Genomic DNA, 230,686 nt, shown 5'->3' with positions numbered 1-230,686 from the left:
CATCGTCATCACGCCGTCGCACAATCCACCACAAAGTGGCGGCTACAAATACAACCCAACCAATGGCGGGCCCGCCGATACCCACATCACCAAGTGGATCGAAGCCAAGGCCAATGAACTGCTGACCAACAAACTCGCCGGCGTGAAACGCATCAGCTACGAGCAGGCGCTGAAGGCCAGCACTACCCATCGTCACGACTACCTCAACACCTACGTTGCCGATCTGATCAATGTGATCGACATGGACGCCATTCGTGGCGCCAAGCTGCGTCTGGGCGTAGACCCGTTGGGTGGAGCAGGGGTGCGTTACTGGTCGGCGATTGCCGAGCATTACCGTCTGGATCTGGACGTGGTCAACACCCAGGTTGATCCGACGTTCCGCTTCATGTCCGTGGATTGGGATGGTCAGATCCGCATGGACCCGTCTTCCACCTACGCCATGCAAGGCTTGATAGGCCTGAAAGAGCGCTTCGACGTGGCCTTCGCCTGTGACCCGGACCACGACCGCCACGGTATCGTGACGCCGTCGGGCGGCTTGCTGGCGCCGAATAACTATCTGGCGGTGTCCATCGATTACCTGTTCCAGAACCGTCCGCATTGGCGTGCTGATGCGGCCGTGGGCAAGACCGTGGTCAGCAGCGGCTTGATCGATCGGGTTGCCAAGCGACTGGGTCGCCGACTGTATGAAGTGCCGGTGGGCTTCAAATGGTTCGCCGATGGCTTGTTCGACGGTTCGCTGGGCTTTGGTGGTGAGGAAAGCGCCGGTGCCTCGTTCCTGCGCAAGGACGGCAGCGTCTGGAGCACCGACAAGGACGGTTTGATTCCAGCGCTGTTGGCGGCGGAAATGACGGCGCGTACCGGCCGCGATCCAAGCCAGATCTACCGTGCGTTGACCGATGAATTGGGTGAACCCTTCTCGGTGCGCGTCGACGCCAAGGCCAACCCCGAGCAGAAAGCCTTGCTCAGCAAGCTGTCGCCGGATCAGGTCAAGTCGACCCAATTGGCCGGAGAAGCGATCCAGAGCATTCTCAGCCATGCGCCGGGCAACGATCAGGCCATCGGCGGCTTGAAGGTCATGACCGAGAACGGCTGGTTCGCGGCACGCCCTTCGGGCACCGAAGACATCTACAAGATCTACGCAGAAAGCTTCATCGGTGACGAGCATCTCAAGCAGTTGGTAGCAGAAGCTCAGACATTGGTGGATGGGGCAATTTCTGCGAAGTGATTGAGGGCCCCTTCGCGGGCAAGCCCGCTCCCACAGGGTACAGTGATGTCCTTGTGGGAGCGGGCTTGCCCGCGAAGGCGGCGGTACAGTCAATATAGATTCCAGCTCAAACAAAAAAGGGGCGACCAAACGGTCGCCCCTTTTTTTGTCCGGCATTTACCGGATCAAGCCAGATCCACCAGCACGATCTCACTGTCCTCGATTGCAGTCACTCGCAGCACGTGCTCATGTTCCACCGCAATGCCGTCTCGAGCTTGTGCGCGCAAGCCATTGACTTCAATGACTCCGGTAGCCGGTACCAGATACGCCCGACGGCCATCGTCCAGATGATATTCCGCGGACTCGCCGGCTTTCAGATTGGCCGCCACCAGCCGTGCATCGGCGCGAATACGCAGGCTTTCGTCGTCGCCGGCCTTGCCGCTGGCCAGGGTGACGAAACCTTCGCGCTGCCCTTTGGGAAACGGCTTGGCACCCCAGGAGGGCGCCGAGCCGGCCTCATTCGGGATGATCCAGATCTGAAAGATCTTGGTCGCGGTCGATTCCAGGTTGTACTCACTGTGGGCAATCCCGGTACCTGCACTCATCACCTGCACGTCACCGGCTTCGGTACGGCCCTTGTTACCCAGGTTATCTTCGTGGGTAATTGCGCCTTCACGAACGTAGGTGATGATTTCCATGTCACGGTGCGGGTGTTTCGGGAACCCGGTACCGGCCGCAATCACGTCATCGTTCCACACTCGCAGGTTGCCCCAGTTCATGCGTTTGGGGTCATGGTACTCGGCGAACGAAAAGTGGTGATGGGCATCCAACCAGCCATGGTGAGCGCCGCCCAGGGATTTGAAGGGTCTGAGTTCATGCATGATCGTCTCCTGTAAAGGTTTGTCATATGGCTGAACACTTGAGCCGCAGAACTAAACCTGTGGTTGATGGCGAGCATCATCCAATAAGCCAATATCGATAAAAAGCGGAAAAAACGCCTCAAATCAATCTAATTAATAGATTGGTTTGACGTTGAAATTCTCCCTCTCAGCTTTCAGTTCATCGCTTAACCCAATGACGAATAAGCATTTCACTAGAAGTCGCCGGCAAATGAAGCGACCATAGCCCCAACAGCCTCACACCCTGGAGTCAGCGTGCCGCGACACACCCCCGATCTTCCCCCCGAGCTTAAGCCTTTGGCCGACATGCCGCTGCTCAAGCGCCTGGCCGCCAGGTTCTTCGGTCATGGCCTTACTCGCTTGCGCGCCCAGCACCGTGCGTCCTGGCTGCATGGCCAGGCTGATGGCTTTCGCAGCGGGCACAGCGCCGGCGTGGATTACGGCTATAAAGAAGGCAAGCTGGAGGGCATCGAGGAAGGTCGACAGGTGCTGCTGATTCGCGACACGCGCTGCACCGAACACCGGGCGCCGGGTATCGATGACAACGTGTTCGATGACTGGCGTCTGCCGCTCACTGCCGAGTTAAAGAAGCGCATCAAGGCCGATGTGAGCCGGTTGCTGCCAGCACAGGCGCAGCCCAGCGCAGCGCAGTGGAAGATGATCTTCAGCGACACACCTTCGACCTCGGTGATTGCCGGTGCGGGGGCGGGCAAGTCGACATCGCTGGTGCTGCGCATTCTGTTGCTGACCCATTACCTGGGTTTTGAACTGAGTTCATTGACCGTGGTGACATTCACCCGTGAGTCGCGCAAAGACTTCATCAATAAGCTGATAGAAATGTTCGCCATCTGGGGGCGCACGCTGAGCCTTAAAGAGGCTCGCGACGTGGTACGAACCTTCCACTCGCGAATTCTGCCCATGGTCCGCAGCCTGCCGGGCTTCGATCAGTTGCAGGCTTTCGAGAACCTCAATGCCCGATCGCTGCCGGGCGATGAAGGGGCTGACAGCAATCCATTCGATCTGCGGATCAATGACACCCAGCGCCAGCAACTGAATGCCTGTTATCACGCGTTGCATACCCGTGATGAGCGTTTTCGCGAACTGATCAAGCCGCTGTCCCGGCACGCCTTGCAGCTCAAGGAGCTGGAGCGTGATCACCCTGATGTGCAAAAGCGCATGGCGGTGACCGAGCTTGCCGCCAAGCGTGATGAAGAACTCTGCGACACGATCGAAGACCTGTGGTTTCGCGCCGGTGCCTGGCCGATCAAGGGCATTGAACCCAGCCGCCAGACGTTCGAGATCAACGGCTCGTCCTTCCATTGCCACGGCTATATTGCCGAGCTGGATGCCTGGGTCGTCCTGGGCTTCGATCCCCGTGAGAATGCACAGATCAGCCGGCCCGGAGCCAAGCTGTCGGTCCGCGCGGAGTGGGCGGTAAAGCGCACCTTGTTTCAAGCTTTCTGTCGTAAGCCTTTGATTTGGCTTGATAGTTATGAGTCGGCGAGACGTGTTTTATCGTCTTTGGCGGGGGATGCCAGCGCCGGGCCGGGCTTCGATTACAAGGTCAAAGGTGAGCTGAGTTCCGCGCCGCTGCTGGATTGTTTTGTCGCAGCGGCCAGTTTTATCGAAAACCTGGGGCTGGATGTGCCCGCAGCCGTGGGGCAGATGAGCTTTGCCAAGGACGATCCGGATCGCTACTTCTTTGAAACCCTGAGCCTTTTCTGGCGAGCGCTGGAAGATCATTTGCTCGACCAATCGCCGCCGATCATGACGTATAACCGCATGTTCGCCTTGTTCAGTGAGCATTCGCCGGAAAACTTCAAGTTGCTCAGCGATGAGCTGCTGAGACCGTTGTCGCACTTGATGATCGACGAATTTCAGGATGTTTCGCCGCAGATCGTTTCCTGGATTCGCGCCAGCCTGCGGGAGATCCGCAGTCGTGGCCCGGCCATGCATGTCGGTCGGGGTGCGCAACGTTCATCGCTGCTGTGCGTCGGTGATGACTGGCAATCGATCTATGGCTGGCGCGGCAGCTCTCCGAAATATTTCATGGAATTCAACAAGGAATTCCCGTCACCGAGCACCACGCGGGTCATGCTCAGCGACAACTATCGCAGCCATCAGCACATCATTGATGCGGCAGAGCACATTGTCCGTGCCGCTCCCGCGATTGCCGGGAAAAAGGCCAAGGCCAGCGGTGCGCCCAAAGATTTGCTGCCGGTGAACATCATGGATCGGGATGACCCAGCGCTGGCCAAGCGCTTGATCGAACATTACCAAAACGGTGATTCGATCTTGATGTTGTTTCGAAAAAGTAGCGATAAGTTATTGATAGAAGAGCATATTAAGTCAGTAGTTAATGTGGATTCGAGGTTGCCTGTTGAGGATCGACGACTCAAGCAGCTGACCTATCACAGTTCCAAAGGCCTACAGGCTGACGCGGTGTTTCTGTTGGGCGATTGTCAGCATCTGACCAGTTCACCTTACAAGAACCAGGTCTATCGAATGGCCGGGCTGGCCAAGGATGGCGATGCCGAGCCGTATGACAGCGCCCAGAAAGACGAAATCCTGCGCCTGGCGTATGTCGGCATTACCCGGGCAGTTAAACATTGTTACTGGTATGTCGATGCTCAGGATGTGCAGGCGGCCAACGTCCCCAAGGCTTCTGACCGGATCGCGAAGGACAAGCCATTTTTCGCCGATCAGCGGGGGATGAAGGGTCAGGCCTGACCGCAGACAACAAAAAGCCCACAAATGTGGGCTTTTTGTTGAGATTTCAATGATTAACCAAAACTTCTTAAAGCCATGGGTGGGATAAAGGATTCGAACTCATATTCTACCGCTTCGATTATTCGTTCGACGTCGGCAGCGTTCATCACTGTTTTACAAGGGATACCGGCTATGGCGATCATGGTTTCGCCGCTGGCGCGGTCGAACAACCGGGCAATCATGCTGCCGGGTGCATCCATGCTGGCCTCAAAGCCCATTGGATGAAAATGCCAGCGCATGAGCTGGCAGGCGTTGGGAAAGGTGACCTTGGAAAAGACTTGATTCATGTGTTGCCCACCTTGTTCGTTGAGCGCTTCCTTAGCTCGCGGTAGGAACGGAAGAGCCGTCACTGGCCCAACCTGTGTAGTGCTTAAAAATAGCACTCCCTGCACTAGGTATAAGGATTTTTTCAAACCGTTTGGCGATTACTTGAAAAGCGTTGATGTAGGACATGTCCCACTGTTCATTAGGCAAAGGGCCATTGTTTAGGGCCATGAATTGGCCATTGAAGCGCGGCCCGAAGTTCGGCAAGCTCTGTTTTTCTATCATCGAGTGTTCTATGCCTGCCAATGATGATGGCCCGCAGCAAACCCAGGCCACCGGCGAAACTGTTCTGCGCTATCACCTGTGCTGGAAGCACCGTGACCTCGATGGCGTCATGGCGCTCTACCACCCGGACATCCAGTACAACGACTTCTTTCAGAACCGCGTTTTCGGTCTGGATGAGTTGCGTGAATACGTGCGCAGCAGCATGCCGCGCGATCCGGATGAAGCCCTTGAGCACTCTGACCGTATCCGTTTGGATGGCAATACCGCGTTCATTCAGTACCGCGTGACCTTGCGCGGTGGCCAGGGGCTGGTGTCGTTCCGCGCCAGCGAAGCGATCACCGTGCGTGACGGGCTGATTTGGCAGGTCAACGAATACGCCTCGCTGGTGCATGAGCAGCCGTCCAGCAAGACCGCTAACAGCCTGCGCCCGGCGGTTAGTCGGCTAGGGCTTTCGCCGCGACAGTTGAGCTTTATGGCGCAGGACCTGCAGCAGTATTTCGAGCGTCAGCAACCTTATCTGGACCCCGAGCTCGATCTTCAGCGGGTGGCGAAGGAGTGCGGTTACAGCCGCAATCAGATCTCCTACTTGCTCAACCAGGTGCTGGGGCAAAGCTTCTATCGCTACGTCAACCAGGCTCGCCTTCAGCACGTGTTGGCGGCACTGGACAAAGCAACGCCCCCGCTGCGGGTCGACGAACTGGCGTTCGCCGCCGGCTTCAATTCTTTGTCGGCGTTCTATAGCTGTTTCCGCCAGCACACAGGCATGTCGCCCAAAGCCTATGCCAAACACATTTCTTTGCGTGCACGCGCGCAAGACAGCGTCTGAACCCAGGCACTAGGATCGCAGCCATCTAGTTTTGGGTTGCGGAGTTTTGCATGCCGGCATGGCGCACTATCAGTTTGTGGATGGATCAGCTCGAAGAGCCCTTGATTGCACGGCCGTCGCTGGAGCAGGACCTGGATGTCGACGTGGCGATCATCGGCGCCGGCTATACGGGGTTGTGGACGGCGTACTACCTCAAACGCCTGGCACCCGATTTGAACATCGCCATCGTTGAGGCACAGACCGCAGGCTTCGGTGCGTCCGGGCGTAATGGCGGTTGGCTGATGGGCAACCTGTTGGGTGAGGATCGTTTGCTCGCCGACCTACCTGTCGAGCAGCGTCGCGCTTCGTTTGATTTGCTGCATGGTATCCCTGATGAAGTGGCGATCGTCCTCGAACGCGAAGGCATCACCTGTGATTACCGCAAGGGCGGCGTGTTGTATTGCGCGGCGCGTTACCCCGAGCAGGAGACCAGTCTGCGCCGCTATTTGGACAAACTCTACAGCCAGGGCCTGAACGAAGCGGACTACCGCTGGCTCAGCCCCGAGCAACTGGCGCAGCAGATCCGCGTCGCCAAACCTTATGGCGCTATCTATGCACCCCATTGTGCAACGATCCAGCCGGCCAAACTGGTGCGTGGCCTGGCCCGGACTGTCGAGCGCATGGGGGTAAAGATCTTCGAAAACAGCCCGGTCACCGACTGGCAGTCCGGCAGTTTACGCACCGCCAAGGCGCAGGTTCGCAGTCGCTGGATCGTGCCCGCAGTGGAGGGTTATGCGTTGACGCTGGCGCCGCTGGGGCGTTATCAACTGCCGGTACAGAGTTTGCTGGTGGCCACCGAGCCACTGTCCGCGGCGACCTGGGAAGAGATCGGCTTGAGTCAGGGTCAGGCTTTCGGCGAAAGCAGCCGACAAGTCACCTACGGCCAGCGCACGGCCGACAATCGTCTGGTATTCGGCGCTCGCGGCGGTTATCAGTTCGCCGGAAAACTGCGCCACAACTTTGACCTTACAACCCGCGAAGTCGAATTGCGACGCTACCTGTTCGGCGAACTCTTCCCGCAGCTCAAGAACGTCAAGATCACCCACGCCTGGGGCGGCAATCTGGGGATGTCCCGGCGCTTCAAGCCGCACATGCTCTGCGATCGCAGCAACGGCATCGCCTTGTCTGGCGGTTACGGCGGCGAGGGCGTAGGTGCGAGCAATCTAGGCGGTCGGACGCTGGCCGACCTGATCCTGGAGCGCGATACCGCGCTGGTGCGCCAACCCTGGGTGATTCAGCAGGGCGGTCTCAATGCGCTCAAAGCCTGGGAGCCGGAACCCTGCCGCTGGCTCGGTTACAACGCGATCATTCGCAGCTTCGTCCATGAAGACCAAACCCTGGCCAATCCGGCGACCGCGCCCTGGCGGCGCAAGCTCGCCTGTCGTGTGGCGGGCTTCATGGAAGGCTTTATGCAGTAACGGTTCGCCGATCATCCACCTGTAGGGACCATCATGAGCATCACGCAATTCAAAAACACGCTGAACGTCACGCTGGAAGAGTCAGCCCCGGTGGCCGTGCCATTAGGTACGCCGGTCGCGGTGACTTCGACCACGAGCGTCGAACGCAACGATGGCGTTGAAACCGGCATCTGGGAATGCACGCCCGGTCGCTGGCGACGGCAGATCGTCGCCCAAGAGTTCTGTCACTTCATCCAGGGGCGCTGCACCTTCACCCCGGACCACGGTGAAACCTTACAAATAGAAGCGGGCGACGCACTGATGTTGCCCGCCAACAGCACCGGGATCTGGGATATCCAGGAAACCGTGCGCAAGACTTACGTTTTGATTTTTTGATCCTCTGATCAGCCGAAAACCTGCCAATAAAAACAGCCTCACATAATCAGGAATCGAATCATGATCCGCATGACCACCGCTTCGTTGAAGTTAGCTCCGTTGATGCTCCTCGCTTCACTTAGTCAGGCGGCCGAGACCGTCAAGATCTACAACTGGTCGGACTACATCGCGCCGGACACGATGAAGAATTTCCAGAAAGAAACCGGCATTGCCTTCACCTATGACGTCTATGACAGCAACGAAACCCTCGACGGCAAGCTGATGACCGGCAAATCCGGGTATGACGTGGTGTTCCCGTCCAACCATTTCATGGCTCGACAGATTCAGGGCGGGGCACTCAAGAAACTCGACAAGAGCCAGTTGCCGAACTGGAAGAACCTCAATCCGGTATTGCTCAAGGCCCTGCAAACCAACGACCCGGGCAACGAACACGGTTTCCCGTACCTATGGGGCAGCACCGGGATCGGCTACAACATTGCCAAGGTCAAAGCGGTACTGGGTGACAGCGCACCGGTGGACTCCTGGGATTTGATCTTCAAACCCGAGAACATGAAAAAGCTCCAGAAGTGCGGCGTGGCGATCCTCGACAACGGCCCGGAATTGCTGCCGGCGGCGCTGAACTACCTCGGTCTGCCACACCACAGCCAAGACCCGGCGGATTACAAGAAAGCTGAAGCGCTGCTGATGAAAGTCCGGCCGTATGTCAGCTATTTCCACTCATCCAAATACACCAGCGACCTGGCCAACGGCGATATCTGCGTGGCCGTGGGCTTCTCCGGTGACATCCTGCAAGCCGAAAGCCGCGCCAAAGAAGCCAACAACGGTGTGGACATCGGTTACTCGATTCCCAAAGAAGGCGCAGCGATCTGGTTCGACATGGTCGCCATGCCCGCCGACGCCCCGGATGAAAAGGCCGGTTACGCCTTTATGAACGACCTGCTGCGCCCGGACGTCATGGCCAGCATCAGCAACTACGTGCACTACGCCAACGGCAACGAACAGGCTGACGGCCTGATCGATCCGGCCATCAAGAACGACACCAAGGTCTACCCAAGTCCGGAAATGATGAACAAGTTGTTCGCCCTGGAAGCCATGCCGCTGAACATCGACCGGATCCGCACACGGCTGTGGAACAAGATCCGGACGGGGAGTTGAGGCGACGATTCTGCTTGGCTAAATGGCGATGATGACTGGTATAGACCGTCTTCGCGGGCAAGCACGCTCCCACAGGTCATGGGTCGATCACACCATCGCGCTCCGGCGCAGATCATGTGGGAGCGGGCTTGCCCGCGAAGGGGCCATCACGCTTACGGATTTTCCAAGTCATGCCCCAGCGACTGAATAAACAACGAAAACAGCTCTGGTTGCGATGAGATATCCAGCTTGGCGTACAGATGCCGGCGGTGGACCTTGATGGTGTCCGGCGAGATCTTCAGGCGCTCAGCCATGGCTTTGGAGGAGAACCCGCGCAAGATCAGCCGGGCGATTTCCAGTTCGCGGTCCGAGAGCACCCCGCAGCCGAAATGGCTCAGGGCATCGCGGATCTGGCTGGCCATTTCATCCTGTGCCGGTGCCTGCGTGCGCTGATTGCTCTGTTGCCAGTGCTGCTGCATCAGTGGCAGCACCCAGGCAGCGAGGGTGGTCAACTGGCCGACTTCATCGGCGCTGAACAAGCGCCGCATGCCCAACGACAGTGACAGCGTTCCAGCCCCTGGAATCTGCAGAATGAACTGCACCTCATCCTCCAGCACGTTGTCGTGGAAGTAGCTGAGGAAGTACTCGCTCTGCCGGAAGTGATCGGGCGCTACCTCCTCCAGTCGATACAAGCCGCTGGCGTAGCCTTCACGGCAAGCTTGAAAAAACGGGTCCAGCAGGTACAAGCCATTGAGGTAGGCCAGCATCGACGCCGGTTTACTCGAGGGTTCTGCGTCGTATTCCTCCAGGGCCTGGGGCAGGCCGTCTTGCGGATAGAAAATCGCCAGAGCGTTATCGAACGGCAAGCATTGCTGCAACAGCAGAACCAGCTGCTTCCAGAAGCGCTCGGTGCCGATCTGCGAGAGGGTGCGGCCCAGGCCGGCATGCATGCCGACTTCCCTGAACAGAGTGCTCATGTACGTTGTTCCCCATTAAAAAAACAGAACCCGGCGCACGGTTTCAACCTTTTTTCTTTCCAGGTCAAGGGGAGTACTCCAATAGGGGAATTGGCCGCCGTTGCCGCGCTGCCTAGAGTAGCCCCCATCGAGTGCGCCCCAGAACGCACCCCGGTCCCTTATTTCGCTTCTGCCTCAGTCTAAAAATAACCAAGAGGATAACGATATGAGCTCTCCCTCAGCGCCAAACGGCGCGCTGAAACCCACGCTGAGTGTCTTCGACGTCGTGACGATTACCGTCTCGAGCGTGACGCCTGCCAGTTCGGTGTTCGTCATCGCGCCGTTTGCCATTCATCAGGCCGGCAGCGGGGTGTTTTTAGCCTTCGTCATGGCCGGTTTGTTGGCCCTGATGTTTGCTTTCTGTTACGCCGAGTTGGGCAGGGCTCACAACAGTGCCGGCGGCGAATACGTGTACGCCAAGCGAGTGTTTGGCGGCATGGCCGGTTATGCGACCTTCCTGACGGTGATGGCGACGTTGTTGTTCATTCCGCCAGTGCTCGCCACCGGAGCCGCGAACTATCTGAACAACGCGTTGGGGACGAATTTCGATTCGCAGACCGTCGCTCTGCTCATCGTGGTGTGCAGTTACCTGCTGGGCATTCTCAACATCAAGCTCAACGCCTGGATCACCGGCAGCTGTCTACTGTTGGAAGTCGCGGCAATGCTGGTGATTGTGTTTGTTGGCTTCGGTCATGCCTCGCAACCGGCAAGCATTTTGTTGCACCCGCAGATCGTCGAGAACGGCGCTTTGCAGTTGGCACCCTGGGTTCTGGTGATTGGCTCCATCGGTATCGGCTTGTTCTCCTACAACGGATTTGGCTCGGCGGTGGTGCTGGGCGAAGACATGAAAGATGCCGGTCATGGCGTGCCCAAGGCCGTGCTCTGGTCCCTGGGCCTGGTGGTGGTCATCGAATTGGTGCCGCTGGCTGCATTGTTGATCGGCGCACCCTCCCTCAGCGAGATGATCAACAGCCCCGACCCGATCGGCTATCTGCTCACCAGTCAAGGCAACGAAACCCTGTCCCGTGTGGTCAGTGCCGGGATTTTTCTATCGGTGTTCAATGCCATTGTCGCGATCGTGATTCAGATCGGCCGGGTGGTCTTCAGTAGCGGCCGCGATGCCCTCTGGACGCCCACCGTTAACCGGCTCTTCACCCGTATTCACCCGCGTTGGGACTCGCCGTGGCTGGCCACGCTGTTTCTGGCGATTCCATCGGCGCTGCTCAGTTTCAGCTCGAACCTGGCCGACATGACCTCCTTCAGCGTGCTGCTGATCATGCTGGTCTACCTGATTGTCGCCTTGAGCGCATTGATGAGCCGGGTGGTACTGCGCGATCGGCAGCATCCTTACCGCATGCCGTTGTGGCCGTTACCGGCATTACTGGCGGTGCTCGGCGCGGGTTATCTATTGTTCGACCTGTTCCTCGAAGCTTCGGCCAAGGACATCATGGCGGTTATCGGGTTGCTGGCAGTGTCGGTGATTTTGTACTGCACCAATGGTCGGTTCAGCCCGGCCTTTCAGAAACTGTAAGGAGTGGTTATGCGTGCACGTGAACTGGGCATTCGCCTAGGCCTGGGAACACCCGGCCAATTCAATGCCATCACCGACGTACCGGGCGTGCGGGTAGGGCATAGCACCCTCAAGACCGAGATCAATGGCAAGCAGGTACGCACCGGCGTCACGCTGATCCAGCCGCGTGCCAGCCATGCACGACTGCAACCGTGCTTTGCCGGTTGCCATGTGCTCAACGGCAACGGTGACGCCACGGGCCTTGAGTGGATTCGCGAAGCGGGCTTGCTGGCAACGCCGCTGGCGATCACCAACACCCACAGTGTGGGCGTGGTGCGCGATGCGCTGGTCGCGCTGGAGCACGACAACCTGGCGGACCCTTCGGTGTATTGGTGCATGCCGGTGGTGATGGAAACCTACGACGGCATGCTCAACGATATCTGGGGGCAGCACATTGGCCCGCAGCAGGTGCTCGAAGCCATGACCAATGCCGAGGCTGGCCCGGTGCAGGAAGGCGCGGTCGGCGGTGGTACCGGGATGATCTGCCATGAGTTCAAGGGCGGAATCGGTACGTCCTCACGCAAGTTGTCGGCGCAGCAGGGCGGCTGGACCGTCGGTGCGCTGGTACAGGCCAACCATGGCAAGCGTGAGGAGTTGCGGGTCGATGGTTATCCGGTGGGGCGCAAGCTGACGGACATCCCGTCGCCTTTTGACGAGAAGGGCACGCCGGGCATGGGCTCGATCGTGGTGATCCTGGCCACCGATGCGCCATTGCTGCCTCATCAATGCCAGCGCCTGGCGCAACGGGCATCGATCGGCATCGCCCGCACCGGCGGCGGTACCGAGGACTCCAGTGGCGATATCTTCCTGGCTTTTGCCACGGGCAACCAAAACCTGCCCCCCGCGGACTATGGGCGCAAAGACCTGCCCCAGAGCACCCCGCTAGAGATGCTCAACAACGACCATATTTCGCCGTTGTTCAGCGCCGCAGCCGAAGCAGTGGAGGAGGCGATCATCAACGCGCTGTTGGCCGGCGAACCCATGAGTACCGCCGGCGGCACGTTAATTCCAGCCCTCGACGCCGAGGTATTGCTGCAGGCATTAAGCTCGACGGGATGGAGCAAAAGTTAATTCAGCGCAAAAGCTGCGATGCCGCTGGCAAAAACAAAAAATGGCCGCAGGTTCTGAGTGCAACACCGTACCGGAAAGTAAGGTGTTGCACTCAGAATCTGCGGCCAAGCCCGCTCAAGATCTACTTGGCGGGTTTTTTTTATTGGCTGAGCTTCGGGAGTTGCAGTGGTTCGGACCCTGTATCCAAATCAGGGAAGGTCGTTGTTGAACGGTTGCAAAGGTCCCTGACTGACTGTGCGACCTTCTGCGCCGACGGGTTTAATCGCCATTTGCGCATCTGCCGCCCGCTGGGTCGATCCCGAGAGATCAGTCGCCTGTGCGGTCACGCTGTTTTCGTTACCCAGTTCGCCTTGCGGAATGAACAGCTCCGGATGATCGAATGGAGCTCGCTCCCATGCGACCCGCGGATCGGTCAACCCGACCTCCATGAATTTGACCAGTGCGTCTATGTCAGTGGAGGACAGGCTCAGGGGTTTTACATCCGGATGGAGGTTCGATGCGTTGTGCTGATTGACGGCGGGATGGTCGAATCCGCTGGTGTTGTTCGCATCCTTGCCGCGCTCGTCGCCGCCTCGGTTGTAGAACTCCACGACCTGTTGGAGGGTCGCTCGGCTGCCATTGTGGAAATACGGCCCGGTCAAAGCGATGTTGCGCAGCGTCGGTGTCTTGAAGGTCCCATCGACAGAATCGCGGAAGCCGACTTTGGGCTTGAGCGATGAGTCACAAGGTACAGCTGGGCTCAATGGCACTTGGAATGTGCAAACGTCGACAGTAAAAGGGTCAGGCACTTTTGCGCCTTGCAGCATGGTGTTGTATTGACGGGTGAAAGACAGCGGGTTACCCCATGGGTCCGTACCGCCGGCCCCCAGGTCCTCCGAAGTCGGGCGCACACCTATGTTGAAGAAGCCGCTGTCATGGAGCGTCGTCAGGTTGTCAGCCATCTCAATACGGTCGACGCGGCCACCGGGCAGGAACCGCAAACGGCTGGCTGCGTTCGTCAATTCCGGTCCAGCGTGGCATTTGACGCAATGGCCCTTGCCAGTGAAAATGTCCATGCCCTTGACTTGCTGGTCATTCAATGCCTGACGATTACCGTTCAAGTAGTCATCCAGCGGCGCCTGATCAGAGACCAGGGTGGATTCGTACATCTGGATCGCGAGCCCGAAGAAGAGCGGGAAATTGGCCTCTATCTGGCTATACGGCGTGCCGCCCAGCGCAACCTGCTGCTTTGCATTCCACAGCCGTGGCTGGAAGACCTTCTGGACCAGTTCACGGTAGGTGGGTCGGTTTGCGCCGGAGAAAGCGCCCAGTACCGAATCGGTTGGTGCAATCTTCTGTTGGGTGAGCATTGGCCTGTCGAGCATGCGTCGGCCGATGTCCGCGAAGGTGCGCCCACCGCAGGACATTTCGACTGGGCTGCCGGGAGGTCCCACGGACTGCGAGGCGGCAGCAGCATCGTTGAGTGCTAGCCGCACCTTGGCCGCAACCCCGGCATCGTTGGTGACGAAGATGCCAGCATCGGGATCGCGATTGCCGAACGGCGAGAAGCCATTGAAGACGTTGTTGGCCCGGCCGTCCCAAAAATTGCGCACGTTGAAGGCGGAGTTGATCACCGTAGGTGAGTTGCGCCCGGTACTACGACGGACATTCATGGCACCCACATGGAAGACCCCGTCCGGCAGCTGCGTGCAATTGTCGAAACGCGATTGAGACGCCTTGGTGAAGTTGGCGTCGAACACACCTTGTGAGCCGGTCACATCGTCGGTCGAGTAGAGGATCGCCGAGTTGTGATCGAGCGGATCAGCCAGCACATGGGTCGGAAAGTCGGTTTTCTTGAGCGTGTAGTTCGGGCCGCCCTTGCCACCGGACTTGGTTGTGTATGAGGCCACGTCGCCAGGAATGTTGGACGCTGCGAACGGCTTGTTGAAGAGCGACGCGACGTTCGCATTGGTGTTACTCAGGCCGGGATTGAGCTGGTTGGTGATCCGGTGATCGGCCCCGGCGTGAAAGTGGCAAGTCGCGCAAGCGGTGTTGCCATCGCTGCCGATGTTCATGTCCCAGAAAAGGGCCTTGCCCAATTGGATCGCCGCTGCGCGATTTTGCACGTAGTCGGTCATCAGATCGACTTTGCGTCCGCCCTCGGTTCCCGACGGGTCGGGCGGCGTCATGCCGCGTAGCGTCTGCAGCTTGTGTGAATCGGTTGCTGTCTGTGGCGCGTTAGTGGTTGCTGGCGCTGGCGCTTTAGCGGCGAGGGCACTCTTGTAGGGCAGACTGACTGCAACCAGTCCGCCCGCGACCGCACAGGTCAAGCTGATAGTTCGAAGGATGTTCAAGTGTTTCTTCATGATGACATTACTCGATTCAGTTTAGGGTTGCCGAGTTTGGGGTCTGTCCTTTTACAAGATGAATTCCTGGCCAGAAATCTTTCTTTCCGCGCGAGTTATTACGTCGGCTCGAAGTTGGCTGGCGTGAAGCGTAGTCAAATTAGGCGAAGCGCTTTTTTATAGGTTCAATTGAAATGCCCTCCTGTCGCAATGTGGCGGGTGCCTAGATTCACTCTAGCTGTAATGGAAAATTTTAGTAGTTAATTTTTAAAATCTTGTGTGCGGGCGAGTCATTCGTTAGTTTAAAAACCTGCCGGGCGAAGATGAGCAGCGACGGGCAGAAAGAGCGGCCACACAAACCCCCGATTTCGGTATGAATCCCCCCCGCTAGTGGGTGCCATTACCCAGTAGTATTCGCGTCTTGATGAACACAAAAAATCAGGTTGTAGCCAGTGTTTACGGGGCTTTAAAGCTGTCAGAAATATTTTGTCACAGTGATGGCAGAGTAATTGCTGAGTGAGCTTGTCCTGTTCATGAAAGGTGGAGAGTCGGGGAGTTGTAAGTGCCCCATTGAGTAATTACATATAACCGTTGGCATGCATCATGAAGGACCTCTGTCAACTCAATAGAAGTGTTGCAGTCACCCTCTGCAATCGTCTTGGGGAAACTTCCATGAACCACCCTGAATACACGTTTGCGCAGGGAGCGCTGCACTGGTTATCGGCGTTGATTGTTCTATGGGTAATGTGCGCCGGCTCTTACGCGGCCTTATTCAATGTGTCGGAGAATGTCAGTCTAATTATTATCGACTTGAATATTTCGCTGATGACATTGTTCGTGCCGTTGTTCGTGGCGCGTGTAGGTTTGCGCGTTAACCCTATACGCAAACATTCGCCCAGGCGCAGACCTTTAGTTCGCCGTTTTTTGTGCTTTCTAGCCTGCCTGCTTACGGTAACGCTGGTGGCGGCCGACGAACCTCAGGGCAATGACAATCAAGCTAATGAAAAGTGGCTGGAGCCGGCACGCTCCAAGCTCATGCATGTGAATGGCGCTATGCCGTTCTTTCCGCACCGGGCCAATACCACCGGCAACCTGGTGTTGAATGTGAAGGACTTCGACAATGCCCAGATATGTGGCGCTTGCCATACAGAGATCTACAAGCAGTGGCGCTCGTCGATGATGTCCCAAGCCTGGGATGAACCCATCTATCGGGCCTTGCTCAAGCGTGCGAGCTCGGCCACCGAGGGCAAGGTCGATAACTTCTGCACCGGCTGCCATACCCCGATCGGCCTCACAACCGGGCAGATCAATTCGGAACTCAACCGCTCCTCGATTGAAGACAGCACGAAGAATCATCCGATGCCTGGGGTCGATTGCGAGACCTGCCACAACATCAGTGCCCGCACAGGCCTCGATAACGGTGCCTATGTCTTGAGCCCTCGAGCGCACGGTAAACCGACTAAGTTCGGCCCGCGTAAAGATGCCGTTTCGCCCTATCACGACACCGTGTATTCCGCTCTGCACACGCGCTCGGACTTTTGCGCCACCTGCCACAACGTCACGCACCCGTTCAGCAGTGTGGCGGTCGAGCGCACCTATGACGAATGGCAGGAGAGCACCTACAGCCTTAACGATAAAACCTGCCAGAGCTGCCATATGTCGAGTTTTGCCGGTAAGGCCGCGATCATGGGGCCAGACCGCGAAAAGGTCGCCTCGCACTGGTTTAGCGGAGCCAACGCTATGGTGCTCAAGCATCTCGGTCAGGACGAGGGCGCGCAACGCTCGCGCGACATGCTCTCGCGTGCGGGGGAAATAAAGTTCGAACAACTGCCGGCAGCCATCATGCCCGGGCAATACACCTCGGTAGCGGTCAAAGTTGCCAACGTCGGCGCCGGGCACAAGCTGCCGACCGGCTTTCCGGAGGGACGGGAGATGTGGATCGATTTCCGGGTGCTGGATGCCAATGGTCGCGAGCTCTATCGGCTGGGCTCGATCAAGGACGGCAAGACCGAGGACAACACGCGAAATTTCAAAGTGCACCTGGGCGACAAGGACGGCAATCCGTTGGACGTCGAGGTCTGGAATGCCACGCAAATTCTCTCGGACAACCGCATTCTGCCCCAGGGCTACGATATTCGGGAGTTCTCCTTCATGGTGCCGGCCGACGCCGTCGGGCCGCTCACCGTGACTGCCGAACTGAACTACTGGCCGTTTTCGCAGAAGCTGGCGGACGACCTGGTCGGCAAGGATAAATTGCAGGTGGAAATCACCCAGATGGCCAAAGTCACGCAGAGCGTACCCCTGTCAGCCGTCGGGCCAGAAACTGCGCACTATTAGCTGTGCAGTGTCGACCCCCGCCGCCCCCTGTGATCGCCCCCTAAGCTTTCACAGGGGGCTCATCGCAGAGCGTTGCCACGAACACAGTAGCTATTGCCGCCATCGCCTCGCAATTGAACATGCGCCCACGTATACGCTTCGACTTCAAATGCCCGATTGAGGTCATGGGGGAAGTCATGCAACAGGCCAACGCTGTGCAACATAGCGCTCACACTTCAATGTCATAGCCGTGTTGCACTCAGCTCCTGCAATCGACCAACGTTACCGTTATTTAATATTTAAATAGTAAATTGTCGGACAATTACCGAGAGGGCTGAACGATAAATAATATTTAGACCCAAGAGTCATTGTTTGCTGGGCATAACCGGAACAACGCAATTTGGCGTCAAAAAAGTAGTGGACGTTTGATTTCGAATTGTGTCAGTTTTCTTTCGCCTTCATCGGGCGAGTGATGGGACGACCTCGCCAGAGAGTGTCGCTGTCATACAAAATCTGTTCCATTGCAAACAAGGAAGTGCGTTTATGTCGAAAGTAAAAGACAACGCTATTGCATTGGCCGCGCAGACAAGTACCGCCTTGAATATCGGCACCTTCAGCCAGTTCAGTTCGCAGCAGAAGGCTCAGGCAGTGCTCGCTATGCAATCGTGGGCAGACGTAGCGAACGTCACGTTCGCGGAAGCGAGCTCAGGTGGCGACGGTCACATGACCTTCGGCAACAACAGCAACGGTGACAACGGCGGTGCGGCATTTGCTTTCTTGCCAGGCTCGGCGCCTGGCTACGACGGCCAATCCTGGTACCTGCTCTACCACGCCACTTTGAAATCAGGAACAGTACTTATTCTGCAACGCACTCAGTAATAGAGCACACCTGTAAGCTGAGTGTTGTCAGCGATGACTATATAGGTTCGCCCGCCATTCATGCGCAGCAGGTAATTAACTAGCTGGAGCACTATGTTGTCTGACAATAGTGTTCATTCGGCTGCACGCTTTAAACATCCAATAGCGTTTCGGCGCGTGTGCGGACAGTCTATTGAACCCTCGCCGAACTACCGCGCGGGATATGAGCTCAGGGAAGACTAATGAAGATGGCGAAGACCACTCCTGCTGCACCGTTGTTCAAAGCACTGGGCGATTATAAAAATACCCTGATCAGCGTCGGTTGTTTCACCGCGTTAATCAACGTGCTGATGTTGGTACCGTCGATTTATATGCTTCAGGTCTATGACCGGGTGCTTTCTTCGCAGAACGAAACCACGCTGGCCATGTTGACCTTGATGGTGGTCGGCTTCTTCGCGTTTATCGGTTTGCTGGAAATCATCCGCAGCTTCATCGTCATCCGCATCGGCAGCCAGTTGGAGCGGCGCTTCAACCTGCGGGTCTATCAAGCCGCGTTCGAGCGCAACCTGTTCAAGGGCGAGGGCAATGCCGGGCAGTCGCTGGGGGATCTCACCCACATCCGCCAATTTGTCACGGGACCGGCGCTGTTCGCGTTCTTCGACGCACCGTGGTTTCCGGTTTATCTGTTGGTGATTTTTTTGTTCAACACCTGGCTCGGTGTGCTGGCCACGGCCGGTGCTTTGCTGCTGATCGCGCTGGCCTGCCTCAACGAAGCCATGACCAAAAAGCCGCTGGGTGAAGCCAGTGGCTATTCGCAAAAATCCAGCCAGTTGGCCACCAGTCATTTGCACAACGCTGAAACCATCCAGGCCATGGGCATGCTCGGGGTGTTGCGCAAACGCTGGTTCGCGGTGCATTCACGTTTTCTCGGTTTGCAGAATCAGGCCAGCGATACCGGCGCGGTGATCAGCTCTCTCAGCAAAACCCTGCGCTTGTGCCTGCAATCACTGGTGCTGGGGTTGGGCGCTTTGCTGGTGATCAAGGGCGACATGACGGCCGGGATGATGATTGCCGGCTCGATCCTGATGGGGCGGGTCTTGAGCCCGATCGATCAATTGATCGCGGTGTGGAAGCAATGGAGTTCGGCGAAGCTGGCCTACCGGCGCCTGGACAGCTTGCTGCAAGAGTTTTCGCCCCGCGACAGCGCCATGGCCTTGCCGGCCCCCAAAGGTCAGGTGGCTTTCGAACAGGTCAGCGCCGGCCCACCGGGCAGCCGTGCGGCGACCTTGCATCAGGTCAGTTTCAGCCTGGCGGCGGGCGAAGTACTGGGGGTACTCGGCGCATCCGGTTCGGGCAAATCCACATTGGCGCGTGTGCTGGTGGGCGTCTGGCCGACCCTGGCCGGCACGGTGCGCCTGGACGGTGCCGATATCCATCGCTGGAATCGAGATGATCTGGGCCCTTACATCGGTTATCTGCCTCAGGACATCGAATTGTTCAGCGGCAGCATCGCCGAAAACATCGCACGCTTTCGCGACACCGACCCACAAAAAATCGTCGAGGCGGCCCGGCAAGCGGGTGTTCACGAACTGATTCTGCGCCTGCCCCAAGGCTACGACACGCTATTGGGGGAGGACGGCAGCGGCCTGTCCGGTGGTCAAAAGCAGCGCGTGGCGTTGGCCCGCGCCCTGTATGGCGGTCCGAGCCTGGTGGTACTCGATGAGCCGAACTCGAATCTGGACACCGTTGGTGAGTCGGCCTTGGCGGCCGCCATTGCGCAGATGAAAGCCCAAGGCACCAGCGTGATTCTGGTGACACACCGTTCTTCGGCGTTGGCCCAGGCCGACAAGCTGCTGGTGCTCAACGAAGGGCGACTGCAAGCCTTCGGCCCCAGCCATGAAGTGCTCAAGGCGTTGTCCGGTGCTCAGGAACAGCAGCGGGAAAAACCCCCGTCCCCCACACCGGCCGGGCTCAGCCTGAGCCGTCAGTATCAAGCTCCAACCAGGAACTCCGGCGCATGAGCAAGGACAGCGACATGACAATCGAACAAGTTGATGCGCCGGAGCGACCTGAACGCGACGCACGCTTTTTTGCCCGAATGGGCTGGATTCTGGCCGTGGTCGGTGCCGGCAGTTTCTTTACCTGGGCCAGTCTCGCACCGCTCGATCAGGGGATTCCCGTGCAGGGCACTGTGGTGGTTTCTGGCAAGCGCAAAGCCGTACAGTCGTTGAGCGGCGGCGTCGTCAGCCGGATTCTGGTGCGCGAAGGCGAGGCGGTGAAGCAGGGGCAGCCGTTGTTTCGGCTGGATCAGACGCAGGTCGCGGCCGACGTTCAATCCCTGCAAGCGCAATACCGGATGGCCTGGGCCAGCCTGGCGCGCTGGCAGAGTGAGCGCGACAACCTCAAGCAGGTCAGTTTTCCGGCTGAGTTGAGCAGCGACCCCGACCCGCGACTGGCGTTGGTGCTCGAAGGCCAGCGGCAACTGTTCAGCAGCCGCCGTGAAGCCTTCGCCCGGGAGCAGGCCGGCATACGCGCCAACATCGAAGGCGCCACCGCGCAACTGGCCGGCATGCGCCGCGCCCGCACCGATCTGAGCGCGCAGGCCGAGTCCCTGCGTGAGCAACTGAACAACCTGCGACCGCTCGCGGCCAACGGCTACATTCCGCGCAATCGCTTGATGGAATACGAACGACAGTTGTCGCAAGTGCAGCAGGACCAGGCGCAAAACACTGGCGAAAGTGGCCGCATCGAGCAGGGCATTCTTGAGTCGCGCTTGAAGCTGCAACAACACACTGAGGAGTACCAGAAAGAAGTCCGCAGCCAACTGGCTGACGCGCAACTGAAAAGCCTGACCCTGGAGCAGCAGCTCACCTCTGCTGGTTTTGATCTGCAACACAGCCAGATCGATGCGCCTGCCGACGGCATTGCGGTGAACCTCGGCGTACACACCGAAGGCGCAGTGGTGCGGCCCGGCGAAACCCTGCTGGAAATCGTGCCCCAAGGCACCCGTCTGGAGGTGGAAGGGCATCTGCCGGTGAACCTGATCGATAAGGTCGGTGGCAACTTGCCGGTGTACATTCTGTTCACCGCGTTCAACCAGAGCCGTACACCCCGTGTACCCGGCGAGGTCAGCCTGATCTCCGCCGACCAAATGGTCGATGAGAAAACCGGTGTGCCCTATTACGTGCTGCGCAGCAGTGTCAGTGATGTGGCCATGGAGAAACTCAACGGGCTGGTGATCAAACCCGGCATGCCGGCGGAAATGTTTGTGCGCACCGGTGAGCGTTCACTCCTCAATTACTTGTTCAAACCTCTGCTCGATCGGGCAGGCTCCGCATTGACCGAGGAATAGGAATGTTCCGTCGTATGAGTTCCGTCGTATGAATAAGCTTTCCATTCTCGCGGCAGCCTTGGCGTTCCTGTCTTGCAGCAGTGCGATGGCCATGGGGCCGTTCCAGGTCTATGAGCAGGCATTGCGCAATGATCCGGTGTTTCTTGGCTCCATGAAGGAGCGCGATGCCGGCCTGGAAAACCGCGCCATCGGCCGCGCCGGGTTGCTGCCGAAATTGGGTTACACCTACAACAAGGGTCGCAACAACTCCAAGGCGACCTACCTGGACACCCAGCGCGGCACCCAGCATGACGATCGCAACTACAACAGTTACGGCTCGACGTTCACCCTGCAACAGCCATTGATTGATTACGAGGCCTACGCCTCCTACCGCAAAGGCGTGGCCCAGGCACTGTTCGCTGACGAAAACTTTCGCAGTAAAAGCCAGGAGTTGTTGGTGCGGGTGCTGACGTTCTATACCCAAGCGCTGTTCGCGCAGGATCAGATCGACATCGCCCAAGCCAAGAAGAAAGCCTTCGAACAACAGTTCCAGCAGAACCAACAGATGTTTCGTCAGGGTGAGGGCACTCGCACCGACATTCTCGAGGCCGAATCGCGCTACGAACTGGCGACCGCCGAGGAAATCGAGGCGCGCGACGAGCAGGACGCCTCCTTGCGCGAATTGGGCGCGCTGATTGGCGTGCCCGCGGTCGACATCGCCGATCTGGAGCCGATGGGCGATCGGTTCCAGTCGTTCACTTTGCAACCGGCCAATTTCGATACCTGGCATGAACTGGCGGTCACCAACAACCCGACCCTCGCGTCCCAGCGTCAGGCGCTGGAAGCCGCCCGGTTCGAGGTCGAGCGCAATCGCGCAGGGCACATGCCCAAGGTCAGCGCCTATGCCTCTGTCCGGCAAAACGAGTCGGAAAGCGGCAACACCTACAACCAGCGCTATGACACCAACACCATTGGCATCGAAGTCAGCGTGCCGCTGTATGCCGGCGGTGGTGTGTCCGCCTCCACTCGTCAGGCCAGCCGTTCGATGGAGCAAGCCGAGTACGACCTCGATGCGAAAACCCGGGAAACCCTGATCGAACTGCGGCGCCAGTTCAGCGCCTGTCTGTCCGGGGTCAGCAAGTTGCGGGCGTACCAGAAAGCCCTGAGTTCAGCCGAAGCACTGGTGGTCTCTACCAAGCAAAGCATTCTCGGCGGCGAGCGGGTCAACCTCGACGCCTTGAATGCCGAGCAACAGCTCTACACCACCCGCCGGGATCTGGCCCGGGCTCGCTACGACTATTTAATGGCCTGGACCAAATTGCATTACTACGCCGGCACCCTGCGTGAAGACGATCTGGCCAAGGTCGACGAGGCATTCATGCCCCGTGAAGTGACCCTAACCGGCAAGTGAAAGGGAAAAAACTGCTGCGTGAGCTATCTCGAAAAATTCCAACAAAGAGAGAGGCAATACCATGGGTGTCTATGACTACAAAAACCTCGGTTCAGAGGGCTCAAAAGCGCTGTTTTCCGATGCGCTGGCGATCACGCTTTACGCCTACCACAACCTCGATAACGGCTTTGCCACCGGTTACCAGCACAACGGTTTCGGCCTGGGCCTGCCGGCGACGCTGGTCACTGCGTTGATCGGCGGCGCCGACTCTCAGGGTGTCATTCCAGGCATCCCGTGGAACCCTGATTCGGAAAAAGCCGCACTGGACGCCGTGCACAAAGCCGGCTGGACGCCGATTAGCGCAGGCCAACTGAGCTATGGCGGCAAGGTCGACGCACGCGGAACCTTCTTTGGTGAAAAGGCCGGTTACACCAGTGCTCAGGTCGAAGTGCTCGGCAAGTACGATGCAGGCGGACATCTGACCTCGATCGGCATTGCCTTTCGCGGCACCAGCGGCCCACGAGAATCACAGATCAGCGACTCCATCGGCGACGTGATCAACGACCTGATGGCGGCCCTTGGGCCAAAAGACTATGCGAAGAACTACGCCGGCGAAGCCTTCGGTTCACTGCTCAACGACGTGGCGGCGTTTGCCAGCGCCAACGGCCTGACCGGCAAGGACATCCTGGTCAGCGGCCATAGTCTCGGCGGTCTGGCGGTCAACAGCCTGGCAGACCTGAGCAGCGATCATTTTTCGGGTTTTTACAAAGACGCCAACTACGTGGCCTACGCATCGCCGACCCAAAGCAGCACCGACAAAGTGCTGAATGTTGGCTATGAGAACGATCCGGTGTTCCGCGCGCTGGACGGCTCGTCGCTCAACCTGTCATCGCTGGGCGTGCACGATGCCCATCAGGATTCGGCGACCAACAATATCGTCAGCTTCAACGACCACTATGCGTCCACGGCCTGGAACATCCTGCCGTTTTCCATCGTCAACGTCCCGACCTGGATCTCCCATCTGCCCACCGGTTACGGCGACGGCATGACTCGGGTGCTTGAATCGAAGTTCTATGATTTGACGAGCAAGGACTCGACCATCATCGTCGCCAACCTCTCGGATCCGGCGCGCAGCAATACCTGGGTCCAGGACCTGAACCGCAACGCCGAGACCCACAAGGGCAGCACCTTCATCATCGGCACTGACAGCGCAGACCTGATTCAAGGCGGTAGCGGCAACGATTATCTCGAAGGCCGCGACGGCAACGACACCTTCAGGGACGGCGGCGGTTACAACATCCTGCTCGGCGGCAAGGGCAGCAACACCCTGGACCTGCAGCAGTCGGTGAAAAGCTTCGACTTCGCCAACGACGGTGCCGGGACGCTGTATGTCCGCGATGCCAACGGCGGCATCAGTATCACCCGTGACATCGCCACCCTGACCAGCAAGGAGCCTGGGTTCATGTGGGGCCTGTTCGAGGACGACGTGACCCACAGCGTTACTGACAAAGGGCTGCTGGCCGGCACCACCCTGACGCAGTACGCGTCATCGGTGAAGGGCGATGCGGGCGACAACACCCTCAAGGCGCACGCTGGCGGTGATTGGCTGTTTGGCCTGGACGGCAACGACCACTTGATCGGTTCCACAGGCAACGACGTCTTCGTCGGCGGCGCGGGCAATGACCTTATGGAGTCGGGAGGCGGTAGCAATACTTTCGTGTTCAGTGGTGATTTCGGCAATGACAAAGTCATTGGCTTCCAGTCCACTGACAAGCTGGTATTCCTGGGTGTCGAAGGCGTGGGCCAGAGTTATGACTACCGAGAGCATGCCACCGCGGTGGGCAGCGATACGGTGCTGACCTTTGGCAGTGATTCGGTGACGCTGGTCGGTGTTGGACTGGATCATCTGTCCGGCGCGGGGATTGTCATCGCCTGACGCAGCGAACATGTGTGGCGCCGGTAAGGGCCTCATCGCGAGCAAGCTCGCTCCCACATTAGATCTTCGTCGAGCACAGATTTTAAGTACACCAACGATCCAGTGTGGGAGCGAGCTTGCTCGCGATGAACGATAACGCGGTCTCAGGATTCATTTTTCCTTGCGGACGGTGGCGACATCATCCGCCTTGACCTTTACGTGTTTACCCGAGATGTCTACGAATTCGTAAAAGCCATCCCCGTTTTTGGTTTTCGGAGTGTCCTTGGTCAGGTACTGAGTGCCATTCTGCAGGGTCACTACCGTCGGTGAGGAGCAACCACCCAATGCCAGAAGCGCCGCTACTGCCAAGGGCAAGCCCAAGACTCTGATATTCATACACAAACCTCTCGTTCAAAAAAAGTCATCCGACCCCCTCGGCTGGAGAGCGTCATGAATGCAGTGCTATTGGCGTTGGTGTAATTAACTGAGAGAAAGTTCTCTCCAGTCAGAAAAAACCTGATGCCCGGCCGCTTATCCAATACTGTTTGCAAGCGCAGGGGGTGAGCTGGTATCTGTATGCATAACCAGTATCTCATTCTTTGGCGCGCTCGATCTGTGACTTCCAACCCGCTCGACGATCCGTTCTATTACCTGAACAACTTTGTGCAAGTGCTCGCCTGGCTTGAGCAGCGTTATGCCGACGTGCTGAGCAGCGATGAGCAGCAGTTCATTCTCGACTTCGGTCAATTGCCTCGAGCGTCACAAGGGTTGCTCGTGCGAATGGTGATGCGCAAAGGCGTGCGTTTTCGGGCAGGCAAACTGCGCTACGACGAAATCGGTGAGGTTACGCCTGCGGTGGCACCCTTGCTGGATCTGGGTTGGGTCGATGAGCAGGCGCTGTTGTCGATCGAAGAGCTGTTCGACGTCCTGCAGAAGCCGGAAATTCTCCAGATTTTCAGAACGGCCATCGATCAGCTAAAGGCCAAAAAGCCCGATTGGCTCGCGTCTTTAAGCGGGCAGTTCAGCGAGGCGCAATCGTTCAAGCAATGGTGTCCGTCGCTGGAGGACCGACTCTTTACGCTGACCATCATGGGTCTTTGCGATCGGCTGCGGTTGATGTTCTTCGGCAACCTCTATCAGGACTGGTCGGAATTCGTGTTGGCCGACCTGGGCATATTTACCTACGAAAAAGTCGAATTTTGCGCTGAGTCCCGTGGCTTGCGCAGCCGTGACGACGTGGATGGTTTTCTGTACCTGCACGATTGCCAAGAGCGTTTCGAAGCCAGCGAGCCGTTGAACGAGGTTGTTGAGCGCATCAATGCCCTGGAGACGGCCAACCCCTGGCTTGAAAGACGCCGCGCCCGGCTACTGTTCCAGATTGGCCAACACTGCGAGCGAATCGCCGACTTTTCGACAGCCCTGACCCTTTATCGCACCTGTGGTTATCCCGGCGCGAGGCTGCGTTTGATCCGCGTGCTTGAACGCAGTGGCGAGTATCCATTGGCAATGGAGCTGGCCAGCCATGCCGAGCAATGCCCGGAAAGCGCCGCCGAACAACAGCAACTGCTACGCGTCCTGCCACGGCTGCGACGCAAGCTCGGGGGGCCGCCGATGCCTCGGGCGGTCGCGCGGGATACGCTGCGACTGGACCTCAGCCTGCCGAGGACCGATCCGGCGTTATCGGTCGAATACCATGTTCAGGCTCACCTCAGTGAAGCGTTGGCGCCGGTGCACTATGTCGAGAACAGCCTGATCAATTCATTGTTCGGATTGCTGTGTTGGCCGGCGATCTTTGCGCCGTTGCCGGGGGCGTTTTTTCACCCGTTTCAACGAGGCCCGGTCGACCTGCTCAACGAGGACTTTCATTCGCGGCGCGCCGAGCTGTTCCAGGCTTGTCTGGCCGAACTGGACGATGGCCGTTACGCCGAGACCATCCGCAATCGTTACGCCGCCAAGTGGGGCGTGCAGTCGCCCTTCGTGTTTTGGGGTGTGTTAACGGATGACTTGCTCGAACAGGCCCTCGATTGCTTGCCGGCCGAACACCTCAAACACTGGTTCAATCGCTTGCTGCTGGACATCAAGGCCAATCGCGCCGGCATGCCGGACCTGATCCAGTTCTGGCCGCAGCAAAAGACCTACCGCATGATCGAAGTCAAAGGCCCGGGGGATCGCCTGCAAGATAACCAGTTGCGCTGGCTGGAGTTCTGCCAACAGCATCAGATGCCGGTGGCCGTCTGTTATGTGCAATGGGCGGAGCAGGGCGCGTGAGCTACAGCATCGCGGTGCGTGCCTTGTGCGAGTTCACGGCCAAGGTCGGCGATCTCGACTTGCGCTTTACCCCCTCACCCACGGCACTGGAAGGCATTGTTGGCCACCGCACCGTCGCCTCGCGGCGTAACCAGGGTTATCAAACCGAAGTCGCGCTGGAGGGCCAGTACCAGCAATTAACAGTGCGGGGCAGGGCGGACGGCTATGACCCCAGCCAGAACCTGCTCGAGGAAGTGAAAACCTACCGCGGCGACCTGGGCCTTATGCCGGCCAATCATCGTCAGTTGCATTGGGCGCAGGCAAAGGTCTATGGCTGGTTAATGTGTCAGAAACTGCAGTTACCGCAGATCAGCCTGGCGCTGGTGTATTTCGATATCGTCAGCGAAAAGGAAACCCGGCTCGTAGAGGTCTGCAGCGCCTCCGAGCTGGAGCTTTTCTTCAATCATCACTGCGGGTTGTTTTTGCAGTGGGCCGAGCAGGAGATGAGCCACCGCGACGGTCGTAATCAGGCCGCGCAGCTGTTGCGTTTTCCCCACGCCGACTTTCGCCCCGGGCAACGAAACCTGGCGGAATCGGTGTTCAAAGCCGTGAGCACCGGCCGTTGCCTGATGGCCCAGGCACCCACCGGCATTGGCAAGACCGTCGGCACGCTATTTCCGATGCTCAAGGCGTTGGCGCCGCAGCAACTGGACAAGGTGTTTTTCCTGACGGCCAAGACGCCGGGTCGCAAACTTGCGCTCGATGCTGCCCGGGTAATCCATGACAGCGCACCCAATCTGCCGTTGCGAGTGCTCGAACTGGTGGCGCGAGACAAGGCCTGTGAACACCTGGACAAAGCCTGTCACGGTGAGTCCTGCCCGTTGGCGAAGGGCTTCTATGATCGTCTGCCAGCGGCCCGGGAAGAGGCCACGCAGGTGCAGTTATGGGATCAGGGCAACCTGCGACACATTGCTTTGAAGCATGAGGTCTGCCCGTACTACCTGAATCAGGAAATGGCCCGTTGGGCCGATGTGGTGGTTGCCGACTACAACTACTATTTTGACTTCAGTGCCTTGTTGTTTGGTCTGGCACAAGCCAATCAGTGGAAGGTCGCGGTGTTGGTCGACGAGGCCCATAACCTGGTGGACCGCGGGCGGCAGATGTACAGCGCAAGCCTTGATCAATTCACCTTGAACACGGTGCGCACTAACGCGCCAGAGCCGTTGAAGAAGTCCTTGCAGCGGCTGAACCGTGAATGGAATGCCTTGCATAAAGAGCAGATCCGTCCGTATCAGGCCTATGCCCGGACGCCGGATAAACTGCTTCAAGCGCTTTCGTTGTGCATCGCAGCCATCGGTGATTACCTGAATGATCATCCTCAGGGGCTGGACAGCGCGCTGCAAGGTTTCTATTTCGAGGCGCTGCAATTCTCCCGGGTCGCCGAACTGTTCGATGAGCAGTTCCTGTTCGATATCAGCAAACGCGACCTCAACGCCAAGCGCAGCGTGTCGCAGCTCTGTTTGCGCAACGTAGTACCCGCCGGTTTTATTCGTCCACGGCTGACGGCGGCTCGCAGTACCGTGCTGTTTTCCGCGACCCTGAGCCCTCGGCATTACTATGCCGACCTGTTAGGTCTACCGGTGAACACCGTATGGATCGATGTCGAGTCGCCGTTCACGGCCGAGCAATTGGACGTGCACATCGTCAGCCAGATTTCCACGCGCTTCGTGCACCGACAAGCGTCGCTTGAGCCCATTGTCGAATTGATCGCCACTCAGTTTGAACAACGGCCAGGCAACTACCTGGCGTTCTTCAGCAGCTTCGATTATCTGCAGCAGGTGGCGTTGTTATTGGCTGACCGATATCCGCACATCAACCTGTGGTCGCAGTCGCGGGGTATGGACGAAGGGCAGCGTCAGGCTTTCCTGGAGCAGTTCACCACCAGCAGTCAGGGGATTGGCTTTGCGGTGCTCGGCGGAGCATTTGGCGAAGGTATCGACCTGCCGGGCGCGCGGCTGATCGGCGCTTTTATCGCCACTCTTGGGCTGGCGCAATTGAACCCGGTCAACGAGCAACTGAAGCAGCGCATGGCGGCGATTTTCGGTGCCGGTTATGACTACACCTACCTGTTTCCCGGCGTACAGAAAGTCGTACAAGCCGCCGGCAGGGTGATCCGCACGGAGCAAGATCGCGGCGTGGTGATGTTGATCGATGACCGTTTCGCCGAAGCCAAGGTTCAGCAATTGCTCCCGCGCTGGTGGTCGGTCAGCGAATTGCCGTCAGATCCGGGGAAGACTGTTTAAACAGTTCTAGAGACCCTTTTTCGTTCAAATATCGCCACCCACTCACTCGCAAATCGGTGACGGTCCATCCGGCCGGCGGGCGTTCACGCCGCAGGTTGGTTTCAAAATCTGCGAAAACGCACCATTTTCAGAAGCGCCCTACAGCCCGCTGCGCAAAGAATTGTTAGCCTGCCGGCAATCACGCTCTTCGGCCAAGGATGCGCCGAACTAGATGCGTCCCGGCGTCTTTTCGCCGCACTTTTGCTTAAGGACAAGCGTATGTTCGCGCCGGCTAATTCTGCGCATTTCGAACTACAGATCCCCTTCGTTCGCCACGACTTCAAGGTTCTGGCCTTCGAGGGCACTGAAGCCATCAGCACCCTATATGCGATTCACATCGAACTGGTCAGCGAAAACCCTGATTTCGACCTGGAAAGCTTGCTCAGCCAGCCGGCGTTTCTCCAGTTCGGCCTGAATGGCGAGGGCCTGCACGGGCGGATTGAAAATGTTCGCGTCGGGGAGGCTGGTAAACGCCTGACGCGCTATGCGCTCATCCTGGTGCCGGCGCTGCATTACTTGCAGTTCAGCCACAATCAGCGGATTTTCCAAAACCTGACCGTGCCGCAGATCGTCGCCCAAGTGCTTAAGGGTCACGGCATTCAGGCCGATGCGTATTGCTTTAAAGTCGATGCCAGCGCGAAGCGCGAATACTGCACCCAATACGGTGAAAGCGATTTCGAGTTTGTGCAGCGCCTGTGTTCGGAGGATGGCATTTCCTGGCACCACCGGCATGGCCAGGACGGCCACCTGTTGGTGTTCACCGACCACCAGTCCTATTTCCTTCTACTGGGCGACACGCCCTATCAGCAAGACAGCGGCATGGTCGCGGATCACCCCGTCGTCAGTCAGTTCTCCCAGTGCTTCAGCACCCGCACCAGTAAGGTGAGCGGCCGGAACCACAACTTCAAGCGCCCAAACCTGTTGCAGGAAAGCCAATTCACCGCCAAGTTCAGTCCAACGCTTGAGGACTACCGTTACCCGCTGCTGATGGACAACCGGGAACGTGGCAAGGTCCTGGCCAAACAAGCTCTGGAACGCCATCGCGCCGACTACCAGTTGGCCGAGGGCAAAAGCGACCAACCGATACTGCGCAGCGGTTACCTCTTCAAACTGACCGAGCATCCACGTTCGAAATGCAACGATTTGTGGCTGCTGCTGAGTGTGACCCATGCCGGCAAACAGCCACAATCACTTGAGGAAGCGATCACCCACGACGCCAAACCTGAAGACGGTTTTACCCAAGGCTATCGCAATACCTTCAGCGCGATTCCGTGGGACGTGTTCTACCGTCCGCCGCTGGTGATGCGCAAACGTCTGCTGGTCAGCCAGACCGCCCGCGTCACCGGTCCAGCCGGAGAGGAAATTTTTTGTGATGAGTTTGGCAGGGTCAAGGTCCAGTTTTTTTGGGACCGCGCCGAACTCAACAGCGACAAGAGCAGTTGCTGGTTGCGCGTATCCTCCAGCTGGGCCGGACTGGATTTTGGTGCAGTAACCCTTCCACGTGTCGGGATGGAAGTCATAGTGACCTATAGGGAAGGGAATCCAGACTTACCCTTAATCACTGGGTGCGTGCCGAATGCCCTCACGCCAGCACCCCACCCGTTGCCAGCGAACAAAACCAAAACTGTGCTGCGCAGCCAAAGTTCCCCCCGCACGGGCGGTTACAACGAACTGATGATTGAAGACCGTGCCGGGCAGGAAAAAATCTACCTGCGTGCCGAACGCGACTTCGAGCAGCTGATTCGCAACAACAGCGACAGCCAGATCGACAACAACCGCTCTGAACAGGTCGGACGCAACAGTGCCAGCCTGATCAAGGGCGACGAACTGCACACCACTCAAGGTCTGCGTAACACGGTGATTGGGGGCAATGAACTGATCTCCATCACCGGCAGCAGTAGCACCGCGGCGGGCGGTACGGTGGTGATTAAAGCGGGTACTCAGGCGCATGTCACCGCCACCAACGTGGTGATAGATGCCGGCATGAGCCTGACGCTCCAGGCCGGTGGCCAGCACATCGTCATCACTCCAGGCGGGATCTTCAGCAGCGTGCCCATCGTCCAGGGCGGTGCACCGCTGGCCGGCATTGCGCCGCTACAGGCGGCTGAGGCGCTGGACAACGAAACGCGAGCCATCATCGCCATTCCTCAGTCCCTCCTGACGACCACTAAACAACTGGCATCGGACGACTGCCCACTTTGCGAGGCTTGCCGCAATGGTCTGTGCAGCATTGGAGAAAATGTATGAATGCGCTTGAACAATGGTTGCACGCCCAAGGCTCGCTGGGACGATACCTGTACCTGGTGCTGGATTCCGACGGCCAGCTCGATGAGCGCAATGCGTTGATCAACACGTTGAACGCTGAGCAGTACCGCAACCTGTACGTTGGCACGCCGGCAGACTCACTGGCGAAAACAGGGCCGTACCTGTTTCAGATGGATTCGGTCGAGCATCCGGCCCTCCAGACACTGCTCAAGACGCCTGAGCGTCATTGGGGTTGGCTGGCCAGTGCTGAAAACACAGACCTGGATGCGCTGACTGCGCATTGGCACGACCGCCTGCTGACCGGCGAGCGACCCCATCAGGCACTCTATCGGTTTCACGACAACCGTGTACTGGGTCGTGCCCTGGCCTACCTGCAACCTGAACAGCGGCCTGATTATCTCGGGCCGATGGCCAGCGTGTGTTACTGGCAGGCTGAGCAATGGACCGTCACCGACAATCCAGGCCCTGGCCCGCACCCATTGCCGGCAGACCCCGCGTGGCGCAATACCCCCACGGCAGAGGCCACCTTCAAGGGCATCCAGTTCGATAACACTCGCCGCTACCTGATGTCTGAGCACACCGACAGCGTGGTCAGCCTTGCCGAGCAACAGGACGTCGATACCTGGCTGCGCGACCAGCTGGAATTGGCCCGCACCTGGGGCTGGCAAGAACCCGACAGTATCCATGTCTTGCTGACAAAGACCCTGCAAGCACCGGGTTACGTCGCGCCGAAGTCCTGGTTGCCTAAGCCCCACGAAAACCCGGCAGCACACTTTGAGCGGGTGTATCAGGAAGTGTTGTTTTGGCAGGGAGATGCCCGCGTATGAAACGAGTCGTTCAACGCCTGACCCTCGGCAGTTGTCTGGCCCTGACCGTGGGTTGTTCGGCCACCGGCAGATCAGACAGTTTTACCTTCAGCGCGGATCTACCACCCAACTTTGTTTACAAAGCCACTGCCGTTTACGTACCCGCCAAAGGCGAAACGTGCACCGTACCCGGTGGGAAAAATACCCAAGTCGTTTTTAATCGTAAGTGGCGTAAGGAATACAAACAAAACTCTGAAGTATTGCTGCACCGAACAGTGAGTGGCTGCCCATTGACGCTGTATAGCGTGGACTTGGATGTCAACGCGACCTACGGCAAAGACACGAGTGACTTTGGGAGTGATTTTGGAAAAATTGCAGTGCGAAATGAGTTAGGTACACGGGACAAAGGCACCTTCAGCGCCGCCGGCGAAAGCGAGTTCTCCGGTCAGTGCCAGTGGCTGTTTCGCACAATAGGGCCTCAGCGCTACATTGCCAAAATCCTCGACTGCAAAAACACCGATGCACAGGGCGTTGTCACCAAAGGCCATCCGTTTGCGGCGTACACCCTCGATCAGCTCCCGGGCAAAACCGTGCGGCTGAAAATCAAGCTGGCCGATGAGGAAAGACCTTATATGAAGGACACCTGGGTCAAGGTGCCCAACGGCTGGAAGCGCTGCATGGGCGACAACTTTGAAGATCAATACGCGTTTTGTTACGGCAATTACACCGATTTCAGCACCTTCAGAATGCCCGATGGGCGTCACTGCACGATTTACCCCGGCTGCACCGAGAACAAGGAAGTGACCCCATGACGCACCACGAAGCGCTGTTTTGGCAGGGAGATGCTCGCGTATGAAACGAGTCATTCAAAGTCTGATCTTCGGCAGTTGCACGGCCCTGACCGTGGGCTGTTCGGCCACCGGCAAGACGGACAGTTTTACCTTCACTGCTGACTTGCCGCCGAGCTTTGCCTACAAAGCCGTTGCGACCTACATCCCGGCCAAGGGCGAGACCTGTTCTGTTCCCGGCGGAAAAAATACTCAAGTTTCTTTTAATCGGGAGTGGCGAACTGAGTACAAAGCCGACGCTGAAATACTGCTGTATCGCACGGTCAGTGGCTGTCCACTGGCGTTGTACAGCGTGAAACTGGATATCAACGCGACCTACGGTAAAACGTGGGGCGACTTTGGCAGCGACTTTGCGAACGTGGCAGTGCGCGAGACATTGCTGGAAACATCCAAAGGCACCTTCAACGCCGCCGGCGAAAGCGAGTTCTCCGGTCAGTGCCAGTGGCTGTTTCGTACATCGGGTAAACCTCGAATCTTGAGGAAAATCCTCGACTGCAAAAACACCGATGCGCAGGGCGTCGTCACCAAAGGCCATCCGTTTTCGGCGTACACCCTCGATCAGCTCCCGGGCAAAACCGTGCGGCTGAAAATCAAGCTGGCCGATGAGGAAGAGCCCTACATGGGCGATACCTGGGTCAAGGTGCCCAACGGCTGGAAACGCTGCATGGGCGACAATTTTGAAGACCAGGATGCGTTTTGCTTCGGCAATTACACCGATTTCAGCACCTTCAGAATGCCCGATGGGCGTCACTGCACGATTTACCCCGGCTGCACCGAGAACAAGGAGGTGACCCCATGACTCTGCCAGAACACCATAGGCCGTTTATGGGGGGCAAGATCCTGGCCTGCCCCATGCGCGGCCACTCAACCAGCTTTCAATTGGTGGACGAGTTTGGCAGCGGTCAGCCCTATGCCGGGCTGACCTACGAGGTCACCGATTACGAAGACATTGTTTACACCGGCAAACTGGATGCCACCGGTTCCGGCAAGGTGACCAACCACTACTGTGGCCCGGTGATACTCAAGCTGAATAAGCCCTACGAAGGGCAAGACAAAACATATGTGCGCTTGAGAGAAAGAAAGCATTACCCGCTGCCCATAACTGAACTGCAAGTACGTGCCGAAAAAACCCGCTTTTTCAACAAAGCGGGCCTGCGCACGCAGGCCAACCCGGCTCAAGACAAGGCCGGTGCCGGCGCTTACTACCAGGTTGAGGTGAGTGAGCTGGTGAAGCATATGGCGCACCTGCCGCCGCTGGCCGAGCGTGGTTTTCCGCCCAAGGCCCATGTGCTGTCGATGATGCGCCAGCAATCGGACGTGGCCATGGAAATGCTGGGGGGTGGTCCCAGGCCGCCCAGGTTGTATGGCGTTGGCCTGTTGCCGAATACACACCATGTGCTGGAAGTGCGTCCGCTTCGGGCCTTGCGTCCGATGCTCTCGACCCATAACGATTTCTGCGCGCTCAACCTGTACCAACTGGCACTGATGGCCACCCTGAGTTACACGCCGTTTGGGCAGGTTCCTGATAGCCAACCGGTAGAGACCGACCGGGTAAAATTTCCGTTGCAGCCCAGCAGCGGTAACTGGTTTGGGCATGCCTTGCCCAAGGCCGATGAACTCTGGCGAGTCGACGCCGGGCAAAAACCGGAGAAGCCGTACTACCCGCTGTACGAAGAGGTGCCGTACTCCAGGCGTTTGGAAATCGTGCCGTTTGATCCTGAACTGTACCCGGAAGTGAATGCCCCCACATTAGGCAGGGAGCAGGAAAATCCGGCCAACATTCACTCCTTTGATGACAGCAAGGATGATGAGGGGACGGATACGCAAGCCTATATCACGCATCACGATGAGCTGATTTTGATTGCTGTGCGTGGCACGAATGAGATGCCGTGGGACCTTCTGAGGGATATCGATGCGCAGCAAGTGCCTTTTGAGGAAGGGGTAGGTCAGGCGCATCGCGGATTTTATCTGGCCGCGAAAGCCATTCGGGGCTTCGTGGTCACCTACCTGGATAAATTCTACAGCGGGCAAAAACTGATCATTACCGGGCATAGCCTCGGCGGGGCCGTAGCGTTACTGCTGGCTGAAATGCTGCGGCGCAGGGCGGAACAATACGACATTCTGCTCTACACCTACGGCGCCCCACGAGCGGCTGACGAAACCTTTGTAAAAGGCGCCGCTACGCTAAAGCATCACCGCATGGTCAATCACAACGACCCGATACCGAGCGTCCCGGGGACCGGCATGGACACCAAACCAACGGTGTTTGTCACCGGCCTCGTCGTCAGCTTTGTGAACACGCCCCTGGGTGTGGCGATGTTCCTCGCGGGGGTGAGCAACCTCAGTGGTGCACCGTACGCGCACCACGGCACCTTGCATCACTTTATGCCGGTGAGATTTGAGGATGGCCGCCAGTCTTCGATCCTCTGGGAGCCGGGTTGCGACAGTATTGCCCATCACGCCTGTCACGAAGTGCTCCAGCACGTGAACGGGCTGCCGACTCGTCGAGCCTTTGAGCCCGCCTTTTACATACTCAATCACTTGATGGTCGGGGGCTACGTTCCCAATAGCTGGGCCACGCTGCGCCGTTGGCAGGAGTCGCAAGAGCTGCAACGCAGTCTGGTGACGCCGCGAGAGTTTGACTGGGTGAATAACGCCTTGCAGAGCATGAGCAGGCAGTTGCTCACGTTCTCCAGAGAAGCCCGATCCGATGCGTATAGGCGTCTCCACGAGAAAGCGTTCACAGCACTCAGCGTTGAAATCGACAAACTGGAAGGGACGCGAACGCGCCTGGAGAAGTTGCGTTATAAAAGTGCCAGCGAGGTGGATGTTTACGGTCAGTTCGCAACCCAACCCGAGGTGTTGGCAGAGTCCCTACCGCGCTGGAAGGCGCATACCCTCAACACTGCGCCCGAGCAACTGGCGATGACGCCACCGGAAGTCATTCGCATCGTAAGAGGGCACGTGATCGGCGCGCCCTACCACCTGGATATTGATTCGTTCACCTGAATCCTATGGCCACGAGCAGCGCGGTGTTCACGCTGCTTGTGGGCCAATCGATGCGTGTCTTCCAGCCAACTGATGCGTTCGTTCGTCACCTGCACGAACGGCTTTAACCGCATAAACGATAGATCTTTGACATGACCGAACCCACGCTTAAAACCATTGAAGGTATGCAGCAGTTGGCCCGTACGCGGGGAGGACTGTGCCTGTCCGACACCTATTACAATCTGTCTACCCGACTGTCCTGGCGCTGCGCGCAGGCTCATGAGTGGTTGGCGGACCCTTACCGCATTATTCGCGGGAGTTGGTGTCCCGTCTGCGCGCGCCTGCAACGACGTGACACCCTGGAGACGGCGCAGCGTATTGCCGGGGAACGGGATGGCCTCTGTCTATCGACCCACTACGAGTCGCGTGTGCCTATGGAGTGGCAGTGCGCGCTGGGCCATCGCTGGCAGGCGACATTGCCGAGCATCAAACAGGACTCCTGGTGCCCTGCCTGTGCCCATGTAGGCCGACGCGATACGCTGGAAGCGATGCAGCAGATTGCACGCCAGCGAGGCGGGCACTGTTTGTCCCTGGCCTATGTCGACAGTGCGAGCGCCTTGCTCTGGGAGTGCGGCCAAGGGCATCGCTGGGAAGCGGTTCCCGCCAGTGTCAAACACCGTAGCTGGTGCCCTGTCTGTGCCAGGACGGCGCGCTGCAATACCCTGGAAAGCGTTCAGGCCATTGCCCGACAGCACGGCGGCGAATGTTTGTCCTCACGCTACATCAATGGCGTCACCCCCCTTACCTGGCGTTGCGCACAGGGCCATACCTGGGAAGCCGGACCAGCCAACATCGTGCACGGCGCCTGGTGCCGCCAGTGTTATTACGACAGCATGCGCAGCAACATCAAAGCCATGCAGGCCATGGCCCAGGCACGTGGTGGACGTTGTCTTTCAGAGCATTACGTCGACTCGCAAACCAAGCTGCAGTGGATGTGCAGTCTCGGTCACACCTGGCCAGCGATGCCTCACACCATTACGCAGGGCTGTTGGTGTCCGCTGTGCTCGTTTCTGGCCAAGTGTCGCAATAGCAAAAAACGGCGAAAGTATTTGCCGGTTCGATAGGAATTCTACTCACTGGAGGATGCGCAAAGCGCGGCCGCCAGGGCGATCAGGCTTTTGGCAGGTAAATTCATAGCATCGTGACCCACTCCTGTGCAAAGCGATAACAGTCGCCTGGCCAGCGCGCGGTGAGCAGATTGCCGTCGCGGACCACAAAACCCCGCTGCAGGTTCTGCGCCGAATCACGCAATGGCAGTAGCGGCCCGGTCTGGAAATCGTCAGGTCTGGCCAGGGCGGCTTTCACTTCCTCCTCAACCGTTTGCGTATAGGTGCGGTAGTAGCGACCGAGCAACGGTGCTGTCACCGCCCAGGCCAGCAACTCCATGTTTTTCACCAGCGCGGTTACCTTGCGTCCGTGCAGCACCGAGCGACCGGTCTCAGGGTCCAGGGTTCGGGCCAGCAGCAGTACCCCGTGGCAGACGGCGGCGACCGGTTTGTTCGCGGTGAAGAAGTGCAGGGCAATCTGCTTGGCCAGCGCCGACTCCAGCAAGCTGCGCATGCCGACGGCATGGCCACCGGGAATCACCAGCCCGTCGAATTGGCTGGGGTCGACATCGGCGTAAGCCAAGGGTTTACGGAATGCATCGTCGACGATCATGGCCTGGTAGTGCTGAAGATCGGCATCGCGCGTCATCAGGAATGGGTTCAGCAGACCGAAGCCGATTTCGACCAGCCGCGAATCCGCGTAGGCCGGCAAGCCAAGGGGAGTGGCGAAACGCACGTCGATACCGGCCTGGCGGAGCGCCTGCCAGGGCACGCTGCTTTCGGTGGGGTCGTAGTCGGCCTGGGGTAACAGGAAGAGGATCATTCAGGCTTTCTCCGTCGTCACGTCGTGTGAGGTGTGGTCGCTCACATCAGATTCAATCCAAGCGTCTATGCTGACGTGGTTGCTTAAGGGAAATCCCCTTAAACTAGACACAATATTGCCAAGCTTTAAAGGAATAGATCTTCAATATGTCTCGGTCGAGCCTATGACATCTTCTCCCGACTGGATCATCTGCGAGCACTGCGACTCGGTGTACACGGCTGTACCTCTGGCCAAAGGTCAGACCGCACGTTGCGTCCGTTGCAAAGCAATTCTGGGCCGTGGCGGTCAGCTCAGCATTCAACAACTGCTCGCGCTGTCCATCAGCGCGGCGCTGCTGTTCGTCTTCGCCAACGCGTTTCCGGTCATGTCCATCAGCCTGCAAGGCCTGAGTAATCAAGCGACGTTATGGCAGTCTGTGGAGGCCCTGGCGCAGGGACAAATCAGCGTGATTGCAGCAGTGGCGGGGCTGGCAATCATCCTCGCGCCGATGCTGCAAATCATCTTGTTGTGCTGGGTGCTCAGCTTTGCCCTGGTCAGGCGCGCGGCTCCCGGGTTCAAAGCCTGCATGCGCGCCCTGGAGCAGCTGCGCCCCTGGAGCATGCTCGAAGTGTGTTTGCTGGGGATTCTGGTGGCCATCATCAAACTGGCCGGCATGCTCGATGTGCATCCGGGTCTCGGGCTGTGGGCGCTGGCCATGCTGACCGTGCTGATCATTCTGATTTCGGGCAAAGGTATCCGTCGGCTGTGGAAGGACCTGGAGGGCGTTATTCCATGAGCATGCCGCCCTATGCCAGCGAAATGAATCTGGTCCTGTGTCATACCTGCGGCCAGGTCTGCCCATCGTCGGACGCGATCTGCTCTCGCTGCGACGCTCCACTGCATCGACGCAAACCCAATAGCCTTGCCCGCACCTGGGCACTGTTGTTGGCCAGCATGATCTGCTACATCCCGGCCAACGTGATGCCAGTGATGTACACCAACATCTTTGGCAACGGCGCCGAGAGCACCATTATCGGCGGGATCATGGAGTTCTTGCACGCAGGCGAGTGGGACCTTGCGTTGCTTATTTTCATTGCCAGCGTGGCGGTGCCGTGTATGAAGTTTCTGGTGTTGGGTATGTTGCTGATCACCTGTCAGCGCCGCAGTCGCTGGGCCATGCGCGAGCGGGCCAAACTTTATCGGATGATCGAGGTGGTGGGTTACTGGTCCATGCTCGATGTGCTGGTGGTGGCCCTGATCGCCGCCCTGGTGCAGTTTCGCTCGCTGAGTACCATTGACCCGCGGATGGGCATTCTATTCTTTGGTTTGGTGGTCGTACTGACGATGTTCGCTGCCATGAGTTTTGATCCCCGGCTCATCTGGGACGCAGAGGTTGAAAATGCCTGATCACCCAAGTTCTACCGCAACGCCGGCTCCAGGCGCCCCTGAGGTCAAACGCAGACGTTTCAACATATCTCTGGTGTGGGTGGTGCCGATTGTTGCGGCGTTGATCGGGTTGTCGATGGTGGTGCATAACGCCAGGCAAGCGGGGCCGCAGATCACGGTGAGCTTTCTGACTGCCGAGGGGCTGGAGGTCAACAAGACCCAGGTCAAATACAAGAACGTGGTGATCGGCAAGGTCACCTCGATTGCCTTGAGAGAGGACCGCAGCCGCATTGACGCCACGATCGACCTGGACGCCTCTGCCAATTCCTTTGCTTCCGAGGACTCGCGTTTCTGGGTGGTGCGCCCGCGTATCGGCGCTGGCGGTGTTTCGGGGATCGACACTCTGTTGTCCGGCTCCTTTATCGGGGCCGATGCCGGCGCATCGGACAAGACCAGAGATAACTTTGTCGGTCTGGAAACCCCACCGCCCATTACCTACGGCGAAAAAGGCACGCGTTACATCTTGAATACCGACAACCTTGGCTCGCTGGATATTGGTTCCAGCGTCTACTACCGGCGCATCCCGGTGGGTGAGGTGGTGTCCTATAAACTCTCCGAGGACGGCAAAGGCGTCGAAGTACAGATCTTCGTCCACGCCCCGAACGACAAATTCGTGACTCGCGATACACGGTTCTGGAACGCCAGTGGCGTCGATGTCAGCGTGAGCGCCGAAGGCCTGAAGGTGAACACCCAGTCGGTGTCATCGATTCTGGCCGGAGGTGTCGCATTCGTTGAACCCAAGTACAGCCCCAATCCCCAGGTGGCTGAAGAGAACACCACGTTTTCCCTCTTCAATGATCAGGAAACCGCCATGGCTCCCGCCGATGGCGAGCCACGCTACATCCGCATGCGCTTCGATCAGTCCTTGCGCGGCCTGGCGGTTAACGCTCCGGTGGAATTTCACGGAGTGAACCTGGGCCGGGTGGTATCGATTGACCTGGACTATGACGAGGTCAAGAAAGATTTCCCCACTATCATTGGCGCCGTGATTTATCCCAACAGACTGGGTAAGGCCCATGAAAAAATATTGAAAGACCGGGACGCCAACGATGACACCCTGGCAGTACAAGTGATGGCTGGACTGGTCGCGAAGGGGCTCAGGGCGCAGGCCCGAACCGGCAACCTGCTCACCGGCCAACTCTACATTGCCCTGGACTTTGCCCCCAACGCCAAACCGGTGAACTTTGACCTGGCGGCGCGGCCGGTCGAGATTCCAACGATACCGGGCAGCCTGGACAAACTTCAGGAGCAGCTGCAAGGCATCGTCGACAAGATCAGCAAACTGCCGCTCGATCAGATTGCCAACAACCTGAATAACAACCTTGGCGAGCTGCAGAAGACTCTGAAACAGGTCAATGGTGAAGTGCTGCCGCACGTGCGCGATACCCTGGTGGAGACCAGAAAAACCATGGCCTCGGCCAATGAGAGCGTCTCCGAAGAGTCACCGCAACGCCAGCAATTTGGTCAGGCGATGGAAGAGGTTCAGCGTACCGCTCGTTCAGTGCGGGTGCTGACCGACTTCCTGAGCCGGCATCCCGAGTCACTGATCCGCGGGCGTATCAAAGACAACCAGCCTGACAGCTATAAATCGTCGCCTTCGTCCTCTCGAGACATTGACCAGGAATGAACACCATGACTATTCGCTCTCTGGCCATTTTCGCCACACTGGGCCTTGCCGCCTGTACCTCGGCACCGACCCATTACTACACCCTGGTTCCGACCGCGACGGACAGTACTGCGCGCACGAATGCCGCCGCGCCAGCCTTCCAGTTCGAGATGCAGCCGGTGCGCATACCGGTCCAGGTCGACCAGCCGCAAGTGGTGGTGCGCCACGGCAACGGAGCCTTGGCACTGCTCGAAACCGAGCGCTGGAGCGCACCGCTGGCCGACGAATTCCACGACGCCCTGGCCAACCAGATGGAGCTCAAACTGGGTACGCGAGACCTGGCAGGCTTACCCAAGACCTCTGGCCTGCCGATACTCTCGTTGCAAACCGATGTCCGGCGTTTCGACTCGCTTCAGGGGCAATACGCCTTGATCGATGTGGTCTGGAGCATCAGCCTGCGCGGCGATGGCGCAAAGCGCCGTAGCCTGACGTGCAGCAGTGTCATCCGCCAACCGGCCGGCACTCAGGTGCAGGAACTGGTCGTGGCCCATCAGCAGGCCATCGGGCAACTGGCGAGCATTATTGCCGGCACCGCGCGTAGCTGGTCAAAGCAACAGGGGACAGGGTGCCCTTAGGTCTGTTGAATCGCCAGGGCCGGTCAGATTAAGGAAATGAGGTCTCTGTAGGAGCCGAGCTTGCTCGCGATGGACTCAAGGGCGATGCGTTTATTCAGAAAATGCCCGTTATCGTTAACGTCCATCGCGAGCAATCGAGCGTCGACCGGCTGCTCCTACACATCAGGGCAGTGGTCCGGGTTCAGCGCACCAGACACGGTTGTTTGTTGTTGAATTTCCAGTCAGGGATCAGAAACTGCATGGCGACGCTGTCGTCACGCGCGCCCAGCCCCATGCCTTTGTACAGCTCGTGGGCCTTGGCCACTTGGTCCATATCCAGCTCGACACCCAGGCCGGGCTTTTTTGGGACTTGCACGCAGCCGTCGACTATTTGAAGCGGTGCTTTGGTCAATCGCTGGCCGTCCTGCCAGATCCAGTGAGTGTCGATGGCGGTGATTTCACCCGGCGCGGCAGCGGCCACATGGGTGAACATCGCCAATGAGATGTCGAAGTGGTTGTTGGAATGCGAACCCCAGGTCAGCCCCCATTCGTTGCACATCTGCGCCACGCGAACCGAGCCCTGCATGGTCCAGAAGTGCGGGTCGGCCAGCGGGATGTCTACCGATTGCAGCTGGATTGCATGGCCCATTTCGCGCCAGTCGGTGGCGATCATGTTGGTCGCGGTTTTCAAGCCGGTCGCACGCCGGAATTCGGCCATGACTTCGCGCCCGGAAAAACCGTTCTCTGCACCACAGGGGTCTTCTGCGTAAGCCAGCACATGATGCTGATCGCGGCATAGGCGGATGGCTTCTTTGAGCGACCATGCACCATTGGGGTCCAGCGTGATACGCGCGTCGGGGAAGCGCTCGGCCAGGGCGGTGACGGCCTGGATTTCTTCGTCGCCGCTTAACACGCCGCCCTTGAGCTTGAAGTCCTTGAAGCCATAACGGGCGTGAGCCGCTTCGGCCAGACGCACTACGGATTCGGCAGTCATGGCTTGTTCATGGCGCACGCGGAACCAGTCGTTATCCGCATCTGGCTCGCTTCGGTAGGCCAGGTTGGTCTTGTTGCGATCACCAACGTAAAACAGATAACCGAGCATTTTCACTTCATCGCGTTGCTGACCTTCACCCAATAGAGCCGCGACCGGTACGTCCAGGTGTTGACCCAGCAGATCGAGCAGGGCGGCTTCCAGACCGGTAACGGCATGGATGGTGATGCGCAGGTCGAAAGTCTGCAAACCGCGGCCGCCGGAGTCACGCTCGGCAAAGGCCTGGCGCACGTTATTCAAGATTCTCTGGTAAGTGCCAAGGGTGTTGCCGACCACCAGTGCACGGGCGTCTTCGAGGGTCTGGCGGATGCGCTCGCCACCCGGTACTTCGCCGACACCGGTGTGACCGGCATTGTCCTTGAGGATCACGATGTTGCGGGTGAAGAACGGACCGTGGGCACCGCTGAGGTTGAGCAGCATGCCGTCGTGGCCGGCCACCGGGACGATCTGCATGCTGGTAATAACCGGGGCTTTGCCAGCGTCTTGAGCGTTCGAGGTGTTCATTGTGTTGTCCTGTAAGTTCGTATTCGGTTGATCCGGGGCCGTTGCCTGGTCTTTGTCAGCACTGGCGCTCGGCCCCGTCCTTGTCAGGAGTGGCTAGGGGCCGGTTTGCCTATCGCGACGGCGGGTGAGCCTTTAGGCGTGTTGCGGGCGGCGAAGACGATGATCGCGGCTATGATTGATGTCGCGGCCAAGCCGTACAAACCACCCTGGATCGAGCCGGTGCGTTCTTCCAGCAGTCCAAAGGTGGTCGGTGCCACGAAGCCACCGAGATTGCCGACTGAGTTGATCAGTGCGATCACACCTGCGGCGATGCGGGCATCCAGATACGCCTGTGGAATCGGCCAGAACAGCGACGACGCCGACTTGAAACCCAAGGCCGCAAAGCAAATGGCGACGAAGGCGAAGATCGGCCCGCCGGTGGTGGACATGAACATCCCGGCAGCGGCGATCAACAGTGCAGCGGCGACCCAGGCTTGCTGGTGTTTCCAACGGGTCGATAGCGAGGCGAAGGCGTACATGCCGACGATAGACAGTAGCCACGGAATCGAATTGAACAGCCCGACCTGGAGGTCGCTGAGATCGCCCATCTTCTTGATGATGCTCGGCAGCCAGAATGTCGCGGCATAGATGGTCAGCTGGATGAAGAAGTAGATCAGGCAGAACAGCAGGATCTGGCGATCCTTGAGCAGTTTGCCCAAGGTCGGCTTGATCGGTGTTGCGGCTTCACGCGCCAGTTGCTCTGCATCAATGGCATTGACCAGTGCATCCTGTTCAGCGCGGGTCAGCCATTTGGCATCGTGGGGTCTGGAATCAAGCCAGAACCAGACGAAGACACACAGCGCCACTGAAAACAGCCCTTCAATGAAGTACATCCACTGCCAGCCGTGCAGGCCAAAGCCCGTGATTTGCAGCAACAAACCCGATAAAGGTCCGGAGATCAGCGAGGCAATTGCTGAGCCGCTGAGAAAGATGGCGATCGCTTTGCCGCGCTCCACGCCAGGCAACCAGCGGGTGAAGTAGTAGATCACGCCGGGGAAGAAGCCTGCTTCGGCAACGCCCAGGAGAAAACGCAAAATGTAGAAGTGGGTTTCGTTCTGAATGAACGCCATGCAGGTGGCGACAAGCCCCCAGGTCAGCATGATGCGGGTCAGCCAGATGCGGGCGCCGACTTTCTGCAGGAGCATGTTGGAAGGGACTTCGAACAGCGCGTAACCGATGAAGAATAAACCGGCACCGAAACCGTAGGCTGCGGCACCAATGCCAAGATCGTGCTCCATGTACGAACGCACGAAGCCGATATTCACTCGGTCAATGTAGTTAACGATAAACATGATGACGAACAGGGGCAGGACATGACGCTTTACTTTCGAAACCGCCGAAAGCAAAGCCGAATCTGCGCCGTCACTCACCCTGGAATTGGATGTGTTCACAATCTGATCTCCCACTCGTTATTTTTATGCGGGGTACGACTTGATTAGGTGTCAGTAGGGCGTCTACGGGGCAGTATCGAAATCGGTGTCAGGGGAGGAACGTGGACCTTCAGAAAGAATGGCCTTGAGTGCTTGTGGATTCATGGTGAGTTAGCCTGTTTCGCGGTTTTTGTTAGAAGGGGTGCGACTTTAGTTGATAGACATCATACAACTGAGATTTTTCCGTCACAAGACAGGAGAATTAATTTTATCGTTCTAAAATTCCCATTTTTTATGCGTTTAAGCCCACGAAGAACGCTTGATAGCCCTTATTTATAGGTTTTTTAGCGTTATAGGGTTTCGTCGAGGCTGTGATTTTGGTGGTTTCGAGGCGGTGAGCTTCTGAGGGACGATCCAGAAAATTCGAATTACAGGTTTTTTGTTGAGTGTTGTCATACAAGTTAGTGCGGATTTTGAAGCGCCACTTCATGACAAATACGGCACTGAACGCCGCACAAAACAGGCAAGGTGTTACGATTTGATAGCCCAGATTTCCGGATGACCATTATGCAAAACGACACTGGTGCGCCTGCTCCCAAGCGCTCCCACAATCTTGCACATGAATTGGTTGCAGTACTGACCCAGAGCATTTTGCTGGGCCAAATCAAGCCTGGGCAAAAGCTTCCCGCAGAAAACGCGATTGTTCGCGAACAGGGTGTCAGTCGCACGGTAGTGCGCGAGGCCATCTCGAAGTTGCAAGCATCTGGTCTGGTGGAGACTCGTCACGGCATCGGCACGTTTGTTCTTGAACGCTTACCCGAGCAGGGCTTGCGACTGAATGTCGATACAGCCATGAGTGTGCGGAGCATTTTAGAGTTGCGCATGGGCCTCGAAACCCAGGCAGCAGCCTTGGCCGCAAAGCGTCGCAGCCCGAAACAGTTGTCGCAGATGCGCAAAGCATTGGACGACTATCAGCGGTTATTGGCCAATAACGACAGCTGTGTCGAAGCGGACAAACGCTTTCATCTACTCATTGCTGAGGCCACAGGTAATACCTGCTTTACCGAAATCATGCAGCATTTGGGGAGCTCCATGATCCCCAGAACTCGCGTGAACGCCACGGAACGCGGCGGAGTCGACTTGGCCAGGCTTGGACACCTTGCCAATCTTGAGCACGAGGCCATTCTCAATGCCATCAAAAAGCAGGACCCGGACGCCGCTCGAGCGGCGATGTGGATACACCTGACGAACAGTCGTGACAGGTTTTCTGCAGAGTGATCAGGTGACAGTGGGGCGGTGGACCGTCGATGGCCGTCGGTCGGCTTGATCGGATTTTCGTGAACGGGCCTGTCGATATGACGTCAACCGGATCGACTAACCAGCAGATCGAACTGCAATAGACGAAGGAAACTACTCCGAGGTCGATTGCAGCAATTTATGCAATCCAGTCAGGAGATAAGTCATGTCCTATGTTGATGGCTTCATTGCCGCCGTGCCTACCGCCAATCGCGCAATGTTCAAGCAGCATGCTGAATCCGTTGCAGCAATCTTCAAAGAGTACGGTGCATTGAGTGTCACCGAGTGTTGGGGGGACGATGTGCCTGAAGGCAAGGTGACCTCTTTCCCGATGGCGGTGAAACGCAAGGAGGACGAGACCGTGGTCTTTTCGTGGATCATCTGGCCCTCGCGACAAACCCGCGATGCAGGTATGCAGAAGGCCATGGCCGATCCCCGGTTCAAACCGGACGTCAACCCGATGCCTTTCGATGGTCAACGGATGATTTTCGGTGGCTTCGAGATGATCGTGAACGTGTAGACGTCACAACGTGATCTCGTCCCACGCGGGACGTGAGGACGAGATCGAATCACGTGCGGCTCGCACGCTTTATCTTTATACACGTGACCTGTCGAGCCACTCGATCGACGTGCGCCAGATGCAGATACCCAGAAAATAAGCTGACATCGTGAGCCACAGCCCCATCACCACAGGGTTGATGTGGGGATGGTTTACCACCAGTGACAGGCTGCACAGCAGCCAAACGGCCGTCACTGCAATGTTGATCGGCATGAACCGACGCACGCGGAAGGGGTGAAGAAACTTCATCCGGGTCATCGTCAACAGTGCCAATCCGATAATGGTCAGCAGCGTTAGCCAAGGCGTTGGAGCAATGATGTACAGGCACAGGGCGACGACGTTCCACGCTGCGGGGAAGCCCTGAAAGTAGTTGTCCTTGCTCTTCATGTTCACGTTGCAGAAGCAAAAGAGCGACGAGACCAGGATCAGCGAGATGGTCAGCAGCGGTGTGTAGTCCGGCAGCGGGACATAGCGATAGATGAACAGGGCCGGGATAAACACATACGTCAGATAATCGATGACAAGATCGAGGATGGACCCGTCGAAACTCGGCAATACGGTTTGGACATTGACCTTGCGTGCCAGCGCACCGTCCAGTCCATCCACTATCAAAGCGACGCCCAGCCACAGCAGGCAGGCTTTTGGCTGATTCTCGAATAATGCGATGGTTGCCAGGAAGGCGGTGACCACGCCGGTGGCAGTAAAACCATGGGCGCCCCATGCTTTGAGCCTGGCGATGTGTTGAGTCGATATCACGGGGACGTTCTCCAGGAAGTAAGGCAGGCCAGTTGCCACCACCGATGGGCTCACCGGCTAACCTGGCCAGGTTGCATCTATCGACCGGGTATCCGGGGATAAGGTTCACCCGCAAAAAACTTTGGGGCAATCAGGCCACAGCAGCATTGCCACGGACCAACGAAACATTCCTTAACACTAGCTGCTCTGGAGTAGCGCAGTTGGGTGATAATTTCCGCCTCCCAATAAAATATCTTCGACGGACGACCTCAATGCGCCCAAATGGAACGATCCTCGCACAGCTTCTCTTCCTGGGCTGCACGACGTTTTTCGGCACCTTCGCAGCCGCGAGTACAGCGCCAGATATCGACAGCCTCATACACGACGCCGCCCAGTCGGTGATGCAACAGCACAATATTTCGGGGCTGGCTATCGCAGTGACCGCGAATGGCAAACAACAGTTCTACAACTACGGCGTGGCTTCCCGGCAAACCGATCAAAAGGTCACCCGCGATACGTTGTTCGAGATTGGGTCGATCAGCAAGACGTTTACGGCAACCCTCGCCACGTACGCTCAGGCCAGCGGCCGGCTTTCACTCACCGACAATCCCGGTAAGTACCTGCCGCAACTCAAGGGCAGCGAGCTGGACAAGGTGACGCTGATCAATCTGGGGACCCATACAGCAGGAGGCTTTCCCCTCCAGGTTCCTGACAACGTCCAGAACAACGAACAGTTGATGGGCTACTTCAGCGCCTGGCAACCGCAATTCGCTCCCGGCACCCACAGGACTTACGCCAACCCGAGTATCGGGCTCCTTGGCATGATTGCAGCCAAGAGTTTGAACATTCCTTTTGAGGAGGCGATTGAGGCACGGCTCTTCCCCAAACTTGGTATGCGCAATAGCTACATCAATGTGCCGTCGAGCAAGATGTCGCTCTATGCACAGGGCTACAACAAACAGGACGCTCCAGTCAGGGTCAATCCAGGCGTGCTGGCAGCCGAAGCTTACGGGATCAAAACCAGCACCTCAGACTTGATTCACTTCGTCGAAGCGAACCTGTCCCCCATCAAGACAGACGCCATACTCACGCAAGCGATCACCGCGACCCATATAGGCTATTTCAAGTCTGGGCCGATGACCCAGGACCTGATCTGGGAGCAGTACAACTATCCGGTGACGCTGGATACGCTACTGGAAGGCAACTCGGACAAAATGGCCTATGAGAGCACGACGGCCACTGAGCTGATTCCGCCCATGCCTGCGCAGCAAACGGTCTGGATTAACAAGACGGGCTCAACCAACGGTTTTGGAGCGTACGTGGCCTTCATCCCAGCGAAGAAACTCGGCATTGTGATACTGGCCAACAAGAATTATCCCAACGAGTCCCGCGTGCGCCTGGCGCATCAAATCCTGAGCCAGCTGGATTGCTGCTCGGGGGTAAAGAACTGAGGTTGTTCAAGGCCTATAGATCGAAAGTCACCTACGCTTAGTAGGCGCGACACTGGCTGTCGTTTGCCCATCAGCTTGCACGCCGAGGCCAACATGAAAGGCTGCATTCGACGCTTCCCACGACTCGCCATCGGCCAGAGCCTCACGGCCATCATCGTGGCGGTCTGCTTGTCATCTTCCGCTGTTTTTGCCGCCCAGCAGGAAAAAAATCCTCCAGGCGACATTCCTGATTCCCAGGTCTTTGTTACCTATCCATCACCCCTTGGGCTTTCGCTCAAGGTTCCCGAGGGGTGGGCGCGAACCGAGCGTGACGACGGCGCGCGTTTCGCTGACAAGTTCAATGCCGTTGACCTGAGCGTTACTCAGGTGGCTGCCGCGCCCAGCGTGGAGTCGGCCAAGGCCGTCGAGGTGCCGGCGCTGGTCAAGGCCGGAAATAAAGTCGAACCGGGCAAAGTGGATAGCGTCACTCTCAAGGGCGGTCCGGCCATCCGCATTCGCTACAACTCCGATTCAGAACCCAACCCCGTGACCCACCGTCAGTTGCGTTTGGAGCACGAACGCTACCTGTTCTATCACGATGGTCGGCAGGCCGCTCTCGACCTGTGGGCGCCTGTGGGCGCTGACAATGCCGATCAATGGCGGTTGATGGCCAATTCGTTGCGCTGGAACTGAGATGCTGCCTCTCTCGGCGAGCGGGCTCTACCGCTTCTACCATAACGGCGACGTCGAGACAGCGGCACTGAAGGGCGTGTCCCTGCAGATCGCCGCAGGCGAGTTCGTCGCCGTCATGGGGCCTTCCGGTAGCGGCAAGTCCACGTTGCTGGCGTGTCTGGCCGGACTGGACGACCCCGATGGCGGCATCGTCGAAGTGATGGGGCAACGTATCTCAAGGCGCACCGAGCGTGAGCGTGCAGGCTTGCGTGCGCGGCATATCGGCATCCTGATGCAGTCAGGCAATCTCTTCGAACACCTCACCCTGGAGCGCAATCTAAGGTTGCAACTGAAGCTCGCGGGCCTGCGCGAATGGGCCGGAGTTGATGCCATGCTACAGACACTGGGCCTTGCTCAGCGCCTGCAGGCCCGCCCGTCGCAGCTTTCCGGTGGCGAGGTGGCACGCGCCGGGCTGGCGCTGGCGCTGTGCACTCGGCCAGCGCTGCTACTGGCGGACGAACCGACCGCCGAAGTGGATGGACTGACCGAGGCGAACATCCTGGACTATCTGAAAGTACGTTGCCGTGAGGGTTGCTCTATGTTGATCGCAACCCACAGCCGTGCACTCGCCAGCAAAGCCGATCGGCTGCTGCGGCTCGATGATGGATGTTTGGTCAATGGCCTCGCCGCTCGTTGAGGCCGAAGGCCTGGGGCGTAGTTACCTGCAGGCCGGGGAGGCCGTGGTGGCGTTGAGTTCGGCGACTCTGCGCATATGGCCCGGCCAGCGGATAGCGCTGGTCGGCCGTTCCGGCAGCGGTAAATCGACGCTGCTGCATCTGCTCGCCGGGCTCGATGAACCCAGTAGTGGAAGCCTTGCGTGGCCAGCGCTGGGGTCGATTGAGTCGCTGCTACCGGACAAAATTGCCCTGGTATTCCAGGCACCGAGCCTGCTGGACTCACTCAGCGTTGCCGAGAACGTTGCCTTGCCGCTGTTGATGGCCGGACGCGACAGAGATAGCAGTGCCCGCGTTAAATTTGCGCTCAATATGTTTGGCCTGCTCTCGCTGGCTGACAAACTGCCGCAGACACTGTCCGGCGGGCAGATGCAGTGTGTCGCGATGGCCCGAGCCATCGTTGGAGAGCCGAAACTGATTCTCGCCGACGAGCCCACCGGGCAGCTCGACCAGGTCAGCGGCCAGGCCCTGCTCGACGCACTGTTCAGGCACCTGGAGGGTAGCGACTGTGCGTTGCTGATTGCCACTCACGACCCGGTCATCGCCGCGAGGATGGAGATCCACTGGCAAATGGAGCATGGCCTGCTAAGTGTCAGTGAACGATTCGCAGGCTCGGTATGATCTGGATCTGGCTCGGCGGCCTGGTCCGCGCACGCCGAGGACGACTCGCTGGCAGTATGGCCGGCGTCGCTCTCACCGTGGCGCTGTTGACGCTGCTGGGTGTTTTTCTCACCCAGAGTGGTGCCAGCATGACCGCCCGGGCGGTCAGGGAAATCCCGGTGGACTGGCAAGTGCAACGGGTGCCGGGGGAGGAGCTTGCGGGTATTTCCATGGAAGTCGCCAAGGCCGCACGCGTCAGCCGTCAGCAAACGGTCGGGTATGCCAGTGTGGAGGGCTTCCAGGCGCAGACGGGGGGAACGGTACAAACCACCGGTGCCGGTAAAGTATTGGGACTGGGAGCCGACTATGCTCGGGACTTTCCGGGACAGATCCGGCTGCTGGTCGGTACCGACGACGGCGTACTCATCGCCCAGCAAACCGCGGCCAACCTGCATGTAGCGCCCGGCGACCTGCTGACCATCCAAAGGCCTGGGCTGACAGCCGCCGAGGTACGAGTGAGCGGGGTGGTTGACCTGCCCACCGCCGACTCTTTGTTCCAGGCCATCGGTGTACCGCCCGGTGCTGCCCCTCAGGCACCACCGGACAATGTGCTGTTGCTGCCGTTGCCACTCTGGCATTCGTTGTTCGATCCGCAAGCGTACGTCAGGCCGGACTCGGTCCGCCTGCAATTACATATCGCACTCGAACGTAGCCAACTGCCGGATTCCCCTGAAACAGCCTTCATTTTCAGCCAGGGTGCGGCCCGCAATCTGGAGGCGCGTATCGCCGGGCGCGGGGTGCTCGCCGACAATCTGGCGGCGCGACTCGACGCGGTGCGCGGTGATGCCCTCTATGCCCGCGTCCTGTTTCTTTTCCTTGGCGTGCCGGGTTGTCTGCTGGCGGTGTTCCTCACCCTCGCCGTAGCGGCTTCCGGCAGCGAGCGGCGTCGGCACGAACAGGCCCTGCTGCGTATACGCGGTGCCGTGTCTGCCGACATTCTCTGGCTGGCTGCTGCCGAGGCCGCGATGATCGGGCTCGGCGGTCTTTTCGTGGGGGTGGCATTGGCCGCGTTGTGGGCACCGCTGCTGTTGACGGGAGGGCTATTTCAGGCCGCCAGTGTTTCCTGGCTTGGCATCGCCACCTTGATCGGCCTGCTATTGGCACAGGCGGCCATCCTGCTGCCCGCCTGGCATGACCTGCGGCAGGTGACCGTCAAGCAGGCACGCATGAGTAACGAGCAAGGGCCTCCACGGATTTGGCAACGTATCGGTCTGGACTTCATCTGTCTGGCACTGTCAGGTGCGGTGTTCTGGCGCACCTCGAGCAGCGGCTACCAATTGGTGCTGGCGCCGGAGGGCGTGCCGACAGCCCAGATCGACTACCAGGCATTCGTCGCGCCATTGTTGTTTTGGCTGGGGATGGGGTTGCTGATTCTGCGGCTCTGCGGGCTCGCCCTGAAACATGGCCGTCGACCGCTGGCCCGTCTGCTGCGCACACTGGCTGGGCCGCTGGCGGATCTGGTGGCGGCATCCATCAGCCAGCAGCGCCGGCGTGTGACCCAGGGCATTGCCTTGGCGGCGCTGGGCTTTGCCTTTGCCACCTCAACGGCAATCTTCAATACCACTTACAACGCTCAGGCGCGGGTCGACGCCGAGTTGACCAACGGGGCCGACGTCACCGTCACCGGTACCGCACAGAGCCCTGCATCCAGTCGTTTGCACGAGCTGGCGCGGTTGCCAGATGTAAAGGCCGCGCAGCCGATGCAGCACCGCTACGCCTATGTCGGCAACGATCTGCAGGATCTTTACGGTATTGATCCCCAGCATATCGGTGAGGCAACGCGACTGGCCGACGCTTACTTTCAAGGTGCAAGTGCCGAGGCGTCACTCGATCTGCTGGGAAAAACGCCGGACGGCGTGCTGGTCTCCGAAGAAACGGCACAGGATTTCCAGTTGCAGCTCGGCGATGAACTGAACCTGCGACTGCAGAGCGACGCCGACCATCAGTACCACAGCGTACGCTTCCACTTTATCGGCCTGGTCCGGGAGTTCCCGACGGCGCCCCATGACTCCTTTCTGGTCGCCAATGCGGCCTATGTGAGCCAACAGACAGGCGCGCTGGGGGCTGAAATCGTTCTGCTGCGTAGCGATGCAGCGGATCTCACGGGGCTGGCCAAGGCTGCTCGGCAGGTGGTCGCCGACCTGCCGGGGAGCAAGGTCAGTGACCTCGGCGAGGCACGCCGATTGATTGCTTCCGGCCTGACGGCCATCGATCTTCGCGGACTTGCGCAGTTGGAGTTGAGCTTTGCGCTGCTGATGGTCGCCGCCGCCAGCGGGTTGATGCTGGCCCTCGGACTGGCTGAACGGCGCCGCACGTTCGCCATTCTATCGGCGTTGGGCGCCAAGCCACGCCAGCTCGGCGCCTTCATCTGGAGTGAGGCACTGCTGCAGTTTGTCGCTGGCACCAGCTTGGGTGTGCTCACCGGCTTCGGCTTGGCCTGGATGCTCGTCAGACTACTGACTGGCGTGTTCGATCCGCCTCCGCAGAGCCTGGAGATCCCTTGGCTCTATCTGGGCGCGCTGATTTCCCTGGCCCTGATGTCTATTGTCATCGCCGTGTTGGGGGCGTTGCGCGATACGCGGGTTCCTGCGGTGCAGCGCATGCGCGAACTGTAGGGCTTCAAATTAGTGTGCGCTCAACCCGGTTTCCCTCTCTATAGGCCCGCACGAATGCGGGCCAGATTATGTTTCATTTCAAGCGGTTCAAGCGGCAACCTCAACCGATTTGGCGTAAACGGCGCAGGTGGTCGGATGCTCGGCCAGAGAAACGAATGTGCGACTGTTGGCATCCAGCGCATCGACCGAACCGGTTTCAATGTCATACACCCAGCCATGCAGGTTCAGTTGGCCTTTTTCCTGGGCCAACCGGACGCTGGGATGGGTCTGGATGTTGGCCAGTTGAGCGATGACGTTTTCCCTGACCATAGAACTCACCCGGGCGGCGTCGGAAACGTGCTGACGGGATTCGTTGATCACTTTTGCCGATTCGGCGTGTTGCAGCCAACCGCTGACAGCAGGTAGGTGATCCATGCATTTGCAGCTGGCGATAGCGGTCATCGCGCCGCAGTCCGAGTGTCCGCAGATCACAATATCGGTGACGCCCAATACCGCGACGGCGTACTCAACCGTGGCCGATACACCGCCGGGTTGAGGACCGTACGAAGGCACGATGTTGCCGGCGTTGCGGATGACGAACAATTCGCCGGGCTCTTGTTGGGTCAGCAGTTCTGGAACAACACGGCTGTCGGAGCAGGTAATGAATAACGTACCGGGGTGTTGCGTCGTTGCCAGGTGTTTGAACAGATCAGAACGTTTGGGGAATGCTTCATTCTGAAACTTCAGAAATCCATCTATGAGCGCTTTCATGGGTGATCCTCGAGCCAAATGTGCTGAATAAACAAGAACGCGGGGTAGGGTTTGGCCCGCAACGGGTTGCGGGCCGGGCCTGACTCAGAAAGGACGCAGTGGCAGGAACTTGCCATCCAGCGTGATGACGGCACGAGAACCACCTTCCGGGTCTTCGACTTTCTTGATATCGAGCTTGAAGTTGATCGCGCTGATAATCCCGTCGCCAAATTGCTCATGAACCAGTGCTTTGAGGGTGGTGCCGTAGATCTGGATCATTTCGTAGAAGCGATAGATCGTCGGGTCGGTCGGGACACCGCCAGCGATACTGCCGCGCACCGGGATGATCTGCAGCCGAGCCACGGCATCGGCGTCCAGCTCCAGTTTTTCACCCACGACGTTGGCAGCAACTTCTGGCAGCGGATGCTGGCCGAGCAGGGCGGCGGTCACGTACGCCAGACTCAGGCCAGTGCCGTCGGTCAGGTCCTGCCAGGACAGGTTCTTGCGGGCCTTGGCATCAAGGATTGCGGTGGTCAGGGCCAGGCTTGGGTCCTGGTAAGCGTGAGACTGTTGCATGGTGTGACTCCTATCAGGGGAACGATCATTGAGTGGTGTGGTGGGGTCTGGATGAATCTTGCGGCGTTTGATCGATAGCGTCCAAGACCCATATACAATGAAAGGCATAAGCACTGCCTATAGAAGGATTCCTATGCTGCTTCGACATCTTCGTTACCTGCTGGCAGTCGCTGACCACGGTGGCTTTACCCGCGCCGCAGAGGCGCTGCATGTGTCCCAGCCCACGCTTTCGCAACAGATCAGGCAGCTGGAAGAGTCCCTGGGCGTCAACCTGTTCGACCGCACCTCGCGCTCGGTCAAGCCCACCGATGCGGGGGTGGCGTACATCGAGTGCGCACGTCGGGTGCTGATCGAACTGGAGGCGGGCAAGCGCGCGCTGCATGATGTGAAGGACTTGTCTCGAGGAACCTTGAGGCTAGCGATGACGCCGACCTTTATGGCTTACCTCGTGGGCCCTTTGGTTCGGGATTACGTGGCGAAATTTCCGAATATTCATCTCGAGATTTTCGAGTTGTCGATGGACGACATAGAGGCAGGATTGGCCGATGACTCCCTCGACCTCGCCATCGCATTCACTCCGGTGAGAAGTGCCGACATCGAGTGCATTCCTGCGTTTGTCGAGACCTTGGGCATCATGGTGGGGCGTGATCACCCGTTGTATGAGCGTCAGAAACCTCTAACCACAAGCGAAGTGGCGCAACTGGAGTTCGCGCTGTTGACCCCGGACTTCATCACCCGCACCTGCATAGACCAGTACTTCCTGCAGCAGGAAATCACGCCCAAAGTGATGATCGAGGTCAACTCGGTAAACACCCTGTTGGAAGTCATACGCCACACCGCAATCGCCACCATCCTTCCAGAAGCCATCGCCACACAGGATCGGGCACTCAGAAAGATTCAGATGGTCGGGGAAGCCCCCAAACGTGCAGCCGCGCTGCTACGCAGGAAAAATAACTATCACAGCGCGGCGTCTGTCGAGTTCGTCAATCTGGTGATAGGTGGGTATTTGCATCACGCTTGACCGCCCCCGATCAGTCTGGCTCAACCTGCACTGAGCTTGGAAAACGTCAAATTTACGCGGTGGCGGTGGAAATGTGTGTCTTGCCAAGACAGTCCAGGGAAAAATCATTCCAGTAGCGAGACCAGACGCGGTTCAATTGAGGTCTCAAGCACCTCAAGCAAAACCAGCGTCACCGGCAGCTTGAAGCGCCGCCGTCCCGCGCTGCCGGGATTGAGGTATAGCTGTTCGCCGCGCCACTCTATGCGTGGTTTATGCGAATGGCCGGTGATCACCAGCTTTATGCCTGCATCGATCACGACTGGGACATCGGCGATGTCATGCACCAGCAGAGTCTGCCATCCGTTGAGATCGAAACGTAGACAGTCGGCGAGGTTTTCTGCCCAAGGGGCGTCTAGGTCATTGTTCCCGCGTACTACGTGCAACGGGGCGATAGACTCCAGTTGATCGAGAATTTCGGGGTTGCCGATGTCGCCCGCGTGAATGATCCGTTCACAGCCCTCCAAGGCCGCACGGGCTTCGGCGCGGAGCAAGCCATGGGTATCGGAAATCACTCCAACTTTCATGCAAAGCACCAGACCAGGTTCAAGAAGCGAAAGAAGTACAACTAACCAAGCGCCCTCGACGTGCGCGGTCAGCTCGCAAAGTCATAGACGGCCATACTGACCCTGCTGGGGTGCGCTTGTCGCGGTTAAGACTAGCCACTCCCCCACAACATAATTGCATTCCATCAGATTCCTGTTGAGTTCAGGCTGCACTGCCGGCTCGGCTGATTCACGCGAAGTGTCGGTTGTCGTAAAGACAGCATGATCGACGCGTAAGCACTTTTCGTACAACCCCTAGACCGGGCTCAAGCCAGCAGCTCGGTGATCCACCGGGCCTGCCGGGCGGTGTCCTGCACCTTCTCCTCGGGCACGGCCTGCCGCGCCCGGGCGAAGTGGGTCAGGGTCTGCTGCTTCTGGCGCAGGATGCGCTGCCACTTGACCAGAAACGCCGGGCTGCGTGTCTGCATCTGCAGCGGGCCGAAGTACAGCTCCTTGGCGGTGTACATCACCGGCCCGGCGCGCTCGGCGACGATGATTTCGTAGTCGAAGCGGTTTTCCCGCAGCACTTCCTCGCAGAGGATGCGGTAACCATTTTCCATCAGCCATTGGCGCAGTGGCTGCTCGCCACCGTTGGGCTGCAGGATCAGGCGCTCCTGGCCACTCAGACGCGCCTTGCCGCTGTCGAGGATGTCGCGGATCGTCTCGCCGCCCATGCCGCAGATGCTGATCGCCGTGATCCCGTCTCCCGGCTCGATCGCCGCCAGGCCATTGGCCAGGCGCACGGTGATCCGCAGGTCTTGGCCGTTCTCGCGCACGGTGCGTTCGGCCGAGCGGAACGGCGTCAATGCCACCTCGCCGGCCACCGCCGCCGCGATGGCGCCACGGCGCATCAACGCCACCGGCAGGTAGCCGTGATCCGAGCCGATATCGGCCAGGCGTGCACCTGCTGGCACATGCGCCGCCACGCGCTCCAGGCGCATGGACAATGTCTGTTCGTTCAACTGCAGCCCCTTTTCACCACGAACGTCCGCCACCTTTGGCCGGATCGGGGCGCGATTCTGTCGAGCAACGCCGTGCATTTCAAATTTATGCGACCAGGGCCATGGCTCGACCCGTACCTACCGCTCGCGTATCCCACGCCAGTGGGCACCGGAGCTATATCACCCCGCCGCCACTTCTTTTTTGACGTCCTCCTGCGCCCAACCGCCGGTCGGCTTTTCCGTGGGCGGGTTGACGCTTGGCCAAAGCGAACTAACTTTCATTACATGGGAAAATTTCCCACGCCAATGATTCAGGAGAAAAATTTTAGGGTGAGGGGCTGCTTCCAGGTATGCGGCTCCCGGATTGCATTGGCTCTGCTCGCGGTAAATCACCAGGAGACACAAGATGAAGGTTCATATGCTTTTCAAGAGGGCTTTATTGGCTTTGGCAATCGGTGGAGTCTTGTCGGCTTCCATCGTTTTGGTACCTGATGCTGTTTCACATAGCTCAAGTGCATATGCCAAAGACGGTGGCGGTGGTGGCGGTGGTAGTGGTGGTAGTGGTGGTGGTGGTGGTGGTGGTGGTGGTGGTGGTGGTGGTGGTGGCGGTAATGGTGGCGGAGGTGGCAATGGAGGTGGCAGCGGTGGTGGTAATGGTGGCGGAAGTGGTCATGGTGGAAGTGGCAGCGGTGGTGGTAATGGCGGCAGCGGCGGTGGCAATAGCGGTCACAGCGGGAGCGACCATGGAGATGGGCATTCAGGCCAAGGCAACGCTGGTAACTCGAACTCCGGGCGCAACGGAAGCCATTCAGAGCCTGGCGATGATCATGGCAATCACGCTCGCGGTGAGCCCGGCGATGACGATGGCAATCATGTTGGTGGTGAGCCCGGTGACGATCATGGCAATCATGTTGGCGACAAGCCTGGTGACGACCGTGGCAATCATGTTGGCGACGAGCCTGGTGACGACCGTGGCAATCATGTGGGGGGTGAACCGGGTGATGATCGTGGCAATCATGTCGGCGGCGAACCCGACGCTGATAACAGCGGAGTCTGACGGAGGCTGATGGCATCAAACAAAGCTCCGGGGACTGGTTTTGTATGAGGCGTTTGCGCGCAGCAGGTCAGTCCCCCTCACCAAGCGTCATAGATGAATCCAGTGGTCGGGCCTGAAAATTGGCAGGGGGGTAACTCGCACTAGCTCTCATGGGATTTTTTCCCGCACCGCTATACTGCGTTTATCTGTCGAGGAATGCGCTGAATGCAATCGCCCACCCTGCCTGCTTCTCTGCTAAAAGCCCTTAGGCATGTCATGCGCCCTCTGGTACGCCTGATGCTCCGTAAAGGAGTCACCTATTCGGTGTTCGCCGACCTGCTCAAGGAGGTCTTCGTCGATGTGGCGGATCGTGAGTTTCGCCTTGACGATAAAGCCCCGAGCGACAGCCGCATCAACCTGCTCACTGGAGTTCACCGCAAGGATGTGCGGCGCTTGCGTAAGACGAGCGACACGACATTTACCGCTCTTCCCGAAAACGTCACCTTCGGTGCGCAACTGGTCAACACCTGGACCAACAGCATGCCCTTCTGCAAGCGCTCCGGCCAGCCGCTGCCCCTGCCGCGACTCGCCAGTGTCGGCGGCGACTGCTCCTTCGACGCCTTGGTCGCGAAGATCAGCACGGACATCCGCGCGCGGGTGGTGCTGGACGAATGGCTGCGCCTGGGCATCGTTCGTCTCGACGAGCAAGATCGCGTCCACCTCGAAGTCCAGGCCTTCGTGCCGCAGAAGGGCTTCGATGAGAAAGCCGCGTACTTAGGTCACAACCTGCACGATCACGCCTGCGCTGCGGTGCACAACCTGAGCGGGGAAGGTCCGGCTTTTTTTGAGCGCAGCGTCCATTACGACGCGCTGGTCCCGGCCAGCGTCGACGAGTTGCGCGAGGCCGTCGCCAACGAGGGTATGCAGGCCCTATTAGGTTTTAACCGGCTCGCCACTGAACTCGAAAGCCGTGACCTGCCCGGTCTCGAACCGCGCCAGCGCATCACTATCGGCCTTTACTTCTACACGGAGCCCACCGAACCCACTTCACCGACGGCCCCCAAACAATGACCGCCAACCTACGCCTTTTTCGTGCCATCACCCTCGCCCTGGGCCTCGGACTTCCCGCTTTGGTACAGGCCGCGCCGGCCTGCGTCAACCAGGATGACGTGGGCATAGCCAACGCACCGATCATGCAGCGTCCGGGTGGCACGGGCGGCACCGGCGCGAAGCCAGGTGGCGTGGGTGGCACCGGCATCCAAACCGAAAATGGTGGGGCCGGCGGCACTGGCGCGCCGATCGTGCAGCGCCCTGGAGGCATCGGTGGCACCGGCGCGGTGGCAGGCGGCGTGGGTGGCACCGGCATTCGCACCGAAAATGGTGGAGTTGGGGGCACCGGCGCGCCGATCATGCAGCGTCCGGGAGGTACTGGCGGCACCGGTATCGTCGGCACAATCACCGGGTTCGCCTCGATCTGCATCAATGGCGTGGAAGTGCACTTTGCCAAAGACGTACCGGTCAGCGAGAACGGCATCGCTGCCACCAGCACCCAACTGGCGGTAGGCCAAGTGGTCGCAGTGGAGGCGGTCACCTCTCAGCGCGGCCTGGAGGCCGGGCGCATCTCGATCTTGCACATCTATGAAGGACCGTTGACGGCCCTCCCGAGCGCTTCGGCGCCACTGCGGGTCATGGGGCAACCGGTGCGCCTGGCCAGCGGCGCGTGGGTTGCTGAAGGTCTGCGCGCGGGCGAGCCGGTACGGGTCAGCGGGCTGCGCAATGCCCGTGGCGAGGTGGTGGCCAGCCGCATCGACCGGGCGCCCGGCCTCAGGGACGCCAGTGCCATCGGTTCGATTGATCGCACCGGCAGTCTCCAGGGGCTGAAGCTGAGCAATCACCCTGCGCCAGCGGAAGAAGTGCTGGTGCGTGGCCACTGGTCCGGTCGTGAACTGGACGTTACCCAGAGCCGCCCCGACCCGAGCCTCCCCTTCATCGGCCGGGCACACCAGGCGGTGATCGAAGGCCTGGTGCAGGTGCGGCAGGACCGGCATTTGGTTGTGGGTGGCTTCAACGTGACGCTGGAGCACAACGCAGTGTTTGTCGGTGAGCAGCCGTCCGAACTGGCGCTGGATCAACGCGTGCGGGTGAGCGGTGTGTTCAGCGGTGCGCGCGAGGTACGGGCAACGCGCATCGAGATCCGCCACGAGCGCTCCGATACGCCAGCCGGGAACCAACCCGGGCGAGTTCGCGCCACTGACGGCGACACCGATCGGAGAGCGGACGACTCAGGCGACGACAAGAGCGGCCGGACCGAGACCGATGACGGCTCACGCAGCGACAGCCATCACGGGGGCGACGACAGCCGCGGGGGCATCGAGAAACTGGAGAACGTGGGACAGACCGAAAAAGTAGAGCGCGTCGAGAAGGTGGAGCGACCAGACAAAGTTGAGAAGGTCGAACGGCCAGAAAAGGTCGAGAAAGTCGAGCGACCAGAGAAGGTCGAGAGAGTCGAACGACCAGAAAAGGTCGAGAAGGTCGAACGACCCGAGAAGGTGGAGAAGGTGGAGCGCCCGGAACGTCCTGAAAAGAAGGATTAAACAGTGCGGTCATGATGCACTATCGTCATAAGTAACTAGGCTGGGTAAGTCCCATCGCGTTTGCGCCATGACGCCGCAAAGGTGACCCGCGCTATCCGCACGTGCCCATTGGTGGTCGCGCGAAAAAAAATGCTTTGTGAACTTCGATGACTGGATACACGAGGTGAACATGAAATCCAAGCGCATCCTGCTCGCCAGTCTGCTCGCCAGCTTAACCTTGCCGGCCTTGGCCAATACATTCAGCACCTCGATCGGCTTCGACTACTCACGAGGTGACTATGGCACCGGTACCACATCCGAAATCTGGTACGTCCCGCTCGTCGGCAAGTACGAAACCGGACCCATGACGTACAAACTCACCGTTCCCTGGCTGCGCATTACCAACCCCTCGGTCGGCCCCGATGGCGAACCGTTGCCGGGCGGATGCAGCAAAATGGAAAGCGGTCTCGGCGACACCGTCGCCAGTGCCGGCTATGCCGTGCTCGACGGCAGTCAGGGCGGTGTGCTGCTGGATCTGATTGGCAAGGTCAAACTCCCCACTGCCGACGAGGACAAGTGCCTGGGCACCGGAAAAACCGACTACTCCGCCCAAGTCGACGTCACCAAGGCCTTTGGCCCGGTGACCGGGTTCGCCACCCTGGGCTGGAAGAAGTTCGGCGATCCGTCCGGCACCAACTTCGACAACCCGATATTTGCCAGCCTGGGCTTCTCCATACCAGTGGCCGCGCTTACCTCTCTGGGCGCCTCCTACGACTGGCGACAGAAAGTCGTCTCCAGTGGCGACCAAATCAAGGAGCTCACCCTCTTCGTCACTCAGAAGCTCAACCAGAACTGGAAGATCCAGTTGTATGCGGTAAAGGGCTTTTCCGACGCCAGCCCGGACGCGGAGGGTGGGCTGCTGCTCAAGCACACTTTCTGATATTTCCGGTGCCGGCAGCGTTCGCCCGTCGCCGTACCATTGCATTCGTGTTACTGAGTTGCCTGGTTCTGCGACTGACCGAAATCGACCCGAATCGAACAGGCGCGTCCGGCGAGAACGGCCAAAAGTAGACATTAGGTAGGGTATTGCAGCCGAACAACATGGCGCTGTAGAGACACGGTTTTGGGAGGAGTTACTATTTTCGGAGCATCACCCAATCCCGATGTAGATCCGCACCGCACTGAAAGGTTGTTTCTCCAACCGTCTCAAAACCGTTGCGCCGATAGAAACGAATGGCTCGCTCATTGGCTTCGCTGACCGTCAGCCGAATAGGTCCCTCAATGCAACGCAACGTGCTGTTGAGCAAGAACTGAGCCGCACCGGTCCCATGATGACTCGCAGACAGATAACAGCGGGTCAATTCCGGGACGTTATCCGCTTGGGCAACTCCAAGCGTGTCGGGTCTGTAGCTCACCAGGCTGTAACCGATAACTTCTCCTTCACGCAGGATGACTCTTAGCTGCTTGTCATCGTCATCCAGTAGTTCCTCAAAGTGTTGAGGCAGAAGATTTTCCTGAATGAACGCGTCGATTTCCGAGCCTGGGGTATCAGGCGGGCAAGCCAGCGCAAAGGTTTCGGCTGCAATCTGGCTGATGCGCAGGTTATCGGTGTTTAAAGCTTCACGGACTTCCAATGGCATTCATTTCCTCCTTGAGATTTTTATCCTGTCACGCTACCTGGAGCATTTCGAAGTCTGCCTTGGCTTGCGAGAGTAAGGAACGTTCGAGCGGTGGCTGATCGTCCCATACGTAACACCATGAAGGCTTATGCCTATCAGGCCGGAACACCCAGGATGATGTGCGACGCCTTGATCACCGCAGTGGCGCTGACACCCGGTGCCAGGCCCAACTCTGCCACGGCATGCCGGGTGACGATCGAGTACACCTCGGTACCGCCTGGGAGCTGGATCACCACCTCGGCATTGACGGCGCCGTCGTTGACGCTGACAACTTTGCCTTCCAGACAATTGCGCGCAGAGAGGCGAATGTCGCTGGACTCGGTCATCAGCATCACCCAAGGGGCCTTGACCAGAGCGATCACGTCTTTGCCTGCTGCAATACCCAGATTCTTGAGGCTTTCCATGGTGACCACGGCAACCAGTTGCTCACCGCCTGGGAGTGTCAAACCCACTTCGGCATTGACCGCGCCTTCTTGTACCTGACTGACTTTGCCCTTGAATACGTTGCGTGCGCTAACTTTCATGACGGAGAGTCCTTGTTGACCGGGGAGTTAAGATTTGTAGGGCATCATCAAGATTAGCGCGATGCAAAGCAACTACAGTGGCCCATTCGTCATCCGTCGGCGTGAAATCTCCAGGCATCAGGCTCGCACGTAAACCCAGGCGCTGGTTCCGGATTTAAGCGCGACCCTGACACGTTTGTAGTCCGCCACCTCGTATTGGTCGGCAGCGATCAGCTCTTGCGCCGTGATCTCGAAAACGGTGCCAACAATCTCGTCCGACACGTCGCCGCTCTCTTGCACGATGGGGTGATGGGTTTTTCCACTCGCGGTCAGCACCGCGGGATCGGTTATTTCGACCAGCTTCTGTTTGTAGCCTGGCAGGGTGTCGGGACGACCTTTCAATTCGCGCCCGAAGTTGGACAGTTGGACGGCCTGATCCTGCAAGGTGCCGTAGGAGAACAGCAGAACCGGTTGCTCTGTTTCATTTGTCATGAGGTTTCCTTGAGCAATAGTCGATTAGATGAGCAAGTCTTCGTAGAACGCTCCGAATGGACGCTCAGGATGGGCAATCTGGATTTCCAGAATCCATAAACCGGCAGTCGGGTATTGGCCCAAATTTCCGAGATCGCCGCCCCGGTGAATCGCATGAGGGAAATCGCTGACTCGGTGGCCTTTGATGTCCAGGTTGAGCTTCCATCCCAGGGATTGCGCCTGATCGGCCGCATAGCGATAAAGCTCCATGCCGGAAACCCGCTCGCTGCGCCAAAAGCCTTCGACCCGATTGAAAAGCTCCCGAGCGGCCGCGGCACAGGTGATCATTTCCGGGTCGGAACCCGTGGTGAAAGTCGCCCCTGCATCACCTTCGTGTCCTTGCCAGACCGCGCCCATGTCGATGAAGAAAATATCTTCGTCATTCAGTTCAGGATCGCCATCGGAGCGCTGTTTGAACGTCTTGAGCGTGTTGGCCCCAAAGCGGATCAGCAGTGGGTGCCAGATTCGATCCATGCCCAGTTCGGACAGGATCTGTTTGCCCCGCAAATGGGCCTCGGACTCGCGCATGCCAGGCGAGATAGCGCGGGAAATCTGTTCGATAGCCTGCCAGGTCATTTGCTGCGCGTGGCGCATCGACTCCAGCGTGTAATTCTGACCTACCGCTTCCTTATCGATCAGGGCCGTTGTCATCTGTCATTCCTTTTGTAAGAGCGTGCAGGTCAATCGCTGTATAGATTTGTATATTGCGATAATCAATTGCCAAGGTCTACCCCTGTTGCCCCCGTCGTCCCACCCGCTTCGCGCCGCAGCCTGGCGAACTCCAGCAAGGTATCGGCGAATTCGCGGGCGGCTTCGGTCAGTGGTTCGTCCTTGCGCGTGATGATGCCGTAGTCCTGAGGTTCTACTTTGAATGGCGTGTTGAGGATTTTGAGCAAACCGCTCTGGACCTGTGGCTGGACCATGGACTCGGGCAACATGGCAAGCATCGGTCCCGATTGCAGCAGTTGCAGGAAGGTCGGCATCGAGATGGTCTCGACCGTGTTGGTGGGCGTGCGCATATTGAACTCGGTGAAGGCACTTTCCATCCGCCGACGTATGGGGGCATTGAAGGGGTACATGACCCAGGGCCAATCGCTGAGTTGCTCGGTCGCCACCTCGTCGAACTGCGCGAGGGGATGGCGACTGTTGACCACCAGACAAAAGGGCTCAGGCCCTAATGCACGAAATTCGAACGGTTGCTGATAACGTTCATCGGTGAAGCGGGCAATGATCAAATCGAGTTTTTTATGCTCGAGCATTTCCAGCAGTTGATTGCTGGTTTGCTCTATCACTTCGATGGACAGCATGGGCCGGTCCAGTTTGATCCGGGTGATGGCCTCGGGCAGCACGACTGAGGTCGCCGCGAAAATCGCGCCGACTTTCAAATGGCCATGCCCACCTTTGCGCAGCTTATTGAGCTGATCGACGAATGACTGTGTGTCGTCCAGCGTCATCCGGGCATAGCGGACGACGAATTCGCCAAGTTCGGTCAGTGCCATGTTGCGGGTTTGCCGTTCGAACAAAGCAAAGCCGAGCAACAGTTCGATGTCACGCAGCATCTTGCTGATGGCTGGCTGGGTCAGATTCATCAGCTCGGCGGTGGTGTGCATATTGCGGGTCCTGGCCAGAGTATCGACCAGCATCAGATGCTTGATCTTGAGCCATTTGCTGACACTGGCGTATGAAATCTCGTCGTTTCCCATAAGGCGCTCAATCTGGTTGATAACGAAACGATATCAAATGCTGAAAATATGTCATTGGGATTTATCGACCAAGTCCACTAGTTTTCGCCCAGTCGTCACCGAATTGACTTGGATCTCCTTATGCCCACTCTGAAATTGACCTGTAAAAACACCCTCCCGCTCGATGGACTGGAAGGCACTCTGATCGGTCGTGCCTGGGTGCCGGGGGAGACGGCAGGCCCATCGCCGGTGGTACTGCGCGACGATGGCGTGTTTGATTTGTCGCAGGCGTTCGCGACCTTGAGCGATCTGCTGGAGAGCGCCTCACCGCTTGAGGCCGTTCGCAGTACTCGCGGTCGATACATCGGGTGTATTGACGCGCTGTTGGCCAACACGGGACCGGGGTCTGATCCTTCCAAAGCTTTTCTGCTGCCACCGGCCGATCTGCAAGTGATCAAGGCGGCCGGTGTGACGTTCGCCTCCAGCATGATCGAACGGGTGATCGAAGAGCAGGCCGGTGGGGATGCGGTCAAGGCAGAAAGCGTACGCAGCCTGGTCAAGGCGGCTATCGGTGATAATCTGCGTTCGATCAAACCCGGCTCTACCGAAGCGGCCCGGCTAAAGGCTGTGTTGATCGAGCAGGGCTTGTGGTCGCAGTACCTGGAAGTGGGTATCGGCCCTGATGCGGAGATATTCACCAAGGCTCCGGTCCTCGCTTCCGTCGGCAGTGGCAGTGAAGTCGGTATTCATCCTAAATCCAAATGGAACAACCCTGAGCCAGAGATCGTCCTGGCGGTGAACAGCCGTGGCCAGATACAAGGCGCAACCTTGGGCAACGACGTCAATTTGCGCGACTTCGAAGGCCGTAGCGCATTACTGTTGAGCAAGGCCAAGGACAACAACGCGTCTTGCGCGATTGGCCCATTCATTCGCCTGTTCGACGAAGGCTTCTCTCTGGATGATGTGCGCCGCTGCGTGGTCAGCCTGGACGTCGAAGGTGATGACGGTTTCATCATGCGCGGCAGCAGTTCGATGGAGCAGATCAGTCGCGACCCGCTGGAGTTGGTGGCCCAGACCGTGGGCAGCGATCACCAGTACCCGGACGGCTTCATGCTGTTCCTTGGCACGCTGTTCGCTCCAACGCAGGATCGTGAAGAGCCGGGCAGTGGCTTCACCCACAAGCCGGGCGATAGCGTCAGCATCGGCAGTCCGCTGCTGGGCACTTTGCACAACCGCGTCACCTACAGCAATGAAGCCACACCATGGACGTTCGGCCTGCGTGCATTGATTGGCAACCTGGCCGCTCGTGGCCTGGTGGCAGGTAAATCTCACCACTGATTTGCCCTGCCACAGGTTCTGGCAGATAGAAAACAGGTGGTCGCTGGACATCTAATAATAAGGCGCAAATGATGATCAAAAATATAACAAGATCGGACCACGCGGCAGCTATTGAGAGCGCCATCGCCAAGTGTCGATGGAAGCTGTTGCCGTTCCTCGCATTGATGTTCGCTCTGGCGATGATCGATCGCTCCAACGTCGGCTTCGCCAAGGCGGCGCTGCAAACCGATATCGGCTTGAGTAATGCGGCCTTCGCCCTGGGGGCAGGCATTTTCTTCATTGGTTATGCGATCTTCGAAGTCCCCAGCAACCTGATGTTGCACCGGGTCGGCGCGAGAGTCTGGCTTAGCCGGATCATGATTACCTGGGGGCTGGTGTCTGCGGCCATGATGTTCACGCGCGATGAAACGACGTTTTACCTGCTGCGTTTTCTGCTCGGTGTGGCCGAAGCGGGCTTTTCTCCAGGTGTCATCCTGTACCTGACCTACTGGTTCCCGGCCCAGCGTCGCGGTCAGGCCATCGGAATCTACTATTTCGGCCTGCCATTGGCCTTGATGTTAGGCAGTCCGTTGTCGGGTTGGTTGTTGGAAATGCACGGCGTGTTCAACCTGACCAACTGGCAATGGATGTTCCTGGTGGAAGGCCTGGCGGCTGTCATTGTGGGGATCGTTGCGCTTTTCTACCTCAAAAGTAAGCCACAGGATGCCAACTGGCTGACCGGCGAGGAGAAAGCCGCCCTGAGCCAAGAGCTCAAGGCTGAAGACAAGCTCAAGCTGGCCCATGGGCCGAACAGCCTGCTGGGTCTGGTTCGCAACAAGCGCGTGCTGAAATTCATCCTGATTTATTTCAGCGTTCAGGTCAGTGTGTACGGGGTCATCTTTTATCTGCCGACCCGAATTGCGGAGCTGCTGGGGACCAAGGTTGGCCTCGAAGTGGGCATGTTCATTTCATTGCCATGGCTGTGCGCCGCGGTCGCCATGTTTTTTGTGACCCGCTATGCCGACCGGCATGGGGCACACCTGAAGATGGCGATGTGCATGCTGGGCATGGCTGCGCTGGGCATTGCCGCCTCGGCATTGCTCAACAGCTTTGCTCCGGTATTGCTGGCTTTCTGCTTTGCAGCCGCCGGTTTCGTGACCGTTCAACCACTGTTCTGGACACTGCCGACCAGTTACCTCGGTGGGGTCGCCGCGGCAGGCGGTATTGCCCTGATTGGTTCTATGGGAAATATCGGCGGCTTCGTCGCGCCAATGCTCAAGGCCAATATGGAGGTCTGGTTCACCGATCCCCGTGCAGGGATGTTGTCACTGTCGGCAGCGGGACTGGTGGGGGTCTATCTGTTATGGACGTTGCGCGCGCCGAAGGAGCAACTGCGGGTGGCAGGCGGGGTTGCCAATAATACCTAGGCACCTTCGAACGCTTGAAAGAAGTGTCTCGAAAAGAGACCTTTAAAAACAGCCGAAGCCTTTAGGGGCTTCGGCTGTTTTTTGTGCTTCCCCAAGAGGTTCCTGAGTCTTCGATCAAGCGAGTGTCGCATCACCTGGTTCAAGCCCTGTTGTGAACCGCCGTAATATGGCGCGAGAAGGGCTATAGGCTGCCTTCGACATCTTCCAGGCTGAACGTCTCGGTGTGGTCGTCATAGGAGAAAATTTCAGCGTATCGCCCCCAAGTGATCACGCTTTCCAATGTTTTCTCCACAAACGCCTCAGTGAGTGAATCTTCCAGTTCCTGCTCGAAGCGCACACGTGGCGCCCGGTGTCCGTTTCGTTCCTGCAATACCTGCCGAATACGTGCGGCCAGTGGCACGTGCTTGATCAGGTGCTCGGCGAATATGGTTTTTCGCTCCTGGGTGCCGTACTCGGCGAACAACTTGCCGGCTTCTGTCAGGGTGATGTCGGCGCCCTTGAGCTCAGCGAACCCCAGGTATTCCAGCATCTCTGCTATCGGGAACAGGTCGTCCACTTCCAGTAAGCGCCGTTCTGCAACGTCTGGCAGGCCGGCATGTCCGTTATAGGGTTCGGCCGCGAGGGTTTCGATCAGGCCGGCCATGAGGTTGGTGGAGACTTCCGGCAGCGGACTGCCCATCTTCAGCTCGGCTTTGCCGGTGCTGGCGTCAGCGCTGCGCCGGTCGGTCATCAATGCATAGATGTCATCGACCATTTGGCGAAAGGTCGGGTCCAGACGGTTGCGTGGATGGGTGAATGGCACCTTGATTTGGGCCACGACTCGCCCTGGGTTCGACGACAAAACCAGAATGCGGTCGCACATCAAAACGGCTTCTTCGATGTTGTGCGTCACGATCAGGATGGATTTGATCGGCAGCTGCTCGCCGCTCCACAAATCCAGCAGGTCGGTTCGCAGGGTTTCGGCGGTTAAGACATCCAGCGCCGAGAAGGGCTCGTCCATCAGCAACAACGTAGGGTTAACCACCAAGGCTCGGGCAAAGCCCACGCGTTGACGCATCCCGCCCGACAGTTCACGGGGATAGGCGTTTTCGAATCCATCGAGGCCGATCAGGTCGATCGCGGCCAGTGCGCGCTTGCGGGCGGCCTTGCGTTCGACCTGTAGTGCCTGAAGGCCGGCCTCTACGTTTTCGAGGACGGTCAGCCACGGGAACAACGCAAAGGTCTGAAAGACCATCGCGACACCTTCGGCCGGCCCGGTGAGCAAGGTACCGTTGTACCGAACCTCACCCGACGACGGCGGTATCAGGCCGGCAATGATGCGCAGCAAGGTAGATTTGCCCGATCCGGAGCGGCCCAGCATGCCGACAATCTCGCCTTCGCGCAGGGTCAGGTCAACATCGCTGAGCACTTGCAACTCGTCCTTGCCCTTACCAAACGCCCGGCTCACGTTGTTCAGCGCGTAGATTTCGGGGGATGCCTGTGTATGTTCTGTAAAGGTATTCATGACATCGAATCCCGTTAATTGAGACGGAGTTTGTTTTCAGCAATGGCGTACATCGGCCGCCATACCGCGCGATTGAAGGCCACGACAAAGAGCGACATCACCACCACGCCCAGGGTGATTTTCGGGAAGTCACCGGCGGCCGTATTCTGGGCGATGTACGCACCTAAGCCGTGAGCGACGACCTTGTCTTGTCCCCATGAAACGAATTCGGAAACGATACTGGCGTTCCACGCGCCGCCAGAGGCTGTAATTGCCCCGGTCACGTAATACGGGAAGATGCCCGGCAGCATGACCTTGCGCCACCACAGCCAGCCGCGAATGCGGAAGTTGGTCGCGGCCTCGCGGAAATCGTTCGGGAATGCACTGGCGCCGGCGATAACGTTGAACAAGATGTACCACTGCGTACCCAGCACGATCAGCGGGCTCAGCCAGATATCCGGGTTCAACTGGTAACGCAGAATCACGATGACAAACACCGGGAACAGCAAGTTGGCGGGGAAGGCCGCGAGGAACTGCGCCAATGGCTGGATTTTTTCCGCCAGGTGCGGACGCAAACCGATCATCACACCCAGCGGCACCCAAATCAGCGAGGCCACGGCAATCAACAACACTACCCGTACCAAGGTAATCAGCCCCATGCCGAGCACATGCCCGACCTCATCGAGTGTCACTTCGCTGCTCATGTAGAGGGCGATGTGGTACAGCGTGTAGAGGGTCAACACCGCAATCAGCATTCCCCACACCCAATCTACCAGCCGTGAAGTGGCCGGGTTCGATGGCATGGCGGTGCGGTTCGAGCGCGGCAGGCTGAAGCGTCGGTTGCCTATTCTGCCGATGGTTCGGGTGATGGGACGCAGGACGCGCTGGATCATGCGAGTGCGCTGGATCAGCTTCAGCACCCAAGACTCCGGTGAGCCTGCCTGTGAGGCGGTGTTCTCCATGCGGAATTTATCGGCCCAGGCCACCAGGGGCCGGAACAGAAACTGGTCGTAAATCAGGATCACCGCGATCATCGCCAGGATGACGTAGCCCACGGCTTGCAGGTCTTGCTGCTGGATGGCGATCGCCAGGTACGAACCCACGCCAGGTAGCATGACGGTCTTGTCACCGACCGTAATGGCTTCGGAAGCCACCACGAAGAACCAGCCGCCGGACATGCTCATCATCATGTTCCAGACCAGTCCCGGAATGGCGAACGGCACGTCCAGCTTCCAGAACTTTTGCCAGCCGGACAGCTGAAGGTTGCTGGACACTTCTTCCAGGTCGCGCGGCAGCATGCGCAGTGACTGGTAGAAACTGAACGTCATGTTCCAGGCCTGGCTGGTGAAGATGGCAAAAATGGCCGCGAATTCTGCGCCGAGCACCCGCCCTGGAAACAACAGCAGGAAAAACGTCACCGTGAACGAGATGTAGCCCAGAACGGGTACTGATTGCAGGATGTCCAGCACTGGCACCAGCAGTTTTTCGGCCCGTCGGCTTTTGGCGGCCAGTGTTCCGTAAAGCAGGGTGAACACCAGGGACGCCGCCATCGCCGCGAGCATGCGCAGGGTGGTGCGCATCGCATACTCGGGCAGGCTGGCCGGGTCGAGTGAGATGACTTCACCCTGCAAGGTGGACATCGGTGCCCAGGTTTCCCGCGCGGCTATTGAGAAAAACAGCAAGAAGCCGATGACCAGCGGCAAGGCGACCAGATCCCAGCGGTTGGGCAGTAAGCGCAGGGTCGTGGCCGGGATGTAATGACGGAATATCTTGTTCATATTCAGTGATTCCTACAGCGTTCTGAGTGGGACTCATGTCCACATGCCAACACCTATTTGAGCGCCAACGCCCAAGCTGCCCGGCATGCAGTCAAATCAACCTCTTGAGGGTTGGTAAAACGACGGAGTGAGATCACGCAACGAGCAGAATTGCCCCGCTTACTCAGTAAGGCAGATCGCTGAGTAAACACCATGCACCGGCTATATTACGTTTGGCTTTTCTATGCATGGGCCACCGAAAAAAGGCAGGATCCACGGATGGACTCTCCTTTGGTGGGTTGAAATTGGCATTTGGGTTGTCAGCCTGATAACGCCATCAGGCCATCAGCATGTGTGTCGAAGTTGCTATCGAGTCAGGTGCCAATGCATAGCTTTCCGGGGGCGGATTATACGTATCGAAATGTTGCAGAAACATAAAATTAATGTCATTTTCGAGGGTTAAAGATAATCGTACGACTAACCCACATTGCATGATTACGCCGGTTGACAACGATGCGGCAGCAGCTCCGCAATCTCCGGACGCATAGTGAGCCCGCCGGATATGCAGCACCCGGCTGCTCAATATGAGCGTCGCTCAGGCAACGATTCGCCGAGGGCTGATTACCGATGTACTTGGTTGCGCCCATTGCGCTTGGCCTGGTAAAGCGCGTCATCGGCGCGAGTCAGGAGGCTTTCCAGGTTGTCACCCGCTTCGAAGAGGGCGACACCAAAGGATGCAGTGATCGTGTCGAGCACCTTTTCGGTGCTACGTGCCTTGATCCGTAACGACTGGATTTTCAGACGCAGTTGCTCAGCGAAGGCATGGGCGCTGGTGAGATCGGTGCACCCCTGCAGGATGACGCAGAACTCCTCTCCGCCATAGCGCGCCGCCATGGCGTGAGATGGAAGTGAGTTACGTAGCACCTGACCGACATGTTGGAGTACCCGGTCACCTAAAGGGTGACCGTACTGGTCATTGAATTGCTTGAAGTGATCGATGTCCAGCATGACCAGAGCCACACCCTGGGGGGCCTTGCTCAGCGCTTGCTCCAGTACGCGGGTGAAGGTGTTTCGATTGAGCACCTGAGTCAGACCGTCCAGCGTCGCGGCCAGTTGGGTGCGTTCAAGCTTGTCCCGCAGGCTTTTAATCTCATTTTGAGCAGCATGCAGTTGGGAGAGAAAAAGCTCTTGCTGATCCTGCATGAGCTGGGTGCTCTGCTGCAGCTCGCTCAGTAGGGTGGGCAATCCATCGCTGCTCGGTTCCTCAAGCATTTCCAGGCAGTGTTCAAGACTTGCCTGAAAGTTGAGGCTGCCCTTCACGCTACGCGAGACGTCGCGCTCCATATCGTCAACCAGATTGATCACTTCTTGTTGCCCGGCGCGGGCGTCCTCCAATTCGTCGCGAATGATGTAGTCGCGAAAAAGCTTCGCAGCGGATTCCGGGGGGAAGCTGTCGAAGTCTTTGACAACCCTATCCAGGTGGCGATTGAGCTCTGGCTCCAGACCTTTGCTGTAGGTGTACCAGAGAGCGTAATGCACGGGGTTGGGCGCAATGTTATGACGCACCATCAGCGGTATAGCTTGCTTGAGCAGGGCTGCCGCCTCGCGGGTGTCCTCTGGATATCGCGCCAGGGCAGTCGCCCGCTTCTCTGATTGGCTCATAACGTCACTGCCGTTGTTTATTTTTGGCGAATATACAGTAAGAGACACATAACCATACGTCTGGCAATCGGCCATGTCTGCATCGGATGCGTCTATGGAACCAGAGGCCACTCGGCCAGCGGCCGGTAGCGGCCTTTATGCGACTCGAATAGGGTGAAGTGTTGGGCACTCAGGTGAAAGTCTGGTGGAGTATTGGATTCAGGGACAGGGGTTCGATAGTCCCGCATCAAGGTCAAGTGAGGGCGAAATTCCCGAGGGGCATCCACAAACCCAAGAGGTAGCAGGGCCTGTTGCAAGGCATAGACCAGCTGGCGCAATACCTGTGGTTCCTGCGCGGGAGCGAGTAACAAAATGCCGGCTCGGCGCCATACATCCAGACGGTCGAGCGGTACCGTCAAATGCTCACCTGGCGTTCGGACACTGGCGGCAGCAGCGCAGATGCCCGGAATCTGCGTCACGGCGACAGCCCCCAGAAACATTAGCGTCAAATGAAAGTTTTCCGCTGGTACCGGGCGTCCGTTACTGAGCTCAAGATCGCTCCGCCATTGGGCTATGGCCCGGCGTTGTGCAGCGGCGCAGGGCAGGGCGAAAAACAAACGCTTGAGCGGTTCGCCCTGCTCACGAGATTCATAGCTCATACCTTTCACCTCCAGGTTAGGGTGAGCGCAGCGATACCCACGAGGTCACCCGGGGGAGCGGCTTTGCGCTTCAACTCAGACGACGCGCAGGAATCAAGGGTAGGTTCATTATCCATGGGCAGCGTGCGATGCAAAGGAGGGTGAGTGCGCCAGTACGGTTTTTTTTTGCGGACCCACTCCCATGGAACAGCATTTTCTCGATACCGTAGGTCAACTCAAAAAGACGGCCAGGAACCATGCCTATGTCTCAACGCCGCTCGACACTGATTGCCTTGCTGGTGGCCGTGACGTTCTTCATGGAAAACCTCGACGCCACGGTGATTGCCACGGCATTGCCGGACATGGCCCGCACTTTTGCTGTGGCGGCGGTGGACCTGAACATCGGTATGAGCGCCTACATGTTGGCCATTGCGGTGTTCATTCCCATCAGCGGCTGGTTGGCGGATCGCTTCGGTTCGCGCCTGGTGTTCGGCTCGGCGATTGTGCTGTTCAGTGTATCTTCGTTGTTATGCGGATTGAGTGACAGCCTGGAAACCTTTGTCGCTGCCCGTGTGCTTCAGGGCATCAGCGGCGCGATGATGGTGCCGGTCGGACGCCTGGCGGTGTTACGGGCGACGGAGAAAAAGGATCTGGTGCGGGCCATATCCTTCATCACCTGGCCTGGGTTGGTGGCACCGATTCTGGGACCGCCGCTGGGCGGGTTCATTGTTACCCATGCCTCCTGGCCGTGGATCTTCTATCTCAATTTGCCGCTTGGCCTGGTGGCGTTGATCGCAACCTTTATCCTGATTCCCAAGCACAATGAGGTCAGTGCCAGAGCCTTCGATCTCGGCGGATTTGTGCTGGTGGGTGGTGCCTGTGCCGCGTTGTTGTACGGCGTCGAAATGCTCGGGCAAAGTCGCGCCAATCTGTGGCCTGGGCTGATGCTGGTCATTGCCGGGACGACGCTTGGCGTTCTGGCGTGGGCGCATATGCGTCGGCGTGCCGAACCGTTGCTGGCTTTGGGAGTAGTGGGGATTCGCACGTTCAGCGTCAGCCTGTTTGGTGGCTCACTGTTTCGCGTCGCCATCAGCACGCTACCGTTCCTTCTGCCGTTGATGTTTCAGCTGGGCTTTGGCCTGTCGGCATTCGATGCCGGGCTGCTGATGCTGGCGGTGTTCGCCGGCAATCTGGCGATGAAACCCTTCACCAGCGTGGTGATGCAGCGCTGGGGATTTCGCCCTGTGTTGCTGGTCAACGGGATTCTTGGCGTGTTGGCCATCGCCGCCTGCGCGCTGCTCGAACCGCGCATGGGCTGGCCGCTGATTCTGTTCATCCTGTTCGTCGGCGGTCTATCGCGATCCATGCAGTTCACTGCCTTTAATACCCTGGGTTTCGCCGACGTACCCAAGGAACAAATGAGCGACGCATCGACCCTGTTCAGCATGTTCTTTCAGCTCAGCATGGGGTTGGGAGTGGCCATTGGCGCATTACTGCTGCGCCTCGCAATGAACATCCATGGGAATACCGAACACGCGCTGACCGCCGATTTTCAGCTGACGTTCCTTTGGATTGCGGTGATTGCTGGTATTGCGTTGCTGGATAACCTGCGTCTGTTACCCCAGGCCGGGGAGGCGGTGTTGCAGCGAAAGTGATGTCCGGGTTTCGGACATCCCGAATCTGAGGAATAACCCGGAGAGTTTATTTCGCTTGTGGGGACCGCTCGATCATCGCTTACATAGCGGGCACTTTCATTGTCAGCAGGATGACCGGCCATGGCCTCCACCTCTATCAGCAGCTCTATTTCCTTCGTTCATCCGATCAGCCTCAGTCACGGAAAAAATGCCGAAGTCTGGGACGTGAACGGCAAGCGCTACATCGATTTTGTCGGCGGTATCGGTGTGTTGAACCTGGGCCATTGCCACCCACGTATTGTCGACGCCATCTGTGACCAGGCCAAACGGCTGACCCATTACGCGTTCAACGCCGCACCTCATCAACCCTATGAACGCTTCATGGAGCGTTTGGCGGCGTTTGTGCCAGTGAGCTATCCGGTCAGCGGCATGCTGACCAACAGCGGCGCCGAGGCCGCGGAAAATGCCCTGAAAATCGTACGCGCGCATACTGGCCGCACTGCGGTGATTGCCTTCGACGGTGCGTTCCATGGGCGTACCCTGGCCACCCTCAATCTCAACGGCAAAGTCGCGCCTTACAAGCAGAAGGTCGGCGTCTTGCCTGGCCCGGTTTACCATTTGCCTTACCCCAGCAAAGACACCGGCGTCACCACCCAGGACGCGCTAAAGGCCATGGACCGTCTATTCAGCGTGGAAATCGATATTGATGAGGTGGCCTGTTTCATTCTCGAGCCGGTGCAGGGCGAGGGCGGGTTCCTGGCGCTGGATATCGAGTTCGCCCAGGCATTGCGCAAGCTCTGCGATGAGAAGGGCATTGTGCTGGTCATTGATGAAATCCAGTCGGGCTTTGGCCGTACCGGACAACGCTTTGCCTTCACGCGTCTGGGTATCGAGCCGGACTTGCTGCTATTGGGCAAAAGTATTGCTGGCGGCATGCCGCTGGGGGCGGTCGTCGGACGAAAAGCACTGCTCGATACGTTACCCAAAGGCGGTCTGGGCGGTACCTATTCGGGCAACCCGATTGCCTGTGCAGCGGGGCTGGCGACGCTGGATGAAATGACTGATGCGAATCTGTCGGCGTGGGGCGAGATGCAAGAAAGCATCATCGTCAGCCGCTATGAGCGTTGGCGAGACCAAAAGCTGTCGCCTTACCTTGGACGCCTGACGGGTGTGGGCGCCATGCGCGGTATCGAGTTGATCACCCCCGAAGGCCATCCCGCGACGGCGCAGTTGGCCGCCTTGCTGGAAGCTGCCAGAAACAGCGGACTGCTGCTGATGCCGAGCGGCAAGTCGCGGCACATCATCCGTCTGCTGGCGCCCCTGACCATCGATTCGGCGATGCTGAATGAAGGTCTGGATATTATCGAAAAATGCCTGGCGGACATTCGCTGAGTCCATGACATGACTGAACGATGAGTTTTCAGCAAAAGCGTCTGGTTTCGCAGAGTCGGTCGGTGTTGGCGTAGGCGCTCAGGGCAACTGAGGACAACCCTGGCGACGTCAAACAATCAACTCTGCGATAGTCAGCTATCGGCCTATTCAGGCCATGGAAAGTAAATCTGTACCCTTACTGCTGCATCGCTGGGATGCAGTGAAGAGATTGCGACCGAGGGCTCGCGCGGCGTCCAAATGGGCAGTCGGATCCTGCGTTTCCGATTCGAGCAGGAGTTCGGACGTCACGACGCATGCGCCGCAATAATCGAAGATCCCATGGTCAATCTGCGTCTTCATGGCGTCGGCATAGCCGTGCCGCTCATAGGTTCCCCCATCGGCGCCGCCGACACCGACAAGATGAACCCGTAGGTGGCGAAGCTTCTTCACCAGCTTGGCATCCGAACTGAAGTCGAACGCCCAGCCATTGGCGAATACGCGATCGATCCATCCCTTGAGAAGCGCCGGCATCGACCACCAGTAGACGGGATAGACCAGCACAAGGGCGTCGGCACGATCGATTCTCGCCTGCTCGGCGGCAACATCGGCGGGGGGCGGCGTCTCCCTGTGATGGACAGCGAAATCAGCCGCGCCGAACCTCGGTTCGAACGCTTGCGCCGAGAGGTCCGCGATTTCAAAAGAGTTGCCGGGATCGGCCAGGACCACGCCCTCAGCGACTTGCGCTGCGAGGCTATGGGTGAGCGACTGGGGGTCGTGATGAGCGACAACGATGAGCGCGTGCATATCGAAAACTCCTGCTACTGATTGAGGGCGAAAGGCGTACCTTATATACTCTTGGTAAGTTACGTTTAGTAAGTTACTTTTGGTATATTGCCATGTCAAGCACCGAAACAAGAGAGCAGGACTCCAGCCCGCAGCCGCGTCGCCGCATGACGAGGGAGGAGAGACAACGCCAGTTGCTGGACGTCGCCTGGCGGCTGGTCCGGGAGGAGGGCACGGAAGCCTTGACGCTTGGACGGCTCGCCGAGCAAGCGGGCGTTACAAAGCCCGTGGTTTACGACCATTTCAGTACAAGGCCCGGGCTGTTGGCGGCGCTCTATCAGGAATTCGACGCACGTCAGACAGCGCTGATGGATGCCGCGCTTCAGACGAGCGAACCTACCTTGCTGAGCACGGCTACGGTCATCGCATCGTCTTACGTCGATTGCGTGCTTCTCCAAGGCAACGAGATACCCGGCGTGATCGCGGCGTTGGCCAGTTCGCCGGAGCTCGAAAAAATCAAGCGCGAGTACGAAGCGGTCTTCATGAACAAGTGTCGGATTGCCCTCTCCCCATTCACCAAAGAGGGTGCTATCGCACCCGCGGGTCTTCGGGCGATGCTCGGTGCGGCCGAAGCCCTGTCCCATGCCGCCGCGACCGGAGAAATCACACCCATCCAGGCGCAGGACGAACTCTTCGAAACGATCGTCGCAATGGTCGACAGAAGCGCACGCGGCACTCATGGCCTTGCCGAGGCTGACAGGCTTGGCGGCGAGTGAATTGAATTGGAATGGAAGCCAACTCCACACCTGTCGAGTTTGTCGAGTTGGCCCGTATCGACGCTGCCCGACGCCTGGTCGAGGAGTCTGCTGTACCCTTGAAACGCCTTGCCGACGAAGTTGGCTATGCCAACATCGACGGCTTTCGACGAGCCTTTTTTCATCGCTTGGGCGTCACCCCAAGCGACTATCGTGCCCGGCTCACAAAGACCTGGAAAAGGCCTTCGAGCTCGTCACTTACCAGAGGATTTTACATAACTGCCTGGTGCCGGTTCCAGAGGCGGGTATTTGGCATTTCCGGCGTGCGCAACCGCTGGTTGGCGCTCACCGGAGTGTCCGGCCAGCCAGTTGAACCAGTCATTCCACCAGCTGCCGGGATTCTGTTCGGCATTCTTGAACCAGGTGTCCGGGTTTTTCGTGACCCGATTGTTGGTCCAGTAATGGCGCTTCTGCTTGGCAGGCGGATTGATGACGCCGGCGATATGCCCGGAAGCGCCCAGTACAAAGCGCTTGGTCCCGGAGAGCAGGTTAGTGCTGGCGTAGGCGCTTTTCCAGGGCACGATATGATCGTCATGGGTGGCAAGGATGTAAGCGGGTGCGTCAATTGCACGCAAATCCAGCTTGTCCCCACAGCACTCCAGCTCTCCCGATTTCAGATCGTTCTGCAGATAGGTGTGGCGCAGGTACCAGCAGTACATCGGGCCCGGAAGGTTGGTGCTGTCGTTATTCCAGAACAGCAGATCAAGCGGAATCGGTTTCTGCCCCTTGAGGTATTTGTCGACGTTGTAGTTCCACCACAATTCGTTGGGACGCAGCAGGGAGAAGGTATTGCCCATGTCCTCGCCACGAAACAGACCGATGGGGCCATTCACGCCACCGATGGTGCGCTCGCGGTGGGCCACCAGTTCTTCATCGACGAAGATGTCGATGGCGCCGGTATCGTGGTAATCAAGGAAGGTGGTCAACAGGCTCACGCTGGCGATCTCTCGGTCACCGCGTGCAGCCAGTACGGCCAGTGCAGTGCTCAACAGAGTGCCGCCAATGCAGAAACCCACGCAATTGAGTCGCTTCTCGCCACTGATCTCGCGGGTCACTTGCAGGGCGTCGATTACCCCGTGTTCAATCAGGTCATCCCAGGTGGTGCCAGCGTGTTCCTCGTCAAAGTTGCGCCAGGACATCAGGAATACGGGATGTCCCTGTTCCAGCAGGTGGCGGACCATCGAGTTTTCCGGGCGCAGATCAAGGATGTAGTACTTGTTGATCGACGGCGGTACGACGAATACCGGGTTTCGGTACTGGGTTTCGCTTTGCGGGTAATACTGAATGAGCTGGAAGAGGTGATTCTCGAAGACGATTTCGCCGGGAGTGTTGGCCAGATCGACGCCAACCTTGAAGGCGCCGCTATCGCACTGACGCATTTTGCCTTCGTCCATGTCGCTGGCCAGATGCTGCATACCTGTGATCAGGCTGGCACCTTGAGTCTCAACCACACGCTGGAGCGCATCAGGGTTACTGACCAGGAAATTGCTTGGCGCACTGGCGGCAATGGCTTGCTCCACCAGGTAGCGCAGGCGTTGGCGCGGTTTATTTTCGTCGATCAGCAGCTTGTCGAGCAGTTTCAGGAGAAAGCTGGAGTTGAGCAGGTAAAACGCAGCGAGGGAGCCGAACAGTGGCTCGCTCCAGTTGCCGCTGGCGAAACGTCGATCATCGAAGCTGAAGGGTTGGCCTGTCAGCAGTTTTTGGCCGAGTTGGCCCCATTGAACCTGATAGTCCGCTTGAAGGCTGTCCAGGGTTTCGCGAGGTAGCTCGAACCAGGCATCGTGCTCATGCCCGGAAAACCAGGGATTGGTGCTGACCCATAGGCGCAATTGTTGCACTGCAAAGGAGGCGATGAACGGAACCTGGCCTGACCAATAGGTCTTGAATGTATGCGCGTTGTTGTCCATAAAATTCCTTGCCCATACAGATGAGCCGGGCAGAAAAAAAGCCGCGCTTTGCCGGACTCCGGCGTAGCGACGGCAGGAATGCGGGCAGCATTGTTTGACGCCAGCATGATGCGCGGAACAAGGATCCCAAGTCCGCGCATTGTCTACTCAGATGCTGTTGGTTAGCGCTCGATAGCCAGGCCGACGCCTTGTCCGCCACCGATGCACAAGGTGGCCAGACCCTTCTTGCCGTCGCGACGGATCAGTTCGTGCACCAGCGACACCAGAATCCGTGCCCCTGACGCGCCGATCGGATGGCCAAGGGCGATCGCGCCGCCGTTGACGTTGACTTTGCTGGTGTCCCAACCCAACTCTTTGCCAACCGCCAGCGACTGGGCGGCGAAGGCTTCATTGGCTTCGATCAGGTCCAGGTCCTCGATGCTCCAGCCGGCCTTTTGCAGGGTCAGACGTGTAGCCGGGACCGGGCCGATGCCCATGATCGACGGGTCCACACCGGCGCTGGCATAGGCTTTGATCCGTGCCAGTACCGGCAGGCCCAGCGCTTGTGCTTTAGCGGCGCTGGCCAGCAGCAGCACGGCAGCACCATCGTTGAGGGTCGAAGAGTTGCCGGCGGTCACGCTGCCGTCTTTCTGGAATGCCGGTTTGAGTTTCGCCAAGGCTTGCGCAGTGCTGTCGATTCGCGGCTGTTCGTCAGTGTCGAAGACCAGTGGTTCGCCCTTGCGCTGGGGAATCAGGATCGGGGTGATCTCACTCTGGAAACGCCCGCCCTCAATGGCTGCAGCGGCCTTCTGTTGCGAGGCGGCAGAGAAGGCATCCTGCGACTCACGAGAGATCTCGTACTTCTGCGCCAGATTCTCGGCGGTGATACCCATGTGGTAGTCGTTGAAGGCGTCCCACAGGCCATCCTGGATCATGCTGTCTTGCAGTTGCGCATGGCCCATGCGCAGGCCGGTGCGTGCCTTGGGCAGTACATAGGGGGCCAGACTCATATTTTCCTGACCGCCAGCGATCACCAGTTCCGCGTCGCCGCAACGGATTGCCTGGACGGCGAGATGGACCGCCTTGAGGCCGGAGCCGCAGACCTTGTTCAGGGTCAGGGCAGGCGTGGTATGTGGCAAACCGGCCTTGATCGCTGTCTGGCGTGCCGGGTTTTGCCCAGCGCCGGCAGTGAGTACCTGGCCGAGGATCACTTCATCAATTTGAGCAGCATCGATACCCGTCTGCTCCAGCAAGCGGCGAATCACTGCGGCACCCAGCTCGGTCGCGGGAATTGCAGACAAAGCACCCTGGAAACTGCCAATGGCGGTACGAGTAGCGGCAACGATTACGACTTCGTTCATGCGTGACCTCATTGAAAAGACAAGATTCGTCGAACAAACCAGGGCATTTATACCCTGGTTGGGGTTATTGCATGTTCATGCCGCCGTTTACCGAGAAGTCGGCACCGGTGCTGTAGGCGGACTCATCGGAGGCCAGCCAGGCCACGATTGAGGCGATCTCTTCGGGTTGGCCAAGGCGGCCGACCGGAATGCCGGCAATCATGCCGTCCAGAATGTCTTTGCGGATTGCCGCAGTCATGTCGGTCTGGATGTAGCCTGGGGAGACGGTGTTGACGGTCACGCCCTTGCCGGAAACTTCCCGGGCCAGTGCCATGGTGAAACCATGGATGCCAGCCTTGGCTGCCGAGTAGTTGGTCTGACCGAACTGGCCACGCTGGCCGTTGATCGACGAGATGTTGATGATCCGCCCCCAGCCCTTGGAGAGCATGCCTTCAATGACTTGCTTGGAGGTGTTGAACAAACTGTTCAGGTTGGTCCCGATCACCGTGTTCCAGTCTTCCGGGGTGAGCTTGCGGAAGGACGCGTCACGAGTGATGCCAGCATTGTTGACCAGTACGTCGATCGGCCCGAAGTGTTCCCGTACCATCTCAAAGGCCTTGCGGGTCGATTCCCAATCGGTGATGTCGGTTTCGACGCATTCGAATTGATAGCCGGCTGCAAGCTGTGTTGCCATCCAGTCATCCTTGCGGCTGGAATTGGCACTGCAGCCGACAATGACCTTGAAGCCTTCCTTGTACAGACGTTGGCTGATCGCTGTACCAATGCCACCCATACCACCGGTTACCACTGCAATACGACTACGCGACTCCATACTTCTACTTCCTTATTTTGCGCTGCAGGAGAGAAGATTGTTCGATATCGACGGGCCGTGCGGAAGTGTTTGTAGGTGACGTTTTCGTGTCCATCGGTGCCACGCGGGCGTTTTGGCCCGCTGGCAATAAATGAGGAGTACCTATACTGGGATCAATACCTGAAACTCAACAGACAGTTAATATTTATGCAACATAGTTGAAATATGTTCTACACAGGTCGATATTGGCTCCGGACAGGATGTTCGGTTCCACAGGTCATTGAGGACGCCATGTATAGAATGAGTTCAGGTTATGCCAGCGTGCTGGCGAATACGCTTTCGGCTCAAGGACTGGATGTTGCCCGTCTATGCGAGGAGGCTGGACTAGATGTCAAGCTCGTGAATAAGTCGGGAGCATTCTGCGAGCGAAGCGTTATTTATCGTTTATGGGAGCTGGCCGCTCAGGCCTCGGATGATCCTGACATCGGGTTGAAAGCCTACGGGAATTTCCATCCCGGCAGTTTTCAGATCGTGGGCTACACAATGATGTCCAGTTCGAATCTGAAAAAGGCGCTCGAACGTCTGGTTCGTTTCAGCCCGTTGATTAGTACTGGATTCAGCCTTTTCTTTGTCCAGGAGCAGCAAAATTACCGTCTGGCCAGCCTCGATCATCAGCAACGTGGCTCGGCCAAACCCCGGCAATATACGGATGCAGGCCTGGCTTCGCTGCTGGGTTTCTGCCGTTGGCTGGCGGGTGGCAAGTCGCCGCAACCGTTGAGCGTGGAGTTCACTTATCCCGAACCTGAAGACACGTCGGAGCATCAGCGGCTTTTTGGCTGTCCGCTGCGTTTCGGAGCGGCTTATGACAGCATCTTGTTCGATGGTCAGGAGCTTCTGAGCCCTTTGAGTATGGCCAACGAGGCGTTGGCCACACTCCATGACAGTTTTGCCGAGGCTCAATTGGACCTGTTGTCCGGCTACTCTATTGTCGGCAGGATTCGCGCGCTGATTACCGAGCGCTTGAGTCAAGGGCAAGGCCAAGGGCAATGTGATATGGAATCGATTGCGGCGGCACTGAGCATCAGCAAGCGAACGCTTCAACGAGGCCTTGAGAAGGATGGCACGCAATTCAAGGATGTCCTGAACGATGTGCGTCGGCAGTTGGCCGACTTTTATTTGCGCCATTCTCATTTCAACATGAAGCATGTGACTTATCTGCTCGGCTTTCATGATCACAGCAGCTTCCATAAGGCATGCACCCGTTGGTTCGGCATGACCCCCGGTCAGTATCGAGCCGACGAGTCGTTGCTTGTGCTCGAGGAAGTCGAGCCGGTCCGACCCATGAACCCCGTCGCTCTGCGCAGAGATCAGAAGATCGCAGGCTTCGCCGAACGAATGCACCGCTAATCTCTTGTGATGGTTCATCGAGGCTTGGGGCCTTTTGTCCCTTTGCTCGCTTTGCGCTTCGGGGCTTTAACTACGATGGCGGGAGCGGGCGTTGGTGTGATCTCCGGCGGCAGCGTTACTGCAAGCGGGGGTGGCTGCGCAGGGGCCTCCTGCGGGATGACAGGTGTTTCACTGGGTGGTTGGGTGAGACTAAAGCCGGGCAGGGGGACTTCGAGCAGTGCGTGCAGTTCACGCCAGAATTCACCTTCAGCTCCAGTAATTGTTAGCAGTTCGGGCATCAATTGCCCAACGGCTGCGAGGACCTGTTGGCGTGCCTCGGTGTCCGGGAGTAGCAAGGGCAGGCTGCGCAAGCTTTCTTGCGGGTGGGCAAAAACCAGCAGGTTCTGCAATCGGATGGCTTCGCGCAGGGCAGTGGGCTCACTGCTGTAGTTCTGGACCAGCAGATGCACCTGCTGGATCAGTATCTCGATGCTTTCCTTACCCGCCTTGTCGCTGTCGCGGCCCAGCAAAAACAGAATCCGCACCAGCGCTTCCAGGGGGCCGCCATGAGGCAGCGCATCCTGCAGGCGTTCGATCAGAGCCTGGTCCTGCTGGTCAGCATGTGCCTGGAGATTTCGCACAGGCTTGTTGCTGGTGAGGACACTCAGTGCGCCGTAAACACCGTAAAAACACAGCTCCTGAGTGGCATCGCGCACATCGCGATAAGCATCCAGGGCGTCTTGCATCTGGTTGGAGAACAGCTCCTGCCAGGCCAGCAACGGGTTGTCTTTGCGTGCAGGACGACGATCACTGCTCACTTGGGAGGCGGTCCCTGCTAACCACCACAGCGCGGGATTCAGGCTGCTCCATAGCACTTGCTGCTGATGGAAGGGGTGCGTTCTGCGCATCAGTTCGGCAACGGGCTCGTTGACTATCTGACGCAGCCACGGACGTATGAACCCGTCGTAAAACGCGCTGTTGATTTCAGAGGCGCGCTCCACCAGAGAGAATTCGCGATCGTCATCACGGGCCGGCTCGACGTCATCATGAATATCGGCGATTCGCCTTGATTCGAAACGTACGCGGTATTGCACATCACCGCCGCCTGACGGAGCCGGCAGATCGTCGATCAGCATTTCATACAGCCCTGCCGGCAGTGCATTGATGGCTTCGACCGCGCCGAGCAACCCACGGTGTTCGCGCCGCGCTACCTTGCCGGAAACAAAAATACCCAAATGGCCGATGCTGGCATGCCGCAGGTAGACAATGGTACGTCCTGCGTCATGCAAAGCGAGATCGCTGGGATAGACATCGGTGATCCAGTTCAATGCCTGCTGCGGAGGGGTGATGTTGTCTCCGTAAGAGCAGAACACCACCACCGGTACTTCGATCCGTTTCAGGTCAATACCGCTGCTCTTGCGGCCGAGACCGCCGGACAATTGGTTGCCGATGAAAAGGTCATCGACAATCATCTCGATCTCTTCGCCATTGAGCAGGGTCGGGCTGCCCCACCAGCGCTCGAAGTCGAGGAAGCGCACAGCCTCGCTGTCGATCTGGCTGAACAACTGGTAGTACTTGCCCCAATAGGTGTTGGCCGGGTCCAGACTTTCGAAATTGCTGACCAGCCAGGTACCGTCGAAACGGTCATTGCCCAAGTCGCTGCCCAGGCGAGCCATCCAGCCGCCACCCAGCAGGCCACCGGTATAGCGCATCGGATTGCGTCCATTGACACCGGCCCAGTACGACAAGGGGGCACCATTGATAATGATCAATCCCGGCAGTTCCGGTCGTGTTGCCGCCAGTCCCATCAAGGCCCAGCCGGCCTGGCAGTTGCCGATTATGATCGGCTTGCTGTTGGCCGGGTGAAGGGCGCTGACGACTTCGATGAACCGGGCTTGGGCTTCGACAATATCGGCCAGGGTTTGCCCAGGCTGTGGTGAGTGACTGAAAGAGATGAAATAGGTGGGGTGGCCGGCTCTGAGGCTTTCGCCTAATACCGAATCCTGTTTGAAGCCGCCGATTCCCGAGCCGTGGCCGCCGCGCGGATCAATGATGATCACCGGCTGACCGTTGCTGCCGACTTTTTGCTCTGGTCCGGGGAGAATTCGCAACAGTGAATAGTTGACCGGGCGGGGGAGATCGGCGCCTGCGATCAGGGTTTCATGATCGAACTTGAGCAGCAGCGGATACCCGGCGCGTTCATGGGCCAGCGTATTGTCGCCGCGCTGGCGCAGGGTGTCCCAGAACAGCAGGCTGCGTTGGCCGAGGTCGGTGAAGTATTCCTGCCAGTCAGCGGGCGTGGGTAGTCTGAGTTGACCCTGCTTCAGAGGCGCGAGGGTTTTTTCCTGGCGCTGGCGCAAAGCATCAAGGACGTTCAGGGTATTGAGGCGCTGCAGATGACTCAGGTGTTCGAACAGACCGCGTTGAGAGGAGAGTCTTTCATATTGCGATGCAATAATATCTTCCTGGCCCATGGTGATCTCCTGGCGTTATGCATGAGAAGCAGCTGCCTGCGCCTCATTAATAAAGAGAGCTTGGCTGGCTGTTCGATGTCCGGAGTCTATAGCGAATAGCAGCGGGAGGGGAAAGCTTTTTGTGCGGCGCACAAAAAAATCATTGCCAAATGAATTTGTGCACTGCAATATCAAGGCTAACGCGATGACCGGCAGGATCGCTATCGCGTCCTCAGGCCCATGTCGGCCTTTCAGAATCAGGAGATTCAAGCATGTCTTTTTTTAACTTGGAAAAATTGCAAGACGCTCAGAAAGCCAACCTAGACCTCCTGCAGCAAATCAGCGGCAAAATCTTTGCCAGCGTTGAACAGCTCACCCAACTGCAGATCAAGACTCTGCAGGCCTCCACCGAGGAGCAGTTCGACGGTTTCCGCAAACTGCTGGCAGTCCGTGATCCACAAGGATTCGCCGAGCTCCAGGCTTCTTTCACCCAGCCAAATGTGCAAGCCGAACGCCTGGCTGAGTTCAATCGCCAAGTGCAAGCGCTGATTGTTGGTACCCACTCGGAAATCGCCAAACTGACCACGCGTCAGGTCGAAGTGGGCACCAAGCAGGTACAAGAGTTCGTTGAAGTGATCAGCAAAAATGCACCGGCTGGCTCCGAGCCTGTCGTGGCTGCATTCAAGTCGTCGCTGGCCAATGCCGGCACCGTTTTTGAAAGCGCACAGAAAGCCGTAAAACAGGCTGCTGACGTTGCCCAGAGCAGTTTCGATGCAGCGACTGCAACTGCAACTGCCGCAACCGGGAAAGCTGCCCCAGAGGCAACCAAGGCAACAAGCGGTAACAAGTAAGTCACATTAGAATGGTTACACTGATGGCGATGGGTTTATTCCCCATCGCCATTTTTTTTCGGCCCGCCACCGGCGCCTGGCTTAGGCGGCGTGCCGCCGAACAGGCCGAAGAGGTTCTGAGTGTTCAGGTAGAGGGCTTTTGACTGGTCGACATACTGGCGCATTAAGTCCTGCATGACCGGTGCTTGCTGGTGCATGAACTCGCCCCAGGCTTCAGAGGACTGAGCGCCGGTCTGGGACTGAACGTCGATGACTGTCTGGATGCTTTTATCCAGGTAGCTGCCGAGGACGCCCTGGTAGGGACCGTAGAACTGGATAATCCCCATGAGCATCTCAATGGAGAAGATCGGCTGACCGCCACTTTCGGCTTCCAGAATGACCTGCAGCAAAATACTTCGGGTCAGATCCTCGCCAGTCTTGGCGTCGACCACCTCGAACGGGATTTTATCGACGACCAATTGGCGTATATCCGCAAGGGTCAAATGACTGCTGGTGTGCGTGTCATATAGACGGCGATTCGGGTACTTCTTGATCAGACGGGTAATGTTCCGACTGTTATCTGTCATGCGGGGCTACTCACAGCGAGCCTGATTAGCAGGCATCTTATCCTACTCTGACCACTGCGGCAGTTTGGTATTGCGGGAGGGGAGTGCAGACTTGCGGAGGACTGACCATGTCCTCGCTGATATCCGCTTTGCGCTCGCGCCCAACGCCGCGACTGTCGTGGCGTTACCGGCCAAGGGGGGTGAAGGTCCTCTAATGTGAGTCCCAGAAAAACGCCAGGAAAACCGCTCATGCGCTGCGTTTACCGTGGGGATTGAGTCGCTGTACTTCAGCAAAAATCTCGGTAATCGGCCGGCGTGGCTGGCGTTTGTGCAGTGCGCGCACCTGTTGGCTCATGTGCAGCAGCGCTTCACTGGGCTTGGCCCATTGCTCTTTGGGCAGCGGCTCGGACCACTGGCGCATGGCCTCGGGCAGGGCGTGTTGGCCCATGGCGTTGATGCGGCGGATTTCCCATTCGGTGAGGCGGTTGGGCAGGGTCCAGAGGGTCATGACGTGGTACAGGTACCAGAAGAACCCTGAAACCCGGCTGCGTTCGCCATCACGAATTTGCTGGTGCATGCGCGCCCGGGCGTTGCGGAAGGTGTGCAGGCCTTCGTGGGGCGGGTCGTTGGGGCCTTGCAGGTCTTGCGGGTCCTGGATCGATTTGAGGTCGTTGACCTCGTACTCCATGTAGCCTCGAATCGCTTCCCAATGGCTGATGGCCAAGGGCAAGGCGGCGCAGGGGAATTCGACGATGATGAGCCGGTCCTGATGATAAAAGCCGAGGCCCATGCCGTACTGGCGGTGCACGCCGTATTGGGTGTGGCCCTGGGCTTCGATGACCCAGGCCGAGAGCGATTCCCAGGGGACGAAGACCGGTTCGGTGGCGTCCTCGGGCATGAAACAGACTTCACGGCGCTGGCGGTTGAAGCGGGTGGGGATGATTTCGCTGTATTTGTTGTGGTTGTTGAGCCAGACGCAGAGGCTAATAGCCAAAATGGCGAGTCCGCCCCAGATAGCTATTTTGTAGATGGCAAAAAAAACATCAGTTGTAAATTCTATGGAGTAGGTGAGGTCATATCCCAGTATTAGACCAATAGAGCCGACGACTACCGGGAACAAAAAAGCAGCCATAAAAAAAATACTGAAGGGTACCCCCAATATAAACTGCCACGAAAACACTTCCGGCCATCCCAGCCCGAAGTCCATATACACATCGTTTAACTCCCCGATGTGAGGTCCATAGGGTGGCAGCGTTGAGGGCAGTGGCAAAGGCGCCAGGTAGGTGACTTTTCCGCTTGGAAACGGCTCAACGTCCCCCGCCTTATGGGGCTGCTCAAGGTGCGGCTGAGGTATGGACACTTCAAGATTGTTGGGCATGGTCGGCCAACTCCAGCAAATGGGTGTCAACCAGCCACAGAGGTGGATGTTCCGTGACTGATTGGGTCGGCAAAGGAGGGAAGCGTCCGTCAGCCCCGGGATCGAAGCGAAAGACGTAGGTCCGGGAAAGCCACTTGCCGTTATCAGCCAAGGTCTGCAGGCACACCCCCAGCTCCAGCGTTTTGGAGTAAGGGCCCATCGGGGCGTCGTAATTGAGCGGATCTTTCAGGCACAGGATCAGGGGGGCGGCCTGCACGATCTGCAGGCGGTCGAGCACGTCCTCGCTGATATCCGCTTTGCGCTCGCGGTCAACGCCGCGACGGTCATGGGGGACGGTGAGTACGCCAGGAAAACCGCTCATGCGCTGCGTTTACCGTGGGGATTGAGTCGCTGTACTTCAGCAAAAATCTCGGTAATCGGCCGGCGTGGCTGGCGTTTGTGCAGTGCGCGCACCTGTTGGCTCATGTGCAGCAGCGCTTCACTGGGCTTGGCCCATTGCTCTTTGGGCAGCGGCTCGGACCACTGGCGCATGGCCTCGGGCAGGGCGTGTTGGCCCATGGCTTTGATGCGGCGGATTTCCCATTCGGTGAGGCGGTTGGGCAGGGTCCAGAGGGTCATGACGTGGTAGAGGTACCAGAAGAACCCCGAAAGCCGGCTGCGCTCGCCATCGCGTAGCTGCTGGTGCATGCGCGCCCGGGCGTTGCGGAAGGTGTGCAGGCCTTCGTGGGACGGGTCGTTGGGGCCTTGCAGGTCTTGCGGGTCCTGGATCGATTTGAGGTCGTTGACCTCGTACTCCATGTAGCCGCGAATCGCTTCCCAATGGCTGATGGCCAAGGGCAAGGCGGCGCAGGGGAATTCGACGCTGATCAGCCGGTCCTGATGATAAAAGCCGAGGCCCATGCCGTACTGGCGGTGCACGCCGTATTGGCTGTGGCCCTGGGCTTCGATGACCCAGGCCGAGAGGGATTCCCAAGGGACGAAGACCGGTTCGGTGGCGTCCTCGGGCATGAAACAGACTTCACGGCGCTGGCGGTTGAAGCGGGTGGGGTTGATTTCGCTGTATTTGTTGTGGTTGTTGAGCCAGACGCAGAGGCCGATGGTCAGGCCGAAAAGCCCAGTCCATATCGCATATCCGTAGATTGCGAAGAAAAAATCGATTGTGAATTCCCAAGAGTACGTCAGGTCATGCCCCAACGTAAGACCAATAAAACCGACGACTAGAGGGAACAAAAACGCAATCATAAAGGCAACGCTAAATGGTCCGCCTAGTGTCATCTGCCACATAAAGACTTGCGGTGACCCCAGTCCGAAGTCCATGTAGACATCGTTTAACTCCCCGATATGAGGTCCGTAGGGCGGCAGCGACGAGGGCAGTGGCAAAGGCGCCAGGTAGGTGACTCTTCCGCTAGGAAACGGCTCAACGTCCCCCGCCTTATGGGGCTGCTCAAGGTGCGGCTGAGGCATGAGGAGATCAGGATGGTTGGGCATGGTCGGCCAACTCCAGCAAATGGGTGTCAACCAACCACAGAGGTGGATGTTCCGTGACTGATTGGGTCGGCAAAGGTGGGAAGCGTCCGTCAGCCCCGGGATCGAAGCGAAAGACGTAGGTCCGGGAAAGCCACTTGCCGTTATCAGCCAAGGTCTGCAGGCACACCCCCAGCTCCAGCGTTTTGGAGTAAGGGCCCATCGGGGCGTCGTAATTGAGCGGATCTTTCAGGCACAGGATCAGGGGGGCGGCCTGCACGATCTGCAGGCGGTCGAGCACGTCCTCGCTGATATCCGCTTTGCGCTCGCGGTCAAAGCCGCGACTGTCATGGGGGACGGTGAGGCGATTGGCGCCAATGCCCAGACGCCGAGGGGCGTTACCGGCCAAGGGGGGTTGAAGGTCCTCTAAGGTGAGCCCCGGCAGGGTTAAATGGATGTCGCTGGGGTTGGCCCGGAGCAGCAGCTCTTTCAGCCACGAATCATGCTCGTTCGGGCCCAGCTGTACGTAGGGCGCATGGAGCAAGTTCGTCAGATAACGTTGGTATTCTTCCAGGGTATGGGAGCCGCGCTGATCGGCATCCCGGCTCCAGGGCGTGCTTTGCAGCCATTGATCGTGGGCGCTGGTGTTGTAGCGATTGAAGAGCCAGGTGCCGCCCAACTCCAGTACGCTAAACAGCGCACCGGCCAGGTTGACGCGGAAAAACACGCTGGACAGGCGAGTGCCCGCAGCGGCCCAAGCAGCCGTTCTTGCTGCGCTGTCTTTTGCGATCAGTACCGTATAGCCCGCGTGTAAGGTGTGGCCTAAACCATAGGCATTGACCGATGCCATGCCACCAGCCCCAAGTGTTGTGAGAGCGAGACCACTCTGTGCCGAGCGGTTCCCACTACGCGTTGCGTGCTGCCAGTTCTGTTGCTGGGTATTGAGACTGATCAGTGAAGAAACAGAACCTAAAAGGTAGGTAACGATTCCCAACCCAATATGCATCTTTCCCATCTGCACATGAACATTCTGCAGCGCATGGTGCTGAAGCCCGGCAACGAGCTCCGTACTACGAGCCCGCAAGGCTGTATCGGTGAGGCTTTGTGCTGCGGAGAATCCAGCAGCACCCGATGCAAAACTTGCACTAATCAACGGCTCCAAACTACGTTTGTTTCTTGATTGGCTAAACGTTTCCCTTATGACCCCCACCAAATTAACCACCTGCACCAAAAACACCACCAACCCCATCCCCTCGCTCTTCACCAGACTCGCCTTCGGCACCGCGTTAACCCCCAGCCGAATGTTCTTCAGCAAACTCCGCACTTCCTGCTGCTGCGCGGGCGGAAAAACCACGGTCAGCCCGGCGCGCGCCGGGGTGGCGCCTGAGGTGCGCAGCGACGGGTCGAGTACTTCGCTGATCGGGCTGAGGGCGCCGGCGAGTCGGGCTTCGTACTGGCTGAGCACTTGCCGTACCCGCGTGATTTCGTTTTGTAGCTCAATGGCCCGCGGTGTTTTATGGCCGTCGCGGTTTTTGTTGCGAACGAGCCGGTTGCGTTCGCGGCTCAGGCTCCTGAGGTAGTCGCGCTCGCTGAGAGCGTGTTTGATGGTGCTTTGCAGGGCGGAGTGTTCGGCCGGGGTGGCGACGGTGAAGGTCACGCCGGTGGTTTTGGCGGCATCGAGCAGCCGTGCCGGCAGGGCGTTGGGCAGGTGGCGGAACAGTTCGTCGAGGTCGGGGATTTTTGAGCCTGAGAGGTCGAAGCGTTCCAGCGCCTGACTCATGCCCAGGTTCAGCGCCGGGCTGAGGCTGTGCTGGGCGGCGTCGGCAACGGCGCGGGTGCTGTCCGGCAAGTCGTCGAGGGCCGGCAGGTGCGGTTGTTCAATCTGCTGCAGCACCCCCAGCCAGTGCGGCAGGTTGTTGAACAGACCGATGCCGGCGTTGTACAGCACGGTGTACTGCACCCGCAGTTCGGCCTGAATACCCAAGGGCAAGGTATAGAACAGAGGTCGCGTCAGTTCGGGGTGTTTTTCGATATAGCCGAGCAGGGCGTTACTGGCCTCGTCACTGCGGCCGATGTCTTTGAGGCAGGCGTATTCGGCGACAAATGCCTGGCCCAGCTGATTTGGCGCCTGCGCGTCGTAGTACCAGGCTGCACGGTGGTAGTACCCGGCGCAGACCAGCGCGGTGCGGTCGGCGGTGATGCGCTCGAGCAAACGGTTCCAGCGGCCGAGGTCGGCGCGGTGGCGGAACAAGGCATGGTCCATGGCCTCTCGGTCGATCAGGTCGTTGACCCCGCGTTGGCCGAACCTGGCACCCATGAGTACCTCCTTGATGCGCGTGTTGTGTGCCTTGCCAAGGGTGAGCAGCGTGTTGAGGTGGCGCTCGACAAACGCCGCCGGGGCGACCTTGAAGTGTTGGCGGGTGTAGTAGTTGCGGTCCGCCTGGTCACTGGCCCGGCTGAGGGCGGTGAAATCCGCACTGGCGCCTTGGTACTTGGCCATTTCAAAGGCTTCGGCGTGGGCCTGTTTGCGCAGTGCCGCCAGTTCCGGGGGAACCGCAGCGCCCGGCGGTTCGACCTTGCCGCCCTTGTTCAGGTAGTCGAGCAAGGCCTGCCGGGTCTGTTCCCGATCCGGCTCCGGCAGCTGCTGCAGCTCGGTGAACAGCGCTTTGACCTGCGGGTCGTCGCTGGCGTTGGCCAGTTCGCTGACATCTGCAGCGCTGAGCTGGCTCAGGGATTCGATGTAGCAGGCCAGCAGGTAGTCGCGTTCGTTGTCGACAGCGTTGCTCCAGTCATCGATCCAGCCGACCACGGTGTCCTGATAATCGGCCAGGTCGCGCAGCACCCCGAGGTCGTCCTGCACCAGCAGGAACAGGGTGTCGCTCTGGTAAGGGCGGCGAACCTGGCCGAGGAATTCACCCATGTCGGCGTCACGAAAGCGCCGAAGCTGTTCCCACAGGTAGGGTTCACGTTCGTGCTCCGGTGCATCGTGGACCTTGACCGGCGGTAGCAAGGTGGCCTCCGGCAGCGGATAGGCGGCCAGCTCTGCCTGATGTTCGGCGCGCTCTTGCGCGGCGTGCGCCTGTCGGGCGGGAACCGTGGCGATTTCTGCCAACCAGCGTTTGCTTTGCTCGACGGTGAGCACATGCGTGCCGCCAGTTTTGCAATTCACCGGGCCGAGGTCGACGGCCTGCATGAAGTGTTCGCGCTCTTTGGCGCTGTCCAGCACTTGATGGCATTTGGCGGCGGTCCACTGCACCTCGGCAAAGCTCACGTGCAGGGTGCTGCGCCTTGAAAACACCAGCGCCGGACGCGCTTCGAAGGCGTCGCGCTGATCGCTGTCGACCTTGGCACCCTTGTGCAGCAGGGCGCTGACCAGACCGTCGAGCACGCGGTATTCGTGCAACTGGCCGTCGACGCTGTCGATAATGTACAGCCAGCCATCGCGCAGCAGGCGCACGCCCAGCGGGCGGGTTTTCAGGGTGTAGGGCAGCTTCAGCTCGGCGCCTGGGTCCAGCGGGTTTTCCACCAGGCCGTAACGCAAGGGCAGCAACTGCACGTGGGATAGTCGTAGCGGGCAGGCGCCAAGGGAGCCGATCTCGGCTTTGGACGCTGCGGCGGCAGCAAGGTTGGCCGGTGCGATCATGAGGGCTCTCTTTGGGTAGCGAAGCGGTGGGCCAGTTCAGCGGCAAGCGCAACACGCTCGCTGGGTGATTGCAGTGAAGGGGTATGCAGCAGGCGGGCGATATCGGGGTGTTGTTCCAGCGTCGAATCGCCGAGCCAGTTCATGACGTTGGTGTAATAGAAGAGGTCGGACTGGCTACTGAAACCGAGGCTGCTGGCCTCGTCCAGCAACCGCTCCAGCCTCGGCCAACGCTGGGCCAGGCTCTGAAGGGCGTGACGCTCGGGGAAGTAGGTGAGCAGATGAACGTCGAGTTCCCTCAAGGCGCGCCGCCGATCAACGCGGTCCAGCGCAGCGTTCTGTTCAGGGCTGAGGCGGTAGGGCGCGGGCAGTTCCGGGCACTTGGGCAGCCGAGGCTGATGACGATGCCAGATACCGTCGACGCTATCCGGGATCACCACGCCAGAAAGCGGGCCGAACAAGCGCTGATCGGCACTAGCAAACAGTGCCTGCGCCACCCCGGCATCGGCCAGACGCAGAAATACCTCCTGACCCGTCGGCAGTTCTACCGTCAATAGCTTGCGCAGATGTTGAACCAGCTCATAGGCCGGCACGCTGCTGAAGAGCAGTAACCCCCATTCCTCAAAAGCGTGCTCAAGGTAAAACCGAAAGATCGGATTGTCCGGCTCCTGGATGTCCACCAACAATGGCGAGATATCGTTCAGCGCCCTGAATCGTAGGCAGTCGTACAGGGCAAACCGGGTGGTGTGTGGATGCAACGTCGCCAGCCGGTCAGATAACTCACTATGGGCGGTGCCATCCACCAGCAGAAACGCCTTGTGTTCGGCCCAAGGGAGATCGTCAGGCAAGGCAGTCTTTAGATTCATGCTTGAGCGTCCTCGCAGATCAGGCAGCGCGAGCTGCGTGTCGCGAGCAGTGCCTCGCGTTGCTGTACGGGGTCAAACGTCGACACCATCGCTGGCAACTCACCTGGCAGCCGTGGTTGTGCCGGCAGGGCATCGGCGGGCGCGCCGCCTTCGACAATCGGTACGCTGCTGAAAATGCCCTCCGGCCCCAGCGTAAGCCAGTGGCCACCGGCCTGGATCGTCAACCGTGCACCGCCATCGATCACGACCTGTTGACCGGCGCTGAGGTGGATGTGTTGCACCGCGCTGAGTCGGTGATTGGTGGCGCCGATGTGCTGATCGCCCGCCACCACCAGATGATCGTCCTGTTTGAGTTCGGTCAGGCGATTGCCATGAGTCAGGTGGTGTTCTTCACCGCGCAGGTCGTGGCGGGCAATGCCGCCGACCACCACGGTACGCTGGCTGTCGACCTGAATGCGCTCGTCATTGAGAACGTGTTGGACGAAGTCGCGCTGGGCACGCACGGCAATTTCCTCGGCGCCTTTTCGGTCCTCGATACGCAGTTCGTTGTATCCGCCACCCCCCGGGCTGCTTTGGCTACGAAAGATGCTGCGGGTCATCTCTGCGGGCAGGTTCAGTGGAACCGGCGTTACTGCGTTGGGCAGGCAGCCGAGAATGAGAGGTTTGTCGGGATCGCCTCCACTGAAACCTACCAGTACTTCCATGCCGACCCGAGGGATCTGCACGCTGCCATAGCTGTCGTGGGCCCAGCCAGTGGCAACCCGCAACCAGCAACTGGAGCGCTCGTTGAGCTGTCCGTTGCGGTCCCATATCAGCAAAACCTTTACCCGACCGTACTTGTCGCAGTAGATTTCTTCGCCGGGCGGGCCCGTGACCACGGCATGTTCGGTCCCCGTCGCGGATATTTTCGGGTGCTTGAGTGGCGGCCGATAGATCACCTCCCAGGGCGTTGCGAGGAAGTGGTTGCGATAGCCCTGGCTGAAATCGTCGTCCGACTTGCCTTGTGGCACCGACTCTTCGAGTACCTGCGGTTGTTTACCAAAGTGCTCGACTTCGGTCAGCAACCACAAATTATTCCATTCATCTCGTGGATGTTTACTCAACTTGACGAAATGCCCGCCGCGCAGAGTGCTTTGGTCGCTGCGTCCGCTGGCTTGTTGGAAGTCGGCGCGATGGCGTTCCAGGGCGCGGTTGGCCAGGTGCTTGCCGCGTTCGCGGTGGGTGAATTGCCCCGGGAAAGCATAGTCTTCGAGCTTCGGTGCGGCATCGTATTTGACGTTACTGTCCAGTTTCAGACGCGGCTTTTGGAAGTCGTAATCTCGACGGCTGACATGGGTGGTGCGGGTTTCCAGACGCACGTTAAAACGATCGATCACCGGTTCCTCGGCCACCATGCCGTTGCCTGGCATATAGGCCGTGGGCCGTGCAGGTTCGGGGAATACGGTTTGATTCTCGCCAAATACCAGCACATGACCATCGGCGCTGTGCTGGAAGTGAAAGTGCAGGCCTTCCTCTTCGCACAGGCGCTGGATGAAATACAGGTCGGTTTCGTTGTACTGCACACAATAGTCGCGAGGTTGATAGGTTGTTGCGAGATGGAAGCGCCAGGTATCGGCTTGCATGCCATGGTCCGTCAGCACCTTGGCAATGATCTGTGGGACGTTCAGGTGCTGGAAAATGCGTTTGTTGTGGCGATGAGCCAAGTAGGTGAGATGGGGCACCAGGGTCATTTGATAGTGAGTCAGGCGTTTCCCAGAGTCGCCTTGGGCGACACGGTAGATCAAACCGTGCACCCCGACGCCGTGGGTACCGAAACTCAGAAAGGCCGGACGGTGCAGCAGACTTTCCAGATCCAGACTGGATCGCTCACTGACCAACTCAAGATCGAAGCGAAAGGCCTGGTTGATGGCCTCCTTGCCGAGAAACTCATGGACTTGAAGGTCGTGTGAAAGACCTTCAATGTTGAGTGAGAAAAAAAACGTCTGATCGGCAGCGTGGTCCATCCACAAGTCCTTTGTGCGTTTTGAAGGCGCGTGACTCTGGATGAGAGTTCAGGGCATTTAAATCGGATCAGTCTTTTTGTGATGTAAGAGGTTTCGCTTTGTTAGGGTGGCCCGGTGTCAGGAAGCGTATCCAGGCACGTGAGCTAGAGTTGCGCTGCAAAGGCGACGGTTTGTTCGCTTACCAGATGGGCAGGCTATAGCTGACGATCAGACGATTTTCGTCCAGGTCACTGCCAAAGTGGGTCGAGCGCACCGTCGCGTTGCGCCACTTCACACCGAGGTTTTTCAGCGGGCCACTCTGGAGTACATAGCCGATGTCGGTATCGCGTTCCCACTCCTTGCCCTCAGGACGGTTGCTACCCAGGTCAATATCGGAACCCTTGATGTAGCGGGTCATGAAGGTCAGGCCGGGGATCCCGATCGCGGCGAAGTTGTAGTCATAGCGCGCCTGCCAGGACTTTTCGTCCTTGCTGGCGAAGTCGCCGATCTGTACGAAATTCACCAGGAACGCATCGCTGCCGTTGATGTAGGCGTAGCCGGTGTCGCCGCTCATGGCTTGATAGCCGAGACCGAAGGCGTGCCCACGGGCGTAGGTGAACATGGCGCCCAGCGCGCGGTTGTCGACGTTGCTGCCGCCATCGCCGGTGGAGCGGGCGAAGCGCAGATCAGTCTTGAACGACTGGCCCGTGGTCACCGGCAATACGTAGGTCAGGTTCACCAGGTGCTGGCTGTAGAAGTTGTCGAGATGACCGAAGCTGTAACCGGTGGCGAGATTGCTGGTCCATGTGTAATTCAGGCTGGCGAAATCGAAGCTGTCGCTGTCCAGATGACGCGTCGTGATGCCTTTGGCACCGGTTCGGGTGATGCCCATATCCTCATGGTGCCGAGTTTCAGCACGCTTTTGGAGGCGCGCAACTTGGCGGTCAGACCCAGTTCGCCATACTCATCCTGAGCACCTTTGCGGGTGTCGCTGTGGCGTTTGAGCAAGCCTGAGCCGGCGCGGTCGGGGCTGGAATCAAGTTTTACGCCGACCAGGCCGATGGCGTCGAAACCGACACCGATCATGCCGTCGGTGAAGCCAGACTCGTAGCGCAACAGGAAGCCCTGCGCCCACTCTTCTTGCTTGGATTGAGGGGCGTTGGCCTGGCGATAGTCGCGGTTGAAGTAGAAATTGCGCAGTTCCAGGCTGGCCTTGCTGTCCTGGATAAAATCCGCAGCGGCGGGGGCTGAGAGGCTGATGACGCCGCCGGCCAGCAACAGACGGGTAGCGAGGGTGCAGGTGTTACGGTCCATGGTGAAGCCCCTTTGTTTTTATTATGGAGTCGCGGTTCCCGCATCGAGCTTCAGGGCTCGATATTCGGGGGGTAATACTTCGAAATTGTGGCGAGGGAGCTTGCTCCCGTTCGGCTGCGAAGCAGTCGTAAAGTCAGTGAATGCGGTGTGCCTGATACAAAGCGTTTGCAGGTTTTAGGGCCGCTGCGCGCCCCAGCGGGAGCAAGCTCCCTCGCCACAGGTTCAATCGTTAGAACTGTTCGGCAGTCAGGCCGTACAGCGACGTACTGCCAGCCCGAATACTCTGTTCCAGGCTCAAAATGCGCGGCAGCAGGCGGCTGAAGAAGAAGTCGGCGGTGGCGATCTTCGCGCGATAAAACCCTGGGTCTTCGCTGAGCTTTTTCTCGGCAACCCGAGCCATGCGCGCCCAGAGCCAGGCGTAGGCGACGTAGCCGAACAGATGCAGGTACTCCACCGATGCAGCGCCGACTTCATTGCGGTTGGTCGCGGCCTGGTCCTGCAGCCAGTCGCTGAGGCTTTCCAGTCGCTGCACGGCGTCGAGCAGTTGAGTGGCGTACACAGCGCTGGGTTGGCTGGCGAACGCACGGATCTCACCGGTGAACTGACGCAGAGCCGCGCCGTTATCGGCGAGCACTTTGCGCCCAAGCAAGTCCAGCGCCTGAATGCCATTGGTGCCTTCGTAGATCTGTGCAATGCGCACATCACGCACCAGTTGTTCCTGGCCCCACTCGCGGATATAGCCATGGCCGCCGAACACTTGCTGGCCGTTGATGCAGCTTTCCAGGCCGGTGTCGGTGAAGAACGCCTTGGCGACGGGCGTGAGCAGCGCGACCAGGGTTTGGGCCGTGTCCCGTTCTTGCGCATCATCGGAAAACTTGGCCAGATCCAGTTGTTGCCCGACATAGCTGGCGAAAGCGCGCCCCCCTTCAGTCATGGCTTTCATGCTGAGCAGCATGCGACGCACATCGGGGTGGACGATGATCGGGTCGGCCACTTTATCCTTGGCGATCGCCCCGGTGGGCGCGCGGCTCTGAATGCGTTCGCGAGCGTAGGCGACAGCGCTCTGATAAGACGCTTCAGCGCAACCGATTCCCTGAATACCAATGGACAGGCGCTCGTAGTTCATCATGGTGAACATCGCCGCCAAGCCCTTGTTGGCTTCGCCGATCAACCAACCGCTGGCACCGTCAAAGTTCATCACACAGGTGGCCGAGGCCTTGATGCCCATCTTGTGTTCGATCGAACCGCAACTGACCGCGTTGGCATTGCCGAGGGAACCATCGGCGTTGATCAGCACCTTGGGCACCACAAACAGTGAGATACCTTTCGGGCCAGCGGGTGCGTCCGGCAGTTTGGCCAGGACCAGATGGATGATGTTTTCGGTCAGGTCCTGGTCGCCGCCGGTGATGAAAATCTTGCTGCCAGTGATGGTGTAACTGCCGTCGGCCTGAGGTTCTGCACGCGTACGGATGATCCCCAGATCGGTGCCGGCATGGGCTTCGGTCAAGCACATGGAGCCAGCCCAGCGGCCTTCATACATGGGCGGCAGGTACAGGCTTTTCAACGCTTCGCTGGCGTGAGCATCAATCGCCAGGCAGGCGCCGGAACTCAGTGCCGAGTACAGGGCGAAGCTGGAGTTGGCGCCGTAGAGCATTTCTTCGAATTGCACGGCGAGCATCTTCGGCATGCCCATGCCGCCGAACTCGGCGTTGCCGGAAAGACCCACCCAGCCGCCGTCGATGTAGGTGGCATAGGCTTGTTTGAAACCGATGGGCGTGCTGACCTGACCTTCGTGCCATTGCGCGCCTTCTTCGTCACCGCTGCGGTTCAACGGCGCGATCAGGTGTGCGGTGACTTTAGCCGCTTCTTCGAGAATCGCGTCAGCAGTGGCGGCGTCGACACTGTCGGCCAGGGCGGGCAAGCGAGCCCACAAGGCTGGGGCGTCGAACACTTCATGCAGGACAAAGCGCATGTCGCGCAGTGGGGCGTTGAATTCGGGCATAACATGAACCTCGTTGTGACGGTTGTGCGCTGGGGCAGGTGTTTGGCCAAATTCGGCCTGCACGAGCCCAAAGCGGCAGATAAAAGACCTGCCGCTTGACGGGTGAAACGTCGGTTTGGGTTAGAGCGCTTTGGCCATATCGCGCAGAACGAATTTCTGGATCTTGCCGGTTGAAGTCTTCGGCAGCAGGGTGAAGACCACGGTGCGCGGCACTTTGAATCCCGCCAGGTGTTCGCGGCAGAAACTGATGATGTCGGTTTCGCGGACGTCCTTGTGATCAGCCTTGAGGGTGATGAAGGCGCAAGGGGTTTCTCCCCACTTCTCATCGGGACGGGCGACCACCGCGGCTTCCATCACTGCCGGGTGGCGGTAGAGCACGCCTTCCAGTTCGATGGTGGAGATGTTCTCGCCGCCAGAGATAATGATGTCCTTGAGCCGGTCCTTGATCTCGACATAGCCGTCGGGATGACAGACCGCCAGGTCGCCGGTGTGGAACCAGCCGCCTTCGAAGGCTTCGGCCGTGGCGGTTGGGTTCTTCAGGTAGCCCTTCATCACGGTATTGCCACGCATGAAGATCTCACCGATGGTCTGACCGTCGCGCGGGGTCGGCTCCAGGGTCGTCGGGTCTCCCACCATCACGCCTTCCAGAGTGGGGTAGCGCACGCCCTGACGGGATTTGATTTGCGCCCGTTCCTCTAGAGAAAATTCATCCCACTCTGCATGCCAGGCGCAGAGAGTCACCGGGCCATAGGTTTCGGTCAGGCCATAAACATGAGTGACCTTGATGCCCATTTCCTCCACGGCACCGATCACCTTGGCTGGCGGCGCGGCGCCGGCGACCATGGCGTTGACCGGGTGATCGATGGCAGCCTTCGCCGACTCTGGCATGTTGACCAGCGCATTGAGCACGATCGGCGCACCACACAGGTGAGTCACTTGATGTTCGCGGATCAGCGTGAGGATTTTCTGCGGATCAACGCGGCGCAGGAACACATGCACGCCAGCCAACGCGGTGATGGTCCACGGGTAGCACCAGCCGTTGCAATGGAACATCGGCAGCGTCCACAGGTACACCGGATGGTTGCCCATGGCCCAGGTCATCTGGTTGCCCAATGAGTTCAGGTAAGCACCGCGATGGTGGTAGACCACGCCTTTTGGGTTGCCGGTGGTGCCTGAGGTGTAATTCAGCGAGATGGCTTGCCATTCATCATCCGGCCATTGCCAGGCGAATGCCGGGTCGCCTTCGGCCAATAGCGCTTCATAGTCGAGATCACTGACCGCCTGACCTTCACCGTATTCCGGATCGTTGACGTCGATCACCAGCGGCGGGTGATCCAGCATGCCGATAGCGGCATGGATGACTTCATGGAACTCGCGATCAGTGATCAATACTTTGGCCTCCCCATGCTGCAGCATGAAGGCAATGGCTTCGGCATCCAGGCGCACGTTGAGCGGGTTGAGCACGGCGCCAATCATTGGTACACCGAAGTGCACCTCGAGCATCTCGGGGATATTGGGCAGCATTACCGCCACCGTATCGTTCTTGCCGATGCCGCGGCCGGCCAGCGCCGAGGCCAGGCGCCGGCAGCGGGTATAGGTCTGTGCCCAGGTACGGCGGATCGAACCATGGATGACGGCGGGGTAGTTGGGGTAAACGCTTGCGGTGCGCTCGATGAAGCTGAGCGGAGACAAGGCAATATGATTGACAGCCGTAGGCGCTAGCCCTTGTTCGAAGATCGACATGTACGGGTACTCGGTGGCTGATTGTTAGCTCTATAGGTGACCTTGCAGCGTACGCCGCTGAGGCCAACTTTATGTCCGATGTGCTTTATATAATATTCACCAATGAATATGGAAGTACAACCTGAGTAGTATAGTAAAACTACTATATATAATTCGTTTAAAGCTAAATGAGTACAGCCATGCCGCCGAGGCCGGTATATGCTTGGCTTCCCTGACGAAGTGGACCCGCGATGACCCTTACCCCCGTTCGATTGCACAGCTGGTTGCGCCTGCAGCGCGAGGGTGTGCCTCTGGCCGCCAGGGCCGATGCCTTGTGCCGGGCGCTGCAAGATTGTCCCGAAGTGCGCCGGGCGGTGTATTTGAGTTGGCAACCGCAAGCGTGCATTTTCAGTCACGAAGGGGCCGCCCAGCATTTCCCACCCGGTCTGGGGGACCCTGCGCTGGCCAGCGATCAGTTGCTGTTCGAGCGTCTGGTCGAGGAGGGGCGACTGGATCTGGATCAAGTCCGTCACCTCGATTGCTGGTTGGCCGGTCGCTTGCGTCGGGCCGCCATCAGTCATGGTCAGGTGTTTGACCTTGCCCTGCAGCCGGGGCAAGCGGGGCTACTGCTGGTGGAAGTGTGCGAGGGGGTGAGCCTCGATTGGCTGGGCTGGGTGCAGGACCTGTTAACGACCCTGCTGAACAGCGTCAACGGCATGCTGCGTGGCTCGCCACTGCTGGGCCACGATCCGCAACCGAGCTTACTGCTGGATGCACAGGGCCGGCCGCTGGAATTCAATGCGGCGCTGTTGGCGCTGCTCGCCGAAAAACCTTTGAGCGATGTGTTGGACTTTTTGCCGGTGAATCACCGGGTGCTGGTGCGCGCCTGTCTGGACCAACAGCGCGCCATCGAAGGGGTCGAGGCACAGTTCGAAGCGCAGATATTGATCTGGAGCTTTATCCCCGATCCGCAGGACAACCGTGTGCTCGCCCGTTGCCGCGAAGCCACTGCACAGGTCCTTGCCGAGCGCGAGGCGGCCAAGGCGCGCCGGCTGTACCGGTTGATCATCGAGAACACCACCGACCTGATATCCCGGCATACACCGGACGGACGTTTTCTCGACGCCTCGCCGGCCTCCTGGACCTTGCTCGGATACTGGCCCGAAGAGTTGCGCGGGCAAATGGCCCAGGGCTTGTTCCATAGCCAGGATCTGGCCAGCCTGGTGCAGCGCGCGCGGGACGCCCTGGAGCAGGATGGTTATCACACCATGACCTATCGCATCCGTCATCGTGCCGGGCATTACCTGTGGTTCGAAACGGCCAGCCGGGCGATTCGTGAAACCTACACCGGTGCGGTGGTCGAGGTGGTCAGCGTGTCGCGCGACATTACCGCTCGGGTGCAGGCTGAAGAAAACAAGCGACGCCTGGCGGAAGTCGTCGAGGCCAACACCGACCCGGTGTTGTTCATTGACCCCAGCGGCCAGGTCACCTACCTCAACCCGGCGGCGCGACACACCCTCGGGCTCGACGAGCAGCAACCGATGCCGGCCCTTGCTGAACTCTTTGCCAGCGACGACCTGGCGCGCCTGCAACGTGAGGGCTGGAGCAGCGCTGAGCGCAATGGCGTCTGGAGCACCGATGCACGGCTGCAACCACCGGGCGGCGGCGCTTCAGTACCGGTGTCGCTGGTGCTGCTGGCTCACCGTTCTGCCGGGCAGGAGCGCTACTACTCGCTGGTGGCGCGTGACATGACCGAACGTGAACTGCGTGAAGTGCAACAGCGCCGTCATCAGGACGAACTGGCGCATACCGCGCGGCTGGTGACCCTGGGTGAACTGGCCTCGGGCATCGCCCACGAAATCAATCAGCCGTTGGCGGCAGTGGTCAACTATGCCAACGCCAGCCAGCGTTATTTACAAGCCCTGGGGACCAATCCGCAGGCCGCCGAACGGGTGGCGCAAGGCCTGGAGCGCATTACCCTGCACGCCACTCACGCGTCGGAGGTGATCCGGCGTTTGCGGGCTTTTCTGCGCAAGGGCCAAAGGCGTATGCAAGCACTGAACGTCGCCGAAGTGGCGCGTGAGGCGGTGCGTTTGTGTGCCTGGGAGGCGAGCAATTGCCAAGTGGCAATCGAGGAGCGACTGCCGGATAATCTGCCGCCCATTTATGCCGACCGGGTGCTGCTGGAGCAGGTGCTGCTCAATCTGTTGCGCAACGCCATCGACGCCAACCGTGAGCAACATCCGGGGCAGCCTTCGCTGATTGTCCTCACCGCAGGGAAGGGCAGCAGCGCAGACCTGGAAATCAGCGTGCAGGACCAGGGACCGGGCGTGAGCGAGCCAGAGCTGGAACAAATATTCACCCCGTTCTACACCAGCAAAGCCGATGGCCTGGGACTTGGCTTGTCCATGAGCCGCAGCATCATCGAAGGCTTCGGCGGCGAGTTACAGGCCCAGCGTCAGCCCGTCGGGCTGCTGATGTGTTGCCGCTTGCCGCTTGCCGGCCCAACAAAACAACAACAGGAGTAATGCAATGGCAAGTGTCGCGGAGCAGGTGGTCTATGTGGTCGACGACGATCAAGGCATGCTCGACTCGACTGTCTGGTTGCTGGAGTCGGTCGGGCTCAAAGCCTTGCCGTTCACCAGTGGCCGGGCCTTCCTCGATGCCTGTGATGCCCGACTCAATGCCTGCGTATTGCTGGATGTTCGCATGCCCGGCATGGGCGGACTGAACGTGCAGGAAGAAATGCGCACACGCGAGCTGAACTTGCCGATCATCTTCGTCAGCGGCCATGCGGATGTGCCGATCGTGGTGCGGGCGTTCAAGGCTGGCGCCCATGACTTCATCGAAAAGCCCTATAACGAACAGTTGCTGCTCGACAGCGTGCAACAGGCACTCAGCAACTGCGATGCACACCGTTCTGGCAATCAGGGCCACGAAGACTTGCAGGCGCGTTTGCTCACACTGACGCCACGCGAGCGCGATGTATTGCTGCCGCTGGTACAGGGTTACACCACCCGTGAAATCGCAGAGCAGCTTGGGGTGAGTGCAAAAACCGTGGACCTGTATCGCTCGCGCGTGATGAAACGCATGCAGGCCAACACGCTGTCAGACCTGGTGGGCATGGCCATCGTGGCCGAAATGGTCGACCCGCTGAAGCTGCGTTGAGAGTGTTACATCACCTGAGCGGGTTGCCGCTGAACTGGAACTTGAACAGGGTGCATTCATGACCATCGATCGACAGCTGATGACGGGTGAACTCGCCTTGGGTGAGGGCAGGGATGACCTTGGCCCAAAATGACCGGGCAGGCTGATTGGCGTCGATGTGGAAAATCTGCCACTGCCCCGGAAATTTATTGAGTAGCGCAGAGACAATAAACGTCCCGACACCACGACCTCGATACCGGCGACTGACAAAAAAATAGCCAATGTTGTACTCGACACCGTCAAAACGGACGTCATCGTCAATCGTCACGAAGCCGGCAATGTCCCCGTCAACCTTGATCAGGAAAGGCTGTGTCGAAGCCTTTCTCCAGTAATCGGTTCTTGGCTGGATATTGAAAAAGCCATGGGCGCCGAACTTCAGCGGCAGCCACTCGCTGAAATCGTACACGTAGAACTGCATCAGGTTCTCGATGCATTCGAGTTCGTCGCGTTGTGCGGGGTGCAGTTCTATCGAAAGCATTTCGCAAGGTTCCTTTTTGTCATCCCTACATGATGGGTGGAGCTGCTGCAGGCCGCGATCTTTTGATCTTGCTCTTGGGCAATATCCGGATCCGCCAAAAGATCGCAGCATGCGCCAGGTCACCGACCGCGTATCCCCGCCATAACCTTGTAAACGCGAAGCCCTTTGTAGGGTTCATATGATCACTCCAAGCACTGACTGACCACAGAAACATAGCTTAGGTTAGAAAGTTATTTCACTAGGAAACCGGTACAGCCCATGTCGTCATAGTATTGGCCGCATAAGATCTGTTCGTGTCGAGCAGATTTAGATCGATCCTTGAAATTCGGCATCGTGAAAGGCAACTCCGTTTGTAAGAGGCGGGGGTACGGCGAGGCACGTCAGTGCGCAAACGCTTCAGGGTATTTGTCCAGGTAGGCATCATTGAGCTGCGTATCCTGGGAACGCATGAAAGTTTTGAAATCGGGTACCAGAAAGACCAGCAGAGACAACAGAAGCACCATGACGCCCAGCAGCGTGATTGTCAGTGCGACCCCCAGATAGGCGATCAGGGTGTTCATCGCGAAACTGCCCAAGGGGCTGGCCGCCGCAGACAGAAATGAAACCGTGGCAAAAATCCGGTTGCGATGGAGCTTGGGCGTCGCCAGCAACCTCACAGCGGAGGTGGGGATGTTGATCAACATCAGGCCGACGCCGCCGCAGAAAAAGGCCGCGGGTACGATGAACGACGATGAAACGGTGCCGACTACCACCAGGTTGCACCCCAGTAATGCAAAACCTGCGGACACACACATGTCACGGGGGACCCGGTCGGATAACCAGCCGATGATTTTGTAACTGCCCGCCAGAATACCCAGCCCGAAGCACGAATCCAGAAGACCGATATAAGTGACCGGGTACTGGATGACGTCCTTTACGTACAGTGGGATCAGGATGGTGAAGAACGGAAACAGGGCAAAGTTGATCAGCATTGCAATGATGGCCAGGTAAAATTCGACTTTCACTCCGTACACCACTTTGAAGCCGGAATAGATCATGCTGAAGCCGCTGGCACCCGGGGCTTTTTCGCCTTGACCAGTGGTACCGATATGGCTCGGGATGGTCGCGATCAACGCCCCAGCGATGAGAATCGCAAAAAAATCGGCGGCAAAGGCGAACGTGATACCGAACCCGTAAATCAACCCGCTGGCCAGTACCGGCCCCAGCAGAATGGAAAAGGACGACATCACGCTTTTGGTCCGAAAGGCCAGGGAGACTTTATCGTCGTCTGCAAACAAAGGAATGATCGACGCCTGGAGAGGGTCGCGCACGCCGACGATCGCACTGCTGATCATCATTAGCGCGCCCACCGTCCAGGGGTTGAACGACCCCGTGGCGGACAGCACCACCATCAACAGCGCTGTCAGCAGGCTGATCCATGAGGCCAGCTTGATGATCAGGATTTTGTTGTACTTGTCCCCCAGCCATCCCAGCAGGGGTTTGGCTAACACCTCCGCCGCGATGGAACAGGCAATCATATTGGCAAAATAGAGCGCAGAGCCTGTTTCCTGCAAGGCCCACCAAGCCACCGCCAGTTGATTGCACCGTCCCCCCAGAACCATCAGCAAAAAGCTGAATTGCACTTTTAGCAGACGCCGGTCGATGCCGGGAAAGCCCCACGTAATGCCTGAAAAATTTGTACTCATTGACGTTCCTTTGATCCGGATAGGGCGACTGCGCAAGCAGGGGCGTTCAAAAAACGACGGGGTAACGTTCATCCTGGTTGGTGGGAGGTGGTAAAACAGCAGCCTACTTTGCCAAGGCGGGTGAGTTACAACAGCTGTTCATTACTACTATTCCGGTCTTCATCGGCACAGGCGTTGCCGTACTCCCCGTTAGCCATAACATTAGCGTGACCCCTAAAATGCAACGTATCTTGCAGAGCTGCGCGATGGAATGTGTCTTGGATGTGAAACGCGGATTCCGTGAAGAACCCATCAGGTTCTCGATGCATTCGAGTTCATAACGCTGTGCGGGGTGCAGTGCTATCGAAAGCATTTCGTGAGGTTCCTTTTTTTCATGGCGATGATCGCCTCGTTATGCTGCAACGCTACGACTATCGGAAGCGGGGGCTGGCTTAAATGGGACAGGTCCAGAAAAAACATTCAGGGTTGAGGTACAGGTGAGCGTCGATATCGAGTGTGTGGTGGTCGGGGCCGGTGTGGTTGGGTTGGCGGTCGCGCGAGCGCTCGCCAAGGCCGGGCGGGAAGTGATCGTGGTCGAGGCGGGCGAGGGTATTGGCGTCGGCATCAGCTCCCGTAATTCTGAAGTGATCCACGCCGGCATTTATTACCCGACCGGTAGCCTTAAAGCCCGGCTGTGCGTGGAGGGCAAGCAGCGTCTGTATGCCTTTTGCGATGAGCGCGGGGTCGATTACCGGCGTCTGGGCAAATTGATCGTCGCCACCGACGACAGTCAGCGTGAGTCGTTGCAGGCGTTGTTCGACAGAGGACGGCGCAATGGTGTCGACGACCTGCAATGGCTGGATGCCGCGCAGGCGCGAGAGCTGGAGCCGGCAGTGTCCTGCGTGGCGGCGTTGTGGTCGCCATCGACCGGGATCGTTGATTCCCATGCGCTGATGCTTGCCCTTCAGGCGGACGCCGAAGCCTTGGGCACGGTGATTGCGCTGCACACGCCGCTGCATTCGGCGCACTGCGCCGAACAAGGGTTCAGCCTGCAGTTGGGCGGTGCACAGCCGATGACACTGGGCTGTCGCCTGCTGATCAATTGCGCCGGGCTGACGGCGCCGCAAGTGGCCGGCCGGATCGTCGGACTGGACGCCCGGCACGTGCCCAGGGCTTACCTGTGTAAGGGCAGTTACTTCACCCTCAGTGGCCGCGCGCCTTTTCGGCATCTGGTCTATCCGGCTCCGGAAAGCGCCGGCCTGGGCGTTCATATGACCCTGGACCTGGGCGGCCAGGCGCGCTTCGGGCCGGACGTCGAATGGGTCGAGAAGACCGACTACCGGGTCGATCCGCTGCGAGGGGAGGCCTTCTACCAAGCGGTGAGACGCTACTGGCCGGCATTGCCTGATGGAAGCTTGCAACCGGCCTACAGCGGTATACGCCCCAAAATCACCGGTCCGACTGAGCCGGCCGCGGACTTCGTCATTAGCGGCCCGGATGATCATGGCGTTCCGGGGCTGGTTAACCTGTTCGGTATCGAGTCACCCGGGCTGACCAGTTGCCTGGCGCTTGCCGAGCGGGTGGTACTGGCCGTTGCCAAGTAGCGACTGACGCCAGTGTTCGGAGTTGGGTGAGCGAAGGAACCCAAAACCAACGTAGGAGTTTTCGGTTTTTGACCTGTGTCGATGCGCTATCTCGTATGGCTTGGTAGGCTTCGCGGCCCCTGCCGAAAGGAACCGGCCGCATGACCGACCAGCCGAAAACCAACAAGTTCACCACCGCCCCCCGTGGCGAGCGCACCCCAATACCCCTGACCGCGCGTCCTGCCAACCCGAACTCATCACGACCAACCCAGACCATGCCGTCGTCTTCACGGGCTTACGGCTTCGATAATCCACCGCCTCGCGAGAGCTATCGCCCTGAGCGGGCTCCTTCCGCTGACCCAGGGTTCCATGTAGTACCACGCAGCCTGCCGGTGGGTGAGCTCTACCGCAGCCTGTTCGAGGCAATGCCGCCGGGTGCAATGAGTAAGTTCAGCGCGCTCAACCCGGGCCGGGAGGACACGGTCAAGGCAGGCAACCTGATTGTGCTCAATGATCTGAACAACACCTCCTGCACTCACGAACAAGCCCAACTGGATGCACACCTGCTGAACTCCACTCGTCTGCGTGGCCAGACGACCTTGGGCGACCACCCCAAGTTGAAAACAGCGCTCGGCATTTCCAGCCATAGCCGTATGAAACGAGTCATTCAAAGTCTGATCTTCGGCAGTTGCACGGCCCTGACCGTGGGCTGTTCGGCCACCGGCAAGACGGACAGTTTTACCTTCACCGCTGACTTGCCGCCGAGCTTTGCGTATGTCGCGACGGTGTACTACGTGCCTGCCGAAGGGCAAACCTGCACGGTGCCGACAGCGGACAATTTATCCCCTCAGTTCAATCGGGAGTGGCGAACCGAATATAAACCCGACGCGCAGATAAACCTGCGCCGGACCCGCAATGGCTGCGATCTGGTGCTGCATCGCATAACGCTGGATATCAACGCAACCTACGGCAAAGAGCGTGGCGATTTTGGCGGTGACTCAGCAAACGTGGCAGTGCGCGAAACGTTGCTGGAAACCTCCAAAGGCACCTTCAACGCCGCCGGTGAAAGCGAGTTCTCCGGTCAATGCCAGTGGCTGTTCCGTACATCGGGTAAACCTCGAATCTTGAGGAAAATCCTCGACTGCAAAAACACCGATGCACAGGGCGTTGTCACCAAAGGCCATCCGTTTGCGGCGTACACCCTCGATCAGCTACCGGGCAAAACCGTGCGGCTGAACATCAAGCTGGCCGATGAGGAAGAGCCCTACATGGGCGATACCTGGGTCAAGGTCCCCAACGGCTGGAAACACTGCATGGGTGACAATTTTGAAGACCAGGATGCGTTTTGCTTCGGCAATTACACCGATTTCAGCACCTTCAAAATGGCCGATGGGCGTCACTGCACGATTTATCCCGGCTGCACCGAGAACAAGGAGGTGACCCCATGACGCACCACGAAGCGCTGTTTTGGCAGGGAGATGCCCCCGTATGAAACGAGTCGTTCAACGCCTGATCCTCGGCAGCTGTCTGGTCCTGACCGTGGGCTGCTCGGCCACCGGCAGATCAGACAGTTTTACCTTCACCGCGGATCTACCACCCAACTTTGTTTACAAAGCCACTGCCGTTTACGTACCCGCCAAAGGCGAAACGTGCACCGTACCCGGTGGGAAAAATACCCAAGTCGTTTTTAATCGTAAGTGGCGTAAGGAATACAAACAAAACTCTGAAGTATTGCTGCACCGAACAGTGAGTGGCTGCCCATTGACGCTGTATAGCGTGGACTTGGATGTCAACGCGACCTACGGCAAAGACACGAGTGACTTTGGGAGTGATTTTGGAAAAATTGCAGTGCGAAATGAGTTAGATACACGGGACAAAGGCACCTTCAGCGCCGCCGGCGAAAGCGAGTTCTCCGGTCAGTGCCAGTGGCTGTTTCGCACGATAGGGCCTAAGCGCTACATCGCCAAAATCCTCGACTGCAAAAACACCGATGCGCAGGGCGTCGTCACCAAAGGCCATCCGTTTTCGGCGTACACCCTCGATCAGCTCCCGGGCAAAACCGTGCGGCTGAAAATCAAGCTGGCCGATGAGGAAGAGCCCTACATGGGCGATACCTGGGTCAAGGTGCCCAACGGCTGGAAACGCTGCATGGGCGACAATTTTGAAGACCAGGATGCGTTTTGCTTCGGCAATTACACCGATTTCAGCACCTTCAGAATGCCCGATGGGCGTCACTGCACGATTTACCCCGGCTGCACCGAGAACAAGGAGGTGACCCCATGACTCTGCCAGAACACCATAGGCCGTTTATGGGGGGCAAGATCCTGGCCTGCCCCATGCGCGGCCACTCAACCAGCTTTCAATTGGTGGACGAGTTTGGCAGCGGTCAGCCCTATGCCGGGCTGACCTACGAGGTCACCGATTACGAAGACATTGTTTACACCGGCAAACTGGATGCCACCGGTTCCGGCAAGGTGACCAACCACTACTGTGGCCCGGTGATACTCAAGCTGAATAAGCCCTACGAAGGGCAAGACAAAACATATGTGCGCTTGAGAGAAAGAAAGCATTACCCGCTGCCCATAACTGAACTGCAAGTACGTGCCGAAAAAACCCGCTTTTTCAACAAAGCGGGCCTGCGCACGCAGGCCAACCCGGCTCAAGACAAGGCCGGTGCCGGCGCTTACTACCAGGTTGAGGTGAGTGAGCTGGTGAAGCATATGGCGCACCTGCCGCCGCTGGCCGAGCGTGGTTTTCCGCTCAAGGCCCATGTGCTGTCGATGATGCGCCAGCAATCGGACGTGGCCATGGAAATGCTGGGGGGTGGTCCCAGGCCTCCCAGGCTGTTTGGCATTGGCCTGTTGCCGAATACACACCATGTGCTGGAAGTGCGTCCGCTTCGCGCCTTACGTCCGATGCTTTCGACCCATAACGAATTCTGCGCGCTCAACCTGTACCAACTGGCACTGATGGCCACCCTGAGTTACACGCCGTTTGGTCAGGTTCCTGATAGCCAACCGGTAGAGACCGACCGGGTAAAATTTCCGTTGCAACCCAGCAGCGGTAACTGGTTTGGGCATGCCTTGCCCAAGGCCGATGAACTCTGGCGAGTCGACGCCGGGCAAAAACCGGAGAAGCCGTATTACCCGCTGTACGAAGAGGTGCCGTACTCCAGGCGTTTGGAAATCGTGCCGTTTGATCCCGAGCTGTACCCCGAAGTGAACAACCCCGAATTACGCGAAGCACAGGAAAGTCCCAGCAAGCTCCACTTCTTCGACGACACAAAGTCGGGGAAAGAAAATACCAACACTCAGGCCTTCATTACTCACAGCGACGAACTGATTTTGATTGCTGTACGCGGCACGAATGAGATGCCGTGGGACCTGCTCCGTGATATTGATGCGAACCAGGTACCTGTTGAGGAAGGCGACGGAGTTGGACAAGCGCATCGCGGCTTTTATGAGGCTGCACAAGCTGTTCGAGACTTCGCAGTAACGTACCTGGATAAGTTTTATAGCGGGCAAAAACTGGTCATTACCGGGCATAGCCTCGGCGGGGCCGTAGCGTTACTGCTGGCTGAAATGCTGCGCCGTAATAAAAAATATGCTGCGGACATTCTGCTCTACACCTACGGCGCCCCACGAGCGGCTGACGAAACCTTTGTAAAAGGCGCCGCTACGCTAAAGCATCACCGCATGGTCAACCATAACGACCCGATACCGAGCGTCCCGGGGACCGGCATGGACACCAAGCCGACAGTGTTTGTCACCGGCCTCGTCGTCAGCTTTGTGAACACGCCCCTGGGTGTGGCGATGTTCCTCGCGGGGGTGAGCAACCTCAGTGGTGCACCGTACGCGCACCACGGCACCTTGCATCACTTTATGCCGGTGAGATTTGAGGATGGCCGCCAGTCTTCGATCCTCTGGGAGCCGGGTTGCGACAGTATTGCCCATCACGCCTGTCACGAAGTGCTCCAGCACGTGAACGGGCTGCCGACTCGTCGAGCCTTTGAGCCCGCCTTTTACATACTCAATCACTTGATGGTCGGGGGCTACGTTCCCAATAGCTGGGCCACGCTGCGCCGTTGGCAGGAGTCGCAAGAGCTGCAACGCAGTCTGGTGACGCCGCGAGAGTTTGACTGGGTGAATAACGCCTTGCAGAGCATGAGCAGGCAGTTGCTCACGTTCTCCAGAGAAGCCCGATCCGATGCGTATAGGCGTCTCCACGAGAAAGCGTTCACAGCCCTCAGCGTTGAAATCGACAAGCTGGAAGGGACGCGAACGCGCCTGGCGAAGTTGCGTTATAAAAGTGCCAGCGAGGTGGATGTTTACGGCCAGTTCGCAACCCAACCCGAGGTGTTGGCAGAGTCCCTACCGCGCTGGAAGGCGCATACCCTCAACACTGCGCCCGAGCAACTGGCGATGACGCCACCGGAAGTCATTCGCATCGTGAGAGGGCACGTGATCGGCGCGCCCTACCACCTGGATATTGATTCGTTCACCTGAAGCCTATGGCCACGAGCAGCGCGGTTTTCACGCTGCTTGTGGGCCAATCGCGGATGATCAAACCTTGAAAGTCATCGCAATACTAAACCCGAGTAAAGATCTCCAGCAGATGCCCGTCCGGATCATCGAAATACACTCTTCGGCCACCGTCGAGCCGATTGATTTCGTCCGGACGCAGCTTGCAAGGGTCGGCCCAGTAGGGGAGTCCCCGGCTCTGTAGGCGGGCAAAAATCGGGTCAAAGTCGTCCTCGCCGATCAGGAAGGCGTAGTGCTGGGAAGAAAACTCGTCGTTGTCGTAGTAATCGAGCGAGACACCGTTATCGAGCTGGACAATTAGCATTGGACCGAACGGAGTAGGGCTGGGCAGGCCCAGGATGTCCACGAGAAAGGTCGCTGACGTCTGCTTGTCGCGGCACCAGACGATGGTGTGGTTCAGCTGCACGTTCACGTTGCGATCCTCCTTGCACCACTGACATTCAGGTTAGGCGACATTGGCTGTTCTCACGAGCCGCCGCCGACTGGCTCCGTCGCCAGGCCGCTGGCGGTGAGCCGAACTCGCGACGAAATGCCCGGCTGAACGCCGTATCGGTCTGGTAACCCACCTCTTCGGCGATGCGCGCCAACGAGGCATTGCTGCGACACAACAGATTGGCGGCCAGCAACATGCGCCATTGCGTCAGGTACTGCATCGGTGAACTCCCCACCAATTGCTGAAAGCGTTCAGCGAGCACCGACCTTGAGGTGCCTGCGGTGCGCGCCAGTTCATCCAGGGTCCAGGCATGGCCGGGGTTCTTGTGCAGGGCGTTCAGCGCGGCACCGACAATCCGGTCGCCCACTCCCGCGAGCCAGCCTGTACGACCCTCGCTCTGTTCATTCATGTACAGGCGCAACACCTCGATAAACAGCACCTCGGCCAATTTTGCCAGCACCCCTTCGCCGCCGGGCCGGGGCGATCGGGCTTCGGCCAGCGCGTAACGGACCGAGGACTCCAGCCAGATACCGGCATTCGATCCACGCACGTTGACCCTGACCAGTGCCGGCAACCCTGCCAGCAGCATTCCCGCCAGGCGCGTATCGCACGCCAGATAACCGCACACCAAGCGGGTTGTCGCGCCGCCACCGCCATAGCTCAACTGCCGTGGGCGGCGCGACAGCACCACATCCAGGCGTGCACCTTCTGCGGGCGCAAGCCCCGGTTCAGAGCTCATGCGATGGGCGTCACCCTGGGGGAAAACCACGACGTCACCGGCGGCCAGGCGCAGCGGAGGATCGTTGCCAAGTTCGACGTAACACTCGCCTTCGGTGATCAAGTGGAAGATCACCACGCGCTCGGCGCCGGGTTCCAGCAGCGGCGCCGCCGAGTCGGCGCTGGGTGACTGGTAGCACCAGGGCGCGGTGAACCTGGCGTTGATAAAGATTGCGCCTACCAGGCGTACAACGCGCAGCGTCTGTGACAGGGCGTCCATTGTTGTTTTCCCGTATTTGCGGGGGTCTCTGATTGTGAGCGTGTCGCCGTGTTGCGGAAAAACGCCGGACGATCGGACAGTCCTGGCCGACGATCGGGCAGGACGTCGGCGTGCCCGAGCGCGATAGTGATCAAACAGGGTCACTGCCGTCCCTGTCATCAATAACAAGAGAGAGGTTGCCATGCCCAAGTTCGTCATTGAACGCGAGATTCCTGGGGCCGGAACACTGTCGGAACGGGATTTGAAAGCGATCTCGCAAAAGTCCTGCAAGGTTCTGCGCGAGATGGGGCCGGATGTGCAGTGGGTGCAGAGTTACGTCACGGGAGACAAGATTTACTGCGTGTACATCGCGCCGAACGAGGAGCTCGTCAGGGAGCACGCCAGACAAGGCGGTTTTCCTGCCAATAGCGTTTCCCAAGTCACCGCCATCATTGATCCCACAACGGCGGAGTAATCGTCCTCGAATGCTCTGCCTGTGTTCCAGCCCATACGGAGTCAGCTCCCATGAGCACACCCATTGATTTAAACGCCCTGAAAAACCGTCAGATGGCTTCGTGGGCCAGCGGCGACTATGCCGTGATCGGCACCACCTTGCAGATCGTCGGCGAACTGCTGGCGGAGGCCTGCGACCTGCGCTGCGATGAACGCGTGCTTGATGTGGCGGCCGGCAACGGCAATGCCACGCTTGCCGCAGCGCGCCGAGGCTGCCAGGTCACCTCGACCGATTACGTGGCCGCTCTGCTCGAACGAGGTGAGGATCGGGCCAGGGCAGAGCACCTGGAGGTGACCTTTCAAGTGGCCGATGCCGAGGCATTGCCCTTTGAGGATGCAAGTTTCGATGTCGTGCTGTCGACCTTCGGCGTGATGTTTACGCCGGACCAGCCAAAAGCGGCCGCCGAGTTGGCACGGGTGTGTCGTCCGGGGGGACGAATCGGTCTGGCCAACTGGACCCCGGAAGGTTTCGTCGGCCAGATGTTCAAGACCCTGGGACGCCATATGCCTCCGCCCGCCGGAGCGCTACCGCCGTCGTTGTGGGGTTCCGAGGCGCATCTGCAGTCGCTGTTCGATGAACGCGCTGCGTCAATCGACGTGACGCGGCGGTTGTTCAATTTCCGCTACCGCTCGGCCGCCCATTTCATCGATACGTTTCGCAACTGGTACGGACCGATCCACAAGGCCTTTACCGTGCTTCCCGCCGAAGATGCCCTGGCGCTGGAAAGTGACCTGACGGAGCTGTTGCACCGCATGAATCGGGCCGGCGAAACGTCGCTGGTGGTACCGAGTGAGTACCTGGAGGTGGTTATTACGCGGCGTTGAACCGAGGGTAATTGTCAGTCAGTTAAGGCGCAGAACCTGTGGGAGCGTGGCTTGCCCGCGAAGAACGATGACGCGCAATGCCTGAAAGACCGGGGTGTTCGCTTCGCGGGCAAGCCACGCTCCCACAGGATTTTCATCGCTCAAGTATCTTAGTGCTCAAGCCACCGCAACCTGAAGACAAGGCGCTTGCGCAGAGCCGGGGCCAAGCAGGCGCTCTATCGCGCCCGTCACCAGGTTTTCTATCAGCCCTTCGCGCTCTCGATCATTGAGGCTGTGTTGTGCCAGCCAGGACGGAGCGCTGTTGAGCAAGTTGGCAATGGCATGCCCCGTGGCCAGCAGTCCCTGTTCGGTCAACTGCGGGTGATGGCCAAGCATCGCCAGCAGTTGGCGTTCGTATTGCTCGCGCAAATCCTTGACCCGCTGCTGTTGATCTTCGTTCAGACAGCAACTGTCGCGTTCGACCAGGCGAAAGTGCCGAGGCAATTCCCGGTGCAGTTTCAGGTGCGCGCGGATGATCACCTGCAAGGTGCTGGGCCCGCGCCTGGTTTTTTTCTCGATTCGTCTCAGCGTTGCCAGCAACTCTTCATAGAACTCTTCGATCAGGTCGAGCAGCAAATGCTGTTTGCTGGGGTAATGATGGTAAAGAGAGCCAGGCGCCAGCCCCAGGTAGGTCGCCAACTCGCGCATCCCTACCTGGCCGAAACCCTTGTTGGCGAACAACTCAAGTGCCTTGTCGCGACTCTGCGCAAAGCGTGAACACCGCTCAGGCATAGGCATGGAAGCCGCGCCCGCTTTTACGACCTAAATAACCTGCGGCGACCATCTCTTTGAGCAACGGTGCCGGGCGGTATTTGCTGTCGTTGAAACCGTCGTAGAAGGCTTCGAGAATCGCCAGCAAGGTGTCCAGTCCGATCAGGTCGGCCAGCGCCAGCGGGCCTATCGGCTGATTACAGCCAAGACGCATCCCGGCATCGATGTCTTCGGCGCTGGCCAGCCCTTCCTGAAACACCAGAATCGCTTCATTGATCATCGGCACCAGAATCCGGTTGACCACAAAGCCCGGGCGGTTGCCGGCGGTGATGGCGGTTTTGCCCAGTTTTTGCGCCAGTTCCAGCGCCAGGGCATGAGTGGCGTCGTTGGTCTGCAGGCCGCGAATGACTTCGATCAACCCCATCATCGGCACCGGATTGAAGAAGTGCAGGCCGATAAACCGTTCAGGCTGACTCACGCTGGCGGCAAGCTGAGTGATGGACAGCGAAGAGGTGTTCGAGGCGATCACACAGTCGGCACTGACCTGGGCCGCGATCTGTTGCAGGACGCGCAGTTTCAGGTCGAGGTTTTCGGTCGCCGCCTCGATCACCAGGTGAGCGCCTTGCAGCGTTGCGTACTGCGTGCTGGTCTGGATGTTGTCCAGCGCCGTCAGCTTTTGCTCCTCGGTAAGGACCTGTTTGGCGATTTGCCGATCCAGATTCTTGCTCACGGTCGCCATGGCGTGTTGCAGCGCAGTCTCGGAGATATCCAGCAGCGTCACGTTGAAGCCGGCGAGGGCGCAGATTTGCGCAATGCCGTTGCCCATGGTGCCAGCGCCAATCACGCCGATAGTGTGCAGATTCATGTTCAGGCCTTCCCTATTCAAACGCGTTCGAACAGCACAGCGATGCCTTGACCGCCGCCAATGCACATGGTCGCTAGGGCATAACGCCCCTGACTGCGGTGCAGTTCGTGAATAGCTTTGGTAGCAATAATCGCGCCGGTGGCGCCAACCGGATGGCCCAGAGAGATGCCCGAGCCGTTCGGGTTGACCTTCTCTGGATCGAAGCCCAGCTCTTGCGCCACGGCACAGGCTTGGGCCGCGAACGCTTCGTTCGATTCGATCACATCAAGGTCGGCGACAGTCAGACCGGCACGCTTGAGCACTAGTCGGGTGGCGGGAATCGGTCCCAACCCCATCATCGACGGCTCAACCCCGGCATGGGCGTAACCCACCAGCCGGGCCATAGGCTTGAGGCCTTGCTCGCGAACGACCTGACCGGTGGCCATGATCAATGCACCGGCACCGTCATTGAGCCCGGAAGCGTTGCCAGCGGTGACGCTGCCGTCCTTCTTGAACGCAGGTTTCATTGCACTCAGTTGTTCGAAACTGACATCCGCTCGCACATGCTCGTCAGTGGCGAACGACACCGTGCCTTTGCGCGTAGCCACTTCGATAGGCACGATCTGCTGGACAAAACGCCCTTCGGCAATGGCTCGGGCCGCACGTTGCTGGCTGAGAAGGGCCAGTTCATCCTGCGCCTGGCGACTGATGCCGAAATGCTCGGCGATGTTTTCCGCGGTGATGCCCATGTGGAAGCCGGCAAAGGGATCCTGCAAAACCCCCAGCATGTAATCGATAGCCTGCACGTCACCCATGCGTGCACCCCAGCGCGCTTGCGGCAGCAGGTAAGCGCCCCGGCTCATGGACTCGACGCCACCGGCCAGCACGGCCCCCGCATCGCCCAACATCAAACTTTGCGCGGCACTGACAATGGCCTGCAAACCGGAACCGCACAGGCGATTGACGTTGAAGGCGGGCGTCTCTTTCGACAGGCCGGCATTCATCGCCACCGCCCTGGAAATGTAGGCGTCGCGGGCTTCGGTCGGGATCACATGGCCCATTACTGCATGGCCGATATGTTCAGGCGCCAGGCCCGAACGCTCAATGGCCGCGCGGCAAACGTCGGTGGCCAACTGGATAGGCGTCACGTCTTTGAGCGATCCGCCGAAACCGCCAATGGCGGAGCGCACCGCGCTGACAACGAAAATATCGGAATGGCTCATGTCGACTCCCTGAAACAGTGTTCAATTGGCACGTTGAAGATCGTGGGCTGTCAGCGACTGGCGTACTATGGGCGCCGTCCGGATTTAGACGATTCCCACAGCAGCTGCGCTGTAGCACCTGTTATGGGACACGAGTCTAGAGCCGGCAGGGCTGGCGGCCTATGCCATAACTGTTCAAGGACACTGGTGTTTTTTGCCATTTCAGGCGATCAAGAGAGAAACGTTCACATGCGGGAAAAGGATTCGGTTGCCGTCTACTTTGTGCATGCAATGGTCCATGCACTGCGCGAGAACCCGCTGCGCCTGCGGGCGGTACTTGAGCAGGCGGGAATCGACCCGGCGCTGATGGAGCAGCCTACGGCGCGGGTGCCGGCCAGTGCTTTTGCCGCGTTATGGTTAATTCAGATTCGCGAGTTGAACGACGAGTTCTTTCAGCTCGACTCTCACGGCATGCTGCCGGGCAGTTTCGCGTTGATCTGCCGGGCATTGATTCAGGAACCTGATTTGGAAAAAGCCATGCGTCAGTGCCTGGCCAATTTCGCACTGTTCCTGCGCGATTTTCGCGGCAGTTTGAATGTGCGCGGCAAGCGTGCGGTCATCAGTTTGCAGGCCCGATCGGACAACAGCGACGTCAGTCGTTACGGCGAAGAAACGTTCCTGGTGTTGATGATCAGTCTGCTGTGCTGGCTGGGCGGGCGGCGAATCCCCATAGACCGCGCGGATTTTCGCCATGAGCGGTTGTCCCTCAGTGACGATCCATTGCTCTGGGGCGCCAATCTGACTTTTGGCGCTGAGCGTACCGAGATCGAGTTCGCCAGTCACTACCTGCGTCTGCCGGTGGTTCAGGACCTTGCGTCGCTGAAAGTGTTCTTGCGCAGTGCGCCGCAATGGCTGGTGATTCGTTTTCGTAACCAGCATGGCCTGGCGTCGCAGGTCCATCAGCGTCTGCGCAACTGCCATTACAGCCAATGGCCGACCTTGCAGGCCTTTGCGATAGAACAGCATCTGAGCCCCAGTACCTTTCGCCGAAAACTGGAGCGTGAAGGCTGTTCATTTCAGGAGATCAAGGACGAAGTGCGCCGTGGTGTTGCCTTTGAACAGCTACGCCAGAGCCGAGCGAGCATCACCGACATTGCCGAGCAGATCGGCTTTCAAGAGCCCAGCGCGTTTCACCGGGCGTTCAAGAAATGGACGGGGGAAAGCCCGGGGCGGTATAGGGCGAGGTTTCAGGATAAGCCGTGATGCCTACACAAAACCTGTGGCAAATGAAAACCTGTGGGAGCGGGCTTGCCCGCGAAGCCAACAGCGCGGTCTTTCAGACATTGCGCGTTATCGTTCTTCGCGGGCAAGCCCGCTCCCACAAACCCGTTTCAACAGAAGTCTTCATTGCTCAAACAATCGCGCTTGATTCAACCCGGGCTCCTCCCAGGCATCTCTATCCGGTGCTGATGCACCCGTCGATAAAGCGTCGCACGGGAAATGCCCAAGGCTTTTGCGGCGGCAATCGGTTTCCAGCGGTGACGCACCAACGCATCGAGCAGTGCCTGGCGTTCCGGGCAATCCCCGGTTTCGTCGCAACCGGCTGAGGGCAGTGCCTCGAGACCTGAGCCCAGCAGCTGCTCCGGCAAATGGCTCAACTGGATGACGTCCGTCTCACACACCGCGCAGGCGTAGCGAAGGACATGGCGCAGTTGGCGGACATTGCCCGGCCAGCGGTAGCCGAGCAGGCATTCCAGCGCTGCCGTACCGAATTTCAACTGCACGCCGCACAGCGCGGATTCTTCGCCGAGGATCCGATTGACCAACGCCAACCGGTCACTGCGTTCGCGCAGGGGCGGTAACTGGAAGCGTGCTCCGCCGAGGCGAAAGTACAGGTCTTCACGGAAATCTCCACGGGCCACCAAGCCTTCAAGATCACGGTGGGTCGCGCAGATCACCTGAATATCCACGGCCTTGCGGCGCGACGCGCCCAGAGGCGCCACTTCGCCTTCTGCCAGGACCCGCAGCAGCCGCGTCTGCAACGCCAGCGGCATGTCGCCGATTTCGTCGAGGAACAGCGTGCCAGTATCGGCCTGTTGCAACAGGCCTTGCATGCCCTTGCTTGACGCACCGGTGAAAGCCCCGGCGACATAGCCGAACAGTTCGCTTTCGATCAGGCTTTCCGGGATCGCTGCACAGTTCACGGCGACGAAAGGGCAATCACGTCGCCTGCTGGCCTGGTGCAATTGGCGGGCGAACACTTCCTTTCCGGAACCGGTTTCGCCCTGGATCAGCACCGGCAGGTTGCGGTCCTTGACCCGCACCGCCAGGCGCAGGTTTTCGGCGATACGTGGGTCGAGTTCCGTCGCGGCGATTTCAACCCGCGAGGTCCTCCTGGCCGGGCGGCTAGGGGCACTCAAGCGGGCATGCAATTCATTCTGCCCACCGTGGCTGCGTAGCAGGCAAAGGGACTCATCCGCCGCCCGATGCAGCATCTGTTGGTCGAACACCTGGCCGATATGCTCGGGCAACTGACCGTAGTGCTGCAGCAAAAAGTGCCGCGCTGCCGGGTTCAGCGCCTGGAGGCGGCCATCGTCATCCCAGGCAAACAGGAAGTCAGGGTGACTATCAACATAACCGGGAGTCCCGTGGGCGCGCAGAACCCAATAGCCCCGGGCACTGTTCATGAAAAACGCTTGTTCGATTTCCCGGGCGCTCTGCACCACCATCTGCCGGATCAAATGCTGGGAACGGCGGTCGTCGGGGGACTGCACGGCCGACACATCGAGCACCCCGAGCAGTTCGCCCTGCGGGTCGAATACCGGCGCGGCGGAGCAGGTCAGACCGATAAACGCAGCGCGGAAATGATCGCGCTTATGGACGGTGATCGGGGCCTTGGCGGTGAGCACCGCGGCCACCCCGCAGGTGCCTTCTTCACCCTCTGACCAGCAGGTGCCCAGGTACAACCCGGCCTTGCGACAGTCATTGCGAATCGCCGTTTCGACCCGGTAGTCGATGGTCTGCCCTTGGGCATCGGTGAGCAGCACGCAGTAGTCGGCGCCGCGCACCCGGCCGTGGAGGCGGGCGACTTCTTCGCTGGCGATACGCAGGAACAGTTCGGAACGCTCGCGGCATTCATTGAGCACGTTCTGCGAAAGAATGCGCGGCCCCTGCAACGAGCCGGGGTCGAGATGGTGTTGTTCCATGGAGCGGCGCCAGGAGTCGAGAATCAGGCTCGGCACCGGCATTTGCGGCAGGTGCGCGGCGTTCTTCAACACGCGGCTGACACAGTCCACATGGGCCTTAGAGTGTGCGGAAAGCATTAGGGCCTCCGGTTCCAGCTTTTGTAATTGTGCGGCCATTAAGCGCCGTTCATGCCCGTCAGACAAGCGCCAACGCGCCGGCTGGCGGAGTTGAGACGCAACGTCTCAACGTCTCGCGTTGAACCCAGGCAACCTGACATGTCGCGTCTCAGAAGCGCAGTGTTCCGAGCGCTCTCGCATTCAGTCTCAGCCCCTCTGGCTCGGGCGTTACCAGCGATTTTCAGGCATCTGGCATCGCCCTTGCTCTAGCTCTGGTAACGATAAAAATAACCAGAGGTGCCCTATGTCCAACTGCCGATCCGTTCCTGAACGCACGACTGTCCAGGTTGTGCCATGAGCCGTCCACCCTTGACGGTGGGGATCATCGCCAATCCGGCATCAGGCCGTGATCTGAGAAGGTTGACCGCCAATGCCGGGCTGTTTTCCAGCACCGACAAAGTCTCGGTGATCCAGCGTCTGCTCGCTGCCTTCGGCGCTACTGGCGTCGAGCACGTGCTGATGCCCACCGACATGACCGGCATCGCCGCTGCGGTGCTGAAAAACAGTCAGGGCCGACAGGCTCGCGCCAGCCACTGGCCGGCTCTGGAATTCCTCGACATCACCTTGCGCCAGAGCGTCGAAGACACCCGCAAGGCTGCGCGAATCATGGCCGAGCGCGGTGTTTCGCTGATTGCCGTGCTCGGCGGTGACGGTACCCATAAGGCCGTGGCCGCGGAGATCGGCGATATCCCGTTGCTGACCCTGTCCACCGGGACCAATAACGCTTTTCCCGAATTGCGCGAAGCCACCAGCGCCGGTCTGGCCGGTGGGCTGTTCGCCAGCGGCCGAATTCCCCCTGAGATTGCCCTGCGGCGCAACAAGCGCCTGTTGGTTCGCGAACCGACCCGCGGCTTGTGCGAATGGGCGCTGGTAGACGTTGCGGTGTCCTCGCTGCCGTTTGTCGGCGCGCGAGCGATCAGTCGTGCAGCGGATCTGGCGGAGGTCTTCGTGACCTTCGCCGAGCCCCAGGCCATCGGGCTTTCGGCGTTATGCGGCTTGTGGTTTCCAGTGTCCCGCCAGGCCCCGGGCGGTGCCTGGATGCGTCTGGATCCGCAATCCCCCGAAGCACTGCTGGTACCGCTGGCTCCCGGGCTGTTGCAAGGCTGCGGAGTCCTCGCTGCCGGCAGCCTGGAGCCGGGCGTCGCCCATTGCCTGTCGCTGGCCAGCGGCACTCTGGCCCTGGATGGCGAACGCGAGATTGAGTTCAACGCCAATGACCGTCCCACCGTCACCCTCGATGCCTGCGGTCCGCTGAGTATCGATGTGAACGCCGCACTGGCTTACGCGGCGCAACACCGCTTGCTGGCCATCGGCCGTGAACACCCGCGACACCCCGTGAACCTTTCGTCCCGAGACAACCCTGGAGAATAAAAATGTCGACACACCTGACTGTTGATCAATTGCTGCATGCCTACACGGTGATGCGCACTATCCGCGCCTTTGAAGAACGCCTGCATGTGGAATTCGCCACCGGCGAGATTCCCGGTTTCGTCCACCTCTATGCGGGCGAAGAAGCCTCTGCCGCCGGGGTCATGGCCCACCTTGGCGATGACGACTGCATCGCCTCCAATCACCGTGGCCATGGCCATTGCATCGCCAAAGGTGTCGATGTGAACGGGATGATGGCCGAGATCTACGGCAAGAAAACCGGCGTCTGCCAAGGCAAGGGTGGCTCCATGCACATTGCCGATTTCGAGAAAGGCATGCTCGGCGCCAACGGTATCGTCGGTGCCGGAGCACCGCTGGTGGTCGGCGCGGCACTGGCGGCCAAACTCAAGGGCACCGACAGCGTGGCGGTAGTGTTCTTCGGCGACGGCGGCTCCAACGAAGGCGCGGTGTTCGAGGCGATGAACATGGCGTCGGTGTGGAACCTGCCGTGTCTGTTCATTGCCGAGAACAACGGCTATGCCGAGGCCACAGCGTCCAACTGGTCAGTGGCCTGCGATCACATTGCCGATCGCGCTGCCGGATTTGGCATGCCTGGGGTCACGGTAGACGGTTTCGACTTCTTCGCCGTTCACGAAGCTGCCGGCGCGGCCGTCGATCGCGCCCGTGCCGGCGAAGGTCCGTCGCTGATCGAGGTCAAGTTGACCCGCTACTACGGCCACTTCGAGGGCGATGCCCAGACCTATCGGGCCCCTGACGAAGTGAAGCACTTTCGCGAGCACAACGATTGCCTGATGCAGTTCCGCGAGCGCACCACGCGGGCCGGTCTGGTGAATGCCAGCCGACTGGATCAGATCGACGTCGAGGTCGAGCAACTGATCGAAAACGCGGTGCGCAAAGCCAAATCCGACCCCAAACCAACGGCTGCCGATCTGCTGACCGACGTTTACGTCTCCTATCCCTGAACGCCCCCTATAACAAGAATCGAGACCCTCATCATGGCGAGAAAAATCAGCTATCAACAAGCAATCAACGAAGCCCTGGCCCAGGAAATGCGCCGCGACCCCACGGTGTTCATCATGGGTGAGGACGTGGCGGGCGGCGCCGGTGCTCCCGGTGAAAACGACGCCTGGGGCGGTGTGCTTGGGGTTACCAAAGGGCTTTACCATCAGTTTCCCGGACGGGTACTGGACACGCCATTGTCCGAGTTGGGTTATGTCGGCGCAGCGGTCGGTGCCGCGACCTGTGGCGTGCGCCCGGTGTGTGAATTGATGTTCGTCGACTTCGCCGGCTGTTGCCTGGACCAGATCCTCAATCAGGCCGCGAAATTCCGCTATATGTTTGGCGGCAAGGCATCGACGCCACTGGTGATCCGCACCATGGTCGGTGCCGGCCTGCGGGCGGCCGCTCAGCACTCGCAAATGCTCACTTCACTCTGGACCCATATCCCCGGTCTGAAAGTGGTCTGCCCATCGTCGCCTTACGATGCCAAAGGGCTGCTGATTCAGGCCATCCGCGACAACGATCCGGTGATTTTCTGCGAGCACAAGTTGCTTTACAGCATGCAAGGCGAGGTCCCGGAAGAGCTCTATACGATTCCTTTTGGCGAGGCCAACTTCCTCCGTGAAGGCAAGGACGTGACCCTGGTGTCCTACGGCCGCACGGTCAATCTGGCGATGGACGCGGCACGCAGCCTGGCGGGCCGTGGCATTGACTGCGAGGTGATCGACCTGCGCACCACCAGCCCGCTGGATGAGGACAGCATCCTTGAAAGCGTGGAAAAGACCGGTCGCCTGGTAGTGATCGATGAAGCCAACCCGCGCTGTTCCATGGCCACCGACATTTCCGCGCTGGTGGCGCAGAAAGCCTTTTCGGCCTTGCAGGCACCGATCGAAATGGTCACCGCGCCGCACACCCCGGTGCCGTTCTCCGATGCACTTGAGGATCTGTATATCCCCGACGCAGCGAAGATCGAAGCCGCGGTGCTCAAGCTCATCGAGTGGAGGAAGCGCCCATGAGCCAGATTCACGTTCTGACCATGCCCAAGTGGGGGCTGTCGATGACCGAAGGCCGGGTCGACGTCTGGCTCAAGGAGGAGGGCGAGACCATCGTCAAGGGCGATGAAGTGCTCGATGTGGAAACCGACAAGATTTCCAGCAGTGTCGAAGCGCCGTTTTCCGGGGTGTTGCGACGCACCATTGCACGTCAGGACGAAACCCTGTCGGTGGGTGCCTTGCTCGGCATCATCGTCGAGGGCGACGCCAGCGAGGAGGAGATCGACGCGGTGGTCGAGCAGTTCCAGGCCAGCTTCGTCCCGGGAGATGCCAGCGATGAAGACAGCGGGCCAGCGCCGCAAAAAATCGAACTGGACGGGCGCATCATCCGCTATTTCGAGCGCGGCGAAGGCGGCACACCGCTGCTGTTGGTGCATGGTTTCGGCGGCGATCTGAACAACTGGATGTTCAACCACGAAGCGCTGGCCGCTGGGCGGCGGGTGATCGCACTGGATCTTCCAGGTCACGGCGAGTCGGGCAAAAACCTACAGCGCGGTGACCTCGATGAATTGAGTGAGGTGGTACTGGCGTTGCTCGATCATCTGGATATCGAAGCGGTGCATCTGGTGGGGCATTCCATGGGCGGCGCGGTCTGCTTGAACACCGCACGTCTGGCCCCACAACGCGTGCGCTCTTTGACCTTGATCGGCAGCGCCGGGCTCGGCCGGGAAATTAATGGCGATTACCTGCAAGGCTTTGTCGACGCCGCCAACCGCAACGCACTCAAGCCGCAACTGGTGCAACTGTTCTCGAACCCTGAGCTGGTGAACCGCCAAATGCTCGAAGACATGCTCAAGTACAAACGGCTGGAAGGCGTCGACAGCGCGTTGCGAAAACTCGCCTCGACGCTGTTCGCGGGCGGGCAACAACAGGTCGACCTGCGTGCGGTGGTGCAAGACGGCCAGCAACCGGTGCTGCTGATCTGGGGCAGTGATGACGCGATCATCCCAGCCGCTCACACCGAGGGCTTGTCGGCACAGGTCGAGCTGCTTTCGGGCCAGGCGCACATGGTGCAGATGGAAGCGGCGGAACAGGTCAACCGGTTGATCCTGGATTTTGTGCAACAGCACTGACGGCATACCCGGCTGCGCCACTGATGATCCAGGTGCAGTCGGGCCTGAGCGATTTCAAGGAGAACAGATCCATGAGCCTTTCAATCAACGCAACCCGCAGCATGCGCGCGGCCGTCTGGCATGGCCGCAACGATATTCGCGTGGAAGACGTGCCGCTGCCCATCGCACCCCCGGCCGGTTGGGTGCAGATCCGCGTGCTGTGGTGCGGTATCTGCGGTTCCGACCTGCATGAGTACGTCGCCGGTCCCGTGTTTATCCCGGTGGACGCGCCGCACCCGCTGACCGGAATCAAGGGGCAATGCATTCTCGGTCATGAGTTTTGCGGCGAGATCGTTGGGATCGGTGCCGACGTGCAGGGCTTCACGGTGGGCGAGCAGGTGGCCGCCGATGCCTGTCAGCATTGCGGCACCTGTTATTACTGCACCCACGGGCTGTACAACATCTGCGAGAACCTGGCCTTCACCGGATTGATGAATAACGGTGCATTCGCTGAACTGGTCAATGTTCCAGCCAACCTGCTGTACAAATTGCCAGCCAATTTCCCTGCCGAAGCCGGAGCACTGATCGAGCCCCTGGCGGTGGGCATGCATGCGGTGAAAAAAGCCGGCAGCCTGCTCGGGCAGAACGTGGTGGTGGTCGGTGCCGGGACCATCGGCCTGTGCACCATCATGTGCGCCAAAGCCGCGGGCGCCGCGCAAGTCATCGCCCTGGAAATGTCTAGCGCACGCAAGGCCAAGGCCTTGGAAGTTGGCGCCAGCCATGTGCTCGATCCAAAGCAGTGTGACGCCCTTGCCGAAGTTCGCCGACTGACCGGTGGCCTGGGCGCCGACGTCAGCTTTGAGTGCATCGGCAACAAACACACCGCCAAACTGGCCATCGACCTGATCCGCAAGGCCGGCAAGTGTGTGCTGGTGGGCATCTTCGAAGAACCCAGCGAATTCAACTTCTTCGAGCTGGTGGCCACCGAGAAACAGGTCATGGGGGCCTTGGCCTACAATGGCGAGTTCGCTGACGTGATTGCTTTTATCGCTGACGGTCGGCTGGATATCAGCCCGCTGGTGACCGGGCGCATCCATCTGGAGCAGATCGTCAGTCAGGGGTTCGAGGAGCTGGTCAATAACAAGGAGCACAACGTGAAGATCATCGTCTCGCCGAACACACTCTGATCGGATTAAGGCGTTGAGCCGTGCGATGGCCTTTGCGGGGCATCGCACTTTTTCGATTTTTTCGGCCCCGCTTGAACTACGACCAGAACCTGCTGCTGATGAGTTGTCTGCCAGTGCAGTCAATGAGAAATGGCACCCTCCATAAGTGCAGCCTTGCGCTGAAACCAGCTCGCGATTGGTAATGGCGAACACTTTGGAGTCGAAATCTGACACGTCTGGATGATCCCCTACGCCGACAATCCGGTGAGTACCTCACTACCTTGAAAGTTGCGCTCGGAGATCAGTAATGGCTATCAGTGTTTTTGACCTGTTCAAGATTGGGGTCGGTCCCTCCAGTTCCCATACTGTCGGTCCGATGCGTGGCGATGGCACGCATTTCATCTCCCTTGATCGGGTGATCCGCACCATGCGCGATACCGGCGCCGACATGCATGACAAATATAAGGAAACCTCCCGTGGCGGGCTGGCTGTCAGCTCCATCGAATGCTGAGCCACCTTCAACACGGGGAGCAGGACATGTTGCAACTGACTAAGCCTTGTCGGCAAAAAACGCCGTTACTGCGCATAGGCTTCTGGTTGACGGAAGCCTTCGACTTGTATGCTTTGGCCAATGCGCTGGAACCTTTGCGTCAGGCTAACCAGATGGCCGGACGTAGCATCTGTGAGTGGCAGATTCTCAGCCTGGAAGGCCAGAACCTGAACGCCAGCAATGGCATTGCTACCGCAACCTCACGACTGGATCAGGCACAACCATTGGATGTGTTGATCCTCTGTTGCGGTGAAAACCTGCGCGCCAGGGCCGATCATCAAAGCCTTCTCCAGCAGCTGTGTCGCTGGGCCGTGCAGCCGATTGGGCTGGGTGCAATGGGTAACGCCGGTTGGCTGCTGGCGCAGATCGGCGCGCTGGACGGTTACCGCTGTAGCCTGCCGGAACCCGATCCATTGGCACAGCCAGGTCGCTTCAATGACTTGACGCCAGTGGCCGCGCCGTTCTGCGTCGATCGCCAACGCCTGACCTGCGTCGGTCCCCAGGCGGTTCAAGGGTTGATGCACGAATTGTTGGCCCAGACCCACGGCCGCGGTCTGGTATTGCGCATGAAACAACACGCAGCCCGCCAGGCCAGACCGCTGTTGCCGATGCACAACGCCCATCCAAAGCTGCAAGCGGCGCTGGCATTGATGAACGACCACCTGACCAACATGCTCGGTATCGATGAACTGGCCGAGTCCATGGGCATCTCCCGCCGGCATCTGGAGCGGTTGTTCAAACGCAACCTGGGGTGTTCGCCGTCGCGGCACTATCTGGACTTGCGCCTGCAACAGGCGCGTCAGTTATTGCAGGCCGGCAAACACCCCATGTCGGATGTCGCTAGCCAGTGCGGATTTATCTCGCTGCAACATTTTTTCCGCTGCTATCGCCACTATTTCGGTGCGCACCCGCGCGACGAACGGGCACCCTCACCACACCCTCGCTTTCTTACCGCCTGACTCTTCGCTAATGCCCCCGCCAAGCGGCTTTCATCGCGCTTGTCGGGGGCATTGTCGTTTTTGTCAGATGGCCCCCGAGAACAACCTTCGAAAAGAGCGGATCTGATCAACTACAGGTCGGATTCGCGCAAAAAACGCCACCTTGCATCTGTTCGAATGATCTTCAGCGGCCCGCCAGAGTGGCGCCTTCTGTCGCTCAATCACTGACAAGGATAAATGACATGCAAATGCCGAAAACCATCCAGATCAAGAACGGCGAAAAAGTTACACCGACGTTCTCAGCTCAGGAATATGCCAATCGCCAAGCCAAATTGCGGGCGTACCTGGCGCAGAACAATATCGACGCGGCAGTCTTCACCTCCTATCACAACATCAACTACTACAGCGATTTCCTGTATTGCTCTTTCGGCCGCCAATACGCGCTGGTGGTTACTCAGGACAGTGCCGTGACCATCAGCGCCAACATTGACGGCGGCCAGCCTTGGCGCCGCACCGTTGGCACCGAAAACATCGTTTATACCGACTGGCAGCGCGACAATTACTTCGTTGCGATCCAGCAAGCCTTGCCCAAGGCCGGACGTGTCGGCATCGAGTTCGACCATCTGAATCTGCTCAACCGCGACAAACTCGCCAGCCGCTACCCGCAGGCAGAACTGGTAGACATCGCCGTACCGTGCATGCGCATGCGCATGATCAAGTCCGCTGAAGAACACGCGATCATCCGTCATGGCGCCCGGGTGGCGGATATTGGTGGTGCGGCTATCGTCGAAGCCTTACGTGATCAGGTTCCGGAATATGAAGTAGCTCTGCACGCCACCCAGGCAATGGTGCGCGAAATTGCCCGCACTTTCCCGGACTCGGAACTGATGGATACCTGGACCTGGTTCCAGTCCGGCATCAACACTGACGGTGCGCATAACCCGGTGACCTCACGCAAGGTCAACAAGGGCGACATCCTCAGCCTCAATTGCTTCCCGATGATTGCCGGTTACTACACCGCGCTGGAACGTACGCTGTTCCTCGACCATTGTTCCGACGAGCATCTGCGCTTGTGGGAAGTCAACGTCAAGGTGCATGAGGCCGGTCTGAAGCTGATCAAGCCGGGCATGCGCTGCTGCGATATCGCCTTGCAACTGAACGAAATCTTCCTCGAGCACGATCTGCTGCAATACCGCACCTTTGGTTATGGTCACTCCTTTGGCACGTTAAGCCATTATTACGGCCGTGAAGCCGGACTGGAACTGCGCGAAGACATCGACACCGTACTGGAGCCAGGGATGGTCGTTTCCATCGAGCCGATGATCATGCTGCCTGAAGGCCTGCCGGGTGCCGGCGGTTATCGTGAACACGACATACTGATCGTTAACGAAGAGGGCGGAGAAAACATCACGAAATTCCCGTATGGCCCGGAACACAACATCATCAAAAAGTAAGATTTTGCGCCGCACAGGAACCTGTGCGGCGTTTCTCTTTGGTGAGTGGCAAAGGTGTAGAAAAAAGCCGTTTCGGCGACTGAGTTCAACCGTTAAAAAAAACAACGCAAGCGCGCCGAAAACGCGCAGCATTTACTGACCCTTCACCCTGCCAAGTAAAACAATAGAGGGTATTTGTCATGTTTTACGTCTCGACTCCGGCCTCAGGCCCGAAGCATCGCCTCCTCAATCCTGCTTCGGGCAGCGATAAAGCGCTGCCCCTTCATTCCGATAACAGCACCTCTACCACCGGAGGTGTCCAATGAGCACCCAAAACGCAAGTTTGACGTTGACCCTGGAACAGCAGTTTGAACAGACGTCCGAGCGCAAAGCATTACGTCGTGCCGCCAGCGCCAGTTTCATGGGCAACTTCGTCGAGTGGTTCGACTACGCGGCCTACGGGTATCTGGCAACGGTCATCGCGCTCACGTTTTTTCCGCAGACCGACAAGGCTACCGGCCTGCTAGCGACGTTCGCGGTGTTCGCGCTGTCGTTTATTGTCCGCCCGATAGGAGGATTGGTCTGGGGTCACTTCGGTGACAAATATGGGCGGCGCAGCGCGTTGTCCTGGTCGATTCTGATCATGTCAGTCTCAACCTTTTTTATCGGCGTTCTTCCCACTTACAATCATATCGGCCTCTGGGCGCCGGCCTTGCTGTTGCTGATCCGCCTGGTTCAAGGGTTTTCCGCTTCCGGCGAGTATGCCGGAGCATCAGCCTTTCTCGCCGAATATGCGCCTGAGGGTAAACGCGGTTTGTACACCAGCATCGTCCCGGCGAGTACCGCTGCCGGGTTGCTGTTCGGCGCGGTGTTCGTGGCCGGTTTGCACTCGTGGATGAACGTCGAGGATCTGCACAGCTGGGGTTGGCGCTTGCCCTTCTTGCTGGCGGCGCCGTTCGGTCTGGTGGGGCGCTATATCCGCATGAGTTTGCAAGACACGCCCAAGTTCCTGGAGATGGAACAACGTCTGGAAGCCAAGGAATGCGCAACCCACGCTCCGGTTCGCGAACTGCTGACCGTGCACCGGCGTAGCGTGATGATCGGGATCGGCGTGACCTGCCTGAATGCGGTGGCGTTCTATTTGTTGCTCAGTTACATGCCAACCTACCTGTCCACTGAAATGGGCATGAGCGAGAGTGATTCGTTCATGGCCTCGACAGTTTCGCTGGCGACCTATATCGGGCTGATTTTCCTGATGGGCAAGTTGTCGGACCGGTTCGGGCGCAAGACCATGCTGGTGATTGCCTCGTTACTGTTTTTGGCGCTGACGTTTCCGCTGTTTGGCATGCTCAACAACCAGCCACTGATCGTGGTGCTGATGATCCAGATTGCCTTTGGCACGATCCTGGCGATGAACGACGGCACGTTGCCGTGCTTCCTTGCCGAGATATTCCCCACCCGCGTGCGCTTCAGTGGTTTTGCCTTCAGCTTCAATATCGCCAATGCCGTATTCGGTGGCACCGCACCCTTTATCGCGACGTGGCTGATTCAACTAACAGGCAATAAAATGGCGCCAGCCTGGTATCTGCTGGCGGCTGCTGCGGTGGCGTTGATTGCCATGCTGGCGAGTCGGGAAACTGCGCATAAAGCCTTGCAGGACTAAACCGTATTACGCGAAGGAGTACATCGCTCCTTCGCGTATTTGGTTTTAATGCAAAGCGACTTGCTTGCGCTCACCGATGGGCGATACGCCGAAGAAGCGGCTGTAGCATTTGGAGAAATGCGCAGGGGAAGCAAAGCCGCAGGCGAGGGCGATATCGCGTACTTGCGACTCGCTACGCAGCAGCAACTGCCGCGCCCGTGACAGGCGCAATTCAAGGTAGTACTGACTCGGCGTGCGTTGCAGATGTTTGTGAAACAAACGCTCCAGTTGCCGCACCGACACCTCGTTCAACCGTGCGAGATCCTCAAGTCCCACCGGTTCCTCGAGATTGGCCTCCATGATAGCCACCACCTGACTGAGCTTGGGCTGGGAGGTGCCCAGTTTCTGCCGTAACGGCACGCGCTGTTGCTCCCGCGCTCCACGTGCCCGATCACACAGAAGCAATTCGGCCGCATGGGTCGCGATCTCCTGACCACCCGGTTCGCGGGCAATTAACTGTAAAGTCATGTCCATGGACGCCACGCCACCGGAGCAGGTGTAGCGATCCCGATCCAGTTCGAACAACTGATTGGAAATGATGATCCCTGGAAAACGCTCCTTCAATGCTTCGATGTCTTCCCAGTGGATGGTGCAGCGATAACCTTTGAGCAAATCTGCGCGAGCCAGCAAGTGGCTGCCAGTGCAAATCCCACCCAGCGTCACCCGGTCATGGGCTAGCTTGCGCAGCCAATTGAGTAACGGTCGACTGCTGTGATTGGAGACGATCGGGTTTGAACCGACAACGAACAAAATGTCGAGCTTTGGTGCATCGGTGATGGAGTAATCAGGCAGGATGCGCATACCGTTGCTGGCCGTCACCGGTTCCAGATCAGCGGCGATGATAACCGTACGAAACATCGGTTGGCGCGCTGCCATATTGGCCATGCGCAGGGTTTCCACAGCGGAAGCGAAGCCGATGGTGGTGAAGTTGGGTATGACCAGAAAACCCACGGTTTTTAATGGCCGGTGTTCACTAGCCGAACGTCCCGCAGCGGGTTTCGCCGCCTGGAGTTTCGCCGTCATTACCGCTCCTCCACTGCATGGATGACGTGCTCTGTGGCAAGGCGCCGACAGTGTTCAGCATCATCTCGTTTTTATGATTGTTATACCCTGCTTTCGGGTTTGTGGATCTTACACCGAGTGTCCAATCAACAGGCATAAACGAGACGAACTCTCATAGCCTCCACGTCGAATATCACACCCCGCAGGCTCCGCCAGTTGCAACGGATCGGGCATCAGGCTTCTCTGATGTCCCGACCCTGGGTCAGCCAATCGATGAACAACGCAAACAACTCCGCCTGTGAGCTGATTTCCAGCTTGGTGTAGAGGTTCTTGCGGTGCATGCGCACGGTTTCCGGAGAGATCGTGAGTACCCGTGCGGTGGATTTTACCGAGTGGCCACGCAGGATCAGGTGAGCGATCTCCCGTTCACGGACGGTCAGCAGAGGGCTGCCAAAGTTCATGAAGGCGGCTTCGATTTGCTGGTTGAGGCTGGCTTGCGGAGGAGGGGTGAGCGTGTCCCGGGCAACCTCGGCGAACAGGTGCTGCAGGCCCCCGGTGGTGCCGAAACGGCGCAGCAGTTCGCGGACCATGGGCTCTACGGCGCGCATCAGTGCCAGTTGTTGCGCATTGAAAGGGGTGGTGCTAAGGCCCTGGAACATCGACAGCGAAATCTTGCTCTGCCGGTCGAGGTCGACGATGTAGTAGCAGTCTTCCACGGCACCGCTCTTGAGGTAGTAAGTCTTGTAGTACTCACTGCTGAAAAAGTCGTCCGGAGCGATTTCCGAGAGGTGGTAGAAGCCTTCGGCGAGGCCGTTTTCCACGGCCAGACAGAACGGATCAAGCAGGTAACCACGGGAGAAGTAGCGGTTGATGATGTCGTCGCGGTGATCGCCCGGGATGCCCCGCTGGTGCAGCAGTTGCGGCGGCAGGCCTTTGCGTTCAAGGCTGATCATCATCGACTCGATGGGCGTCAAGCCGTTGAGTGCCGTCGCCAGATGTTCGAGGAAGGTACTGTCGTCTATCGCCATGAAGGCCATCGCCAACCCCCCATGCCAGGCCTGCAAAGCCTGGAGCGGGAGCGCGGTAGAGATATCGCTTGGGGTATCGGTCATGCCCGGCAGTCTACTCGCCGGGCACGTTGCAGGCAAAACGCCGAGAAGCCTTTCTCCACCCTTGTACTGCGCGGTGTTCATTGCCCCTGATACTGGCCGCTGCGCTTGAGTTCATCGGCAGTATCGAGGATGCATTCACGCAGGATGTCGACCACTTCATCAACCTGTGCGTGAGTGATGATCAGGGGCGGCGACATCACGTTCAGGTGCCCGATCGGACGCACCATCAAGCCTTTTGCTTGTGCCCGCAGGTGAATTTTCTCTCCGATATTCAGTGCGTCGGGGAACAACGCCTTGGTCTGTTTATCGGCGACGAACTCGATACACGCCATCAGTCGTTTGCAGCGTACGTTACCCACCAGTGGCAGATCGGCGAGGGTGTGCAGGCGCTCCTCCATGTAGCGGCCGACATCTTCGACGTGGGCCAGGAGGTTTTCACGCTCGATAATTTCAATGTTCTTCAGCGCCGCAATGCAGCTCACCGGATGCCCGCTGTAGGTGAAACCATGGGTGAAACAGCGACCTTTACCAGGCTCGCCGATTACCTGCCAGATTCGCTCGGAGAAGATGCAGGCACCCAGCGGCAGGTAGCCGGAGGTCAGTCCCTTGGCCGTGGTGATGATGTCCGGTTGCATGCCAAACACTTCTTCAGAGGCGAAGAACTTGCCCAGCCGACCGAACGAGGTCACCACTTCGTCGGCGACATAGAGCATGTCGTAGCGTTGGCAGATTTCCCACATGCGCCGGTGATAACCCTCTGGCGGGATGATCACGCCGCCCGAGCCCATGACGGGCTCGGCGAAGAATGCCGCGACCTTGTCGGCGCCGATGGTGAGGATCTTGTCTTCGAATTCGTTGACCAGGTGATCGAGGAAATCCGCTTCGCTCATGCCTTTCGGGGCCCGGTAATAGTTCGGGCAAGAGACGTGATGGAACAGGTCGCTCATGAAGTCGAATTCAGGCGCGCGGTCGGCGGCCTTGTTGCCGATCGACATGGTCAGGAAGGTCGAGCCGTGATAGGCGTTGAACCGCGAGATGATGTGCTTCTTTTCGTGCTTGCCCCGGCTGTTCTGGTAAAACTGGACCAACCGGTAGGCAGTGTCCACGGCCGTCGAGCCGCCGGTGGTGAGGAACACATGATCGAGGTCGCCGGGTGCCAGGCTGGCGAGTTTCTCGCAGAGCTGGATGGCGGTGACGTTGGCCATGTCGCAGAACGGATTGGAGTAGGCCAGCTGGCGCACCTGGTTGGCGATGGCCTCGGCCATTTCCTCACGACCCAGACCGATATTGGTGCACCACATGCCGCCGACGGCGTCGAGGTAGCGATTGCCGGCGGTGTCGTAGATGTAGGCGCCTACGCCTGCGGCAATGTTCAACGAGCCTTGCTCACGATGTTCGTCGAACATATGGAAGCCGTGCATGTAATGCGCCTTGTCGGCGGCAACCAGTTTCTCCTGGTCGAATTGCGCGAAAAACGCTGGGGATTGAGTGGGCATAACCTTCACCTTCGGAGTCTGTGGGGTGGATATCTATCGCGGTAGGGACCCGCGTCATTTACCGGTCTTCACCATGTTCCAGGTGCGGGTGATCAGACGAACGTTCGCCTGTGATTGAGTCTTTTGTGTGAACAGACGCTTGAGTGTTTCCTGGTCCGGGTAGATCGCCGGGTTGTCGCGAATGTCCGCGGTGAGCAGTGCCGTCGCTGCCTTGTTGCTGTTGGCGTAGCGGATGTAGTCGCTGACCTCGGCGATCACCTGCGGCTGCAGCATGTACTCGATAAACTTGTGGGCATTGGCAACGTTGGGTGCATCGGCCGGGATGTAGAAGTCATCGAACCAGATCAGCGAACCTTCCTTGGGAATGAAGTAGTCGAGTTTGATCTTCGCTCCGGCTTCCTCGACACGGGCCTGGGCGGTGGCGTAATCGCCGGACCAGGTGGTGGACAGGCACAGGTCACCGTTGGCCAGGCCGTTGAGGTAACCGGTCGAATCGAATTTTCGAATATACGGACGCACCGCCATCAACACATCCTGCGCGGCCTTGAGATCTTTTGGCTCGGCACTGTTGGGATCGCGGCCCAGGTAGGTCAGTACCAACGGGATAATGTCGGTGGGCGAATCGGTCAGGGTCACCCCACAGTCGGCGAAATGCGAAACGACTTTGGGGTCGAAGATCATTGCCAACGAACCGATGGGGGCGTCCGGCATGCGTTCCTTGATCTTGCTGACGTTGTAGGTGACGCCGTTGCTGCCCCAGGTATAGGGCGCGGAATAGGTCACGCCGGGGTCGTAGGTTTCCAGACTCTTGAGTACATGCGGGTCGAGATTCTTCCAGCTGGGCAGCAGCGTCTTGTCCAGTGGCTGGAACACCTTGGCCTTGATCAGCAAGGGGACCAGGGCGGCGTTGAGTACCACCAGATCGTAGCCTGAGCGGCCCGGCAACAGCTTGCCCTGGACGGTTTCGTAAGAGTCGAAGGTGTCGTAGGTCACCTTGATGCCGGTGGCTTTTTCAAAGTTGGCGATGGTGTTTTCGCCAATGTAATCCGCCCAGTTGTACAGCCGAAGGGTGTTGCTTGGCGCATCTGCGCCATGGCTGAGCACGGGTAAAGTGGCAAGGGCCACGCTAAGGATTGCTGTGAGGGCTTTGCGCATATCAGTCCCACCTTGTGGTTACTCTTGCGAGCTGCTGGGCCTCACTTTCCAGCAGCGCCTTCGATCGCGCCATAACCCGATCGGGTAGGTGGGGTGTGCAGGTGACGAGGGGGCAATTTCAGCCCCCCACCTCAATGCACAATCTGCGCAAGAAACGCCTTGGCCCGTGGGCTTTTCGGCGCGCCGAAGAAGTCATTCGGCGGCGCATCCTCGATGATTTTCCCGCCATCCAGAAACAGCACCCGTTCTGCCACTTGCCGGGCGAAGCCCATTTCGTGGGTGACGCAGAGCATGGTCATGCCGCTGCCGGCGAGTTTGACCATGACGTCGAGGACTTCGCTGACCATTTCCGGGTCCAGTGCCGAGGTCGGTTCGTCGAACAGCATGATTTTCGGTTCCATGCACAGCGCCCGGGCAATGGCCACGCGTTGTTGCTGGCCGCCGGAGAGTTGGCTGGGGTATTTATCCGCCTGGTTTTCGATGCCGACTTTATTGAGGTAATTGCGCGCCAGCTCTTCGGCTTTTTTGCGCGACAGGCCGCGTACCGAAATCGGTGCCAAGGTGCAGTTGTCGAGCACGCTCATGTGCGGGAACAGGTTGAAGTGCTGGAACACCATGCCCACTTCGCTGCGCACTTTGGCGGCGTGTCGGGTGTTCTGCGACAGATCGGTGTCGTCGATCAGGATGCGACCTTTTTCGGCGATTTCCAGGCGATTGATGCAACGGATCAACGTCGACTTGCCAGAGCCGGACGGCCCGCAGAGGACAATGCGTTCGCCTTCGCGAACTTTCAGGTCGATGTCGTGCAGCACATGGAAGGCGCCATAGAACTTGTTCAGCCCGGCGATATCGACCACCACTTTGCGGGTGTCGGGGACTACGATTGCCGGCGTTTCCAGCAGGGCAGTATTGGATTGCATGCACAGGTCTCCAGCGATCAGTGGAAGCGCTCGGCGCTGTAGGGCGTGGGGTCGGTAAACGGCATGCTGCCGGTCATCATCTCGGCCAGCAGGCGACCGCTGACCGGGCCCAGGGTCAGGCCGTGGTGAGCGTGGCCGAAGTTGAACCACAGCCCCGGGTGGCGACTGGCCGGGCCAATCACCGGGCGCATATCCGGCAGGCATGGCCGACGACCGAGCCAGGGTTGCGCGTCGAGGCGTTCGCCCAGCGGGTAGAAGTGACGGGCATGCTCTTCGCAGCGGCGCAGCTGGATTTCATTGATCGGGTCATCGCTGTCGGCGAACTCGATGCCGGTGGTCAAACGAATGCCGCGCACCATCGGTGCCAGCACGTAGCCGCCCACTGGATCGAGAATCGGGTGATGCAAATGAGTGCCGGGTTTGGCCGCGTAATGCATGTGGTAGCCGCGTTTGATTGCCAATGGAATGTGATAGCCCAGAGGTTCGAAGAGGCCTCGGGCCTGAGGGCCGAGGGCAATGACCGCCTCGTTGCCGGTGATCAGGCCTTCGTCGCTTTGCACCTGCCATTGGCCGTTGCTTTGGCGCAGGGTCAGGGCGTCACCAAGGACAAAGGTGCCGCCGCGTTTTTTGAACAGCTCGGCGTAACCCCGGGTCAGGCCGCCCGGATCGCTGACAGTCTTCGGATCGAGCCAGTGCAGGCCACCGATAACGTCGGGATGCAGCCCGGCTTCGCGTTGGTGGATCTGCTGTTGGTCCAGGACCACATAGTTCAATCGGTACTCGCTCAGGGCCAAGGCATCCTGTTGGGCCTTTGCGAAGGCGGCCGGATCACGAAAAATTTCAATCCAGCCGTCGCCATGAATCAGGTGGGTCATACCCGCCGGTTCCGCCAGTAGGTCATGTTCGATGACGCAACGCTCTATCAGCGGCAGCATGGCGCGGGTGGCAGCGGCCAGTCCTTTGGGGCTGGAATGGCGCCAGTATTGCAGCAACCACGGGCCGACCTTGGGCAGGTAGCGCAGGCTGTAGCGCACGTCTGACTGTTGGTTGAGGCCGTAGCGCAGCAACTTCGAGAGCTGGCGCGGGAACGCGTAGGGGACCACGCTGGCGCGCTCGATCAACCCGGCGTTGCCGTGGCTGGTGCCGTTGCCCGGCTGATCGCGGTCGAGCAGTACCACTTTGCGGCCACGGGCCTGTAAGTGCAGCGCGGTGCTGACGCCGACAATCCCGGCGCCAAGAACGATGGTTTCGCAATGCATGGGTAAATCCCTGGTACGCGGGCCGCGAGGGCAGCCCAGGAAAATCGGTTCAGTTCAAATGACGGCCCAGACGGCCTTCGATCAGTTTCAGGCTGCGTCGCACCACTTCGACTATCAGCAGGTATAGCACCGCCGCCCACAGGTAGATCTGGAAGTCGAAGCTGCGGGAGAAGGCCAGCTTGGTCACGCCCATCAGGTCGTAAATAGTCACCAGTGAAGCAATGGCGCTGGCCTTGATCATCAGGATCAGCTCGTTGCCCAACGGCCCGATGGCCACCAGCAGCGACTGCGGCAGGATGACTTTGCGAAAGGTGGTCCAGCGCGACAGGCTCAGGGCTTTCGACGCTTCGCGCTGGCCCTGGGCGACCGCCAGCAAGGCGCCGCGCAGGATCTCGGCTTGGTAGGCGGCAGTGTTCAGGGTGAAAGCCAGCAGGGTGCAGAACCAGGCTTCGCGGAAGAACCACCAGAGGCCAACGTCCTGCCAGAAGCCTTTGAACGAGCCCAGCCCGTAATACAGCATGAACAGCTGTGCCAGGAGTGGTGAGCCACGGAAGAAGTACACGTAGGCGCCGGTAAAACTGCGCACAAAGCGATTGCTCGACAGCCGGCCCAGGGCGATCAGCAGGCCAAGCAGGGCGCCGAGGGTGAAGGAAATCGCCACCAGTTTGCCGGTCACCAGCAACCCGTCGATAAAGCGCGGGCCGTAGCGTTCGAGCAGTTCTGGGCTGAGGAACAGGTTCAGCAGATCATCGACGCTCATGGGCGGGCACTCCGTTGATGGCGGCTGAAGTACTGCTCAAGAAAGTGGAATAAACGGCCGGACAAGGCCGAAAAAAACAGATAGCCGAAGCAGGCCACGGCGTAGAAGAACAGGGGCTCCTTGGTCACGCTGACCGCCAGGTTGGTCTGACGCATCAGATCGACCAGGGAAATGGTCGACACCAGTGAAGTGTCCTTGAGCAACGACAGCCAGTTGTTCGACAAACCCGGCAGGGCAATGCGCGCCAGTTGCGGCAGTACGACCTTGCGGAACGTGGTGCCCTTGGACAACCCCAAGGCCGCAGCAGCTTCGAACTGGCCCTTGGGCACGGTCTTGAAGGCACCGAGCCAGATCTCGCTGGAAAACGCAGCGAACACCAGGCTGAAGGCGATCATCGCAGCCACGAAGGTATTGATCGTCACTTCGGTCTGGTAGCCCATCGCGGCCAGTATCTTCTGCGCGGCGATCTGGCAACCGTAGTAAATGATCAGCAGCGTCAGCAGCTCCGGCAGCCCACGGAATACCGTTGAAAAAGCGGTGGCCGAGGCCCGTAACCAGCGCCGTTTGGAACGGGCCGCCAGTGCAACGCCCAGACCCAGCGGCAAGCCGATCGGCACACAGCTGAGGGCCAGGGCGATGGTCACCAGGGCACCGGCCAACAACGCCGAGCCCCAGCCACCGCTGGCGAAAGATAACAGTGACAGATGTTCGAACATGCCCGAACCCTCTCGCGAAGTTAAGCCTGCACGCCGCCGACGCGCTCACGAGGAGCACGGGGCAGAGGTGCTAAAGAAGAAGGTCCGCAGCCCGGCCACGGACCTGAGGGGTCAATAGATATCGAAGGCGAAGTAACGGCTGGAGATCTTTTTGTAGGTGCCGTCGGCGACGATCTCGTCCAGCGCCTTGTTCAGGCGTTCACGCAGGGCGTTGTCATCCTGGCGCACGGCGATAGAGGCATCGGCAGTGGTGCCGTTGACGTCACCGATGATCTTGCAGCAGTCCTTGCCGGTGCTTTCGGCCCAGGCCACCAGCGGAAACTTATCGGCAATCACCCCGTCAATCCGACCGGAGACGAGATCACTGTTGGCTTCGTCCAGCGTTGGGTAGAACTTCACGTCGGCACCGGCCGGACCGTAATGCTCTTCGGCGTAGATCGCCTGGGTCGAGGACGACTGGGCACCGATCGAGCGACCTTTGAAGTTGGTCTGGGCATCGGTGATGTTCGAGTCCTTGGGCACCGCGATTGACAGCGGCGTACGGTAGTAGTGATTGGTGAAGGCGATCTTCTTTTTGCGCTCGTCGGTGGCAATCATCGAGGCGACCACCGCATCGTATTTCTTCGCCATCAGCGCCGGGATGATGCCTTCCCAGTCCTGAGCGACGATTTTGCATTCGACCTTCATCCGCTCGCACAGGGCGTTGGCAATGTCGACGTCAAAGCCGTGCAGCGTGTTGTCCGAGTCAACGTAGTTGAAGGGCGGGTAGGCGCCTTCGGTGGCTATTTTCAGTACTTCAGCCTGGGCGCCTGACGTACCGGCGATGACCATTGCACATGCACTTGCAAAGCGAATGACGTTTTTCATCTAGCACCTCTATTATTGTTTTGGTCCTGGTGAGGATGTGTATCCAACGAACTCGTTATGTAATGCGGCGGTTGCTTCAAGACGTTTTTCGACGTCGGGGCCCAGCTGTATGCACACCTCATTCACCAGCAGGTGCACCAGCGACAGCATCGATGCCGTGGACTCCCAGAACAGGTTGAACTCGGTGGGCACGCGGAACACTTCATCGGCGTTCTGCTCGGCCCAGTCACAGAAGGTGTCGGTGACCAGGGTCACCGCAATCCCGGCTTCGCGGGCCTTGCGGCACAGGGTCAGGGCGTGACGGGAATAACGCCGGGCTTCGAACACCACCAGTGCGCACTCCTCAGGGTTACTGAGCAGCACGTCGGCAAAATGCCCGGCGGCGCCGTCCACCAGTTGCACGCCATCGCGCAGGTACTGCAACAGATGGACCATGGCAGCGGCGATACCGCGCTCGGTCTGGAACCCGGCGACAAATACCTTGCGGCGAGTGGCCAGGCGCTGGCTGACGACTTGCCAGGCCGGGGTCAGGCTGTATTCGTAGACTTTCACCAGCGCACCGACTTCCAGCTCGAAGCTGCGCGGCAAACCTTGCGGGCTCTGACTGGCTTGCTGGCGGAACTCCTGCAAACGTTCACCCACCAGCCACGGGCCTTCGCCCAGGTCGGTTTTCAGGTCGTTTTTCAGGTCTTTGAAATGGCTGTAACCGATGGAGCGGCAGAAGCGCCCGACAGTGGACTCGCTGACGCCCAGCTTGGCGGCGATATCGGCCGAGGTCTGGAAGGGCAACTCGTAAAGGTTGGCCAGCATGTAATTGGCGATCGCCCGGCCCGAGGTGGAGGCGGTCGACAAGCTACTTTCCAGACGTTGTTTGATGGGCTGGCTCAAGGCTGTTTCCTGTTGTTATTCAGCGCTTGGAGCAGAAGGTGAATGTTTTCTGGCATTAAGTCAATATATGACAGATAACTGGCAATATTGCGTGAGTTGGCGGGGTGATTAAGGAACAACGCGCTTTTGTAGGGGGATCGGGCTGGTCGATCATCCCATTGGCAAGTCGGTGCAAGCCTTAAGTCTCGCGCCTCGTAGCTGCCGGGTCTTACACCGATTTTGCCGGGCCAATCCCGCCAATCCAAAGCACTTGCCAATCGCCGCCAAGGCAGCATATGAGCCGTTGCCCAGCCTTTTGATAATCGCCTCCGACAAATCGTCCCCCGTTTGCGGAGCGCGCCATGCACAACAATAAGAAATTCCAGCACTGTTTCTTGCCTGCCTTGATTGCCAGCCTGTCGACTCTGGGCATGAGTTCGATGGCCAAAGCTGAAATCATGCTGTACGACAAGGACCAGACCACGTTCTCCACCGATGGCTACATCAACACCTTTTACGTCAACAGCAAAGTCGACCGTCCCGGCGATCAATTCGATCGGAGCCAGGCCCGAGTAAAGATGGGGTTCTTGCCCAACTACCTGGGCTTCAACATGACCAAGCAAGTCGACGACCTGAAGCTTGGGGCTCGGTCGTCGTTCTGGGTGACCATCAACGACAGTCAAACCAACGGCACCGACACCGCCATTGATGTACGGCAGTTCTACGGCACCGTCGCCAGCCCCGAATGGGGTGAAGTGCTAATCGGTAAAGACTTCGGGCTGTTCGCACGTTCCAACATCCTGCTCGACGAGATGCTGGCCGGTTACGGCCAGGTCAGTGACAGCCTGGGGCTGGTGGACGGTGGCGGGGTGTCGTTCGGCAACATTGGCACCGGTTACCCGTACCCGTTTCCTACTTCGCAGATCACCTACCGCACTCCGGTCATGGACGGGTTACGGGTTGCGGTGGGGATCATGGATCCGGTAGACACCAACGACAGCAGCGCACTGGGCAAGGCTTATCAGGAGAACCCACGGACCGAGAGTGAGATCACCTACCAGTTCGACGTCAGCGGGGCGAAGATCTATAGCTGGGTCAACGGCAGTTACCAGACCTCGGACAACACCGACTCCACGGTCAAATCGGTCACCTCCAAAGGCGTCGGTTACGGCGTGCAGGCGAAAATGGGCGGTTTGTCCCTGACCGGTTCGGGCTTCCAGGCCAAAGGCATCAATCCGTTCTTCACCAACAACGCCGGTAAAGCGACCTTGCGTGAAGTCGACAGCGACGGTTACCTGCTGCAGGGCTCCTACAAACTGGGCAAGAACCGTCTGGCACTGTCTTACGGCAAAACCAACGACGACGGCAACGGCGTGGTGGGCAGCGGCGCTGACTACGACACCCGGGGGATCGCGCTGTTTCATGACGTCAATGACAACCTCAAACTGGTGGCCGAGTACAACCAGTTCAAAATCAGCGGGCACGACACCAATGCCCAGAATGAAAACACCGATACCTTCGCGGTGGGGGCAGTGCTGACCTGGTAACCCGGCCGGATCGGCCCGCGCTGCGCGCATCGCGGCGTGGGTCGGATCCGTTCTTATTTTCTGGGCCCGGATTGTGGGAGCGGGCTTGCCCGCGAAGCGAACACCGCGGTTTTTCAGGCATTACGCGTTATCGTTCTTCGCGGGCAAGCCCGCTCCCACAGGTCTTACGCCAGCCTCGGAAATCCCGTCACATCAACACCTTGCACCACTTTACGGATGAAGCTTATAGTCCGCCGGTCGCCCATATGGCGACTGGGTTTGGCGACCCAGAGGATGGCTCTCTTCAATTTAGTGGAGCTTTACCCATGGATCGATATATGCCCATCACCGGAGTCGACAACGACTTCCACGCTCTTTTGATCGACACCGAAGCGCCCCTCGACGTATTGCTCGAAACCGCTGACTACCGCATCCGCGCCGTCACCCAATTGCTGGAAAACCTCGCCATGCGCGAAGAGATCCACTCCGACGCCGTGGTCCTGCACGACTTCGCCCGAGTCCTCGCCATTCCGCTGCGCGATGGCTGCGATTTGATTGACGTGATCGGACGACGATTGCGGGCGCAGATGGCGCCATAAGCAAAATGGGCGACCTAATGGTCGCCCGTTTTTTTTGGTTGAATGCTTGATCGTTCCCACGCAGAGCGTGGGAACGATCAATAAACGCGTCGCCCTTGAGTCCATCGCGAGCAAGCTCGGCTCCTACAGATATAGGCGCCAGACCAACACATTTTTATCCTCTGCCACCCGCACTTCATCCCATGGAACCGCCTACCCGCTACCCAAGTAGCATACGGCCCGCGCAGCGGGCTTCGTACACTCATGCCTCAGACCACGCACCTGCGGGAGGCGAATATGCAACAGGGCCAGACCGATGGCGTCGTCAGTGCAATGTCTCAGGCCACCGATGCTCAGGAGGCCGCCCAGGACCTGGCGCGGCAACTGCTGCATCCGCATTTGGGCTTTGTGCTGTTCTTTTGTTCCGCCGAGTACGACTTGCAGGCCCTGGGCCCGGCCTTGCAGCAGAGTTTTGGCGGAATCCGCCTGGTGGGCTGCACCAGCGCCGGGGAAATCACCCCCAACGGCTATGGTCGCGGCTGCATCACCGCAGTGGGTTTCGATCATCGGCATTTTTCCATCGCCATCGAGCTGATCGATCAGATGGAGCATTTCAGCCTGATCGACGCTCAGCAAATGGTCGAACGTCTGGTGGGCGACTGTCGCAGCAACACCCTGGCGCCGATCAAGGGCAACAGTTTCGCGCTGACCTTGCTCGATGGCCTGTCCAGCCGCGAAGAGATGGTGCTCGCCGCGCTGAGTGCGGCCCTCGGCGATATCCCGCATTTTGGCGGCTCGGCCGGCGATGACAACTACCTGACCCACACCCATGTGTATTTCGATGGCAAGTTCCACAGCGGCGCGGCGGTGGTGGTGTTGGTCAACACCTGGCTGGACTTCGAGGTGTTCACCACCCATCACATCCTGCCGCGCGAAGAGAAACTAGTCATCACCCGCGCAGACAGCGCCTCGCGCAGGGTCTACGAGCTCAATGCCGAGCCCGCCGCCGAGGAATACGCCCGGCATATCGGCGTGCCGGTGGCTGAACTCGATCATCGCGTGTTTGCCGCCCATCCGCTGGCGGTGCGCATCAATGAACAGCACTACGTCCGGGCGATCCAGCAGGTTCACCCGGACCTGAGCCTGAGTTTCTATTGCGCGGTGGAGAACGGCATCGTGCTCACCGCCATGACCCCCGGGCCGTTGTTGCCGAACTTGCAGACGTTGTTCGAAGGCCTTGAGGCGCGGCTCGGCACGCTACTGCTAACGATTGGTTGTGACTGTTTCCTCAGGCGTCTGGAGCTCGAAGACGTCGGCAGCCTTGAGCAAATCGGTGCCTTCCTGCGCGAGCAGCGGGTGATGGGCTTCAACACCTACGGAGAACAGTTCAATGGCATGCACATCAACCAAACCTTCACCGGCGTTGCCATCGCTCGAAACCGGACCCCCGTCAGCCGCTGAGCTGCAGGAGCAGATCGCCCACTTACAGCATGAAAACCGCAAGCTGCAACGGATCAATGGCGCGCTGATCGAACGGATCGAGTCCGGGGGCACCCGTGGCAACGATCCGTATTCGGCGTTTCAGCATTCAGTGGTGCTGGCCGAGCAGGTGCGTGAGCGCACCGATGCACTGAATCAGGCCATGGCCGAACTCAAGGCCGGCAATCATCTGCTCAGCGAAGCCCGGCTGCGGGCCGAAACCGCTCACCGGCACCTGATCGATGCGATCGAGAGCATTTCCGATGCCTTCGTGTTGTTCGATGAAAATCAGCGCATCGTGCTGTTCAATAGCCGCTTCAAGGCGTTCTGGAGCAACAGCCGGGTGCGGATCATGGCGGGCATGCGACTGGCTGAGGTCAAACGCTTGATGACCGGCACCGGTCTGTTCAGCGAAGAACCGCGCGGCCATGCCGATGAGCGTTTGCTCTACCGGTTGCACAACGGTCGCTGGTTGCAGGTCAGCGAACGGCCGACCCAGGAGGGTGGGCGGGTGATCCTCTTCACCGACATCACCGAAGTCAAACTCAGCGAAACCGTGCGCCGTGAACAAGCGGTCGCGCAGAAATCCCACTTGTTGCAGCGCGCGGTCGATAACCTGTCCCAAGGCGTGGCGATGGTGAACGCCGAGGGCGTGCTGGAATTGTGGAATCGCCGCTTCCTCGAATTGAGCGGCCTGGCACCGGTAGCGGCCCATCGGTTGTTTGCCGAGGTGATCGGCGACAGCGAATTGAGTCTGCTGACCCCGGCCAGCCGCGATACCAATGGGCGGGTGGTCCATGAATGTGAGCAGCGGCTCTACGACGGGCGCGTACTGGAAATCCGCACGCATCCATTGCCCACCGGCGGCTTCGTCAACACCTTTACCGACATCACCGAGCGCTATCAGCATGCCGAAGCCCTCAGCGAGAGCGAACGCTGGATTCGCCTGATCACCGACCATGTGCCGGCGCTGATCGCCTACCTGAATGCCGATCTGGTCTACGAATTCACCAACAAGGTCTATGAAGAATGGTACTGCTGGCCACGCGGCGTGATGCTCGGTCAGAGCCTGCGCGAGGTCCACAGCGAAGAGCATTACCAGCGTCTGGAATCCTATGTGGCGCGGGCGCTGGCCGGGGAGAGCGTGACCTTCGAGTTCCCCGAAACCAACATCAACAATCAGGAGCGCTACATGCTGCGCTCCTACGTGCCGAACCGGCTGGCGACGGGCGAAGTGGTGGGGATTTTTGTATTGATCCGCGACATTACCGAGCGCCGCCGCACTGCCGAGGCGCTGCATCAGGCTTATCAGAATCTTGAAGTGCGGGTCCGCGAGCGCACTGCCGAATTGACCACTCTCAACGATCAATTGCTGCGCGAGATTGACGAGCGCAGCCGCGTCGAATCGCGTTTGCGCGAGGCCAAGCTGGAAGCGGAACAGGCCAACCTGTCGAAAACCAAATTTCTCGCCGCAGTCAGCCATGACCTGCTGCAACCGCTCAACGCCGCGCGGCTGTTCACCAGTGCGCTGCTTGAGCGCCGCGAACCGGTGGCCAACGCGATGCTGGTGCGTAACGTCAGCAACTCGCTGGAGGACGTGGAAAACCTGCTGGGTACGTTGGTGGATATCTCCAAGCTCGACGCCGGGGTGATCAAGGCCGATATCGCACCGTTTGCCCTCAGCGAGTTGCTGGAAAACCTCGCGACCGAGTATGCCCAGGCGGCCCGCAGTGAAGGACTGCAATTGCACTTCGTGCCCTGTTCAGCACTGGTGCGCAGTGACATTCAGTTGCTCGCACGGATTTTGCGCAACCTGTTGAGCAACGCCATTCGTTACACCACCAGCGGCCGCGTGGTGCTGGGTTGTCGTCGACATCGTCAGCGGTTGTCTATCGAGGTCTGGGACAGCGGCATGGGCATCGCCGAAAACAAGCTGGAAGAGATTTTTCAGGAGTTCAAACGCGGCGATGTGCAGCGGCCGAATCAGGATCGGGGACTGGGGTTGGGTCTGGCGATCGTCGAAAAAATCGCCGGGATTCTCGGGCACCGGATCACCGTACGCTCCTGGCCGGGCAAGGGCTCGATGTTTGCCATCGAGGTGCCGCTGACCAACAGTGCACCGAAGGTTGCGCCGCAGTTGCCCATGAGCGAACCGATGCTGGAGCGCTTGCACGGTGCGCGGATCTGGGTGCTGGACAATGACGCAGCGATTTGCGCGGGCATGCGTACGCTGCTGGAAAGCTGGGGCTGCCAGGTGGTGACGGCACTCTCGGAAGAAGACCTGGCACGTCAGGTGGACAACTACCATGCAGAGGCCGAACTGCTGATCGCCGACTACCACCTGGATAATGGTAAGAACGGCGTCGATGCCGTGGCGCTGATCAACGCCCGGCGTGCATCACCCTTGCCGGCGTTGATGATCACTGCCAACTACAGCAATGAACTGAAACTGCAAATGCGCGAGCTGGGCCATACCTTGATGCACAAACCGGTGCGGCCGATGAAGCTGAAGATGGCGATCAGTCATTTGTTGGGGCGGCCGTGAGGTACGCCGCATAACCTGTGGGAGCGGGCTTGCCCGCGAATAGGCCATCGAGGGCGCTAAAAGCTTCGCGGGCAAGTCGGATCGCCGCACCGCCGCTCCCACAGGGTTATCACAGACCTTTGAGTTTCCTGTCACCGCCGCAAATACGCCGCAAAATCAATATCCCCGGCACTAAGAATTGCCTGCACCCGATTGTGCACGTTGAGTTTGCGCAGGATCGCCGAAACATGGGCCTTGACCGTGGTTTCGGCGATTTCCAGGGTGTAGGCGATCTGTTTGTTCGATTCGCCCTTGGTCATCCGTTCCAGCACCAACAGCTGTTTGCGGGTCAGCGCCTGGAGCAGTTCGGGCGGGAAGTTAGGCGTGTCATTCATGCTGCGGCGGGTGCTGGTTTTTTGCGTGCGGATGATGTCTGAGGGCAGGTAGACGTTGCCGTTCAGAATCTGCTGGATGGCCTCGGTCATCTGCGCGCGGGGCGAGGATTTGGTGATGAATCCCACCGCACCGTAGGTGATGGCTTGCAATACCACCTGCTTATCCTGCTCGGCGGAGACGATCACCACCGGAATGGTCGGTGCCTCGTTGCGCAGATTGATCAGGCCGTTGAGGCCGTGCATGCCGGGCATGTTCAGATCGAGCAGGATCAAGTCCAGATCGTCATGCTGTTGCGTCAGCTCCAGAGCGCTGTCCAGGTCGGCGGTTTCCATGACTTCACTGCCAGGAAAACCATCGCTGATGACGTTATGAATGGCTTCACGAAACAGTGGGTGATCGTCGGCGATCAGAATTTTGTACATGGCCTTTCACCTCGTTATTTTGATTAGGGTGTGGCGCGAGAACGCTGCTGTGGGAGTCAGGGAAACGGTTCGGGCCGGGCCGGTTCCACTGGCAGGTGCGCCGCCTCCCAGGCATCCAGGCCGTCGCGGTACCAATACACCTCTTTATAACCCATCGCGGTGGCGCGTTTGACGGCGTTCCAGCTCAACCAGCAATCGGCGCGGCAGTAAAACACCAATGCTTGATCCTCGCGCCCGGCCGTGGCTTTTTGCAAGTTGCGCGTGAAATAGTCCCGCCATTGCGGGCTCAGCTCACCGTCACCGGTGTTGGCCAGCCACTGGCTGCCGGGAAGGTTGGCGTGGGGTTGGTCTTCGATGAAACGACCCTCAAGCCACTGTCGACGGTACACGTCGATCAGTACCGGCTTCGGCGTTTGCGCCAGCAAGGTTTGCAGGCGTGCGGTGTCGATGATTCGGGCACCCTCTATATGATCCGGCGTCGGGCTGCGGTAGAGGCCGGTGCGGTAGCCCTCCGGGGAAAACAGCGGTGTTTCGGCCTGCGCAACGCCCAGCAACAGGCTCAGTGACAAGGCTGCAAGGGGCGGGCGGAGCAGATAACGCGGGGCACGCAGCATAGGGTTTTGGTCCTTCTTGTTATAACCCCATTACATGCCAGTGGTGATGCTTTGTGAATGCGACGATAGACAGGGAAACCAGTACTAAAGTCGTAATTTTTGTGTGCGGGAGGGCGACACCGCTCCCACAGGTTTTGAGTACACACCCAGGTACCCAAAACCCGAAAATTGCCAATCACCCAACCCGCCGTACCGCCGCATGCTGCGGATTGAAGGTCAGCACCGCCAGCAGCGAAAACAGCAGCGTCAACCCCAGGCACACCGCCAGCGCCATCAGGTTGAAGCGCTCGTACAAGGCAAAACGCACCAATTCCACCGCGTGGGTGAACGGGTTGAGGGCGCAGAGCCAATACAGCCACTCACTGGCTTCGCGCATTTTCCACAGTGGATACAGCGCCGAAGACAGAAAAAACAGCGGGAAGATCACGAAATTCATCACCCCGGCGAAGTTCTCCAGTTGGCGGATGGCATTGGACAACAACAACCCCAGCGCACTGAGCATCAACGCCACCAACAGTAACGCCGGCAACGCCGCGATTAGACCGAAGGCCGGCGGTTGCACACCATAGATCCAGGCGATGCCAAGAAAGGCATACACCTGCAGCAGAGAGATCAATGAGGTCGCCAGCAATTTGCTGCTCAACAAAAAGGCCCGGGGCAGGGGGCTGGTCAGCAACACCCGCATGCTGCCCATTTCCCGGTCATAGACCATCGACAGCGACCCCTGCATGCCGTTGAACAGCAGGATCATGCAGGCCAGCCCGGGAATGATGTAGACCTCGTACGGAATGTAGGTGTCATAGGGTTCGATGATGGCGATGCCCAGCGCCGCCCGGAAACCTGCAGCGAACACCAGCAACCACAGCAATGGCCGCACCAGCGCACTGAGAAAGCGCGTGCGCTGCAAGATAAACCGCAGCCATTCACGCAGGACGATACCGCTGAAACACTGCCAATAAGCGTTCATCGAGCCGCTACTCCTGGGGTAGTGAGGCGCTGGAACACCGAGGTCAGATCGCCGCCGTGTTCGAGGCTCAACACTTCAGCTTGCCCGCTGGCCACCAGCAGGCCTTGATGCAGAATCAACAGATCATCACTGGCCTGCACTTCGTCCAGCAGATGGGTGGTCCAGAGCACGCTGATACCGTGGTCGCGGCACAGGCTACGAATGTGCTGGTTAAGGGCCAGGCGGCTGGCGGGGTCGAGGCCGACGCTGGCTTCATCGAGCAGCAACAACCGTGGCTCATGCAGCAGCGCACGGGCAATTTCCACGCGACGGCGGTGGCCGCCATTGAGTTCGCGGACCCGTTCACGGCGCCGCTCGGTCAGTGCCTGGCGCGCCAGTTCGGCGTCGACCCGCAAGTGGGTCTGACGCCGGGACAGCCCGTGCAACGCGGCGTGGTAGCGCAGGTTCTGCTCGACGCTGAGGTCCAGGTCCAGCGTGCTCTGCTGAAACACCACGCCCAATTGACGCAACGCCGGACGCGGGGCGCTGCGCAGCGAATGACCGCCGACCCGGATGTCACCGTGCTGCAGGTCATACAGGCGCGTCAGCAGGGCGATCAGTGTGGATTTTCCTGCGCCGTTTGGCCCCAGCAAGGCGGCGAAGCGCCCAGGCAGCAGGCTGAACGTCACTTTGCGCAGCGCTTCACGGGGGCCGTAGGCAAAACTCAAGTCAGTTACTTCCAGAGCGTTCATGGGGTCACCACCACGCCCCAGGGATAACGACCGACCTTGACCGACTTGATGACCTTAAGACTGTTCACGTCGATCACCGACACATCGCCGCTGACGCCATTGGTGGCCAGCAATTGACTTTGATCCGGGGTGAACGCCATCTGCCAGACCCGACGGCCCACCAGCAGATAGTCGAGAACTTCGAAGGTCTTGGCATCAATCACCGCGATATGGTTGGCCGGGCCCAGGGCAACGAACGCGTATTTGCCGTCGGCGCTGAGTTTGACGCCGACCGGTTGAACCTTGTCCGGGTGCACGCCCTTGATCTGGAATTTCAGCGTTTTGAGGATCTTGCGGGTCGCGACGTCGAGAATCGTCACCGTGCCGCCAATCTCTGCCGAGGCCCAGAGCTGCGAGCCATCCTGATTGAACTCGACAAAACGCGGCCGCTGATCCACCAGTGTGCTGTCGGCCAGGGTCTGGGTGCTGGTGTCGATCCAGTGCAGCATGTTGGTGGTTTCGCTGGTGTTCACCGCCCATTTGCCGTCGGGGCTGACGGCCATGCCTTCCGGCTCGACGCCGACGTTGACCTGAGCCAGGACCTTGGAGGTTTCGGTGTCGATCACCGTCACCAGCGCATCGTCCTCGTTGGACACGTACAGCCAGCGATTATTGGGGTGCAGGGCGAATTGCTCGGGGTCTTTGCCGGAGGGCAGTTCCTTGATGATTTTGCGGGTGGCGACGTCCATCACCTGGACCCGGTCCGAGTCGCTGGCGCAGATGTACAGCAGCTTGCTGTCATGGGACAGCAACAAACCCCGTGGGCGCTGGCCGACGGCCAGGGTGTCGGTGACTTGCAGGGTCTGCATGTCGATCAGGCTCAGGCTGTTGTCCTTTTCGTTGGAGACCCAGGCAGTGCTCGCCAGCACGGGCGCGGTGGCGAGCAGTAAGGCGGATGCAAGCAGGGTGCGGCGCATGGCAAGTTCCTTGTTGTTGTCGTTGTGGGAATCAGGGAAAGCGGCAGGTCACCTCAGGCTTGTCGTAGCCGAGGCTGTCCATTTCGTTGAAGGGGTGCAGAAAACCGTCCTGGGGCGAAGTACTCACCAGTGCCCGCGGTTGAACGATCGGAATCGGTTGCCGTAACTGACCGTTCCACGGGCGGTAGCTGAGCTTGCGGCCCTTGAAACCATCCAGCGGCAGCTGATCGCTCAGCGCCAGTTGGCGAATCGCTTTGGCATCGCTCTGACGCAATTTGCTCACGGCACTGGCGACACTGCGCACGGCAATCCAGGCGGCAAAATCGCGGTCGTTCATCCAGCGCCCGGCCATGGCTTCGAAGCGCTTTTGCAATTGCGCCGCGCCGTAGGTTTCCACGGTTTTGTGCCAACCGGTTGGCGTCAGGCCCTGAGTGCCGGCGACCGGACGCGGGTACCAGGTCTGGTACGGCACGTACTCGCCAAAGTCGCCGCGCTCATCAGCCACCAGCACCACGTCGTACTCAGCGGTCTGGGTGAACAGCGGCATGTCGGCCTGAGCGCTGCGGCGCTGGTCATTGTCGAAGGACCAGGGTTTCTCCGCGACGATCTGCAAGCCGAAACGTTTTGCTGCCCGGCGCAGGGCAGAGGCATAGGCCTGATCGTCGGGTGTCGGGCCGATGATCAACAGCGCCCGTTGCCATTTGCGCACCACCAGAAACTGCGCCAAGGCATCGGCGAGCATCGCCCGGCTCGGCAAGCTGTGCAGCACGTTCGGCAGGCAACTTGTGCTGCGCAGGCTGTCATCGGCACTACCGGCGTTGAACAGCAGGCTGTCGGGCAGGGCGGCGCTGAGCTGGCGCAAGCTGTCGACCGGTGCGTTCACCACGAATAGCCGCAGTCCCTGGTCGTGCTGGACCTTGGCCGCGTCGAGCAAGGCTTCGGGGCTGTCGACATTGCCGCCGACCAGGCTGTAGCTCTGGTTGAGAAAATGCCCGGTGCTGTTGCTATCCGTAATCGCCAGTTCGGCACCGCGCAGCCCGGCATCGGTGGGCTCGGGAATGATGTTGGACAGCAGCGGGCCGGGATCGGGTCGATAGCCCAGATAGCCGATACGGATCTGCAACCCGGCGTCTGCCGCCTGGCTTTGGGTCGCCAGCAAGGCGGCGCAGCCAATCGCCAGCAGGTAGAACAAGGCATAACTGACAAGCTGGCGCATAGGGCACTCCACTACAGGTAGCGCCAGCATAGGAAGTGACGGAGTGCGGGGAAATATGCAGAAAGTACCAATGAGCCGGTACCAAGGTAGTAGCACCGGAAATATTTCCGGTCGAAAGCTGATTTTGATCGTTCCCACGCTCCCGCGTGGGAATGCAGCCCGTGACGCTCCGCGTCACATCCAGAGCGGACGCGGAGCGTCCAGTGAGGCATTCCCACGCAGAGCGTGGGAACGATCTTGTAAAGTCAGGCCTTCGCCACAAGCCCTACTACCAAGGGAGTAGCGGGCGGCCACCAAAGCAGCATTCGGCTTACAGAAGGCTGTTCTTAAGATGGTGCCATGACCTCTGCAGAGAGGTTTTGCGTGCAATCTTGAGGGCATAACAATGACAACAATACGCAACGCCATGCTTGCCGCCGGGCTGCTGGCCGGTTTGATCAGCGCAGGTTCCGTCCTGGCCCACGGCAACGTGGTACCACAAGCCGTGGAAACCAAAGGTTTGACCCCAATCAAGGACGCCGGGGTGCAGGTCGATGGAGATGGCTGGGCGGCGGTAAACCCCTATCGCACCTCCCCGGAACACGACCGGGCACTGGAAATCGGCTCCTCGGCCTATAACCAGAACTGCGCGGCCTGCCATGGCCTGGAGGCCAAGTCTGGCGGTATCGCACCGGACCTGCGTCTGCTCGATGTCGGCGACGCCGGGGACGAGTGGTTCGTTCAGCGCGTGCGTAACGGTGCTGTGCGCGATGGTCGTGTCTACATGCCGAAAATGGCCGACTACTTGAGTCAGGAAGCCTTGTGGGCGGTACGTACCTACCTGGACAGCGTGCACGTCGAGGAGTAACCCATGCGCCTGCTCGCTGTGTTGTTTACCGCTCTGCTGCTGTGCTGTCAGACGGCACAGGCGCAGGTCCGCACTTACGATGAAATGATCGCCGCGGGCGAGCTGAAGGTCGCGGTCTATAAGGATTTCGCGCCCTACAGCTTCGAAGACGGCGGCCAGCCGCGTGGCGTCGACGTCGATCTGGCGAAGGCCTTGGCCAAAGCCCTCGGGGTGCGTCTGGAGTTGGTTTGGGCACCGGCGGGCGAGAAGCTCGACGATGACCTGCGCGACTACATCTGGCGCGGCAATCAGCTGCGTAACCAGCAGTTGGCCGACCTGATGATGCGCGTGCCTTACGACCGCGATTACTCACAAAAACGCAACGAACTCGGCGAGCTGGAAAACGACCATGTGGTGATGTTCGGTCCTTACCAGAACGAGTCCTGGCAGGTCGCGTATGACCGCCGCCGACTCGACTCGGTGGGCAGTGTCGCGGTGTTTGAACACCACCCGATTGGCGTCGAAGTGGACAGTGTGCCGTCGTTCTACCTGACCTCGGTGTTCAACGGCATGCTCAGCGCCAAGACCCACCATTACCCCAGCGTGCCGCAAGCCTTTGCCGCGATGAAGGCCGGTGAGGTGGATGCGGTGATGGCGATGCGCGGCGAGATCGACTGGCAAGTGCATGAGGCCAAGGACTCGCAACTGGCGCTGGCAGAAAATGCCTACCCGAACATGGGTAAACAGCTCTGGGAGATCGGCATGGCCGTGCATGAAAGCAATCGCCAACTGGCCTATGCCGTGGAAGAAGCCCTGGAAGGACTGATTCGCGACGGCACGCTCAAGGCGATCTATGCCGAGTACGGCCTGCGCTATGAAGTGCCGGAGATGTATCAATAGGAGCGGGCGATGAACTGGCGAGCGAGTTGTCTGTTGGCCTGTTGGTTGCCGCTGGCGGCACAGGCCATCGAGGTCGATCCGGGCAAGGACCCGGTGCCTTCGGTGATGTGGTCCTTCTATCACAAGCAGATGCTCGGTGATGCGCCGTTTGTGTTCGATGAGCGGGTCAAGCTGCTGGCTCCGCCGTTCGCCGAGGATGCCCGCCAGGTGCCACTGGAAATCGATGCTCGGGCGTTCAAGGGCGAGGTAGTGAAGATCCTCGCCTGGGCCGAGCTCAATCCGTTACCGAAGATCGTCGATTTTCAACCCGGGGAGCGGGTGCTGCCCTGGCTGTCGATCCGCATTCGTATCGAACAGGCCACGCCGTTGCGTGCGGCGGTGCTGACCCGCGATGGGCTCTGGCATGTCGGCTCAACCCTGATCGACGCCGCTGGCGGTGGCTGCACTGCGCCCAGCGTGGTGCGTACCCAACCGGGTTGGGAAGAGCACATCGGCGAGGTCCTTGGCGGACGTTATTCGCGTGGCGAGTTCAGCCGTTTGCGGGTGCAGGTGGCGCATCCGATGGATAACGGCATGGTCAGCGGGGTTCCTGAGTTCTTCCTCAACCATGCCGAGCTGCGCGATGACGCCGGTAAGGTGCTGGCCAGGCTTGAGCTGTTTCCGGCGGTCAGCGAAAACCCGAACCTCGCATTTGACGTTGAGGGGGCAGGGCAGGCCCGTTTGCTGCTGCGCGATAACAGCGGCAATGAATTCAATGCGGCGATTCCCTGAATAAAAGGAGCGCGCCATGCGCTGGATGCTGCTGTTATGTCTTTCTCTGAGCCTGCAGGCCTTGGCGGACTTCGACTATCCACTCAAACCCCGGCAGATCGCCAAAGACACCTGGCTGCTGGAAGGCAGCACCGACAATTTCGCCAAGGCCAATGGCGGCAATATCGTCAATACGGCGTTTATCGTCACCGAGAACGGAGTGGTGGTGATTGATACCGGTCCCTCGAAACGTTACGGCGAAGCCCTGCGCAAAGCGATTGCTGCAACCACCGATAAACCGGTGATTCAGGTCTTGTTGACGCACCACCATCCCGATCATGTGCTGGGCAATCAGGCGTTCAGCGATGTGCCCATCGGCGCACTGGCCGGCACCACTGAATTGCTGCGTCAGCAAGGCGATGCGATGGCCGAGAACATGTATCGGCTGGTCGGCGACTGGATGCGCGGCACCGAGGTGGTGCTGCCGACCCAGGAGATCACACCCGGCACCCTGAATATCGGTGGTCACTCGTTGCGCCTGTTGGGGCTGCGCGGGCATACCGGCGCCGATCTGGCGATTCTCGATGAGAACACTGGCGTGCTGTTTGCCGGTGATCTGGTGTTTTATGAGCGGGCCCTGACCACGCCCAACAGCCCGGGCCTGGAGGTGTGGCAGGCGGATATCGATCAGCTCGAAGCTTTGCCGTGGAAGATGATCGTCCCTGGCCACGGCCCGGTCGCCACCGACCACGCACCCTTTGCGCAGATGCGTGACTACCTTGGCTGGCTCGACCAGTTGATGCGCGACGGCGCCGCCAGCGGCAGCGAAATGGGCGAGATGATCCGCAGCCCGATTCCCGAGCGCTTTGCCGGTATCAGCCTGAGCCGCTATGAACTGATCCGCAGCGTCAGCCATTTGTACCCGCGCTATGAGCGGGGGCAGATGAAGCGGGTGGATGACAACTCGCGGCCGTAATGCAGCCCTGTGGGAGCGGCGGTGCGGCGATCCGACTTGCCCGCGAAGGACTCGCTGCGGTTGCCAGTTCCACCGCGTCATCGTTCTTCGCGGGCAAGCCACGCTCCCACAGGTTCTGTGTTGGTCTTCCATTCAGTTCCTTGTACCAAGGAACTAGAAAACTCAGTACTGCGGCTAATTGTCGCCAGGGCCTCACGGACCAAGAATCTGCACCAGACCGGGAAAATTCCCCGGGTATAACAAAAACCGCAGAGGCAGCCGTCATGACCCAACCCGCACGTCGCCAACCCTTCGCCTTGAGCCTGCTGCTCAGTGCCATGCTGTTGTCCGGCACCGCACTGGCCGCAGTCACCGATCAAGACATCCTCCAGGACCCGAAAAATCCGGAGCAGGTCGTCACCAACGGCCTTGGCGTTCAGGGCCAGCGCTACAGCCCGCTGGACACCCTCAATGTCAACAACGTGAAGGATCTGCGACCGGTCTGGGCCTTCTCCTTCGGTGGCGAGAAACAACGCGGTCAGCAGGCGCAGCCGATGATCAAGGACGGCGTGATGTACATGACCGGTTCCTACTCACGGGTGTTCGCAGTGGATGCACGCACCGGCAAGAAGCTCTGGCAATACGATGCACGTCTGCCCGATGACATCCGCCCTTGCTGTGACGTGATCAACCGTGGCGTCGCGCTGTATGGCGATCTGGTGTTTTTCGGCACCCTCGACGCCAAGCTCGTGGCCCTCAACAAAGACACCGGCAAGGTGGTCTGGAGCAAGCAAGTCGCCGACCACAAGGAAGGCTACTCCATCAGCGCCGCACCGCTGGTGGTCAACGGCAAACTGATTACCGGCGTTGCCGGCGGTGAGTTCGGAGTGGTCGGTAAGATTTCGGCCTATGACCCGAAAAATGGTGATTTGCTCTGGACCCGGCCGACCGTGGAAGGTCACATGGGCTACGTCTACAAGGACGGCAAGGCGGTCGAGAACGGTATTTCCGGCGGTGAAGCGGGCAAGACCTGGCCGGGCGATCTCTGGAAAACCGGCGGTGCTGCACCTTGGCTCGGCGGCTACTACGACCCGGAAACCAACCTGCTGCTGTTCGGCACCGGCAACCCGGCGCCCTGGAACTCGCACCTGCGTCCTGGCGACAACCTCTACTCCTCGTCGCGTCTGGCACTGAACCCGGACGACGGCACCATCAAATGGCACTTCCAGAGCACCCCTCACGACGGCTGGGACTATGACGGCGTCAACGAGCTGGTGTCCTTCAACTACACCGAAGGCGGCAAAGAGATCAAAGCCGCAGCGACGGCCGACCGTAACGGTTTCTTCTACGTCCTCGATCGTACCAACGGCAAGTTCATCCGCGGCTTCCCGTTTGTAGACAAGATCACCTGGGCCTCAGGCCTGGATAAAGACGGTCGTCCGATCTACAACGAGGCCAGTCGTCCAGGCGCACCGGGCAGCGAAGCCAAGGGCAGTTCAGTGTTCGTCGCACCAGCCTTCCTCGGGGCGAAGAACTGGATGCCGATGGCCTACAACAAGGACACCGGTCTGTTCTATGTACCGTCCAACGAATGGGGCATGGACATCTGGAACGAAGGCATCGCCTACAAGAAAGGCGCGGCGTTCCTCGGGGCCGGTTTCACCATCAAGCCGCTGAACGAAGACTACATCGGCGTATTGCGCGCCATCGATCCGAAAACCGGCAAGGAAGTCTGGCGCCACAAGAACTACGCGCCGCTCTGGGGCGGCGTGCTGACCACCAAGGGCAACCTGGTGTTCACCGGTACTCCTGAAGGCTTCCTGCAAGCGTTCAACGCCAAGACCGGCGAGAAAGTCTGGGAATTCCAGACCGGCTCCGGCGTGCTCGGCTCGCCGATCACCTGGGAAATGGACGGCGAACAGTACGTCTCGGTGCTTTCCGGCTGGGGTGGTGCGGTACCGCTGTGGGGCGGCGAAGTGGCCAAACGCATCAAAGACTTCAACCAGGGCGGCATGCTCTGGACCTTCAAACTGCCGAAAGATTTGGTGGTGGCCAAGCATTGATTTGTGGGAGCGGCGGTGCGGCGATCCGACTTGCCCGCGAAGAACGATAACGCGGTTTTCCTGAAAAACCGCAGCGTTCCCTTCGCGGGCAAGCCCGCTCCCACAAGGGCATAGGCAATCCACCGAAAACTACGACCAAATAACGAGAATCCCCCTGCCAACGGCGCATTCGTCTGGCGCGCGGGGCTCTCTAACATCGATTCATCGCCTGTCTACCCGACAGACATCGACCCAAACAGAGGCCCACCATGATTTACGCTCAACCCGGAACACCAGGCGCCGTCGTGTCTTTCAAACCGCGTTACGGCAACTTCATCGGCGGTGAGTTCGTCGCACCGGTCAATGGCGAATACTTCACCAACACCTCGCCGGTGACCGGTGAAGTGATTGCCGAATTCCCTCGTTCCACCGCCGCCGACATCGAGAAAGCGCTGGACGCCGCCCATGCCGCCGCCGATGCCTGGGGCAAGACTTCAGCTCAGGACCGCTCACTGGTGCTGCTGAAAATTGCTGATCGCATTGAACAGAATCTGGAAATCCTCGCGGTCACCGAAACCTGGGACAACGGCAAAGCCGTACGCGAAACCCTGAACGCCGACGTGCCGCTGGCCGCCGACCATTTCCGTTATTTCGCTGGCTGCATTCGCGCTCAGGAAGGCGGCGCCGCCGAGATCAACGAACTGACCACCGCCTACCATTTCCACGAACCGCTGGGCGTGGTCGGGCAGATCATTCCGTGGAACTTCCCGCTGCTGATGGCTGCCTGGAAACTCGCTCCGGCGCTGGCCGCTGGCAACTGCGTGGTGCTCAAGCCCGCCGAGCAGACGCCGCTGTCGATCATGGTGTTTGCCGAGCTGATCGCTGATTTGCTGCCGCCAGGCGTGCTGAACATCGTTCAGGGCTTTGGTCGTGAAGCCGGTGAAGCCTTGGCCACCAGCAAGCGCATCGCCAAGATCGCCTTCACCGGTTCCACTCCGATCGGCGCGCACATCATGAAATGCGCAGCCGAAAACATCATTCCGAGCACCGTGGAACTGGGCGGCAAGTCGCCGAACATCTTCTTCGAAGACATCATGAATGCCGAGCCGCAGTTCATCGAGAAAGCTGCCGAAGGTCTGGTGCTGGCGTTCTTCAACCAGGGCGAAGTCTGCACCTGCCCGTCGCGGGCACTGGTGCAGGAATCGATCTACGACGACTTCATGAAAGTGGTGATGGCTAAGATCGTCAAGATCAAACGCGGCAACCCGCTGGACACTGAAACCATGGTCGGTGCCCAGGCGTCCGAGCAGCAATACGACAAAATCCTCTCCTACCTGAAAATCGCTCAGGAAGAGGGCGCCGTACTGCTCACCGGTGGCGCTGTGGAACGGCTGGAGGGCGACCTGTCCAGCGGCTATTACATCCAGCCGACCCTGCTCAAGGGCCACAACAAAATGCGCGTGTTCCAGGAAGAAATCTTCGGCCCGGTGGTCGGCGTGACCACTTTCAAGGACGAAGCTGAAGCCCTGGCGATCGCCAACGATAGCGAGTTCGGCCTCGGTGCCGGCCTCTGGACCCGCGACATCAACCGCGCCTACCGCATGGGGCGGGCGATCAAGGCCGGGCGTGTCTGGACCAACTGCTATCACCTGTACCCTGCACATGCCGCGTTCGGTGGCTACAAGAAGTCTGGCGTCGGCCGCGAGAACCACAAGATGATGCTCGACCACTACCAACAGACCAAAAACCTGCTGGTCAGCTATGACATCAACCCGATGGGGTTCTTCTGATTCCGTAAGGACACCAAAGAACCTGTGGGAGCGGGCTTGCTCCGGGCGGCGTTCCGACGATAGCGGACTGACAGTCAACATCGATGTTGAATGTTTTGGCCTCATCGCGAGCAAGCCCGCTCCCACATTAGTTTTGAGTGTGCATCAAGATCTCCCCACCCCCTACCAACGCACCCCGCAACCTCCTTCCAAAGTAGCATTCGGTCACACCACCCCTCCGTGTATTAATGCCTCTACCGGAATTGCCCGGCATAAGAAGAGGCTTGACCCATGTGGACTAAACCCGCGTTTACCGATCTGCGTATTGGCTTCGAAGTGACCATGTATTTCGCCAGCCGTTGATTGTCTTCCCGGCCAATCCTTGCATTGGCCGGGGCCTCCACCCTGGAGCATTGCCCCATGCATATCCGGATTCTCGGCTCCGCCGCTGGCGGTGGTTTCCCGCAATGGAACTGCAACTGCCGCAACTGCGCCGGTGTACGTAACGCCAGCGTGCGAGCACAACGGCGTACACAGTCATCCATTGCCCTGAGCGATAACGGCATGGACTGGATTCTGTGCAACGCCTCGCCAGACATTCGCGCTCAACTTGAGTCATTCCCATCGCTGCAACCGGCCCGACAGCTGCGCGACACGGCGATTGCCGGGGTGATCCTGCTGGACAGCCAGATCGATCATTGCACCGGCCTGCTGAGCCTGCGCGAAGGTTGCCCGCATAAAGTCTGGTGTACCGAAATGGTCCATCAGGACCTCAGCAGCGGATTCCCGTTGTTCAACATGCTCAGCCACTGGAATGGCGGGCTGCAGTGGCAGCCCATCGGCCTGGGCGGTGAACCCTTCAGCATCCCCGGATGTAACCACCTGCGGCTGCGGGCTATCCCGTTGCGCAGCAGCGCGCCGCCGTACTCACCCCATCGCGGCAATCCACAGCCGGGTGACAACATTGGCCTGTTCATCGAAGACCGGCGCAGCGGCGCCAGCCTGTTCTATGCCCCGGGGCTGGGGCAGGTCGATGACCATTTACTCGACTGGATGCACCGCGCCGACTGCCTGCTGGTGGACGGCACCCTCTGGCGCGACGACGAAATGCGTGTCTGCGAAGTCGGCGACAAACTCGGCAGCGAGATGGGGCATCTGCCGCAAAGCGGGCCCGGTGGAATGATCGAGGTGCTTGAGGGGTTCCCCGAACAGCGCAAGATTCTCATCCATATCAACAACACCAACCCGATCCTCGACGAAGATTCCGCCGAGCGGGCGCTGTTGGAACGGCGCGGCATTGAAGTGGCGTTCGATGGGATGGACATCACCCTGTAGCCGCTGCACCTCACACCCATGGCGTCAGATAATTCTGATAAACCAGCAGGCTGCCGATGACAAGGGTGGTCACGGCAACCAGGGTTTGCAGACCGTTCCACAACCAGCTGATGTGACGCACGCTGTGCAGGGGCACGCTGATGATCAGTGACAGCAGGGCCATGCCGCCAATGGAGCCGAGGCCGAACAGCCCCACGTAGACCAGGCCCGTCATCGGTGACGACACGCGGCCCAGAGTGAGCAAAATCAGCGCCGCCGAACCGGCCAGCCCGTGCATCAGGCCAACGCAAAGGGCACGCATCGGGAAATACCGGGGGTGTGGATGCTGGTGATGCAGGCTGTGCAGAGCACAGTCACCGGCATGGGAATGGGCGTGAAAGTGCAGGACGTCACCACCATGACGGTGCCCATGGAAATGCATCCGCTCGCGCAACATGCGCCGTATCAGGTCCAGGCCCAACAGGATCAGCATCACGCCGACCACGCCTTCGAGCCCCTCTGCCAGACGCTCGGGAATGACCCCGTCCATGGACAACACCAGGCAGAACACGACGAGCAGGGTGATGGTGTGTCCCAACCCCCAGACCGCGCCCAACCAAATCGCCTCGCGGGTGCTGCGGCTGCGCGTGGTGAGGGTCGCCACGGCGGCGACATGGTCGGCTTCCATGGAGTGGCGCATACCCAACAGAAAGCCCAGGATCAGCAGTTCGCCCATGATGGTCTCTCAGACCTCGCTAAACAGCTGCCTGCGTAACCAGGCGTACCAGTGAGGCAGTCCCTCACCGTGGGTCGCGGACAGTTGCAGCACTTCAATGTCGGGATTGATTCGGCGCGCGAAGGCGATGCAGGCGTCCACGTCGAAATCCACATAAGGCAGCAGGTCGATTTTGCTGATGATCATCAGGCTCGACGCCCTGAACATGTGGGGGTATTTGAGCGGTTTGTCGGCGCCTTCGGTGACCGAGAGAATGACCACCTTGGCCCGTTCGCCAAGATCGAACAGGGCAGGGCAAACCAGGTTGCCGACGTTTTCCACCATGACCAGCGAATTGGGCGAGGGGTCGAGTTGCTTGAGCGCGCCGGCCAGCATTTCGGCTTCCAGGTGGCAGCCGGTCCCGGTATTGATCTGCACCGCCGGGCATCCGGTGGCGCGGATGCGCTCGGCATCGAACAGCGTTTCCTGATCGCCTTCAACCACGCTGATCGCAATGGTGCCGGCAAGGTCACGCAAGGTGTGCTCCAGCAAGGTGGTTTTACCGGCGCCGGGGGAGCTCACCAGGTTCAGGGCCAGAATGTTCCGGTCTTTGAGCCAGTCGCGATTAAGCGCGGCCAGGCGGTTGTTCTTGGCCAGAATTTCCTGTTCGAGATCGATGGTGGTGCCATGAGCCCGGGCATGTGAGTACGCAGGATCGAGCTCATGACGGTGCGGGTGATCGTGCCCGTGATCAACATCATGCTGCGGCATGCGCACATAAGCGTCGCGCAGATCGTGCTCGCCAACGCGTTGCAGTTTGTGGGTGGTCAGGTCGGTAATTTTCGCCCTGGCACCATTGGAGCAACCACAGGTGGTACACATCAGGCTGCCTCCTCTATTTCCATCGACTTGATCCGAAGCTGGTCGCCACCCTGTGGGCGCTCCAGATTGACCGACCCGCAGCTACAGCTTGAAAGCATGTCATCCATTGCAACGGTTGCGCCGCAATCGCGGCAGCGACTGAGGCCGGGAATGCGGATGATCTCCAGCGTCGAGCCCTGCAGCGACGTGCCTTCGGTGACAACGTCGTAGCAAAAGCGCAGGGCGTCTGGCATGACGCAGGACAAGTTGCCCACCTCCAGCGTGACGCGCAGCACCCGCGCACCGCCAGCGCGCTCGTTGCACGCCTCGACAATGCTCTGGGTAATGGACAGTTCGTGCATCAGCAGATCCTCGGAAGTTGCTCGCCGATCAGCATGTCGACGATGCGTTCGCCGCCGAAGGCGGTGTGCATGATCACGCAGCCGACCGGGCTGTCACCGATCTCACCGATGATCGCGGCGTCTGCGCCTGCCGGGTGCGCGCGCATCGCGGCCAGTGCAGCCTCGGCGTGCTGAGCAGGAACTACGGCCACCAGCTTGCCCTCGTTGGCGAAATACAGCGGATCGAGACCGAGAATCTCCGACACCCCCTTGACCGCTTCGCGCACCGGAATGGTCGGTTCATCGAGGTTGACGCAGACGTTGGCGGCCTGGGCGAACTCGTTCAAAACCGTGGCGATTCCGCCGCGAGTGGCATCGCGCAGGCAGTGAACATCAGGGCAAGCCTTGAGCAGTGCAGCAATCAGGCCGTGCAGTGGCTGGCAGTCGCTTTTGATCGGCACGTCCAGCGCCAGGTCATCACGCGCCGCGAGGATCGCCACCCCATGGTCACCGATGTAGCCGTTGACCAAGACCTTGTCGCCGGGCCGGGCGCGGGTGGCGGCGATGTTGACGCCGACCGGGATGACACCAATGCCACAGGTATTGATAAACAGTTTGTCGACGGCACCACGCTCCACCACCTTGGTGTCGCCCGTGACGATTTGCACGCCGGCCACCTCGGCAGCCTGTTGCATGGAGGTGACGATGCGCCGCAAGTCGGCCACCGGGAAACCCTCTTCGAGAATCACCGCACAGGACAGGTACAGGGGCAGGGCGCCCGAGACGGCCAGGTCGTTGACGGTACCGTTGACCGCCAGATCACCGATGTTGGCTCCGGCAAAAAACAGCGGGTCGACCACATAGGTGTCGGTGGTGAACGCCAGTCGGTCACCGTTTCTGGCCAGGTCACTCAAGGCGAAGCGGGCCTGATCCTCCAGCGGTGCCAACAACGGATTGTTGAAGGTAGCGACGAATACATCGTCCACCAGGTCGCGCATGGCCTTGCCACCGCTGCCGTGAGCCAGGGTGATGGTGTCGCCGCGCACCTTGCCGCTGCGCTGACGGATGCGCGCTGGCGGTTGATCGAGGGCGAGGCTCAGAGGGTCGGGCAGCGTCATGTCTGTTGCTCCCTGTGTGCTTCATCGACAGCGGCTTCGCGTTTTTTCAGGATGTCCACCAGGTCGATGCGACCGTAGTTGTACACGGCGGCGCAGGCGCCTTCGCTGGACACCATCAACGAACCCAGCGGCATCTCCGGCGTGCAGGCGGTGCCGAACACCTTGCACTGCCACGGTTTGATCACGCCCTTGAGGACCTCGCCGCACTGGCACGACTTGGGGTCGGCGATTTTCAGGTTCGGTATCGGGTACTTACGCTCGGCGTCGAAGCGGGCATAGGCCTCGCGCAGCTTGACGCCCGAATGGTCGATCGACCCCAGGCCACGCCACTCAAAGAACTCGCGCAACTGGAAGACCTTGTGCACCGCTGTCAGCGCGGCGTTATTCCCGGCCTCGGGCACCACTCGCTGGTATTGGTTTTCAACCTCGCAACGACCCTCGGCCAGTTGTTTGGTGACCATCCACAACGATTGGAGGATATCCAGCGGCTCAAAGCCGGAAATCACCAGCGGTTTTTTGTAGTGCCTGGCGATGAATTCATAGGGCTCGCTGCCGATCACCATGCTGACGTGGCCGGGGCCGAGGAAACCGTCCAGGGTCAGTTCCGGCGAGTCGAGGATCGCCTTGATCGTCGGGATGATGGTGATGTGATTGCAGAACACCGAGAAGTTTTCGAGGTTCTCGGCGTCGGCCCGCAGGATGGTCAGGGCCGTGGACGGCATAGTGGTTTCGAACCCCAGGGCGAAGAACACCACCTCGCGCGTCGGGTTTTCGCGGGCGATTTTCAGTGCGTCCATGGGCGAGTAAACCAGGCGTACATCGGCACCTTCGGCCTTGGCCTGCAGCAGGCTCTTTTTTGAACCGGGGACGCGCATGGCGTCACCGAACGTGGCGAAGATAATGTTCGGGTGTTGCGCCAGTGCCACGCAGTCATCCACCCGGCCCATGGGCAGGACGCACACCGGGCAGCCGGGGCCATGCACCAGTTCGATGGCGTCGGGCAGCATCTGCTCGATGCCGTATTTGAAGATTGAGTGGGTGTGGCCGCCGCAGACTTCCATCAGTTGTAACGGACGCTTGCGGCAAATCGGAATCTGCAGCACCAGCTCCTCGATCTTTTTCACCAGCACCCGGGCCTTGACCGGGTCGCGGAACTCGTCGACGAATTTCATGGCGGGCTCTCCAGGCCGCCGCGCTCATCGGCGAGCAAGGTGTGCACCAGGTCCCAGAGGATGTGATAGGTGGCGACATGCACTTCCTGAATCCGGTGGATGCTGTCGGTGGGCACCACCAGGCAGTGATCAAGGTCGGCCGAGCGGGCCATTTCACCTCCGTTGCCGCCCGCCAGGCCGATGGTGGTCATGCCCATTTCCTTGGCCTTGGCGTAGGCCTTGAGCAGGTTGCCCGAGTTACCACTGGTGGAAAAACCCACCAGGCCATCTTCGGGCCGACCCAGTGCAATGACTTGGCGGACAAAGATGTGATCGAAGCCGACGTCGTTGCCCACCGCCGTCATCATCGCCTGATCGGCCGCCAGGTTGGTGGCGGTCAAGGCCGGTCTGCCGGCGGTGATCGGGTGCAGGAACTCCACCGCGAAATGTGCGGCGTCGCAGGAGGAGCCGCCGTTACCCATCGATAGCATGCGTCCACCGTGCCGATAAACCGCGGCGATGGCGCGAGCCGTCGCCACGATGGCCTGGGTGTTCTCGGCAAAAAAAAGCTGTTTCACCTCAACGCTGTGGGCCGCTTTTTGTCGCACGGACTCCCGCAGGGCTGCGTCGAGCGCTTCGATCTCTTGCTTGTCACCGTGCAAGAACGGGTACAACCCACGCAGTGGGCTATCACCTTGGGACATAGCCGTGCCTCGCTATCTAGAGTCCTGCATCAGGCGCATTTCCTCGGCCATTTCACCTAGCGCCTGCAGCAGTTCGAGGGTCTTTATCGCCTCGTGTTCATCGATCCGGCTCATGGCAAAGCCGACGTGCACCAACACCCACTCGCCGACGCAATCGGCGTGGGTGCGACCGTCTCCCACCACACAGGAAATGTTGATCGCACGATGGATGCCGCCAATCTCGACCGTCGCGGTGTCCGTCGCGGCATCGACGATCTCGACGATTTGTCCGGGTATGCCTACGCACATAGTCAGCGATCCTCTTGTGCAGCGATGGATTGCGCGGTGGCGACAGCCGCCTGGCCCAGGCTCAACCCGCCGTCGTTGGCCGGCACTCGTGCGTGGCGCAGCACCTGAAACCCCCGGGATTCGAGACGTCGGATCAGCTCGCCACTCAGTACCGCGTTCTGAAACACCCCGCCCGACAGCGCAATGCGTCCGGACCCGAGGTCGCCATGCTGTTGCCTCAGATGCTCGACCATGTGCACCACTGCTTGCGCGAGGCCGACGTGGAAGCGCGCCGCTATCACCCCCAGGGCTATACCGGCGCGCAGATCGCCCAACAGGGCCCGCCACATCGGTTGCGCTTCCAGGCGCGGCAGACCGTCAGCCAACACAATCGCAAAGGGATAACCCTGACTGTCGCCCAGCGCCGAGGTATCGGCGGCGGCCTCCAGTTCAATCGCTGCTTGCCCCTCGTAACTGATCTGCTGGCACAGGCCAATGACCGCAGACACCGCGTCGAACAGGCGTCCGCAGGAGCTGCTCAGGGGGCTGTTGAAGCCGGTTGCGAGCATGCCGCTCAAGGTTGCCAATGGTTTGTCCGCCAGCGTCTGGAAGTACGGCAGATCGCCGAATTCGGTCGCCAGTGCTTGCCACTCCGAGGTGCGATGCAGGTGGGCATAGGCCATGCGCCAGGGTTGTTCGATAGCCAGTTCGCCGCCGGGCATGGCGACCGTCGCCAGGCTGGCGAGGCGTCGGTAGCCGTGGTAGTCAGCGAGCAGAAACTCACCGCCCCACAAGGTGCCGTTGTCGCCATAGCCGGTACCGTCCAGTGCAATGCCGAGCACCGGCGGCGCGTTCAGCTCGATGCCGTTATCGGCCAGGCAGGCCGCGATATGCGCGTGGTGATGCTGAACCTCGACCAGCGCCAGGCCCTTCGCTGCGGCCCAATCGTGGCCGATCTTGCTTGGCAGGTAGTCGGGGTGGCCATCAATCGCCAGCACCTGGGGGTGATGTTCGAACAGCTGCTGATACAGCCTCAGGGTCTGCCGGTAGGCCGCGTTGGCGCTGGCGTTGGCCAAATCGCCGAGGTGTTGGGAGAGGATCGCCTGGCCGTCCTTGATCAGGCAGAAAGTGTTCTTGAGTTCGCCGCCGAAGGCCAATACCGCTGGTGCCTTGCGAAAGCTTTCGGGCAGCCGCAGGGGCGTCGGTGCATACCCACGAGCACGCCGCAGCAGAGCAGGGGCGTCGACCACCCATCTGACCACTGAGTCGTCCAGGCGATTGACGATTTCCCGGTCATGCAGCAGCAATGCGTCGGCGATATCGCCCAGGCGTTCACGGGCCTCGTCGTTGCCAATGCACTGCGGTTCGTCACTGCGGTTGCCACTGGTGAGCACTATCGGCGCATCCAGGCCGAGCATCAGCAAGTGGTGCAGCGGCGAATAGGGCAGCATGAAACCGTAGCAGCACTGCTTGGGGGCCACGCCCTCGGCCAGTCGTTCTGGCCCCTCGATGGGCAGCAAGACAATCGGCGCCGCCGCTTCTTGAAGCATTGCGGTTTGCGCCGGGTTCAGGCTGCAGTAGCGGCGGATCATCTGCGTATTACGCGCCATCAGGGCGAAGGGTTTGTGCTCACGACGCTTGCGTTGGCGCAGCCGATCGACCGCCTCGGTATTGGAGGCATCGCAGGCCAGATGCACGCCCCCGATACCTTTGATGGCCACGATATGCCCAGCCTTCAGCAGTCGTCGGGTCGCCTCGATCGGATCACCGCTGCAATCGAGCGACGCCCCGCTGGCAGCCTCCAGCCAGAGTCGCGGCCCGCAGTCAGGGCAAGCATTGGGCTGAGCGTGGAAGCGCCGGTCGGCGGGGTCCTGATACTCCTGCAGGCAGGCCGGGCACTGGGTGAATGCCGCCATGCTGGTGTTGCCGCGATCATAGGGAATGGCGCGGACAATCGACATTCTCGGCCCGCAATGGGTGCAGTTGGTGAAGGCGTAGCGGTAGCGACGATTGCCGGGGTCAAACACCTCGCTCAAACAGGCGGAACAGGTCGCGGCGTCGGCCACTATCCCGGTATGTACCCGGCCACCCGAACTTTTGACGATACGAAAATCGGTTACCGGCGATTGACCGGTCAATGCGGTGGACTCCAGTGCGTCGATCCGCGACAGCGGCGGTGCCTCGTCGAGCAGGCGTTCGAGGAACTGCTCGCGGGACGCACGCTCACCCCAGATGCGAATCAGGACACCCTCGGCATCGTTACAGACATCTCCACAGAGCCCGCAATCACGCGCCAGTCGCCAAACGGTGGGCCTGAAACCCACGCCTTGAACCAGTCCTCTGACACGAATCGCTTCGCCGGCCCAGGACCTGCCTGAAGCCGTACGTGAAACCTGGCCAAGCCGTTCAGACGCCCTCACCATTGCCATCTCCCAGACCAAAGCCTGTGTTCGAGATCACATGTTGCGGATTTTCAAGTAGCGTTTGATGTCGTGCATGTTCACTACAACCAGCACCACAATCACCGTCAGCAGCAAAAAACAGAAAATCGTCCAGCCACTCATATCAATCCTCCCGGAGCTACCGCGCTCCTTTTCCAGTCATGCCAATAACTCGTCCAACAGGGCGAGTACTTCGGTTACCGCTTTTGCGGTGGCCTGGGCCACCGCTTCACTCAAGCCCATGTGTCCGTTCTCTCCACCCAGGAACGCCGGCTGACAGCACACCATCAACACCCGAGGGCGCCGCTGATCCAGCGCGGCGATGAAGTGCAGAACGCTGTCCGGGTCCATGCCGTGGGGCGCCATCAGCTGTTCGCCCCGGGCCGGGGATGTCGCGTCACCGATCTCGGGCTCGATCAGAAAAACGGTGCCTGGCACCTCGCCACGGTCCACCGTGTCGATGAGGATGACCACTTCGTAGCCGTCCATCAGCGCATAGCTCAGGTCCAGGCCACGAATGCCGAAATCCACTACATCCACTCCGTCCGGCAACTCCCGCTGGCTCAGTTGATCGGCGACCTCACAGCCAAAGCCATCATCGCCCATGAAGATATTGCCGATACCGGCGACCAGGATTTTCATCGCGGTGTGCCCCTTTGCGGCAGGAGCTCCAGGGACTGGATTTCCTCGGGCGAAAAGAAGAACCGGTGCCCGGGCATCCGTTGCAAACCCCACTCACGGCCGGGATCGTCGTCGATGGTCACGGCCACATGCACCCGGTCTTCGAAGTCACGTTCGATGGCTTCAATCACTGCGGTTTTGCCCGCCAGCACCAGGTCCATGGTGTCACCGCCGCCCTTGGGGTGCAGACGCACCCGATCACCGACCCGCAGCGCTGCGCCGCCATTGCGGTCATACGCCAGGCGTGGGCCGGTCAACTCAGGCTCCAGCGGATTACCCTCGGCAGGCGCCATAGGTTGAGGATCACGCAAAACGCCATGCAGGCGCATGAAACTGTCGCCATCCAGCGCCTCGGTGCGGGTCAGCAACGCCGCCGAGCGCGGGTCGAGAGCGGCCATTTCGCGCTTTTCGGCGTCAGTCATGGCGAGAATGCGCAGGCTGAGGATTTCGTCGATTTCGGTGGAGTCGAAAAACTCACCGGGGCTTTCCGGAGCGACTTGCGGGTAGTCGTAGAGAATGATTGGCGAAGACAGCAGGATGTCGTGTGCGCCCGACTGACCAATCAACACCGGATAAGTCCCCTGATTGTCGCAGCTTGCCGCCGCGTCCTTGAGCGCCGCAGGCGGGTCCAACAGGCTGATAAAACCTCCGTTTTCTACCGCTAGAAGGGTATGGGTGGAGGCAAAGCTATAGAGGCTCGCCTGTTCGCGGTCCGTCACGCTCGCAGGATCCATCTGCGTATGATTTTCGATGCGCACGGTCAGGCGGAAAACCTGCCCGGTCATGGGTTCCAGCTTCAGCTCGACACGGCCCTGGATCTTGCACTGATTGCGCAGCAGCACGCCGCGGATCGCCCCTTCGCTGCGCAGCGGCTCCAGTTCGCGGCGACCCTCGAAGGCGAAAGGCACACTTCGATCGGCTACCAGCAGCTGGCTCAATCGACAGTCGGCCACCCGCAGATCGCGCTCCATGGCTTCCTGCCAGCAATGAAATTGCCGGTCACCCAGTGTCAGCGAGGGCACGCGGCTGAACTGCGCTTCGTTGAGCCCCTCCCAGTCCTCAGGCCAGGTCGGTAACGCGCAATGCAACTCGCCGACCTCACGTGCCAGCGGATGCAGGAAGCGCACGCGTACCTCCAGCCGTGTACCGGGGCCGCCTTCGACCAGGCACTGGGTCTGCATGTGCCAGGGTTCGGCGCCCTCGGTGGCGTCAAAGTAAACCTTGGGATAAATGCCGCCGAAGGTCCAGCGCTGGCGGTTTTTCGCTGCAGTGGAGCGGTAGGGGTAGAGGATATAGCCTTCGTAGAGGACAGCATCGACAACGGGCTGCACCTGCGTCATGTTCATGAGGCGGCCCTCTTGACGTCGGCCAGCAGGCTGAGCAGAGCTTCATCGAAACCCGGATGGCCACACCGGCGTTTGTAGTCGTACAGCGCTTCGAACACCTGGCGGTTGACGCACAGCCAGCTCTGGTTGGGGTAGTAAAGGTCCATCATCTGCTTCCAGACCTCGACCGGCAGGGCGTATCGGGCCTCTTCATTCCAGGAGATCAGGCCCATCGCCAGCGCGTCTTCTTCATCGCGATAAAACACACTCCCGGAATACAACAGCAACAACGGCACCACCCCCTGATCGAGGCCATGGAAGTACTTGGTCGCGGCGAGGTTGAAGTCGAAGCTGCAGGGCACCGGCAGGTTTACTTGAGTGCGCTCGCCAGAAAACCCCGGCACCACAACGCTCGCATGGGTCCAGAGCATGCTGTGCAGGGTCTGGCTCCAGCGCGAAGGTTCGCCGAACAGATCGCTCAGGCGTGCCTGCTCCGCAGGATCGTAGTGGCGTTTGCTGGTCTCGATGCGGATCTGGCACTGCAGCGAGATGCTCTGGATCGACACGGGTCGTCCGCGCTGGCGGATCACCAGCGCCAGGTTCAGGGTCGGGGCGGCGGCGTATCGATCCGGCGTAGCGCCCTGGACAGTAATAGTAAGGTCAGGCATCGGCTTTGCCTCCTTCGCCGGTCTGCGCACGCAACTGTTCAAAGAAGCGCAGCTGCGCCGCCCGCACGTCCTGGCCTCCGGACAGGCCGTGCCAGTGACTGCGAATCAACCCGACCAACTCATAGCAACGGTCAATGGGGAGGCGATAGTACTCGCGAACCCCGTCCATCCGGTTGACCAGCAGGGCTTCGACGTCCTGTTTCAGCTCCTTGAGAATCGGGTTGGCGGCGGCCAGATCGTCCCAGGCGTCCAGCGCCAGCTTTGACTCGGTGGCACCGGCAGGGCCGGGGTAAAGGGCCAATACCCGAGCGTGTGGTGAGCTGTGAACGAAAAAGGCCAGGTTGATCGGGATCAGCAAGGCGTCCCATTGCGCATCACTCAGATCGAAGCGCTGCAGCCGAGTCACCTCGCGAGGCACGCGCCGGTAGCGTCGGGCTTCGGGGCTGTCAAACAACAGCGCGCAGGCCTGACAGGCGCAGAGCAGACGGCGGGTATCGGGCTCGATCAGATGATCATGTTCACGCTCAATCTCGGCGTAGCACAACTCGCAGTGTTCGACCGGCTTGCGCTCGGTGCCCAGAAAGCCTTTAAGCGAGGCCACCCAGTCATCCGGTCGCTGTACGGTGGCCTTTGTCATCGATCGATCCTCAGTGTGCGAGTTCCGCTGTTGCCAGACATACGTCTGACACACAGCCTTCCCTGGCACTTCTGCTGCCACAGATTACTTGTCAACTGCCACGGGTTGGGTCACCCACACCAGCGGAACAAAACCCGCATGCGCGGTCAGGGTGTTCAACCCGTCTATCACCAACTCCTCAGCATCGGGGACCATTTCCCCTAGCACTTCTTCGATCTCTTGCCGCAGTAGCGCGGCCGACGGCAGCACACCGTTCGGGTCGCTGGCATTCACGTTGATCCGTACCACCTTGCCGTCCACCCCGGCGAGGTCCGCGCACACATTTTTTACTCCCAAGTGCGGGCGCAGGCGCTCAACCGCTTTGCGCGCGCGGGTTGGCAAATCCTCAGGGTGCAGGTCGTGCAGCAGCAACAGACCGCGTACTCGAGGATTGGCGGTGAAGCGCGGCAACAACGTATCCGCAGGCTGGGTTCCGGCCTCCTGGACGATTTCCAATAAGTCCGCCAGGCCCAGGCTGTGCAGGCGGATCACCACCCGCAGCAGTTCCTGGGCGGCGCTTCTGGCTGTTGGATCTGCAAGCCCGTCCAGCGTGTCCAGCAGTTCTTGCAGGCGCGTCACTTGCTCATCCAGTTCTTGCTGACGGTATCCGTTCACGATGTCGAGTCCTCATCTTCGGTATCGACCGGTTGACCAATCCCGCAGTTGCCAGGTGCGTGGATCGTTTTCAGGGTTTTTCCGTTGCCCAGGTACATGTGCACGCCGCAAGGCAGGCACGGGTCGAAGCTGCGCACCGCGCGCATGATGTCGATGCCCTTGAACGTGTCGGGACCGTTCTCCTCGAATATCGGCGTGTTCTGCACCGCGTCCTCGTAGGGCCCGGGTGTGCCGTAGATATCGCGCGGGCTGGCGTTCCATGGGGTCGGAGGGTAGGGGTGGTAGTTGGCGATCTTGCCGTTCCTGATCACCAAGTGATGGGAAAGCACCCCGCGGACCGCTTCGTGGAACCCGCAGCCGATGGCCTCATCGGGGACCTTGAACTCGGTCCAGGTCTTGGTGTGGCCAGCCTGCAATTCATTGAGCGCCTTCTCGACAAAATGCAGGGCGCAGCACGCGGCGTAGACCTGGAAGTAGGTCCGGGCGCGATCACGCTCAATGGCATTGCTCCACTTGGGCACGTGCCACTCGAACTCCACTTCAGGCTTGAGCGCGGTTTGGGGCAGGTACATTTTGACGCTTTTCCCGGTGGCTTTGATGTAACCGATGTCCACCAGTCCGGCCAGGGCCGTGGCCCATAACCGAGCCAGCGCGCCGCCACCGGTGTCCAGCGCCAGGTGTTCGCCGGTGCGTTTGTCCAGCCAGCGGGGTGACATGACCCAGGAATACTTGTCATCGAAATCGCGTTTTTGTGGGCGCGGCACGGTGGTCTGGTTCCAGGGATGATTGATGTCCACCGTATTGCCCAACGGGTCTTTCTCGACCAGTTTTTCGCGTTTTTCCCAACTCTCGTAGTAAGAGCTACCCAACAGAATCCGCATCTGCAGGTTGATCTCGACCAGATCGGTGGTCACCAACTCGCCGTCGACCACGACGCCTGGGGTGACAAACATGGCCCGCCCCCAGTCAGTCATGTGCTGGTACTGGTAGTCACAGTGGACGGGATTGTTGAACGAGCCCCAGCAACCGAGCAGGATGCGCCGCCGGCCGACTTCTTCGTAACCGGGCAGGGCTTCGTAGAAAAAGTCGAAGATGTCGTCATGCAGCGGCAAACAACGCTTCATGAACTCGCAGTACTTCATCAGCCGTGTCAGGTAGTCGGTGAAGAGTTGCACCGTCGGCACGGTGCCCACGCCGCCGGGGTAAATGGTGGAAGGGTGAACGTGGCGACCCTCCATCAGGCAGATCATTTCGCGGGTGTAGCGCGAAACCATCAGGGTCTCGCGATAGAACTCGCCTTCGAAAGGATTGAGCGCGGTCATGATGTCGGCGATGGTCTTGTAGCCGTGCTTGTCCGCGTTCGGTGCCGGGGTGTGTTGCGCCTGTTCCCAGACCCCTGGGTTGGTCTCCTGGACCATCCTGGCGCAAAAGTCGACCATCAACAGATTGTCCTGAAAGATGTTGTGGTCGAACATGTATTCGGCCGCTTCACCCAGGTTGATGATCCACTCGGCAATGGCCGGAGGCCTGATGCCATAGGCCATGTTCTGCGCATAGACCGAGCACACGCAGTGGTTGTCGCCACAGATGCCGCAGATACGGCTGGTGATGAAGTGTGCGTCGCGCGGGTCCTTGCCCTTCATGAATACCGAATAACCGCGAAAGATCGACGAGGTGCTGTGACACTCGGCGACTTCGCGGTTCTCGAAGTCGATTTTGGTGTAGATACCCAGGCTGCCGACGATCCGGGTAATGGGGTCCCAATTCATCGCAACCAGTTTGCCGGGTTTCTTCTCGGTCGCCTCCCGGGTCTGCGTGGCAACGTCTTTCTCGGTGATTGCCATGGGGAATTCCTCCTGGCTCAGTGCGGTTGGCCTAGCGACGAATTTCGGGGGGCGGATCGGTGGTCAATTCCGGTCGGTTGTGACGCCATTTCGGTTCTTTGTTGAGGGTGTCGTTGGTGAAACCGCGCAGCCACTTGACCAACTTGCCGTAGGGCCTGACCAGATTGGAGGAGAACACCGCGCCTGGTGGTTCATCCATAAACGGCATGAACTTGTCGGGGAAGCCCGGCATGGTGCAACCGATGCAGATGCCGCCGACATTCGGGCAGCCGCCAATACCATCCATCCAGCCGCGTTTGGGGACGTTGCACTGAACGACAGGGCCCCAACAGCCGAGCTTGACGATGCACTGTGGCTGGCCATATTCCTTGGCGAAGTTGCCTTGTTCGTAGTAGCCGGCGCGGTCGCAGCCTTCGTGCACCGTCTTGCCAAACAACCAGGTCGGGCGACCGGCATCGTCCAGCGGGATCATCGGCGCAACCCCGGCAAGCTGGCGCAACAGGTACAACAGCGTTTCCATGAAGTTGTCTGGCTGCACCGGGCAACCCGGTACGTTCACCACCGGCAGCCCGGCCTTGGACTTCCAGTTCCAGCCCAGGTAGTCGTTGACGCCCATACACCCGGTGACATTGCCCTGCATCGCGTGGATGCCGCCATAGGTCGCGCACGTGCCGCAGGCCACCACCGCCAATGCCTTGGGAGACAGGCGGTCCAGCCATTCGGGAATAGTGATCGGTTGGCCGGTCTGCGGGTCGTTGCCCATGTAGGCCCAGTAACCTTCACCGCTCAGGTTTTCGTTCGGGATGGAACCCTCCATCACCAGGACGAAATCGATTTCGCCACGCGCGGCCTGGTGCCAGTACTGCATCAACTCGTCGCCGACCTCATAACACAAGTCAGGGTTGTGCAAATGGACCTTGGGCAGACCCGGAATAGCCCCCAACACCACGTCTTCGATGCTGGGCAGGGTGGCGGCAGTGATCGAGATCGAATCGCCATCACAGCTCATGCCATCATTGATCCAAATGATGTGGACTTCTTTCAGGTCGGGTTTGCGTTGCGTCTTGCGTCCGTAGGGGACGCCGCTCATCTCAGCCATGGTCTGCCTCCTGATCGCATGTACCCATGCCTTGCAGGGTTCGGTCGATGCGTACAGCAGGGGTCGCTATCAGACCGGGCTACACCTGTAGGTTTGTAACCCGGCCGAAGAGAGGGGACCAAGCGTGTGACTACCTAGGTATCTCTACCTATCAGGCGTTGAGAATGTGCAATGTGAATGCAGGGCCGTTCACAAATGCAGTTCGTGAATGCCGCACAGAACTGCCATGGTGATGAGTTCGGCTGTCGAGTGAGCCTGCATCTTGAGCATGAGGTGCTCGCGGTGGTGTTCGACGGTACGCGGACTGATCATCAGTTCCCGGGCGATTTTCTTGTTGGGCAGGTCCGACACCACCAGCGCGAAGACTTGCTGCTCACGGGGCGACAGGTTGCTGAACCGTTGCTGCACCAGCGTCTGTTCGCGGACCAACCTGCGGTCGTCGACATCCTTGTCCAGGGCCAGCTGGACGCTGGCCAACAGGTCTTTTTCGCTGAAAGGCTTTTCCAGAAAATCCACGGCGCCGCACTTGAGCGCAGCAACCGCCGTGCTGGCGTTAGCATGACCGCTGATGAAGATGATAGGCAGGCGTACCTGCAACTCTTTCAGTCTTTTCTGTAGCTCCAGCCCACCCGTACCCGGCATGCGTAGATCGGTGATCAGGCAGCCGGGCTGCTGTGGGTCGAAGTTGTCGAGAAAGGTATGCGCGCAGGTATAAGTGCGGACCTGCAGGCCGGTTATTCCCAGGGTGCGCTCAAGCGCTGTGAGAAACAGCCGGTCGTCATCCACCACATGGATGACCTGGTCAGTCGTCATGCCCGTCACCTTGAAGCGTCGGCAGCGTGAAATGCATCGTAGCCCCGGCTGTGGATTTGGCTTCGGCCCATAGCTTTCCGCCATGGGCCTCGATAATCGTGCGGCTGATGGACAACCCCAGACCCATGCCTTTGCTCTTGGTGGTGTAAAAAGGGTTGAAGATGCGCTCGATCTCTTTATGGTCCAGACCTGGACCGGTGTCAGCCACGCTGACTTGAATCTGCCCAGAAGTATGCTCGCGGGCCTTGATCGTCAACCGATGGTTGATGCCACCATTTTCGCGCATGGCTTCAATGCTGTTATGGGCCAGATTCACCAGCACTTGGCCAATCTGCACCGCATCGACCCGCACGTAAGGCATCCCCCGTTCGATATCGAGTTTCAACTCGATATCGCTGTCCTTGGCATCGACCTCTATCAGCATCGACACGTCATGGATCAGCGAGGAAAACTCGCAATCGGTGCTCATTTCGCCGTTGTTTTGCAAAAAGCCGCGCAGATGGCGCACCACGTCACTGGCAAACGCCGCGGCCTCTCTGGCCTGAGTCACCGCTTCGACGAATTCGGGCGTCTGAGCAGAACCTGGCTTTAACAGCCGCAATGCGGCTTCACAGCTGAGCACGACAGTACCCAGCGGTTGATTCAGTTCGTGGGCAAGGCTGGAGGCCAGTTCACCTGCGGTATTCAGGCGTGCAAGCCGTGTGAGCTGCGATTGCAGGCTGCGCAATTTTCTTGCGGATTCCTGTTCGCCCGACACGTCAATCATCGCAGTACGAAAGTGTTCTGTGAGCCCCGAGGCATTGGGCTCTGCGTCACTTTTGAGCCACAGCGTCGCAATCCGGCCCTGGCGGTTCTTGACCCGTAATTTCTGACTGACGCAGCCGCCCATGCTGCTCAGTTTGCTCAGGTGGGCGTGAATCAGGTGTTTGTCGTCGCTGATCACCCAGCGTGCGAACGGTTCGCCGGTCAGCCATGCGGCGTCCCAGCCCAACAGTGCGGCGCCGGTCTGGTTGATCTTGCAAATGCAGCCCGAGGCGTCCAGCAGCACGTAACCGATCGGCGCGCGCTCGAACAAATCATGGTAGTCAAACATCGGGGGCGGCGGTTGGTTCTGCATAAGCTGGGCCGGTCAGTGCTACAGAGGTGTCTGAATGCGGAGTCCGTCGCAGTTCTGCTGCCTTCTCAATTGTAGACGCCTGCCCGGATCCAGCAGTTTCAGTGGTGTCCAGTCGTCAGCACAGCGCCTTTTGCTGTGTTGATGGCGCTCAACTAACCTGCCAAGAGCGATATATCGACTGAGGGTGGCACCATGCGCTGGCCCCGACACTTTTTGGGTCTGCCTCTGCATCCTATGCTGGTGCATTTTCCTCTGGTGTTCTGGCTCAGCGTCCCGTTCTTCGATGGGCTTGCGCTCTGGCACGCAGCGCCACTGTGGTGGGGCCTTGCGCTGGGCGCCACCGCAGCCGGCGTAGCGACTGGCGTGTTCGCTCTGATAACGGGCTTGATGGAATATATCCACCTGTCCGAAACCGGCAGCAACGATGTCCGGTTGGCGGCCCGGCATGGGGTGCGCACGACAGTGGTCTGGTGTGTGATGGGCGTAAAGCTGCTGATCGCCAGCCTGTCGGCTACCGGCCTGGCATTAATCCTGATCTGTTTGGCGATCGACGTGTTGGCCTGCGGGTTGCTGCTGCAAGGGGCTTTTTTCGGCACCAAAATTACCTATGGCAGATACAAGCGCTAAAGCGCCTCTACCCATTGGTCTCATTGCATTCGTAACAAGATGCTTTAGGCTGGCTTTTATCTCTAAAACAATAAAAAGGCTTTCCAGTGAGCCAGAACCTAAGCCAGCTGCGTAAATTCGTTTCCCCTGAAATCATCTTTGGTGCTGGTTGCCGGCATAACGTCGGCAACTGCGCAAAAACCTTCGGCGCACGCAAGGTCCTGGTGGTCAGTGATCCCGGGGTGATCGCCGCCGGTTGGGTCGCCGATGTCGAAGCCAGCCTGCAAGCCCAAGGTATCGAATACTGCCTGTACAGCGCCGTTTCGCCCAACCCGAGGGTGGAGGAGGTGATGCTGGGCGCCGAAATGTACCGGGAAAATCACTGCGATGTGATCGTCGCGGTCGGTGGCGGCAGCCCGATGGACTGCGGCAAAGGCATCGGCATCGTTGTCGCTCACGGGCGCAGCATTCTTGATTTCGAAGGCGTGGACACCATTCGGGTGCCGAGCCCGCCGCTGATTCTGATTCCAACCACCGCCGGTACCTCGGCCGACGTCTCGCAATTCGTGATTATTTCCAATCAACAGGAACGGATGAAGTTTTCCATCGTCAGCAAAGCGGTGGTGCCGGACGTATCGTTGATCGACCCGCAAACCACCCTGAGCATGGACCCGTTCCTGTCCGCCTGTACCGGCATCGATGCGCTGGTGCATGCCATTGAAGCCTTCGTTTCCACAGGCCACGGGCCGTTGACCGATCCCCATGCGCTGGAAGCGATGCGCCTGATCAACGGCAATCTGGTGCAAATGATCGCCAACCCAACGGATATCGCGTTGCGGGAAAAAATCATGCTCGGCAGCATGCAGGCCGGCCTGGCGTTCTCCAACGCGATCCTGGGTGCGGTGCACGCCATGTCCCACAGCCTGGGCGGTTTTCTTGATCTGCCCCATGGGCTGTGCAACGCGGTGCTGGTCGAGCATGTGGTGGCGTTCAATTACAACTCGGCGCCGGACCGTTTCAAGGTGATTGCCGAGACGTTCGGCATCGACTGTCGTGGTCTCAATCATCGGCAGATCTGTGGGCGGCTGGTGGAGCATCTGATCGCCCTCAAACACGCCATCGGCTTCCACGAAACCCTCGGTTTGCACGGCGTCAGCATGGCCGATATTCCGTTCCTCTCGCAGCATGCGATGGATGACCCGTGCATCCTGACCAACCCGCGCGAGTCGAGCCAGCGTGACGTCGAGGTCGTCTATGGCGAAGCCCTCTGACGAGCAACAACGTGCCCTGGCCGGCCTGTTGGGGCTGGGCAGCCATTCGGCGCGCAAGAGCCATTACCCGGAGTTAGCGGCGCGCCTCGATGATCTGGAGACCGAGCGCAACCGCTACAAATGGCTGTTCGAGCACGCGGTGCACGGTATTTTCCAGGCCAGCCTGCAAGAAGGCATGCGCGCCGCCAACCCGGCACTGGCGCGGATGCTCGGTTATGAAAATCCTCAGGAGGTGTTGTTCTCCCTGGCTGATCTGGCCGGCAATCTGTTTGTCGGTGGGGCTGTCGAGCTGCAAGCGATCGGCGAGAAACTACAGCTCCAGCGCAGCCTGATTGGCTATGAAACCCAACTGCGACGCAAGGACGGCAGTTGCCTTGATGTACTGATGAACCTGCTGCTCAAACCGGATCAGGATGGGCTGGTAGAAGGCTTTGTCACCGATATCACCGAACGCAAACTGGCCCAGCAACGTCTGCAACAACTCAATGATGAACTGGAGCAACGGGTCACGGCCCGCACCGATGAGTTGCTGGAAGCCAACTGCAATCTGCAACAGCAGATCGCCCAGCGCGAACAGATCGAGCGGGCGTTGCGTGACGCCCGAGACGCCGCCCAGGCTGCCAACCGCAGCAAGGACAAATACCTCGCCGCCGCCAGCCATGACTTGCTGCAACCCCTGAACGCCGCACGCTTGCTGATTTCCACGCTGCGCGAGCGCAACTTGCCAGACGTCGAACAGGTACTGGTCGAGCGCACCCATCAGGCGCTGGAAGGGGCCGAGGACTTGCTCACCGACCTGCTGGATATCTCCAAACTCGATCAGGCTGCGGTCAAACCGGACATCGCGCTGTACCGCCTCGATGAATTGCTTGCGCCGCTGGTTTCGGAGTTCCAGTCGGTCGCCGAGGCGGCCGGTTTGAATCTGCGGGTGCACATGGGCGATTTCGCCGTGCACACCGACTTGCGGCTGATGACCCGGATCATGCGCAACTTCCTTAGCAACGCCTGCCGCTACACCGATCAGGGCAGCATTTTGCTGGGCGCCAGACGGCGGGGCGACTGCCTGCGCCTGGAAGTCTGGGACACCGGACGGGGAATCGCCGCCGACCGGCTGGATTCCATCTTCCTGGAGTTCAACCAGCTGGACGTCGGCCGCGCTGCCGACCGCAAAGGGGTGGGCCTGGGCCTGGCTATTGTCGAGCGCATCGCGAAAATTCTCGGTTATCGGGTTCAGGTTCACTCACTGCCGGGACGCGGTTCGATGTTCAGCATCGACGTGCCGATTTCCAGCGAGGTGCCGCTGCCCATCAGTCAGGCGGCGCCGCAGTCTGGCGCGGGTAATCCCTTGCCGGGCCGACGTTTGCTGGTGCTGGACAACGAGCTGAGCATCCTCGAAAGCATGAGCGCATTGCTTGGGCAATGGGGCTGCGAGGTGGTGACCGCGACTGATGAGCTCGGCGCCCTGGAGGCCTTGCAAGGGCTGGCGCCGGAACTGATTCTGGCGGACTTTCACCTGGATCACGGGGTGATAGGGTGTGAGGTGGTCAAGCACCTGCGCGAGCATTTTGCCCAGCCGATCCCGGCAGTCATCATCACGGCGGACCGTAGCGGCCAGTGTCGACGCTCTTTGCAAAAGCTGGGTGCTCCGTTACTGAACAAACCCGTGAAACCTGGCAAGTTGCGTGCTGTGTTGAGTCAAATGCTGGGCTAGATTTTTTCCAGATAACCCTCCTCGGATTTCCAACTAACGACCGGTTCCGCCTCCCGCGCTACCGGTTCCGCCACCTGGACCGCCTGTGCTACCTCCTGCGCCGAAGCCTCCGGAAACACCCGTGCCAATGCCCATTGAGCTACGGCCATTGGCGGAGGTTCCCGGGCTGTTCTCACTGTTGTTGGATGAGCCCGAGCCAGTGCTACTGTTCGGGTTTGTGACTGGCGGCGTGAACGTTCCTCTGGTTGCACCTGATTGAGTGTCCGTTGCGCCGCTGGAAGTGGATTCGTTCGAAACCGCAAAGGACAATACGGAGACCGCTGAAAGCAGTCCTGCGAACATAAGGAGGGCGATTTTTATCTTGATCATGGTACGTCTCCTGATGTGAGTCGTTACCTGATAGTGGTCTGGCTGGTGATTTATGAGTAGCCTCTTTTAATCGGTCTCAATTGAACCGAACGGCTCGTAAGGTCTTCTCTCAAAAAAGTATGGGAGGTGTTCATGACTACCCGACCCAAACGTCCTGACACGGACACAACGCCAGAATATCCACTCTCGGCGCCGATCGATCCGCGGGACCCGGAACGCAAGAAAACCAATGTCGAACTCGAGGAGGAAGACATGCCGGAAAGCGGGGTACGCGTCGACGAAGCAGATGATCCGGACATTGCCGATAACGATGGCTCAGGCCAGTCGAGCTGAGCGCGAACCGTCGCCAGGCCCACTTATGGGCGAGCACAGAACCTGTGGAGAGTGGGGCCTGCTGCGGGCGGGTTCCTACGATGGCGGCCTGATAGCCGGCCTAGGTTTTTTGACCGGGTACATATCCGTTTTTGTGGTCGCGGCCACTATTGGTTTCGCTTTTACAGCGAGTCACTTGGAAAAGCCCCAAGTAACCAAGGGCTTTTGCTCCTCCATTCGGTGCCGAGCCTGGGCGAGGTACCGAACGAAAGGGGCAAGAGCGCTTGGGTTACTTTGGTCTGGGCCGGCACTCCGGCTTTTCCAAAGTGACCCGCTGTAAAAGCGGAACCCATAGCCGCCGTTACCGCAGAAACGGATATACACCCAATCAAAGAACCCCGCCTTACGACGGCTTCGCGGCCGAACGGGGCGGTGCGGCGTTCCGACAAGCCCCCTCACCACAAAGAGAATTCGATCTATGGAGCCGTTTCACGTCGTTGCTGCGCTATACCCCGTCGCTCGTATCGGGCAAGCATGGGCTGAGTGCTGATGCCATGGACCAGGATACTGAGGGCGATGACGGACAACGTCAGGTCCATGCACGTCGATGCCTGCGATTGCGCGAGACCATGATTGAGTGCGTAAAAAAGATAATAAAGGCTACCGATACCGCGAATGCCAAACCAGCCAATCAACAGACGCTGATGTCGATCAAGCAGCGAGCCCCACGGTATGACCAACACACTGAGCGGGCGAATCACGCAAAACAGCGCAAAACCCAGAGCCAGCGCCCGCCAGTCCCAATGTGTCGCCAGCACAACGCCCAGCAAGGTCACCAGAAATACTTCCATGGCGCGCTCCACCAGACTGCCAAACGCAAGCATGTCGCCCATCATGATCCCGGCGGCGACCTGGCTGTCTGCGAGGTTCTCAATGTCGCCATGAACCGCTTCCTCCGGTTCGACATTGAGATGACCGACCACCGGTTGGGCCAGGTGTTCGGCAGGTGTTTGCGAGCCACCGCTGGATTTGACTTCAGCCTGACGCAAACCGAGCCCGGCGGCGAAGACCGATAGAAACCCATAACCATGAATCGATTCAGCCGCGACATAAGCGAGGGCGATCAGTGCCAGGGTCAGATAATCATTGGGGGAAAGGGTGCTGTCGTCATTTTTGATGCGCATCGACAGGGTCATGTGGCCAATGCCTTTGCCCATCCAGTAACCGGTGAGCAGGCCGGCAGGTACTGCCCACAGCAGGCTGTACAACGCCCAGTCTGCAACCCAGGTGATGCTGCGGCCATCCTGTTGCAGGAACAGCAAACCAAGGATCACAAAGGGGAAGGCGATACCGTCATTGAGTCCCGCTTCGCCAGACAATCCGAAGCGCACGCGGTCGTAATCCTGTGCATCGTTGACTTGAACCAGCGCGGCCAGCACCGGGTCCGTCGGCGCCAGGATGGCGCCGATCAGCAGGGCAACGCCCCATGACAGCCCCAAGAGCCCATGCAAGAACAGACAAATACCGCAAATACTCAAGACCATCACCGGTCCTGCCAGACCAAACGCCACGCGCCATGTCCGGTTGTTGAGCGGCAAGCGCAATTTCAGGCCGCTGACAAACAGCGAAAACAGCACCGCTACTTCCGTCAGATGCTCCATCCAGCGGGAGGCATCGTCCGTGTCCAGTTGCAGCAAGCCCAACGCTGCCGGGCCAATGACCACGCCCAGCACCAGGCAGACAGCAGAGGTGGTCACCGGCATCCAGCGCAGGTAGGACGAAGTCAGCGCCAGCGTCAACAACACGGCACCCAGGACAGCGACCCATAAAATGAAAGTCATGTTCGATTTCCGCCGGGTTTTAGCCGCCCTTGAAGCCAAGCGCATGAAGGTCGGCAAACCGCAGAACAGCAAAAAGCCAAGGCCTTTGCCGGCCTTAGATCAGACGTTATGACTTTTTGAGACCTGGAGTCAGCAGGGGGTTCCTCTTTTTTCCTGAGCCAGGAAGCCAGGTGACCGACGGAATGGTTGCGTCTGCTCACTCTTTTGCTCTACAGCACGGAACGTCTCAGGAAAAACCTCACTCTTAAATAATAGAGGGACTAAAAGAGGCTTTCGTCAGGAGCACCATCATGGTTCAGCGACGCAGATACCACCTTTCACAAATTTCACTTCGTCTCGTTGCCTTGCGTGCCAACGTCAGCCAGTTCAAGCACGATGAATTGAGCATTCAGAAAGCCCTGAGCGGTGGGCAGGTGTCCGAGAGCGGACAGGCTCTGGATCACGCGTTTGACGAGATACGGGAATCCATCGATCACACTCAAGCGCTACTGGAAGCCCTGGCCCAGGCAACCGGCGATACAGAAGTGGTGAGGATGAACAACGAGCCGCGACAGGAAAACCACAGCGCTCAAGGCCTGGTATGAGTTGCTGGACGACGATGACTATCGTACCGACTCGTCAAGATGTGCTCACAACTTGGCCTTCGCCGCGATCAGTGGTCGATCGTTTTCTGCGTCTCTCCGTGGCGAGCTAACAGGACCTGTCCATCCCAATCCGCATCTGCCGCTCCTTCGGTCCGAGAGAGGAGTCGCGCACTGTCAAGAGCGGCAGCTAGCGTGCTCCGAGGTGCATTCACATCGGGCTGTGTTGACGACACAATGACGAGGGACAGGGGATGATAGAAATGTTCCTCGACAACCGATCCTATCCACAGCGGTGAAGTTCGCCCGTTTGTGAGCTCGAAATCGACGACCCACAATCGAAGCACGAGGCGTGAACCGTCAGGTGCACCGTCGCTATGCGGTCGAACAAGGGTCAGGCTGGGAAGGCGACCACTGGCGAAAAGAGGAATAACCGGAAGACCGACAGGGTCGGCCTGGGCGGTCAGCCAATTCAGGGCATTTAACGGTGTCCAGGCCGCCGAGGCGCGCCAGCCGTTGCGCTGCAGGACATCTTGCAATTCCTTCAGACCACCGGCCCACTGGAACGTCAGCGGCTCATTCGTATCGCCAGTGAGATCAATACGCCGCGCCGGCAGTTGCTGCCAATCCGACGCCCACCAATCGGTGGCGGCCATGGTCGGCGTCTCCACCTTGAAGGCATAGCGACCGCTGTCCGTCGCATGGCTACGATAGACATTGAAGCCGCCAGCGAGGATGAGTGCCGCACATCCAAGGGCGAGCAGGCTCCCTGACTCGATACGTTCGGCCTGCCGCCGCAGGTAGGACAACCCCAGCAGCGCCAGCCACGCGGACCCGAATGCCAGCCCCCCGATCACGTCGGAAAACCAATGCGCACCGAGGTAGAGGCGCGAGAATGCAATCAGAAATATCAGGGTTGCGGCGCCGAGAGCGACCGCAAGGCGCCATGCCGGGCGGATCTCACGCGCGATGAGAAAAGTGAGGAAACCGTAGAGCACGACATTGACCGTGCTATGGCCGCTAGGGAAGGAAAACGCGCTCCACCCGGAGTAGAGAAGCTCACCGGGTCGAGCTCGATGCAACGCAACTTTGATGACAGTGTTAAGAACCGAAGCGCCGGCAATCGCAACCAGCCAATAGGCGGCTGTACGCCAGGCGCGTTTCCACAGGAGCCACAGCAAGACCACCATCGTGACCGCCACCACGACCGTGGTGTCGCCAAGTTCGGTGATGGCGATCATCATCGTATCGCCTGGCGTTGAGCGAAGATCCTGGAGGGCGCGGTATATCGCGCGGTCTGCGAGCAGCAACGGGTCACCGTTGACGACGTCTTCAAGGACACCAAAGAAAAGCCAGGCTGCACCGACGAGAAGGACAGTTGGCAGGAGGAGTGCCCGCGCTTCGGGCCGTGAAGGATCGAGCAAGCGGATGAGGCTGCGGCTCAGCCAGGTGTCGTGGGTGCCGGCCCAGTTCCGCAGCCGCTGCACTGCGACGATGAGGTAGGGGATGCCGCGACGCAACATCCAGCGCACGATATGCAGGACCGCCCAGCCCGCCGCTACGAGAACGACCAGCAGGATCGCGAGCGGCTTTGCGGTCGCACCGAGAATGCTGAACGTCGCGCCGGCAAGCACACCGGACAGGATATGCGACGGAGCCCAGGCGAGCGCCGACGCGACATTGACAACATAGAACCGACGGACCGTCATTCCCAGCATGCCGGCGAGGAGCGGAACGAAGGCGCGGACGCCTGGTGTGAAGCGCGCGAGAAAGACACTCTTGTCGCCGTGACGGGTGAAAAAGGTTTCGCTGCGCTGAATCAGTTCGGGGTGCCGGTTCATTGGCCAGAAACTTAGAATCTCGCGTTGGTATCGATGTCCAACCCAGAACGAAAGACCATCACCCGCGATGGCACCTGACGTGGCGGCGACCAGCAATGGCCAGAGCAATAACACGCCACTCGGCACCAGTGCACTGAGCGCCAGGATCACGGCTGTGCCTGGAACGACGGCGCCGATGATCGGGATCGACTCGGAAAGTGCCAGAAGAAACACCGTCAGATAAGCGACATGCGGATGCGCCGTGAGGAACTCGATAACCGATGAGACCAGGGACGTCATCATTCGCGGGCTGCCTATAGAATGTCGGTGATGAAGCGATCAATGCGCGTGTCGTTATGAAGCAGGTACCCCGTCAGCAGGAAACTCCTCAATACGCTTTTCAAAGCGTCCAAAATGCAAAGCCAAGGTTGGTAACACCAATAGATTGAGTGCTGTCGAGGTCACCAATCCTCCCAGGATAACGATAGCCATAGCCCTTCGGTGAGCGCCAGAGGTAGCAGTCCCAGCGCGGTCACCACGGCTGTCATCAGAATCGGTACCAGTCGCTCGGCGGCCCCCGTTCGAGCCGCTCCCGGGCCCCATGCATCTCATCCTACTCGTGAGTATTGCGGCGCGCGGTGGCTGGAAAAACTCGTTGATATAGGCGCTCAAGAACGTCGAGCAAACACTCATCGAGATGTCTCCAACTCAGTAATTGCGGTACCCACCACGCGCTTATCAACGAGACCAGCAGCGACCCGGCAATATCGAATGGAAAATGCACGCCTAAATAGACACGTGCCCAGCCGACTGATGTGCCCAGCAGCAACGTCAGCACGCCAAGCTTGCGCAGCGATGCCAGCATCAGAGCAACGGCTAAAGTGAACATCACAGTGGCGTGATCGCTGGGGAAAGAAGACTCGGGGGCGTGATCCATGAAACTCTGTCCCAGCCCCAACATGAAGGGACGCGGATGGAACCAAAGGCTACTGATCAGCAGATTGCACCCCAACGCGAACACGATGCTCAGCGTGGCAGTTACTGCAGCAGCTCGGTACTGGCGTGTGCCTCGCAGCCACAATCCGATCAGCAACAGCGGTACGCCGGTGATGAGCCACTGCGCCAGAAAATTCGCCAGTAAGCGCATTTCCGCCGAGGAGTGCACGCTGGCGTTGATAGCCAAGAACAGGGTGCGATTGAGTTCTTCCATGAGGAAATCTCGTTCAGATGACTAGGAAGCACCACGTTGTGATAGCGGTGCGCGTGATATGCACCCTAATGGTTGCTTCCTTAAGTCCACCTTAAGGCTGGCTCTGGGAAACGCATCATTCAAAGACGGCGAGGTTTTTTGCGCCTGCCAGAAACCCGAAATCTATGGCAGGCGTATATAATGATCGGATAATCTATACCCCCCTATAGTATATTTTGATCTGGAGATGCAATCATGAGCCACACCATCCAGGACAAGAAAAAGCTATTGAGTCGTGTCAGTCGCATTCGGGGGCAGCTCGAAGCGGTCGAGCGCGCGTTGCTCGAGGAGCGTGATTGCATTGAGGTGCTCCAGCAAATCACCAGTTGCCGGGGCGCCATGAATGGCCTCTTGACAGTGGTATTGGAGGATCACATCCGCACGCATCTGGTCGACGCGGATTTTGCCGACGGTAAAGAGCCGAATGATGCCAAAGAGCAACTGATCGAAATCGTCCACAGCTATTTCAAGTGAACTCAATATGAACAATTTTTATGAGACGCCGTTTAAAGCCGGCCATGAACACGTCTTTCTAGGCGAAGGTCATGAAAAAAATGAGCGCAAGACCTGGGCTGTGATTGCGCTGTGCACGGCCATGATGTTGGTCGAGATCATCGGCGGGAACCTGTTCGGTTCGCTGGCACTGGTCGCGGATGGCTTGCATATGTCCACACACGCCGGGGCCATGTTGATCGCTGCGCTGGCCTATACCTATGCGCGCAAATACGCCAACGATCGGCGCTTCGTGTTCGGCACCGGCAAGCTTGGTGATCTGGCGGGCTTCACCAGCGCCATCATCCTCGCGATGATCGCCTTACTGATAGGCTACGAAGCCGTTTCCCGCTTACTGTCCCCGGTACCCATTCATTTTAGCGAAGCCATTCCGATCGCCGTCGTCGGCTTGGCCGTGAATGTTGCCAGTGCCTGGCTGCTGAGCGGGGCCGATCATGGGCATGACCACGGGCACAGCCATGGACACAGTCATGGGCATGCTGAAGGCAATGAACATGATGATCATCATGAAGAGATGCAGCGTATTGTCACTTCTGAGGGGGTGTTCGAGCTGTCGATCTTCGAAGAGGGTGTTCCGCCTGTGTTTCGCTTTGCCCCCGAAGGCTCAGGATCCTCGCTATCGCCAAGCGATGTCACGGTTACGACGATACGGCCGGACGGTTCGCGACAAGTGTTTAACTTTCTGCAGAAAACCGGCTTTCTGGAGTCCACCGGCGAAATTCCAGAGCCGCATGGTTTCAAAGTGGCCGTTACCGTGCCTTCTGGTGAACATATCGTCGAGTTCGCAGAGCATGCTCACGACGACCATGGCGTGGATAGCCGCGACCACAATATGCGAGCTGCTTATATTCACGTTATTGCGGACGCAGCCGTGTCAGTGATGGCCATCGTTGGCCTGCTGTTGGCCCAGGCATTTGGCTGGCTGTGGATGGATCCGGTGGCCGGTATCGTAGGGGCATTCGTGATCGCCAACTGGTCATACGGTCTGATACGCCAGACCGGTGCGATCCTGGTGGATGCCAGTGCAGACTCTCGGATTGAAGGCAAGATCAGGACAGTCATTGACGAGGTCGGTGACAAACTGGTGGATTTGCATGTTTGGCGGCTCGGCCCTGGGCATCTCGGTGCGGTGGTTTCGGTCGTCACTCGCGAGCCGAAACGCACCCCGCAGTTTTACCATCAGCGCCTTGCCCAATTCAAAGGGTTGTCCCATCTCACTGTTGAAGTGCATCCAGGAACGGAGGCCTGAGCAATGGCTCTCAAATCCCCTTGCACCGAGGTCTGTAAGTTCGATGGCAAGACTACCTTTTGCGTAGGCTGCTTGCGCACCCTGGAGGAAATTCGTGGCTGGAAAAAAATGACGGATCATCGCCGTCATCAGGTAATCAACGAGCGTTCAAAGCGGTTAGCGAAATTGCAACGAGAAGCGATTTCCCGATAGCCTGGATGCAGCTTTTTGCGGCAGTCCAAGCGCGCGGATCAAGCAGCGCTCCATCTGGAGATATGCGCAGAGTCAAGACTTCGGCACACTGCACGGTCCTCCAGCGAAGCGCTGACTGATGTGAGGAGAGGGATCAGGCGATGCGAATATTACTTGCAGAAGATGACCCGATGATCGGTGGCGGTTTGCAAAAAGGCTTGCGCCAGGAAGGGCATACAGTGGACTGGGTCATGGACGGTAAGGCTGCTCTACTGGCTCTGGAAACCACCCCCTACGCATTGCTGCTACTCGACCTGGGACTTCCGCGCCAGGATGGAATGGATGTGCTCAGGGTTTTGCGGCAACGAGACGAGACCTTGCCAGTGATCATAATCACCGCCCGCGACTCGCTACCTGATCGGGTGGCTGGTCTTGATCACGGCGCTGACGATTACCTGGTCAAACCGTTTGCCATCGAGGAACTGGTGGCACGGATCCGAGCCGTCAGCCGCCGTCAATCAGGGCGTGTTCAGACCGAGCTGCGGGGAGGCCCGTTGCGCCTTGATCCGGTACGACACCTGCTGTGGTTGCGCAATGAACCTGTCAGCCTGTCGGCCAAAGAGTACGCATTACTACACGAGCTAATGAAAGAGCCGGATGCGGTGATTTCCCGTGAGCAGCTAGAGGATCGCCTGTACGGCTGGGGCGATGAGGTGGGTAGCAATGCGGTAGAGGTGCATATCCATAATCTTCGCAAAAAGCTCGGGGCCGAGGTAATCCGTACTGTTCGAGGCGTCGGTTATCACATTGGAGAGGATGCATGAGTTCGCTTCGCCGACGTCTATTGTTATGGCTGCTGCCAGCCACTTTTCTGGCTGGGCTGCTGGCGAGTATTGGTACTTATTGGGGGGCTGTGATCGAACTGGACGATCTGCTCAACGACCAAATGCGTTACCTCGCAGAACACATCAATGTGGATCCTGGTGAGCGAGTTGTACTGACGGGGACAGGCAATAAACCCAGTCCATTGCGCGATGATAATGCTGACGAAGTGCTGCTTCAGGTTTGGAGTGCAGGAGCCTTGAGCTTTACGACCGACTCAGCACTCGCGCTGCCGCCACCGCAGCAAACTGGACTGAGCGATATTCAGGTTGGGGATCAAACCTGGCACACGTTTGTTAGCCAGCGTGGCAATAAATTTTTCCGGGTGGCTCAAGCTCAAAACAGGCGTTGGGAAGAGCTCGCCGGTTTAGCCGTGCACCTATTGTGGCCAGTGGTATCACTGATTCCCTTATTAGCCCTGTTCTTGTGGTTTGGCATCAGCTATGGGCTAAAACCACTGCGAACAGTGGCGACAGAACTGTCGGAGCGCAACGTGAATAGCCTGCAGCCTATCGCTTCGAAAGAGCTGCCTGGAGAAGTCAAACCTCTGGTCGATGCCCTCAACGATTTGCTGGGACGGCTGGCAAATGCTTTCACCATGCAAAAACACTTCATCGCTGATGCCGCGCACGAGCTACGCACCCCAGTCACAGCAATCAGTATTCACGTGGAGTTGGCACAGCGGGCCACTGAGGAAGAAGACCGACAGGTATCGCTGTCTGAGGTACAGTCGGGTGTCACGCGCCTTACTCACCTGACACAACAGCTGTTGACCTTGGCGCGCCTGGAGCCTGATGCGCAGTTACCCGCCATGAGAAACATCGAGTTATCCGCTCTATGCAAGTCGGTGATCACTGATCAGATTCGTAGGGCTGAAGCATCAGGCATCGATCTGGGGCTGAGCGAGCATGCTGCATCCAGTATTTCGGGGGATCCCGAAACGCTGCGTATCCTGCTCAACAACCTGATCGACAACGCCATCCGTTACGCGGGAGCCCACGCAAAGATTGACGTGGCAGTGCGCGATACCGACCAAGGGGTCGTACTTGAGGTATGCGACAACGGCCCAGGCATAAATGCGCCGGAACGTGAGCGGGTGCTTGAGCGATTCTATCGAGGCAACAATCAAACCGGCTCTGGCAGTGGACTGGGGCTTTCAATTGTTAAAACGATTGCAGAGCAGCACGGAGCCCAAGTAGTACTTGATGCTGCACTCAATGGCTTGGGGCTGCGGGTACAGATCATTTTCCCGTCTCGATCGGGAGTCTGGCGCTGATTGTCGACGACCCGGGCGCGCCCAAGCGCAAGCAGTAACTTCAGTACTCTCCTGTCTTTAAGAAAGCCCCTCACACACCGTTAAGTTGATTAGGCAGTGAGTGGTTGGTTTTTTATAATGCTACTACTTGATTTTAGTGTGTCACGGCAGTTGTTTAAGACGCCTGCATTAAAAAACGACAGGGTATTAGGTGTGGTGTCGGTGGTTGAACATATCAACTATGTAGATAGTCTCGCCGTGTGCGGCATGAACAAATTTTTAAGGGGTGAAGTTAAAGAAAATGCGACGTTTTCTTAATCGATGACCCTGGCCTTTGCGTGCCCTGCAGCTCGCTGTTTTAAACCTGTTTCTTGTCGCGTCCGGCCATCGCTTTGAAGACCAAAAATACAGACAAAAAGTATAGAACAAAATCGAAACTTTTCCGGGTCGGTTGCTCTATATAAATCGAAAGTTAAGTCATTGATTGCCGCTGGTCGGGCGGCTTTAAATGATCGTCTTCGTAAAGACGGAGAATACTATTCTGACATCAGAACTAGCGGCCCTTTTCTGCTGATAGAACACGCTCGGTAGCCACGGATCGCTGTCCCTTTAGTGGTTTGAAAGGGAAGGGGTGCGTGTGTGAGTCAGGTCACTTTATCTATCCGGTATTTGCGCGATGAGCAGATGCTATTGCATCAAGGCGGTTTGTATTGGCTGTCAATCGACCAGGTGGGCGATGCCGAGGTCTTGGGGCGTCAGTTTCTTGGGGCATTGGAAAAGGTTCGCTCCGCCACTTTAGTGTGCTGCGCTCAGGATCCCAAGCAGCTTGTGGCCAAGCTCGACAAACGCTTGGGCCCTGTCGAGTTGAGGCTGTTCGAAGTGACTGAGGCCGATATCCGGCTCGCGCTTACATCCTTGCCCCTGGAATTGAATCGAGCGGCTGTCGCCAGAGGCAGCCCGATTGTTCTGATACTGCCGGTGGTCAGTTGGCAGGGATTCGAGATACTGCATCTGCAGCGCTGGTGCGAAAACATGGCGATCTGGTTGCGTCAGCGGGCCTGCACGTTGCTGGTGCTGTGCCATGGCCAGGCACCGAAGCTGCACGCCGATTTGATTCGTCTCAACGAGCGCCTGTCCGGGCTGGCACAGCTCTATCGCCGTGACGGCGGTATCCGCTATCAGTTGAATTATTGGCACAGTTATCTGGGTGTCTGCAGTACGCAGGAGTTCGAGTTGGACGCGCAGCCCGACGGATTCGGCCTGACCCAAATCGAGCGCTCCAACCCGCAACCCACTCGCATCGAGGACCAGCGACTCTATCTGACGCTGCGCTCGGTGCTGGAAGGGGCCCCACCTTTGTCCCAACAATGGCACCTGTTCGAAAACTACGACGATTTGTTTTTCGAAGCGAGTCGGGTGCGAGCGGCCACGGTGATTGTAGGCGTCACGAGTAACCTGCAAGTGGAAGCGCTCGCACAGCAACTGTATGACCTGCGCGAGCGCTGTGGATCTTCGCTGAAGATCATCGTGAGGGAATTGGCATCTTGCCTGCGCTATCGCGATGAGCGCTTGTTGCTGTCCTGTGGGGCAAATATCACCGTACCTCATGGCACTTCACTGGCCTATTTTTTCAGCTTGGTCGACAGCGTTCAGGGGCAGATCTGGCGGCATAGTCGAACCATTGATTTCAAGGCGTTGCTGGAACGCCTGAGGCCGCCGGTCGAACGTGGCGTGCTGTCACCGCATCGCTTTATCGCGACACTGGATCAGGTCTATGACGGTGCTGCCGGAGAGGTCAGCCACCAATTGCTGAAGCTTCAGCCGCGCAACGATCTGAGCATCGAACAGTACATTGATCAAATCAACTTACGCCGCTTCGGCGATATTGCCTGTGTGCTCGATGGTGCCCTCTACCTGTTTCTGTTCGCCTGCCGCGCCGACGGTGTGGCGCCTGCGCTGAGGAAGATCTGCCGATTACCCTGGAATAATCTGTTCAGTGAGTGTCAGTTTTTCTCGGGCGTTGACGGTTTGCCGCGTCAGGCGTTCCTTGATGCGCAGAATACCCCGGTGAGTGTCTATCTGGCAGCGACCACAACCGATGCAGGATCGGTGTCGAACAGCCAGCAACATGCCTATGCGCCGCAGCGCACGACTCTGCCTGTCACGGAGTATTGCCCATGAGCATCTCCGAATTACTTCAGATCGTCGCAGTCAGCAGTGCACTGACACTGGCATTGGTGCTTTTGCTGAACAGCTTCTGGCGCCAGATCAAAGCTGCTGTGCGAGGTTGCTTGCGGCCTCGCTATTTGAAGTCTCAAGGCGTGCGACGGCGCTTATCGATCACCACTGTAAAGAGTGAATCCGATGAGTCAGCTTAAAGTCATCCCCCCTCAACCCGTACGGACCAACAGTGGCCTGGGGCTGTGGAACGCGTATTTCCTGATCAAATTCGTCATGCTCTGGCTGGGTTACCTGAACCTGCAAATATTGCCCAACCTGGTGTTTGCCGCGGTCTTGTTGGTGCCATTGGGCAATCGCAAACTTGTGATCCTGCGGACCCTGATTGCCCTGCCGGTGGGGGTGATGCTGTTCTATCAAGATACCTGGTTACCGCCTATTGGTAATTTGCTGGACCACCCAGGACTGATGACCTTCTCCAGCGACTATCTGCTGGAACTGGCAGGACGCTTTATCGATTGGACCCTCTGCGGTTGGTTGTTGTTGGTGCTGGTGCTATATCGCCTGGTCTACCAATGGCTGCGCGTGACCACGCTGACGCTGATCGGTTTGGCCTGGCTGGGCGCTGCCAATGTGCTCTCCTTGCAGGCACCCCCCGAGCCAGCTGTCGCCTTGGCTACCTCACCCTTGGCCAGCGCCAGGACGGCGAGCCTCGCCGAGCCCGACAACGCGACCCTCGACGCCTATCTGCAGGGTTTTTACAGCGCCGAAACGCAACGCCGGGTCGAGTTCAAGTCGCCGATCGCAGGCTCGCCCCCTTTCGACCTGCTGTTGATCAACGTTTGCTCGTTGGCCTGGGACGACATCGACGCTGTGGGGCTGCGCGACAACCCGTTGTTTCAGCAAATGGATGTGGTGTTCGATAACTTCAACTCAGTCAGCTCTTACAGTGGTCCGGCGGCCATCCGTTTGTTGCGTGCCAGCTGCGGTCAATCGCCCCACAGCAAGTTGTATGACACACCACTCGATCAGTGTCTGCTGTTCGATGACCTGGGCAAGCTGGGCTTTGCCAGTGAAGTGATGCTTAACCACTCTGGCCAGTTCGAAGGTTTCCTCGACAGTGTTCGCAGCCAGGGCTCGTTGCCGGCACCCGCCGTCAGCATCAGTACGCTGAAAAACCAGTTGATCAGTTTCGATGGCTCGCCCATCTGGCGTGACAACGAAGTGTTGGACACGTGGTGGAGGCACCGTGAGGGAGAGAGCGATTCGAGTGTGGCTCTGTTCTACAACACGATCACCCTGCATGACGGTAACCGCATGCTCACCGCCGACGGTGGCTCCAGGAGTGCCGACTACAAGGTCCGCGCACAGACTCTGTTCAATGACCTCGATGGTTTCATCACCGAACTGGAGCACAGTGGCCGCCGCGTGGTCGTGGTGATCGTGCCGGAGCATGGTGCGGCCCTGCTGGGTGACCGCATGCAGATTTCCGGTATGCGTGAAATTCCAAGCCAATCAATCACCCATGTGCCTGTCGGGATCAAGCTGGTGGGGATGGGGGTCAATCCGCGAACCAGTCCCTTGCATATCACCGAACCGAGCAGCTTTCTGGCGTTGTCGGAAATCGTCAGCCGTCTGTATGCCGCGCAGGCTGAACCCCAGGGGCCGGACTGGGCCACCTTGCTGACTGGACTGCCGCAAACTCTCGTGGTTTCGGAGAACGCCGGGACCGTAGTGGTCGACTACGCCGGCAGACCTTATATACGAATCAAGGAGAAAGGCGGATGGCTGCCTTACCCCCAGCGGCTCAAGTAAGTTCAAAGGTGCTGTTGCGAAACGAGCGTGCCGCAGATATCGCTCAGCTCAAGGTCAGCCTGCAATTACCGGATCTTGAGTACGTCGATATTTGCGCTCAGCTTGAGCTGCAATCTGCGTTGCAGCGTTGGCCGTTGCTGGCTGAACTCAGCGAAGTGCCGCAACATGAAGTGCCGCAACATGAAGAGGCGGTGCTACTGCTCGAACTGCAGGTGGCGAAGTGACTTCCCTTAGCGCGCGCGGTGTTCGCGGCGGTGTCGGCAACAGTTCGTTGCTGGCGGCCCTCGGCCATGCCCTGCATCACCTCGGCGAGCGCGTGCTGCTGGTGGACATGTGCCCTGAAAACCTCTTGGGCTTGCACTTCAATCTGGCCGTTGGTGAGCGCAGTGGCTGGGCGCGTGCGCTACTCGATGAGCAGGGCTGGGTGGATCAGGCCTGGACACTGCAATCGGGATTTTGCCTGATGCCCTATGGACGGCTGGAGTGGTCCGAGCAACAGCGGGTCGAACAGCAACTGTGTCAGGAGCCCGAGTTGTGGGCTCGACGTCAGATTGTCCTGACCCAGCATTTCGACTGGATACTGTTCGACCTGCCTCAGCGTTTGCCCGGGCATGCGAAAGTCGGCAGGTGTGCGCTGCAGATTCGGGTCGCCGAAGCCGACGCTGCGTGCCATGTGTTGTTGCAGCGCGTTGAAGCACTGAACAGCTATCTGCTGGTCAATCGATTTGATCCCGCCAGCCTGCTCCAGCGCGATCTACTGCTGATCTGGCGAAAACTCTTCGGGGGCCGGATGCTGCCGCTGACGGTCCACAGCGATGAGGCCATGCGCGAGGCACTGGCGTTCAAAAAACCGGTCGGTGAGCATTCTCCCGCCAGCCTGGCGGCTCAGGATGTGCTCAGCCTCGCGACCTGGTGCCTGGCTCAGCGCCAGGAACGGCCATGATCGCCCGCTGGTTTCCCTACGCGCACCTGCGCCGGCGCCACGGTTGTAACCCGCTGGTTGCGCTGCTGCTGGCGACGATGAACGCGCTGGCCTGGCTGGTCCTGCCCCTGGAGTCGCCGGCCTGGCGCGGCGTGCTCGATCAACGACAACGCTGGTACCCGCACTTGGCCAGCAAGTCGCCGAGCCTGGGTGATCCGTTACGCTATGCCCTGCAAAGTCTTTGGCTATTGTTGATCTGTCCGCTTGAACAACTGCGTCGCCGGGAGCGCGCGCCAGGCTTGTTTCGCAGTATTGCCGGATTTTACAGCCGGGCATGGGAGCGGGTTGGCAGTGCTTTGGAGCAACTGCCGGAGCGGTTCGCAAACCATTCGCACAGACTTCAGAGCACGTATGGGGGCACAGGCCTGGATCGCCGTTATCAGCACCTGCTCGATGGCTTCGTCGGCATGGTCGTGGTTGGCCTGACTCTGCTCTGCATCACCGAGCCGTTCAGCGCGCTGAACCAAATGATTTTCGTTTTTTTGCTCTGGGGGCTGGCCATGCTGGTAAGGCGCATACCAGGACGCTTCCCGACATTGCTGATGGTGGTGCTGTCGGTCATCGTCTCCTGCCGCTACCTGTGGTGGCGCTACACCGCGACCCTGAATTGGAACAAGCCATTCGACCTGGCCTGTGGTGTGTTGCTGCTGATCGCCGAAACCTATTCGTGGATGGTGCTGATCCTCGGTTACATCCAGAACAGTTGGCCGCTGGAGCGCAAACCGATGCAACTGCCCAGTGATGTGCGACTGTGGCCAGCGATTGACCTGCTGATTCCGACCTACAACGAAGATCTTGCGGTGGTGCGCGGTACGGTCTACGCCGCACTGGGGATCGACTGGCCGCAGGACAAGCTGAAGATCTACATCCTCGACGACGGCAAGCGTGAAACGTTCCACCTGTTTGCCGATGAAGTGGGAGTCGGTTACATCGTTCGCGAGAATAACAACCACGCCAAGGCCGGTAACCTCAACCATGCATTGGGCCATATTAATGGCGAGCTGGTGACGATCTTTGACTGCGATCATGTGCCGGTGCGCTCATTTCTACAGCTCACGGTGGGTTGGTTTCTGCGGGACCCGAAACTGGCGCTGATGCAGACCCCGCACCACTTCCTCTCGCCGGATCCATTCGAGCGAAACCTGAACATGTTCCGTCGCAGCCCCAACGAAGGCGAGTTGTTCTACGGCCTGGTCCAGGATGGCAACGACTTGTGGAATGCCGCGTTCTTCTGTGGTTCGTGCGCCGTACTGCGACGCTCTGCGCTGGACGATATCGGTGGCTTCGCTGTCGAGACCGTGACCGAAGATGCTCATACCTCGCTGCGTCTGCATCGCCACGGCTGGACCTCGGCGTATTTACGTATCCCGCAAGCGGCCGGGCTCGCCACCGAAAGCCTGTCGGCGCATATCGGCCAGCGCATTCGCTGGGCGCGGGGCATGGCGCAAATTTTTCGCACCGACAACCCTCTGTTGGGTAGCGGCCTGACCTTGCTCCAGCGCATCTGCTACGCCAACGCCATGATGCACTTCCTGGCCGGCCTGCCTCGCCTGATCTTCCTCACCGCGCCACTGGCCTTTCTGCTTCTGCATGCCTTCATCATCTATGCCCCAGCCTTTATGATTCTGTTGTACGTGTTACCGCACATGGTCCACGCCAACCTGACCAACTCGCGGATGCAGGGCGCCTTTCGCCAGACATTCTGGGGCGAGGTCTACGAGACCGTCCTGGCCTGGTACATCGCCCGACCCACCACGATGGCGTTGTTGAGTCCAAAAAAAGGCACGTTCAACGTCACCGCAAAGGGTGGCCTGATGCAGAACAATCAGTTCGACTGGAGGATTGCCCAGCCGTATCTGCTCCTTGCGTTGCTGAACGTGGCGGGCTTGGGCTTCGCGGTCTGGCGGCTGTTTTACGGCCCCATAACAGAGTTGAGCACGGTGCTGGTGAGCAGTCTCTGGGTGATCTACAACCTGCTCATTATTGGTGTTGCGGTAGCGGTTTCCGCCGAAGTGCGCCAAGTGCGCAATACCCATCGGGTTCAGTCGCAATTGCCGGCGGCGGTGCGTCTGGATAGCGGGCACTTCTATCCGGGCATGCTGCAAGACTATTCCGATGGTGGTGCATGCATCAAAGTCGATCGTGACCTGGCCCTGCCGGTGGGTACGCGTATCGCCGTGCTGATGCAACGCGGCCACCAGGATCGGTTATTTCCGGGCATCGTTAGCCGCAGCCACGAGAACTTCATCAGCATCAGTTTTTTGGAAATGTCGGTGCAGCAGAAAATCGACTTCGTGCAGTGCACCTTTGCCCGTGCCAATGCCTGGCTGGACTGGGGTGGGGATTTCATCCCTGACCGGCCGTTGAACAGTTTCATCGAGATACTCAAGCTCGGTGGCCGCGGCTACCGGCAACCGTTCCATTACCTGCCGGCCTGGGTCTGGCGTCTGGTCAGTCCGCAGCTGCGCCTGCTGCGCTGGCTGGCCAGCTATCTGCCGCATAGGCCAACCCCGTCTTCCAGTGCCACCAGCAAAGAAGTGAGCACACTATGAACCACACGTTCAGAAAACTCCTTTTTGCCAGCCTGGTGCTCCTGGCCTTCGATGGCAGCCAGGCTCAGGCCCAGACGCCACCCAACTCAATGCGTACTGACGCGCCTCAGTCGGTCAACGGCCTCCCGAGCTGGAACAGCTCGCTCAGCTTCGAGCAGCTCGGACGGACTGCCGATAGTTTGTTGCTCGGCATCCACAACATTGACCAGATCGAGTTCAGCATGCGCGGTGACCGAATCGCCAGCGATGTTCGGTTGCAACTGGAATACACCCCTTCGCCGGCCTTGTTGCCACTGCTGTCGCATCTGCGGGTGTACCTCAATGACGTGCTGATGAGTGTTGTGCCAATCGAGAAAGATCAGCTGGGGCGCAAGACCGTTCAACAGGTCGCCCTCGATCCACGTTTGATCAGCGATTTCAACCGGGTGCGCCTTGAGTTCATCGGGCACTACTCCGACGTGTGTGAAGACCCCGCCAACAGCGCGTTGTGGCTCAACGTCAGCCGTGCCAGTCACGTGGTCATCCAGGAGCAGGCTTTGATGTTGAAGAATGATCTGGCCAATTTCCCGTTGCCATTCTTTGACGCTCGCGGGCAGGGCAGGGCCGTTGTGAATATGGTATTTGCCACGTCGCCGACCTTGGGTGAGCAGCGTGCGGCGGGCATCTTGGCATCCTATTTTGGCAGCCTGGCGAGCTGGCGCGGCACTCAGTTTCCGGTGCTGTTCGACCAGTTGCCGACGGTCAATGAAAACAATCGGGCAATGCCGTCGATTGTCTTCGCGAGCAACGACCATCGACCAGAATTGTTGGCGGATCTGCAGAAGTACCCCCCGGTCCAGGCGCCAGTTGTGCAAATGATCGACAACCCCGCCGACCCTTACAGCAAGGTCTTGCTGGTACTGGGGCGCAATGATGAGGACCTGACGACCGCAGCGCGCGCTCTGGCGTTGGGCGGCAAGCTGTTTGGCGGTTCGCAAGTGACCCTGGACAACGTCCGGCAGTTGCAAACGCGCCAACCTTATGATGCGCCGAACTGGATGCGCACTGACCGGCCAGTGCGCTTCGCCGAACTCATCAAGTACCCTGAGCAATTGCAGGTCAGCGGCCTGCGGCCACCACCGATTACCCTTGAGGTAAAGCTGCCGCCGGATCTGTTTGTCTGGCTCAACCGAGGTGTTCCGTTACAAACCAAATACCGCTACACCGCCCCCTCAACCGATGACGCGTCGCAGCTCAATATCAGCCTCAACAATCAGTTCATCAGCAGTTTGCCCCTGCTCAAGAGTAGTAGTAATCAATTGAAAGGATTGAGCCTGACGATGCTGTCCGATGAGTCGATCAGCGCCAGCGACAAGCTGTTGGTTCCGGCGTTGAAGATTGAAGACCGCAACACCCTTCGTTTCGACTTCAACTTCGCCAGTACCGTCAGCAGCGCTCAGCGTGGTCGTTGCCAGACGTCCCTGCCGGCCGCCAATCAGGCGGTGATCGACGAAGAATCGACCATCGATCTTTCCGGCTACTACCACTTTATTGCGATGCCGGACCTCAAAGCGTTCGTGCGCAGCGGTTTCCCTTACAGCCGTATGGCCGATCTGTCGGAAACACTGGTGATGGTGCAAAACCAGGGCAGTGCCACACAAATCAGTACCCTGCTCGAAACCCTCGCAGGGATTTCAGCACACACAGGCTTGCCAGCCTTTGGTCTGCGCCTGTCAGACGACTGGAACGCGTTGAGCAAGGTCGATGCCGACCTGCTGGTATTGGGTTCGATGCCTAAGGAGCTGCGCAGGAGCCAGGACCTGACACGGCTGCTTGATCATACTCGAGCCTGGATATCGAATCCTTTGAGCCAGCAGGCGGGGGGATTCTCTGCGTTTGCGGGGGAGCTGGACGATAAACGCAATTCAGGTAGCAATCCGGCAGAGGTATTCACTGGCGCGCCGATCGCTGCGATTGTTGGTCTGCAGTCACCTTTTTATTCCCAACGCAGCATTGTTGCCTTTCTGGCCAGCAATGATGGCGACTACCAACTGCTGCGTGAGCTCCTCAATGACAGCGGAAAACTGGACGCGATGACCGGCTCCGTGGCGCTGATCCGCAGCAGTGGCGTCAGTAGCTGGCGGGTGGGTGAACAGTACTTCGTCGGGTATCTGCCGTGGTGGCTGCTGCTGTGGTTCCAGCTATCCGGGCATCCGATGGTGCTCGCCGCGATGACGGCCATCAGTATGCTGCTCGGTGCCTTCCTGCTGTGGCGTGTCCTGCGCTGGGCAGCGCGCCGACGTCTGGCGGATGATCAGTGAGGCTGATTAAAGAAATGTTCGCGCTTGCCCTAGCGCTGGGCGTTGCTGGGCTGGCGAATGCTGACCCCTGTAACTGGCCAGCCTGGGACAGCTACAAGCAAGCGTTATTGAGCAAGGAGGGTCGTGTTATCGATCGCTCCACGGGGCAAGAGCTCACCACCTCGGAAGCCCAGGGCTATGGGATGTTTTTCGCCTTGCTGGCCAATGATCGGGAAAGCTTCGCTCGAATGTTGCGCTGGACTGAGGACAATCTCGCCGCGGGTAACCTCAGCCGACACTTGCCAGCCTGGCAATGGGGCAAAAATCAGGACGGTCACTGGCAGGTGCTCGATAGCAACAACGCCAGCGATGCCGACCTGTGGATCGCCTACAGCCTGCTCGAAGCCGGGCGTCTTTGGCTGCAATCGGACTACTCGACGCTGGGCCGCAATATGCTCTGGCGTAGCGCCGCACAAAGCCTGCGCAAGCTGCCTGGGCTAGGCGTGATGTTGCTGCCGGGTGACTCTGGCTTCGACACTGCGGGTGCCTGGCGCCTGAATCCCAGTTACTTGCCATTGCAATTGCTGGCGCGTTTCGGCCAAGAGGCGCCGATCTGGTCCGAATTGGCCGACAACACTCGACGACTGCTGCTAGAAGGCTCGCCCAAGGGCCTGGCCCCCGACTGGTTGCTCTGGCAGGCGGGGCAGGGTTGGGTCGCGACCCCTGGTAAAGGCAGTGGTGGAAGTTACGAAGCGATCCGGGTGTATCTGTGGCTCGGCATGCTGGCGCCGGATGCACCCGGGCGGGCCGATTTGCTCAAACACTTTCTGCCGATGATGGAGGCCACCGCGCATCAAGGCTTCCCGCCCGAGTATGTCGACAGCAGCACGGGTGCCTGGACCGGTATCGGTCCCGTCGGCTTTTCCGCCTCCTTGTTGCCGATGTTAGCCAGTGACCCTAAGGCCAGTGTTGCACTGAAGGTTCAGCGTGAGCGCCTGCATCAGGAACCACCTCAGGCCGATGCCTATTACAACCGGTCGCTGGCGATGTTCGGTCAGGGCTGGGATGAGCGTCGTTATCGATTCGACAAACAGGGCCGGCTTATGCCGAGCTGGGTTGACTCATGCAAAAAATAACCACTTGGGGACTGTTGTTCAGTTGTCTGTCGGGTGCTGCGCTGGCCCAACCACTGAGCACCGATGATCAGCAGCAACGGTTGTTGGAGCAGGTTCGAATGGGTGAGGCGTCTTATCGCGAAGACCTTGTGCGTGACTCCCTGGCACGTCTGGAACTGATCGCGCCCAATGATCCTGAAGTTCTGCTGGCGAAGGTCCGTCAGGCCTTGCAGCAGCAAAATAAGGTGTTGGCCGAACAACGCGTGGCGCAATTACGCAGCCAGGCACCGGATTCGCCAGCACTGCAACACGCGCAGGACTTGCTCATGCTGCAAACCCCGGAAGGGCAGAAGCGCTTGCAGGAAGCTCGTCTGCTGGCGGCGGCGGGGCGTGCCGAAGAGTCGGCCAGGCTTTACGAGCAGTTGTTCGAAAAGGGACCGCCAGACTTCATCACAACGATGGAGTTTTGGAGTGTTCGTAGCAATATCCCCGCACAGCGCGACCTGGCCATCGAACGATTGCATGAGCTGGACCAGCAGTACCCTGGCAACCTCGAATTGCAGAAGCTAATGGACAGGTTGCTGAATGCGCAAAGGCGTGATGCGGAGCACGAATATAAAAAGCTGCTGGACGTGCCGATGGACAGCAAAAGTGCCCAAGCCTGGCAGGAATTCATCGATCACTACCCTTATCAGCCCATCAAGGACGATGCAAAAAATCAACTGCAGCACCAGCAGCAACGGCTGAACGATCCTGCCTGGCGGGCCGGTATAGCCGGTAAGAAACTGCTCGAGGACGGCAATAATGCCGGCGCCGAAGTCGAGTTGCGCCGGGCGTTGCTCAACTACCCGCAGGACGCCAGTCTGCTGGGTTCTCTGGGTATTGCCCTGATGCGCCAGAAGAAATACGAAGGCGCCTATCAGGCCTTCACCAGTGCCCTGAGCCAGGAGCAAGACTCCCGCTGGATCAGTAAATGGGCGGACCTTAAAACGGCTAATTACCAATGGATGCTGCTGCAGAAGGGGGACGAAGCGCTAGAGCGCAAAAATTACGGCGCCGCCCAGGATGCCTACGAGCGTGCTCGTAGCGCGAAACCCGACGATGTCGGCGCTTTGATCGGTCTGGCCGCGGTTGCCCATGCACAAGGCAATGACAGCAAGGCTGAAGCGCTGCTGCTCAAGGCGCGCAAGTTGGCGCCGGACAACGGCAGTGCCCTACGCGCATTGGTGCGGGTGTATCAGGCCCAGTCGCCAGAGAAAGCCGAAACCTACCTAAACAGCCTGTCGCCATCCGAGCGGCGTGAGTTCGACGCCTTGCGCAAGAGCCTGGCACTCGATCGTCTGGAGGCGCAGGCCGATGTGGCCACACAGCGGGCCGACTGGGCGCAGGTTGCAGCCTCGTTGAGCAAGGCCAGGGAATTGGCGCCGGATGATCCGTGGCTGACCTATCACCTGGCTAACAGCCAGAGTGAGTTGGGTCAGCACACGGCCGCCGATGACAGTTTCCGCCAACTGCTGAAGCTTAAGGGGCAGGACAGCGACGCGCGCTACGCCCATGGTCTGTACCTGGCGAGTGCTTCACGCGATACCGAGGCCCTGGATTCGCTGGCGCAAATACCGGAGTCCAGGTGGAACCAGAACATGCGTGACCTGGCCGCTCGCCTGCATCGTCGACAACGACTGGCCCAGGCCTCGGCGCTGCATGAGAGCGGGAAAGACGCCCAGGCAGAAGCGCTGCTGCTGCGCGCGCCGACTGTCGACGATTTCAACACGCTGGCCGACTGGTCCGTTCAGCGTGGCGAATATGACAAGGCGCAACGTTACTACCGCAGCGCCTTGCAGCAGGATCCGCAGAACGCCGAGGCGCAGTTGGGACTGATCGAGGCCCTGATTGCCAGTGGTCAGCTGGTTCCAGCGCACCAGGCACTTGAGGCATTCAGGCCGACTTCGGCCTCCAGCCAGTCCCCGGCGTATCAGCGTCGTCTGGCCAATGCCTGGGCCACCGTCGGTGAGCGCGATAAGGCCAACGCCTTGTATGCCCAAATGTTGAAAACGCCACAGACCGATCCATTGCTGTACCGCGATGCCGCCCGCTTGATGGCCAAGGAGCAACCCCAACAGGCACTGGACAATTACGCCCGGAGTATGGCGGCCGCTGGTCTGCTGACGTCTGCTCAAGCCGCGCCGCGCGATGACCGTGCGCTGACCCAGGCGAGTCGGGAGCAAGACGCCGATGGCTGGTTGCCCCGCAGCTTACGCAGTGATGTCGACACGCTGTATCAACAGCAGAACCCGACGATCACCCTGTACCACGACTATGGGTGGCGTACCGACAATTCGGCGTCGGGGCTCTCCGATCTGGTGACTCAGACCAGCATCTTGCGAGTGGATGCCCCGCTGGCCGAAGGGCACGGCTTCCTCCAGGCTGAAAACATCGATCTGAATGCCGACAGCTTCGCGACCAATGCAGATGGGCGCACCACGACGAGCTTCGGTACCTGCTCGGTGCAGCTGCGTAACAGCAGCACGGGAGCACTGTTGCCCAAAGGCTGCGTGAACGAATCGCAAAGTGTCAGCGGCAATACCCTGGCATTGGGCTGGCGTAATTCCCAATGGGCATTCGACCTGGGTCGCACGCCGGACACCTTTGAAATACCCAACTGGCTGGGCGGCGTCAGTTACAGCAGTGACTGGAAAACCCTTGGCTGGACGCTGACGGCCTCGCGTCGACCTGTGAGCAACTCAGTGGTGTCCTATTCCGGAGCCGTCGATCCGAACACCGGGATCCGCTGGGGTGGCGTCACCTCCAATGGCCTGACCCTGAGTCTGAGTCACGACCAGGGCGGGGTCGACGGTGTATGGGCCAGCCTTGGCACCTATTGGCTGCGTGGTAAAAATGTCGAAGACAACCAAAAACGCTCGGCAATGACGGGCTATTACTACCGATTGATCGATCGTGCCGATGAGCGCATGCGCACCGGACTGACGCTGATGTATTGGGGGTACGACAACAACCAGGACGAATACACCCTGGGCAATGGCGGTTATTACAGCCCGCAGCAGTATTACTCAGTGAGCGTTCCGCTGACCTACAGCTGGCGCAACAGCGACTGGTCGGTACACCTGGAAAGCTCGGTGGGCTGGTCCCACTCCAATATTGATGGCAGCTCAGGTTCCAAGCTTCAAAGCCTGGTCACAAACGCGGGTTATGACGTCATTGATGGCAGCAGACTGGCCTCGAGTTCGAGTAGCAGCAGCGGCAGCAGCATCCGTTTGCAAGGCTTGTTTGAGCGTCGGCTGTCTGATCACATGGTCCTTGGCTCGGGTATTACCTGGCAACACAGCGATGCTTACGCACCGAGTGCAGTCATTTTCTACCTGCGGTACAGCTTCGATATCTGGCGAGGCAACCTGCCGCTACCCATAGAGCCGGTGACACCCTATGCGAACATGCGTTAACGGCAAATCGGTACTGCCGTGGCGCGGCTATAGTGCTTGATATCGGGGCCAGCGGTGCCCGCTTGCGCGGCATCAAGTCTGTTGTCAAACACACGTCAACAAGAGGTAACGACCATGCCACTCGTGCTTGAGTCTCCTGCTTTTCATGCCCAAGGTCCGATACCGGCGCTCTACAGCTGTGAAGGCAAGGATGTTTCTCCGCCGTTGGCCTGGAGCGGTGTACCGCCTGGCACCCAGAGTCTGGCGTTGATCGTCGACGACCCGGACGCGCCGGATCCCGCGGCCCCCAGGATGATCTGGGTCCATTGGGTGCTCTATAACCTGCCTGTGGGGACCACTGAGTTGCCTGAAGACCTGCACGCGCTGCCGCCCGGCACGCTACAGGGGCTCAACGACTGGCAGAAAATCGGCTACGGTGGACCTTGTCCGCCTATCGGCACCCATCGGTATTTTCACAAGCTTTATGCGCTGGACATAGTCTTGCCAGACCTGAAGCTGCCCACCAAGACCCAACTTGAAAGCGCAATGCGCGGCCACGTACTGGCGCAGGCCGAGCTGATAGGTACCTACCGTAAAACGAGGTGACCGTAGGAGCTGCCGAAGGCTCGGGCTGCCGATCTTTTGATCTTCGGCTGCTCCTACAGACGGCCGTGGTACGCCGCTGCGAAAATTTCTGCCGCGCCATTTCGTGTCAATGGCAACGGGTTGCCGCCGGCAGTGGGGTCGACAATTGCCATGTCCGCGATCAGATCGGCCTGCCGATCATCCACCCCCAGTTCAAACAGCGTATGCGGCACGCCGATGTCCTTGCGCAACTTGAGGACGAAGGCCAGAAAGCTGTCAAAGCCTGGGGTCGGCAGACGCAGATAAGCCGCCAGGCGGGTGATGCGTTCCTCGATGGCCGGGCGATTAAACTTCAATACATAGGGCATGAACGTGGCATTGGTCATGCCATGATGGGTGTCGTACAGAGATCCCACCGGATGCGAAAGCGCATGAATTGCGCCCAGACCTTTCTGGAAAGCGGTGGCGCCCATGGCGGCCGCCGCGAGCATTTGTGCTCTCGCCTCAAGGTCAGAGGGGGTGTGTACTGCCCGTACCAGGGCATTGGCCACCAGGCGTATGCCTTCCACCGCGATACCTTCGGCCATGGGATGAAAACCCGGGGCGCAGTACGACTCCAGGCAATGTGCAAAAGCATCCATGCCCGTGCCGGCAGTGACCTTGGCCGGCATGCCGACGGTGAGGGCCGGGTCGCTGATGACCACGCGCGGCATCATCTTCGGGTGGAAGATGATGCGTTTGGTGTGCGTACGCTCGTCGATGATCACCGCCGCACGGCCCACCTCGGAGCCCGTACCGGCGGTAGTCGGCACCGCGATGATCGGGGCGATGCTGCCTTCGTCGGCGCGAGTCCAGTAGTCGCCGATGTCTTCAAAATCCCAGACCGGTCGGGTCTGGCCGCTCATGAAGGCGATGAGCTTGCCCATATCCAGGCCGCTGCCTCCGCCGAAGGCGACCACGCCATCGTGTTTTCCGGCGCGCCAGGCGTCGAGCCCACCCGCCAGGTTAGCTTCGACCGGATTGGGCTTGAGGTCGCAAAACAGCGCCACGCCCAGGCCCGCGGCGCGCAAGGAGTCCAGCGCCGCCGTGGTGATCGGCGCCCGCGCCAGGCCACTGTCGGTGACCAGCAACGGTCGCTGGATACCTTGACTGCGGCAGATCTCGGCCAGCTCGGCGATGCGGCCGACACCGAAGCGGATGTTCGTGGGGTAATTCCAGTTCGCGGTCAGGTTCATGCTCAGATCTCGTGGCGCAAATGGAAGGATTTCGCTCGGGTCAGGTGTTCGTAGCCCATGCGCGACAGCGTGACGCCACGCCCGCTGTTCTTCACCCCGGTCCAGGCCAGGGCCGGGTCCAGATAATCGCAACGGTTCATAAACACGGTGCCGGTGGCGATCTCGTTGCCCAGGCGTTCGGCGGCGGCGAGATCCTGGGTCCAGATCGAGGCGCTGAGCCCGAACTCACTGTCGTTCATCAAGGCAATGGCTTCGTCGTCGCTGGCAACCGGCATGATGCCGACCACCGGGCCAAAGCTTTCCTCGCGCATCACTGACATTTGATGGGTGACGTCCACCAATACCTGCGGCGCGAGGTAGGCGCTGCCCGGCGCGTCGGCGGGAAAAGCTTTTGGATCGATCAACGCCCTGGCCCCCTGTGTCAGCGCTTCGGCGATCTGCCCGCGAACGAAATCAGCGGCGCTCGGCGTGACCAGCGGGCCGAGCGTGGTGGCTTCGTCCAGTGGGTTGCCCAGCACGTATTGGCGGGTCAAGGCGACGAAGCGCTCGACAAAGGCCGGGTAAATTTTTTCATCGACATAGATACGCTCGACGGCACAGCAGCTCTGCCCGGAGTTGAAGAAGCTGCCGTCCACCAGATTTTCCACTGCATATTCGAGGTTGGCGTCTGCCCGTACGTAGGCCGGGTCTTTGCCGCCGAGCTCCAGGCCCATGCCGATGAATCCCCCAATGGCGGCGCTTTGCATGGTTTTGCCAGCCTCGACCGAACCGGTGAAGTTCACTAGCTGCACCTGCCCAGAGGCAATGGCCACCGAGGTATAGAGATGACTGAGCAGCAGGTTATGGAACAGTCCTTCGGGCAGATTGGCGCGTCGAAAGGCCTCGGCGAACCGTTCGCCGACCAGCAACGTTTGCGAAGCGTGTTTGAGAATGACGCTGTTGCCGGCCATCAGCGCCGGAATGATCGTATTCACCGCCGTCAGATAGGGGTAATTCCAGGGCGCGACGACCAGCACCGTACCTAGGGATTCACGTTTGATGCAGCGCCGGAAACCGGTGACAGGCGCAGGTTCGACCGCAGCCAACGCTTCAGGCGCAATGGCAATCATATGCCGGGCACGCTCTTCGAAACCGCGCAACTCGCCAGCGCCATAGCGCACCGGTCGGCCCATCTGCCAGGCCAGTTCCGGGACGATCTCGTCCTTCATGGCCAGCATCGCATCCACCGCAGCACTGCAAAAAGCGGCGCGTTCGTTCAGTGGCCGGCGTTTCCATGACGCCTGGGCGGTTGCTGCTGCCGCCAGTGCCTGATCGAGTTGCGTCGCATCGGCATAGTGGCGTTCGACGTAGACCCGGCCATCGACCGGTGAGATGAGCTGAATCTTCGAAGTCATGGAGGTCTCAATAGCGCTCAAAGCCGCGCTGCAGTTCCCAGTCGGTTATCCGCCGGTCGTACTCTTTCTGCTCCCAGTCGGCGGTGTGCACGTAGTGGTCGATCACTTCATCACCGAACGCCTCGCGCAACATGCTCGAGGCCCGGAGTGCGGCGCAGGCCTCGCGCAGGGTCTTCGACACTTCAGGCAAGTGCTCGTCGACATAGGCATCGCCCTCAAAGGGTGGTGCGAGGCTGAGCTTCTCGTCGATACCCGCCAGGCCCGCGGCGATCAAGGCGGCGAAGGCCAGATAGGGGTTGAGGTCCGCGCCACCGATGCGGCATTCGATGCGGATGGCTTTGCTGCCTTCTGCGCACAAACGAAAGCCTGCGGTGCGATTGTCCCGACTCCACACCGCCCGCGTCGGCGCGAAGGTGCCGGCCTGAAAGCGCTTGTACGAATTGATGTAGGGCGCGAGAAAACAGGTGATGTCGTTGGCGTATTTGAGCTGCCCTGCAACCCAGGAGCGCATCAGCGTCGACATGCCAAACTCAGCCTTGGGGTCAAAGAACAGCGGCTTCTTGGCATTCTTGTCCCACAAGGAGTTATGTATATGGCTGCTGGAGCCGGCGGCGTCATAGCGCCACTTGGCCATGAACGTGATCGCCTTGCCCTGCAGTTGCGCGATCTCTTTGCAGGCGTGCTTGATGATGACGTGATGGTCGGCCATGGTCAGGGCATCGGCATAACGGATGTTGATCTCTTCCTGACCCGGGCCCCATTCACCCTTGGAGTTTTCCACGGGAATGCCGCAGGCCTGCAGATGTTTGCGAATCGCTCGGAGCACCGGCTCTTCGCGGGTGGTCTGCAGGATGTTGTAGTCCTCGATGTAGTGACCGGCCGTCTTTGGTTTGTGGTAATTGCGCTCGTGGATGGCCTCGTAACTCTCGTCGAACAGATAGAACTCCAGCTCAGAGGCGAACATACCCATGTAGCCGCGCTCGCGCAGGCGCTCGACCTGCTTTTTCAGGATCGCACGCGGGCTGTGGGGCAGGTCGCGCCGATGGTGATGATCGAGCACGTCGCAGAGCACCAGCGCCGTGCATTCCAGCCAAGGCACGCGACGCAACGTGGCCATGTCGGGTTTCAGCACAAAATCGCCATAGCCTTTGCTCCAACTGGCAGCGGCGTAACCCGGCACTGGCTCCATGTCGATGTCGTCGGCCAGCAGGTAATTGCAGCAGTGGGTTTCTTCATGGCCGCTGTCGATGAAAAACTCGACCTGGAATCGCTTGCCGACCAGTCGCCCCTGCATATCGACCATGCAGACCAGCACGGTATCGATATCGCCTGCGGTAGCGGCGAGCTTGAGTTCTTCGAAGCTGAGGAGGGGCTCGGTCATCACGTCAGTCCTGCGTGAAATGTTTGGGCCTGTCTGAAATAGCTGTTGCAGACGCTCTTCAGAAAAACCCAAAACCTGCAGGAGCGAGCATCGTGAGCAATGAGCTGCTAGAAGCTTAGCTTACTGCGGCGGTGCGCAAGTCCGGGGGATCGAAACCTGACGAATCGGCAGTAGATTCAGAAGCTAAAATGATAATGAAGAGGAGTGGCACCATGAGTGAATTCGTCAAGGTCGCCTGCGTGGGCGATATCGAACCGGGTACCGGTAAGACCGTGAACCTGGGGGGAACGCCCGTTGCGCTGTTCAATGTGGACGGCCGGTATTTTGCCATCCATAACACCTGCCCCCACGAGGACGGCCCGCTGGGGGAAGGCACGCTCTGCGGCAGTGTCGTGACGTGCCCCATACATGCCTATGAGTTCGACGTGATCAGCGGCGAATGCCTCACGGAATCGGCTTATCAAGTCGAGCAGTTCGAGGTTCGGGTGGACGGTAACGACATCCTGGTGCGGCAATTGCCTGATTCCTGATGGCGGCCTGACAGCCGGCCTGTCTCTTGCGGGTGTACATATCCACTTCTGCGGTAACGGCCGCTTAGGGTTACGCTCTTACAGCGTGTCACTTTGGCAAACGCCGGAGTGCCGGCCCAGCCCAAAGTAACCAAAGGTCTTCGCCCCAAGCGTACGGCACGTCGCTAAAGCTCCGCGTTCCCTTGCTCCGGCATTCATCAAGGGGCATCGCCTCCGGTCGGCTTCGCTTCGACCTCCTCTCGATGTGTTCGACTTCGTCGAACGGCGCTTCGCGCCTACCCCCTGATGAACGCCTCCACTCGGCCTTCCGAAGGGGCGGGTAGATCAAAAGCCAAAGCCAAAGCGAGGCGGCCTACCGGCCGGCCGGCCGGCCGGTTTGTGGAAGGCTGCGATCTTGACGATCTCGCACGCGCCGCAAGATAGGGAAGGAGTATAGTAAAAAGATCGAATCGTCCTGCCAGCAGCAGGAGGAGTCAGCGATGAGCACTGACAATGCCGGTATCCGCGAACTCAGCAGCCGGGCGTACAAGTACGGCTTTGTCTCTGATTTTGAGAGCGATGCGGCACCGCGCGGGCTCAACGAAGACGTTATCCGCCTGATCTCGGCGAAGAAGAACGAGCCGCAGTGGCTGCTGGACTGGCGCCTGAAGGCATACCGCCACTGGCTGACGATGCGCGAGCCCACCTGGCAGAACGTCCACTACGAGCCGATCGACTACCAGAACATCATCTATTACTCGGCACCCAAGCCGAAAACGCCGGGGCCCAGTAGCCTCGACGAGGTCGATCCCGAGTTGCGCGAGATGTTTGGCAAGCTCGGCATCTCGCTCGCCGAGCAGGAGCGCCTGACAGGCGTCGCTGTGGACGCCGTGGTCGATTCGGTCTCGGTGGCGACCACCTTCAAGCACAAACTCGCCGAGGTCGGCGTGATCTTCTGCTCCTTCTCCGAAGCTGTGCAAAACCATCCGGAACTGGTGCGCAAATACCTGGGTTCGGTCGTTCCCTACAGCGACAACTTCTTTGCCACACTGAACTCGGCGGTGTTTTCCGATGGCTCCTTTTGCTACGTGCCCAAGGGCGTGCGCTGCCCAATGGAACTGTCGACGTACTTTCGCATCAACGCCGCGGATACCGGCCAGTTCGAGCGCACGCTGATCGTCGCAGAGGAGGGCGCCTATGTGAGCTACCTCGAGGGCTGCACCGCGCCGATGCGCGACAATAACCAGCTGCACGCGGCGGTGGTTGAGCTGGTCGCACTGGATAATGCCCAGATCAAGTACGCCACGGTGCAGAACTGGTACCCGGGCGATGCACAAGGGCGCGGCGGCATCTTCAACTTCGTCACCAAGCGCGGCAAGTGCGCAGGCGCGCATTCGAAGATCTCCTGGACTCAGGTCGAGACCGGCTCCGCCATCACCTGGAAGTATCCGGGGGTGATTCTCCAGGGCGATTATTCGGTCGGCGAGTTCTACTCGGTCGCCCTGACGGCCAACCACCAGCAGGCGGACACCGGCACCAAGATGATCCACATCGGCCGGCACACGCGCAGCACTATCCTTTCCAAGGGGATTTCCGCCGGCCATGGACAGAACACCTACCGCGGTCTGGTGAAGATCCAGAAGGCCGCGACCGGCGCCCGCAACCATACGCAGTGCGACTCGCTGCTGCTGGGCAGCCAATGTGGCGCGCACACCTTCCCCTATGTCGAGGTGAAGAACTCGAGTGCCCAGGTCGAACACGAAGCCTCCACCTCGAAGATCAGCGATGAGCAGCTCTTCTACTGCCGGCAGCGCGGCATCAGCGCGGAGGATGCAGTGCCGATGATCGTCAACGGCTTCTGCCGCGAAGTGCTCAAGGAACTGCCGATGGAGTTCGCGGTGGAAGCCCAGAAACTGCTGGGCGTGAGCCTGGAGGGCTGCGTGGGCTGAGGCCCGGGGTGGAGCATGCTTGAGATCAATAATCTGCACGCCAGTGTCGAGGGCCGTGAAATCCTGCGGGGCATCACGCTGCGGGTCGGCGCCGGCGAGGTGCACGCGATCATGGGGCCGAACGGCTCCGGCAAAAGCACGCTGGCCCAAGTATTGGCGGGCCTGGATACCTACGAGGTCAGCGGCGAGGTGCTTTACGAGGGCCAGGATCTGCTCGCCATGCCGGCGGAGGCGCGTGCGGTTGCCGGTATTTTCCTGGCCTTTCAGTACCCGGTGGAGATCCCCGGCGTCGGCAACCTCTACTTCCTGCGCACAGCCCTCAACGCCGTGCGCAAGCAGCGCGGGCTCGAAGAGCTCGACGCGCTGGATTTCCTCGCGCTCGCCAAGGAGCGCATGGCGCTGGTCGAGATGGACCAGAGCTTCATGAACCGCTCCGTCAACGTGGATTTTTCTGGCGGCGAGAAGAAGCGCAACGAGATTTTCCAGATGGCGATTCTGGAACCCAAACTGGCGATCCTTGACGAGACCGACTCGGGCCTCGACATCGACGCGCTGCGGATCGTCGCGGCCGGGGTCAACGCATTGCGCAGTAAAGACCGCGCGCTGCTGGTTATCACGCACTACCAGCGACTGCTCGACTACATAGTCCCGGACCACGTCCACGTCATGGCCAACGGGCGGATCGTGCAGTCCGGCGACAAGGCGCTGGCGGTCGAACTCGAGAAGCACGGCTACGCGAGCTATGAGCAGGATCCTGCAGCGCCCGGAGCCAGGCCATGAACTCCGCAGCGAGCGTAGCGGGTGCGGCGTTTCTCGCCGGGCTCGAGCCCAGGGCCGACGCCCGGCATCCTGCCTGGCTGCAGGCGTTGCGCCACGAAGCGTTCCAGTGGGTGGCCGAACACGGCTTTCCCACGGCCAAGGACGAGGCCTGGAAGTACACGCGGATCGCGCGCATCCTGGAAACCTCTTTCCTGCCAGCCGAGCCGGGCACGAGCCAACGCCTGTCCGCCGCCAGCGTCGCGGGGCTCATCGGTAACTATGGCGGCCCGCGGCTGGTCTTCGTCAATGGCTATTTCGCCGCTGAGTTTTCGGTGCTTGAGGCGCTACCCCCCGGTACCCAGGTGAGCCCTCTCGCGACGCGGCTGCGAGCAGACCGTGGGCTCGAAGCCCTGTTCGCCCATGCATTCCGCACGCAGCCGCAGGCTTTCACGGCGCTCAATGCGGCCCTTGCCGAGGACGGCGCGCTGGTGCAGATACCCGCCCATACAACGTTCGAAAAACCAATTCACCTGGTGTTCCTCTCGGACCCGGGCGCCACGCCACGGGTGGCGTATTCGCGCGCCTTGGTGCGGGTGGGGGCAGGGAGCCGCGCGACCATCGTGGAAAGCCACGTCGGCAGCGGCGGCGAGGTCTACCTCAGCAATGCTGTCAGCGAGGTGGTGCTCGGCGCGGACGCGGCGCTCGATCATTACACCGTGCAGAACGAGAGCACGGCGGCGTTCCATGTCGCGCTGCTCAGCGTGCGCCAGGCTCAGGGCAGTCACTTTGCCGCGCACTCCTTTGCACTCGGCGCGGCGCTCGCACGGCAGGAAGTGCGGGTCGTGCTCGAGGGCCCCGGCGCGCAGGTCGCCCTGAACGGCCTGTACCTGCCCCGGGGCGAGCAGCACCTGGACAACCAGACGACCATCGAGCATCTGGCACCACGCTGCACCAGCCGCGAACTCTATAAAGGTGTGATCGATGATCGAGGGCACGGGGTTTTCGATGGGCGGATCATCGTGCGCCCGGGTGCGATGAAGACGGACGCCAGCCAGACCAACAAAAATCTTTTGATGTCGACATTGGCTCAGGTCAACACCCAGCCACGGTTGGAGATTTTCGCCGATGACGTCAAGTGCGCTCACGGAGCTGCCGTCGGCCAACTGGATGAGCAGGCTATTTTCTACCTGCGCTCGCGGGGAATTCCCCTGGCGGCAGCGCAGTCTTTGCTGACCTTTGCGTTCGTCAGCGAGATGTTGGAGCTCATTCACCTGGAGCCGCTGCGGGCCCATGTCGAGCGACTGGTCGCCGCGCAGCTGCGGGGCCTGGAGGTGTCAGCATGAATGACCTCGAAAGCAGCCTTCAGGCACTCTCGAAACAGCTCGACCTTGCGCCAGGCTACGACGTCGAGCGTGTGCGCCAGGCGTTTCCGATCCTCGCGGAGACGATCTATGGCAAGCCGCTGATTTACCTCGACAGCGCCGCGACCAGCCAGAAGCCGCAGGCGGTCATCGATGCCATGTCGCACTTCTTCTTGAAGGAGAACGCCAACGTGCACCGTGGCGTGCACTACCTCTCCGTGCGCGCCACCGAGGAGTACGAGAAGGCTCGCGCCAAAATCCAGGGCTTCCTCAATGCCGAGCACGTCGAAGAGATTGTCTTCGTCCGCGGCACGACTGAAGCGATCAATCTCGTGGCGCAAACCTATGGCAAGGCTCAAGTTCGCGCGGGTGACGAAGTGCTGATCAGCGCCATGGAGCACCACTCCAATATCGTGCCCTGGCAGATGCTCTGCGAGCAGACCGGCGCCCGGCTGCGGGTGGCGCCCATCGACGATGCTGGTGAACTCTTGCTCGATGAGCTGGAACGGTTGATCGGGCCCAGGACTCGGCTGGTGGCCGTCACCCATGTTTCAAATGTGCTCGGCACCATCAACCCGATCCGGCGCATTGTCGAACTCGCCCATGCCCGGGGCGTGCGCGTACTGGTCGACGGCGCCCAGGCGGCTCCCCACGTTAAGGTCGATGTGCGAGCGCTGGGCTGCGATTTCTATGCCCTGTCGGGTCATAAGATGTACGGTCCTACTGGCATCGGTGTGCTCTATGGCCGCCACGATCTGCTCGAAGCCATGCCGCCTTACCAGGGCGGCGGCGATATGATCCTCTCGGTCAGCTTCGAGAAGACCGTCTACAACAAACCGCCATACAAGTTCGAAGCGGGGACGCCGAACATGGCCGGCGCGATAGGCCTCGGCGCGGCGATCGATTTCCTCGGCGAGCTGGGACCAGAGGCCATCGCCGCCCATGAGCAGATCGTGCAGGCCTACGCGCTGAAGGCGCTTGCGGCGGTGCCCGGCCTCAGGCTGATTGGCACCGCGGCGGAAAAAGTCGGCGTCCTCTCGTTCGTCCTCGACGGTATCCATCCCCACGATATCGGTACCATCCTCGACCGCGAGGGGATCGCGATTCGCACCGGGCACCATTGCGCACAGCCCTTGATGAACCGCTTCGGTGTGGCCGCTACCGCCCGCGCTTCGCTCGGTTGCTACAGCACCGAGCAGGATATCGATGCGCTGGTGGCAGGTCTGGCCAAGGTCCAGGAGGTGTTTCGATGAGCAACGACGAACTGCGCGATCTCTACCAGGACGTGGTCATCGACCATGGCAAACGGCCGCGCAATTTCCGCAAGCTCGAGGATGCTACCTGTACGGCGGAGGGCTTCAATCCGCTATGCGGCGATCAGCTCAGGATCTATATCAAGCTTGCAGACGGGGTGATCGAGGACATCGCCTTCCAGGGGGTCGGCTGCGCCATCTCCCAGGCCTCGGCGTCCTTGATGACTCTGGCGGTCAAGGGGAAGACGCCGGAGCAAGCGCAGGCACTCTTTGTCCGTGTGCATATGCTGCTCACCGAAGGGCCAAACGCCCGGGTGACGCCTGCGGAACTCGGCAAACTCGCGGTGCTTTCGGGGGTATGGGAGTTTCCGGTGCGGGTCAAGTGCGCCACCCTGGCCTGGCACACGCTGCGCAGCGCCCTCGAAGGAGGCGGCTCACAGGTAACCACGGAGTAATAAGCCATGGCAGCCGATTCATTCATTCCCCACATTAACCTCAGCGACAACCCGAACCAGCCGGGCCGTCGCCAGCCGATCGAGCTTTCGCGGGACTGCGTGGCGACCCTGATTCCGCGTGGGGAGCGGCTGCAGCTGGGACGCGGCGAGCGCGTGGTGGTGACCCAGGCGCTCGGTGGCAGCTTCACGGTTCAGATCGCCGGGGGCCGGCTGGCGCGGATCGCCGCCGCTGACGCCGATGCCCTGGGTCTGGATGTTCCTCTGGAAGGAAAGCCCCAGGTGAGCGGTGCCTTCGACATCCAGCAGGTGCTCGACAGGCTAAGGACCGTCTACGACCCGGAGATTCCGGTCAACGTGGTCGATCTCGGGCTGATCTACCAATGCGAAGCCCGGCCACTCGCCGACGGCGGCCAACGAGTCGAAATCAAGATGTCCATGACCGCGCCCGGTTGCGGGATGGGCGACATCCTGAAGGAGGACGCGCGCGCCAGGGTCCAGACCCTCCCCGGGGTCAGCGAGGTCGAGGTTGAAATCGTCTGGGAGCCACCCTGGGATCAAAGCCGCATGTCTGATGCGGCCCGTTTGCAGTTGGGTCTGCTGTGAGGAACCCATTGTGAGGAGCCAGCCATGAGCAATCGACTCGCCAAAGAAACCTCGCCCTATCTACGGCAGCACGCGCAGAACCCCGTCGATTGGTATCCCTGGGGCGAGGAGGCGTTCCGCCGCGCGCGCGACGAGGACAAGCCCATTCACCTGTCGCTGGGTTACGCCGCCTGTCACTGGTGTCACGTGATGGCCCACGAGTCGTTCGAGAACCCGGAGATTGCGCGGCTGATGAACGAGCGCTTCATCAACATCAAAGTCGACCGCCAGGAGCGACCTGACCTCGATGACATTTATCAAACCGTGGTGCAGATGCTGGGGCAGGGCGGCGGCTGGCCGTTGACGGTGTTCCTCACGCCGCAGCGCGAGCCGTTCTTCGGCGGCACCTACTTCCCGCCGCAGGACAGCTATGGCAGGCCTGGCTTCCCCCAGCTCCTGCATGGCCTGAGCGAAGCCTGGCAAAACAACCGCGCGGCACTGCGGCAGAACGTCGAACAATTCCTCCAGGGTTACCGCACCCTGGAGACGCAAATGCTGGAGGGCGACACGCCGCTGGAGCCAGACCAACCGGCCGCCGCTGCCCGGCTGTTTGCCAAAAACACCGACCCTGTGCACGGTGGTCTGGGCAACGCACCGAAGTTTCCCAACCCGGCCTGCCATGATCTCGTCCTGCGGCTCTATCAGCGTCTACATGAGCCGGACTTGCTGCATTCCGTGGAGCTGACCCTTGATGGCATGGCAGCCGGTGGCCTCTACGATCATCTGGGCGGCGGCTTTGCTCGCTATTGCGTGGATGAGCGCTGGGCCGTGCCCCATTTCGAAAAAATGCTCTATGACAACGGCCAGCTCGTGAAGCTCTATGCCGATGCCTGGCGCGCGACCGGCAAGCCTGCCTGGCGAGACGTGTTCGAGGAAACGATCGACTACATCCTGCGTGATATGACGCACCCGGAGGGCGGTTTCTACGCCAGCGAGGATGCCGACAGCGAGGGTGAAGAAGGCAAATTCTATGTGTGGACACCGGCACAGGTGCGGGCCGTCCTCGGCGACCCAGACGCCGCGCTGGCCTGTCGGGCCTACGGCGTGACAGCTACCGGCAACTTCGAGCATGGCACCACCGTGCTGCACCGCGCCGCCGCACTGGATGCGGCGCAGCACGTGCAACTGGCGGACCTGCGTGGCAAGTTGTTGGAGGCGCGTGCCCGGCGCATTCGTCCGGGGCGCGACGAAAACATCCTCACCGGCTGGAACGCGTTAATGATCCAGGGCCTCTGCGCCGCCTACCAGGCGACCGGAACCACCACCCACCTGGACGCCGCGAGGCGCGCCGCCGATTTCATTCTGGACCGACTTTCGACTCCCGAGGGTGGCCTGTACCGGGCTTGGCGGGAGGGTACGGCCAAGGTTCCAGGTTTCCTCGATGACTATGCCTTTCTCGCTAATGCCTTGATCGATCTCTACGAGTGCGACTTCGATCAGCGTTATCTCGAACGCGCCACGCAGCTGGTCGAGCTGATCCTCGAGAAGTTCTGGGAGGACGGGCTCTACTTCACGCCCAGGGATGGCGAGCCGCTGGTGCACAGGCCACGTGCGCCGCACGACTCTGCCTGGCCGTCGGGCACCTCGACCAGCGTGTTCGCTTTCTTGCGACTCTTTGAACTCACCGGCCGCGAGCTTTACCGGGAGCGTGCCGAGCAGGTGTTGGCGAAGTACCGCGCCGCAGCCGCTCATAATCCTTTCGGCTTCGCCCATCTCCTGGCGGCGCAGGACTTCGTACAGCGTGGTCCGATCAGCATCGTCATCGCAGGCGAACGCTCAGAAGCCAGAGCGTTAGTGGCGAGCCTGCAGCGCCGTTACCTGCCAGCACGCGTCCTGGCGTTTGCCGAGGATGTGCCCATCGGCCAGGGCCGGCAGACGCTCGCAGGGAAAACCAGCGCCTATGTGTGCCGAAACCGCACCTGCGAACTCCCGGTTACCCGCGCCGATGAGCTCGTAGAGCGCTGCCTGAAGTGAAGGGCGAGAACTTGACCACCAGCGCGAGGAGACAACGATGCAAAGCAAGAGAGAGCACAACATCTACCAACGTCTCAAACAGCAATACCCGGATTACTTTGGCGCGGTGCAGGCCTTGGGTGCAGCTGCACATCACGCCGGCCCGCTGGACGAGAAAGTCGTCCAGCTGATCCAGCTCAGTGCCGCGGCGGCCATCCGCTCCGAGGGCGCAGTGCACAGTCATACCCGACGGGCACTGGAAGCGGGCGCCACGACAGAGCAGATCCACCACACACTGATCTCACTGACGAGCACCATTGGTTTCCCGACCGTCGTTGCGGCCATTAGCTGGGCGGATGATGTGATTGAGAGAGGCGGTAAGTCTGTGCCTGAGTAATTTGAGACGGGTGTGAACCTGAGACAGGTTGAATAGCGAGGTGTGCCACGTTGACCAATCCCGAGGCGGCGCCAGCGTCGCGAGGATCGACATCGGTCATGCCGGCAGTAAACAGGCCATGGGTCGATCATGGCGATTGATCGACAAAGAGGGCTCGCACGCTACGGGCCCTCTTTGTTCGAGCGATGGATGATGCGCCGTTTTCATTGCTGGGGCCCTTGCGGCTGAGACGGATACTGCTGGCGTTGCGGTTTCTGTTGCGGCTGCGGCTGCGGCTGCGGTTGTTGCTGCGGCTGATGCGGCAGCTGTCCCGCCTCGTGCTGCTGTTGAGGCAGTCTCTGTTGCGGCTGCGGCTGCGGCTGCTGTGGCCGTGAAAGCATGTGTATGTGACGCCAGTGAGCACGATGGCGGTACCAGTCTCGATCGCGGTAGTGGCGGTTCCAGTAGCTATCGAAGCCGAAGATCAGAATGGGCATACCTATCTGGGCGCCATAGTAGGGGGTTTCCACGCGCCGCCCGGAGTAATCGTACTCAAGTAAGTTGCCCGCTATCCAACCGCGTTCGCCATGCCAGCTGACATCGCACCACTGCCAGTCACTGAGGCAGCCATAGATCGTCAGCGTCGAGCCCCGAGGTACGGTCATGATGGGTGGATAGGCGAGGTCCGGGCCGGTTCTGAGGACGCTGTTGGAAACGGTGTAGGCAAACTGGTCCTGAGCAAACGTCACGGGAGTGAACAGGCACGCAAGCACTCCAATGATCAAGTAGATAATCGGTTTCATGTCTCGGGCCCTCTGTACCGAGAAATAATTCTACATCCCTTTTTCAACCAGTTGACCGAAGGCTTCGAGCTCGCTCTTGTCCAGGTCGGACACCGCAATAAAGCGCGCTGTAGAGTAAGCAGCTCCAGTTCTGATCAGGAATATAGCCGAGAGAGAAATTTTATAAAAAACAATATGTTACGAACAAAATGAATGAATTCCCCCCCTTTATCTCGGCACGCCCCCCTGTACGCGGCCAACTGCTGGCTCAACGCGCTGAAGCCGCTGCGGGAGAAGGCCAGGGTCGAGGTTCTAGTGCCGCTCTGTGCTCCTGCTCACGACCGAAATCGTGAGCAGGCGCCTGGGCATTAAGGGCGTGCGCCGTTGCGGCGCGAATTGTTGCACAGACAGGTTTCAGTGCGACGAGCGCGCGGTTGTCTCGGGCCGTGGGAGTATGTGCTGGGCCGTGCGCAGGGCCACGGCGACCGCGGTCAGCGTCGAGTTGCAGGTGGCTGAGGTCGGCAAGACGCCGGTGCCCACCATGAACAGGTTTTCGTGATCGTGCGAGCGCCCGAACTGATCGACCACCGAGGTTTTCGGGTCGATGCCCATGCTCACCGTGCCACAGATGTGCTGGTTGTTGGAGAAGGTGTCGTTGAAGCGCAGGTTGGTGCCACCCATGAGCACGGCGATTCGCTCGAAATCTAGCCGCGATTCCGCCACGCCAGCTTTGGTGTAGTCGTCGATCTTGTAATGCAGCTCGGGTTGGGGGATGCCGAGGAAGTCTCTCTTGGCGCTCAGGGTGACGCGGTTATCCGGGTGTGGCAGCACCTCTGGTACGTTCTTCACGCTCATTTCGTGGGCAGCGCTGAAGCGCAGCCGTTTGTCGAACTCGGCACCGAAAACCCCCTCCTTGATCAGCGCCTGGGTGGTGCCCGGTACCCGCGAGTCGTTGGCGAAGTCCAGGCGATAGCCCGCGCGTCGGCTGCGTTCCGGCCCGTCGCGGAAGGTCTGGATCGAGCTGACGAATTGTGGTCCGCGGCCGAGCCAAACTGCCTCCCCGACGTCGAAGTCCAGCGAGGTGCTGGGGTGGTCCATCAGGTTGCGGCCCACCATGTCGGAGCTGTTGGCCAGGCCGGTGGGGTACTTGGGGCTGGCCGACAGCAGCAACAGCTTCGGACTTTCGATGCCGTTGGCGGCGAGGATAAAGGTCTTGCCGGTGACCCGGAAGGACTTCCGGTTCGGATCGAAGTAATGAGCCGCCACGATGCGGCCGGTGTCGTCGTGTTCCAGTTTGTAGACCACAGCATTGGGGGTCAGCAGGGCGCCGGCGTCCTCGGCCGCTTTGGCGGCCACCCCGCCGTTGTACTGGGCGTCGATCGGGCAGAGGGGCATGCAATTGTTCCTGCCGCAACAGGCGGGGCGGCCGCCGAAGGGGACGCTGTTGCGTGCCTGGGTGTTGCCGACCACCTTGTAGACCGGATCGAGCCGCTCGCGCAGGCGGCGCATGGCAAAGGGTTCGGCCACCGGTTCCAAGGGGAAGGGCTTACTGCGTGGCGATTCGGGGTGCTCTGCCTCGGACGCGGACACCCCCATGATTTCTTCCGCCTCCTGGTAAAAGGGATCAAGGTCGTCGTAGGTGAGCGGCCAGTCGACGCCCACGCCATACAGGCTGCGAATTTTCAGGTCATTGGGCACCAGGCGCCAAGCCATCGCCGCCCAATGCCAGGTTGTGCCGCCGACCACGCGCAGGTATTCGGCCAGGTAGGGGTCGGGGCCGGCCTGGACCAGATAGCCGTTGTCCACGGGTTGGAAGTCCGGATGCGGCGCCCAGGGCGAAAAGGGATAGGGTGCCTGGAAGTCTTTCTTGCGCGGCGAGTCGATGAATGCTTTGAAGATATCGTCGCGTTTGATGCGCGGGCCCGCCTCGAGGATCAGCACGGAGGCGCCTTGTTGCGCCAGCCGTCGGGCCAGCAGCGAGCCACAGATACCGGAACCGATCACGACGTAATCGGTTGACAGCGGTGGTTGTTCGGACATGGAATGCAACCTCAAGAGAGTGAGAGTGGTGGCTGGGCCCAGACGCCGGGTTTACCCAGGCAGAAGCCCTGAGGTTTCAGCACATCCTCGACGATTTCCGCATTCAGGGCGTGTTCGTAGGCCACGGTAAGCGCCTTGAAGCCGCTGCCGACCACGCCGAGGAACCATCCGCTGGCGATCTGGCGAGGCAGCGGCGCCAGTGCCGGGAACTCGGCGTCCAGGACCGCCTGCAATAGGTCGATATGAAGCCGGCGCTCGTCAATCAACGCCAGCAGCGCCACGACCTTTGCAGGAAAATCGGGGTCGTCGGCGGTGAGCTTCTCGAAGATGTCGCCCTCCAGTCCACCTCTGAGGGAGCGGCGGCCGGTAATGAGTTCGGAAACCGCTCGGAAGGCGCTGCGTGCATCATTTTGGGCCGCTTGCACCACCTCCCAGGGGATCAGGGAGAGGGAGTAGAGGGTCAGTAGGCCGAGCAGCAGATCGCGCCGTTCTGGGTTGTTCGGGCCATGCTCGGCCCTTGCTTCGGTTTCGTCTTGAATCATGTCGATCACCTGCTCAACACGGTTATAACCAAAATGAGTCTAGGTACGGGTTGGCCGTGAGCAAGGGCGAGTGTTACTCGAACAGATAAGCGGTCGTGGGTTTTTTTCCCATATTTGGGGAATCCGACCGGGGCCAAGTGAGTGGCATTCGTTACCTTTGAAGCTATTTGAGGTAACGGTGAGGCCCTATTGGCTTCGTGACGATGAGGCGATTGAAGTGGAACTCACTCATACCGGCCTGTTCGGCCAGTCGCGAGAGGCTGAACTCTTCGGCCATGTGTTTGGCCATCCAGCCGGTGATCCGCCGCAGCTTGAAGCCCGGCAGCGACGAAGCCTCCTTGTGCGAGCCTTCGTCGAGCTCTACATAGTTGCGCGCAAGATGAATGGAGAGGGCCTGGGCGACGTCATCCGCTTCCAGCGAAAGTCATAGGGCGCACCCGCTGCGGTGAGGAACAGCGAACCCTGCTTCACCCGGCTGGTGGACCATGGGCCGCCATGCTCGCGCTCCTGCGTCTCGGCCTCACCGGACGTCACCCAGACGATAAAGGGTTCGGCCACCATGCGGACTCCTGCTCGGCAGATGTCATCGTAGTGTCATGGCCCCAGTGGCAAGATCGCTCACCCCCTACTTTTTATGGTCTCGCGGACGATGTGCTCTTGGTTCGTGAACGCAAAAGGAATTCTGCATGAAGGGTGACGCTTCGCTGTTTGCCGCCGTTGATCTCGGTTCCAACGCGTTTCGGATGATGATTGGCCAACAGGTCAAGCGCAATCAACGGCTCGTTATTCAGGAAGTGAAAACCTTTCGCGAACCCGTTCGTCTCGCGGAAGGGTTTCAAGGAAAAGCACTGGACGGTTTGGCGTTGGAGCGGGGGTGGCTGGCCCTGGAGCGATTCGGCAAGCAGCTAAAAAATTTCGAGGCTGGTCGTGTTCGCGCTGTGGCCACCAGCGCAGTACGTGAGGCCAATAATGGCGACGTGTTTCTGGCCGGTGCCGAACAACGCCTGGGTTTCCGTATCGATGTGATTTCCGGGCGCGAGGAAGCCAAACTCGTCTATGCGGGGGTGGCCCACACAATGCCTGGTGCGCAGGCCGTTCGACTGGTCGTTGATATCGGTGGTGGGTCTACCGAACTCATTGTGGGGCAGGGTGACCGTCCGTTGTTGACTGAAAGCATAGCGATCGGCAGCGGCAGTTTTAGCAAGCGCTACTTTGTCGGAGGCCATGTTGACAGTCGCTCTCTTCAAGAGGCCGAACGAATCGCCAGCGAGAAAATTGAAAAAGTGGCCCACCGTTATCGCAAGCTGGGCTGGGAGCAAGCCATCGGCTCTTCCGGCACGGCAAGGATGCTGGCAAAGATTCTCAAGGCCAATGGCCTGAATGCCTATGGTCAAGGCGGCATTACCTATGCAGGCCTGTTGCGCTTGTCAATTTGTTTGCTGGAGGCAGGCCACGTCAAGCAGTTGAAACTGGCTGGCCTGCAAGCACAACGATTGAGCACTTTGCCGGGTGGGCTGGCGGTAATGCTTGCTGCTTTCAAAGTGTTAGGCATCGAAGAAATGATCCCTTCCGAACCAGGTTTGAGAATGGGTGTCCTCCATGGCCTGATGCGGATGCCTGGCTCGTCGACTATGTAGCGGCTCCCCCGGATTCGTTGTGATTTTGCACTATTCAGTCAACGATATTTGAAGTGTTTGCGCAGGGAATCAACAGTTTTGGCTGCCATTGAGGGCGGCCTTTTTTTTGGTTCGTCACGCAATCCCGGGAAACACAGAAACAAGAACGCCGCCGTTCTGATTGAACACCAAACATCTCCATAAAATGAGGCACATTGCTGGCCCCCGAATCTCGGGCTCGTTGTCAAACTTGCTTTCTTTTCAGAAGGTTAGGTGTGGCTCTATGCGGACTTTAGTATTGACCCTTGCAATGCTTTTTTTAGCAGGTATCTCGTCTGAGTCTCAGGCAAAGGCATTGAGCAAAAACGATCGCTTTGTGTGCAGTTGGGGTTCGGGAGTAGCCGCAGGCGCCCAAGAATCGAAACTTTCCGGGATTACGCTTTATGGTGCGCGCAACAGGCTACAGACCCACAAATTTCACCAGCCGTGGATGCGCATGACGGCCTTGGGTATTACAGAGCAAACCTATAACAGCGCTTCGCGTCTCAAACCTGCTGAAATCAAGCAAACGTACTACGAGCAATGCATCAAGCATGAGTTGGCGCGAAGGTAGAGTTTTAGTCAGCTCTCTAGTGCTACTTTACGGCCGGGCCATCCCAGCGTGCGGAGCACGGTTTCAGCTTGAAAGATGTGATTAGTACATCGCCGATGATCGGGTTTCATTACATCCCTTGCAATCTTGGCTAAAGTGTCAAGTGTCGGCGGCCGTACCGCAGCCACCGTGATGGTTCAAGATTTCCCGGCCAAATACCGGGTAACTCCACCTGATCAGGAGTGCACGATGGACCTCAACCGTCGTCAGTTCTTCAAGGTCGCCGCTATCGGCCTTGGAGGCTCCAGTCTGGCCGCGCTGGGCATGGCACCCGCGCCAGCCTTCGCCGAGCAAGTACGCCACTTCAAGCTGGCCCATACCAATGAAACCCGCAATACCTGCCCCTACTGTTCGGTGGGTTGCGGTTTGATCATGTACAGCCAGGGCGACAGGGCCAAGAACGTCACCCAGAACATCATCCATATCGAAGGTGACGCCGACCACCCAGTCAATCGCGGCACGCTGTGCCCCAAAGGCGCAGGCCTGCTGGACTTCATCCATAGCCCCAGCCGGCTGCAATATCCGCAGGTGCGCAAACCGGGCAGCAAGGAGTGGACACGGGTGTCCTGGGATGAAGCGCTGGATCGCATCGCCGACCTGATGAAGGCCGACCGTGACGCCAATTTCATCGAGAAGAATGCCCAGGGCCAGACGGTCAACCGTTGGCTGACGGTGGGTTTTCTCGCCGCATCCGCGTCCTCCAATGAGGCCGGTTACATGACCCACAAGGTCGTTCGCAGTCTGGGCATGCTGGGGTTCGATAACCAGGCACGTGTCTGACATGGCCCGACGGTGGCAAGTCTTGCCCCAACGTATGGCCGAGGTGCGATGACCAACCACTGGACCGATATCGCCAACGCGAATCTGGTTCTGGTCATGGGCGGTAATGCCGCCGAAGCCCACCCTTGTGGCTTCAAATGGGTGACCGAAGCCAAAGCGCACAATCAGGCACGACTGATCGTGATCGACCCGCGCTTCACCCGTACCGCCTCGGTGGCCGACTATTACGCGCCGATTCGCACCGGCACCGACATCGCCTTCATGGGCGGTCTGATCAACTATTTGCTCACTGAAAACAAAATCCAGCACGAGTACGTGCATGCCTATACGGACGTGTCGTTCATCGTCAAGGCCGGCTTTGGCTTCGAGGACGGGCTGTTTACCGGCTACGACGCGGCCAAGCGTACCTACAGCGACAAGTCCAGCTGGGGCTATGAAATCGGCGAGGACGGTTTCGCCAGGGTCGACCCGTCCCTGCAGGACCCGCGTTGCGTCTACCAGCTGATGAAGCAGCACTACAGCCGCTACACCCTGGAGCTGACCAGCCAGATCTGCGGCATGCCGCAAGACGCCATGCAGAAGATCTGGGAGGAGATCGCCACCTGCTCGCAACCGGGCAAGACCATGACGATCCTCTATGCCCTGGGCTGGACCCAGCATTCGACCGGTTCGCAGATGATTCGCAGCGCGGCCATGGTGCAACTGCTGCTGGGCAACGTCGGCATGCCGGGCGGGGGCGTCAATGCCCTGCGCGGGCACTCCAATATCCAGGGCCTGACCGACCTTGGGCTGTTGTCGAATCTGCTACCGGGCTACCTGACCCTGCCGGGCGATGCCGAACAGGACTACGACACCTACATCGCCAAACGTGCGCTCAAGCCGTTGCGGCCTGGGCAGCTGTCCTACTGGCAGAACTACGGCAAGTTCCACGTCAGTCTGATGAAGGCCTGGTACGGCGCCAACGCCACCGCCGACAACCACTGGGGCTATGATTGGCTGCCCAAGCTGGACATCCCCGGCTACGACATATTGAAAGTGTTCGACATGATGTCCAACGGGCAGATCAACGGCTACGTCTGCCAGGGCTTCAATCCCATCGCTGCCTTGCCCGACAAAAACCGTGTGATGGCCGCGCTGGCCAAACTCAAGTGGCTGGTGGTGATGGACCCGTTGGCCACCGAGACCTCGGAGTTCTGGCGCAATGTCGGGCCTTACAACGATGTCGAAACGGCCAGCATCCAGACCGAAGTCATCCGCCTGCCCACCACCTGCTTCGCCGAAGAGGACGGCTCACTGGTTAATAGCGGCCGCTGGCTGCAATGGCACTGGAAGGGCGCCGACGGCCCAGGGCAAGCACGCACCGACATCAAGATCATGAGCGACCTGTTCATCCGTTTGCGTCAGCGCTACCAGGCCAACGGCGGTGCCTTCGCCGAGCCGATTCTCAAGCTCAGCTGGCCCTACAAGGTGCCCGGCGACCCTACACCGGAAGAGATTGCCAAGGAGTTCAACGGCTACGCCATTGCCGACGTCACCGACGCCACGGGAACGACGATCAAGGCCGGGCAGCAGTTGTCCGGTTTCGCCCAGCTCAAGGACGACGGCAGCACAGCATCCGGCTGCTGGATCTTCTGCGGCAGCTGGACGGAGCAAGGCAACCAGATGGCCCGGCGCGACAACAGCGACCCCTTCGGGATGAAGCAGAACCTGGGATGGGCCTGGGCCTGGCCAATGAACCGGCGCATCCTTTACAACCGCGCCTCGGCCGACACCAAGGGGCAACCCTGGGATCCGAAAAAGCGCCTGGTGTGGTGGAACGGCAAGGCCTGGGGTGGCACCGACGTGCCCGACTACAAGGCCGACGTGGCGCCGGAAGCGGGCATGAACCCTTTCATCATGAACCCCGAAGGGGTGGCGCGTTTCTTCGCCCTCGACAAGATGAACGAAGGCCCGTTCCCGGAACATTACGAACCGTTCGAAACGCCTATCGGCATCAACCCTCTGCACCCCACCAACAAGAAGGCGACCAGCAACCCGGCCGGGCGCATCTTCGATTCGGTCTGGGAGAGCCTCGGAACGGCCAAGGACTTCCCCTATGCCGCCACCAGCTACCGGCTGACCGAGCACTTCCACTTCTGGACCAAGCATTGCCCCATCAATGCCGTGACCCAGCCCGAGCAGTTCGTCGAGATTGGTGAAGTCCTGGCCAAGGAGAAGGGTATTGCCGCCGGTGACCGGGTGCGGGTCAGCTCCAAGCGCGGGCATATCGAAGCGGTGGCGGTGGTGACCAAGCGAATCCGTCCGCTGCAGGTCAACAACCAGACCGTGCACCAGATTGGCATCCCATTGCACTGGGGTTTCACTGGAGCGACCCGGCATGGCTACCTGACAAACACCCTGGTGCCATTCCTCGGTGACGGCAATACACAGACCCCGGAATCCAAGTCATTCCTGGTCAATGTGGAGAAAATCTGATGGCCAGCCAAGACATCATTGCCCGTTCGGCCACCACCACCTTGCCGCCCTCGGTGCGTCAACAGGAGGAAGTCGCCAAGCTGATCGATACCACCAAGTGCATCGGTTGCAAGGCGTGCCAGGTGGCCTGTTCGGAATGGAATGAATTGCGCGAGGAGGTGGGTCACAACCACGGCACCTACGACAACCCTCAGGACCTCAGTGCCCAGACCTGGACGTTGATGCGCTTCACCGAGCACGAAACCGACGCCGGCAACCTCGAATGGCTGATCCGCAAGGATGGCTGCATGCACTGCGCCGAACCTGGCTGCCTCGCGGCGTGCCCGAGTCCGGGGGCAATCATCAAGCACGCCAACGGCATTGTCGACTTCGACCAGGACCATTGCATCGGCTGCGGCTATTGCATCACCGGCTGCCCCTTCAACATTCCGCGCATTTCGCAGAAGGA

Annotated in this window: 199 protein-coding genes and 4 pseudogenes (2 of these 203 only partly in view); 111 read left to right on the top strand and 92 right to left on the bottom strand. The window is 59.3% G+C overall.

Annotated features, from left to right (window positions below; translation table 11 throughout):
- Window positions 1-1,225, top strand: partial view of a phosphoglucomutase (alpha-D-glucose-1,6-bisphosphate-dependent) gene (pgm, locus tag ACN1C3_RS05760; protein WP_419114829.1) — the 3' portion only. Its footprint begins 422 nt before the window's first position; 1,225 of the gene's 1,647 nt are visible here — the last part of the coding sequence; its start codon lies off the left edge, out of view; it ends in the stop codon at window positions 1,223-1,225.
- Window positions 1,226-1,389: 164 nt separating this feature from the next.
- On the opposite strand, the gene ACN1C3_RS05755 is transcribed toward pgm, so the two are convergent.
- Complete coding sequence (locus ACN1C3_RS05755; protein WP_419114828.1) at window positions 1,390-2,085, bottom strand: pirin family protein; 696 nt, start codon at window positions 2,083-2,085, stop codon at window positions 1,390-1,392.
- Between the two features lie 273 nt (window positions 2,086-2,358).
- On the opposite strand from ACN1C3_RS05755, the gene ACN1C3_RS05750 reads away from it, so the two are divergent.
- Window positions 2,359-4,833 (top strand): UvrD-helicase domain-containing protein, encoded by a 2,475-nt coding sequence (locus tag ACN1C3_RS05750; protein ID WP_419114827.1) that lies wholly within the window; start codon window positions 2,359-2,361, stop codon window positions 4,831-4,833.
- 53 nt (window positions 4,834-4,886) lie between these two features.
- Here the strand turns inward: ACN1C3_RS05750 and ACN1C3_RS05745 are convergent, their stop codons facing one another.
- A complete protein-coding gene (locus ACN1C3_RS05745; RefSeq protein WP_419114826.1) occupies window positions 4,887-5,159 on the bottom strand; it encodes a DUF1652 domain-containing protein in 273 nt (90 codons plus the stop codon).
- 272 nt (window positions 5,160-5,431) lie between these two features.
- On the opposite strand from ACN1C3_RS05745, the gene ACN1C3_RS05740 reads away from it, so the two are divergent.
- From ACN1C3_RS05740 to ACN1C3_RS05725, 4 genes are read left to right on the top strand one after another with little or no spacing between them, the layout of a single operon-like run.
- Window positions 5,432-6,247 (top strand): helix-turn-helix domain-containing protein, encoded by an 816-nt coding sequence (locus ACN1C3_RS05740; protein ID WP_419114825.1) that lies wholly within the window; start codon window positions 5,432-5,434, stop codon window positions 6,245-6,247.
- A 50-nt stretch (window positions 6,248-6,297) separates the two neighbouring features.
- Complete coding sequence (locus ACN1C3_RS05735) at window positions 6,298-7,704, top strand: NAD(P)/FAD-dependent oxidoreductase (RefSeq protein WP_419114824.1); 1,407 nt, start codon at window positions 6,298-6,300, stop codon at window positions 7,702-7,704.
- A gap of 33 nt (window positions 7,705-7,737) precedes the next feature.
- Complete coding sequence (locus ACN1C3_RS05730; RefSeq protein WP_419114823.1) at window positions 7,738-8,079, top strand: cupin domain-containing protein; 342 nt, start codon at window positions 7,738-7,740, stop codon at window positions 8,077-8,079.
- 60 nt (window positions 8,080-8,139) lie between these two features.
- Window positions 8,140-9,234 carry a polyamine ABC transporter substrate-binding protein gene (locus tag ACN1C3_RS05725; protein ID WP_419114822.1) on the top strand — a complete coding sequence of 365 codons (1,095 nt, stop codon included), beginning with the start codon at window positions 8,140-8,142 and terminating at the stop codon, window positions 9,232-9,234.
- Window positions 9,235-9,386: 152 nt separating this feature from the next.
- On the opposite strand, the gene ACN1C3_RS05720 is transcribed toward ACN1C3_RS05725, so the two are convergent.
- Window positions 9,387-10,190: a response regulator transcription factor gene (locus ACN1C3_RS05720; RefSeq protein ID WP_419114821.1), complete on the bottom strand. Its 804-nt coding sequence runs from the start codon at window positions 10,188-10,190 to the stop codon at window positions 9,387-9,389.
- 205 nt (window positions 10,191-10,395) lie between these two features.
- On the opposite strand from ACN1C3_RS05720, the gene ACN1C3_RS05715 reads away from it, so the two are divergent.
- Both ACN1C3_RS05715 and ACN1C3_RS05710 read left to right on the top strand, forming a co-directional pair.
- Window positions 10,396-11,760 (top strand): APC family permease, encoded by a 1,365-nt coding sequence (locus tag ACN1C3_RS05715; protein ID WP_419114820.1) that lies wholly within the window; start codon window positions 10,396-10,398, stop codon window positions 11,758-11,760.
- Between the two features lie 9 nt (window positions 11,761-11,769).
- Complete coding sequence (locus tag ACN1C3_RS05710; RefSeq protein WP_419114819.1) at window positions 11,770-12,870, top strand: P1 family peptidase; 1,101 nt, start codon at window positions 11,770-11,772, stop codon at window positions 12,868-12,870.
- Window positions 12,871-13,058: 188 nt separating this feature from the next.
- Here the strand turns inward: ACN1C3_RS05710 and ACN1C3_RS05705 are convergent, their stop codons facing one another.
- Window positions 13,059-15,215 carry a cytochrome-c peroxidase gene (locus ACN1C3_RS05705; protein ID WP_419114818.1) on the bottom strand — a complete coding sequence of 719 codons (2,157 nt, stop codon included), beginning with the start codon at window positions 15,213-15,215 and terminating at the stop codon, window positions 13,059-13,061.
- Between the two features lie 651 nt (window positions 15,216-15,866).
- Here ACN1C3_RS05705 and ACN1C3_RS05700 point away from each other — a divergent pair.
- From ACN1C3_RS05700 to ACN1C3_RS05670, 7 genes and pseudogenes are all read left to right on the top strand, one after another.
- Window positions 15,867-17,531, top strand: coding sequence for a multiheme c-type cytochrome (locus ACN1C3_RS05700; protein ID WP_419114817.1), 1,665 nt, complete (start codon window positions 15,867-15,869; stop codon window positions 17,529-17,531).
- A gap of 98 nt (window positions 17,532-17,629) precedes the next feature.
- A pseudogene (locus tag ACN1C3_RS05695) lies at window positions 17,630-17,758 on the top strand (IS30 family transposase); the annotation flags it as partial.
- A 355-nt stretch (window positions 17,759-18,113) separates the two neighbouring features.
- Window positions 18,114-18,332: pseudogene (locus ACN1C3_RS05690) on the top strand (serine 3-dehydrogenase); the annotation flags it as partial.
- A gap of 278 nt (window positions 18,333-18,610) precedes the next feature.
- On the top strand, window positions 18,611-20,389 hold the full coding sequence (locus ACN1C3_RS05685) for a type I secretion system permease/ATPase (RefSeq protein ID WP_419114816.1): 1,779 nt from the start codon (window positions 18,611-18,613) through the stop codon (window positions 20,387-20,389).
- Window positions 20,386-21,720 (top strand): HlyD family type I secretion periplasmic adaptor subunit, encoded by a 1,335-nt coding sequence (locus ACN1C3_RS05680; RefSeq protein WP_419114815.1) that lies wholly within the window; start codon window positions 20,386-20,388, stop codon window positions 21,718-21,720. The genes ACN1C3_RS05685 and ACN1C3_RS05680 overlap by 4 nt, the downstream gene beginning before the upstream one ends.
- A gap of 28 nt (window positions 21,721-21,748) precedes the next feature.
- The gene (locus tag ACN1C3_RS05675) at window positions 21,749-23,110 is read left to right on the top strand and encodes a TolC family outer membrane protein (RefSeq protein ID WP_419114814.1); all 1,362 of its coding nucleotides are present in this window, start codon (window positions 21,749-21,751) and stop codon (window positions 23,108-23,110) included.
- Between the two features lie 61 nt (window positions 23,111-23,171).
- The gene (locus ACN1C3_RS05670; protein ID WP_419114813.1) at window positions 23,172-25,025 is read left to right on the top strand and encodes a polyurethanase; all 1,854 of its coding nucleotides are present in this window, start codon (window positions 23,172-23,174) and stop codon (window positions 25,023-25,025) included.
- 150 nt (window positions 25,026-25,175) lie between these two features.
- On the opposite strand, the gene ACN1C3_RS05665 is transcribed toward ACN1C3_RS05670, so the two are convergent.
- A complete protein-coding gene (locus tag ACN1C3_RS05665; RefSeq protein ID WP_419114812.1) occupies window positions 25,176-25,400 on the bottom strand; it encodes a YgdI/YgdR family lipoprotein in 225 nt (74 codons plus the stop codon).
- Between the two features lie 180 nt (window positions 25,401-25,580).
- Here ACN1C3_RS05665 and ACN1C3_RS05660 point away from each other — a divergent pair, with 180 nt between their 5' ends.
- From ACN1C3_RS05660 to ACN1C3_RS05625, 8 genes are all read left to right on the top strand, one after another.
- On the top strand, window positions 25,581-27,272 hold the full coding sequence (locus ACN1C3_RS05660; protein ID WP_419114811.1) for a VRR-NUC domain-containing protein: 1,692 nt from the start codon (window positions 25,581-25,583) through the stop codon (window positions 27,270-27,272).
- Window positions 27,269-29,554, top strand: coding sequence for an ATP-dependent DNA helicase (locus ACN1C3_RS05655; RefSeq protein ID WP_419114810.1), 2,286 nt, complete (start codon window positions 27,269-27,271; stop codon window positions 29,552-29,554). Before ACN1C3_RS05660 ends, ACN1C3_RS05655 begins: the two co-directional genes overlap by 4 nt.
- Before the next feature lie 258 nt (window positions 29,555-29,812).
- Window positions 29,813-31,840, top strand: a complete 2,028-nt coding sequence (tssI, locus tag ACN1C3_RS05650; RefSeq protein WP_419114809.1) for a type VI secretion system tip protein TssI/VgrG — start codon at window positions 29,813-29,815, stop codon at window positions 31,838-31,840.
- Entirely contained in the window at window positions 31,837-32,685 is an 849-nt protein-coding gene (locus ACN1C3_RS05645) for a DUF4123 domain-containing protein (protein ID WP_419114808.1), read from the top strand. Before tssI ends, ACN1C3_RS05645 begins: the two co-directional genes overlap by 4 nt.
- On the top strand, window positions 32,682-33,476 hold the full coding sequence (locus tag ACN1C3_RS05640; protein WP_419114807.1) for a hypothetical protein: 795 nt from the start codon (window positions 32,682-32,684) through the stop codon (window positions 33,474-33,476). The genes ACN1C3_RS05645 and ACN1C3_RS05640 overlap by 4 nt, the downstream gene beginning before the upstream one ends.
- 40 nt (window positions 33,477-33,516) lie before the next feature.
- Window positions 33,517-34,311: a hypothetical protein gene (locus ACN1C3_RS05635; RefSeq protein WP_419114806.1), complete on the top strand. Its 795-nt coding sequence runs from the start codon at window positions 33,517-33,519 to the stop codon at window positions 34,309-34,311.
- Window positions 34,308-36,521: a lipase family protein gene (locus tag ACN1C3_RS05630; RefSeq protein WP_419114805.1), complete on the top strand. Its 2,214-nt coding sequence runs from the start codon at window positions 34,308-34,310 to the stop codon at window positions 36,519-36,521. Before ACN1C3_RS05635 ends, ACN1C3_RS05630 begins: the two co-directional genes overlap by 4 nt.
- 131 nt (window positions 36,522-36,652) lie before the next feature.
- A complete protein-coding gene (locus tag ACN1C3_RS05625) occupies window positions 36,653-37,624 on the top strand; it encodes a hypothetical protein (RefSeq protein ID WP_419114804.1) in 972 nt (323 codons plus the stop codon).
- A 67-nt stretch (window positions 37,625-37,691) separates the two neighbouring features.
- Here the strand turns inward: ACN1C3_RS05625 and ACN1C3_RS05620 are convergent, their stop codons facing one another.
- Window positions 37,692-38,429: a DJ-1/PfpI family protein gene (locus tag ACN1C3_RS05620; RefSeq protein ID WP_419114803.1), complete on the bottom strand. Its 738-nt coding sequence runs from the start codon at window positions 38,427-38,429 to the stop codon at window positions 37,692-37,694.
- 163 nt (window positions 38,430-38,592) lie between these two features.
- Between ACN1C3_RS05620 and ACN1C3_RS05615 the strand changes: the two genes are divergently transcribed.
- Genes ACN1C3_RS05615 through ACN1C3_RS05600 form a run of 4 tightly spaced genes read left to right on the top strand, consistent with a single transcriptional unit; the run spans window position 38,593 to window position 42,095 of the window.
- The gene (locus ACN1C3_RS05615) at window positions 38,593-39,204 is read left to right on the top strand and encodes a paraquat-inducible protein A (RefSeq protein WP_419114802.1); all 612 of its coding nucleotides are present in this window, start codon (window positions 38,593-38,595) and stop codon (window positions 39,202-39,204) included.
- Window positions 39,201-39,815, top strand: a complete 615-nt coding sequence (locus ACN1C3_RS05610) for a paraquat-inducible protein A (RefSeq protein ID WP_419114801.1) — start codon at window positions 39,201-39,203, stop codon at window positions 39,813-39,815. The genes ACN1C3_RS05615 and ACN1C3_RS05610 overlap by 4 nt, the downstream gene beginning before the upstream one ends.
- Entirely contained in the window at window positions 39,808-41,481 is a 1,674-nt protein-coding gene (locus ACN1C3_RS05605) for an intermembrane transport protein PqiB (RefSeq protein WP_419114800.1), read from the top strand. The genes ACN1C3_RS05610 and ACN1C3_RS05605 overlap by 8 nt, the downstream gene beginning before the upstream one ends.
- Before the next feature lie 5 nt (window positions 41,482-41,486).
- Window positions 41,487-42,095 carry a PqiC family protein gene (locus tag ACN1C3_RS05600; RefSeq protein WP_419114799.1) on the top strand — a complete coding sequence of 203 codons (609 nt, stop codon included), beginning with the start codon at window positions 41,487-41,489 and terminating at the stop codon, window positions 42,093-42,095.
- A 181-nt stretch (window positions 42,096-42,276) separates the two neighbouring features.
- Here ACN1C3_RS05600 and gudD read toward each other — a convergent pair whose 3' ends face one another.
- Together gudD and ACN1C3_RS05590 are read right to left on the bottom strand one after the other, a co-directional pair.
- Window positions 42,277-43,629, bottom strand: coding sequence for a glucarate dehydratase (gudD, locus tag ACN1C3_RS05595; RefSeq protein WP_419114798.1), 1,353 nt, complete (start codon window positions 43,627-43,629; stop codon window positions 42,277-42,279).
- An 83-nt stretch (window positions 43,630-43,712) separates the two neighbouring features.
- On the bottom strand, window positions 43,713-45,059 hold the full coding sequence (locus ACN1C3_RS05590; RefSeq protein WP_419114797.1) for an MFS transporter: 1,347 nt from the start codon (window positions 45,057-45,059) through the stop codon (window positions 43,713-43,715).
- Between the two features lie 546 nt (window positions 45,060-45,605).
- Here ACN1C3_RS05590 and ACN1C3_RS05585 point away from each other — a divergent pair.
- Together ACN1C3_RS05585 and ACN1C3_RS05580 are read left to right on the top strand one after the other, a co-directional pair.
- The gene (locus ACN1C3_RS05585; RefSeq protein ID WP_419114796.1) at window positions 45,606-46,316 is read left to right on the top strand and encodes a FadR/GntR family transcriptional regulator; all 711 of its coding nucleotides are present in this window, start codon (window positions 45,606-45,608) and stop codon (window positions 46,314-46,316) included.
- Between the two features lie 184 nt (window positions 46,317-46,500).
- Window positions 46,501-46,854, top strand: coding sequence for a DUF1428 domain-containing protein (locus ACN1C3_RS05580; protein ID WP_419114795.1), 354 nt, complete (start codon window positions 46,501-46,503; stop codon window positions 46,852-46,854).
- A 75-nt stretch (window positions 46,855-46,929) separates the two neighbouring features.
- On the opposite strand, the gene pcsA is transcribed toward ACN1C3_RS05580, so the two are convergent.
- Complete coding sequence (pcsA, locus tag ACN1C3_RS05575) at window positions 46,930-47,649, bottom strand: phosphatidylcholine synthase (protein ID WP_419114916.1); 720 nt, start codon at window positions 47,647-47,649, stop codon at window positions 46,930-46,932.
- Window positions 47,650-47,900: 251 nt separating this feature from the next.
- Between pcsA and ampC the strand changes: the two genes are divergently transcribed.
- The 5 genes from ampC to ACN1C3_RS05550 all read left to right on the top strand — a co-directional run bounded on the left by ampC (window position 47,901) and on the right by ACN1C3_RS05550 (window position 53,739).
- Complete coding sequence (gene ampC / locus ACN1C3_RS05570; RefSeq protein WP_419114914.1) at window positions 47,901-49,079, top strand: class C beta-lactamase; 1,179 nt, start codon at window positions 47,901-47,903, stop codon at window positions 49,077-49,079.
- 93 nt (window positions 49,080-49,172) lie between these two features.
- Window positions 49,173-49,751, top strand: a complete 579-nt coding sequence (locus ACN1C3_RS05565) for a hypothetical protein (RefSeq protein ID WP_419114794.1) — start codon at window positions 49,173-49,175, stop codon at window positions 49,749-49,751.
- A gap of 1 nt (window position 49,752) precedes the next feature.
- Window positions 49,753-50,427: an ABC transporter ATP-binding protein gene (locus tag ACN1C3_RS05560; protein WP_419114793.1), complete on the top strand. Its 675-nt coding sequence runs from the start codon at window positions 49,753-49,755 to the stop codon at window positions 50,425-50,427.
- On the top strand, window positions 50,408-51,085 hold the full coding sequence (locus ACN1C3_RS05555) for an ABC transporter ATP-binding protein (RefSeq protein WP_419114792.1): 678 nt from the start codon (window positions 50,408-50,410) through the stop codon (window positions 51,083-51,085). The genes ACN1C3_RS05560 and ACN1C3_RS05555 overlap by 20 nt, the downstream gene beginning before the upstream one ends.
- Entirely contained in the window at window positions 51,082-53,739 is a 2,658-nt protein-coding gene (locus ACN1C3_RS05550; protein WP_419114791.1) for an FtsX-like permease family protein, read from the top strand. The genes ACN1C3_RS05555 and ACN1C3_RS05550 overlap by 4 nt, the downstream gene beginning before the upstream one ends.
- An 87-nt stretch (window positions 53,740-53,826) precedes the next feature.
- Here the strand turns inward: ACN1C3_RS05550 and ACN1C3_RS05545 are convergent, their stop codons facing one another.
- Window positions 53,827-54,489 carry a carbonic anhydrase gene (locus ACN1C3_RS05545; RefSeq protein ID WP_419114790.1) on the bottom strand — a complete coding sequence of 221 codons (663 nt, stop codon included), beginning with the start codon at window positions 54,487-54,489 and terminating at the stop codon, window positions 53,827-53,829.
- 84 nt (window positions 54,490-54,573) lie between these two features.
- Window positions 54,574-55,044: a cyanase gene (gene cynS / locus ACN1C3_RS05540; protein ID WP_419114789.1), complete on the bottom strand. Its 471-nt coding sequence runs from the start codon at window positions 55,042-55,044 to the stop codon at window positions 54,574-54,576.
- Between the two features lie 133 nt (window positions 55,045-55,177).
- On the opposite strand from cynS, the gene cynR reads away from it, so the two are divergent.
- Window positions 55,178-56,065, top strand: coding sequence for a transcriptional regulator CynR (cynR, locus tag ACN1C3_RS05535; protein WP_419114788.1), 888 nt, complete (start codon window positions 55,178-55,180; stop codon window positions 56,063-56,065).
- A gap of 104 nt (window positions 56,066-56,169) precedes the next feature.
- On the opposite strand, the gene ACN1C3_RS05530 is transcribed toward cynR, so the two are convergent.
- The gene (locus ACN1C3_RS05530) at window positions 56,170-56,628 is read right to left on the bottom strand and encodes a metallophosphoesterase family protein (RefSeq protein WP_419114787.1); all 459 of its coding nucleotides are present in this window, start codon (window positions 56,626-56,628) and stop codon (window positions 56,170-56,172) included.
- A 284-nt stretch (window positions 56,629-56,912) separates the two neighbouring features.
- On the bottom strand, window positions 56,913-57,608 hold the full coding sequence (locus ACN1C3_RS05525; RefSeq protein WP_419114786.1) for a tRNA (adenine(22)-N(1))-methyltransferase: 696 nt from the start codon (window positions 57,606-57,608) through the stop codon (window positions 56,913-56,915).
- A 397-nt stretch (window positions 57,609-58,005) separates the two neighbouring features.
- Between ACN1C3_RS05525 and ACN1C3_RS05520 the strand changes: the two genes are divergently transcribed.
- The 4 genes from ACN1C3_RS05520 (at window position 58,006) to ACN1C3_RS05505 (ending at window position 62,136) form a co-directional block, all read left to right on the top strand.
- Window positions 58,006-58,644, top strand: a complete 639-nt coding sequence (locus ACN1C3_RS05520) for a hypothetical protein (protein WP_419114785.1) — start codon at window positions 58,006-58,008, stop codon at window positions 58,642-58,644.
- 204 nt (window positions 58,645-58,848) lie between these two features.
- Entirely contained in the window at window positions 58,849-59,694 is an 846-nt protein-coding gene (locus tag ACN1C3_RS05515) for a DUF6502 family protein (protein ID WP_419114784.1), read from the top strand.
- Window positions 59,691-61,217, top strand: coding sequence for a DUF5666 domain-containing protein (locus ACN1C3_RS05510; RefSeq protein WP_419114783.1), 1,527 nt, complete (start codon window positions 59,691-59,693; stop codon window positions 61,215-61,217). Before ACN1C3_RS05515 ends, ACN1C3_RS05510 begins: the two co-directional genes overlap by 4 nt.
- 169 nt (window positions 61,218-61,386) lie before the next feature.
- Window positions 61,387-62,136: a hypothetical protein gene (locus ACN1C3_RS05505; RefSeq protein ID WP_419114782.1), complete on the top strand. Its 750-nt coding sequence runs from the start codon at window positions 61,387-61,389 to the stop codon at window positions 62,134-62,136.
- Between the two features lie 196 nt (window positions 62,137-62,332).
- On the opposite strand, the gene ACN1C3_RS05500 is transcribed toward ACN1C3_RS05505, so the two are convergent.
- The 5 genes from ACN1C3_RS05500 to ACN1C3_RS05480 form a co-directional block, all read right to left on the bottom strand.
- Complete coding sequence (locus tag ACN1C3_RS05500; RefSeq protein WP_419114781.1) at window positions 62,333-62,836, bottom strand: N-acetyltransferase family protein; 504 nt, start codon at window positions 62,834-62,836, stop codon at window positions 62,333-62,335.
- Window positions 62,837-62,970: 134 nt separating this feature from the next.
- A complete protein-coding gene (locus tag ACN1C3_RS05495; RefSeq protein ID WP_419114780.1) occupies window positions 62,971-63,399 on the bottom strand; it encodes a TOBE domain-containing protein in 429 nt (142 codons plus the stop codon).
- A 117-nt stretch (window positions 63,400-63,516) separates the two neighbouring features.
- Window positions 63,517-63,870 (bottom strand): gamma-glutamylcyclotransferase family protein, encoded by a 354-nt coding sequence (locus tag ACN1C3_RS05490; protein ID WP_419114779.1) that lies wholly within the window; start codon window positions 63,868-63,870, stop codon window positions 63,517-63,519.
- A gap of 24 nt (window positions 63,871-63,894) precedes the next feature.
- Window positions 63,895-64,560 carry a M24 family metallopeptidase gene (locus ACN1C3_RS05485; protein WP_419114778.1) on the bottom strand — a complete coding sequence of 222 codons (666 nt, stop codon included), beginning with the start codon at window positions 64,558-64,560 and terminating at the stop codon, window positions 63,895-63,897.
- 62 nt (window positions 64,561-64,622) lie between these two features.
- On the bottom strand, window positions 64,623-65,612 hold the full coding sequence (locus ACN1C3_RS05480) for a LysR family transcriptional regulator (RefSeq protein ID WP_419114777.1): 990 nt from the start codon (window positions 65,610-65,612) through the stop codon (window positions 64,623-64,625).
- A 120-nt stretch (window positions 65,613-65,732) separates the two neighbouring features.
- Between ACN1C3_RS05480 and ACN1C3_RS05475 the strand changes: the two genes are divergently transcribed.
- Together ACN1C3_RS05475 and ACN1C3_RS05470 are read left to right on the top strand one after the other, a co-directional pair.
- Window positions 65,733-66,929: a fumarylacetoacetate hydrolase family protein gene (locus ACN1C3_RS05475; protein WP_419114776.1), complete on the top strand. Its 1,197-nt coding sequence runs from the start codon at window positions 65,733-65,735 to the stop codon at window positions 66,927-66,929.
- A 71-nt stretch (window positions 66,930-67,000) separates the two neighbouring features.
- Window positions 67,001-68,335 carry an MFS transporter gene (locus ACN1C3_RS05470; protein ID WP_419114775.1) on the top strand — a complete coding sequence of 445 codons (1,335 nt, stop codon included), beginning with the start codon at window positions 67,001-67,003 and terminating at the stop codon, window positions 68,333-68,335.
- 181 nt (window positions 68,336-68,516) lie between these two features.
- Here the strand turns inward: ACN1C3_RS05470 and ACN1C3_RS05465 are convergent, their stop codons facing one another.
- The 4 genes from ACN1C3_RS05465 to thpR all read right to left on the bottom strand — a co-directional run bounded on the left by ACN1C3_RS05465 (window position 68,517) and on the right by thpR (window position 73,875).
- On the bottom strand, window positions 68,517-69,839 hold the full coding sequence (locus ACN1C3_RS05465) for an AAA-associated domain-containing protein (protein ID WP_419114774.1): 1,323 nt from the start codon (window positions 69,837-69,839) through the stop codon (window positions 68,517-68,519).
- Between the two features lie 14 nt (window positions 69,840-69,853).
- Window positions 69,854-71,596 carry an ABC transporter permease gene (locus ACN1C3_RS05460; RefSeq protein WP_419114773.1) on the bottom strand — a complete coding sequence of 581 codons (1,743 nt, stop codon included), beginning with the start codon at window positions 71,594-71,596 and terminating at the stop codon, window positions 69,854-69,856.
- A gap of 600 nt (window positions 71,597-72,196) precedes the next feature.
- Entirely contained in the window at window positions 72,197-73,237 is a 1,041-nt protein-coding gene (locus tag ACN1C3_RS05455) for a GGDEF domain-containing protein (protein WP_419114772.1), read from the bottom strand.
- A 92-nt stretch (window positions 73,238-73,329) separates the two neighbouring features.
- Window positions 73,330-73,875 carry an RNA 2',3'-cyclic phosphodiesterase gene (thpR, locus tag ACN1C3_RS05450; RefSeq protein ID WP_419114771.1) on the bottom strand — a complete coding sequence of 182 codons (546 nt, stop codon included), beginning with the start codon at window positions 73,873-73,875 and terminating at the stop codon, window positions 73,330-73,332.
- 242 nt (window positions 73,876-74,117) lie between these two features.
- Here thpR and ACN1C3_RS05445 point away from each other — a divergent pair, with 242 nt between their 5' ends.
- Together ACN1C3_RS05445 and ACN1C3_RS05440 are read left to right on the top strand one after the other, a co-directional pair.
- Entirely contained in the window at window positions 74,118-75,509 is a 1,392-nt protein-coding gene (locus ACN1C3_RS05445; RefSeq protein WP_419114770.1) for an MFS transporter, read from the top strand.
- Between the two features lie 120 nt (window positions 75,510-75,629).
- On the top strand, window positions 75,630-76,880 hold the full coding sequence (locus ACN1C3_RS05440; protein WP_419114769.1) for an aspartate aminotransferase family protein: 1,251 nt from the start codon (window positions 75,630-75,632) through the stop codon (window positions 76,878-76,880).
- Window positions 76,881-77,027: 147 nt separating this feature from the next.
- On the opposite strand, the gene ACN1C3_RS05435 is transcribed toward ACN1C3_RS05440, so the two are convergent.
- Window positions 77,028-77,663 (bottom strand): NAD(P)H-dependent oxidoreductase, encoded by a 636-nt coding sequence (locus ACN1C3_RS05435; protein WP_419114768.1) that lies wholly within the window; start codon window positions 77,661-77,663, stop codon window positions 77,028-77,030.
- A gap of 92 nt (window positions 77,664-77,755) precedes the next feature.
- Between ACN1C3_RS05435 and ACN1C3_RS05430 the strand changes: the two genes are divergently transcribed.
- Complete coding sequence (locus tag ACN1C3_RS05430) at window positions 77,756-78,418, top strand: TetR/AcrR family transcriptional regulator (RefSeq protein WP_419114767.1); 663 nt, start codon at window positions 77,756-77,758, stop codon at window positions 78,416-78,418.
- Window positions 78,419-78,429: 11 nt separating this feature from the next.
- Window positions 78,430-78,606 (top strand): annotated as a pseudogene (locus tag ACN1C3_RS05425) (helix-turn-helix domain-containing protein); the annotation flags it as partial.
- A 45-nt stretch (window positions 78,607-78,651) separates the two neighbouring features.
- Here the strand turns inward: ACN1C3_RS05425 and phaC are convergent.
- The 3 genes from phaC to phbB form a co-directional block, all read right to left on the bottom strand.
- Window positions 78,652-80,364 carry a class I poly(R)-hydroxyalkanoic acid synthase gene (gene phaC, locus ACN1C3_RS05420; RefSeq protein ID WP_419114766.1) on the bottom strand — a complete coding sequence of 571 codons (1,713 nt, stop codon included), beginning with the start codon at window positions 80,362-80,364 and terminating at the stop codon, window positions 78,652-78,654.
- Window positions 80,365-80,525: 161 nt separating this feature from the next.
- A complete protein-coding gene (locus ACN1C3_RS05415; protein WP_419114765.1) occupies window positions 80,526-81,704 on the bottom strand; it encodes an acetyl-CoA C-acetyltransferase in 1,179 nt (392 codons plus the stop codon).
- Between the two features lie 64 nt (window positions 81,705-81,768).
- Window positions 81,769-82,515 (bottom strand): acetoacetyl-CoA reductase, encoded by a 747-nt coding sequence (gene phbB / locus ACN1C3_RS05410; protein WP_419114764.1) that lies wholly within the window; start codon window positions 82,513-82,515, stop codon window positions 81,769-81,771.
- A 270-nt stretch (window positions 82,516-82,785) separates the two neighbouring features.
- On the opposite strand from phbB, the gene ACN1C3_RS05405 reads away from it, so the two are divergent.
- Entirely contained in the window at window positions 82,786-83,901 is a 1,116-nt protein-coding gene (locus ACN1C3_RS05405; protein WP_419114763.1) for an AraC family transcriptional regulator, read from the top strand.
- A gap of 14 nt (window positions 83,902-83,915) precedes the next feature.
- Here the strand turns inward: ACN1C3_RS05405 and ACN1C3_RS05400 are convergent, their stop codons facing one another.
- The gene (locus ACN1C3_RS05400; protein ID WP_419114762.1) at window positions 83,916-86,354 is read right to left on the bottom strand and encodes a DUF3141 domain-containing protein; all 2,439 of its coding nucleotides are present in this window, start codon (window positions 86,352-86,354) and stop codon (window positions 83,916-83,918) included.
- Between the two features lie 251 nt (window positions 86,355-86,605).
- Here ACN1C3_RS05400 and phaP point away from each other — a divergent pair, with 251 nt between their 5' ends.
- The gene (phaP, locus tag ACN1C3_RS05395; protein ID WP_419114761.1) at window positions 86,606-87,184 is read left to right on the top strand and encodes a TIGR01841 family phasin; all 579 of its coding nucleotides are present in this window, start codon (window positions 86,606-86,608) and stop codon (window positions 87,182-87,184) included.
- Between the two features lie 35 nt (window positions 87,185-87,219).
- Here the strand turns inward: phaP and phaR are convergent, their stop codons facing one another.
- The 10 genes and pseudogenes from phaR to ACN1C3_RS05345 form a co-directional block, all read right to left on the bottom strand.
- A complete protein-coding gene (phaR, locus tag ACN1C3_RS05390; protein WP_419114760.1) occupies window positions 87,220-87,750 on the bottom strand; it encodes a polyhydroxyalkanoate synthesis repressor PhaR in 531 nt (176 codons plus the stop codon).
- Between the two features lie 226 nt (window positions 87,751-87,976).
- On the bottom strand, window positions 87,977-88,723 hold the full coding sequence (locus ACN1C3_RS05385) for a hypothetical protein (protein WP_419114759.1): 747 nt from the start codon (window positions 88,721-88,723) through the stop codon (window positions 87,977-87,979).
- Between the two features lie 367 nt (window positions 88,724-89,090).
- A complete protein-coding gene (locus ACN1C3_RS05380) occupies window positions 89,091-89,468 on the bottom strand; it encodes a hypothetical protein (protein WP_419114758.1) in 378 nt (125 codons plus the stop codon).
- On the bottom strand, window positions 89,465-90,349 hold the full coding sequence (locus ACN1C3_RS05375) for a hypothetical protein (protein ID WP_419114757.1): 885 nt from the start codon (window positions 90,347-90,349) through the stop codon (window positions 89,465-89,467). Before ACN1C3_RS05375 ends, ACN1C3_RS05380 begins: the two co-directional genes overlap by 4 nt.
- Window positions 90,350-90,578: 229 nt before the next feature.
- Window positions 90,579-94,214 (bottom strand): toxin VasX, encoded by a 3,636-nt coding sequence (locus tag ACN1C3_RS05370; RefSeq protein WP_419114756.1) that lies wholly within the window; start codon window positions 94,212-94,214, stop codon window positions 90,579-90,581.
- Window positions 94,211-95,077, bottom strand: a complete 867-nt coding sequence (locus ACN1C3_RS05365) for a DUF4123 domain-containing protein (RefSeq protein ID WP_419114755.1) — start codon at window positions 95,075-95,077, stop codon at window positions 94,211-94,213. The genes ACN1C3_RS05370 and ACN1C3_RS05365 overlap by 4 nt, the downstream gene beginning before the upstream one ends.
- A complete protein-coding gene (locus ACN1C3_RS05360; protein WP_419114754.1) occupies window positions 95,074-97,080 on the bottom strand; it encodes a type VI secretion system tip protein VgrG in 2,007 nt (668 codons plus the stop codon). Before ACN1C3_RS05360 ends, ACN1C3_RS05365 begins: the two co-directional genes overlap by 4 nt.
- 178 nt (window positions 97,081-97,258) lie before the next feature.
- Window positions 97,259-98,373: pseudogene (locus tag ACN1C3_RS05355) on the bottom strand (OprD family porin).
- A 229-nt stretch (window positions 98,374-98,602) separates the two neighbouring features.
- Window positions 98,603-100,375, bottom strand: a complete 1,773-nt coding sequence (locus ACN1C3_RS05350; RefSeq protein ID WP_419114753.1) for an acyl-CoA dehydrogenase C-terminal domain-containing protein — start codon at window positions 100,373-100,375, stop codon at window positions 98,603-98,605.
- A 120-nt stretch (window positions 100,376-100,495) separates the two neighbouring features.
- Window positions 100,496-102,118, bottom strand: coding sequence for an acyl-CoA synthetase (locus ACN1C3_RS05345; protein ID WP_419114752.1), 1,623 nt, complete (start codon window positions 102,116-102,118; stop codon window positions 100,496-100,498).
- Between the two features lie 230 nt (window positions 102,119-102,348).
- Between ACN1C3_RS05345 and ACN1C3_RS05340 the strand changes: the two genes are divergently transcribed.
- Together ACN1C3_RS05340 and ACN1C3_RS05335 are read left to right on the top strand one after the other, a co-directional pair.
- Window positions 102,349-104,625: a PAS domain-containing sensor histidine kinase gene (locus tag ACN1C3_RS05340; RefSeq protein WP_419114751.1), complete on the top strand. Its 2,277-nt coding sequence runs from the start codon at window positions 102,349-102,351 to the stop codon at window positions 104,623-104,625.
- A gap of 4 nt (window positions 104,626-104,629) precedes the next feature.
- Window positions 104,630-105,265: a response regulator transcription factor gene (locus tag ACN1C3_RS05335; protein ID WP_419114750.1), complete on the top strand. Its 636-nt coding sequence runs from the start codon at window positions 104,630-104,632 to the stop codon at window positions 105,263-105,265.
- 10 nt (window positions 105,266-105,275) lie between these two features.
- Here the strand turns inward: ACN1C3_RS05335 and ACN1C3_RS05330 are convergent, their stop codons facing one another.
- Both ACN1C3_RS05330 and ACN1C3_RS05325 read right to left on the bottom strand, forming a co-directional pair.
- Window positions 105,276-105,782, bottom strand: a complete 507-nt coding sequence (locus ACN1C3_RS05330; protein WP_419114749.1) for a GNAT family N-acetyltransferase — start codon at window positions 105,780-105,782, stop codon at window positions 105,276-105,278.
- Window positions 105,783-106,162: 380 nt separating this feature from the next.
- Window positions 106,163-107,467, bottom strand: a complete 1,305-nt coding sequence (locus tag ACN1C3_RS05325) for an MFS transporter (protein ID WP_419114748.1) — start codon at window positions 107,465-107,467, stop codon at window positions 106,163-106,165.
- A 476-nt stretch (window positions 107,468-107,943) separates the two neighbouring features.
- On the opposite strand from ACN1C3_RS05325, the gene ACN1C3_RS05320 reads away from it, so the two are divergent.
- The 4 genes from ACN1C3_RS05320 (at window position 107,944) to ACN1C3_RS05305 (ending at window position 113,534) form a co-directional block, all read left to right on the top strand.
- On the top strand, window positions 107,944-109,050 hold the full coding sequence (locus tag ACN1C3_RS05320; RefSeq protein ID WP_419114747.1) for an NAD(P)/FAD-dependent oxidoreductase: 1,107 nt from the start codon (window positions 107,944-107,946) through the stop codon (window positions 109,048-109,050).
- Window positions 109,051-109,682: 632 nt separating this feature from the next.
- The gene (locus tag ACN1C3_RS05315) at window positions 109,683-110,477 is read left to right on the top strand and encodes a hypothetical protein (protein ID WP_419114912.1); all 795 of its coding nucleotides are present in this window, start codon (window positions 109,683-109,685) and stop codon (window positions 110,475-110,477) included.
- A 40-nt stretch (window positions 110,478-110,517) separates the two neighbouring features.
- Window positions 110,518-111,312, top strand: a complete 795-nt coding sequence (locus tag ACN1C3_RS05310) for a hypothetical protein (RefSeq protein WP_419114746.1) — start codon at window positions 110,518-110,520, stop codon at window positions 111,310-111,312.
- Window positions 111,309-113,534, top strand: coding sequence for a lipase family protein (locus ACN1C3_RS05305; protein WP_419114745.1), 2,226 nt, complete (start codon window positions 111,309-111,311; stop codon window positions 113,532-113,534). The genes ACN1C3_RS05310 and ACN1C3_RS05305 overlap by 4 nt, the downstream gene beginning before the upstream one ends.
- A gap of 82 nt (window positions 113,535-113,616) precedes the next feature.
- Here ACN1C3_RS05305 and ACN1C3_RS05300 read toward each other — a convergent pair whose 3' ends face one another.
- Both ACN1C3_RS05300 and ACN1C3_RS05295 read right to left on the bottom strand, forming a co-directional pair.
- On the bottom strand, window positions 113,617-113,982 hold the full coding sequence (locus tag ACN1C3_RS05300) for a VOC family protein (protein ID WP_419114744.1): 366 nt from the start codon (window positions 113,980-113,982) through the stop codon (window positions 113,617-113,619).
- A 28-nt stretch (window positions 113,983-114,010) separates the two neighbouring features.
- The gene (locus tag ACN1C3_RS05295) at window positions 114,011-115,000 is read right to left on the bottom strand and encodes an AraC family transcriptional regulator (RefSeq protein ID WP_419114743.1); all 990 of its coding nucleotides are present in this window, start codon (window positions 114,998-115,000) and stop codon (window positions 114,011-114,013) included.
- Between the two features lie 181 nt (window positions 115,001-115,181).
- Between ACN1C3_RS05295 and ACN1C3_RS05290 the strand changes: the two genes are divergently transcribed.
- Together ACN1C3_RS05290 and ACN1C3_RS05285 are read left to right on the top strand one after the other, a co-directional pair.
- Window positions 115,182-115,454 (top strand): DUF4242 domain-containing protein, encoded by a 273-nt coding sequence (locus ACN1C3_RS05290; RefSeq protein ID WP_419114742.1) that lies wholly within the window; start codon window positions 115,182-115,184, stop codon window positions 115,452-115,454.
- Window positions 115,455-115,504: 50 nt separating this feature from the next.
- Window positions 115,505-116,317 (top strand): class I SAM-dependent methyltransferase, encoded by an 813-nt coding sequence (locus tag ACN1C3_RS05285; RefSeq protein ID WP_419114741.1) that lies wholly within the window; start codon window positions 115,505-115,507, stop codon window positions 116,315-116,317.
- A gap of 156 nt (window positions 116,318-116,473) precedes the next feature.
- On the opposite strand, the gene ACN1C3_RS05280 is transcribed toward ACN1C3_RS05285, so the two are convergent.
- Genes ACN1C3_RS05280 through ACN1C3_RS05270 form a run of 3 tightly spaced genes read right to left on the bottom strand, consistent with a single transcriptional unit; the run spans window position 116,474 to window position 119,134 of the window.
- The gene (locus ACN1C3_RS05280) at window positions 116,474-117,094 is read right to left on the bottom strand and encodes a TetR/AcrR family transcriptional regulator (RefSeq protein WP_419114740.1); all 621 of its coding nucleotides are present in this window, start codon (window positions 117,092-117,094) and stop codon (window positions 116,474-116,476) included.
- Window positions 117,081-117,932 carry a 3-hydroxybutyryl-CoA dehydrogenase gene (locus ACN1C3_RS05275; RefSeq protein WP_419114739.1) on the bottom strand — a complete coding sequence of 284 codons (852 nt, stop codon included), beginning with the start codon at window positions 117,930-117,932 and terminating at the stop codon, window positions 117,081-117,083. The genes ACN1C3_RS05280 and ACN1C3_RS05275 overlap by 14 nt, the downstream gene beginning before the upstream one ends.
- 17 nt (window positions 117,933-117,949) lie before the next feature.
- The gene (locus ACN1C3_RS05270; RefSeq protein ID WP_419114738.1) at window positions 117,950-119,134 is read right to left on the bottom strand and encodes an acetyl-CoA C-acyltransferase family protein; all 1,185 of its coding nucleotides are present in this window, start codon (window positions 119,132-119,134) and stop codon (window positions 117,950-117,952) included.
- Window positions 119,135-119,362: 228 nt separating this feature from the next.
- Between ACN1C3_RS05270 and ACN1C3_RS05265 the strand changes: the two genes are divergently transcribed.
- Window positions 119,363-120,376, top strand: coding sequence for an AraC family transcriptional regulator (locus ACN1C3_RS05265; RefSeq protein ID WP_419114737.1), 1,014 nt, complete (start codon window positions 119,363-119,365; stop codon window positions 120,374-120,376).
- Between the two features lie 167 nt (window positions 120,377-120,543).
- On the opposite strand, the gene ACN1C3_RS05260 is transcribed toward ACN1C3_RS05265, so the two are convergent.
- Window positions 120,544-122,436, bottom strand: coding sequence for a sigma-54-dependent Fis family transcriptional regulator (locus ACN1C3_RS05260; protein ID WP_419114736.1), 1,893 nt, complete (start codon window positions 122,434-122,436; stop codon window positions 120,544-120,546).
- Between the two features lie 333 nt (window positions 122,437-122,769).
- On the opposite strand from ACN1C3_RS05260, the gene ACN1C3_RS05255 reads away from it, so the two are divergent.
- The 9 genes from ACN1C3_RS05255 to ACN1C3_RS05215 all read left to right on the top strand — a co-directional run bounded on the left by ACN1C3_RS05255 (window position 122,770) and on the right by ACN1C3_RS05215 (window position 132,717).
- Window positions 122,770-123,846 carry an ATP-NAD kinase family protein gene (locus ACN1C3_RS05255; RefSeq protein ID WP_419114735.1) on the top strand — a complete coding sequence of 359 codons (1,077 nt, stop codon included), beginning with the start codon at window positions 122,770-122,772 and terminating at the stop codon, window positions 123,844-123,846.
- Between the two features lie 2 nt (window positions 123,847-123,848).
- Window positions 123,849-124,826 (top strand): thiamine pyrophosphate-dependent dehydrogenase E1 component subunit alpha, encoded by a 978-nt coding sequence (locus ACN1C3_RS05250; RefSeq protein WP_419114734.1) that lies wholly within the window; start codon window positions 123,849-123,851, stop codon window positions 124,824-124,826.
- A 33-nt stretch (window positions 124,827-124,859) separates the two neighbouring features.
- Entirely contained in the window at window positions 124,860-125,879 is a 1,020-nt protein-coding gene (locus ACN1C3_RS05245; protein ID WP_419114733.1) for an alpha-ketoacid dehydrogenase subunit beta, read from the top strand.
- On the top strand, window positions 125,876-126,988 hold the full coding sequence (locus ACN1C3_RS05240) for an acetoin dehydrogenase dihydrolipoyllysine-residue acetyltransferase subunit (RefSeq protein ID WP_419114732.1): 1,113 nt from the start codon (window positions 125,876-125,878) through the stop codon (window positions 126,986-126,988). Before ACN1C3_RS05245 ends, ACN1C3_RS05240 begins: the two co-directional genes overlap by 4 nt.
- Window positions 126,989-127,089: 101 nt before the next feature.
- Window positions 127,090-128,154, top strand: coding sequence for a 2,3-butanediol dehydrogenase (locus ACN1C3_RS05235; RefSeq protein ID WP_419114911.1), 1,065 nt, complete (start codon window positions 127,090-127,092; stop codon window positions 128,152-128,154).
- Between the two features lie 286 nt (window positions 128,155-128,440).
- Entirely contained in the window at window positions 128,441-128,644 is a 204-nt protein-coding gene (locus tag ACN1C3_RS05230) for a serine dehydratase beta chain (RefSeq protein WP_419114731.1), read from the top strand.
- 26 nt (window positions 128,645-128,670) lie between these two features.
- Window positions 128,671-129,642 carry a GlxA family transcriptional regulator gene (locus ACN1C3_RS05225; RefSeq protein WP_419114730.1) on the top strand — a complete coding sequence of 324 codons (972 nt, stop codon included), beginning with the start codon at window positions 128,671-128,673 and terminating at the stop codon, window positions 129,640-129,642.
- Between the two features lie 221 nt (window positions 129,643-129,863).
- Window positions 129,864-131,075 (top strand): M24 family metallopeptidase, encoded by a 1,212-nt coding sequence (locus tag ACN1C3_RS05220; protein WP_419114729.1) that lies wholly within the window; start codon window positions 129,864-129,866, stop codon window positions 131,073-131,075.
- A gap of 301 nt (window positions 131,076-131,376) precedes the next feature.
- Window positions 131,377-132,717, top strand: coding sequence for an MFS transporter (locus ACN1C3_RS05215; RefSeq protein WP_419114728.1), 1,341 nt, complete (start codon window positions 131,377-131,379; stop codon window positions 132,715-132,717).
- Between the two features lie 45 nt (window positions 132,718-132,762).
- Here ACN1C3_RS05215 and ACN1C3_RS05210 read toward each other — a convergent pair whose 3' ends face one another.
- The 10 genes from ACN1C3_RS05210 to ACN1C3_RS05165 form a co-directional block, all read right to left on the bottom strand.
- A complete protein-coding gene (locus ACN1C3_RS05210) occupies window positions 132,763-133,779 on the bottom strand; it encodes a GlxA family transcriptional regulator (RefSeq protein ID WP_419114727.1) in 1,017 nt (338 codons plus the stop codon).
- A 212-nt stretch (window positions 133,780-133,991) separates the two neighbouring features.
- The gene (locus ACN1C3_RS05205; RefSeq protein WP_419114726.1) at window positions 133,992-134,870 is read right to left on the bottom strand and encodes a helix-turn-helix transcriptional regulator; all 879 of its coding nucleotides are present in this window, start codon (window positions 134,868-134,870) and stop codon (window positions 133,992-133,994) included.
- Window positions 134,871-134,947: 77 nt separating this feature from the next.
- Window positions 134,948-136,366, bottom strand: a complete 1,419-nt coding sequence (locus ACN1C3_RS05200) for an aminotransferase (protein WP_419114725.1) — start codon at window positions 136,364-136,366, stop codon at window positions 134,948-134,950.
- A gap of 54 nt (window positions 136,367-136,420) precedes the next feature.
- Window positions 136,421-137,521 (bottom strand): polyamine ABC transporter substrate-binding protein, encoded by a 1,101-nt coding sequence (locus ACN1C3_RS05195; RefSeq protein WP_419114724.1) that lies wholly within the window; start codon window positions 137,519-137,521, stop codon window positions 136,421-136,423.
- A 131-nt stretch (window positions 137,522-137,652) separates the two neighbouring features.
- Window positions 137,653-138,441: an amino acid ABC transporter ATP-binding protein gene (locus ACN1C3_RS05190; RefSeq protein WP_419114723.1), complete on the bottom strand. Its 789-nt coding sequence runs from the start codon at window positions 138,439-138,441 to the stop codon at window positions 137,653-137,655.
- 17 nt (window positions 138,442-138,458) lie between these two features.
- Window positions 138,459-139,700 carry an NAD(P)/FAD-dependent oxidoreductase gene (locus tag ACN1C3_RS05185; protein WP_419114722.1) on the bottom strand — a complete coding sequence of 414 codons (1,242 nt, stop codon included), beginning with the start codon at window positions 139,698-139,700 and terminating at the stop codon, window positions 138,459-138,461.
- 49 nt (window positions 139,701-139,749) lie between these two features.
- Window positions 139,750-140,460 (bottom strand): ABC transporter permease, encoded by a 711-nt coding sequence (locus tag ACN1C3_RS05180; protein ID WP_419114721.1) that lies wholly within the window; start codon window positions 140,458-140,460, stop codon window positions 139,750-139,752.
- Entirely contained in the window at window positions 140,457-141,176 is a 720-nt protein-coding gene (locus ACN1C3_RS05175) for an ABC transporter permease (protein WP_419114720.1), read from the bottom strand. The genes ACN1C3_RS05180 and ACN1C3_RS05175 overlap by 4 nt, the downstream gene beginning before the upstream one ends.
- 111 nt (window positions 141,177-141,287) lie before the next feature.
- Window positions 141,288-142,043 (bottom strand): transporter substrate-binding domain-containing protein, encoded by a 756-nt coding sequence (locus tag ACN1C3_RS05170; RefSeq protein ID WP_419114719.1) that lies wholly within the window; start codon window positions 142,041-142,043, stop codon window positions 141,288-141,290.
- A gap of 12 nt (window positions 142,044-142,055) precedes the next feature.
- Window positions 142,056-142,931 (bottom strand): MurR/RpiR family transcriptional regulator, encoded by an 876-nt coding sequence (locus ACN1C3_RS05165; protein WP_419114718.1) that lies wholly within the window; start codon window positions 142,929-142,931, stop codon window positions 142,056-142,058.
- Between the two features lie 341 nt (window positions 142,932-143,272).
- On the opposite strand from ACN1C3_RS05165, the gene ACN1C3_RS05160 reads away from it, so the two are divergent.
- The 4 genes from ACN1C3_RS05160 to nahK all read left to right on the top strand — a co-directional run bounded on the left by ACN1C3_RS05160 (window position 143,273) and on the right by nahK (window position 149,038).
- A complete protein-coding gene (locus tag ACN1C3_RS05160) occupies window positions 143,273-144,457 on the top strand; it encodes a porin (protein WP_419114717.1) in 1,185 nt (394 codons plus the stop codon).
- A gap of 305 nt (window positions 144,458-144,762) precedes the next feature.
- Complete coding sequence (locus tag ACN1C3_RS05155; RefSeq protein ID WP_419114716.1) at window positions 144,763-145,035, top strand: hypothetical protein; 273 nt, start codon at window positions 144,763-144,765, stop codon at window positions 145,033-145,035.
- Window positions 145,036-145,311: 276 nt separating this feature from the next.
- Window positions 145,312-146,475 (top strand): nitric oxide-sensing protein NosP, encoded by a 1,164-nt coding sequence (nosP, locus tag ACN1C3_RS05150; protein WP_419114715.1) that lies wholly within the window; start codon window positions 145,312-145,314, stop codon window positions 146,473-146,475.
- Window positions 146,405-149,038, top strand: a complete 2,634-nt coding sequence (gene nahK / locus ACN1C3_RS05145) for a hybrid sensor histidine kinase/response regulator NahK/ErcS' (RefSeq protein WP_419114714.1) — start codon at window positions 146,405-146,407, stop codon at window positions 149,036-149,038. The genes nosP and nahK overlap by 71 nt, the downstream gene beginning before the upstream one ends.
- A 131-nt stretch (window positions 149,039-149,169) precedes the next feature.
- On the opposite strand, the gene ACN1C3_RS05140 is transcribed toward nahK, so the two are convergent.
- The 6 genes from ACN1C3_RS05140 to ACN1C3_RS05115 form a co-directional block, all read right to left on the bottom strand.
- Complete coding sequence (locus ACN1C3_RS05140; protein ID WP_419114713.1) at window positions 149,170-149,835, bottom strand: response regulator; 666 nt, start codon at window positions 149,833-149,835, stop codon at window positions 149,170-149,172.
- A 56-nt stretch (window positions 149,836-149,891) separates the two neighbouring features.
- On the bottom strand, window positions 149,892-150,449 hold the full coding sequence (locus ACN1C3_RS05135) for a PQQ-dependent catabolism-associated CXXCW motif protein (RefSeq protein ID WP_419114712.1): 558 nt from the start codon (window positions 150,447-150,449) through the stop codon (window positions 149,892-149,894).
- A 175-nt stretch (window positions 150,450-150,624) separates the two neighbouring features.
- Complete coding sequence (locus ACN1C3_RS05130) at window positions 150,625-151,416, bottom strand: ABC transporter permease (protein WP_419114711.1); 792 nt, start codon at window positions 151,414-151,416, stop codon at window positions 150,625-150,627.
- Window positions 151,413-152,147, bottom strand: coding sequence for an ATP-binding cassette domain-containing protein (locus ACN1C3_RS05125; RefSeq protein ID WP_419114710.1), 735 nt, complete (start codon window positions 152,145-152,147; stop codon window positions 151,413-151,415). The genes ACN1C3_RS05130 and ACN1C3_RS05125 overlap by 4 nt, the downstream gene beginning before the upstream one ends.
- Window positions 152,144-153,103 (bottom strand): YVTN family beta-propeller repeat protein, encoded by a 960-nt coding sequence (locus ACN1C3_RS05120; RefSeq protein WP_419114709.1) that lies wholly within the window; start codon window positions 153,101-153,103, stop codon window positions 152,144-152,146. The genes ACN1C3_RS05125 and ACN1C3_RS05120 overlap by 4 nt, the downstream gene beginning before the upstream one ends.
- A gap of 31 nt (window positions 153,104-153,134) precedes the next feature.
- Window positions 153,135-154,319 (bottom strand): ABC transporter substrate-binding protein, encoded by a 1,185-nt coding sequence (locus ACN1C3_RS05115; protein ID WP_419114708.1) that lies wholly within the window; start codon window positions 154,317-154,319, stop codon window positions 153,135-153,137.
- 385 nt (window positions 154,320-154,704) lie between these two features.
- Here ACN1C3_RS05115 and pedF point away from each other — a divergent pair, with 385 nt between their 5' ends.
- From pedF to pqqB, 8 genes are all read left to right on the top strand, one after another.
- On the top strand, window positions 154,705-155,166 hold the full coding sequence (pedF, locus tag ACN1C3_RS05110; protein ID WP_419114707.1) for a cytochrome c-550 PedF: 462 nt from the start codon (window positions 154,705-154,707) through the stop codon (window positions 155,164-155,166).
- Between the two features lie 3 nt (window positions 155,167-155,169).
- The gene (locus ACN1C3_RS05105) at window positions 155,170-156,045 is read left to right on the top strand and encodes a substrate-binding periplasmic protein (protein ID WP_419114706.1); all 876 of its coding nucleotides are present in this window, start codon (window positions 155,170-155,172) and stop codon (window positions 156,043-156,045) included.
- Window positions 156,046-156,054: 9 nt separating this feature from the next.
- On the top strand, window positions 156,055-156,816 hold the full coding sequence (locus ACN1C3_RS05100) for a quinoprotein dehydrogenase-associated SoxYZ-like carrier (protein WP_419114705.1): 762 nt from the start codon (window positions 156,055-156,057) through the stop codon (window positions 156,814-156,816).
- Between the two features lie 16 nt (window positions 156,817-156,832).
- The gene (locus ACN1C3_RS05095; RefSeq protein WP_419114704.1) at window positions 156,833-157,771 is read left to right on the top strand and encodes a quinoprotein relay system zinc metallohydrolase 1; all 939 of its coding nucleotides are present in this window, start codon (window positions 156,833-156,835) and stop codon (window positions 157,769-157,771) included.
- Between the two features lie 263 nt (window positions 157,772-158,034).
- Window positions 158,035-159,813, top strand: a complete 1,779-nt coding sequence (locus tag ACN1C3_RS05090; RefSeq protein WP_419114703.1) for a PQQ-dependent methanol/ethanol family dehydrogenase — start codon at window positions 158,035-158,037, stop codon at window positions 159,811-159,813.
- 248 nt (window positions 159,814-160,061) lie between these two features.
- The gene (locus tag ACN1C3_RS05085; RefSeq protein WP_419114702.1) at window positions 160,062-161,582 is read left to right on the top strand and encodes an aldehyde dehydrogenase family protein; all 1,521 of its coding nucleotides are present in this window, start codon (window positions 160,062-160,064) and stop codon (window positions 161,580-161,582) included.
- Window positions 161,583-161,852: 270 nt separating this feature from the next.
- Window positions 161,853-161,924 (top strand): pyrroloquinoline quinone precursor peptide PqqA, encoded by a 72-nt coding sequence (gene pqqA / locus ACN1C3_RS05080; RefSeq protein WP_010209364.1) that lies wholly within the window; start codon window positions 161,853-161,855, stop codon window positions 161,922-161,924.
- 57 nt (window positions 161,925-161,981) lie between these two features.
- Window positions 161,982-162,896, top strand: a complete 915-nt coding sequence (gene pqqB / locus ACN1C3_RS05075) for a pyrroloquinoline quinone biosynthesis protein PqqB (RefSeq protein ID WP_419114701.1) — start codon at window positions 161,982-161,984, stop codon at window positions 162,894-162,896.
- Between the two features lie 10 nt (window positions 162,897-162,906).
- Here the strand turns inward: pqqB and ACN1C3_RS05070 are convergent, their stop codons facing one another.
- The 18 genes from ACN1C3_RS05070 to ACN1C3_RS04985 all read right to left on the bottom strand — a co-directional run bounded on the left by ACN1C3_RS05070 (window position 162,907) and on the right by ACN1C3_RS04985 (window position 179,311).
- Complete coding sequence (locus ACN1C3_RS05070) at window positions 162,907-163,611, bottom strand: hypothetical protein (protein ID WP_419114700.1); 705 nt, start codon at window positions 163,609-163,611, stop codon at window positions 162,907-162,909.
- Window positions 163,612-163,620: 9 nt separating this feature from the next.
- Window positions 163,621-164,472 (bottom strand): hydrogenase nickel incorporation protein HypB, encoded by an 852-nt coding sequence (hypB, locus tag ACN1C3_RS05065; protein WP_419114699.1) that lies wholly within the window; start codon window positions 164,470-164,472, stop codon window positions 163,621-163,623.
- Window positions 164,472-164,813: a hydrogenase maturation nickel metallochaperone HypA gene (locus ACN1C3_RS05060; protein WP_419114698.1), complete on the bottom strand. Its 342-nt coding sequence runs from the start codon at window positions 164,811-164,813 to the stop codon at window positions 164,472-164,474. The genes hypB and ACN1C3_RS05060 overlap by 1 nt, the downstream gene beginning before the upstream one ends.
- On the bottom strand, window positions 164,813-165,910 hold the full coding sequence (gene hypE, locus ACN1C3_RS05055; protein ID WP_419114697.1) for a hydrogenase expression/formation protein HypE: 1,098 nt from the start codon (window positions 165,908-165,910) through the stop codon (window positions 164,813-164,815). The genes ACN1C3_RS05060 and hypE overlap by 1 nt, the downstream gene beginning before the upstream one ends.
- Complete coding sequence (gene hypD / locus ACN1C3_RS05050; protein WP_419114696.1) at window positions 165,907-167,082, bottom strand: hydrogenase formation protein HypD; 1,176 nt, start codon at window positions 167,080-167,082, stop codon at window positions 165,907-165,909. Before hypD ends, hypE begins: the two co-directional genes overlap by 4 nt.
- Entirely contained in the window at window positions 167,079-167,765 is a 687-nt protein-coding gene (locus ACN1C3_RS05045; RefSeq protein WP_419114695.1) for a D-sedoheptulose-7-phosphate isomerase, read from the bottom strand. Before ACN1C3_RS05045 ends, hypD begins: the two co-directional genes overlap by 4 nt.
- Before the next feature lie 12 nt (window positions 167,766-167,777).
- Window positions 167,778-168,053: a HypC/HybG/HupF family hydrogenase formation chaperone gene (locus tag ACN1C3_RS05040; RefSeq protein ID WP_419114694.1), complete on the bottom strand. Its 276-nt coding sequence runs from the start codon at window positions 168,051-168,053 to the stop codon at window positions 167,778-167,780.
- 2 nt (window positions 168,054-168,055) lie between these two features.
- Entirely contained in the window at window positions 168,056-170,455 is a 2,400-nt protein-coding gene (gene hypF, locus ACN1C3_RS05035; protein WP_419114693.1) for a carbamoyltransferase HypF, read from the bottom strand.
- A 33-nt stretch (window positions 170,456-170,488) separates the two neighbouring features.
- The gene (locus ACN1C3_RS05030) at window positions 170,489-170,596 is read right to left on the bottom strand and encodes a DUF6893 family small protein (protein WP_419114692.1); all 108 of its coding nucleotides are present in this window, start codon (window positions 170,594-170,596) and stop codon (window positions 170,489-170,491) included.
- Window positions 170,597-170,632: 36 nt separating this feature from the next.
- Window positions 170,633-171,115 carry a hydrogenase maturation protease gene (locus ACN1C3_RS05025; RefSeq protein ID WP_419114691.1) on the bottom strand — a complete coding sequence of 161 codons (483 nt, stop codon included), beginning with the start codon at window positions 171,113-171,115 and terminating at the stop codon, window positions 170,633-170,635.
- Complete coding sequence (locus tag ACN1C3_RS05020) at window positions 171,112-172,500, bottom strand: hypothetical protein (RefSeq protein ID WP_419114690.1); 1,389 nt, start codon at window positions 172,498-172,500, stop codon at window positions 171,112-171,114. Before ACN1C3_RS05020 ends, ACN1C3_RS05025 begins: the two co-directional genes overlap by 4 nt.
- The gene (locus ACN1C3_RS05015) at window positions 172,497-173,147 is read right to left on the bottom strand and encodes a DUF6084 family protein (protein ID WP_419114689.1); all 651 of its coding nucleotides are present in this window, start codon (window positions 173,145-173,147) and stop codon (window positions 172,497-172,499) included. The genes ACN1C3_RS05020 and ACN1C3_RS05015 overlap by 4 nt, the downstream gene beginning before the upstream one ends.
- The gene (locus ACN1C3_RS05010; protein WP_419114688.1) at window positions 173,140-173,784 is read right to left on the bottom strand and encodes a DUF5947 family protein; all 645 of its coding nucleotides are present in this window, start codon (window positions 173,782-173,784) and stop codon (window positions 173,140-173,142) included. Before ACN1C3_RS05010 ends, ACN1C3_RS05015 begins: the two co-directional genes overlap by 8 nt.
- An 84-nt stretch (window positions 173,785-173,868) precedes the next feature.
- Window positions 173,869-174,438 carry a hypothetical protein gene (locus tag ACN1C3_RS05005; protein ID WP_419114687.1) on the bottom strand — a complete coding sequence of 190 codons (570 nt, stop codon included), beginning with the start codon at window positions 174,436-174,438 and terminating at the stop codon, window positions 173,869-173,871.
- Window positions 174,435-176,282, bottom strand: coding sequence for a nickel-dependent hydrogenase large subunit (locus ACN1C3_RS05000; protein ID WP_419114686.1), 1,848 nt, complete (start codon window positions 176,280-176,282; stop codon window positions 174,435-174,437). Before ACN1C3_RS05000 ends, ACN1C3_RS05005 begins: the two co-directional genes overlap by 4 nt.
- Window positions 176,283-176,313: 31 nt before the next feature.
- Entirely contained in the window at window positions 176,314-177,381 is a 1,068-nt protein-coding gene (locus ACN1C3_RS04995; RefSeq protein WP_419114685.1) for a hypothetical protein, read from the bottom strand.
- Between the two features lie 189 nt (window positions 177,382-177,570).
- Window positions 177,571-178,194, bottom strand: a complete 624-nt coding sequence (locus ACN1C3_RS04990; RefSeq protein ID WP_419114684.1) for a response regulator transcription factor — start codon at window positions 178,192-178,194, stop codon at window positions 177,571-177,573.
- A complete protein-coding gene (locus ACN1C3_RS04985; RefSeq protein ID WP_419114683.1) occupies window positions 178,184-179,311 on the bottom strand; it encodes an ATP-binding protein in 1,128 nt (375 codons plus the stop codon). The genes ACN1C3_RS04990 and ACN1C3_RS04985 overlap by 11 nt, the downstream gene beginning before the upstream one ends.
- Before the next feature lie 192 nt (window positions 179,312-179,503).
- On the opposite strand from ACN1C3_RS04985, the gene ACN1C3_RS04980 reads away from it, so the two are divergent.
- The 3 genes from ACN1C3_RS04980 (at window position 179,504) to ACN1C3_RS04970 (ending at window position 182,899) form a co-directional block, all read left to right on the top strand.
- The gene (locus tag ACN1C3_RS04980; protein ID WP_419114682.1) at window positions 179,504-179,938 is read left to right on the top strand and encodes a DUF2231 domain-containing protein; all 435 of its coding nucleotides are present in this window, start codon (window positions 179,504-179,506) and stop codon (window positions 179,936-179,938) included.
- Between the two features lie 86 nt (window positions 179,939-180,024).
- Entirely contained in the window at window positions 180,025-181,188 is a 1,164-nt protein-coding gene (gene ercA / locus ACN1C3_RS04975; protein WP_419114681.1) for an alcohol dehydrogenase-like regulatory protein ErcA, read from the top strand.
- Window positions 181,172-182,899 carry a NahK/ErcS family hybrid sensor histidine kinase/response regulator gene (locus ACN1C3_RS04970; RefSeq protein WP_419114680.1) on the top strand — a complete coding sequence of 576 codons (1,728 nt, stop codon included), beginning with the start codon at window positions 181,172-181,174 and terminating at the stop codon, window positions 182,897-182,899. The genes ercA and ACN1C3_RS04970 overlap by 17 nt, the downstream gene beginning before the upstream one ends.
- Here ACN1C3_RS04970 and ACN1C3_RS04965 read toward each other — a convergent pair.
- Window positions 182,896-183,048 carry a hypothetical protein gene (locus ACN1C3_RS04965; protein ID WP_419114679.1) on the bottom strand — a complete coding sequence of 51 codons (153 nt, stop codon included), beginning with the start codon at window positions 183,046-183,048 and terminating at the stop codon, window positions 182,896-182,898. The two genes, ACN1C3_RS04970 and ACN1C3_RS04965, sit on opposite strands and share 4 nt — an antisense overlap.
- Before the next feature lie 352 nt (window positions 183,049-183,400).
- On the opposite strand from ACN1C3_RS04965, the gene ACN1C3_RS04960 reads away from it, so the two are divergent.
- Complete coding sequence (locus ACN1C3_RS04960; protein ID WP_419114678.1) at window positions 183,401-183,601, top strand: hypothetical protein; 201 nt, start codon at window positions 183,401-183,403, stop codon at window positions 183,599-183,601.
- A 455-nt stretch (window positions 183,602-184,056) separates the two neighbouring features.
- Here the strand turns inward: ACN1C3_RS04960 and ACN1C3_RS04955 are convergent, their stop codons facing one another.
- A complete protein-coding gene (locus ACN1C3_RS04955) occupies window positions 184,057-185,421 on the bottom strand; it encodes a cation:proton antiporter (RefSeq protein ID WP_419114677.1) in 1,365 nt (454 codons plus the stop codon).
- On the opposite strand from ACN1C3_RS04955, the gene ACN1C3_RS04950 reads away from it, so the two are divergent.
- Together ACN1C3_RS04950 and ACN1C3_RS04945 are read left to right on the top strand one after the other, a co-directional pair.
- Entirely contained in the window at window positions 185,411-185,533 is a 123-nt protein-coding gene (locus ACN1C3_RS04950; RefSeq protein WP_419114676.1) for a hypothetical protein, read from the top strand. The genes ACN1C3_RS04955 and ACN1C3_RS04950 overlap by 11 nt on opposite strands.
- Before the next feature lie 178 nt (window positions 185,534-185,711).
- Entirely contained in the window at window positions 185,712-186,005 is a 294-nt protein-coding gene (locus tag ACN1C3_RS04945; RefSeq protein WP_419114675.1) for a hypothetical protein, read from the top strand.
- A 68-nt stretch (window positions 186,006-186,073) separates the two neighbouring features.
- Here ACN1C3_RS04945 and ACN1C3_RS04940 read toward each other — a convergent pair whose 3' ends face one another.
- The 3 genes from ACN1C3_RS04940 to ACN1C3_RS04930 all read right to left on the bottom strand — a co-directional run bounded on the left by ACN1C3_RS04940 (window position 186,074) and on the right by ACN1C3_RS04930 (window position 189,032).
- A complete protein-coding gene (locus tag ACN1C3_RS04940) occupies window positions 186,074-188,125 on the bottom strand; it encodes a VTT domain-containing protein (protein WP_419114674.1) in 2,052 nt (683 codons plus the stop codon).
- 158 nt (window positions 188,126-188,283) lie between these two features.
- Window positions 188,284-188,370 (bottom strand): hypothetical protein, encoded by an 87-nt coding sequence (locus ACN1C3_RS04935; protein WP_419114910.1) that lies wholly within the window; start codon window positions 188,368-188,370, stop codon window positions 188,284-188,286.
- Between the two features lie 65 nt (window positions 188,371-188,435).
- The gene (locus ACN1C3_RS04930; protein WP_419114673.1) at window positions 188,436-189,032 is read right to left on the bottom strand and encodes an undecaprenyl-diphosphatase; all 597 of its coding nucleotides are present in this window, start codon (window positions 189,030-189,032) and stop codon (window positions 188,436-188,438) included.
- 234 nt (window positions 189,033-189,266) lie between these two features.
- On the opposite strand from ACN1C3_RS04930, the gene ACN1C3_RS04925 reads away from it, so the two are divergent.
- From ACN1C3_RS04925 to ACN1C3_RS04855, 15 genes are all read left to right on the top strand, one after another.
- The gene (locus tag ACN1C3_RS04925; RefSeq protein WP_419114672.1) at window positions 189,267-189,545 is read left to right on the top strand and encodes a metal/formaldehyde-sensitive transcriptional repressor; all 279 of its coding nucleotides are present in this window, start codon (window positions 189,267-189,269) and stop codon (window positions 189,543-189,545) included.
- 7 nt (window positions 189,546-189,552) lie between these two features.
- On the top strand, window positions 189,553-190,833 hold the full coding sequence (dmeF, locus tag ACN1C3_RS04920) for a CDF family Co(II)/Ni(II) efflux transporter DmeF (RefSeq protein WP_419114671.1): 1,281 nt from the start codon (window positions 189,553-189,555) through the stop codon (window positions 190,831-190,833).
- 3 nt (window positions 190,834-190,836) lie between these two features.
- Window positions 190,837-191,025, top strand: a complete 189-nt coding sequence (locus ACN1C3_RS04915) for a DUF1289 domain-containing protein (RefSeq protein ID WP_419114670.1) — start codon at window positions 190,837-190,839, stop codon at window positions 191,023-191,025.
- A 140-nt stretch (window positions 191,026-191,165) separates the two neighbouring features.
- The gene (locus tag ACN1C3_RS04910; protein WP_419114669.1) at window positions 191,166-191,828 is read left to right on the top strand and encodes a response regulator; all 663 of its coding nucleotides are present in this window, start codon (window positions 191,166-191,168) and stop codon (window positions 191,826-191,828) included.
- A complete protein-coding gene (locus ACN1C3_RS04905; RefSeq protein WP_419114668.1) occupies window positions 191,825-193,162 on the top strand; it encodes an ATP-binding protein in 1,338 nt (445 codons plus the stop codon). Before ACN1C3_RS04910 ends, ACN1C3_RS04905 begins: the two co-directional genes overlap by 4 nt.
- A 618-nt stretch (window positions 193,163-193,780) precedes the next feature.
- Window positions 193,781-195,322: a BcsE family c-di-GMP-binding protein gene (locus tag ACN1C3_RS04900; protein WP_419114667.1), complete on the top strand. Its 1,542-nt coding sequence runs from the start codon at window positions 193,781-193,783 to the stop codon at window positions 195,320-195,322.
- Window positions 195,319-195,519, top strand: a complete 201-nt coding sequence (gene bcsF, locus ACN1C3_RS04895; protein WP_419114666.1) for a cellulose biosynthesis protein BcsF — start codon at window positions 195,319-195,321, stop codon at window positions 195,517-195,519. Before ACN1C3_RS04900 ends, bcsF begins: the two co-directional genes overlap by 4 nt.
- A complete protein-coding gene (gene bcsG, locus ACN1C3_RS04890) occupies window positions 195,506-197,134 on the top strand; it encodes a cellulose biosynthesis protein BcsG (RefSeq protein ID WP_419114665.1) in 1,629 nt (542 codons plus the stop codon). The genes bcsF and bcsG overlap by 14 nt, the downstream gene beginning before the upstream one ends.
- Window positions 197,104-197,358 (top strand): cellulose biosynthesis protein BcsR, encoded by a 255-nt coding sequence (gene bcsR / locus ACN1C3_RS04885; RefSeq protein WP_419114664.1) that lies wholly within the window; start codon window positions 197,104-197,106, stop codon window positions 197,356-197,358. The genes bcsG and bcsR overlap by 31 nt, the downstream gene beginning before the upstream one ends.
- On the top strand, window positions 197,355-198,077 hold the full coding sequence (gene bcsQ, locus ACN1C3_RS04880; protein WP_419114663.1) for a cellulose biosynthesis protein BcsQ: 723 nt from the start codon (window positions 197,355-197,357) through the stop codon (window positions 198,075-198,077). The genes bcsR and bcsQ overlap by 4 nt, the downstream gene beginning before the upstream one ends.
- Complete coding sequence (bcsA, locus tag ACN1C3_RS04875; protein WP_419114662.1) at window positions 198,074-200,668, top strand: UDP-forming cellulose synthase catalytic subunit; 2,595 nt, start codon at window positions 198,074-198,076, stop codon at window positions 200,666-200,668. The genes bcsQ and bcsA overlap by 4 nt, the downstream gene beginning before the upstream one ends.
- Window positions 200,665-202,968 (top strand): cellulose biosynthesis cyclic di-GMP-binding regulatory protein BcsB, encoded by a 2,304-nt coding sequence (gene bcsB / locus ACN1C3_RS04870; RefSeq protein ID WP_419114661.1) that lies wholly within the window; start codon window positions 200,665-200,667, stop codon window positions 202,966-202,968. The genes bcsA and bcsB overlap by 4 nt, the downstream gene beginning before the upstream one ends.
- Before the next feature lie 5 nt (window positions 202,969-202,973).
- Window positions 202,974-204,083, top strand: coding sequence for a cellulose synthase complex periplasmic endoglucanase BcsZ (gene bcsZ, locus ACN1C3_RS04865; protein WP_419114909.1), 1,110 nt, complete (start codon window positions 202,974-202,976; stop codon window positions 204,081-204,083).
- Window positions 204,071-207,520 carry a cellulose synthase complex outer membrane protein BcsC gene (bcsC, locus tag ACN1C3_RS04860; protein ID WP_419114660.1) on the top strand — a complete coding sequence of 1,150 codons (3,450 nt, stop codon included), beginning with the start codon at window positions 204,071-204,073 and terminating at the stop codon, window positions 207,518-207,520. The genes bcsZ and bcsC overlap by 13 nt, the downstream gene beginning before the upstream one ends.
- A 114-nt stretch (window positions 207,521-207,634) precedes the next feature.
- Complete coding sequence (locus ACN1C3_RS04855; protein WP_419114659.1) at window positions 207,635-208,105, top strand: YbhB/YbcL family Raf kinase inhibitor-like protein; 471 nt, start codon at window positions 207,635-207,637, stop codon at window positions 208,103-208,105.
- Window positions 208,106-208,158: 53 nt separating this feature from the next.
- Here ACN1C3_RS04855 and ACN1C3_RS04850 read toward each other — a convergent pair whose 3' ends face one another.
- Genes ACN1C3_RS04850 through ACN1C3_RS04840 form a run of 3 tightly spaced genes read right to left on the bottom strand, consistent with a single transcriptional unit; the run spans window position 208,159 to window position 212,094 of the window.
- Window positions 208,159-209,319 (bottom strand): iron-containing alcohol dehydrogenase, encoded by a 1,161-nt coding sequence (locus tag ACN1C3_RS04850; protein ID WP_419114658.1) that lies wholly within the window; start codon window positions 209,317-209,319, stop codon window positions 208,159-208,161.
- Window positions 209,320-209,321: 2 nt separating this feature from the next.
- A complete protein-coding gene (locus ACN1C3_RS04845; protein ID WP_419114657.1) occupies window positions 209,322-210,713 on the bottom strand; it encodes an aldehyde dehydrogenase family protein in 1,392 nt (463 codons plus the stop codon).
- A gap of 7 nt (window positions 210,714-210,720) precedes the next feature.
- The gene (locus ACN1C3_RS04840) at window positions 210,721-212,094 is read right to left on the bottom strand and encodes a glutamine synthetase family protein (protein ID WP_419114656.1); all 1,374 of its coding nucleotides are present in this window, start codon (window positions 212,092-212,094) and stop codon (window positions 210,721-210,723) included.
- A gap of 212 nt (window positions 212,095-212,306) precedes the next feature.
- Between ACN1C3_RS04840 and ACN1C3_RS04835 the strand changes: the two genes are divergently transcribed.
- The 9 genes from ACN1C3_RS04835 (at window position 212,307) to ACN1C3_RS04795 (ending at window position 221,372) form a co-directional block, all read left to right on the top strand.
- On the top strand, window positions 212,307-212,624 hold the full coding sequence (locus ACN1C3_RS04835) for a Rieske (2Fe-2S) protein (RefSeq protein ID WP_419114655.1): 318 nt from the start codon (window positions 212,307-212,309) through the stop codon (window positions 212,622-212,624).
- 479 nt (window positions 212,625-213,103) lie between these two features.
- Window positions 213,104-214,552, top strand: coding sequence for a Fe-S cluster assembly protein SufB (gene sufB, locus ACN1C3_RS04830; RefSeq protein ID WP_419114654.1), 1,449 nt, complete (start codon window positions 213,104-213,106; stop codon window positions 214,550-214,552).
- Between the two features lie 15 nt (window positions 214,553-214,567).
- Entirely contained in the window at window positions 214,568-215,332 is a 765-nt protein-coding gene (gene sufC / locus ACN1C3_RS04825) for a Fe-S cluster assembly ATPase SufC (protein WP_419114653.1), read from the top strand.
- A complete protein-coding gene (gene sufD, locus ACN1C3_RS04820; protein WP_419114652.1) occupies window positions 215,329-216,654 on the top strand; it encodes a Fe-S cluster assembly protein SufD in 1,326 nt (441 codons plus the stop codon). Before sufC ends, sufD begins: the two co-directional genes overlap by 4 nt.
- Window positions 216,651-217,925, top strand: a complete 1,275-nt coding sequence (locus ACN1C3_RS04815; protein WP_419114651.1) for a SufS family cysteine desulfurase — start codon at window positions 216,651-216,653, stop codon at window positions 217,923-217,925. The genes sufD and ACN1C3_RS04815 overlap by 4 nt, the downstream gene beginning before the upstream one ends.
- On the top strand, window positions 217,922-218,380 hold the full coding sequence (gene sufU, locus ACN1C3_RS04810) for a Fe-S cluster assembly sulfur transfer protein SufU (RefSeq protein WP_419114650.1): 459 nt from the start codon (window positions 217,922-217,924) through the stop codon (window positions 218,378-218,380). The genes ACN1C3_RS04815 and sufU overlap by 4 nt, the downstream gene beginning before the upstream one ends.
- A gap of 6 nt (window positions 218,381-218,386) precedes the next feature.
- Window positions 218,387-218,983, top strand: coding sequence for a putative Fe-S cluster assembly protein SufT (sufT, locus tag ACN1C3_RS04805; RefSeq protein WP_419114649.1), 597 nt, complete (start codon window positions 218,387-218,389; stop codon window positions 218,981-218,983).
- 24 nt (window positions 218,984-219,007) lie between these two features.
- Window positions 219,008-220,996, top strand: coding sequence for a thioredoxin domain-containing protein (locus tag ACN1C3_RS04800; RefSeq protein ID WP_419114648.1), 1,989 nt, complete (start codon window positions 219,008-219,010; stop codon window positions 220,994-220,996).
- Window positions 220,997-221,033: 37 nt separating this feature from the next.
- Entirely contained in the window at window positions 221,034-221,372 is a 339-nt protein-coding gene (locus ACN1C3_RS04795) for a carboxymuconolactone decarboxylase family protein (protein WP_419114647.1), read from the top strand.
- A 203-nt stretch (window positions 221,373-221,575) separates the two neighbouring features.
- Here the strand turns inward: ACN1C3_RS04795 and ACN1C3_RS04790 are convergent, their stop codons facing one another.
- From ACN1C3_RS04790 to ACN1C3_RS04770, 5 genes are all read right to left on the bottom strand, one after another.
- Complete coding sequence (locus ACN1C3_RS04790; RefSeq protein ID WP_419114646.1) at window positions 221,576-222,154, bottom strand: SH3 domain-containing protein; 579 nt, start codon at window positions 222,152-222,154, stop codon at window positions 221,576-221,578.
- A 393-nt stretch (window positions 222,155-222,547) separates the two neighbouring features.
- A complete protein-coding gene (locus tag ACN1C3_RS04785) occupies window positions 222,548-224,173 on the bottom strand; it encodes a GMC family oxidoreductase (protein ID WP_419114645.1) in 1,626 nt (541 codons plus the stop codon).
- Window positions 224,174-224,184: 11 nt separating this feature from the next.
- Window positions 224,185-224,715, bottom strand: coding sequence for a sugar dehydrogenase complex small subunit (locus ACN1C3_RS04780; protein ID WP_419114644.1), 531 nt, complete (start codon window positions 224,713-224,715; stop codon window positions 224,185-224,187).
- 163 nt (window positions 224,716-224,878) lie between these two features.
- On the bottom strand, window positions 224,879-225,004 hold the full coding sequence (locus ACN1C3_RS04775) for a hypothetical protein (RefSeq protein ID WP_419114643.1): 126 nt from the start codon (window positions 225,002-225,004) through the stop codon (window positions 224,879-224,881).
- 71 nt (window positions 225,005-225,075) lie between these two features.
- Entirely contained in the window at window positions 225,076-225,276 is a 201-nt protein-coding gene (locus ACN1C3_RS04770; RefSeq protein ID WP_419114642.1) for a hypothetical protein, read from the bottom strand.
- Window positions 225,277-225,401: 125 nt separating this feature from the next.
- Here ACN1C3_RS04770 and ACN1C3_RS04765 point away from each other — a divergent pair, with 125 nt between their 5' ends.
- The 4 genes from ACN1C3_RS04765 to fdxH all read left to right on the top strand — a co-directional run.
- Entirely contained in the window at window positions 225,402-226,352 is a 951-nt protein-coding gene (locus ACN1C3_RS04765; RefSeq protein WP_419114641.1) for a Ppx/GppA family phosphatase, read from the top strand.
- Between the two features lie 262 nt (window positions 226,353-226,614).
- Window positions 226,615-226,944 carry a hypothetical protein gene (locus tag ACN1C3_RS04760; RefSeq protein ID WP_419114640.1) on the top strand — a complete coding sequence of 110 codons (330 nt, stop codon included), beginning with the start codon at window positions 226,615-226,617 and terminating at the stop codon, window positions 226,942-226,944.
- A gap of 228 nt (window positions 226,945-227,172) precedes the next feature.
- Complete coding sequence (gene fdnG / locus ACN1C3_RS04755; protein ID WP_419114639.1) at window positions 227,173-230,238, top strand: formate dehydrogenase-N subunit alpha; 3,066 nt, start codon at window positions 227,173-227,175, stop codon at window positions 230,236-230,238.
- Window positions 230,238-230,686: the 5' portion of a formate dehydrogenase subunit beta gene (fdxH, locus tag ACN1C3_RS04750; RefSeq protein ID WP_419114638.1), read on the top strand. The gene runs 502 nt beyond the window's last position; the window shows 449 of its 951 coding nt (coding positions 1-449); the start codon lies at window positions 230,238-230,240; its stop codon lies off the right edge, out of view. Before fdnG ends, fdxH begins: the two co-directional genes overlap by 1 nt.

Source organism: Pseudomonas sp. H11T01 (assembly GCF_048515765.1).
Lineage (GTDB): Bacteria > Pseudomonadota > Gammaproteobacteria > Pseudomonadales > Pseudomonadaceae > Aquipseudomonas.
This window is presented reverse-complemented; position numbering and strand designations above follow the sequence as displayed.

Coding starts and splice junctions, on each gene's coding strand:
- ACN1C3_RS05045 (WP_419114695.1), bottom strand. CDS start 167,765: ATGTCCCAAGGTGATAGCCCACTGCGTGGGTTGTACCCGTTCTTGCAC.
- ACN1C3_RS05025 (WP_419114691.1), bottom strand. CDS start 171,115: ATGAAAATCCTGGTCGCCGGTATCGGCAATATCTTCATGGGCGATGAT.
- phaC (WP_419114766.1), bottom strand. CDS start 80,364: ATGGACAACAACGCGCATACATTCAAGACCTATTGGTCAGGCCAGGTT.
- ACN1C3_RS05340 (WP_419114751.1), top strand. CDS start 102,349: ATGACCCTTACCCCCGTTCGATTGCACAGCTGGTTGCGCCTGCAGCGC.
- ACN1C3_RS05725 (WP_419114822.1), top strand. CDS start 8,140: ATGATCCGCATGACCACCGCTTCGTTGAAGTTAGCTCCGTTGATGCTC.
- ACN1C3_RS04985 (WP_419114683.1), bottom strand. CDS start 179,311: ATGCAGAACCAACCGCCGCCCCCGATGTTTGACTACCATGATTTGTTC.
- ACN1C3_RS05465 (WP_419114774.1), bottom strand. CDS start 69,839: ATGAATACCTTTACAGAACATACACAGGCATCCCCCGAAATCTACGCG.
- bcsA (WP_419114662.1), top strand. CDS start 198,074: ATGATCGCCCGCTGGTTTCCCTACGCGCACCTGCGCCGGCGCCACGGT.
- ACN1C3_RS05155 (WP_419114716.1), top strand. CDS start 144,763: ATGGATCGATATATGCCCATCACCGGAGTCGACAACGACTTCCACGCT.
- ACN1C3_RS05085 (WP_419114702.1), top strand. CDS start 160,062: ATGATTTACGCTCAACCCGGAACACCAGGCGCCGTCGTGTCTTTCAAA.
- dmeF (WP_419114671.1), top strand. CDS start 189,553: ATGAACAATTTTTATGAGACGCCGTTTAAAGCCGGCCATGAACACGTC.
- bcsC (WP_419114660.1), top strand. CDS start 204,071: ATGCAAAAAATAACCACTTGGGGACTGTTGTTCAGTTGTCTGTCGGGT.
- phbB (WP_419114764.1), bottom strand. CDS start 82,515: ATGGAGTCGCGTAGTCGTATTGCAGTGGTAACCGGTGGTATGGGTGGC.
- cynS (WP_419114789.1), bottom strand. CDS start 55,044: ATGCAACAGTCTCACGCTTACCAGGACCCAAGCCTGGCCCTGACCACC.
- ACN1C3_RS05255 (WP_419114735.1), top strand. CDS start 122,770: ATGAGCCGTCCACCCTTGACGGTGGGGATCATCGCCAATCCGGCATCA.
- ACN1C3_RS05660 (WP_419114811.1), top strand. CDS start 25,581: ATGCATAACCAGTATCTCATTCTTTGGCGCGCTCGATCTGTGACTTCC.
- ACN1C3_RS04775 (WP_419114643.1), bottom strand. CDS start 225,004: ATGGCCAAACACATGGCCGAAGAGTTCAGCCTCTCGCGACTGGCCGAA.
- bcsF (WP_419114666.1), top strand. CDS start 195,319: ATGAGCATCTCCGAATTACTTCAGATCGTCGCAGTCAGCAGTGCACTG.
- ACN1C3_RS05685 (WP_419114816.1), top strand. CDS start 18,611: ATGAAGATGGCGAAGACCACTCCTGCTGCACCGTTGTTCAAAGCACTG.
- ACN1C3_RS04855 (WP_419114659.1), top strand. CDS start 207,635: ATGCCACTCGTGCTTGAGTCTCCTGCTTTTCATGCCCAAGGTCCGATA.
- ACN1C3_RS05670 (WP_419114813.1), top strand. CDS start 23,172: ATGGGTGTCTATGACTACAAAAACCTCGGTTCAGAGGGCTCAAAAGCG.
- pqqB (WP_419114701.1), top strand. CDS start 161,982: ATGCATATCCGGATTCTCGGCTCCGCCGCTGGCGGTGGTTTCCCGCAA.
- ACN1C3_RS05445 (WP_419114770.1), top strand. CDS start 74,118: ATGTCTCAACGCCGCTCGACACTGATTGCCTTGCTGGTGGCCGTGACG.
- ampC (WP_419114914.1), top strand. CDS start 47,901: ATGCGCCCAAATGGAACGATCCTCGCACAGCTTCTCTTCCTGGGCTGC.
- ACN1C3_RS05190 (WP_419114723.1), bottom strand. CDS start 138,441: ATGCAATCCAATACTGCCCTGCTGGAAACGCCGGCAATCGTAGTCCCC.
- ACN1C3_RS04965 (WP_419114679.1), bottom strand. CDS start 183,048: ATGGCCGTAGCTCAATGGGCATTGGCACGGGTGTTTCCGGAGGCTTCG.
- ACN1C3_RS05335 (WP_419114750.1), top strand. CDS start 104,630: ATGGCAAGTGTCGCGGAGCAGGTGGTCTATGTGGTCGACGACGATCAA.
- ACN1C3_RS05630 (WP_419114805.1), top strand. CDS start 34,308: ATGACTCTGCCAGAACACCATAGGCCGTTTATGGGGGGCAAGATCCTG.
- ACN1C3_RS05370 (WP_419114756.1), bottom strand. CDS start 94,214: ATGATCGCACCGGCCAACCTTGCTGCCGCCGCAGCGTCCAAAGCCGAG.
- ACN1C3_RS05260 (WP_419114736.1), bottom strand. CDS start 122,436: ATGCTTTCCGCACACTCTAAGGCCCATGTGGACTGTGTCAGCCGCGTG.
- ACN1C3_RS05720 (WP_419114821.1), bottom strand. CDS start 10,190: ATGAGCACTCTGTTCAGGGAAGTCGGCATGCATGCCGGCCTGGGCCGC.
- ACN1C3_RS05220 (WP_419114729.1), top strand. CDS start 129,864: ATGCAAATGCCGAAAACCATCCAGATCAAGAACGGCGAAAAAGTTACA.
- hypD (WP_419114696.1), bottom strand. CDS start 167,082: ATGAAATTCGTCGACGAGTTCCGCGACCCGGTCAAGGCCCGGGTGCTG.
- ACN1C3_RS05675 (WP_419114814.1), top strand. CDS start 21,749: ATGAATAAGCTTTCCATTCTCGCGGCAGCCTTGGCGTTCCTGTCTTGC.
- bcsB (WP_419114661.1), top strand. CDS start 200,665: ATGAACCACACGTTCAGAAAACTCCTTTTTGCCAGCCTGGTGCTCCTG.
- ACN1C3_RS05245 (WP_419114733.1), top strand. CDS start 124,860: ATGGCGAGAAAAATCAGCTATCAACAAGCAATCAACGAAGCCCTGGCC.
- ACN1C3_RS05205 (WP_419114726.1), bottom strand. CDS start 134,870: ATGACCGATACCCCAAGCGATATCTCTACCGCGCTCCCGCTCCAGGCT.
- ACN1C3_RS05215 (WP_419114728.1), top strand. CDS start 131,377: ATGAGCACCCAAAACGCAAGTTTGACGTTGACCCTGGAACAGCAGTTT.
- ACN1C3_RS04925 (WP_419114672.1), top strand. CDS start 189,267: ATGAGCCACACCATCCAGGACAAGAAAAAGCTATTGAGTCGTGTCAGT.
- ACN1C3_RS05515 (WP_419114784.1), top strand. CDS start 58,849: ATGCAATCGCCCACCCTGCCTGCTTCTCTGCTAAAAGCCCTTAGGCAT.
- ACN1C3_RS05105 (WP_419114706.1), top strand. CDS start 155,170: ATGCGCCTGCTCGCTGTGTTGTTTACCGCTCTGCTGCTGTGCTGTCAG.
- nahK (WP_419114714.1), top strand. CDS start 146,405: ATGGCATGCACATCAACCAAACCTTCACCGGCGTTGCCATCGCTCGAA.
- ACN1C3_RS04935 (WP_419114910.1), bottom strand. CDS start 188,370: ATGACAGCCGTGGTGACCGCGCTGGGACTGCTACCTCTGGCGCTCACC.
- sufC (WP_419114653.1), top strand. CDS start 214,568: ATGCTTGAGATCAATAATCTGCACGCCAGTGTCGAGGGCCGTGAAATC.
- ACN1C3_RS04840 (WP_419114656.1), bottom strand. CDS start 212,094: ATGACCGAGCCCCTCCTCAGCTTCGAAGAACTCAAGCTCGCCGCTACC.
- ACN1C3_RS05175 (WP_419114720.1), bottom strand. CDS start 141,176: ATGTTCGAACATCTGTCACTGTTATCTTTCGCCAGCGGTGGCTGGGGC.
- hypE (WP_419114697.1), bottom strand. CDS start 165,910: ATGACGCTGCCCGACCCTCTGAGCCTCGCCCTCGATCAACCGCCAGCG.
- ACN1C3_RS04905 (WP_419114668.1), top strand. CDS start 191,825: ATGAGTTCGCTTCGCCGACGTCTATTGTTATGGCTGCTGCCAGCCACT.
- ACN1C3_RS04980 (WP_419114682.1), top strand. CDS start 179,504: ATGCGCTGGCCCCGACACTTTTTGGGTCTGCCTCTGCATCCTATGCTG.
- ACN1C3_RS05240 (WP_419114732.1), top strand. CDS start 125,876: ATGAGCCAGATTCACGTTCTGACCATGCCCAAGTGGGGGCTGTCGATG.
- ACN1C3_RS05625 (WP_419114804.1), top strand. CDS start 36,653: ATGACCGAACCCACGCTTAAAACCATTGAAGGTATGCAGCAGTTGGCC.
- ACN1C3_RS05710 (WP_419114819.1), top strand. CDS start 11,770: ATGCGTGCACGTGAACTGGGCATTCGCCTAGGCCTGGGAACACCCGGC.
- ACN1C3_RS04835 (WP_419114655.1), top strand. CDS start 212,307: ATGAGTGAATTCGTCAAGGTCGCCTGCGTGGGCGATATCGAACCGGGT.
- ACN1C3_RS05545 (WP_419114790.1), bottom strand. CDS start 54,489: ATGAAAGCGCTCATAGATGGATTTCTGAAGTTTCAGAATGAAGCATTC.
- nosP (WP_419114715.1), top strand. CDS start 145,312: ATGCAACAGGGCCAGACCGATGGCGTCGTCAGTGCAATGTCTCAGGCC.
- ACN1C3_RS05230 (WP_419114731.1), top strand. CDS start 128,441: ATGGCTATCAGTGTTTTTGACCTGTTCAAGATTGGGGTCGGTCCCTCC.
- ACN1C3_RS05030 (WP_419114692.1), bottom strand. CDS start 170,596: ATGAGTGGCTGGACGATTTTCTGTTTTTTGCTGCTGACGGTGATTGTG.
- ACN1C3_RS05120 (WP_419114709.1), bottom strand. CDS start 153,103: ATGCGCCGCACCCTGCTTGCATCCGCCTTACTGCTCGCCACCGCGCCC.
- ACN1C3_RS05455 (WP_419114772.1), bottom strand. CDS start 73,237: ATGAGCCAATCAGAGAAGCGGGCGACTGCCCTGGCGCGATATCCAGAG.
- ACN1C3_RS05130 (WP_419114711.1), bottom strand. CDS start 151,416: ATGAACGCTTATTGGCAGTGTTTCAGCGGTATCGTCCTGCGTGAATGG.
- ACN1C3_RS05140 (WP_419114713.1), bottom strand. CDS start 149,835: ATGTACAAAATTCTGATCGCCGACGATCACCCACTGTTTCGTGAAGCC.
- ACN1C3_RS04995 (WP_419114685.1), bottom strand. CDS start 177,381: ATGGCTGAGATGAGCGGCGTCCCCTACGGACGCAAGACGCAACGCAAA.
- ACN1C3_RS05735 (WP_419114824.1), top strand. CDS start 6,298: ATGCCGGCATGGCGCACTATCAGTTTGTGGATGGATCAGCTCGAAGAG.
- phaR (WP_419114760.1), bottom strand. CDS start 87,750: ATGACAGATAACAGTCGGAACATTACCCGTCTGATCAAGAAGTACCCG.
- ACN1C3_RS05415 (WP_419114765.1), bottom strand. CDS start 81,704: ATGAACGAAGTCGTAATCGTTGCCGCTACTCGTACCGCCATTGGCAGT.
- ACN1C3_RS04760 (WP_419114640.1), top strand. CDS start 226,615: ATGCGGACTTTAGTATTGACCCTTGCAATGCTTTTTTTAGCAGGTATC.
- ACN1C3_RS04815 (WP_419114651.1), top strand. CDS start 216,651: ATGAATGACCTCGAAAGCAGCCTTCAGGCACTCTCGAAACAGCTCGAC.
- ACN1C3_RS05250 (WP_419114734.1), top strand. CDS start 123,849: ATGTCGACACACCTGACTGTTGATCAATTGCTGCATGCCTACACGGTG.
- ACN1C3_RS04990 (WP_419114684.1), bottom strand. CDS start 178,194: ATGACGACTGACCAGGTCATCCATGTGGTGGATGACGACCGGCTGTTT.
- ACN1C3_RS05470 (WP_419114775.1), top strand. CDS start 67,001: ATGATCAAAAATATAACAAGATCGGACCACGCGGCAGCTATTGAGAGC.
- ACN1C3_RS05000 (WP_419114686.1), bottom strand. CDS start 176,282: ATGGCAATCACCGAGAAAGACGTTGCCACGCAGACCCGGGAGGCGACC.
- thpR (WP_419114771.1), bottom strand. CDS start 73,875: ATGAGCTATGAATCTCGTGAGCAGGGCGAACCGCTCAAGCGTTTGTTT.
- ACN1C3_RS04785 (WP_419114645.1), bottom strand. CDS start 224,173: ATGTCCGAACAACCACCGCTGTCAACCGATTACGTCGTGATCGGTTCC.
- ACN1C3_RS05180 (WP_419114721.1), bottom strand. CDS start 140,460: ATGAGCGTCGATGATCTGCTGAACCTGTTCCTCAGCCCAGAACTGCTC.
- ACN1C3_RS05265 (WP_419114737.1), top strand. CDS start 119,363: ATGCGGGAAAAGGATTCGGTTGCCGTCTACTTTGTGCATGCAATGGTC.
- ACN1C3_RS05700 (WP_419114817.1), top strand. CDS start 15,867: ATGAACCACCCTGAATACACGTTTGCGCAGGGAGCGCTGCACTGGTTA.
- ACN1C3_RS05225 (WP_419114730.1), top strand. CDS start 128,671: ATGTTGCAACTGACTAAGCCTTGTCGGCAAAAAACGCCGTTACTGCGC.
- ACN1C3_RS05550 (WP_419114791.1), top strand. CDS start 51,082: ATGATCTGGATCTGGCTCGGCGGCCTGGTCCGCGCACGCCGAGGACGA.
- ACN1C3_RS05665 (WP_419114812.1), bottom strand. CDS start 25,400: ATGAATATCAGAGTCTTGGGCTTGCCCTTGGCAGTAGCGGCGCTTCTG.
- ACN1C3_RS05195 (WP_419114724.1), bottom strand. CDS start 137,521: ATGCGCAAAGCCCTCACAGCAATCCTTAGCGTGGCCCTTGCCACTTTA.
- ACN1C3_RS05400 (WP_419114762.1), bottom strand. CDS start 86,354: ATGGGCCAGGAAGATATTATTGCATCGCAATATGAAAGACTCTCCTCT.
- ACN1C3_RS05295 (WP_419114743.1), bottom strand. CDS start 115,000: ATGGACGCCCTGTCACAGACGCTGCGCGTTGTACGCCTGGTAGGCGCA.
- ACN1C3_RS04955 (WP_419114677.1), bottom strand. CDS start 185,421: ATGACTTTCATTTTATGGGTCGCTGTCCTGGGTGCCGTGTTGTTGACG.
- ACN1C3_RS04950 (WP_419114676.1), top strand. CDS start 185,411: ATGAAAGTCATGTTCGATTTCCGCCGGGTTTTAGCCGCCCTTGAAGCC.
- ACN1C3_RS04960 (WP_419114678.1), top strand. CDS start 183,401: ATGACTACCCGACCCAAACGTCCTGACACGGACACAACGCCAGAATAT.
- ACN1C3_RS05090 (WP_419114703.1), top strand. CDS start 158,035: ATGACCCAACCCGCACGTCGCCAACCCTTCGCCTTGAGCCTGCTGCTC.
- ACN1C3_RS05235 (WP_419114911.1), top strand. CDS start 127,090: ATGCGCGCGGCCGTCTGGCATGGCCGCAACGATATTCGCGTGGAAGAC.
- ACN1C3_RS05275 (WP_419114739.1), bottom strand. CDS start 117,932: ATGAATCTGCACACTATCGGCGTGATTGGCGCTGGCACCATGGGCAAC.
- ACN1C3_RS05360 (WP_419114754.1), bottom strand. CDS start 97,080: ATGGACCACGCTGCCGATCAGACGTTTTTTTTCTCACTCAACATTGAA.
- ACN1C3_RS05200 (WP_419114725.1), bottom strand. CDS start 136,366: ATGCCCACTCAATCCCCAGCGTTTTTCGCGCAATTCGACCAGGAGAAA.
- ACN1C3_RS05010 (WP_419114688.1), bottom strand. CDS start 173,784: ATGACAAAGGCCACCGTACAGCGACCGGATGACTGGGTGGCCTCGCTT.
- ACN1C3_RS05715 (WP_419114820.1), top strand. CDS start 10,396: ATGAGCTCTCCCTCAGCGCCAAACGGCGCGCTGAAACCCACGCTGAGT.
- ACN1C3_RS05160 (WP_419114717.1), top strand. CDS start 143,273: ATGCACAACAATAAGAAATTCCAGCACTGTTTCTTGCCTGCCTTGATT.
- ACN1C3_RS05635 (WP_419114806.1), top strand. CDS start 33,517: ATGAAACGAGTCATTCAAAGTCTGATCTTCGGCAGTTGCACGGCCCTG.
- ACN1C3_RS05185 (WP_419114722.1), bottom strand. CDS start 139,700: ATGCATTGCGAAACCATCGTTCTTGGCGCCGGGATTGTCGGCGTCAGC.
- ACN1C3_RS05580 (WP_419114795.1), top strand. CDS start 46,501: ATGTCCTATGTTGATGGCTTCATTGCCGCCGTGCCTACCGCCAATCGC.
- ACN1C3_RS05605 (WP_419114800.1), top strand. CDS start 39,808: ATGCCTGATCACCCAAGTTCTACCGCAACGCCGGCTCCAGGCGCCCCT.
- ACN1C3_RS05100 (WP_419114705.1), top strand. CDS start 156,055: ATGAACTGGCGAGCGAGTTGTCTGTTGGCCTGTTGGTTGCCGCTGGCG.
- ACN1C3_RS04940 (WP_419114674.1), bottom strand. CDS start 188,125: ATGATGACGTCCCTGGTCTCATCGGTTATCGAGTTCCTCACGGCGCAT.
- hypF (WP_419114693.1), bottom strand. CDS start 170,455: ATGGTGAGGGCGTCTGAACGGCTTGGCCAGGTTTCACGTACGGCTTCA.
- ACN1C3_RS05560 (WP_419114793.1), top strand. CDS start 49,753: ATGCTGCCTCTCTCGGCGAGCGGGCTCTACCGCTTCTACCATAACGGC.
- ACN1C3_RS05740 (WP_419114825.1), top strand. CDS start 5,432: ATGCCTGCCAATGATGATGGCCCGCAGCAAACCCAGGCCACCGGCGAA.
- ACN1C3_RS05745 (WP_419114826.1), bottom strand. CDS start 5,159: ATGAATCAAGTCTTTTCCAAGGTCACCTTTCCCAACGCCTGCCAGCTC.
- hypB (WP_419114699.1), bottom strand. CDS start 164,472: ATGTGTACCACCTGTGGTTGCTCCAATGGTGCCAGGGCGAAAATTACC.
- pedF (WP_419114707.1), top strand. CDS start 154,705: ATGACAACAATACGCAACGCCATGCTTGCCGCCGGGCTGCTGGCCGGT.
- ACN1C3_RS05365 (WP_419114755.1), bottom strand. CDS start 95,077: ATGAATCTAAAGACTGCCTTGCCTGACGATCTCCCTTGGGCCGAACAC.
- ACN1C3_RS05430 (WP_419114767.1), top strand. CDS start 77,756: ATGTCAAGCACCGAAACAAGAGAGCAGGACTCCAGCCCGCAGCCGCGT.
- ACN1C3_RS05645 (WP_419114808.1), top strand. CDS start 31,837: ATGAATGCGCTTGAACAATGGTTGCACGCCCAAGGCTCGCTGGGACGA.
- ACN1C3_RS05290 (WP_419114742.1), top strand. CDS start 115,182: ATGCCCAAGTTCGTCATTGAACGCGAGATTCCTGGGGCCGGAACACTG.
- ACN1C3_RS05705 (WP_419114818.1), bottom strand. CDS start 15,215: ATGAAGAAACACTTGAACATCCTTCGAACTATCAGCTTGACCTGTGCG.
- ACN1C3_RS04770 (WP_419114642.1), bottom strand. CDS start 225,276: ATGGTGGCCGAACCCTTTATCGTCTGGGTGACGTCCGGTGAGGCCGAG.
- ACN1C3_RS05505 (WP_419114782.1), top strand. CDS start 61,387: ATGAAATCCAAGCGCATCCTGCTCGCCAGTCTGCTCGCCAGCTTAACC.
- gudD (WP_419114798.1), bottom strand. CDS start 43,629: ATGAACACCTCGAACGCTCAAGACGCTGGCAAAGCCCCGGTTATTACC.
- bcsR (WP_419114664.1), top strand. CDS start 197,104: ATGGCTGCCTTACCCCCAGCGGCTCAAGTAAGTTCAAAGGTGCTGTTG.
- ACN1C3_RS05170 (WP_419114719.1), bottom strand. CDS start 142,043: ATGAAAAACGTCATTCGCTTTGCAAGTGCATGTGCAATGGTCATCGCC.
- ACN1C3_RS04945 (WP_419114675.1), top strand. CDS start 185,712: ATGGTTCAGCGACGCAGATACCACCTTTCACAAATTTCACTTCGTCTC.
- phaP (WP_419114761.1), top strand. CDS start 86,606: ATGTCTTTTTTTAACTTGGAAAAATTGCAAGACGCTCAGAAAGCCAAC.
- ACN1C3_RS05020 (WP_419114690.1), bottom strand. CDS start 172,500: ATGAACATGACGCAGGTGCAGCCCGTTGTCGATGCTGTCCTCTACGAA.
- ACN1C3_RS05640 (WP_419114807.1), top strand. CDS start 32,682: ATGAAACGAGTCGTTCAACGCCTGACCCTCGGCAGTTGTCTGGCCCTG.
- ACN1C3_RS05520 (WP_419114785.1), top strand. CDS start 58,006: ATGCTTTTCAAGAGGGCTTTATTGGCTTTGGCAATCGGTGGAGTCTTG.
- ACN1C3_RS05315 (WP_419114912.1), top strand. CDS start 109,683: ATGAAACGAGTCATTCAAAGTCTGATCTTCGGCAGTTGCACGGCCCTG.
- ACN1C3_RS05305 (WP_419114745.1), top strand. CDS start 111,309: ATGACTCTGCCAGAACACCATAGGCCGTTTATGGGGGGCAAGATCCTG.
- ACN1C3_RS04780 (WP_419114644.1), bottom strand. CDS start 224,715: ATGATTCAAGACGAAACCGAAGCAAGGGCCGAGCATGGCCCGAACAAC.
- ACN1C3_RS05115 (WP_419114708.1), bottom strand. CDS start 154,319: ATGCGCCAGCTTGTCAGTTATGCCTTGTTCTACCTGCTGGCGATTGGC.
- ACN1C3_RS05015 (WP_419114689.1), bottom strand. CDS start 173,147: ATGCCTGACCTTACTATTACTGTCCAGGGCGCTACGCCGGATCGATAC.
- ACN1C3_RS05555 (WP_419114792.1), top strand. CDS start 50,408: ATGGCCTCGCCGCTCGTTGAGGCCGAAGGCCTGGGGCGTAGTTACCTG.
- ACN1C3_RS05485 (WP_419114778.1), bottom strand. CDS start 64,560: ATGACAACGGCCCTGATCGATAAGGAAGCGGTAGGTCAGAATTACACG.
- ACN1C3_RS04910 (WP_419114669.1), top strand. CDS start 191,166: ATGCGAATATTACTTGCAGAAGATGACCCGATGATCGGTGGCGGTTTG.
- ACN1C3_RS05435 (WP_419114768.1), bottom strand. CDS start 77,663: ATGCACGCGCTCATCGTTGTCGCTCATCACGACCCCCAGTCGCTCACC.
- ACN1C3_RS05380 (WP_419114758.1), bottom strand. CDS start 89,468: ATGAGCGGTTTTCCTGGCGTACTCACCGTCCCCCATGACCGTCGCGGC.
- ACN1C3_RS05610 (WP_419114801.1), top strand. CDS start 39,201: ATGAGCATGCCGCCCTATGCCAGCGAAATGAATCTGGTCCTGTGTCAT.
- ACN1C3_RS05325 (WP_419114748.1), bottom strand. CDS start 107,467: ATGAGTACAAATTTTTCAGGCATTACGTGGGGCTTTCCCGGCATCGAC.
- ACN1C3_RS04845 (WP_419114657.1), bottom strand. CDS start 210,713: ATGACTTCGAAGATTCAGCTCATCTCACCGGTCGATGGCCGGGTCTAC.
- ACN1C3_RS05285 (WP_419114741.1), top strand. CDS start 115,505: ATGAGCACACCCATTGATTTAAACGCCCTGAAAAACCGTCAGATGGCT.
- ACN1C3_RS05440 (WP_419114769.1), top strand. CDS start 75,630: ATGGCCTCCACCTCTATCAGCAGCTCTATTTCCTTCGTTCATCCGATC.
- ACN1C3_RS05510 (WP_419114783.1), top strand. CDS start 59,691: ATGACCGCCAACCTACGCCTTTTTCGTGCCATCACCCTCGCCCTGGGC.
- ACN1C3_RS05600 (WP_419114799.1), top strand. CDS start 41,487: ATGACTATTCGCTCTCTGGCCATTTTCGCCACACTGGGCCTTGCCGCC.
- ACN1C3_RS04915 (WP_419114670.1), top strand. CDS start 190,837: ATGGCTCTCAAATCCCCTTGCACCGAGGTCTGTAAGTTCGATGGCAAG.
- ACN1C3_RS04800 (WP_419114648.1), top strand. CDS start 219,008: ATGAGCAATCGACTCGCCAAAGAAACCTCGCCCTATCTACGGCAGCAC.
- ACN1C3_RS05330 (WP_419114749.1), bottom strand. CDS start 105,782: ATGCTTTCGATAGAACTGCACCCCGCACAACGCGACGAACTCGAATGC.
- ACN1C3_RS05310 (WP_419114746.1), top strand. CDS start 110,518: ATGAAACGAGTCGTTCAACGCCTGATCCTCGGCAGCTGTCTGGTCCTG.
- ACN1C3_RS05530 (WP_419114787.1), bottom strand. CDS start 56,628: ATGAAAGTTGGAGTGATTTCCGATACCCATGGCTTGCTCCGCGCCGAA.
- sufT (WP_419114649.1), top strand. CDS start 218,387: ATGGCAGCCGATTCATTCATTCCCCACATTAACCTCAGCGACAACCCG.
- ACN1C3_RS05060 (WP_419114698.1), bottom strand. CDS start 164,813: ATGCACGAACTGTCCATTACCCAGAGCATTGTCGAGGCGTGCAACGAG.
- ACN1C3_RS05755 (WP_419114828.1), bottom strand. CDS start 2,085: ATGCATGAACTCAGACCCTTCAAATCCCTGGGCGGCGCTCACCATGGC.
- ACN1C3_RS04930 (WP_419114673.1), bottom strand. CDS start 189,032: ATGGAAGAACTCAATCGCACCCTGTTCTTGGCTATCAACGCCAGCGTG.
- ACN1C3_RS05345 (WP_419114752.1), bottom strand. CDS start 102,118: ATGTCGATCTTCGAACAAGGGCTAGCGCCTACGGCTGTCAATCATATT.
- ACN1C3_RS04795 (WP_419114647.1), top strand. CDS start 221,034: ATGCAAAGCAAGAGAGAGCACAACATCTACCAACGTCTCAAACAGCAA.
- ACN1C3_RS05135 (WP_419114712.1), bottom strand. CDS start 150,449: ATGCTGCGTGCCCCGCGTTATCTGCTCCGCCCGCCCCTTGCAGCCTTG.
- ACN1C3_RS05680 (WP_419114815.1), top strand. CDS start 20,386: ATGAGCAAGGACAGCGACATGACAATCGAACAAGTTGATGCGCCGGAG.
- ACN1C3_RS05280 (WP_419114740.1), bottom strand. CDS start 117,094: ATGCCTATGCCTGAGCGGTGTTCACGCTTTGCGCAGAGTCGCGACAAG.
- ACN1C3_RS05460 (WP_419114773.1), bottom strand. CDS start 71,596: ATGAACAAGATATTCCGTCATTACATCCCGGCCACGACCCTGCGCTTA.
- sufB (WP_419114654.1), top strand. CDS start 213,104: ATGAGCACTGACAATGCCGGTATCCGCGAACTCAGCAGCCGGGCGTAC.
- ACN1C3_RS05565 (WP_419114794.1), top strand. CDS start 49,173: ATGAAAGGCTGCATTCGACGCTTCCCACGACTCGCCATCGGCCAGAGC.
- sufD (WP_419114652.1), top strand. CDS start 215,329: ATGAACTCCGCAGCGAGCGTAGCGGGTGCGGCGTTTCTCGCCGGGCTC.
- ACN1C3_RS04765 (WP_419114641.1), top strand. CDS start 225,402: ATGAAGGGTGACGCTTCGCTGTTTGCCGCCGTTGATCTCGGTTCCAAC.
- ACN1C3_RS05490 (WP_419114779.1), bottom strand. CDS start 63,870: ATGACAAATGAAACAGAGCAACCGGTTCTGCTGTTCTCCTACGGCACC.
- ACN1C3_RS04970 (WP_419114680.1), top strand. CDS start 181,172: ATGGCGAAGCCCTCTGACGAGCAACAACGTGCCCTGGCCGGCCTGTTG.
- ACN1C3_RS05730 (WP_419114823.1), top strand. CDS start 7,738: ATGAGCATCACGCAATTCAAAAACACGCTGAACGTCACGCTGGAAGAG.
- ACN1C3_RS05095 (WP_419114704.1), top strand. CDS start 156,833: ATGCGCTGGATGCTGCTGTTATGTCTTTCTCTGAGCCTGCAGGCCTTG.
- ACN1C3_RS05615 (WP_419114802.1), top strand. CDS start 38,593: ATGACATCTTCTCCCGACTGGATCATCTGCGAGCACTGCGACTCGGTG.
- ACN1C3_RS05040 (WP_419114694.1), bottom strand. CDS start 168,053: ATGTGCGTAGGCATACCCGGACAAATCGTCGAGATCGTCGATGCCGCG.
- ACN1C3_RS05475 (WP_419114776.1), top strand. CDS start 65,733: ATGCCCACTCTGAAATTGACCTGTAAAAACACCCTCCCGCTCGATGGA.
- ACN1C3_RS04850 (WP_419114658.1), bottom strand. CDS start 209,319: ATGAACCTGACCGCGAACTGGAATTACCCCACGAACATCCGCTTCGGT.
- ACN1C3_RS05125 (WP_419114710.1), bottom strand. CDS start 152,147: ATGAACGCTCTGGAAGTAACTGACTTGAGTTTTGCCTACGGCCCCCGT.
- bcsG (WP_419114665.1), top strand. CDS start 195,506: ATGAGTCAGCTTAAAGTCATCCCCCCTCAACCCGTACGGACCAACAGT.
- ACN1C3_RS05585 (WP_419114796.1), top strand. CDS start 45,606: ATGCAAAACGACACTGGTGCGCCTGCTCCCAAGCGCTCCCACAATCTT.
- ACN1C3_RS05375 (WP_419114757.1), bottom strand. CDS start 90,349: ATGATTGCGTTTTTGTTCCCTCTAGTCGTCGGTTTTATTGGTCTTACG.
- ACN1C3_RS04790 (WP_419114646.1), bottom strand. CDS start 222,154: ATGAAACCGATTATCTACTTGATCATTGGAGTGCTTGCGTGCCTGTTC.
- tssI (WP_419114809.1), top strand. CDS start 29,813: ATGTTCGCGCCGGCTAATTCTGCGCATTTCGAACTACAGATCCCCTTC.
- sufU (WP_419114650.1), top strand. CDS start 217,922: ATGAGCAACGACGAACTGCGCGATCTCTACCAGGACGTGGTCATCGAC.
- ACN1C3_RS05500 (WP_419114781.1), bottom strand. CDS start 62,836: ATGCCATTGGAAGTCCGTGAAGCTTTAAACACCGATAACCTGCGCATC.
- ACN1C3_RS05070 (WP_419114700.1), bottom strand. CDS start 163,611: ATGGGCGAACTGCTGATCCTGGGCTTTCTGTTGGGTATGCGCCACTCC.
- ACN1C3_RS05210 (WP_419114727.1), bottom strand. CDS start 133,779: ATGACGGCGAAACTCCAGGCGGCGAAACCCGCTGCGGGACGTTCGGCT.
- ACN1C3_RS05495 (WP_419114780.1), bottom strand. CDS start 63,399: ATGAAAGTTAGCGCACGCAACGTATTCAAGGGCAAAGTCAGTCAGGTA.
- cynR (WP_419114788.1), top strand. CDS start 55,178: ATGCTGCTTCGACATCTTCGTTACCTGCTGGCAGTCGCTGACCACGGT.
- ACN1C3_RS05350 (WP_419114753.1), bottom strand. CDS start 100,375: ATGCCCGAATTCAACGCCCCACTGCGCGACATGCGCTTTGTCCTGCAT.
- ACN1C3_RS05620 (WP_419114803.1), bottom strand. CDS start 38,429: ATGATCCTCTTCCTGTTACCCCAGGCCGACTACGACCCCACCGAAAGC.
- ACN1C3_RS05405 (WP_419114763.1), top strand. CDS start 82,786: ATGTATAGAATGAGTTCAGGTTATGCCAGCGTGCTGGCGAATACGCTT.
- ACN1C3_RS05270 (WP_419114738.1), bottom strand. CDS start 119,134: ATGAGCCATTCCGATATTTTCGTTGTCAGCGCGGTGCGCTCCGCCATT.
- ACN1C3_RS05480 (WP_419114777.1), bottom strand. CDS start 65,612: ATGGGAAACGACGAGATTTCATACGCCAGTGTCAGCAAATGGCTCAAG.